Below are 215542 nucleotides of genomic sequence, written 5' to 3' on the forward strand. Positions count from 1 at the left end.
AACGGATTGCCTCGGGCGGTCAAGCCCAGATGGGTCAGTGGCACGCCGTCCACCTCGTCAATGTCCGGCGCAGGCGCATCAATGCAAAGCAGCGTGAACTCACCCGGCAACCGATCCAGCAAATAGGTCTCGCCCAGCTTCGCATCCACCGCAGGCGCCCCCACCCGTGTCCGCTCCGGCCCATCCAGCATATCCGGTCCATTCAGTGACAGCCCGTCATACACACACGGCACCGACAACCGCCCCGAATTCACCAAGGGCCGGGCAAAGGGATGATCCCGCGCCAACTCCAGCACCGCATTGCGGAACACCTTGCTGATCTCGCTTTTGGGGGTCAGGAAATCGGTCGCGCGGGTGGAGTTCAGAATGTTCTCATCCGCCCCATGCACCCGCTCCTCGGAATAGGTGTCCAGCAGCGCCTCAGGCGCCAGGCCCCGGATCACGAAATCCAGCTTCCACGCCAGATTGTCTGCATCCTGCACGCCGCTATTCGCCCCGCGCGCGCCAAAGGGCGACACCTGATGCGCGCTGTCGCCGGCAAAGATCACGCGATCATGCCGAAACTCCTGCATCCGACGGCACTGGAAGGTGTAGATCGAGGTCCACTCCAACTCATACTCCGCCCCCTCGCCCAGCATCGCATCGACACGGGCGCGCACATTGTCCTCGCGCAACTCCTTCTCGCGGTCGATGTCCCACCCAAGCTGAAAGTCGATGCGCCAGATGTCATCGGGCTGCTTGTGCAGCAGCGCCGACTGCCCCGCATCCTTGAAGGGTGGCTCAAACCAGAACCACCGCTCGGTCGGGAAATCGGCGGTCATCTTGACATCGGCAATCAGGAAATTGTCTTCGAACACCCGCCCGTCAAAGCTCAACCCCATCATGTCCCGCACCGGCGACCGTGCGCCATCACAGGCAATCAGCCACTCGGCTTCGATCTGATAGGGTCCATCGGGTGTGTCCACATCCAGCAGCACATGATCGTCCCGCTGATCCAAGGCTGTGACGGCATTGCGCCCCCGGATCTCAATCGGCGCGCCTTCATCCTGCGCCACCCGGATTTCATCGACCAGAAACTTCTCGAAGTAGGGCTGCTGCAGGTTGATGAACGCCGGACACCGATGCCCATCCTCGGGCTGCAGGTTGAACTGAAACACGCGGTCGTCGCCGTGAAAGACCTTGCCCACGTTCCACACAACCCCCTTGTCGATCATGCGCTGCCCAGCGCCCAACCGATTGGCAATCTCAAGCGTCCGCTTGGCAAAACAGATGGCCCGGCTGCCCTGACCCACACCGTCATGGTCATCCAACACCAGCACCGGCGTGCCCTTGCGGCCAAGGTCGAGGGCCAGTGCCATGCCGATAGGTCCTCCGCCGACAATCACAACGGGGTGCCGTTGCGCCGGCATCGTCTGCGCTGAAACAGGGGCGTACGGGTAGAGCTGGAATTGAGTTTTATAGCGTTGCTTGATCACGTCAGGCCCCGATCTGGCTTACCAAGTAACTTGCCATTGCAAGGACGAGCGCCAGGGCAGCCGACACCAAGCTAAGCCGCCCCATCCTTGATCGAAACACGGTGGCAAAGATGTATCCCCAAGTACTTGCCTCAATCTTCGAATTCCGGGAGTAATCTCGTGGCGTTTCAAGTGTCGCCCTCGAACCAATTGTAAGTAGTGGCGCTGCATGAAAAAAGAAAAGAATCCACGCGCAAAAAAAGATTGCGCCAGCAGTCCACCCAAGGATCACAGCCCAACTCACCCCTGCAACGCCTCCCACATTTCAATATCCCGCTTGTCCGTCCAGATGCGCGGATGCGCGATGCCACCGGCCTCGTCATAGGCACGGGCGACATTGAACGGCAGGCAGTGCTCGTAGATGGCATAGTCGCTGAATTTCGGATCGCATTCGGCGCGCACTGCTTCCCACGCCTCTTTCAACGACCCACCACGCGCGGCGATCCGCGCCGCCGGGCGATACGTGCTATCCAAAAAATCGCGCGTGCTCTCAATGGCTTTGTTCACCATCACGGACCCCACAAGCGCATCGCCGCGCCCCGGCGCAATAGCATCAACGTGATAGGCTTTGATCGCATCCAGCGTCCCGCCCCAGTCGCCGAAATACCCATCCCCGCAATAGCAGGCCGAGTGATACTCAACGATGTCGCCCGTAAACATCACGTTCTGATCGGGCACGTGAATGACGGCATCCCCCGCCGTATGGGCGCGACCCAGATGCTTGATGTCCACCCGGCGCGACCCGAGGTAGACCGTCATCGAATCCGAAAACGTCGTCGTGGGCCAGGTCAGCCCCGGGATACTCTCGTGCCCCTCAAACAGACGCGGGAAACGCTGGAACTCGCTGTCCCAATCCTCCTGCCCGCGCTCGGCCACCATGCCGCGTGCCATGTCGGACATGATGATCTGATCGGCGCCATAGGCCGACGCCCCCAGCACGCGCACCGCGTGGTAGTGGGTCAGCACCAGATGCGTGATTGGCTTGTCCGTCACCGTGCGCACCTTCTCGATCACCTTCTCGGCCAGACGCGGGGTGGCCTGCGCCTCGACAATCATCACGCTGTCATCGCCGATGATCACACCTGAATTCGGATCGCCCTCGGCGGTAAAGGCCCATAGACCCTCTCCGATCTCGTCAAAGGTGATCGTTTTTTCGGTCATGTCACCTTGAGAGGCGAAGGCTTTGGCCATGTATCAGGTCCTTTCAGGAAGCGTCGGGTTGTTGGTCGGGATGGGCGGCGGCAATGGCGGGCACGTTCAGACAGGCCGCCTCGATCCGCTGTACTTTCGGAAACGGGGTCAAGTCGGCACCCCATCGATGCGCGTTGTAAACCTGCGCCACTAGGCACAGATCGGCAAGATCAGGCGCGTGTCCAAAGGCAAAAGGTGTGTCGTCCTGCACGAGCGTTTCGAAGGCCATGAAACCTTCGACCATCCAGTGCCGCATCCACGCCATCGCGCCATCCGTGTCCGCGCCATAGGCATCGCGCAGATGGGTTACGACACGCAGGTTGTTCACCGGGTGCACATCCACGGCAATGGTATGGGCCGCCGCCTGCACCCGTGCCCGCACCAGCGGATCGGTGGGCAGCAGTGCAGGTTCAGGCCAACGCGCGTCGATATAGTCCAGAATGGCCAACGACTGCGTCAGCACCGACCCATCCTCCAACACCAACGTCGGCACGCCTCTGCCGGGGTTGATCTCTGCATATTCTGCGCTCTTCTGCACCCCGGCCAATAGGTCTACGGGCACCGTTTCAAACGGCACACCCTTGAGGTTCAGGGCCGCACGTACACGGTAGGACGTTGTCGAACGCCAATAGCTGTACAGGGTCAAAGGGGCAGTCATGCAAGTGTCCGTTGCCAAAGTCGTCGCATCGGTAACTGTTGATTTTGTAACCAACAAGCCTCAGCGCAGCAGCGCTGACGACCACGCCTCAAGAAACAGCTCACGTTTCAACCGGTCCAGGTAGACCAGCAAACCGGGATCAAGGCTGACGACGTTCAGCACCTGTGCATCCGCATCCCCAATCGATGGCAAGGGAAAGCCGGGCCGATCCTGCGCCGCCCAAGCCCCGGACGTCAGGTAAGACACCATTGCCTCCGCCGCGCCGCCCACATCCGTGCTGTCCAGCACCAGCGCCGTGCGCATCATCGTCGTGGCGAAATCCTCGGGCGTGATGATTGTGACCGTGTCCAGCGTCTCGGGTCGGGTCGACGCATAGCTTCCCAGCACATTATAGGCCACGAACAATTCACCCGAGGCCAAATCGTCGATCATATCGCCCGAACAACAATACAGCTGCGCATCCAGGTTCCCGAACACCTCCATCAGCCGCCAGAACGTCTCGGACGCGCGGGCATCTTGCGTCGCGAACAGGTAGCCCAGACCAGACAACCGCACATCGTAGGTGCCAAGCCGCCCGCGAAAATGCTCTGGGTTCGCGCGCAGGGCCTCGATCAACTCCTGCCGCGTGCTGGGCAGTGGGCGCCCTTTGAACGCTGCGCGGTTCAGTACCACGGTCGCAGGTTCCAGCGTGAAACCAAACACACTCTGCCGCCATTGCGATCCGCCCTGCTGCGCCAAGCCGGGCAAGCGGCGCGCCAGCCCGTCATTCGCCAGCTTCAATTGCAAATCCATGGCGCTCGAGATCACCACGTCAAAGCAATCGCCACACTCGGCAATCAGCGTCACGATATCTGCCGAGCCAGCCACAGCATAATCCACCGAGACTGATGGATTGCGCGCGATGAACCCCTCTAAAATCGGCGCGAAAATGTCAGTGTCGGTGCTCGACAACACGCGCAATGTCACACCGTCCTCTCCATGGAACATCTGGCGGTCTTCCAGCTCTGCTGCGACGAGCACACCCGCCCAAAGGCACAGGATCACAGATACAAAGTTGCGCATGCCCCACCCTCATCCAAGTTCGCCAGTCCCAGCCGCCCGCCATGGGCTTCGGCCACATCCTGCGCGATGGTCAGACCCAAACCAGAGCCCACCGTATCGCCCGCATTCGCACCGCGCTGAAAACGCTGCGACAGCTCCGCCATCTGCTCGGCAGGAAACCCGCCACCTTCGTCACACACAACAATGGCGACCGGATCGCGCTGCACCTCGATCCGCACCACCCCTTCGGGCGGGGAATACTTCAGCGCATTGTCAATCAGGTTGCGCACCGCATTCTGGATAAGGATCGGATCACCCTGCACCTCGACCGGTCCCTCGGCAATCAGCACCAATTCCAAATCCTTCATCTCGGCCACAGGCGTCAGCCGGTCCACCAGCTCCCGACAGATGCCGACAAGATCAATCTGCCGCCGCTCCAACTGGTCCCCGCGAAAGGTAACCATGGCATGGTCCAGCAACTGTCCCGCTGCCCGGCTGCTCTCGTCAATCGCGCGGATCATGGATCGCAAGGCGGCGCGGTTCTCGTCCTTGTCCACACGCATCAATGTCGCCTCGGCATGGGTGCGCACAGTGGCCAAAGGCGTACGCACGCGATGCGCCGCCTCCGCGATAAACGTCTCGGACTGGGTCAACGACGCACTCAGCCGGGTCATCAGTGAATTCAACGACGTGACCAAGGGCGACAACTCGGTCGGCACAGGGCGCACCACAGGGCGCAAATCACGCGGACCCCGCCGCGCCACAGCCTCGGCCATCTGGCTCAGAGGGCGCACCGTCGACCGCGAAGTCCACAACGCCATGCCCGACGCCAAGACAAAAAACGCCCCACCAAACAGCGCCGCATTCACCGAAATCGCCCAAAGCGTCCCGGCCAGACTATCGCGCGTCTGGGCCACGCTCACGGTCAGCAACACGGGCGCAGGACCCGCAGGCAAAGCGCGGGTCAACGTTGCACGTCGCACCTCTGCGCCACCAAACGCTTGCGTCTGAAAATCCAGCCCCACCGCGGGATCAAAAGGACCCTCTGCCAACCCGTCATAGCCGGTCAGCAACGCATCCCCCTGATGTACGGCATAAAACACACGGTCATCGGCCGCCGTATCCAACATGGCAAAGGCGGCATAGGGGACATCCACTTCGATCTCCCCATCGCGCACCACTGCCGCATCCATCAAAGACGTCAAAGACGCCTCAAGAATCCGATCCTGACTTTGCTGCGCGATCTGCTGGGCATAGGTGCGCACAACAAGGAAAAACAGAACAGCCAACAGCGTGGCGCCCCCAATCAGGGTCCAGGTCAGCCGCCGACGCAGGGATGTCGCGCTACGCCTCATCCAACCGGTACCCCAGACCCCGATGGGTGGAAATGGTCAGGCTCGATGGCTCCAGATGCTTGCGCAACCGTCCCACATAAACCTCGATCGCGTTCTCGGTTACCGTCCCGTCATAGGAAAACAACCGATCCACCAGCTTGTCCTTGGAAAAGATCTGGCCGGGCGCGTTCATAAACAGCTCCAGTAAACGCAGTTCGCGATTGCGAAGGGTCACATTCTGCCCCCCAATGGTCAAAACGGACGCCACCGGATCAAGGGCGGCATTGCCCCGCCGAATGACAGTCTGCGCCGACCCCGTGCGACGGCGCAAAACCGCGCGACAGCGGGCCTGCAATTCAGCGTGGTCAAAGGGCTTGGTCAGGTAATCATCGGCCCCAAGATCCAGCATGCTCACACGGTCCGACACTTCGGATCGCGCTGTCAGGACAATGACAGGCGTGTCATCCTCTTGCGCGCGGTGACGCTCCAGAAACACGCGACCGTCGCCGTCGGGCAGCATGATATCCAGCAGGATCAGATCGTACTCTCCGACACGCAAAAAGTCTGATCCCTCGGACAGTGTCGCGGCATGGTCAATCACGTGCCCATCCAGGCGCATCCGGGTACAAAGTGCACCCGCCAGTTCTGCATTGTCCTCAATCAGCAGGTATTTCATCCAATCCGCCCAGAACTGCGCCGCCATGACAGGTTTATGTCAGGTTCGCATGTTTTCAGGGCAGCATTCGCGTGAAAACGCGTGAAGTCAAATGGGAGGACATCATGAAAACGTTCCAAATGGGCCGCAGGGCCCTGCTTGGCGCAGCTATGGCATTTGGCCTGGGCGGCGCAGCAATTGCAGACGGCCACCAGGTCGTTGACAGCATCCACTTCCTGATCCCCGGCGGCGCCGGTGGTGGTTGGGACGGCACTGCCCGCGGCACAGGCGAGGCGCTGACCGGCGCAGGCCTTGTGGGCACCGCATCCTTTGAAAACATGTCGGGCGGCGGCGGCGGCAAAGCCATCGGCTATCTGATCGAAAACGCGGAAAGCAACCACGGCACGCTGATGGTCAACTCGACCCCTATCGTGATCCGCTCGCTGACGGGCGTGTTCCCGCACAACTTCCGTGACCTGACGCTCGTTGCAGGCACCATTGGTGACTACGCTGCGATGGTCGTGGGCAAAGACAGCCCCATCAATTCGATGGAAGAATTGCTGGCAGCCTATGACGCAGATCCGAATGGCACAGCCATCGGTGGTGGCTCTGTTCCCGGTGGCATGGACCACCTGGTTGCAGCCATGGTGATGGAAGCCGCGGGCAAAGACGCCCTTGGCGTGAAATACATCCCCTACGATGCGGGCGGCAAAGCCATGGCGGCACTGCTGTCAGGCGAAATCGCGGCGCTCTCCACCGGCTTCTCCGAAGCGGTTGATCTGGCCAACGCGGGTGAGGTCAAAATCATCGGCGTGACAGCACCCGAGCGCGTGGACGCAGCCCCGGATGCCATGACCATGAAGGAACAAGGGATCGACACCGAGTTCGTGAACTGGCGTGGGTTCTTCGGTGCCCCCGGCCTGCCCGAAGACAAGGTGGCGATGTATCAGGACGCACTGACCAAGATGTATGACACCCCCGAATGGGAAACCGTGCGCGCGCGCAACGGCTGGGTCAACATCCACAACAACGGGGACGAGTTCAAAGCGTTCCTCGAAGATCAGGAACAGGTCATTGGCGACCTGATGAAGAAGCTCGGCTTCCTCTGATCTGAAGCGACTTTGGTGCGGAGCGAACACGCTCCGCACCTGCCCATAGCGGGGGCTAAACCGTTAAGATTAAGTAAAATTAACCCTTTTCTTCAATGAAATCAGAGTTGTCCCCGCGGGGACAGATCAATCGGGGGGATATCATGGCACTGGATCGCTGGATCGGACTGATCCTTTTGGGCATTTTCGCCGCCTACGGCTACGCCGCATGGTTCACCATGGACGGCAGCCTCGCACCGTTCATGCAGCGCAACCCCATCTGGCCCTCGACCTTCCCAAAGGTGCTGAGCGTGCTCGGCATCCTCGTTGGCCTGGTCATCGTTCTTGGCTTGGAAAAAGGCGACAAACCGCGCGAGGAAAATCCCTCCGTCATCGTCTACCGCCAACTCCGCGAATTCAAGCTGGGTCAGGCCGGTCTGCTCCTCGGTCTCATGGTTGCTTACGCCCTGCTGCTGCGCCCCGCCGGTTTCGTCATCGCTACGGTCGGCTTCCTGGTCATGGGTTCCGTCATCCTTGGCGAACGCCGCTGGATCACAATGATCGTCGTCGCAGGCATCGCCACCGGCGTTGTTTGGTATCTGGTACAGGTGGTGCTCGGCATCTTCCTGCGCCCCCTACCCGCATTCATGGGGATCTAAGACCATGCTCGAAGGTATCCTGATCGGCCTGCAAACGGCCTTCTCCATCCAGAACCTGCTTATGGTCATCGGCGGCTGTCTGATCGGCACGTTCATCGGCATGTTGCCGGGCCTTGGCCCGATGTCGATCATCGCCATCATGATCCCCGTCGCCATCTCGCTCGGCGACCCATCTGCCGCACTGATCCTTTTGGCAGGCGTCTACTACGGCGCCATCTTCGGCGGCTCGACCTCCTCAATCCTGCTCAACGCGCCGGGGGTCGCGGGGACAGTCGCAACCAGCTTTGATGGCTACCCCATGGCGCGTGACGGCAAGGCTGGCAAAGCACTGACCATCGCCGCCATCGCATCCTTCTGCGGCGGCTCAATCGGGGCGATCTTGCTGATGATCTTTGCGCCGATGCTGTCGTCGGTCGCGCTCCTGTTCCACTCCGCCGAATACTTCGCGTTGATGGTCGTCGGCCTGTCGGCCATCGCCGCCTTCGCGGGTACGGGTCAGGTCGCCAAAGCGATCATGATGACCCTGCTGGGCCTCATCATGGCAACCGTGGGCGAAGGCGCGCTGTTCAACATGCCACGCTTCACCATGGGGCTGATGGACCTCCAGTCCGGGTTCGCCTTTATCACGCTCGCCATGGCGATGTTCGCCCTGCCCGAGGCGCTTTACCTGGTCATGGACCCCGCTCGTTCCAAGTCCGGCCAGTCCGGCGACATCAAGGATCTTCGGATCACACGGGACGAAGCCAGGTCCATCGCCCCAGTCATCGGTCGTCAGTCCCTGCAGGGCTTCTTCATCGGCGTGTTGCCGGGGGCCGGAGCGACCATCGCATCCTTCCTGGGCTACGCGGTCGAACGCAACATCGCACCCGAAAAGGAAAAGCAGGAGTTCGGCAAGGGATCCATCAAGGGCCTCGCCGCCCCTGAGACAGCGAACAATGCCGCGTGCACTGGGTCGTTCGTGCCGCTCCTAACGCTCGGCATCCCCGGTTCCGGCACCACCGCCATCTTGCTCGGTGCACTGATCGCGCTGAACGTCACACCCGGCCCACGTCTGATGGTGGACGATCCGCAGATTTTCTGGGCTGTCATCATCTCGATGTATATCGGCAACCTCGTCCTGCTGATCCTGAACCTGCCGCTGATCCCCTACATTGCAAAAATCCTCGCAGTGCCGCGCAACTTCCTGATCCCTTTCATCCTCTTCTTCACGCTGATGGGGGCGTATATCGGGCAGAACAATGCGACCGAACTGCTGCTGTTGGTGGGCTTCGGCATCTGTGCGACGATCCTTCGGTTCGCCGACTACCCCCTGGCCCCGCTGCTGATCGGTTTCATCCTCGGCGGAATGCTTGAGGACAACTTCTCTCGCTCGATGCAGCTGTATGATGGCGTCAGCTTTGTCTGGGAACGGCCAATGACGCTGGGCCTGCTGGTCATTGCAGCGCTCCTGGTGATCTTGCCCAGCTACCGTGCACGCCGTGCGCGTCTGCGGGCGCGGGGGGTGGCGGACGGTGACTAAACCGCTGGACGGGGTCCGGGTCCTTGACCTGACCAACGTCCTGGCGGGGCCGTTCTGTTGCCACCAACTGGCCCATATGGGCGCCGAAGTGATCAAGGTCGAGGCCCCCGGTCGTGGGGACCTTGCCCGGCAACTGGGTGCCGATCCCGCGCTGAATGCGAAAGGGATGGGGGTGTCTTTCCTTGCCCAGAACGCGGGCAAGAAATCGGTCACGGTGAACTTCAAACATGTAGAAGGAAAGGCGCTGTTCCTAAGGCTCGTCGAGACCGCCGACGTGGTGGTCGAGAACTTTCGTCCCGGCGTTATGGACCGCTTGGGGCTGGGGTACCAGGTGTTGAAAGAGCGCAAGCCTGATCTCATCTATTGCGCGATTTCCGGGTTTGGGCAGGACGGCCCTTGGGTGGATCGACCTGCCTATGACCAGATCGTGCAGGGTGTATCCGGCGTCATGTCAATCACCGGCGATGACGACAGCGCACCTCTGCGCGTGGGCTATCCGGTAGCAGATACCGTGGGCGGGATGACAGCGGCCTTTGCTGTGGCCTCCGCCCTCAACGCCCGTCCCCGCGGGGCGCTTATTGATTGTTCGATGCTGGAGAGTGTGTTGGCGACCATGGGGTGGGTTGTATCGAACCATGTGATTGCAGGGGTGGAGCCGCGCGCAAACGGAAACGAGAATCCAACGTCCGCCCCGTCCGGCACATTTGAAACCGGGCTTGGACTGATCAACATCGCGGCCAACAAGGATGAGCAGTGGGTGTTGCTGACGGACTTCCTTGGTTTGGATGACCTGCGCGACCGGGCCGAATACAACACACGAGAAGATCGAAAACGGAACCGTATGGTGCTGCGCACAGAGATCGAGGCGGCGCTTTTGGAATGGACTGCAGTTGATCTTGCGCAAGCATTGAACGCCATCGGTGTTCCCGCAGGCGCAGTAATGTCGGTGCCAGAGGTGTTGTCCCATCCACAGATCGCGGACCGTGGGTTGATGTCCCGTTATCCGAGCGTGCCCGGTGTTGGGCGCGATATCGAGGTGGTGAATACAGGGGTCAAGCTGAATGGTGCACCGCTGACGGTGCCCACCCCGCCGCCACAGCTTGGGGAACATGCGCACGAAATTTGGCGCGCACTGGGTCTGAGCAACCAAGACATTGCGGACCTGACCGACAAGGAGGCGATATGAGTGACGTTTCGGATTGGTGGTCCACCGGCATCATCGACATGGCACCCGGTCAGATCCGGCTGCGCGGACATCCGATTGAGGACCTGATTGGCGCGGTGAGCTTTCCGCAAATGATTTGGCTGATGACCCGCGGTGACATGCCGTCAGAGCCTAAGGCGAAACTGTTCGAAGCGGCTCTGGTCGCCGCTGTCGATCATGGACCACAAGCACCGTCAATTGCGGCGGCACGCATGGCCGTGACCTGTGGTCTAAGCCTGAATGGGGCAATGTCCTCGGCTGTGAACATGCTGGACGACGTGCATGGTGGGGCGGGCGAGCAAGCGGTAGACCTGTACCATCGGATTGAAGCCAGTAGTGCCGAAATGGGTGCAGTTCTGGATGCTTGGCGTGCAGAGCACGGTCGCTTTATTCCCGGTTTTGGGCATCGGTTTCACAAGCCGGTCGATCCCCGCGCGCCAAGGCTTTTGGCACTGGTTGATGAGGCCAGAACACACGGTACCGTATCCGGAAAATTTGCCGCGGTGGCACGGAGCATTGAGGCAACGCTTGCCGCAGAGAAGGGCAAGCCCGTACCCATGAATATCGACGGTGCCACGGCTGTGATATTTGCCGAGTTGGGTTTTCCAGCGTCTTTGGCGCGGGGCTTGTTTTGCCTGTCGCGCGGCGTCGGCATTCTGTCCCATGCGTATGAGCAGCAACAGCAGGGGGGCCGGAACAAAGGGCCGACCCCGCCTGAATATCGCTGGACCTATACCGGCCCCAATCCCATCGAAGATTAACGACCCATCCAGCCGCCATCGACCAGCATGACGTGGCCGTGCATATAGACCGACGCATCAGAGGCGAGGAAGACGGCAGGGCCTTTGAAGTCTTCGGGCTTGCCCCAGCGACCTGCCGGGATACGCTCAAGTATGGATTTGGAGCGTACCGGGTCATTGCGCAACGCTTCGGTGTTGTCGGTGTCGATGTAGCCCGGCGCAATGGCGTTCACGTTCACGCCCTTGCCCGCCCATTCATTGGCGAAGGCCATGGTCAGCTGCCCGATCCCGCCCTTGGAGGCCGCATAGCCAGGCACCGTGATCCCGCCCTGGAAGGTGAGCAGAGAGGCGGTGAAGATGACCTTGCCTGAGCCCCGTTCGACCATTTTCTTGCCCACCTCACGTGTGAGGATGAATTGAGCGTTCAGGTTCACCTCAATCACTTTGTCCCACATGTCGTCGGGATGGTCAGCGGCAGGGGTGCGCAGGATGGTGCCAGCGTTGTTGATCAGGATGTCGATCTGCGGGTGATCTGTGAGGACCTGCGCGGCGAAAGCTTTGACTGCTGGGCGGTCCGAGAAGTCGCAAGCGTATGGTGTGAATGTGCGACCTATGGCTTCAATGCGTTGTTGGACGTCCGAACCGGGGGCGAGTGTTGCGCTGACACCGATGATGTCGGCCCCGGCTTCGGCCAGCGCCTCGGCCATGCCGCGTCCTATGCCGCGTTTTGCGCCTGTTATAAGGGCGGTTTTGCCAGACAGGTCGAAGGAGTTGCGAACGTTCATTGCAGCCCCTCCGTGACCCGGATCATGGATTTCATGGCATTGGGGTTTTCGGTGAGCGTTTTGAACGCGCCTTCGATGTCGTCCAGCCCCTGGATGTCGGTGATAAAGGCATCACAATCGACGACGCCTTTGGCGAGCAGGTCCATGGCCTTGTCATAGTCCTCGGGTCGGTAGACGCGGGCGCCGATCAGGTCGAGTTCGCGCCAGAAGAACTGGAACATGTCGATCTGGGGCTTGGTGGCGTGGATAGCGACCATGACGATGCGGCCACGTGTGGCGGCGGCGGCGGTCATCAGATCAACGCCGGGTTGGCTGCCCGAGACTTCGAAGACAACGTCGGCACCCTTGCCGCCTGTCGCATCGTGCATGGCCTTGGCGACATCGGTGGTTTTGGGGTCCATTGTCGTGAAACCGACTTTCTGCGCAAAGGCGAGGCGGTTGTCGTTGATCTCAGCCACCGTGACATTCGCGCCCGCGTCGCGCGCGGCCATGGCGACAAGCATGCCGATGGGACCGCCGCCGATGACCAGCACGTCTTCGCCCGGCTGGACCTTGCCGCGGTTCACGTCGTGGACAGCGACGGCAAGCGGTTCGATCAGGGCCGCGTGGGCGAGGTTCAGATCGTCTGGCAGAACGTGGACCGTGTGCGCCGGGACGTTCCATTTCTGCTGGAAGGCCCCATCGCTGTCGATGCCGATGAATTTCAGGTTGTGGCAGATGTGCTGGTGACCGGCATTGCAGGCAGGGCAATCGCCACAGTGGTCGAGCGGGCGGACGACAATGTGTTGGCCCGGTTCGAACCCGCCAACGCCCTCACCGACGGCAAAGACAACGCCGGACATCTCGTGCCCGATGGTTCGTTCGAAACCTACCCGTGGGTCCATGTGGCCAAGGTAGATGTGCAGATCCGTTCCACAAATCCCGCAATACGCGACATCAATCTGTACCTGACCGGGGCCGGGTGCGCGTGTCTCCACCGCCTCCACAGAAAAGCGTTTGTCGCCACGGTAAAAGGCCGCCTGATGCGTCATGTCCCTGTCCTCTCTCCCTGTTTTGCCGGGACATTGGACCGGATTGAAACACGCGATCAAGGGCACGGGCGAATTTCGTGAAACCGGAATCTCAGGACTTGGAGAACAGGGCCTTGGCGGCGTCCACAATCCCGTCGGCGGAAGGCAGCGTCGCGGCGTAGGCAGGGCCGGTGGCGATAAAGCAATCTTCGGCCGTGACGCAGGCGAAATTGGTGATGCCAGCCTCGGAAAAGAGCGCCATGAGTGCTTCGGATTGGCTGCCCGTGCGACGGCATTCATCAACGATCAGGGTCGCGCCACACATCTTGGCCTGTTCGATCAGTGCCGCTTCTGGAAGGGGCGCGAGCCAGCGCATGTCGATGACACGGGTGTTTATGCCGCTTGAGCGCAATCGTTCAGCCGCTTGTTCAGACAGGTAGCGCCCATTGCCATAGGTCACGATGGCAAGATCGGCGCCGGTACCGCTGACCCCAACTTCGCCCAGCGCGATCCGCTCGTCGGGGGCGGGATAGACCGACATCCAGCTCTTGTCGCCCTCGGCGTGCAGGTCACGCATGGGATAGAGGGCGATAGGTTCAACAAAGACCACGACGCGCTGTTCCTCGCGCGCAAGGCGGACTGCTTCGCGTAGCATCTTGGCAGCGTCATCGCCGCGCGACGGGCAGGCGATGATGAGGCCCGGGATGTCACGCAGAACCGCCAAGGAATTGTCGTTGTGGAAATGCCCGCCGAACCCGCGTTGGTAGCCAAGGCCGGCGATGCGCAGGACCATGGGGTTGGTGTATTGGCCGTTCGAAAAGAAGGGGAGTGTGGCAGCTTCGCCTCGTAGCTGATCCTCGGCGTTGTGGAGGTAGGCGAGGAACTGGATTTCGGGGATCGGAACAAATCCGTTATGCGCCATGCCGATGGCAAGGCCGAGGATGGATTGTTCGTCAAGCAGGGTGTCGATGACGCGGTGCGGGCCGAAGCGGGCTTGCAGCTTTTGCGTGGCGCCATAGACGCCGCCCTTTTTACCTATGTCCTCACCCGCCATGACGACTTCGGGATGTTCGAGCATCAGGTCGGTGAGCGCCCACGAGATGAGTTTGCTCATCACCTGTGGGTCTTCGCTGCTGCGCAGATCGGTGCCGAAGACCTGAGCGCGTTCTTCGACAGAAGGCCCGTTTGTAGTTTCACATTTGCGCTCTGGGGGGATCAGGCTTGCGCTGACATCTGCGGCGGTTTGCAAACGCGCACGCTTGGTGGCCTTTGCGGCGAGGTCATCGCACTCCGCCCCGATCTGTTCGTAAAGCGCCAGTGCCTCCTCTGGCGTGGCGGTCCCGCTATCGCGGAGAAGGCGCGCGGAGTGGAGGAGCGGGTCGTTACCCTCATCAGCTTCGATGTCGGCCTTGGCACGATAGGTGGCTTCGACGTCGGAACCGGCGTGCCCATATAGTCGGACGGTGCGTATATGCAGGAACGCGGGTCGTTTTTGGCGGCGGACAAAGGCAGCCGCCTCGGCGGCAATCCGTGCTGTTTCAGCGACGTTCAAACCATCACAAAAGAAATATTTGAGACCCGGCTTGGCCGAGAAGTTGGCAGCAATCCAACCGGATGGTGTGGACGTCGAGATGCCGATGCCGTTGTCCTCGCACACGAACAGCAACGGCAGAGGTGCGTTTTGGAAACTTGTCCAACACGCCGTGTTGATCGCCCCTTGCGCCGTGGAGTGGTTGGCCGAGGCATCCCCGAATGAGCACATGACAAGGCTATCGTCAGGTAGATGCGCATGTTCCGGACGTTGCCGTTTGGCGAGGCCGATGGAGTAGGCTGCTCCGACCGCCTTGGGCAAGTGGCTGGCAATGGTCGAGGTCTGCGGCGGGATGTTCAGCGCCTTGGACCCCAGCACCTTATGGCGGCCACCGGACATCGGATCCTCGGCAGAGGCGGCAAAGCTGAGCAAGATGTCCCATGTGGGATCCTGGTCAGGCACCTGACCGGCGCGCGCGATCTGGAACGCGGCATCGCGGTAGTGCAGGAACGCCATGTCGGTGGGGCGCAACGCATGCGCAACGCCCGCCATTCCTTCGTGCCCGCTTGAGCCAATGGTGTAGTACCCCTGCCCTGCCTTTTGCATCGCACGGCTGGTGCGGTCGAGTTGCCGGGACAGGCATTGCGCGCGGTAGAGGGTCAAAAGCGTTTCGGCATCCATGGCGCCAGCGTCACTGCCCGTTGGCAGGTCATTGGCCCTGAGCCGCCGGTGGAAGTTGTCGTGAACGATGGCGGCGCGATCCATGGGGTGATCCGATGTGGTTGAGGTCGATGCCCGCATAGAACAGCGCACATGCGGAATGGTCCAGTGGCTGCGAGAAAGCGTTACGGAATTTCGGTCACTACACATACAAGTGTAACATTTATCATTGATCGGAATCGCCGCACGCTCTATTTTCCAAATAGGAGGAGTTTCATGGACGCATGGATTTGTGACGCGCAGCGCACGCCCATTGGGCGATATGGCGGTGCTTTGTCCGGCGTTCGCGCTGATGATTTGGCAGCGGCTCCTATCGCGGCGCTGATGGCGCGCAACCCGGACATGGATTGGGCGAGTGTCGATGATGTCGTCATGGGCTGTGCCAATCAGGCGGGTGAGGATAATCGCAATGTGGCCCGCATGGCAGGGCTGCTGGCGGGCCTGCCCGTCGATGTACCGGGCATCACGGTGAACCGTTTGTGCGCCTCTGGCATGGATGCGGTAGGCATTGCCGCCCGTGGCATCAAGGCGGGTGACATGGACATGGTCATTGCCGGTGGGGTCGAAAGCATGAGCCGGGCGCCCTTTGTCATGCCCAAGGCGGAGGCGGCGTTTTCACGTGCCAATCAGGTTTATGACACGACCATCGGGTGGCGGTTCGTGAACCCGAAGATGAAGGCGGAGTATGGAATCGATTCCATGCCGCAGACTGCCGACAACGTAGCTGCCGATTGGCAGGTCGAACGTGAGGCTCAGGATGCATTTGCCGCGCAGTCGCAGACGCGGTGGGCAGCCGCGCATGAAACGGGAGCCTTTGCTGAAGAGATTGCGCCGGTGACCATCCCGCAGCGCAAAGGCGATCCGCTTGTTGTCGATACGGATGAGCACCCGCGTCCCGGCACGTCTGTCGAGAAGCTGGCGGGGTTGCGTGGCATCAATGGTCCAGAGATGACTGTGACAGCAGGCAATGCGTCGGGCGTGAATGACGGCGCGGCGGCGATGCTGATCGCCTCGACCAAGGCGGCTGAGGCGCAGGGACTGGTGCCCATGGCGCGCATTGTCGGGATGTGTGCTGCCGGAGTTGAACCGCGCGTGATGGGCATTGGGCCGGTGCCGGCGTCCGAGAAAGTGTTGAAGCGCGCAGGACTGACCGTCGATCAGATGGATGTGATTGAATTGAATGAGGCGTTTGCCTCGCAGGGCTTGGCGACGCTGCGCAGCCTTGGTGTGGCGGATGATGATCCTCGGGTGAACGCGCAGGGGGGTGCCATTGCGATGGGGCATCCTTTGGGGATGTCGGGTGCACGGTTGGTGATGACCGCCGCCTATCAACTGAAACGGACCGGTGGCCGCTATGCGCTGTGCACGATGTGTGTGGGCGTGGGGCAGGGCGTTGCCATGATACTCGAAAGGGCTTGAGACGATGTATGCACAGATGATCAAATCCGAAGCGTCGCAGGACGATCCCGAGAAGCTGGCGGCCTTTCAGGCGCGGATCGACGCGGGCGAGAAGATCGAGCCAAAGGACTGGATGCCTGCAGGCTACCGCAAGACGCTGATCCGCCAGATCGGCCAGCACGCCCATTCCGAGATCGTGGGCCAACTGCCCGAAGGCAACTGGATCACCCGCGCACCCACGCTGGAGCGCAAGGCGATCCTGCTGGCCAAGGTGCAGGATGAGGCCGGGCACGGCCTGTACCTGTACTGCGCGGCCGAGACGCTTGGTGTGAGCCGCGATGAGTTGACCGAAATGCTGTTGGATGGGCGGATGAAGTACTCGTCGATCTTTGCATATCCGACCCTGACATGGGCCGATATGGGCGCTGTGGGTTGGCTGGTTGATGGTGCTGCGATCATGAATCAGGTGCCACTGCAGCGGACATCCTACGGCCCTTACGCCCGGTCGATGGTGCGTATCTGCAAGGAGGAATCGTTCCATCAGCGCCAAGGCTTTGACATCATGATGAAGATGGCGAATGGGACCGACGCACAGAAGCGCATGGCGCAGGATGCCCTGAACCGTTTCTGGTATCCGTCGCTGATGATGTTTGGGCCATCAGATAAGGAATCCGTGCATTCCGAGCAGTCGATGGCGTGGAAGATCAAGATGAATTCCAATGACGAGCTGCGCCAGAAATTCGTCGATCAGACGGTGCCGCAGGCAGAGTATCTGGGTCTGACGATCCCCGATGAAACGTTGGCTTTCAACGAAGACAAGGGCGGCTATGACTTTGCCGAACCTGACTGGTCGGAGTTCTTTGACGTGTTGAAGGGCAACGGCCCCTGTTCGGTCGAACGGATCGAGGCGCGGCAGAAGGCGTGGGATGATGGCGCATGGGTGCGCGAGGCGCGGCTGGCGCATGCCGCCAAGAAACAGGCAGCAAAGGTGGCGGCGGAATGAAACTGGCTCAACTCAATGTGGGCTATGCCCGCTACCCCACGGATGATCCGCGCATGGCGGAGTTCATGGACAATCTGGACCGCATGAACGCGATGGCGGAACGCAGCCCTGGCTTTGTCTGGCGGATGCAGTCAGGCAGCGGTAACGCCACTGACATTTCCGTCCCGGGTGATCCCGAGATGATTGCCAATCTGTCCGTCTGGGACGATGTGCCCAGCCTTGGACACTACGTGTTCAACACGCTGCATGCGCGGTTCTACGAAAAGGGCACGAACTGGTTTGTGCCGATGAAAACACCGCATTTCGTGATGTGGCACGTGGCCGATGGGCACATTCCAACGCTGACTGAAGCGATGGAACAGCTGCGTCACCTGGTCGAACACGGCTCGACCGAACGAGCCTTTGGCTGGGATGCGGTTGATTCATCAGCATGGCGCCGGTGCGCCATGGCAGCGGGGTGACGCGATGAAACAGGAATGGCCCCTTTGGGAAGTGTTCATCCGTGGGCAGCACGGGCTGTCGCATCGGCATGTGGGCTCGCTTCATGCCACAGATGCCGCGCACGCGATCCAGAATGCGAGGGATGTCTATACCCGCCGCAAGGAAGGTGTGAGCATCTGGGTGGTTCCAGCCGCCGACATCACGGCCTCATCCCCCGATGACAAGGGATCACTGTACGATCCGGCGGACGACAAGGTGTATCGGCACCCGACCTTCTTCGACATTCCAGACGACGTGGGGGCGATGTGAGCGTCACGGGCCTTATCCGCATGGGCGACAACACGTTGGTTTTGGGCCAGCGGGTGTCGGAATGGTGCGGGCATGCGCCTGCACTGGAAGAGGATATTGCCCTTGCCAACACGGCATTGGACCTGATTGGACAGACGCAACTGTGGTTGCGTCTTGCCGCCGAGCGTGAAGGTGAGGGGCGCACCGCCGACACGCTCGCCTATCACCGCGACGCATGGGACTTCCGCAACCTGCTGCTGGTGGAACAACCGAACCGGGACTTTGGCGTGACCATGATGCGGCAGTTTCTGTTTGATAGCTGGCATCTGGAGGCGCTGACCAAGTTGGTCGAGCATGACGATACCGAGATAAGCGCAATCGCGCAGAAGTCGGTGAAAGAGGTCACATACCATCGCGAACGGTCCGGCGACATGATCATCGCTCTGGGTGACGGAACCGAAGAAAGCCATGCGAGGATGCAATCGGCCCTTGATCGGCTCTGGCCCTATGTCGGCGAAATGTTCAGTACCGATACGGATGACCTGATCGATATGGCTGCACTGCGTCCCGCCTTTGATGCACATGTTGGGGCCGTTCTGGCCGAGGCGACGTTGACCAGACCCGAAAGCGACTTCGCCCATCTCGGTGGCAAAACGGGCGCGCGACATACCGAACATCTGGGGCATATGCTGGCCACCATGCAAGTGCTGCCCCGCAGCTACCCGGATGCGACATGGTAACGACCCGCCCCTCGGTACAGGATGTCTGGACATGGCTGGCCGACGTGCCGGACCCGGAAATCCCTGTCATCTCGCTTGTCGATCTGGGGATCATCCGCGATGTGCAATGGCAGGGTGATACGCTGGAAGTGACCGTGACGCCGACCTATTCCGGTTGTCCTGCGACCAGCATCATCAATATCGAGATTGAGGCTGCACTGCGCGCCAACGGGATCGAAAACCTGTCTCTAAAAAGGCAGATTGCCCCGCCTTGGACCACCGATTGGATGAGCGATGCCGGCAAAGCGAAGCTGGAAGGCTATGGTATTGCACCACCGCAACCGGCAGGTGGGCCAGACAGGTGCCCGCACTGCCAATCCACGCATGTGAAAAAGATCAGCCAGTTCGGATCGACCCCCTGCAAAGCGCAATGGCGCTGCACGGACTGCCTGGAACCCTTTGATTACTTCAAGTGCATATGAGCCAATTTCACCCCCTCACCGTGACAGACATTCACCACACCATCCGCGATGCGGTGGTTCTAACCCTTGAGTCCGAAGATCCAGAGGCATTCCGGTTCATCCCGGGCCAATACCTCACGTTCAATCAGGATTTTGACGGGACCGAGCTGCGCCGCAACTATTCGATCTGTGCGGGGCTGGACGAGGGCCATTTGCAGGTGGGCGTCAAGCGCGTGGATGGTGGGGCCTTTTCCACCTACGCCAACACGGAGTTGCGGGTTGGGGACACGTTGTATGCGATGCCACCCATGGGCAACTTCCATACAGAAATAGAGCCTAACAAGGGAAAATCATACATAGGGTTCGCAGGAGGGTCTGGCATCACGCCCGTTCTGTCGATCCTGAAAACCGTACTTGCCCGCGAACCTGACAGCACCTTCACCCTGATCTATGCCAACCGGGCCGTGCACACGATCATGTTCCGCGAACAGTTGGAGGACCTCAAGAACCGCTACATGGGTCGCTTCACCCTGATCCACGTGCTGGAAACCGGGCAGGACATCGACCTGTTTTCGGGTCGTGTGGATCAGGAGAAATGCGCAGCGCTGTTCAAATCCTGGATCAATGTGGATGGCGTCGATACCGCGTTCATCTGCGGGCCCGAACCGATGATGTTGGCGATTTCCGAGGCGCTTGAGGCGCACGGGCTGTCCAAGGACCAGATCAAGTTTGAACTCTTTGGCGCAGGACAGCAGGGGCGCCTGGCTAAACAGGCGGTGAGCGCACGGGCCGAGGGTGCGGCTGAAACCAGTGTGAAGATCACGCTGGAGGGAACCACCCATCAGATGGAAATGACCAAAGATTCGTCAGTGTTAGAGACTGCTTTGGCAAATTCTCTGGATGCGCCATTCGCCTGTAAGGCGGGCGTCTGTTCGACCTGCAAGGCCAAGGTGACCGAGGGCGAATACGAGATGCTGACCAATCACGCGCTTGAGGATTACGAGGTCGAGGCAGGCTTTGTCCTGACCTGCCAATGCTATCCGATCAGCGACACGCTTAGCATCGACTACGATCAACACTAGGGGGGCATCATGCGCCAGGTTCATTCTTTCGCCGCCGGTGCGTGGGTGCCGCCCGGGTCCGGCGCCCGGTCAATTGCCAGCGCCATCACGGGGGACGTGATTGCCGAGGCCGGGAACGACGGTTTGGACGTGCAGGGCATGCGCGCATATGCGCGGGACGTGGGTGGCACGGCGCTGCGGGCAATGACCTTTCACGACCGGGCACGGATGCTCAAGGCACTGGCCCTGCATCTGCGCGAACATCGTCAGGTGCTGTATGATCTGAGCTTTGACACGGGTGCGACGCAGGCCGATCACCTGATCGACGTGGATGGTGGCATTGGCACGATGCTGGTCTTTGCCTCGAAGGGGCGGCGCGAGATGCCGGATGCGCAAGTGTATCTGGATGGCGCGCCAGAGCAGTTGGGCCGGTCGGGCCAGTTTCATGGGCAACATATCTGCACGCCGCTGCAAGGGGTGGCGGTGCATATCAATGCGTTCAACTTCCCCGTTTGGGGGATGCTGGAAAAGGTCGCGCCGACGCTGCTGGCAGGCGTGCCCGCCATTGTGAAGCCTGCCACGGCAACGTCCTATGTGACCGAGGCGTGTGTGCATTTGATGATGGACAGCGGCCTGCTGCCCGAAGGTGCATTGCAGCTGGTGTCGGGGGGTATTGGCGATCTGCTGGATCATCTGGATTGTCAGGATGTGGTGACCTTCACCGGGTCCGCCGATACGGCGCGCGTACTGCGCAGTAACGCCAACCTTTTGGGCAACGCGGTCCGGTTCACGGCTGAGCAGGACAGTTTGAATGCGTCGATCCTTGGCCCGGATGCGGGTCCAGGGACGCCTGAATTCGATCTGTTCATAAAGGAAGTGCAGCGCGAGATGACGGCGAAGGCGGGGCAGAAATGCACCGCTATTCGCCGGATCATGGTGCCAGGCGCGCAAGTGGAGGCAGTGATCGACGCGATTGCTGAACGGCTGGGCAAGGTTACCATCGGCGACCCCCGGGATAAGGCCACGAAGATGGGTGCGCTTGTCTCAAGCGCGCAGAAGATCGACGTGCTGGAGAAGGCGATCGAGATCGGGGCGGAGGCCGAACATGTGTTCGGCGATCCTGAGGCCTTCGCAATGGCGGACAGTCGCGGCGCATTCCTGCCGCCAATGCTGTTTCACTGCGCAGACCCCGACGCGGCACAGGCCGTGCATGATGTGGAAGCCTTTGGCCCCGTCTCGACCGTCATGCCATATCGAGATGTTGCCCATGCCGCCGAGTTGTTGAACCGCGGCAAGGGATCGTTGGTGGCGTCCGTCATCACCCACGACAGAGATGTTGCGCGCGAGATCACGATGACCTCGGCTGCGTTCCACGGGCGGCTCTATTTCAACAACCGTGACAGCATGTCCGAGGCGACGGGGCATGGTGCGCCGCTGCCGCACATGGTGCATGGCGGTCCAGGACGGGCTGGCGGCGGCGAAGAGTTGGGCGGCATCCGTGCGGTCAAACACTACATGCAGCGGACGGCGGTCCAAGGCAGCCCTGACATCCTGACGGCAATCGGGCAGCGCTGGGTGCCGGGTGCAATCGAAACCTCTGACAAACCACATCCTTTCACGCGGCCCTTTGGCGAACTTGCACTCGGTGACACCTTCAACAGCCCGTCGCGCGAGGTGACGCTGGATGATATCGAGACTTTCGCCCATTTCACTGGCGACACGTTCTATGCCCATATGGACGACGACGCGGCCAAGGCGAATCCGTTCTTCCCAGGCCGGGTGGCGCATGGTTATCTGCTGCTCAGCTTTGCTGCCGGGTTGTTTGTGCAGCCTGATCCCGGGCCGGTTCTGGCCAATACCGGTCTTGATAGCTTACGCTTCATGAAACCGGTCGAAGCGGGCGACAGCATCAAGGTGCGGCTGACGGTCAAGGCCAAGACGCCGCGCAACGACGAATATGGAGAGGTACGCTGGCACGTGACCCTCACCAATCAGGATGACGAGGCGGTGGCCGAATACGAACTGTTGACGATGAATGCCTACTGACACCTATTCCCAAGCCATAAGCAGCCTGAGTGATCTGGGGCCCATGCGCGTTTGGTCCTTGTTAGTGACTGTTTTTGGTGATTTGGCACCGGATCGACCGCTTGAAGGCCCCACTTTGTCGGCTATAATGGCCGAAATCGGGATCAAGCCGGAAGCCTCGCGTGTTGCCTTGCATAGACTACGAAGCGATGGGTGGGTCGGGTCAGAGAAGCTGGGCCGGACCAGCCTGCACAGCCTGACGCCGAAGGGGCAGAGTGACAGTGATGCCGCCCGGGGGCGCATTTATGGTCAACCGCAGGACGCCGAGGCTGTCGTGATCCTGACCGGTGCTCCGGTCGAGCTTGACCCGACCCAATTCGCGCAAGTCGCACCACGCGTGTTTCTTTGCGGACCGTCAGCCGCAATTCCCGCAGATGCCATGCAACTGGCGCCGCAATCCTTGCCGACATGGTTGGGTGCGCAAATCGAGACTGAGGCAATGCGCGATGCGTACAAATCGCTTCACGCCGTTCTAACCGACATCAAGGAGGAGCTTGAAGACGAGTTGAGCGCGTTGCAAACGGCGGCCCTTAGGGTTTTGATCGTACACGCATGGCGGCGACTGACGTTGAAGCACCCCGACCTGCCGCGCGCAGCACATTCATCGGACTGGCGTGGGCATGACTGCCGCGCGTTGGTGTCACACCTGCTTATGCGATTCCCGAGGCCCGACCTGGATGCAATCAAGGCAGGATAAACCGCGCTTTCCCAACGGCGTAACGCGCGTTATAGCGGGCGCATGACAAACCACCTGCATATTTCCGACCTGCCCGATGATCTGGATCTTGGGCCGGTTGTCGCCATCGACTGTGAAACCATGGGCCTGAACCCGCACCGCGACCGGCTGTGCGTCGTGCAATTGTCGGGCGGTGATGGCAACGCGCATATCGTGCAGATCAAGCTGGGCCAGACCGAGGCACCAAACCTGTGCCGCTTGCTCGAGGACCCGAATGTGTTGAAGCTATTTCACTTCGGTCGGTTCGATATTGCCGCCATGCTCAATGCCTTTGGCGCTGTCACGGCCCCTGTTTATTGCACCAAGATCGCAAGCCGCTTGATCCGCACTTACACGGACCGGCATGGGTTGAAGAACCTTTTGCAGGAAATGTTGGGTATCGACATATCGAAACAGCAGCAGTCCAGTGACTGGGGTGCGGACACGCTGACCGACGCTCAGCTGGAATACGCCGCATCCGATGTTTTGTACCTGCACAAGCTGCGCGACGCACTGAACGAACGTCTGGAGCGTGAAGGTCGAATGGAGATGGCGCAAGCCTGTTTCGATTTCCTGCCGATGCGTGCGCGCCTGGACCTTGCGGGCTGGCCCGACACGGACATCTTTGCGCACTCATGACCAGCAAGACCCCCTTTATCGACACTGCCAAACGGGTCATCCGTACCGAGGCCGAAGCGCTGACCGTCATGGCGGACCAGCTCGATGATAGCTTTCGCGCGGCGATTGACTTGCTCTTGAATGCCAATGGTCGAATCATTGTCACGGGGATCGGCAAATCTGGCCATATCGCGCGCAAAATTGCGGCGACGCTTGCCAGCACGGGCACGCCAGCGCAATTCGTGCACCCGGCTGAAGCAAGCCATGGCGATCTTGGCATGGTCACGCGATCAGACGTGGTGCTTGCCATTTCCAATTCGGGCGAAGCGCCGGAACTGGCGAACATGATCGCCTTTTCACGCCGCTTCGAAATCCCGCTGATCGGAATTACCAAAGCGCCCAAGAGCGCTTTGGGTCGCGCCTGCGACGCGGTCCTGCAATTACCTGATCTCGGCGAAGCCTGCGGCACCGGTGTGGTTCCAACAACCTCGACCACGTTGACCCTTGCAATGGGTGATGCCCTTGCCGTGGCATTGATGGAGCATCGGGAGTTTACGGAAGAGCATTTCCGCGAGTTCCACCCAGGCGGCAAGCTGGGGGCCAAGCTGAGCCGCGTGAGCGACCTAATGCATACTGGCGCCGCGATGCCATTGGTCGGCAAAGACACTCCGATGGCAGATGCTCTGATTGAAATCAGCCAGAAAAGCCTCGGGGTCGTGGGCGTAACCGCAAATGATGGCACACTGGCGGGGATCATCACTGACGGTGACCTGCGGCGGCACATGGACGGGCTGTTGTCCTTGACAGCAGCCGATGTGATGACCACCTCCCCCACAACGATCGACGTTGCCGCCCTCGCTGAAGAGGCGGTGGCGGTGATGAATGCGCGCAAGATCACATGCGTGTTTGCCGAGGACGCGAATGCGCCAGGCAAGCCGCAGGGGATTTTGCATATCCACGACTGTTTGCGCGTGGGATTGGGTTAAGGGACATGGCATGGACGGCTATTCAAAACTCGTCGCTTGGCTCAAGGTGCTGTTGCCACTGACAGCACTTGGTTTGCTATCGACGCTGTTCCTGTTGTCGCGGAACATTGACCCTGTTGCCTCTATCCCCTTCGCGGACACCGAAATCCAAGAGCGTTTGCGCGGGCAGCAAGTGACTGCACCGTTCTATTCCGGCACATCTTCGAGCGGTGACCGTATTTCTGTATCGGCTGGGACAATGGCGACCGCCAACGACCAGAACAACGCAGCAACCGACCTGGCGGCGCATATCGACCTGTCTTCGGGAACGCGTGTTGTCCTGTTTTCCGACACGGGCGAGTTTGACCTTGCCTATGGCGCATCGTCGTTGGCGGGGAACGTCGTGATCACAACATCGACCGGTTACAAACTGAATTCAGACGAACTTTTAACCGATTTCGAGAATATGACGGTGAGGTCACCTGGCCCAGTCGCTGGCACTGGCCTGTCTGGGACCCTTGAAGCGGGTCAAATGACGCTCGAAAAAACAGACAATGGCGAAAACGCCCATTTGATTTTCACAAAGGGCGTAAAGTTGGTATACCGCCCTGAAGAATTGGAAGAGTGATAAATCCGTGACTATTTTGCGTGTTATAGCCTGCCTGATCACGATCGGCCTGATTACACCGCTCTACGCCCAGGGAACGCAGGTCGCATTCGGCGCCATAAGGCAGGATACGTCAGCCCCGGTAGAGGTAAGTGCAGACGAGTTGAATGTGGATCAGACCACCGGCGCCGCCATCTTTACCGGAAATGTGGTGATCGGTCAGGGTGAGATGCGGCTGTCGGCCCCCCGCGTGCTGGTGATCTATCGCGAGGATCAGGCGGGTATCGAACGGATGGAGGCGACGGGCGGCGTAACCTTGGTATCCGGCCCAGACGCAGCCGAGTCGCAGCGCGCCGACTACAGTATCGATACGGGATTGATCGTCATGACCGGCGACGTCTTGCTGGCCCAGGGGCAAAGCGCCATCTCATCCGATCGCATGACTGTGAACCTGGATGACGGCACCGCACGGATGCAAGGCAGCGTGAAAACAATTCTGCAGACTGGCAACAACTGATGGCCAGACCCAATCTGAAAGTGGCGGGCGGGTCGTCCGGTCTGCGCATATCGCACCTGCGCAAGTCGTATCGCAAGAAACTGGTCATTCGCGATTTTTCGATGGAGTTGAATCGGGGTGAGGTTGTTGCATTGCTGGGTCCCAATGGCTCCGGAAAAACAACGACTTTCTATGCCGTGGCCGGGTTGGTGACACCGGAAGGCGGCACCGTCACCCTGGATGGAACGGACGTAACCAGCTTGCCCATGTACCGCCGCGCGCAAATGGGTATTGGGTACCTGCCGCAAGAGATGAGCATCTTCCGGGGGCTGAGCGTGCAGGACAATATCCTTGCCATCCTCGATATCGTTGAGCCCGATCGACACAAGCGGCGTGAGCGGCTCGAAGAGTTGTTGAGCGAATTTTCCATTGAACACATGCGCCGTGCCCCCGCGTTGGCCCTGTCAGGTGGGGAACGGCGTCGGGTCGAGATTGCGCGGTCGCTGGCTGCAAATCCGAAATATCTGCTGCTCGACGAACCATTTGCCGGGGTCGATCCGATCTCTGTCGGAGATATCCGGCATCTTGTTGCGGATTTGAAGAAGCGGGGCATTGGCGTCCTGATTACGGATCACAATGTGCGTGAAACCCTCGAAATCGTGGACCGTGCCTATATCCTGCATGACGGGCAGGTGCTCATGTCAGGTACACCGCAAGACGTGGTGCAGAATGAAAATGTGCGCCGTGTCTATCTTGGCGAAAACTTCCGTATCGGCTGAGCAACGGCGCGCTTGCCATGTCCGCTTTTCATTGACTCCGAGTGCACTTTTGGCGTGCAATGACAGTATGGCTTTTACGCTGACCAAGATCTGCAACACTGTCACCCCGCCTAAGGGTTTTGACATAGATCACGGTCACGACGTGCCTTTTCCGCAATTCTAAAAACATAACGCCGCCAGCATCTTGGCGGCACGGAACATGCATTGCGGACACATCAGAAGGAGCAAGAATGCAGTATCAAATCAGTGGCAAACAGATCGATATCGGCGAAGCGCTGCAAACCCATGTGCGGGACGATTTGGGCGCGGTTGTACAGAAATATGCCGAACGCCCGACAAATGCCCAAGTGGTGTTTTCCAAGTCTGCACATGAATTCGTATGTGAAGCGACGGTGCACCTGTCCACCGGTCTGACCGCTCAGGCTAAGGCCCATGCCATTGAAATATATGCAGCTTTTGACGGATGTTCCGAAAAAATGGAGAAGCAGTTGAGGCGGTACAAACGCCGTCTCAAGGACCATCACAAGGAACGCGCGCAGCCTGTTGAACTCTCTGGCGCGGCCTCTTATATCCTCGCGTCTGACGAAGGAGCGGGCGACTCGGAACCCGAGACGCTGCAACCCATGATCGTGGCCGAGATGGAAACCAAGATTCCATCGCTGTCGGTTGGTGAAGCGGTCATGCAAATGGAATTGGCGGGCGCCCCAGTGTTGGTGTTCCGAAACGAAGGAAAAGACGGGCTGAACGTGGTCTACCGTCGCGAAGACGGGAACATAGGTTGGATCGACCCGTAAGGGATCGGTGCTTCGGCGCACCGACGAGAGAGCAGAATGAACTTTGGGACTCTTCTGAAACCCGAGGCGGTCAAGGTTGTTACCTCCGCCTCGTCCAAGAAACGGCTTTTTCACGAGATCGGTGATCTTGTGCAGTCAGCCTATGACCTGAATGCAGCGCTCGTTGTTGAGTCTCTTATTGCGCGTGAAGCGCTGGGGCCAACCGGCGTGGGCCATGGTGTCGCACTGCCACACGCACGTCTGGATGGCATTTCGGACGTGATGGGTGCCTTTGTTCTGCTCGACAAACCCATAGATTTCGACGCGGTCGACCGCCAGCCGGTCGACATTGCTTTTGCCCTGTTTGCGCCTGAAGAGGCTGGTGTGGAACACCTCAAGGCATTGGCCCTGGTGTCGCGAACCCTTCGCGACGCCGCAATCTGCAACAAATTGCGCGCCAACCCAGACGCGAGCACATTGTTTGCAATTCTGAACGAAGCGAAACCCGCGCAAGCCGCTTAAACCGGCACCCAATCCTTGAAACCGAACATCAGGTAGTCGCGCGTGTAAGCTGCACGCGCCAAATCCTCGATTTCCGTATCATAGATATCAGTCAGCGTGTGAGGCATATCGTTGATGTGGCCATCGAGTGCAGGAGCTTCTGCCAGTCCGACGGAAGCGCCAAGTTCCGCCAGTTCATGTGCCAGTGTTTCAGCCCGCATCAGACGATGCGGCAACGCAAACTCTGCAAACCCTTCGATCGTCTTCGATTGGCTGGCCCAATCCGGATCTACACGTACAGCAGTTTGACCGTTCAAGTTCGACTTGAGAAACCGAAGGAAAGCCGCAAAGGCATCCCGGTGGGCCGCCTTGTCGTAGGACGGATCCGCAGGATCCTCGGGCAACGTCAGTTTATACCGCTTGCCCAAAGTGGTGCGAATGCCGCCATATCCGCCTTGGCCTGCGTTCAAAATACGATGACAGAACACGGCATGCGCCCGGTCAAGGGGGTGGCGCAGTACTGAGAAGCTGCGGTGTCCGGGATTGGCTCGCATCCAGTCGCGCAAACCGTTCTGGGACAGTTTCGATTCCGGTTTGACCCCCTTGGCCTTGTCGAGCACCTGCAGCCAACGTAGCGCTGGGTCATTCGGCCAACCCCGGATTGGCACATACAGAAGCGGTTGCGACTGACTGGCAAAGTAGGTCGGCACGGCTGCCCCGCGCCGCGGTTCGAAGTTGGGTGTCCGGGTTAGATTGAACTGGTCCACACCCGATAAGGCCTCGGCCATTTGACCGAAATTGCTTACCTTGTCTGACAGGGCGCTGGGATTTTGCACCTTCAGGCTTTTGTCCAATGAGTCCAGCTGGTCGTCGACACCAAGCCATTTTGCCAGGCCGTTCATGACCGAAAGGCTCTGTAGATCCTCGTAAGCCAAATAAAATGCGGTTTGCCCAGAAGACTGCAACCGATTCAGCAACGTCACCTGGAAGTCCTGCAAAGCGCTGAGATGTGAGGCAAATTCATCGGCAACAAAGGTTGCCTTTCCATCCTTCCGCGCCTTCACGTCGGTCAGCTTCCACTGACCCGTTGCTTGTGCAATCTTCCATGACACATAGCTGTCGACAGGATTCCGGGTCAGCACGATCTTGGCGCATTTAGGATCATCTATGACCTTGTCAAAGATGCGGGGATCATGATCGTGGAAATACCGAAAGCCACTCAGGTCTGTTGTCTTCTTAATCTCGCGCAGCAGTATTTTAGGGTCTGCGTCCCGCATTTCCTGAGTGACACCAAGAACCTTATCGGTGTTCGGATACCCAATGAAGAACGGATTGAACGCCTCACCATGACACGACAACCCGTCAAAAGCATTCAGATTGGTTTCCAAAAAGTTCGAACCTGTGCGCATCTCCGCGAACACGACAAAGTAGTCGAATTTGGCCATATCAGATCAGCGCACCAAGTAGGGTTTGCGCGCAGGGTCCGGGGCAGGCTTTGGGCCCAGCGCAACAGGAAAATCGCCCATCAGGTACGGGTGCATCCCTTGGTTTTTGAGATTTTGAAGGAATTGACCAAAGCCCGTGAGATTTGCAAGCTTCGGCACTTCGGACAGGCGGCGGGTATGGGTCAAACCAATTTCATCCAGAATGCCCTGAAGTGGTTCCATCGGCGCCTCAACGAATTCCGCCATTGTCCACACGCGAATACGTGCCTTGGCGTATGGTGATCGCAACACGTTCAGGTGATCACTTTCGATCTTTTGCAGGCGTGCTGCTTCCTTTCGAATGTCCATAAAGTTCATGTTCGAGCGGAACAGGGGTACAGACCATGCACCCGAGATGACAGAGATCTGGGCGTTCGGGTCTTTGGCCACACGCCAATTGATATCCTGGTTGTCACCGGGGCCAAACTGGAAGCATTGCCGCTCGCCCCGCGTGTTCCATATCAGGTTCGCTAGAAACGAGTTCGGATTGTAGTCACGTGTCTTCGCACTGTTGCTAAGCGCACCGTTCAGCGTGGCCTGACCTTCTGCAAATTCGGCCCGGTCAGGGTGAAAGAGATGCCCGTGGACGCGCGCGCCCGTTGCTTTGGCAAGCCAGGGTTCGAAATTCTCGAAAATCTCGGTAAAGCCTTGGAAAACCGAGTAGGGAGCAGCGGTCACACCGTTTTCCCAGTCTTCGTTCGGAAAACGGCTTTGCATATACAAACCGGGCCGCCCGCGCGTTCTTCGCTCGACCGCTTTGGCGAAGATGCGGTCGATTTTGCCGGGGTTGGGTTCCGTGCGCTTCATCGCACCGGCTGGGTCCGTCAGGAATGCGTCGTACAGTCGGTTGGCATGGGGCCAGATCTTGCGGGCGACAAAACAATCAGACCGCCGCAGGAGTTGCAAGTGATCGTCGTAAAAGATGTGGGGCTTGCCCTGAAAGTCGAACTTTGACAGCGTCAGCGACCTGCTTTCAATTTCAATCGCGTACTGACGAGCAAGCGTTTGGTAGTAGCTTTCGTCAGGTATCCACACCTGTTTGAAATAGGCGTCATATTCTTTGCGGTCCGGACCTTGAAGGATCGCTGACAGCGTTTGCCGTGTCAGGCACCACCATTGGCTGCCCATGTGCGGAACCAGGCCAGCCGGTATCTTGCGCTTCAGTCCAAGCCTGCGCTGAAGCTCAACGTATTTGTCGAACAGAATTCGCTGACGTTTCCAGGAAAACGGGAAGCGCAACGTAAACCTCTCATGATCGAGGCCGCCGACGGTCCAAGGTACATCCGCGGTCGTCGCACTTTCGATGAAGTCCGTGCGCGGACGGGCGGCGAGGTAGTCCACCAATTCCTCGACCGGGCGCAGAGGCAGGCATGAACCCGAAGCGAGGTAAACATGCCGCACGTCCGCAAATTCATTCAACATGAGCTCAGACGCTGCCTGACTGGCAGCGACAATGCTCCATGTTCCCCATTCACATCGGAAGCGCTTTGAGAATTTGATGGTCGGAACGTCGGACAGAGCCTTGGCAAATGCGACATATTTTTTTTTCGGCACATTCACATCGACATGGATCACAACCGGACATCCACCCATCGCCCAGAAGCGCGCCGCCTGTTCCGCGCGATCAAGTGCGGTGTGCACGAGCATGACGATACCGACGGTCATGCCCAGTTCCCCTTGGACATTAGCCCTAGAATCTCTAGCTGACGCCAGTTGATGTACTTCTCAGACCATTTGCACCACAGGTCCGGATCGTCGCGCTGTGTGGCGGCATAGGCCTTGTACTCGATCGACGCCGCATAGTGCTGCTTGCGATCAAGCTCTTCCGATGCTTTGGTAGCAAACGTGTCGAGGAACTTGGCATGCAACAGCACGCCCGACGCCTTTTCGCCGCCCCATTCATCATAGACCTGGTTCAGACCGCGCGGCAAAAGCATATGTGTGGAGCTGGCATAAGCATATCTCCGATTCCATTTAACCAGCGGAATCTTGTTCAACGCCGGGGCTTGTGCAGGCTCGTCGGGGAAAAAGGCACGGGCACGTGGACCTCCTTGAATCCAAAGGTTGCCCATACTTTCATTCTTGGAAATCGTGTAGTTGCCGCTATCGAACCAGCTGGCAATTTCCAACGGATTTTGGCCTGAGGAATACGGTTGTTCATCCAGCCTACCCTTCGGGTACATATCCAGGAGCATCGCCGAGAAGGACCGGATTGATGAAGCATCCAACCAATCCGTCAACGCTCTCAGTGGTCGTGTGTCACAGAATGGATAGACAAAGAACTCATCCGGATCGACGACAAGCGTCCAGTGACCATGCGCGTATTTTCGTTGCAACCAATTCAGCCAATCCACACCGAAGGTGGCGGACTTGTAACTGCCTTGCGTATGCCAGATCGAGATATCATCCTGCCCGACAAGATGATCAATGCCAGCATCTGTGCTGTCATTGTCCACAAAGAAAAAGTGATTGACCCCAAGATCACGGTAGTAAGACAGAAAGTACGGAAGACGCACGCTTTCATTGCGAAATGTGCAGAACAACAACAGATCGTTGGGCCGGATAAGATGCGTCCGGTCCTGCACTTTGTGCAACTCTCTGGACTTCCGCATCGCACGGACAATGCGGCGCTTCCGTCGCAAGCGCATTTTATAGGAGTTCCAAACGCCCACCTGTTTGTTCCATTCCTTCGACAAACCCTGTTTTCAGTTCGAAATCAGAGGTTTCCGGTTTGCTCTCGGACTCTATTTGGCCCATTTTTGTGTGTACGGGCAACGAACTTACAAACAGTTACCAGAATTTTTTATCGATTTCACCAAAGTTGCCGCTGCGAAGCGGACTTGAACGCGCCAACTTCCGTTACTTCCATCCCCCAGACGACATCAAACCAAGCGCTTCCAACTGTTGCCAACCCTCGTATTTGACCGACTCCGGCGTCCACATACACGGGTGATCCAATATGGCATCGTAATAGCCCAACATTGCATTTGGCTCTGCGAAATGCTGCTGTCTGCTCCTGTCCTCGCGCGCTTTCTCCACAATATCAGGCAGAAACTTGGTGTGAAGCAAGACGCCGGATGGCATGTCAGACCCGGGACCATCAAATTCACGGTTCAACCGCGGAGGCAACGCCGAATGGCACGAGTTCAAGTATGCGAATGAATGATGCCATTTGATCAACGGTATCTTGTTCAGCGTTGGTGAACGCTGCGGCGCATTCTGAAAGAATACGCGTTCGCGCACGCCGCCCTGTACCCAAAGGTTGTGAACGGGCAACTGTCGTTGCGCCCGATACGGTCCTGAATCGAACCATTGCACGCAGTGCAACGGGTCTTCGCCGATGTTGTATTCTTGATGTCCCAAAGGCTGGCGCGGATACAAGTCAAGCATCATCGTGCCAAATACCGACCGGCCCTGCGCTTCCAGCCATTGCGTCAACTCGGCCAGACTTCTGGTTTCATGGTGCGCATACACCAGCAGCTCATCCGCATCCAACATAAGAGACCACAGGCCGCTGCAATACCGCATCTGTAACCACGTCATCCAATCAACGCCAAACCGGGCGGCGCGATAACTAGACGGGGTCCACCAAACCGAGGTGTCAGGTTGATCCGCCAGGAAGTCTGCTGTTCCATCGTCACTGTGATTGTCGATAACAAGAAAATGGCTGACCCCAAGCGCACGATAGTATTCAAAGAAATGAGGCAGTCGCTGCAGTTCATTGCGCAGGGTCATCACAGCGACCAAATCATTCCGTCCAATCAGTGCGGTCCTGTCGGCAATGCATGTCAATTGGTGTCGGCTGCGCCATGATCGCCACAAGAGACGTCGACGCTTCCATCGCATCCGATAAGCTGAAGACGCACTTGCCACATATGACTTCGTTGAGCGTGGATTATGTGTCGTAGTGGCCAGTTTGATGCCATCTCCATGCATCGGTGATCATCGTTTCCAGCGTAGACCGGGTTGGGGTCCACCCCAGCTCCGTTTCTGCCCGTGTGGAACCTGATACCAGCTTGGTGCAATCGCCTGGACGGCGTTCTCCGTCCACATAGGGTACTGCCTGATTTGTTACGGCCCGGGAATGGTCAATCACCTCCCGAACGGAAAACCCGCTTCCCGTTCCAAGGTTGAACACGCGGCTATCTTTGCCATTTTCCAACCAGTTCAGGCCCAACACATGGGCATCCACCAGATCGCAGACATGGACATAATCGCGGATGCAGGTGCCGTCAGGTGTGTCATAGTCGGCGCCATGCACCGTCAGCGCGTCACGTTTTCCAGCGATGGCATCCAGCATCAACGGAACAAGATGCGTTTCGGGCTGATGAAATTCACCCACCTCCGCCTCTGGATCAGCACCCGCCACGTTGAAATAGCGGAATATTACGTGCCGCAGGCCATGGGCTGCCTCGAAATCGCGCAGGATATCCTCGATCGCGCGCTTGGATGCACCGTAGGCGTTGATGGGATGTTGTGCGCTGTCTTCATCAAGGACAACGTTGTCTTGATCGCCATAGGTGGCGCATGTGGAAGAGAACACAAAATCAAGACATTGGGCAGCCACTGCCGCCTCGATCAACGTCAGGGAGCCCAAGACATTGTTGCGCCAATATCGGCCCGGATTTTGCATGCTTTCGCCGACTTGACTGAGGGCTGCAAAATGCATGACCGCAACTGGTTTGTATTTTGCAAAAGCCGCATCAAGCGCGGCGCGATCCAACAGGTCGCCCTGGACAAACGGGCCGAACTTGACGGCGTCACGCCAGCCCGTTTCCAGATTGTCAAAAGTGACGGGTACGTATCCAGCAGCGCGTAACGCTTTGCAGGCGTGGGAACCGATGTATCCCGCGCCCCCCGTCACAAGAACATGTTTCACGTCAAAGTCCTGAGTTACTCGGCAGCTTTGTCCATTTGGACAACATCACGAATATAGCCAAGCAGGTCATCCCGCAATTCATCCCGCGCCAGACCAAAGGCAACGGTAGCCTGCAGGAAACCGGATTTGGATCCACAATCGAAGCGCTGACCGCGGAAACGGAAGCCGTACACGCCATCCTCCCCGCCAATTTCGCTGGCAATTGCATCCGTCAGCTGGATTTCCCCGCCTGCGCCCGACTTCATCTGGTTGAGCGATCGAAGAACCTTGGTGGTCAGAATGTAGCGTCCGATCACGGCTAGGTTCGAGGGTGCTTCGCCTGCCGGGGGTTTTTCGACCATACCTTTGGCTTCGACCAGATGGCCCATATCGTTCTTGATGTCGAGCACACCATAAGAGGACGCACGCTCAGGCGGAACTTCCATGGCGGCCACGATGTTGCCGCCGGTTTCGTTGTAAGCTTCCACCATCTGTTGCAGACAAGGCGTGTCCGCAGCAATCACGTCATCCGGCAGGATCACAGCAAAGGGTTCGTTCGCGATCAAGCGGCGTGCGCACCATACGGCGTGCCCAAGGCCAAGCGCCTTGTGCTGGCGGATATAGGCAATTGCCCCGCTTTCCATATTGGTGTCCTTGAGGGTCTCAAGAAGCTGGTCTTTGCCCTTTTTGCGCAGCTCCTGTTCGAGTGTTGGCGCGTGGTCAAAGTAGTCTTCGAGCGCCCCTTTACCGCGCGAGGTGACAAAAATGAACTCCTTGATCCCGGCGGCACGCGCTTCATCAATCGCGTACTGGATCAACGGGCGGTCAACGAGTGTCATGATTTCCTTTGGCACCGATTTTGTCGCTGGCAGGAATCGCGTTCCCAAACCCGCAACCGGAAAGATCGCCTTGGTCACCTTTTTGCGCATAGTCACCCTCTGCTTACAAAACACGTATTATCAACGTGATTACTACTAAACTGCGTCAAACGAATGTCCAATTCCCTAATCCCGGTCAGCACAGGCTAAGTGTTGCCCAGACGCGCCAAAATTCGCTAATCAATCAGCCGCTGTTTGCCGATGCGGCTTGTTTCTGCTGCGACACGTTCGCCAAAGCTGAACATTCGAAACACCGGCGCGTTGCGGTTTGATTTGCCGAACAGGCCACCACTTTGTTCCCAGAATCCAGCAGGATCAAAGCCCACGCGATGCCGTAGCGTAGTCGGTGAGAACAAAAAAAGCGATACAATTTCGCCCTGCTCTACGCGCTTGGCTGCCTCGGTGCGAAGACGTTCGCGCTGCCAGCTCCGCCCGGCCAACACAACGGATGTCCGTCGTTGCCACGGAAAGGGCTTGAACGCAGAGATCGGACTGCGTGAGACTTGCGCGCCACCGCGCTGACGCATCAACCCCTGACTATAGCCCTTGTCCAGACGCGAAAGCAGATGGCGCACATCGCGAGGCAACAGCCGCCCGGCAACCATATGGGTCAACACCCGCCTGCGCTCGCTGCTTCGGATGGCACGCCAATGGTCTCGGCGCTGGTGTTCAGAGAGGTATTTGCGCTGAAAAACCGCCCAACTTGACCCGATATCAAACAGGTCGCGTGGAACACGATCCTGACGCCTGCGCGGGCTTGCCGCGAACCCATGATGCACTTCTGCCATCGGCACGATGGCCGTTACATACCCGCCACGAGCCAAACGCAAGTTCAGATCGGTTTCATCAAGATAGAATGCAAAACCGGGATCGAACCCCTCCAGCGTCACTAACACGTCACGGCGCACGGCCATGTTCGTGCCTTCGGTCTTGGTTGCGCGCCGTCCCTTGGGTGTCAAAAGGGTCGCCCGGTTCGGGCTAACGTCCAATGGCTGTGCGGCACCCATCGTGTCCACGGTACGCGCCTGCCATTGCCAAGAGATACCATTCCGCCCCCGAACAAAGCCACCAACTGCCGCAACATGCTGTCGGTCTGCTGGTGCAACGAGCTGGTGAAGCCAGCTTGGCTCAGGCACGGCATCGTCATCGATGAACGCCACGATGTCGCCCGCCGCATGGCTGATACCAAGGTTACGCGCTTCGGAAATGTTTGGCCGGTCAAATTCAACCAGCTTGACTTGATCGGCAAATGGTCCCGCCCGCAGGGCACTACAACCGGCTGGGTCCGCAACAACCACGACCTCGAATACCGGATACTGAAGCTGGGACACCCCGGTCAGGCACCATGTCAGCGCGGTCGGCCGGTCGCGGCTTACCACCACAACACTGACCGTCGGTTGCGTCATGCCACTCCCATTTCTGCCATCATTGCTTCGATCCGGGGAACATCGGCGGGGTTGTTCAACTCCCAGAACTGGCGGCCTCGCGCCTCAACTTCGACACACAGAACCTGACGTCCGTTTTCAAGAAAACGCAGCTGTTCCAACCCTTCCAGTGTCTCCAATGGGCCCACGGGCCACGTCGGATAGGCAGCCAAGGCATCGGGTCGGTAGGCGTAAACGCCAACGTGATGGAACACGGGCGTATCCGCATCATCCGCATAGGTGCCATTCGTGTAAGGGATCACTTCTTTGGAGAAGTACATCGCCTGACCAGCCACGCCAAAAACCGCGGTCGTGCCGCCAACACGGCCGGCCCTTCGATCTTCGAGGAACCCGCGCAAGGTCGCTCCGTCGCAACGCAGCACCGGTGTGGCAATCTCGGCATCAGGCGCTGCGCGCAGTCCAGCCACCAACCCCTCGATGAACCAGGCCGGGGTCAGGGGCGCGTCCCCTTGCAAGTTGACCACAATCTCGTACCCAGCGCCCAGCGCCTGGTGCGCTTCGGCACAGCGCTCGGTGCCGTTGCCACAGGTGTCCGAGGTCATCACGACCTCGGCTCCAAAAGCCTCTGACGCCTCTTTTATCCGATCGTCATCCGTCGCGACGACAACACGGTCGACGCCATCCACAGCCAAAGCCGCGCGCCAGCTGCGTTCAATCAACGTTTGCGACTGACCGGTCGCGCCGGTCAGCGGCACCAGCGGCTTGCCCGGATAACGGGACGACGCATAGCGCGCCGGGATAACGATTAGGACAGACATTAGGCTGATTTCAGATCAACGGCGGGCGCGTAAGCGATAAAGAAAGGATTGGCATAGCCTTCCTTGCCGTAGACCAGCGGGCTGTGATCGTCAAAACGAACAACCTTACCACCGGCACCGGCCAGCACAGCGTGACCAGCCGCAGTGTCCCATTCCATCGTGCGACCGACGCGGGGGTAGATGTCGGCTTCCCCGGTCGCCACAAGGCAGAATTTCAGAGACGACCCCGCGCTTTTCATGTCTTTGACCGCGTATTTGTTGATGTAGTCGTCTGTCGCCTGATCGCGGTGTGACTTCGATGCAACCACCATCAAGGCGCTGTTGTCACTGTTGGCAACAGATAACGGGGTAACCGCGCCGACTGTGTCTTTATCGAGTGCGCCGGTTTCTTCCACCGTTTTCCCGTCTGCTTGAGTATAGAACATGCGACCCTTGGCCGGAGCGTAGACAACGCCGCGGGTTGGCACGCCATCTTCGACAAGGGCGATGTTCACCGTGAAGTCTCCACGGCGGTGCACAAATTCCTTGGTCCCGTCGAGCGGGTCAACAATCAGAAAAGTCTTTCCAGTCGTGTCATGGGTGGCCGACTGTTCTTCGGTCACCAGCATGACGTCAGGAAACGCGGCGCGGAGGCCAGCCGAAATCAGTGCATCCGCAGCTTCATCCGCTTCGGTCACTGGGCTGTCATCTGATTTGACTTTCACATCGAAGTCATCGGCGCCATAAATCTCCATGATCTTGTCGCCCGCTTCCAAGGCGAGCTTGCGGATCACGGGGACCAATTCTTCGTACGTCATCAAATAGCCTCCTTGGCTGGGCATTTGTTGAAAACTGCCTGCGCGGCCCTTATGATGCGACGATAACGGAACGGCAAGAATTCCCTGCGACCATCGCGGCATACGAGGCAAAAACCGCTCATGTTTCAATCAACGCGCAAACCGCAGTCAGGGTTAGGCAGCGCCCTAGCCATGTTCGAGGTGATCTATCACTCGATCGTGCGCAATGTGCGCAAGACCCACAACAACGCCTTTCTAGCCATTGCAATGAACATGCTGCAGGCGGTGATTTTCGTGATGGCGTTCTATGTCATGTTCTCGGTTTTGGGCCTGCGGGGCGCAGCAATCCGAGGCGACTTCCTGCTCTACATCATGACGGGAATCTTCCTGTACATGACACATGTGAAGTCATTGGGCGCGGTCACAGGCGCCGAAGGACCCGCCAGCCCCATGATGCAACACGCGCCGATGAACACCATCGTGTCCATCTGTTCGGCCGCACTGGGCGCGCTGTATGTACAGGTTCTGTCGCTGTTTATGATCTTGTTCGTCTACCATGTGGCTTTCACACCTGTCGAAATCGACCAGCCTTTCCAGGCGTTTGGGATGCTGCTGCTGGCGTGGTTCACAGGGTGCGCGTTGGGGCTGGTGCTTTTGGCCATCAAGCCATGGTTTCCAACCTTCGTCTCCATTTTCACCCAGGTTTATCAGCGTGCAAACATGATCGCGTCGGGTAAGATGTTTGTCGCCAACACATTGCCTGGGTTCATGCTTGCGATGTTTGACTGGAACCCACTTTTTCACGTGATCGACCAATCGCGCGGCTACACATTCATCAACTACAACCCGCGCTATTCCAGTTGGGAATACGCATGGTGGGTGGGTGTTGTCCTGATCATGATTGGTCTTATGGGCGAGTTCTATACCCGCCGCCATGCATCGATCAGTTGGAACGCCCGGCGCTGACCACCACGCTGGTGGCCACAGCCGTCAAAACACAACACGGCATGTTAGGTTGATACGCCCACCCTTGGGCAGCAATGATGAGGACCTAAACCTGATCCGGTCCACACCGTGATAGGTCAGTCGCGCTTCATCACCCATCAGCACGACATCTCCGCTTTCAAGCCAAAGCGACTCGGTCTTTCCGCCGCGTGTCGTGTTTCCGATCCGGAACAGCCCGGCATCCCCCAAGGATACGGACAAAACCGGCCACTTGAAATCTGCCTCGTCCTTGTCCTGATGCATCCCCATGCGCGCACCTTCTCCGTAGTAGTTGATCAGGCAACAATCAGGCGCGCGTTCCAATCCGGTCATGTCATGCCACAATTCCAGAACGGCATCTGGGATTGGCGGCCAGTCCACACCATTTGGGTGCTTGGGAACATAGCGATAACCGGAATGATCCGCATACCATCCAACTGCCCCGGCAGAGGTCATGCGCACCGACATCGGCTTGCCGTACGGGGTCTCGGGCGAGAACATCGGCGCCGCCTCGGCAACACGCCGAATATCGTCAACCAGGCCTACTTGCTGAGTCGGATCCAGATACGCCTTGTGAATATCAAATCCCCGCACGATGACGTGCATGGCCCAGTCCCCTTCAGTTATGTGCAATTTTGCCGTTTTGAGGCCCGTTAGAACGGTTGCAGCGTCTATTCACCCTCCTTATATACGCCGCAGCGCGCACGAAATCGTGCGCAAACCTATGCGGGGCGTCGATGCCAAAACGGGTCGTCGCCTCGTGTCATCGCCTTGAACTGATATGAGGGATCGAAAACATGGCTAAAGTCATCGGTATTGACCTTGGGACAACAAACAGCTGCATCGCCATCATGGATGGCAGCCAGCCCCGAGTGATTGAAAATGCAGAAGGCGCACGGACAACTCCGTCCATCGTTGCCTTTACGGAAAACGAACGGCTCGTGGGCCAACCAGCCAAGCGTCAGGCCGTCACCAACCCGGACAACACCATCTTTGGCGTCAAACGCCTGATTGGCCGCCGCAATGACGATGCGGATCTGGCCAAGGACAAGAAAAACCTGCCCTTCGCCGTGATTGACGGTGGCAATGGCGACGCATGGGTCGAAGCACGCGGCGAAAAATACTCGCCGAGCCAGATCTCTGCCTTCATCCTGGGCAAGATGAAAGAGACAGCCGAGAGCTACCTTGGCGAAGACGTGACCCAAGCGGTCATCACCGTTCCCGCCTACTTCAACGACGCTCAGCGCCAGGCGACGAAAGACGCCGGCAAGATTGCCGGCCTTGAAGTACTGCGGATCATCAACGAACCAACAGCGGCCGCGCTGGCCTATGGCCTCGACAAAGAAGACAGCCAAACCATTGCAGTCTATGACCTTGGCGGTGGTACGTTCGACGTAACCATCCTCGAGATCGACGAAGGACTGTTCGAGGTTAAATCCACCAACGGTGACACGTTCCTCGGTGGTGAAGACTTTGACATGCGGATCGTCAACTACCTGGCGGGCGAGTTCAAAAAAGAGCACTCGGTCGACCTGACCGCTGACAAGATGGCGCTGCAACGCCTGAAGGAAGCGGCAGAGAAGGCCAAGATTGAACTGTCCTCCTCCAGCCAAACCGAAATCAACCAGCCCTTCATCTCGATGGGATCGAACGGTCAGCCGCTGCACATGGTAATGAAGCTGACGCGCGCCAAGCTGGAAAGCCTGGTGGGTGACCTTATCAAGGCGTCGATGAAGCCCTGTGCCGCAGCGTTAAAAGACGCGGGCCTCTCGGCTTCCGACATTGACGAGGTTGTTCTGGTCGGCGGTATGACCCGCATGCCCAAAGTGATCGAAGAAGTGACCAAGTTCTTTGGCAAGGAACCTCACAAGGGTGTGAACCCTGACGAAGTGGTTGCCATGGGCGCGGCCATTCAGGCCGGTGTTCTGCAAGGCGACGTAAAAGATGTTGTCCTGCTCGACGTGACCCCGTTGTCGATGGGGATCGAAACATTGGGTGGCGTGTTCACGCGCCTGATCGATCGCAACACCACGATCCCAACGAAGAAATCGCAAATCTTCTCGACGGCAGAAGATAACCAGAACGCTGTCACCATTCGGGTTTTCCAAGGTGAACGCGAAATGGCGTCGGACAACAAGATACTGGGCAACTTCAACCTGGAAAACATCCCGCCTGCACCGCGCGGCATGCCGCAAATCGAAGTGACCTTTGACATCGACGCCAACGGCATCGTGTCAGTGGGCGCCAAGGACAAGGGCACTGGCAAGGAGCAGCAGATTACAATCCAGGCCTCGGGCGGTTTGTCCGACGAGGACATCGAACAGATGGTCAAGGACGCCGAGGACAATGCCGAGGCGGATAAGGAACGTCGCGAACTGATCGAAGCGAAGAACCAGGCCGAAAGCCTCATCCACTCGACCGAAAAGTCGCTGGAAGAGCATTCGGACAAGGTCGATCCGACCACGGTCGAAGCGATCGAACTGGCCATTGCCGCGCTCAAGGACGAGATCGAAACCGAAAACGCCGACAAGATCAAATCTGGCATCCAGAACGTGACCGAATCGGCCATGAAACTGGGCGAAGCGATCTACAAGGCAGCACAAGACGACGGAGACGACGAACCGCAGGCGGCTGATGAGCCTCGTGCGGATGAAGACGACATCGTCGATGCCGAATTCGAAGATCTCGACGACGACAAACGCGCCTGATTTTGGGCCTCAGAGGAACCAATCACGAGGCCGGCCACAAAGGGCCGGCCTCAGACGTTCCAGCAAAGGACATAATCCATGGCAAAACGTGACTATTACGACGTGCTTGGAGTCTCGAAAGGTGCATCCGCCGACGAGATCAAGAAGGGCTATCGCAAGAAAGCCAAGGAACTGCACCCTGACCGTAATTCGGACAATCCAAACGCCGAGGCACAGTTCAAGGAAGCGAACGAAGCCTATGACGTTCTAAAGGATGCCGACAAGAAAGCTGCCTATGATCGGTTCGGTCATGCGGCATTCGAAGGTGGAATGGGCGGTGGCGGCGGACGTCCCGGTGGTGGTTTTGGCGGCGGACAGGGTGATTTCGGCTCTGCCTTCTCTGACGTCTTCGATGACCTATTCGGCGACTTCATGGGCGGCCAACGTGGTGGCGGCGGGCGCCAACGTGCATCGCGCGGTTCTGATCTGCGGTACAATCTGCGTGTTTCGCTGGAAGACGCGTTTGCAGGGCTGCAGAAAACCATCAACGTGCCCACATCCGTGCAATGCGACAACTGCTCGGGAACCGGGGCCGAGGGTGGATCTGAACCGACTACGTGCCCGACATGCTCCGGCATGGGTAAGGTGCGTGCACAGCAGGGCTTTTTCACCGTGGAACGGACCTGCCCGACATGCTCTGGTCTTGGTCAGATCATTAAGGATCCGTGCAAGGTCTGCTCGGGTGCGGGCCGTGTCGAAAAAGATCGTGCGTTGTCGGTGAACATCCCCGCTGGCGTCGAAACCGGCACGCGCATCCGTTTAGCGGGCGAAGGTGAAGCGGGGATGCGTGGTGGTCCGTCGGGTGATCTCTACATCTTTATCGACGTGACTGATCACAAGCTTTTTGAGCGCGACGGCACCAATCTGTTCTGCCGCGTGCCCGTAAGCATGGGGACAGCGGCATTGGGTGGATCCATTGAGGTTCCAACCATCGACGGTGGACGTGGCCGGGTACAAATCCCTGCTGGTTCACAGTCAGGTCGGCAGATGCGCCTGCGCAGCAAAGGTATGCCTGCCCTGCGGGGTGGTGGTGCAGGTGACATGTTCATCGAACTGGCCGTGGAAACCCCGGTCAACCTGACGGCCCGGCAAAAAGAGCTGCTGCGCGAATTCGAAGAACTCTCGGAAGAGAACAACCCAGAATCGTCCAGTTTCTTTTCGTCTGTTAAATCCTTTTGGGATTCGATGAAGGGCTAACACCTCACGTAAGGCGGAGTTAACTCCGCCTTACAAAACCTATTCTCCAACGCATTGAAGATAAACCTGTAAAGCGGATCAAGATCTGCGTTACGGGAGCAAGTGTAAGGCGGATTCAATCCGCCATCGGCGATTCCCCGTCAACCTCTGAGCCTTAATTAATCCTTCGCTAACCTAACTTGCGGCATTCTGCACATATGTCGCATTTCGCTGAACAGCCGCTACCTTTCGATCTGGACGAGGCCGTAGCCGTCCCACTGCCCAAAGGCCGTACACCATCCTATATGGCGGACCACCGCAAGCGTCTGCGCGCCAGGTTCATGGATGGGGGCGCTGGCGCCCTACCCGATTACGAGATGCTTGAATTGGTTCTGTTCCGCGCCATCCCACGGCAGGATGTGAAACCGCTCGCCCATGCCCTGATGGCAGAGTTTGGTGATTTTAATCGCGTGGTCACGGCACCTATTGAACGGCTACGCGGCTTCAAAGGCATAGGTGACGCGGTGATCTGCGAGCTGAAGATTGTCGAGGCGGCCGCACAACGGATGGCACGTTCCAAGGTATTGAACAGACAGGTAATCACCAGTTGGGACGCCCTGCTCGACTACTGCCACACCACCATGGCACACCGCGAGACCGAACAATTTCGCGTCCTCTACCTTGATCGCAAGAACGTACTGATTGCCGATGAAGAGCAAGCCAAGGGCACAGTCGATCATGTGCCCGTCTATCCGCGCGAAGTGGCCAAACGGGCGCTGGAGCTGAACGCATCCGCACTGATCCTGGTTCATAATCACCCATCGGGTGATCCCACCCCCAGCCAGTCAGACATCGATATGACAGCAAAGATGGAAATGGCCTGTTCCGCCCTTGGCATCACCCTGCACGATCATCTGATTGTCGGCAAAAGCCGCGAGTTGAGCTTCAAGTCGGAAGGGTACCTCTAGCGCACCCAAACCTCGACCCGGCGGTTGGCTTTTCGGCCCCATGCGCTGTCGTCGCACGCCATCGGAAGCGCCTCTCCGAATGCATCAACACCCAATTGGATACGCTCAAAATTTGCCGTCTCAGCGGCCGCAACTACAGCGCGGCGCACCGCATCAGCGCGGCGCAGGGCAATGTCCCGATTTGCGGTTGCAGGACCGTCTCCATCGCTGAACCCAACCAACAAAACCTGCCGCGCGTCGTACTTACCCTGCTCCATCGCCCGCGCCAGTTGTTGAACATTTGACCGCGATTGCGCATCCAAACGCACCGACCCCGCCTCGAACCGGAAAGAAGTTGTCAGGCGTGACATGCCGTAAAACGTACGCGTCATGCGCTGCAGCTCCTCAAGAGATATCTCCGGGCCAGCGGACGTTACAGCGTTGGCAAAGCGATAGCCCTGATCGTTGATCGACACCTCTTCTGGTGCCTGATCGACGAACCCGACGCGGCGAATGACCACTTGCGCGGATGGACCGCGCGTAAAGGCCAGAAACTCCCGCCCAATCTTGGGCAAACGCCTCGCAGGCAAATACAGAAACATTGGTGCCGTAAGCGGATAATCTTCTGTCTTGATGGTCTCCCGACCCGCCGACAGGGAAAACCCGCACGAGCCCGTCAAAGTAAGTGCGCGTGCGTTACCAGTGTCGGCATAGCTGGCGATGCCAATGGCAAATGGGTCGGTCAGAACAGCATTCAAAACATCCAAGCCACGGTCATGACGCGTGATCACTTCGGCAAAGGTGAAGCGTGCGGGGCCCATAACGTCATCCTCGACAGATTGGCCAAGCCCCGTCCGAGCGCCCGGTAAGTGCAATGATATGGGGGCGTTTGCCCCACCGAGGTCCGCCCAGTTTGTGATCGTCCCGGCAAAGACAGCGGCCAGATCCTGGGGAGAGATACGATCAACAGGGTTTGATGGTGAAACGATTGGCACCATGGCATCCAACGCCAGGACGCGGCTGCGGTTGGCCTGCGTCATGTCACCCATCCCGGCATCCCGGGCAAGCTGGCGCTCGTCAGGCCGAATTTCACGCAAAGCCATGACAATGTCCGCATCGTTGGCCAATAGGTCTGCGAAACCCTCGTCCGTGGTGGACACGTGGAAAAAGAAACGTGCAACGGGTTTACCGGTTTCTGTATCTGCCAACTCGTAGACAAAGTTGCGCGCGTCGATCTCTTCCCGCTCCGCCTCGTAATTGTTGCGCAGCGCGAACCCTTCGATCAAGGCAGGCATCAGAACAGCGCCCATGGTGGAAGAACCGGATAAGCTGATCTCGGCCACAAAGTCCTGCAGATTTGGGCAGGCGGGCCCATCGCACAGCACACCTGAGCCATCTACGGTCAGTTCGCCATAGACGGTTTCAATACGGTAGAACTCGCCATCAAATCCCAGAAGCGTCCCGCTGAGTTCCACTTGCCCATCGGGCGACGTGAGCGTGACGTCCTGTGCAAAAAGCACGGTTCCACAAAAAGAAAGTGCGGCGAAAATCGCCGCACGTATCGAAGCCATGATAAGCCCTTGTCGCTGCGGTCAGTTGCTGGCGACTTTCATGTCTGAAACCAAATTGTTCAACACCAGAAAACTGCCAACTGCGTCACAACCGGGTACGGCCAGGGTCAAATCCTGGGTTTTCATCTTGCCGCCGGTCATCATTTCCAGCGATTGCGCCTCAACCTCTAGTCCACAGTTCGCTGCGGTCACTTCGGCCTCAACAGTCAGGTCAATCGTTCCAGACCGTGCCGACATTCCCGACGGAAAGGTATAAACCTCGGCCATCAACGGCTCCACAGACTGGCTGTCGCCAAGGCGAACGATGTATCCGTTCTTGCCGTCAGTCATTCCATCAGTGTTCTGAACAACACCTGACCAAACATGGCCATCCTGCCCATAGTCGGCACCGAATTCGCGTGCGTGCAGTTCAAAACCAGCGCGCCCCCGCCATTGCAAGGTCGTGCGCTCGTACTGTCCAAGCTCCGGCACTGTTGCTTGAGCGACGGCACCATCCCCGTTGGTCAAAGCGAGGATAAAAACCGCCTGCTCGATCAATGCCGGGACGGTGACAGTCAGTCTGCCAGCAGAATCGGTTGTTTCAGTGAACATCATGCCGTTGTGGTGCACCGTCAGCCGTTCATTGACAGCACATGGCGCGTCCAGTTTCAGGGTGACCATGGCAGCGGACACAACCTCTGCATTTGCGATGACTTTGCACTCTTCAGCCTGAGGGAGGATATCAGCGCCTTCCAGCAACTCTGCTGTGGCCGGGGCCGAAACACGGTGCACATGGCTGTCCATGCGCGGGACTGGCGTTGCAACTGCATCGCTGGCCGACGTCAATTCGATCTCTTGAACCTCAAGCAGGATATCCGCACTGGCGGTGCTACTCAGCTGTTTGCCGGTCGGAATGATTGAAGACTGGGCTATCGGTCGGGCGACCGCACCATATCGTTCGCGCGCGGTCTCGCCGCTTTGCATGACAAAACCGATACCGACTGCGATTGCCAGTGTCGCGACTCCGGTCGCGATTTCTTTCGTACGTCCCATCGTCCCATTCCCTTCCCACGGATTGGTTAAGAAAGGGATTCGCACAGCAACACGGCCTGGTTGTGACCGACCTTAGGACTCTTTGAGGCAGGAATGCGGCGGCGGGGTCAGACCAGCGCGCCGTGGCAATGCTTGAACTTCTTGCCGGAACCGCATGGGCAGGGTTCGTTGCGACCCGGGTTTCCCCATGTATTTCGATCGTTTTCATCAAAGCCGTTTTCGACCGCTTCGGCGGTCGGTGCAGGCGGCGCATTGTTCTCTGCCGCATCTTGCACCTGCTGTTGTTGCTCCGCCATCTGGGTCAGCATCTGCTCGCGTTCTTCATCTGTCAGCGGTCGAATACGGGACAGCTTGTTTGTCACCTCGGTGCGCAAGCTCTCAAGCATCGTTTCGAACAGTTGAAACGACTCGTTCTTGTACTCATTCAGCGGGTCACGTTGCGCATAGCCGCGGAATCCGACAACCGACCGCAAATGTTCAAGCGTCAGCAGATGCTCCCGCCATTTTCCATCGATGGCTTGCAGAATGAGCTGCTTTTCGATGCTGCGCATGCTCTCTTCGCCGAACGCTTCTGCCTTGTCAGCCATCAACTTGTCGCTGGCTTCGATCAGCCGCTCGCGGATCTGCTCGTCATCTACACCCTCTTCCTCGCACCAAGCCATAACTGGCACGTCGATGCTGAGGTTTTCGATCACAGCGGCATAAAGGCCCTCTGTGTCCCATTGATCAGCATAGCTTTTCGCGGGCATGTACTGATCAATCAGGTCATCAATGACCTCGTCGCGCATATCCGATGTGATTTCCGACAGATCCTCGGCTTCCATGATTTCCCGGCGCTGGGAAAAGATCACCCGGCGTTGATCATTCATAACGTCGTCGAACTTGAGCAGCTGCTTGCGGATGTCAAAGTTGCGGCCTTCGACCTTGGCCTGCGCGCGCTCGAGCGACTTGTTAACCCACGGGTGCACAATCGCCTCGCCCTCTTCCATACCGAGGGTCTTGAGGACCTTGTCCAAACGGTCAGAGCCGAAGATCCGCATCAGGTCATCTTCAAGGCTCAGGTAGAATGACGTGCGGCCCGGGTCACCTTGACGACCTGAACGCCCGCGCAACTGGTTGTCGATGCGGCGGCTTTCATGGCGCTCGGAAGCCAGGACAAAAAGGCCACCGGCGGCAAGCACCTTCTGTTTTTCATCTTCATGCTCGGCCTCGATGCGCTTGCGCACTTCTTCGGGGTCGGCCTCGGGATCAGCTGTGATGGCCTCCAGTACCTTCATCTCGACATTGCCGCCGAGCTGAATGTCGGTGCCGCGGCCCGCCATGTTCGTGGCGATGGTCACAGCGCCAAATTTACCGGCGTCCGCGATGATCTGCGCTTCTTGCTCGTGCTGGCGCGCGTTCAGAACATTGTGCGCAATGCCCTCCGCCTTGAGAGCTTCCGAGAACATCTCGGATTTGTCGATGGAAGTGGTGCCGACCAGAACCGGCTGCCCCTTTTCATGGGCTGCCTTGATTTCGTCGATCATGGCTTTGTATTTTTCCTGCCCCGTGCGGAAGACCTTGTCGTCTTCATCCAAGCGCGCAATTGGCTTGTGGGTTGGGACCTCGACCACACCAAGACCATAAATCGTGGCAAATTCCTCGGCCTCGGTCGCAGCCGTACCAGTCATGCCCGCCAGTTTGTTGTAGAGGCGGAAATAGTTCTGGAACGTCACCGATGCCAATGTCTGGTTCTCGGGCTGAATCTGCACGCCTTCCTTAGCTTCGATGGCTTGGTGCAAACCGTCGGACAGACGGCGACCAGCCATCATACGCCCGGTAAATTCATCAATCAGAACAACATCGCCATTGCGAACGATGTAGTCCTTGTCTTTCTGAAACAGCTTGTGGGCGCGCAAACCCTGATTGACGTGGTGCACGATGGACGTGCTTTCAGGGTCATAGAGCGACGCCTCGGGCTCGATCAGACCACGCACGCGCAACTGTTCTTCCAGAAATTCGTTACCTTCATCGGTGAAGGTGACGTTCTTCTGCTTCTCATCGAGAGTAAAGTGATCTTCCTCGATCAGCGGAATGATACCGTCGATAGTCACGTACATCTCGGACCGGTCGGCCAAGGGGCCGGAAATGATCAAAGGCGTCCGCGCCTCGTCGATCAGGATACTGTCGACCTCGTCCACAATGGCGTAGTTGTGGCCGCGCTGGACCATATCCTCGATCGTGGGCTTCATGTTGTCGCGCAGATAGTCGAACCCAAGCTCGTTGTTGGTCGCATAGGTCACGTCACAGGCATAGGCCGCGCGCTTGGCGTCTTCGTCCATGCCTGCAATAGCGACGCCGGTGGTCAGGCCCAAGGCACCGAACACTTTGCCCATCCATTCCGCATCGCGCTGGACGAGGTAGTCATTCACGGTCACAACGTGAACGCCCTTACCAGTCAGCGCATTCAGATAGGTGGCGAAGGTTGCGGTCAGGGTTTTGCCTTCACCGGTCTTTTGCTCGGCGATGTTGCCCTGATGCAAAAAAATGGCACCTAGAAGCTGGGTGTCGTAGGCGCGCAGTCCAAGCGTGCGCTTGGCAGCTTCGCGGCAATTGGCAAATGCCTCAGGCAGGAGGTCATCCAGGTTCTCGCCATCCATCGCGCGTTTGGCCAGGGCTTCGGTCTTGTCCTTCAGCCCTTCATCACTCAGCGCTTCGAATTCCGGCTCAAGCGCATTGATCTTTTCGACCAGCGGACGCGCGCCCTTGACCTTGCGATCATTGGGTGTGCCAAACACCTTCTTGGTGAGAGTTCCGAAACCGAGCATGCGTTCTCCAGCCGATCAATTCATGTTGTGCAGCAATTGCTTGCCGGACGCGCGCCAAGCCCATAAATACGGTGGGCGAAAACCGGCCCGGGCCGCGTCCATAGGGCGATGTAAGGGTCACGCGAAACCGTGTCAATGCGCGCCTCAGGTGGGGCGCCGAAGCCCAAGGACTGTTCCATGAAAAAACGTTTCCTTTCCCTGCCAGCGCTTGGTCTGGTCGCCGCTATGGCGTTGCCTGCCGCTGCACAGGATGCAGACACGGTTGTGGCGACTGTAAATGGCACTGATATCACCATCGGTCACATGATCGTGGCACGCGCATCTTTGCCGCAACAATTCCAACAACTGCCCAACGACGTGCTGTTCAACGGCATCCTTGAACAGCTGATCAACCAGACCCTGCTGTCGCAAGCATTTGATGGCGAATTGCCGAAACGCACCGAACTGCAGATCGAAAATGAAACACGCTCCCTGACCGCGGGCGAGGAACTGGAAAGCCTGTTTCAAGAGAAGCTGACGGACGAAGCGATCCAGTCCGCTTATGACGCCAAGTACGAAGGCGTGACGCCGCAGGAAGAATACAACGCCTCGCATATCCTTGTCGAAACCGAGGAAGAGGCGAAGGCGATCAAAGCAGAGATTGAAGGCGGTGCCGATTTTGCCGCGACCGCTCGGGAGAAATCGACCGGTCCGTCAGGTCCAAATGGCGGTGAGCTTGGCTGGTTCGGCAGCGGTGCCATGGTACCCAGCTTTGAAGCGGCTGTCATCGCGCTTGAAGTGGGCGAAGTATCGGACCCCGTGCAAACTCAGTTTGGCTGGCATGTGATCATCCTGAATGAAACCCGCACCCCGGACGCCCCAGCGTTGGATGAGGTGCGCGAAGAATTGACCGAAGAAGTGCGCGGTACCACCGTCGAAACCTACGTTGCGGAACTGACTGCCGGTGCGCAGATCGATCAATCAGGTGCTGCCGAAGTCGATCCATCGGTGCTGTCCGACTTGACGCTGGTGGAATAACATATGGCTGGCGAACTGCCGCGATCGCCTCTGGCACCCGATCATTTCCCCGACCTGCCACCCATTGACGGAGTGACCTTCGCAGCAGCTGCTGCGGGGGTGCGTTACTCCGGACGCTTGGATGTTATGCTTGCCATATGCGCTCCGGGAACGACGATTGCAGGTGTGTTCACAAAATCATCGACACGCGCCGCACCGGTTCTGGATTGTCAGGCAAAGCTGGGACACTCCAGCGATACGGGCGCGGCCATTCTTGTGAACGCCGGCAACGCCAATGCCTTTACGGGCAGAAATGGAACGGACGCCGTGGCAACCTTGGTTGGTGCAACCGCGGACGCTGCAGACCTGCCGGAAAGCCGTATATTTACAGCATCTACAGGGGTCATTGGCGAGCCATTGCCACACGACAGGATCACGGCACATCTGGCGGATTTGGTGGATAGCCAGTCATCGGCCGCGATTGGGGATGCCGCTGCGGCCATCATGACGACGGACACGTACCCTAAGGGTACCACCCAAACGGTAACCATCGATGGGAAATCCGTGAAGATCGCTGGCATCGCCAAGGGCAGCGGCATGATTGCGCCAGATATGGCCACCATGCTGGTGTACATCTTTACAGATGCGAAGATTGGGCAGGATGAGTTGCAAGGCTTGGTAAGCCAAACCTCTGATCAAACCTTCAATTGCATCACAGTAGACAGCGACACCTCAACCTCGGACAGCCTGCTTGTTGCTGCAACAGGGGTCAGTGGTGTGAATGTTGCCGGAAATGCAGACTTCGCGCACGCGCTCCATGCGGTCATGTTGGACTTGGCACACCAGGTTGTCCGCGATGGCGAAGGGGCGACGAAGTTCGTGGAGATTGAGGTGACTGGATGCACGGATAAGGCAGCGGCCAAAACCCATGGCCTGTCCATCGCCAACTCTCCGCTCGTTAAAACGGCCATCGCCGGGGAAGATCCCAACTGGGGCCGCGTCGTCATGGCCGTTGGCAAATCCGGTGCACCTGCGGATCGTGATAAGCTGTCGATCTGGTTCGGGGATATTCTGGTTGCAGAGAATGGTTGGGTCAGTGCGACTTATCGCGAAGAAGATGCTGCAGCGCATATGAAGGGTGATCACATCCGCATTAGCGTCGATTGCGGCATGGGGTCAGGAAAAGCTACCGTTTGGACCTGCGATTTGACCCACGGATACATTGACATCAACGCGGATTATCGGTCGTGAAAACAGTTCTTGTTTCTGCCGTCGCGTTGATCGACGTGGACGGTCGCGTGTTGATCGCGCAGCGCCCTGAAGGAAAGTCCATGGCAGGGTTGTGGGAGTTCCCAGGAGGCAAGGTCGAGCCCGGGGAAACGCCGGAAGTTGCCCTGATCCGCGAATTGCAAGAAGAGTTGGGGATCGACACCTGGCAATCCTGTCTGGCCCCCCTCACTTTCGCGAGCCACAGCTATGATGATTTTCATCTATTGATGCCACTCTTTGCCTGCAGAAAATGGGACGGCACGCCGAAATCGCAGGAAGGGCAGGCATTAAAGTGGGTCCGTCCGAAGGACTTGCGAGACTATCCTATGCCCGCAGCCGACTTGCCCTTGATCCCCATTCTCCGAGATTGGCTGTAACATCGGGTAACAATATTCTTAAACTGTCAAAAAAAGTGACGGTTTTGTAACATTGTTGATGACTTATTAACCTTCGTACTTATAGTTGAAGCATAACTTTCTTTTTGGGGAGGAAAGTCATGCTACGCACGATTGCTATGGGCAGCGCCATTCTTATTCAGGGGATCTATGTCAGAACCCTTCCGGATGGACGAGTGACTGTCAGAGTTGACGGGGCTCACTATTCTGGAACTCCCGTTTCGCAAGCTGCCTAACGCGACAATATGAAAAAGGGGACGGTGTTTTGCACCGTCCCCTTTTTCATTTCCAATTGCAGGGTGCTTACTCGAGCGTCCGCGTGATCTCTTCCCGTTCGAAGATCTCGATCACATCTTGTGGGCGGATATCGTCGTAGTTTTCGAACGCCATACCGCATTCCTGACCCGACTGAACCTCGGCCACTTCATCCTTGAAGCGCTTCAGCGTCTTCAACGTACCTTCGTGGATAACCACGTTGTCGCGCAGCAAACGTACACCTGCGGACCGACGCGCCACACCTTCGGTGACCAGACAACCCGCGACCTTCCCGACACCAGACACCTTGAAGACTTCCTTGATCTCGGCATATCCGATGAAGTTTTCACGGATCTCGGCACTCAGCAGACCAGATGCAGCAGCTTTCACATCATCCACAAGATCATAGATGACCGAGTAGTAGCGAATTTCGACACCCTTCTGGTTTGCCGTGTTCCGGGCCGATGCGTTTGCACGCACGTTGAAGCCCATGATCGGTGCACCAGACGCCTCGGCCAAACCAACGTCGGTTTCGGTGATGGCGCCAACACCCGAGTGCAATACGCGCACGCGCACCTCGTCGTTGCCGATCTTTTCCATCGCCTGAACAATGGCCTCGGCAGACCCTTGTACGTCCGCTTTGACAAGGATTGGCAATTCGCTGACATTCTCATCCGCCTTGGCATTCGCCATCAGCTGTTCGAGGGTCGTCGCCGCACCAGCCGCCGCGCGTTTGTCCTTAGCCGCTTTCTCACGATATTCGGCGATTTCGCGCGCCTGCGCTTCAGTCTCTGTCACGTTTAGAACGTCGCCTGCCTCGGGCGTGCCGTTCAGGCCCAGAACCTCGACCGGCACCGACGGGCCCGCCTCTTTCACGCGCTCGCCCTTGTCGTTGATCAGCGCACGGACCTTACCGTACTGCTCACCCACAACAAAAATATCACCCTGACGCAGCGTACCTGTCTGAATCAGAACGGTGGCCACTGGACCGCGGCCAACATCAAGCTGCGCCTCGATCACCGCACCTTGGGCGGCACGATCAGGGTTAGCTTTCAGTTCGAGGATCTCGGCCTGAAGCGCGATGGCCTCCAACAACTCGTCAAGTCCCTGACCGGTGATGGCGGACACTTCAACATCCTGTACCTCACCCGACATCTTCTCGACGATGACTTCGTGCTGCAGCAAGTCAGTACGCACTTTGTCCGGGTTCGCCTCGGGCTTGTCGCATTTGTTGATTGCCACGATCATCGGCACTTCGGCGGCTTTGGCGTGGTTGATGGCCTCAATGGTCTGCGGCATCACGGCGTCATCCGCCGCAACCACCAGAACCACGATATCGGTGACCTGTGCACCGCGCGACCGCATCGAAGTGAACGCTGCGTGACCAGGTGTATCCAAGAAGGACAGCACCGCGCCGCCATCGGTTTTCACCTGATAGGCACCGATATGCTGGGTAATGCCACCGGCTTCGCCAGCAACAACCTTGGCATCGCGGATTGCGTCCAGAAGCGAGGTTTTACCGTGGTCAACGTGGCCCATGATAGTGATGACCGGCGGACGACCTTCCAGATCCTCGTCGCTATCCTCTATTTCCTTGATCACGTCTTCGACGTCGGCATCAGACACACGTTGTACCTTGTGGCCGAACTCTTCGATGATCAGCTCTGCGGTATCGGCGTCAATGGTCTGGTTCTGCGTGACCATCATGCCGTTGTTCATCAACGCCTTGACCACATCGCCCACGCGTTCGGCCATACGGTTTGCCAGTTCCGAAACGACAATGGCTTCTGGCAGGTTCACAGTGCGCATGACCTTTTCACGCTCAACCGAACCACCCATTGCTTTCTGCCGGGCGCGTTCCTGCTTGCGCTTCATAGCTGCCATGGAGCGCTGGCGACCACCATCGCCCGACAGGGCTTGGTTCAGAGTCAGCTTGCCAGAGCGGCGTCCACCATCATCACCACGGCCCCGGTTGTTGGGACGCTGGTCACGATCACGGTCTGTCTTGCGCGGCGTGGATGCGGGTTGAGCTTGCCGCTGCGCCGGCTTCGGCGCCTCGGTCGGGGCCGCAGCAGCAGCCTGCGCAGCAGCTGCCGCTTCGGCCGCCTTGCGCTTCTCTTCTTCTTCCTTGGCCTTCAAGGCCTGCTCACGCTCGCGTTCGGCCTGTTCCTTGGCTTCCGCTTCGGCGCGGCGACGCTCGCGTTCAGCCTCGCGGGCCTTTTCCTCAGCTTCCCGCTTTGCGGTCTCTTCGACCTCGCGTGCCTTGGCGGCTTGCACAGCCTTCAGGCGGCGCTCCATCTCGGCATCAGAAATACCCGCAGGGCGACGGCTTGGATCACCAGCAGAACCACCACCAGCGCCAGCAGGCTTTGCGGCACCCGGCTTGGGCACCACAACGCGCTTGCGTTTGGTTTCGACGACGACATTCTTGGTCCGCCCGTGGCTGAAACTCTGTTTCACATTGCCCGGACGCGCGCCGCTGCGCAGACCCAAAGTCTTCTTCCCGTCAGTATCGCTCATAAAGCTCGTCTATCCTTCCCGGCGGCCCTTGCCGCCGTCATATTCGCGCACGCCGCGTAAACGGTTGGCTTCCTCTACAACACGTTGCGTGAGTCCACCAGAGGCGAGCGCCCCATGTATCACAGTTTGACGGCCAAAGGCCAAACCCAACTCATCTGCCGTCAGCCAGCCAATATACGTTCCGAAATGCGGCGTACTCAACTTCGACTTGCCACGGCCCGAACCATCAACCGCCTGGATCAGAACATGCGCCTCTTCTATCTGGAGCATATTCTTGACTTTTTCATAGCCTGCTACGGCGCGTCCGCCTTTGCGGGACAATGCGATCAAATCGACCACACGCCGCGCCAACTGCCGCTCGACCTCGTCGACCAGATCGTCTTGCACCTGCACGGGTTGCTTAGCGCCCCGCGCAAACAATTTCTTCTTAACAGCCTTGTCCAAGGCCGACCGATCCGCGGCGACATAGATACCACGACCGGGCAACTTGCCCGCAATGTCCGGCACGATCTGTGCATCCGGACCCACGACAAAGCGGATCAACCCGTACTTGGGTTGCACCTCGCCCGTGGCAATGCACTTGCGCTCCGGTCCATCCGACCGATCCTTTGAGACGCCACCGCGACCCATCAGGCTCACCCGAGGCCTGAGATCAGGCCTCGGCCTCCTCGGTCAGTTCTTCACCGTCTTCTTCCGCTGCTTCAGCTTCCAATTCAGCGGGGTCGACCCAGCCCAGAAGGATACGCGCCGTCATGACCAATTGCTGTGCCTCTTCCAAAGACATATCGAAAGGTTCCAGAACACCATCGTCCTTGTGACGTTCGCCATCGACGGTTGTCCAGCCACCGGCCAGTTCCCAGTCTGCGCATGTTGCAAAATCTTCGAGGGTTTTGACGTCGTCTTTGGCGAGCGCCTCTACCATTTGGGGTGTAAGCCCATCGAATTCAATAAGGCTGTCCTCGGCACCCATGCTGCGTGCGTTGTCCAGCGCCGCCTTGGCTTGCGCTTCCAGCACGTCGCGGGCGCGGGCCTGCAGTTCTTGGGCGGTGCCTTCGTCCACACCGTCGATGACCAGCAGTTCATCCAGTTCGACGTAAGCCACCTCTTCGAGGTTGGTGAACCCTTCCGAGACCAGAAGCTGAGCAAAGAACTCGTCCAGATCCAGATTGTCCATGAATAGCTTGGTGCGCTGTTCGAATTCGGCCTGACGGCGCGCCGATTCCTCGGCCTCGGTCATGATGTCGATGTCAAGGTTGGTCAGTTGGCTCGCCAGACGCACGTTTTGACCGCGACGACCGATGGCCAGCGAAAGCTGCTCTTCGGGCACAACAACTTCGATCTTACCGGCTTCTTCATCCAGAACCACCTTGCTCACCTCCGCGGGTTGCAATGCGTTCACGAGGAACGTGGGTTGATCCTCATTCCATGGAATGATGTCGATCTTTTCGCCTTGCAGCTCGTTCACAACGGCCTGCACGCGAGAGCCGCGCATACCAACGCAGGCACCGACAGGGTCGATAGAGTTGTCATAGGAAATGACAGCGATCTTCGCGCGCGAACCGGGGTCGCGGGCTACGGCCTTGATCTCGATGATGCCGTCATAAATCTCTGGCACTTCCATCTTGAACAGCTCGGCCATGAACTCGGGCGCTGTGCGGCTCAGGAAAATCTGCGGGCCGCGCTGCTCGCGGCGCACATCCTTGATGTAGCAGCGGATACGATCATTGGGGCGGTATGATTCGCGGCCGATCTTTTCGTTGCGGCGCAGGATGGCTTCACCGGCACCCACATCGACGATGACGTTGCCGTATTCCTCGCGCTTGACCAGCGCGTTGATGATGGTGCCCGCACGATCCTTGAATTCTTCGAACTGACGGTCACGCTCGGCTTCACGCACCTTTTGCAGGATCACCTGCTTGGCAGATTGCGCGGCGATGCGGCCCATCTCGACCGGGGGGACTTCCTCGACAAAGGTGTCACCGACGGCGGGGTTTTCCATATATTGCTTCGCTTGCTCAATGGTGAACTCAGCCTGGTAGTTTTCCAGCTCTTCTTCCTCGACCACGGTGCGGACGCGGGTGAAGGTCGCTTTACCCGTCTTGCGGTCGATCGACACACGAATGTCCATCTCGGCGCCGTAGCGGGACTTGGCGGCGCGGGCGAGCGATTCTTCCATCGCCTCGACCACCAAACCTGGGTCGATCATCTTTTCGCGCGCAACAGCTTCTGCGGTTTGCAGCAGCTCAAGCTGGTTTGCAGATGTAATGGCCATCAGCTTTCCTCCTCCGACCCTTCGGTCTGAATCTCGTCAAAATTGTCTTCGTTCAACACGCCCGCAGCTTTGCGCTGGCGCAGCATTTCCTTGATCAGCTCGTCCGTCAGGACCAGCTTGGCATCGCTCAACCATTCGAACTTGAGGCCGATGGTGATCTCTTCGCCGTTCCCGCCACCCGGGACGTTGATCAGCACCTCGTCATCCTCGACACCTGCCAGCACACCCTTGAAGCGGCGGCGTCCGTCGATCAGCTCGTCTGTTTCCAGTTTCGCGTCGTAGCCTTCGAACATGTCGAAGTCCTTGAGACGCGTCAGCGGGCGATCAATACCGGGTGACGACACTTCGAGCGTGTAGGCATCCAATATAGGATCCTCGACATCCAGTGTCGCGCTGACCGCAGTAGAGATCGCACCGCAATCGTCGACCTCAATACCGCCATCGGGCTTGTCGGCCATGATCTGCAACGTCGTTTCCTTGCCGCTCATCAGCCGAATGCGCACCAATTCATACCCCAGATCCTCGATCACCGGAGTGATGATCTCGGCCAATCTGCGGTCGATGGCTGCTTTGGCGATCAGGTCGTTGGTCATAGTGTCCAAGCACAAAAAAACGGGCGCGCGGCCCGTTGATGTTTCCCGGTGGAGCGTCGGGTTTGGACCCCAGCGCGCCGCTGTTGAAAGGCATATACGCATGAGGGGGTGAGTCTGCAAGCCCCTCAGGTCATCCACCACCGCTCGGCCATACGCAGGTTGTCCAGCGGCCAGGATTTTCCGACCGTCACGGGTACTGTAACCGATCGACTGGCGATGTGTGTCGCGACATGTGCATTGGGCAATGTCTGGAAATCACGGGGGTCTGCGTAGTCATCCAAAACAACCACATCCGCCACATCGACCAGCCCATCCCGCAGCGCTTCGCCGCGCACCTTGTCAGCGCTGAATTGAACGAACTCCACGCTGTCGAACCAACCCGCATTCTGCTTCCAGTGGTTGCTCACCCGAGTGCCAATGAAATGGCGGCTCTCATCAAGTTTCTGGACTTCGTACATTCCAGTTCCCGTGTCACCACGCATCTCGAACCCCGGCTGCGCCAGCAGGTAAGGTAGGCTCGGGTTGGGCGCGTCCAAAGTGATCTGAAGGGTCAGCGGGTCCAACACCTCAATACCCCAGATCAAACCCGACACAGCGGACGCATCAAAGGCAGTGCCATCGTGGAATGTTACACCTTCACGCAGGCCGAACCGCCAAACGCGGGCATCTGCATCAGACGACCAGTCTGTCGCCAACTCACCGCGCAGGGTCCCATCGGCTGCAATCTCGGTCAGGTTGTCGAACAAGGTCGCCGTGACAGCCTGATCGAACAAGTCAGGCGACAAGGCCGCCCGCAACCGCCCGCCCCGACGCGGCAACGCAGACGCACCGGTTGCCGCCAGCAAGGCTGCGGCAGCACCTGATGCAAAGAGCGCGCGGCGGTCGATCCGAGTCATTTTCCTGCAATCCTGTCCATGGTGCGCACCAGTTCAGCCGAAATTCCCGGTTCAGACAAGGCATGACCGGCATTGCGGACCATTTTCAGCTCACCCATCGGCCACGCCTGCGACAGCGCATAAGCGCTATCCGGGGGGCAGATCATATCATAGCGGCCTTGCACAATTGTGCCGGGAATATGCTTGATCCGACCCGCATGGGCGAGGATTTGACCGTCAAACTCCAGGAAACCGGCATTGGTGAAGTAATGATTCTCAAGCCGTGCAAAGGCGCGTGCATAGTCCCCGGGGGCTTCAGCCCCCGACCCGGAGGAATGGATAGACGCCAACGCATTCTCCCAAGCTGACCATGCGCGGGCAAAGCGCGTTTCAAGCGCGACATCACCAGAAAACAGCCGCCGGTGGTAGGCCCCAATCAGATCGCCCCGTTCGTCTTCAGGGATCAGCCCTTCAAACCTGGCCCAGACCTCGGGCCAGAACTTGCCTGCTCCGCCGCCGTAGAACCAATCCAACTCGGCCTGCGTCATCAGAAACACGCCCCGCAGAACTAGGTTGCGGACGCGCGACGGGTGCGCTTCGGCATAGATCAGGGCCAGGGTTGCACCCCAACTGCCGCCAAAGACAATCCAGGCGTCTATGTCCAGAGTCTTGCGAATCATTTCGATGTCATCAACCAGATGCCACGTCGTATTGTTCATCACCGAAGCGTGCGGACGGGACCGTCCACATCCACGCTGATCAAACAGGATAATCCGGTAGTGTTCCGGGTCGAAGTACCGCCGCATCGCCGGACTGCACCCGCCACCGGGGCCGCCATGCAGAACGACGACAGGCACACCATTTGGATTGCCGCATTGCTCGACATAAATCCGGTGCCCCTGCCCAACTTCGAACATCCGTTGGTCGTAGGGGTCCATAGGCGGGTACAGATATTGTACCGCGCGCTTTTGATCGCTGTGTTTGTCCATTACTGACCTACATAGGGCTTGAGAGCCACATGAGCATACGGAGACGCAAATGCAAACGCATCAAACCACCGTTGACCCCTCGGAAATCGCAAAATTCGAGGCGATGGCAGCGGAATGGTGGGACCCGAACGGGAAATTCAAGCCGCTGCATATGCTGAACCCGTGCCGGTTGGATTACATCACGACACAAATTGCTGCGGAGTTTGATCGGGATCTGACCGGACCAAAGGCATTCGAAGGGCTGCGCATTCTAGATATTGGATGTGGTGGCGGGCTGTTGTCCGAACCCATGGCACGTTTGGGGGCAGAGGTTGTGGGCGCGGATGCGGCAGAGCGCAACATCCCCGTGGCACAGGTTCATGCCGAACAGTCTGGCCTGACCATCGACTATCGCCACACCACGGCCGAGGATATGGCAGCCGCTGGTGAGCAGTTCGACGTCGTTTTGAACATGGAGGTCGTAGAACATGTGGCCGACCCCCTTGGCTACCTGACCGCCTGTCGCCAACTTCTGAAGCCAGGTGGGTTGCATATCTGTTCGACAATCAACCGGAATCCCAAATCCTATCTCATGGCCATTATCGGGGCTGAACATGTGATGCGATGGCTGCCGAAGGGCACACATGAATGGAACAAGTTCATCACCCCGGACGAACTCTTTGATTTGATGCGGAACGCTGGCCTCGACCCGGTAGATCGCAAAGGGTTCATCTTCAATCCGCTGACATGGGGTTGGAAACTGTCGGACACAGATCTGAGCGTGAACTACGTCACGGCCAGCATCAATCCGGCTTAGGTTTATTGGACATCTGCTCGCGCAGTTGGCGCAGGATCGGCAACGTGGCACGCACGCTGTCCTCGCCCAGCTTGTCGATCACTTCGCCCACCATGGGGGCGATCGCGCTCAACGCTTGATCACGGGCGCGCCGACCGGCAGGGCTGATGGCGATCATCTTGCGGCGGGCATCGTCCCAGTCGGGGCGGATATGGATGTAACCGGACCATTCCAAACGGCTCAGCGTGTTGGTCATGGCCCCACGGGTGACATTGAATGTTTCGGCCAGTTGCGCCGGGCTGCGCTCACCTTCGTGCCAGGCCAGGTGGTTCAGAACCGAAAAATGGGAAATCTCCATCCCCTTGGGCAACACGCGGCTGAGGCGGTTGCGAACCATCTGGTCCGCCGCCAACACTTCGCTGAACAGCGAAATGGCAAGTGCGTTTTTTTCCGTGCTCATGCGCTATCAGGGGCCTTCAAAAGCGCGCGCGTTGTCCCGTGAGGGGATACGGCGGCGGGCCTCGGCCACCTTTTCCAAGTCTAGATCAAAAACATAAATGCCGGGCGCCGTGCCTGCGTCAAGTACGACCTCGCCCCAAGGATCGACAACCAGACTGTGTCCGTAGGTGTCCCGGGTCTTGTGCAAAGCACTGGAATGCGTGCCTGTCTGGGCGGGGGCCAAGACCCAAGCCCCGCCTTCGATCGCGCGCGCTCGCAGCAAACTGTGCCAATGGGCCGCACCAGTGACGGGCGAAAAGGCAGCCGGAAAGGTCAGAATTTGTGCCCCCGCTGTAACCAGAGCGTCAGCCAATCTGGGAAAGCGCATATCATAGCAAATGGCCATCCCAACGGCGCCACAGTCGGCTTTGGCCAATACAGCACGGTTGCCAGGTTGGTATCCTGCCGACTCTTGGAACGTCTCTGTATTGTTGATCGCGACGTCAAACATATGAATTTTGTCGTACTGCGCGACGATGTCCCCGCGGGGACAAATCAAGAAGGAACGGTTTAACAACCGTTTGTCTTCTGTATCACCCTTAAGCCCAAGCGAACCGATCAGAATATGTACATCGTTTTGCTTGGCCAGATCACGTAGCGCAGCAAGGGTCGGGTCATCATCCTGATGGTGCAGCACATCATGCTGATGTGTGCGGCTCGTGCTGACGCAGTTCGTGACCTCGGGGGTTAGGATGAACTCGGCACCCATATCGACGGCCTGCTGCACCATCTGTACTGTCCGGGGCAGGTTCGCCTCCGGATCGTCAGATACATTCAGCTGCAGCAGAGCCGTTCTCATTTATGCGGCAAGCAGCGGATCAAGCTTGCCTTCACGCTCGAGCGCATAGAGGTCGTCGCAGCCGCCCACATGGGTGTCGCCGATAAAGATCTGCGGCACGGTCCGGCCACCGTTGGCGCGTTGAATCATCTCAGTCTTACGCTTCGGTTGGGCAAGCACGTTCACTTCGGAGAAGGTCACACCTTTTTCGTTCAGCAGACGTTTGGCCGCGTGGCAAAAGCCACACAAGGGCGACGTATAGATTTCGACAGCTTTCATGGCGCAGGTCCTTTTGGCGCAAATATCAGGTTGGGGCGTATTTAGGCATCTTTCGCAACCCGCGCCAGTACAGCCACGCAGACCTCTGTTGCACCTGCCGCACGGCAGGCTTCGGCACAGGCGGCAAGTGTAGCCCCCGTTGTCATAACATCATCGACGAGAATGATGGGCCTGTTGACGATACGGTGACGACGGCGCGGCGTGACCCTGATCGCGCCATCAAGGATATCGGCACGCTCGGCCTTGGTCTTGCCATCCAGGGATGGCGTGCGACGCGGGCGCTCGAGAAGATCGGCACAAACCTCATGTCCGGTCATCGCAGACAGGTGTGTCGCAATCAGAGCCGACTGGTTATAGCGGCGCTTCACCAACCGCATCCAGTGCAGCGGCACCGGCGCAATGAGCGCATTGTCAGCTGCCATGCCGGCCACTGCTTGCTGCATCCATCCCGCTGCGGGCTTGGCGATTTCCTGTCGATCCCCATGCTTAAGTTGTAGAACCAGCTTGCGCCCCATGCCGGTGTAAATCAGAGCCGCACGCCCATGTTTCCAAGGCTTTGGCGCGCGCAGGCAGGCGTCACAATGCACCACCTCGTCCTGTGCGGAGCCGGGCAAAGGCGTGCTGCAACTGTCACATACCGTGCCACCCACAAAGGCAGTCTTACCCCAGCAGACACCGCATAGGCCAAAGTCACTGTCCACCATGTCTCCGCACCCCAGGCAACGCGGGGGATAGATCGCAGTAAGTGCGGTTTGTAAAAGCCCCATGCCTGTCCTACCTATGCCGCCATGACGCAGCCCACTCCATTGACCGATTTGCAGGCATTGACCCGCAACCGTGCCCGCGCCGATGCCTCTGCCCTGTTTCTGCAAGAGTCAGCGCGGGATGAGATTGAGGATCGGGTGACGATGGTTAACAAATCCTTTTCATCAGCCGGAATCGTGGCCGCGTTTCCAGAGGTGTGGCAAGGACGCCTGGGCGCAGCACGGGTTGTAGAAGAGGCCGAGACGCTTCCCTTTTCACAGGATGAACACGATTTGTTGATCCACAGCCTTGGCTTACATTGGGCAAATGATCCCGTGGGTCAGCTGATTCAATGCCGCCGCGCGTTGCGGCCCGATGGGTTGCTGCTGGCCGTGGCTTTGGGTGGGCAAACCTTGCACGAGTTGCGATCTTGTCTCGCCGAAGCAGAGATTGCCGAAACCGGAGGCCTGTCCCCACGTGTCGCGCCGATGGCTGAGGTGCGCGATCTGGGCGCTCTCTTGCAGAGGGCTGGGTTGGCCTTGCCCGTGGCAGATACCGTTCCGCTGCGTGCGCAGTACCAATCCATGTGGCACCTGATGCGTGACTTGCGCGCCATGGGTGAGAACAACGCACTAAGCGCACGACCTCGCATTCCGACCCGACCCAGTATTCTGAAACGTGCGGCGGATATCTACGCAACGACGTTTCCCGGAGATGACGATGGAATTTTAGCAAGCTTCGAATTGATCGTTCTGACCGGATGGGCGCCTGATGGCAGTCAGCAGAAACCGCTCCGTCCCGGATCGGCACAGGCGCGTTTGGCGGATGCGCTTCGCACGGACGAAACGTCGCTGCCAGATTGACCTGTAAGTAAAACCGTTTATCTGAGGCCCATTGCAGACCAGGATATGACCCAGATGCTTGATACCAGCAAAACCGCGACCCGCCCAACACATGCGGCGGAAGATCACCCGGCGATTCCGGCAGCGCGCGTGGGCATCCTGTTGGCCAACCTTGGGACGCCAGACAATTACGACTACTGGTCGATGCGCCGCTATCTGGGCGAGTTCCTGTCGGACAAGCGTGTCATCGACTACAGCCCGTGGATCTGGCAGCCGCTGTTGCAATTGATCATCCTGACCAAGCGTCCGTTTTCATCAGGTGCTGCATACAAATCGATCTGGAACGAAGACGCAGGCGAAAGCCCCTTGATGACCATCACCAAGGACCAGGCCGCCAAGATCAAGGACGCCATGCACGCGCAGTACGGCGATCAGGTCATGGTCGATTTCTGCATGCGCTACGGCAATCCATCGACCAAATCCAAAGTGCGCGAGATGGTAGAGGCCGGGTGCCAGAAGATCCTGTTCTTCCCACTATACCCTCACTACGCCGGTGCCACCTCAGCCACCGCAAACGACCAGTTCTTTCGCGCATTGATGGAAGAAAAGTGGCAGCCGACCACGCGCACAGTCCAGCCTTACTTTGAGCACCCAAAATATATTGAAGCGCTGGCCCAATCCATTGAGCGCGCCTATGGCAATCTGGATACGCGCCCGGACATTCTTGTGTGTAGCTATCACGGCGTTCCACTGCGCTACCTGATGGAGGGCGATCCCTATCATTGTCAGTGCCAGAAAACGACTCGCCTGTTGAAAGAGCGGCTTGGCTGGGGTGATACCGAAATCACAACAACCTTTCAGTCAAAGTTCGGGCCGGAAGAGTGGCTAAAACCATATACTGTAGAAGAAGTGGCGCGGCTCGCCGAAGCTGGAAAAAAGAACATCGCCGTATGTGCACCTGCATTCTCAGCTGATTGCATCGAAACGCTTGAAGAGATCAATGAAGAGATCAAGGAAAGCTTTGAAGAAGCGGGCGGTGAGAGATTTACGTATATTCCGTGTCTGAACGATGATGACGCGCACATCGATGCATTGAGCACGGTGATCCAAGAAAACTTGCGCGGCTGGCTGGACTAGCTTTTCGCCCTTTAACAAAAAAAGGCGGCTCTAAGTGAGCCGCCTTTTTAATGATATTATTCCGCCAATTAGTCGGAAACAGCCGCCGCAACGAGAATCAGAAGCAGCAGGGGCAGAACGATGCCGCCCGAGGAGCTTTGCGTCTCTTCAACGATCACGGGAGCTTCGATAACAGGCTCGGCAGGTGCGCCGGCGAATGCGGTCGAAGCAGCAGCAGTCAGAGCAGCAGCGAGAACGAGTTTTTTCATATTAACCTCCAGTTACGCGCACCAACAATTATCGTTGGAACGCACCCAAGACTTACCTCGTGAGTCTCTGTAAACAGCAATACCGGGCGATTGCAAACCATGTTTCAGGGACTTAGCCGCCGTTCCGCCTTAATGTCGTCAAATTAGCAACACTTGAGTTCCGACATTCGCCATTTCGTACAGCTCTTCGATGTGTTCGTTGTACAAACCAATACATCCATTCGAAGATTTGCGACCAATCTTGCGTGTATCGTGGGTGCCGTGGATCCGGTAATAGGTCCAACTCAGGTGCAGTGACCGCGTACCAAGCGGGTTCTCAGGACCGGGACCGATATAGTCGGGCCACTCGGGGTTCCGCTTTTTCATGGACGGTGTTGGGCGCCAATCCGGCTTTGGATCCTTGAGGATCACACGGGTACGACCGCGACGGGTCAAATCATCAGTCAGCGGCACGCTGGAAGGGTAGAGCTTGTAGACTGTCTGCTCTGCGTTCCAGTAATGCACCGCACGACTGTCGATATCGACCAGGATCGCCCCGTTGCGCAGGTTGTCGAAATAAGGCTGCCAGTCCAACGAACGGAAGCTGGATATATTGCGTCGAGCGGACAATGTCGGGTCACGTGATGCCTGGCCAGCGGGAATGTTCTGTGCCAGCGCAGGCGCGCCAATCAACGCAGCGGAGCCGGCCAAAAAAGCACGCCGACTTGGTGTATTATACGATTTTTTGGACATTGAATGTCTCTCCGGTGGTGTAATCCTGCCAATCGGCGGAAGAATATTGCCTGAAAGCCGCAGTCGCAAATCAAACAGATGTCATCACGCAGCATCACGCCGATGTGGGTTTGTAATGCAACGTTCAAGCCGCTATCGAGTTATGAACAACAAAGATGATGTGCAGGAACAATGCGAATTTTCTCGGTCCTTCTGGTCGCTGTTATTACACTTGCGGCCTGTACAACACCCGAAGCGCCCACGCTTGGCGACGATGGACGTGCGCTGCCCCAACTCTATCGTATCCGCAACGGTGATACGGCCAAGCTCCAGTTCCGTATGCTGGATTCAGTCAATGCATTGCGCAGCGCACAGGGTGCTGCACCGGTTGAGCTTGATCCTCAATTGAACGCTGCAGCCGCGACGCACTCACGGGATATGTCTTTGCAGAATCGCCCCTGGCACTTTGGGTCTGATGGTTCATCGCCGATCGATCGCCTGCAGCGCGTGGGCTACACCGGAAGCCTTATCGGCGAAAACATCTCGGAAACATACGAGACCGAGCTTGAGACCCTGGCCGCATGGATGGAACAGCCGGACACGCGCCGGACGATCCTTTCCCCGCAAGCACAAGACATGGGATTCGCCTGGTTCCAGGAGAGAAACGGCAAGATTTGGTGGACCATGGTGATGGCCAACCCTTCCAACACGCCTCTGGTTCCTGCGGCCAACCCGTCAGCATCCCGCCTTGTGCCTGATCCCACACCCAATCCCGAAGAGACAGCAACAGATTCTACTGAAGAGGACGCGGTGATTATCACCACGCCTGCGAGCTAACTACGGGTTAATCTGGATCGGCGTGCCGTTGCGGACCATGGAGTAAACATCTTCCATCTCGCGGTTCGGAACGGCAATGCAGCCCCACGTCCAGTCACTACGCCGCCGCTTGAGTGGGCTGGACTCGCCATGAATAAAGATATCTCCGCCGGGCGGCTTGCCCAATGCCGCCGCCTCCGCCCGGTCCCGTGCGTTTGGGTATGAAATACCCAGCGACAAATGAAACTGGCTGTTCGGATTGCGACGATCAATAAGGTAAGTACCCTCGGGTGTGCGACCGTCGCCTTCAAAGAACTTGTCGCCGATCGGTGCAAATCCAAGGTCGATCACATAATCCTTGAGCACCTTGTCATCATTCAAAAGATACATGCGCCGCGCTTCCTTGTTCACCACGATGTAAGTGATGTCAGGCCCGTTATAGCTTTTGAATTTGCTTCGAGAAGAACAGGCACCCAACGTCATAGCTGCGGCCCCGCCCATCATCAGATGTCTGCGCTTCATGAAAATCCTGTCCCAATGCGTCGTTTTTGTATTTGAGCCAAAAATACCACGGTTTATGTCGGCACGCCTAGCCAGATTTTGCCCGCACGGATCACCAGACTGTGATCACTTGTCCTTCAACTGCTCTTCAATCGCATCCAAGCGCTTCAGTACTTCGTCTCGGTAACTGTCCGTCGCCGCATTGCTTTCCTCCGCATGCGCATCCTGCATCGAATTGACGATCAGGCCGACCAACAGGTTCACCACGGCAAAGGTCGTGACCATGATGAAAGGAACAAAGAAAATCCACGCATAAGGATACACTTCCATCACTGGGCGGACGATGCCCATTGACCACGATTCAAGGGTCATGATCTGGAAAAGAGAGTAGGCACTCAGGCCGAGATCACCGAACCAATCGGGAAAGCTGCTTGCAAACAGCTTCGTTGCCATCACTGCGCCAATATAAAAGATCAACGCCATCAACAAAAACACACTGCCCATACCGGGCAAGGCAGTCACAAACCCTTCGACCACGCGGCGCAGGCTGGGCGCGACCGAAATGACGCGCAGAACCCGCAAGATCCGCAGGGCGCGCAAGACCGACAGACCCCCCGCGTTTGGCACCAGCGCGATCCCGACAATCACGAAGTCGAACAGATTCCAGCCATTGCGAAAAAACCGGCCGCGGTAGGCGATCAGTTTGACGATGATTTCAGCCGTGAAGATGCTCAGGCATGCCTTGTCGATGGCGACGATCAATCCACCCGCAACTGACATCGCTGCCTCTGACGTCTCAAGCCCTAGCGTTATGGCGTTCAGGATGATGATCGCGATAATTGTGTTGGTAACACGCGGGCTTTCCAGCCAGCGGGCAAGGGCGATGCGGTCCATATGTGGTCTCCTTCACGCGGCGATATGGGCCAAACGGAAGGCACCGACAAGTTCGACATGGGCCGACCAGCGGAACTGGTCCACCGGCTGCACCCAATCCAGCACATATCCTGCGTTGCACAAAGTTTCGGCATCACGTGCAAAGGTCTGTGGATTGCACGACACATGGGCAATGACAGGCACCTGCGCCTCGGCAAGTTCAGCAATCTGCGCAGCAGCCCCAGCGCGTGGCGGGTCGATCACGACAGCATCGAAGCGGGAAAGCTCATCAGGCAATAGGGGGCGACGAAAGAGGTCGCGGGTTTCAGTTGTGACCCGCTTAAGTCCTTGTGCCTGCCGCCAACCCACATCGAGGGCATGCATCATTTCAGACGATCCTTCGACCGCATGCACCTCGGCGCTTTCCGCGAGGGGCAGCGCAAAGGTACCGCAACCCGCAAAAAGGTCCGCCACCGATTTGGTTGGTCCGACAATCTCTTTGACCAGATCCGTCAGTTTCATTTGCCCGTGTTCCGTGGCCTGGAGGAATGAACCGGGCGGCGGAACAACCTGCGCCTTGCCCATCCTTTGCGCTGGAGGAACGCGCATACCAATCAACTCGTCGTCCCAAGTCAGCCGGGCCAGGCGATACTGTTCGCAGAGTGCAGCCAATGTGATCCGCAGCGGGCCGTCCAGCGGCTTGCCGCCGGCGACGGCCACGTCCAAACCTTCCAGACTGTCTGTCACGGTGACAGCAAGCTCTGCCTTACGGCTGGTCCCGACCAGGGCAAGGTCTTCGGACAATTTCAATCCAGCCAGGAGTGCTGGTGTCACAAGGATGCAATTGGGCACGGGAATGATGGCATCTGATTTGCGGGCATGGAACCCGGCCATAGCCCCCTTCTTTGTGCGACGTGCCGCGAAAACTGCACGACGTCGCGACCGGTCAGACGAGGTTACTGTCGGTCGAATATCAGCCTCTAATCCAACGCTTTTTAACGCCATGAAGACGATATCGCGCTTCCAATCAGCCACGAGCTGATCGCTTGCGTGCTGCATCTGACAGCCACCACAGGATCGGAAATGGAGGCAGGGCGGTGACACGCGATCAGCCGACGGCGTGTCAATCCGAGGCTCTGTCAGATGTGTTCCATCCAATATCCCGCTCACCACTTCACCCGGCAGAGCGAGCGGCACAAAGATCGGTCCAGGCGCGATACCATCGCCCTGCTGACCAAGTCGTTCAATCGTCACAGTTGTCATGTGCCGTGGCCTAACCGGACCTGTCCGTTTGCAAAAGCCCTATTCAGCAGCACGCGTGCTGATAAAGCCGCCGGACTGACGCCGCCAATAGCGCGCATATAGCCCGCCCTTGGCCAGCAAAGTATCATGCGGCCCTTCTTCGACGATGCGACCCTCATCCATGACGATGATCCGGTCCATCTCGGTCAAGGTTGATAGGCGGTGAGCAATGGCGAGCACGGTCTTACCCTCCATTACGCGGGACAGGGCTGACTGGATAGACGCCTCAACCTCGCTATCAAGTGCACTTGTGGCTTCGTCCAGCACCAAGATCGGAGCATCTTTGAGGATGGCGCGGGCCAAGGCGATGCGCTGGCGTTGACCGCCCGAGAGCTTCACGCCGCGCTCACCCAGATGAGCATCATATCCCATGCGCCCCTTGTGATCCTGCAAATCAAGGATGAAGTCATGCGCCTCTGCCTTCTTGGCAGCGGCGATCATGTCATCTTCGGATGCGTCAGGGCGACCATAAAGGATGTTTTCACGTGCGGATCGATTAAACATCGCCGTTTCTTGGGTGACCATGCCAATGTTGTGGCGCAGGCTGTCTTGGGTCACGCGGCTGATGTCATTCTCATCAATCAGAACCTGGCCCTTTTCCCCTTCATAGAGACGCAAAAGAAGCGACACGAGTGTGGATTTACCAGCGCCCGACGCGCCCACAATTCCGACCTTTTCGCCAGCGGCAATGTGCATGTTGATATCGGTGATTCCACCTGTTTCCCGCCCGTAGGAAAAACCGAGGTGATCAAAGCGGATCTCTCCCTTCACGCCCACAAGTGGCAAAGCGTCTGCCGCGTCTTGCACGCGGGTACGGGGGGTCAGGGTACGCATCCCATCTTCTACCTCACCCACGTTGGAATAGATCGCCATAAGGGTAAAACTGACCCATCCGGTCATCTGCGCAATACGGATCGCAATGGCGCCTGATGCAACAATGTCACCTGGGGTCGCGATCCCCTGTCGCCACATCAGGATCGTACCGCCCAGCAGGAACACAGGCAACAGACCCGCCAGTGCCATAAGGGCAAAGCGGAACCATGCGGACAGGATGCCAAAATCCACTGAGGTTTTGCGGAACCGACCCATGGCGTCCAAGGCTGCCTGATCTTCGTGATCATCGTGGGCGAACAGCTTGACGGTCTTGATGTTGGTAATCGTATCCACGACCTGCCCCGACACCATGGCACGCGCCGCCGCCCTTGCGGCGGATCGCTTGCGCACACGCGGCAGGTACCACCGGATCAGGGAAAAGTAAGCGACCAGCCAGATGGCAAACCCAACGGCCACACGCCAATCGATTGCCAGAAGCAACAGGATCGAACCGACCAATGACGCAAGCGCAAAGGCCACCACGTTGATGAATTCCGATACGATATCGGTTACGGCGCGCGCGGCCTGCATCTGCTTTTGCGCGATGCGGCCGGCAAAATCGTCATCAAAGAACGTGACGGACTGGCCCAATGTCCAGCGGTGCAGGCGCGACAGAACCAAAGGATTCACGTTTGGCTGCACGATGATTGCGTTTGTGGCCGCGCTCAGCCCGAACAATATTGGTCGCGCGATCAAGAAAAAGGCCAGCGCACCTGCCATAAGGCCTATATTAGAGACTGAAAAGAACCCGTCGGTTCCCAAGTCTACTGTCGCGTCGATCACCATACCAAGGATCAACGCTGTGCCAGCCTCAAGCGCGCCAGCCGCAGCCGAACACAAGGCGGCCAACCAAAGGGCTGGCCACGCTCCGGACACGCACCAACGCAGAAAGGGCCACAGTGTTTGCGGTGGCGGACCTTCCGCCCGTCGAAACGACTCTATCCAGTTTGAAATCTTCACTCTGCCGCCTCGGTCGCGAGAAACCCGCCGGATTGGCGCGCCCAGAGGTCAGCATATAGCCCGCCCCTGGCCAAAAGCGCGTCATGTGATCCGTCTTCGACGATTTTCCCATCATCAAGGACAAGGATGCGATCCATTTCAGCGATGGTGGACAGGCGATGCGCAATGGCAATCACTGTCTTGCCCTCCATCATCTGATAAAGCGTGTCCTGAATCGCCGCCTCAACCTCGCTATCAAGCGCACTTGTCGCCTCGTCCAGCACAAGGATCGGCGCGTTCTTGAGAATGATACGGGCCAAGGTGATGCGCTGGCGCTGACCGCCCGACAGCTTCACGCCCCGCTCGCCAACTTGCGCGTCATATCCCGTGCGTCCCTCGGGGTCAGCGAGGTCGAGGATAAAATCATGCGCCTGGGCCTGACGGGCGGCGGCCCGCATCTCCTCCTCGGTCGCGTTGGGTCGACCATAAAGAATATTGTCGCGCACGGATCGGTGCAGAAGCGAACTGTCCTGCTGCACCATCCCAATGTTCAAGCGCAGACTGTCTTGGGTCACCTGTACGATGTCCTGACCATCGATGATGATTTGCCCATCTTCGGCATCGTAGAAGCGCAAGAGCAACTTCACCAAAGTCGATTTTCCAGCGCCTGACCGCCCCACGAGCCCGACCTTTTCACCTGGTTGAATGACGGTCGAGACCTCCTGCAACCCGCCGCTGCCGCGCCCGTAGTGATGCGTCAACCCGTGCAAGGCGATCTCACCGCGGGTCAGCTCAAGTGATTTGGCGTCTGGGGCATCCACGAGGGTGACAGGCTGGGCAATCGTCTCCATCCCCTCGGAAATGATGCCGAGGTTCTGAACCAGAGATGTCATCGCCCACATGATCCAATAGGTCATGTTGTTGAGCCGCAGTGCGATCGTCAGGGCGGCGGCCACCATGCCTCCGGTCGTGAAACCACCGATCCACAGCCAGATCGCAAGCGCACCCATCGACACGATCATCATGGCGTTCAGGACCGTCAGGCACACATCCATCCTAACGACGATGCGCATTTCTTTCATGAACGTTTGACGCGCGTTCTCGATTGCCTCTTTGGCATAGTCGACTTCGCGATCATGGTGCGCAAACATCTTGACCGAATGGATGTTCGAGTAGCTGTCAACGACCCGACCCGTGATTGCGCTGCGCGCGTCCGAGCTGGCCTTGGCCGCTGGACCTGCGCGGCGGATGACCCAGCGCAACAAAAGCAGATACCCCATAATCCAAAAGATCAAAGGCAGCGCCAGCCACAGATCAAAGCTCATCAGCAGGATAACCGCACCAATGACCGACACCGCAAAGAATGACCCGGCATCAAGCACCTGGAACATCGCCTCGCCCGTGGCAGGTGGCGTTTGCATGATACGGTTGGCGATACGCCCGGCAAAATCGTCCTCGAACCAGCCAACCGACTGGCGCAGCACGTGCCTGTGCGATCGCCAGCGGATAAGCGTACCAAGGTTGGGTAAGAGAGTGTTGTGCAACAGCGCTACATCGACAAATCCCATGACGGTGCGCAGCACCAGAACCCAGAGCGCAACAAATGTGAACTCAAGGCCATACTCCGGAATGATCATCTCGGGCGTACCCTGTGCGAGCAGGTCCACGATGCGGGCAACATACCAGATCAGCAGAATTTCCCCGAATGCCACCACCGTGCTGAAGACAAAAGTGATGGCGATCACTGCACGGAACGGCCTCAGATACTCCCGCAGAAACGGCCACAGCCTGGTCGGCGGCGTGTCGTTTTCAGCGTAAGGAAGATAAGGATCGACGAGCGATTCAAAGAACTTGAACATGACGGGTTCCGTAGAATTCTATTGCAATAGGCACGTGACACGGGCAATGGCCCTGTACGTCACGAAGGACAGTCAGCGACGATCAGGCGTCGTTCCAGATTCCTAGTACCATCTTGCACTCCATCAGGTTCCCACATGACATAGCGTCAGGACCCTGAATTGTCACGGGTACAGCAAGTCATCTTTTGTTTTTGACAGGTCAGAGTCGAGCCAGATTTGTTTCAGCGCCTTGAGTTCAGCGCCCAGCGCTGGTCCATTGAGGTGCGGTAAATCACTGGCGTTAATCGGAAAAACGGCGCTTGCCCCGGCTACAATTTCGTCAATTTGCACAGTCGTAATCGGGACATTTCCGTAGGCGGACCGAAGCAGAAACGCGCCCCGCCCGGCTTCCACACCGCCCATCTGCCCGAGGACTTTGGGACCGCCCACTGCCGTGGATAGGGTGCGGATCGAATCGAGGTGACGCTGATCGCGCCGCGACATCCGCAGGCGGCCCTGAACATCCTGACCGCCCAACGCCGCGAGGCGCGCAATGGGATCAATCGGAGCATCAACCATCTGCTCCAAATGAACCAGCGGCCCCACATAAGTGGGGTCAGAACCAGGCAGAATCTTCCCCAAAACACCTGTGTGTTGCATGATGGACAAGGCCGGGGCTGGGTCAGGAGCGCCTAGCAGTTTCAGCATCTCGGCTCCTACCCGTTCGGCCGACAGGCTTTCCAGACCGCCCAGATTTTCGGCGATCCCGGCAAGCGCGTCCGCATCCCACGCTGCATCTGCTGGGGCATATTGTGCGTTGAATCGGAAGAAACGAAGAGTGCGTAGGTAGTCCTCGCGAATGCGCTGCCCGGCGTCTTCGATAAACCGGACCCGACCGGCACGCGCATCCTGCAAACCATGCACCGGATCGGCAAGCTGACCATGCCGGTCCGCGTACAACGCGTTCATAGTAAAATCGCGTCTGCGCGCATCTTCGGCCAGGTCAGTCGAGAACGCGATGACAGCACGCCGTCCGTCCGTCTCAACGTCCCGGCGAAATGTTGTCACTTCGAATGGTTGATCCTCAACAACCACCGTTATTGTGCCGTGGTCGATGCCCGTAGGGACGGCGCGAAAGCCGGCTCTTTTGGACAGCTCCATAACCTGATCCGGCACTGCATCCGTTGCAATATCAATGTCCGAGATCGGAACGCCCATCACCGCATTGCGCACGCAGCCGCCCACGAAATAGGCGCGGTGACCGCCATTCTCCATAGCAACACAAAGCGCTTGTGCAGCCGGATTGCTCAGGAAATCCGTATCCGGGTCTAGGTGTGTGGCAGAAGGTCCGTCCATGCCCGCAATATACGCGCGGTTGCGCCCCAGATGTAATAGGGTCCGTATGGAACCGTATAATACATCCGCTTTTGACCGCGCCAACGGCGGGCTTCGACAACGTAGTTCTCGGGTGTCAGCACGTGGGCGAGCGGGACGCGAAAAACCTCTGATACTTCCCCGGCTTCCGGTGTCGCATCGAACTCGTTTTTCACCAGCGCGACCACCGGGGTCACATTGAACGACGTTACAGTCTCGTGAGGGGCAAAGGTGCCGAGTACATCGACATTGCGATCCAGCAACCCGATCTCTTCGCGCGCTTCGCGAAGTGCAGTTTCAATCAGGTCCCGGTCGCTTTCGTCACGCTTGCCACCGGGAAACGCGATCTGCCCCGGATGGTGCTTGAGTGCCGAAGACCGTTTGGTGAGGATCAATTCATACCCGTTCCGCCCCTCGATGATCGGGACCAACACGGCAGCCGGGCGTAGTTTTCGACCAGCCGGCAGATCAACTCCGCTGTTCAGATCAAAGTCCGACGATGCGGCGCCTGATTGCTCAAGCGCCGCACGTGTTTGGTCAAGAAGATCAGGCACCGTCCTGGGTTTCCGCTTCGAATCCCACTGTGGCCGGGTCGAGATCATAGTGCGCGCCGCAGAATTGGCAGTCTGCAGTGACCCGTCCTTCTTCGGTGGTCATCTTCTCTATATCCCGGGCCGAGTAGATGGACAGGCTTTGGCGCACGCGATCCTCGGAACAGGTGCATCCAAACCGGACAGGCTGCGCATCAAAGACACGTGGGGTTTCCTCGTGGAATAGGCGCAAAAGCAGATCGTTTGGCGCCAGTTGCGGGCCAATCAACTCCATCTCTTCGACCGTATCCAACAAGATGTTTACACGGTTCCAATTCTCGGACTCGTCGCCCTCCAGCAGATCATCAGACCGCAGTACATCACCATTTCCTTCGGACGTTGCGGCAAAGGGCGACGCCTTGGGCATGTGCTGCAGCATGACGCCGCCCGCGCGCCAGCGTTCCGGTGCACCCGGTTCCGTCGACTTGCCAAAGCTCAACTGGAAGCGGGTTGGCAACTGTTCCGATTGGGCAAAGTATGTTTCGGCACAAGCCGCAAGTGATCCGCCGTCCAACGGTGTAATTCCCTGATAGGGCGTCATCCCGGTGCCTTGGTCGATCATTATGGCAAAGTAGCCGTCACCCACCTGGTCAAAGGGGCTGCTATCCGTCAACCGGTCGCGGTCAAAGCTGGCATATGCCCGGATGCGGGCAATGTCGCCTTCCTTCTCGGGCCCATAGTAGTCGGTCGCGATCATGCGAACCGGCCCCTTGGACTGGACCTGCAACGACAGCTTCCAGCGCAGCTTGATCGTCTGGCCAATCAATGCCGTCAGCAAAGCCATCTCTGCGACCAGCGCTTCGACCTGTGCGGGGTAATCATGTTGTTTCAGGATGCCATCCAACACTCCGTCCAGACGCGCAACGCGTCCGCGAATGTCGGAAGCATCAAGTTGGAATGGCAGGACGGTATCGTCCCACGCGAGTTGCGAACCGAGTGTCATTGGGGTTTCCTTTGGCGCCAGTCATTGGCATATCGCGACTATATAAGGCAGCGAGCAAAAACTGAAAGGGGGGCGCATGATCCGACGATTTGGCCAGCAGCCCGACCCGAAACGCAGGTACACCACCAGACCCGGCGCCTATGCCATCCTGCCACGCGGTGCATCGCTTTTGTTGACTTTGCAGAGTACGCCCGAGCGGGAGTTTCAATTGCCGGGCGGTGGCATCGATCCGGGTGAAAGCGTCATACAGGCCCTTCATCGAGAGGTGTATGAAGAAACCGGGTGGCGCATTGCGTCACCTCGCAGGCTGGGTGCCTTTCGGCGGTTCACCTTCATGCCCGAATACGACCTGTGGGCCGAAAAGATCTGCCACGTTTTCGTTGCGCGACCCGTCATGCGCCTAGGCAATCCTATTGAGCCGGATCATACCGTCGCGTGGATGGCTCCAGAAATTGCGATGGAGGCCGTCTATAATGACGGGGACCGGATGTTCCTGAGACGCTACTTCGGCTGATCCGGGCCACGATACTCGAACAATATGCCAGATACATCGTCTGGGAATGTTGCTTCGCCGGCAAACTCAGTGAGGCGCCAAAGCAATGCCTCAAAAAATGCGGGTCCTGTGACGTCTGACAAATCCCGCATCATATCCTCCAATCCTGACTCTTGCAGCATGTCACCATCGTCCCTGGGGCATTCGGTAACGCCGTCGGACAAGAGCAGGATGCGATCACCGGGATGCAATTGGGCTTCGAATTGTGTGAATGAAATTCCCGACATCAGCCCAACCGGAAAACCACCAGGTCCATTCTGTTCAATGGACCCGTCCCGTCGTTGTACCGCAGGATGCGGATGACCTGCTTGCGCCATGCGAACATGACCAGTGTTCAAGTCCACATCAGCCAAAAGAAGGGTAAAATAGTGCTCGGTCTCCATCTCATCGAGGACAAGATCGTTGAGTGTTTCAATCACATCCTCCGGGGGCAAGAACGCATATGTTCCGTCATCACACCGCCGCAAGGCAACATTCTGATCGGGCGCAGCTGCAGACAGGTATCCCGCAAGCCGGGCCGTCATCAGGGCGGAACTGATCCCATGGCCAGACACATCAATCGAGAACAGGCCCAGATGCCCCACTTGCGCCGGAAAGAAGCCCACCAGATCACCACCCACGTGACCACTGGACCGCAACATCAGGCTCAAGTCGCCTGTTTCAAACGACTTGTACCGCTCACGCACAAGCGACTGCTGAAGTTTCTTGGCTTCTTGCAAATCGCTGTCGAGCGAATCGTATACACGTTGCAATTCATCCAGTGTGTCGGTGATCAGCCGGTTCTTTTCCGTCAGCTCGCGCTGCATATGCAGAATACGCTCACCCGCCGCGATCCGCGCCCGCAATTCGTTCGCGTCAACCGGCTTGGTGACGAAATCATCCGCACCCGCTTCAAGGCCCATCGCGATCTCGGCCTTCTCACTCTTCGACGTCAAAAGGATGAAGTAGCCGTATCTGTCCTGGCTCACCTTTCGGAACGCATCACAGAATTCCAGCCCGTTCATGCCCGGCATCATCCAGTCGCTCAGCACCAGATCAGGCAGCGTATGCTTGCATATCTCAATCGCTTCTTCAGCGGATCCCGCCTCGTGAACCTCGAACCCCCAGCGTTTGACCGAACTGGACAGAATCTTGCGTTGCAAACGACTGTCGTCAACGATCAACACCCGCTGGGGTGCATCGGTATCATCGGGTGCAGGAGGCACCTCCTGCTGGATCAACTCAACGGTCATTTGCTGTGTATTCCAACTGCTTGAACGCTTGATAGTCAGGGCCGCTTAACACCCCGTGAAGCGCCGTCGCTGATTGCCTAAACCTTTAACGGTCACCATTCCTTAAGGGTGCTCGTGCTCAAAAGCGGACGCAATTGTTGGAGACAGCCATGATTGATTGGGAACGAGTAAGCACTTTACGTGCCGAAATCGGCGAAGAAGATTTCGAAGAAGTTGTACCGCTTTTTATTGAAGAGGTGACTGGCATAATCGACGGTCTGCGCGATGGACCGGATCTATCCCGACTCGAAGATGATCTGCATGCGCTCAAAGGCAGCGCTTTGAATCTCGGTTTCACTGATTTTTCCACGCTCTGCCACAAGGGTGAAGCGATGTCGGCAAAGGGGAAAGCGGCCGAAGTGGACGTGCCCGCCATTCTGGACAGTTTCGATGCGTCCAAAGCTGCTTTCACTGATGGGCTTTCATAAGGTCAAGCCGCCTAAATCACGAACTGAGCCAGAGTCTCATCATTGGTAATGTCGGTATAGGTGAAGCCCCCCGCATCAAGTTCGGCCAGAAAGCGGTCGAAATTCTCAGGCCGTTTCGTTTCGATCCCGATGAGAACGGAACCGAAGTTGCGTGCGGATTTCTTGAGATACTCAAATCGCGCGATGTCGTCCTCCGGGCCCAGTATGTTCAGAAAGTCTTTCAGCGCGCCCGGACGCTGCGGCATACGCAGAATAAAGTACTTCTTAACCCCGGAATAGCGCTGCGCCCGTTCCTTTACTTCGGGCAAGCGTTCAAAATCGAAGTTGCCACCAGAGGTCACGCATACAACGGTTTTCCCCGCGATCTTGTGTGCGACATCGCCCAGCGCTTCGATAGCCAAAGCGCCCGCGGGCTCCAGAACGATCCCCTCGACATTTAGCATATCGATAATTGTCGTGCAGATTCGATCTTCGGGAATATCAATCACGTCGGCAGGGTCTGCAGATTTCAGACGTTCGAAAGTACGGGCCCCGATGGTCGCAACGGCCGCCCCGTCCACGAAGTTGTTGATCGGAGAGACGTCGACCGGACGGCCAGCGGCAAGTGCCTTGGCCAATGACGGCGCACCTGACGGCTCAACAAAGGTATAGGCGACGCGTTCCTCAAAAAAACTACGTGTTCCCGCAGACAATCCACCGCCACCAACGGGCAAGATGATATGATCCGGCACGCGCCCCAACTGATCTTCAATCTCGACCGCTACGGATGCTTGCCCTTCAATCACGTCCTCATCATCGAAGGGCGACAGAAAATGGGCCCCCGCTTGGGCACAGAAGGCTTGAGCCGATGCAAGCGTGTCGTCGAAATAGTCACCGATCAGACGCACTTCGACATGATCACCGCCAAACATCTGGGTTTTCATGATTTTCTGCTGTGGCGTCGTAACGGGCATGAATATGACTCCACGCACTCCGAAATGCTTGCACATAAACGCGACACCCTGGGCGTGGTTGCCAGCGCTTGCGCAAACAAAGACAGCGTCGTCCTGCATCACCTTTCGCATCGCATTGAATGCGCCACGCAATTTGTAGGACCGGACCGGGCTCAGATCCTCGCGCTTTAGCCAAATATCTGCCCCAAAGCGCACGGACAACACCTCGTTCCGCAACAGGGGCGTCGCGGGAAAAACCGCATGCATCGCGGCAGCACCGGCGCGGGCATCATCTTGAAAGCTCATGTTTTGATCCCCTTGCGGCAATCTCACTGACGTAGCGGCGTGGACAGCACGGGTCAATCTTGCCCCTGTGCCGCAAAACAGCTATCGGCACGCAACTCTTGCAAGGGAAGACAGACGATGAGCGCACCCAAGAAAGTTGTGCTGGCCTATTCCGGCGGCCTTGATACTTCGATCATCCTGAAATGGCTGCAGACCGAATACGGTTGTGAAGTTGTAACCTTCACCGCCGATCTGGGTCAGGGCGAAGAACTGGAACCCGCCCGAGCCAAGGCCGAGATGATGGGTGCGTCGGCCATCTACGTCGAAGATGTGCGGGAAGAATTCGTGCGTGATTTCGTTTTCCCAATGTTTCGCGCAAACGCGCTGTACGAAGGGCTATATCTGTTGGGCACATCTATCGCGCGGCCCTTGATTTCCAAGCGTCTTGTTGAAATTGCCGCTGCCGAAGGTGCCGATGCCGTTGCGCACGGCGCGACCGGTAAGGGCAATGACCAAGTTCGGTTCGAATTGGCTGCCTACGCTCTGAATCCTGATATCAAGGTCATCGCTCCATGGCGTGAATGGGATCTGTCGAGCCGGACCAAGTTGATCGACTTTGCTGAGAAGAGCCAAATCCCCATCGCCAAGGACAAACGTGGCGAAGCCCCGTTTAGCGTGGACGCCAACCTGCTGCACACCTCGTCAGAGGGTAAAGTTCTGGAGGATCCGGCAGAGAATGCGCCCGACTACGTCTATCAGCGCACCGTGAACCCCGAGGATGCGCCTGACACGCCCGAGTACATCGAGGTCGGGTTCGAAAAGGGCGATGCAGTCTCTATCAACGGGGAAATGATGTCTCCGGCCACTGTTCTGACCAAACTGAACGAGCTGGGTGGCAAGCACGGCATCGGTCGTCTGGACCTGGTCGAAGGACGGTTCGTGGGCATGAAGTCGCGCGGGATTTACGAAACACCCGGTGGCACAATCCTGCTGGAAGCGCATCGTGGGATCGAACAGATCACACTCGATCGAGGTGCTGCGCACCTCAAGGACGAGCTGATGCCGCGCTATGCCGAGTTGATCTACAACGGCTTCTGGTTCTCGCCCGAGCGCGAAATGCTGCAAGCCCTGATCGATAAGAGCCAGGAACATGTGACCGGCACTGTCCGCCTGAAACTTTACAAAGGTTTGGCGCGCACGGTTGGCCGGTGGTCAGATCATTCGCTGTACTCTGAGGCGCACGTGACCTTCGAAGATGATGCGGGTGCATACGATCAGAAGGATGCTGCAGGCTTCATTCAACTGAACGCCCTGCGTCTGAAACTGCTGGCCGCGCGCGAGCGTCGGCTCAAGTGATCTTGTGTGCGGCGAGCGCCTCGTAATGGGGCATCGCCGCATCCGCCAGATCAGCATAGGCACCTTCCAACACCGGCAAGGTCCCTTCAGCACCATCAAACCCGGTTGAGGCATGCACGGCGTTGTACCAATGCGCGGCCCAAATGCCGTCCCCAGAGTGACCCCCGGCAGGCCAGGACAGCATGTTTTCAGTCCAGGGCACGCCAATCTTGTTACAAAGCTTCGGCAACATGTCGCTTGGATCGGCGCGGATATCGCTTGAATCCACAACCACCCCGCCCCCGACCTGATCAAAAATCCGCATCTGCTGAACGAACCCCAGATCGTCAAGCACGGGCGCTTCGCGCTTGCGCGCATAGCTGGCTACCACACGCGCCGGATGACGGATCAGAAAAACATGTTGGACGGCTGCCATCCACGCATCGTTCCAATCGGGCAACATGTGATGCGTCATGTGTTTTTGATAGAAAACAGGCTCTAATACTGGCGAAACGAGCGTTTCGGCAACCCGTTCGGGGTCTCGGTCCTGCGACCTCAGAACCGCATCACGCATCGGGTGATCTACACCAATCTGATCCAGATATGCGGCATAAAATGGTTCATCCACCACTTGGCAGTCACCGCGTGCGGCAAAGCTGTACATCATGGCAGTCGACAGGTTGCGTGGACCAGACCACATGGCAATGCGTATCGTCATGCCACGAGGCTAGGTCGGTTTGACTGTTTGGTAAACAACCTCACGCTTGCGCGACCTCTCTGTCCTGTGAGTTGAGAGTGTGTGACGGTAAGGTAATTCTGTCGCCAAAGAGGAGACATGCCATGACATCGCTTCGCACGTTTAAAACTGTATCCCTTAGTCTGATGATTGCACTCGGGCTGCTCGCACAATCCAAAGTGGGTCATGCCCAACAGTTGGAAACGATCACCGTAGCAGGCGGCTGCTTCTGGTGCGTTGAGGCCGATTTTGAGAAGGTGAACGGCGTCACGGAGGCCGTATCAGGTTTTGCGGGCGGTACGGTCGCCAACCCGACTTACAAGCAGGTTGTCAAAGGTGGCACCGGCCACTACGAGGCCGTACAAATCACCTATGACCCGGCCAAAGTATCAGCAGCAACGCTATACGATATGTTCTTCCGCTCTGTTGATCCAACAGACGCGGGTGGGCAATTCTGCGACCGCGGTGACAGTTATCGGACCGCAATCTTTGCCACCGCGGATCAGACGGCCGAAGCCAAGGCGGCCAAAGCCGAAGCGCAGGCCGAGTTGGGCCAAACAATCGTAACGCCAGTTTTGGGTTCGGCCGAATTCTACCCTGCAGATGGCTATCATCAGGACTACTACAAGCAGTCGGGGCTGATCCTCACGCGTTTTGGGCCAAAGTCCAAGGCGAACGCCTACAAAGCCTATCGCGAAGCGTGCGGCCGTGATGCGCGGGTCAAACAGCTGTGGGGTGATGCCGCCCCGTTCGCTGGAAGTTAACCCAGTTTTGCATCCTCGATCTCTTTCAGATCGGGGATGACATCGGCGGTACCAAGGCGGGTGACCATGAGCGCGCCTGCCTGTGTCGCAAGACCAAGCGCCTGACGCATAGGCATACCTCGGTCCAATCCAGCCACCAGATAGCCCGTGAACGTATCCCCGGCCCCGGTTGTATCGACCGGTGTCACTGAAACGGCGGGAACATGCGTTTCCTGGCCCGCTGCATTCAACCACCGACATCCTTTGGCGCCCAACGTAACCACAATGTCGTCCACGCCCAGCGCAGCGAGCGGTTTATCCAAGTTTTCCTCAAGCTGTTCGGCTTCAACCTCGTTCAACACAAGCAGATCAACAAAATCGAGGACCTGTTGCACAGCAATCGAATCAAACGGCGCAGCGGCATATACGACTTTCAATCCCAACCGCTTTGCCATCTCTGCGGCAACGCGTTGTCCATTGGTTTCGTTCTGGGTCAGGAATGTGTCGCCGGGCGACGCCTCAGCCAACGCACCACCGATCATTTCGTCGGCAATTGCCTTGTTAGAGCCTGAAAATAGTACGATCTGATTTTCACCATCGTCAGCAACCGCGATGTTCGCGTGTCCGGTCGCGGTATCTTTCAACACCTCAATCCAGCGTGTGTCGACGCCGTATTCCATCAACCGTTCAACGGTCCACTTCCCGTCCACTCCAACAGCGCCGATATGAGCCACCCGCGCTGCAGCGCGAGCGATGGCAACAGACATGTTGGCACCCTTACCGCCCAGACCTTGGCTGAAATCACTTGCGCCCAAGGTCTCGCCGGGCGCCGGCAGATGCGGCACCCGGTAGACATTATCGATGTTGATTGAGCCGAGGTTCCAGACTGCCATCAGCCCACCTTGCACGCAGCGAGAACGGCCATATTGAGAATGTCATTCGCCGTTGAAACCGAGGAACAGATCTGGATCGATCCTCCCACTCCGGCAAGGATTGGGCCAATAACAGTCGCCCCACCCATCTCTTGCATCAGCTTGACCGAAATGCTGGCCGAGTGGCGCGCTGGAACAACAAGAATGTTGGCCGGTCCGGTCAGACGCGAGAATGGGTAGGCTGCTTGCGCCTGTGCATTTAGGGCGACATCAACGGTCATCTCGCCTTCGTACTCAAAATCCACACCGCGCTGATCCAGCACGACTGGCGCCTTGTGCATCTTTTCAGCCCGCTCCGACACCGGGTACCCGAATGTCGAGAAACTCACGAAAGCGACTCGCGGCTCCAGGCCCATATTCCTGGCGACTACGGCAGCCTGCTCTGCGATATCCGCAAGGTCCTCTTCATCCGGCCACTCGTGCACCAACGTATCCGTGATGAATACGATGCGACCTTTGTGAATGAGCGCGGTAACACCTGCAGCTTTGCTTTTCTCGTTCACATCAAAAACGTGACCGATACGGTCCAGAATATGCGCAGACTTGCGCGTTGCGCCCGTCACAATACCGTCGCCATGCCCATGCGCCAGCATGAGCGCTGCAAACACGTGGCGGTCCCTTGCTGCAAGGCGATGGATGTCCTGCCGGTCAAACCCACCGCGTTTCAGCCGGTCATAGAGATGCGACTTGTAGGCATCCAGATGCGTGGTGTTTGCGGCATTCACCACATCCAACTCGCGCACGGCATCACCCAAACCAGCGGTTTCCAGCTTGGCTTTGACGTCGTCCTGACGACCGACAACCAAGGCTTTGCCAAATCCATTGCGTTGGTACATCACTGCGGCGCGCAAGACGCGGGGATCGTCGCCTTCGGCAAAGATCATGCGGGCCTGGGCAGCGCGTGCCCGAGCGTTGATGCCCGTCAGAATACTGGCCGTCGGATCCATGCGCGACTTAAGGCTGAGTTCATAGGCTTCCATGTCGATGATCGGGCGACGGGCCGCACCTGTATCCATCCCAGCCTTTGCGACGGCAGGTGGAATGCGATGGATCAAGCGCGGGTCAAAAGGGGTCGGGATGATATAGTCGCGCCCGAAGGACAGGGACTTGCCATAAGCCAGCGCAACTTCGTCCGGTACATCCTCGCGCGCCAAAGCAGCAAGGGCATGTGCGCAGGCAATCTTCATCTCGTCATTGATGGCGCGGGCGTTGATGTCCAAGGCACCGCGGAACAAGTACGGGAACCCAAGCACGTTGTTGACCTGGTTCGGGTAGTCACTGCGACCGGTGGCAACGATGGCATCCATCCGCACCTCATGCGCCTCTTCAGGTGTAATCTCGGGATCAGGGTTTGCCATAGCAAAGATGACCGGATTGTCGCCCATGCTTTCGACCATTGCGGGCGTCACCGCACCTTTTACCGATACGCCCAGAAACACATCTGCGCCCTTCATGGCGCTTTCGAGCGTGCGCAGTTCAGTTTTGACCGCGTGGGCTGACTTCCATTGGTTCATCCCCTCGGTCCGACCTTGGTAGATGACGCCCTTGGTATCGCAAACAATGCAGTTCTCATGCCGCGCGCCCATGGATTTCAGCAGCTCAATGCAAGCAATCCCGGCAGCACCTGCCCCGTTTAGAACAATCTTCACATCCTCGATCTTTTTGCCCGAAATATGCAGCGCGTTGATCAACCCTGCCGCACAAATCACAGCGGTGCCGTGCTGGTCATCGTGGAAGACCGGGATATCCATCTCTTCCTTCAGGCGCTGTTCGATGATGAAACATTCGGGCGCCTTGATGTCCTCAAGGTTAATACCGCCAAAGGTGGGTCCCATCAGCCTGACGGCCTGACAGAACGCATCCGGGTCTTCGGTATCGAGTTCAATATCGATGGAATTCACGTCGGCAAAGCGTTTGAACAGGACGGCCTTGCCTTCCATTACCGGTTTTGAGCCCAGCGCGCCCAAGTTGCCAAGTCCCAGAACGGCAGTGCCATTCGAAATGACCGCCACAAGGTTACCCTTGTTCGTATAATCATAGGCCGTTTCGGGATTTTCAGCGATAGCCTCACACGGGACAGCAACGCCCGGGCTATACGCAAGGCTCAGATCCCGTTGGGTCGTCATTGGCACTGTGGCCTGGATCTCGAATTTGCCGGGTGTGGGTTCCATGTGGAACGCCAATGCATCCTCCGGCGTGACCTTTGTCTTGCTCATGTGCGGCTGTCCTCCCGTGACACCATGGCCTCTTAACCTGCCGGATGCCGCGCCTCAATCGACTTTGGCTTTTACTCGGGTCACACCGTTTGTAATGTCGCGCGACGAACAGGGGGATGTCATGTCAGTCACGCCGATGATGGCGCAATATCTCGAGATCAAGGCAGCGCATCCCGGTGCGCTCTTGTTTTATCGGATGGGCGATTTTTACGAGATGTTCTTTGACGACGCGGTTGCGGCAGCCGAGGCGTTGGACATCGCACTGACCAAGCGTGGCAAGCATGACGGCGCGGACATCCCGATGTGCGGCGTACCGGTGCATTCTGCCGAGGGGTATCTGCTGACTCTGATCCGAAAAGGGTTCCGGGTTGCCGTATGCGAGCAGATGGAAAGTCCGGCAGAAGCGAAAAAGCGCGGATCGAAGTCCGTCGTAAAGCGCGATGTGGTGCGGTTGGTGACACCCGGTACGCTGACCGAAGATACGTTGCTTGAGGCGCGGCGACATAATTTCCTCGCTGCATTTGCTGATGTGCGGGGCCAAGGGGCGCTGGCTTGGGTTGATATTTCGACGGGCGCATTTTCTGTCATGTCGCTCGATTTGGCTTTGTTAGGGCCTGAATTGGCACGTCTTGCGCCGTCCGAACTGATCGTCACCGACGCGAAGGAAGCCGATTTGCGCCCTTTGGTCGAGGAGTTCGGCATTTCAGTCACAACACTCGGCGGCGCGGCATTTGACAGCTCGGCCGGAGCGGAACGCCTGGGTGCACTGTTCAATGTGCAGACATTGGATGCGTTCGGAAACTTCGCACGGGCCGAAATCGGCGCAATGGGGGCGCTGGTCGAATATCTCGAGATCACGCAGAAAGGCAAACTGCCCCTGCTGCGCCCTCCTCGACAAGAGGTTCAGGCGCGAACCGTACAGATCGATGCCGCTACCCGTCGCAATCTTGAGCTGACATCCGCCTTGTCCGGTGGGCGCAGCGGGTCGTTGCTGTCTGTGATCGACCAAACCGTCACGGCGGCCGGTGCGCGCTTGCTGGAGCGGCGTCTGGCCTCTCCTTCCCGCGTGTTAGAGACAATTTCTGATCGCTTGGATGCGGTAGATTTTAGTGTTGAGCATACCAGTTTCACTCAAGCAACCCGGGACACGCTGAAGCGCGTGCCGGATATGGATCGCGCGCTATCTCGACTGTCCTTGGACAGAGGAGGTCCGCGTGACCTTGCTGCCCTCCGCAACGGCTTGGCGCAGGCGCAAACCTTGTTTGATACGCGTCCAGAGGAGATGCCGCCACTTCTGTCAGGCGCGTTCAAGGATTTGGCCGGTCATTCAGATCTGATTGATCGACTGGAAAATGATTTGGTGGCGGACCCTCCGCTTCTTGCGCGAGATGGGGGGTTCATCGCGTCAGGCTGCGACGAAGAACTGGATGAAGCGCGACAACTTCGTGACGAAGGCCGATCAGTTATCGCAAAGATGCAACAGGACTATGCCGCGCAATCCGGCGTCCAATCGCTCAAGATCAAACACAATAACGTACTGGGTTATTTTATCGAGGTCACGGCAACGCATGCGGACAAGATGATGTCGGCGCCGCTCAACGAAACCTTCATTCACCGCCAAACGACGGCCAATCAGGTGCGTTTCACCACTGTAGAGCTGTCCGATCTGGAAACCCGCATTCTGAACGCTGGCGGTCGGGCACTTGTCATCGAAAAGCGTCTCTATGAAAGGCTAAAGCTGTTAATTTTGGATCAAGCGGCCAAAATCAGCCAGACGGCAAGGGCCCTTGCCGAGATTGACCTGGCAACTGCACTTGCTGATTTGGCGACGTCAAAGAACTGGTGCAAGCCGGAGATCGACAGCTCACGTGCATTCGCGGTGGAGGGTGGACGTCATCCAGTTGTGGAACACGCCCTTTCGCAACAGGGTGGATCGCCATTCATCGCCAATGACTGCGAACTCAATTCAGACGACGGCGCAGCGGTTTGGCTTTTGACCGGGCCAAACATGTCGGGTAAATCGACATTCCTGCGACAGAACGCACTGATCGCAATTCTGGCACAGATGGGCAGTTTTGTTCCGGCCCGCTCTGCACATATCGGTCTGGTCAGCCAAATCTTCAGCCGTGTGGGCGCGTCCGACGATTTGGCCCGGGGTCGTTCAACCTTCATGGTCGAGATGGTGGAAACGGCGGCAATTCTGAATCAAGCGGATGATCGTGCACTTGTTATTCTTGACGAGATCGGACGCGGAACGGCCACCTACGATGGGCTGTCGATTGCATGGGCGACGCTGGAACATCTGCATGATGTGAACAAGTCGCGGGCGCTGTTTGCCACACATTATCACGAGATGACGGCGCTGGCTGGCAAGCTGAACGGAGTCGAGAATGCGACCGTGTCAGTCAAGGAGTGGGATGGGGAGGTCATCTTCCTGCACGAAGTTAAGCGCGGAGCAGCCGACCGATCCTACGGTGTTCAGGTCGCGCAGCTGGCAGGACTGCCTCCAGCAGTTATTGCCCGCGCCCGCGTTGTTCTGGATGCGCTGGAAAGTGGTGAACGCGAAGGTGGTGCGACACAAAAAACCTTGATCGACGATTTGCCTCTGTTCTCAGCAACGCCGGCGCCACAGCCTGTGAAAACGGTGAATTCGCCCGCGCTAGAGATGCTCGAAGACATTCATCCGGATGAGCTGACTCCGCGGGAAGCGCTCGACATCATCTACAAACTGAAAGACGCGGCCAAATCCTGACCGCGTCTCTGCTGTTTGTCAGATTGTTGAGACGTCAGCTTGCAGGCGTAGAAGACACGCCAACTTGCGCCGGGCGCAGCAGACGGTCGTGCAACATGAACCCTTCTACAGAGACCTGAATGATCTCTCCAGCCCTGGTACCTGGCACGGGCGCTTCGAACATCGCTTGGTGATGCTGAGGATCAAAGGTGTCGCCGACTTCGGGCGAAATCCGCTCAATCCCATGCTTCTTGAACACGTTCAGCAGCTCGCGCATGGTCAACTCGACGCCCTCAAGCAGCGCCGCAGACACTTCGCGCTGTTCTTCGGTCGCCGACTCAAGCGCACGCTTCATGTTGTCATAAACAGGCAGCATATCGCGGGCCAGTTTCGACCCGCCATAATTCTCGGCCTCGCGCCGATCTTTTTCAGACCGCTTGCGCGCGTTTTCGGCATCTGCCAACGCACGCATGAAGCGGTCTTTCAGTTGATCCCGCTCGGCACGCAATTGATCAAGCTCAAGCGCTTCATCATCAATTTCAGCCATCTCTTCGGCATATTCTTCTTCCGCGGCGATATCGATGTCGTCAAGAAAATCGTCGTTCTTGGGCTCAGCCATGTTTCACCTTTCATTGCGGTCGGTCAGCATCCGCCCGACCAGCTGGGCTGTGTAATCCACAATCGGAACGATCCGGCCATAGTTCAGCCGCGTGGGTCCGATGACCCCAACCGCTCCGATAATCTTTCGATCCGCGTTCATATATGGGGAAACCACCAAAGAGGAACCCGAAAGTGAGAAAAGTTTGTTCTCTGAGCCAATAAAAATGCGCACACCATCGCCGTCCTGGGTCAGGTCCAAAAATTCAGCGATATCCCGTTTACGTTCCAGGTCGTCAAACAGCGTGCGGATACGCTCCAAGTCTTCAGCTTGTGTCGATTCGTCGAGAAGGTTGGACCGACCGCGGACGATCAAGCGTTCGGGCGTGTCCCCCTCGCCTTCCCACTTGGCTAGCCCGCTTTCGACCAAGGCACGCGACAGCGCATCGATCTCTTGCCGACGATCCACGATCTCACGCTGAACGATGGTCTTCACCTCGCTCAAGGTTCGACCTTCGATGATTGCGTTCAGGAAGTTTGCTGCCTCGCGCATCGAGGATGGCGTTTGCCCGGGGGGCGGTTGAAACAAACGGTTTTCAACATGCCCATCTGCGAACACCAGGACAACCAAAGCTTGTTCGGGACCCAGCGGCACGAAATCCAAATGCTTGATTTCCGCTTCGTGTTTGGGTGTCAGGACCAGCGATGCGCCGTGGGTGACGCCGGACAAGGCAGAACCGACGCGGTCCAGCAAGCCGCTTACATCCCGTTCATTCGATCCAAGCGTCGCGTCTATCTTTTCCTTGTCCGAGTCGTCCGGGACTCCTACCTCCAGCAACCCATCGACAAACATGCGCAACCCGAGCTGTGTGGGGATTCGTCCGGCGCTGATATGCGGGCTGTTGAGCAGGCCCATGAATTCGAGGTCCTGCATTACATTGCGGATGGTTGCAGCGCTGACCTTTTCGCTGAAGTCACGGGTCAAGGTGCGTGAACCTACTGGATCCCCGGAATCCAGGTACCCTTCGACCACACGGCGAAACACCTCGCGTGAGCGATCGTTCATCTCGTCCAGAAGTTTCTGTGTATCGGTCATCGATTGGTATTAAAGGGCGCAGGTTTCAAAGGTCAATCGGGGTTGCCAGTGGGCACGGCCCAAGGCTATCCCCGTTTCATACATGAAATAAGGAAATCACATGCGCCCCTCCGGTCGAGAACTGAGCGAAATGCGGTCCGTTTCCATCGAAACAGGCTTTACCAAACACGCCGAAGGGTCGGCCCTGATCAAAGTGGGCGACACGCATGTACTGTGTACTGCAACGATCGAGGATCGCGTGCCTCCGTTCATCAAGGGATCCGGGCTTGGCTGGGTGACAGCAGAGTACGGAATGCTGCCGCGCGCAACCAACACACGGATGCGCCGGGAGGCGGCCTCGGGCAAGCAGGGCGGTCGAACTGTTGAAATACAAAGGCTTATTGGCAGATCTCTCCGGGCTGGGGTTGATCGCGTCGCCTTGGGTGAACGCCAGATCACTGTCGATTGCGACGTGCTGCAAGCAGATGGCGGTACACGTTGTGCATCCATTACAGGTGGCTGGGTGGCACTTAAACTGGCAGTGAACAAGTTGATGAAAGCCGGAGACGTAGTGGCTGATCCGCTGGTGTCCCCGGTCGCGGCTGTCAGCTGCGGTATCTATGCCGGTCAACCTGTGCTTGATCTCGATTATCCCGAAGACAGCGAAGCAGGCGTCGACGGCAACTTTATCATGACCGGTGACAAACAACTTATCGAAGTCCAAATGAGTGCCGAGGGAGCCACCTTTAGCCGCGATCAGATGAATGCGCTGATGGACCTTGCCGATAAGGGAGTCAGCGAGTTGGTGGCCATGCAACAAAGCGCAACCACATGACCCGACGGTTCGAAGGAGACCGAATTCTAGTCGCCACTCACAACGCCGGAAAGCTGGAAGAGATGGAGCAATTGTTCCAGCCTTTCGGAGTGCAGGTCGTTGGCGCGGCAGAAATGAAGTTACTGGAGCCCGAAGAAACGGAAACCACATTTGTTGGCAATGCCCGGATCAAGGCGGTTGCTGCCGTTAAGGCGACAGGTTTGCCAGCGCTTGCCGACGATTCCGGCATCGAGGTTGACGGCCTTGGCGGCGCGCCAGGCGTATACACTGCGGATTGGGCAGAAACGCCAAACGGCCGTGATTTCATGATGGCCATGACACGTACCCATTCCGAACTGATGGAACGCAGGGCAGCGCGGCCATGGACCGCACGGTTCTGCTCGACCCTTGTTCTGGCTTGGCCAGATGGGCACGAAGAAATATTTGCCGGGACGGTTGAAGGTACGCTGGTTTGGCCGGTGCGCGGTCAACTTGGCCATGGGTATGACCCAATGTTCCAGCCGATCGGCTATGATCGCACTTTTGCCGAGATGCCTTCGGATGAAAAAAATGCGATCAGCCACCGCGCGGACAGCTTCAAGAAACTGATTGCAGGCTGCTTTGGCTGAGGATTGGGAAGCGGGTGGCTTCGGCCTTTACATCCACTGGCCGTTTTGCGCGGCCAAATGCCCATATTGCGATTTCAACAGCCACGTCACTCAATCGGTGGATCACGATGCTTGGCGTGATGCCCTCGTGTCAGAGGTTGAACGCGTCGGCGTTCTGACGAAGACCCGCGTTTTGCGGTCCGTCTTTTTCGGCGGTGGTACACCAAGCTTGATGGCCCCGAAAACGGCCGAAGCCATACTTGATACCGTCGCAAAGACATGGCCGCTCGCCAATGATGTCGAGGTCACACTTGAGGCCAACCCCACATCTGTTGAGGCAGACAAGTTCGCCGCCTTTCGTTCTGCCGGTGTGAATCGGGTATCCATGGGCATACAGGCGTTGAACGATCCGGATCTGCGTGCGCTTGGGCGTTTGCACACAGCTGCCGAAGGTTTGGCTGCGTTTGACATCGCGCGCTCCACCTTTGACCGAGTTAGCTTTGATCTGATGTACGGTCGCCAAAACCAGTCTCTCACCCAATGGGAAGCAGAGTTGAGAAACGCCTTGGCCCTTGGGTTGGATCATGTGTCACTGTATCAGCTTACCATTGAACCAGGTACGGCATTTGGTGACCGGTACAAACGCGGAAAGCTGAGTGGCCTCCCGAATGATGATTTGTCGGCAGACATGTACAGCCTGACGCAGGATGTGTGTTCAGAGTTTGGAATGCCGCGATACGAAGTGTCGAACCATGCGAGGGATGGTGCGGAATCTCGTCACAATCTGATCTATTGGCGATACGGTGACTACGCGGGCATCGGACCCGGCGCACATGGTCGGCTGACGTTGCAAGGGCAACGACGAGCAACTGAGCAACCGCGAATGCCTGCAGCTTGGCTACGTGACGACAACAGAACAAACGAAGAAGTCTTGTCAGGCGTGGATCAGGCTGTTGAATTCCTGATGATGGGCCTTCGATTGGCGGAAGGCGTTGATTTGGATCGGTATACTCAACTGGCCAATCAACCATTGGACAGCACCCGGATAAGTGAGCTTGCCGATATGGGCCTTGTCACCCAAAGAGATCGTAGATTATCCGTTACAAATCAGGGGTTTAGTCTGTTGAACGGCGTATTGCGCGCCCTTTTGAATGACTAGGTAGAACTCAAACGCCGGCACAGGTCATCAAGCTGGTCCAAACTCTCGTATTGCAGTGTCAGAGTGCCAGATTCGCCGTCCGGCTTGTGCGTCAAAGACACCTTTACCCCCGTTGCCGCCGACAGATCATCTTCAAGAGCGCGCGTATCAGCGTCCTTATTTGGTGCTTTGGGCTTGGATGATCCCTTGAAGATATTGTCGCTGACATCTTCCGATGCTTTCTTAACAAGTGCTTCAGTTGCGCGGACGGATAGCCCCCCGGCAATCACCTTCTTGGCAAGCGCGCTGGGATCATCCGCAGTAATCAACGCCCGGGCGTGTCCAGCACTCAGGGAACCATCAACGACAGAGGCTTGAATGTCATTGGGAAGCTGCAGCAGCCGTAACAGGTTTGCAATATGGCTGCGCGATTTGCCCAGTGCCTCGGCCATCTTCTCTTGCGTATGACCGAAACGGTCCATCAGCTGCTTATAGCCAGCAGCTTCTTCGATGGGGTTCAGGTCAGCCCGCTGGATGTTTTCGATGATCGCCACTTCCAGGACTTCGGTGTCCGAGAAATCGCGCACCAGAACCGGAAGGTCGTGAAGCTGTGCTTGTTGCGCAGCGCGCCAGCGGCGCTCGCCGGCAACAATCTCGTACTCATCTCCGGCAGGCCGAACGATCAAGGGCTGCAAGACACCCTTTTCTTTAATGGATGCGACCAAATCCTCCAGCGGGCCAGCATCGAACTGACGCCGTGGCTGGTTTGGGTTGGGCTTGATCTTTTCGATCGGGATGCGTTGCTCGCCCGAGCCACCGGATGTGGTATCTGTCAAAACTGGTTCCGCAACATCTGCCATCAATGCAGAAAGCCCGCGCCCCAAACCACGTTTCTTGTCGTTGCTTGCCATGTCAGGCTCCTACTGCTGCGTTATTGGCGACCAGCTCTTTGGCCAGGTCACGGTAGGCGACCGCGCCTTTCGAAGTACTGTCGTAAGACAATACCGGCATCGCAAAGGACGGCGCCTCACTCACACGTACATTTCGGGGAATACGCGTCTTGAAAACGATATCGCCCAAATTGTCCCGTGCATCCTGTTCCACCTGCTGCGACAGGTTGTTCCTCGCATCGTGCATCGTCAGCACGACACCTTCAATCCGCAGACTGGGATTGCCCGTTTGTCGTACCTCTCGAACCGTCAGCATCAGTTGCGACAGCCCCTCCAACGCAAAAAACTCGCTCTGGAGCGGAACAAGAACAGAGTTCGACGCAATCATCGCGTTCACAGTCAAAAGGTTCAGAGATGGAGGACAGTCAATCAGGATGAAGTCAAACCCGTAAGCATCCATATCCGTTTGCCGAAGCGCATCATGCAAAAGAAAACTGCGCTTTTCATTCGAAATCAGCTCAATATCCGCAGAGCTCAGATCGACCGTTGCTGGCACAATGGCAAGATCGTCAATATCTGTAGCGAGAATGACGTCCTTCAGTGGGATGTCATCCAACAGCAGATCATATGTTGTATGCTCACGGTCCTCCATCTCAATCCCGAGACCGGTGGACGCGTTGCCTTGTGGATCCAGATCAACAACCAGCACACGATTGCCAATCTCCACAAGTGCCGCTGCCAAATTGATGGTCGTGGTTGTCTTGCCCACGCCTCCTTTTTGATTTGCAACAGAGATAATCTTGGGCCCGGGTGGGCGCGTCGGGTCAGACACGCGTAATATCCTTGATTTTGAGGACGACTGCTTCTGCGTTTGTTTTACTTGGCATCGCTTCGTATGAAAACCGCCAGTTTTGCTTTGCGGCTTCGACTTCTTCCTTCCACTGAGCGCCCTTCTGAAAAAGGCATAGTCCTCCAACTGCTAAGTGTGGTGATGCAAGAGAAAGCAGCGTGTCCAGGGGCGCCAACGCGCGCGCCGAAATGGTCGGTGCCTGCAAGCCTTCAACCTCTTCGATGCGGCGTGCCACGATTTTCATGGGCAGGTCCAACTCGCGCGCGCATGTCCGCAAGAATGTGGCCTTGCGCTGATCGCTTTCAACCAACAAGACCGAAGTATCCAGCCCATTCGATTGCGCAAGAATTGCAATAATTACGCCCGGCAGACCGCCACCACTTCCCAAGTCAACCCAAACTCCAGACCGCGGTGTGAAGACTTGTGCGCCATCCCAAATATGTCGCGCTTCAATATCAGAAATCGTCGATTTCGAAACGAGGTTGATCCTAGGGGTCCATTTGCGGATCAGATCTGCATATGTCTGAAACTTGTCGAGTGTTTCACGTGAAACACTCTCACCCCACCAATCCGGCGTCTGCATCATGCTGACATCTTTTCCAGAAACCTGATCCGCCCAAGAACAAGTGCAAGCGCTGCAGGTGTCATGCCATCAATGCGCGCTGCTTGGGCCAAATCAGCCGGTTGAACGCGCTCGAGCTTACTTTGGAGTTCTGCCGACAGGCCAGAGATAGCCGTGTAATCAAAGCCAACCGGGATTTTCAGAAGTTCATCTTTCCTCAGTCTTTCAACATCCTTCTGCTGGCGCGCAATATAGTTTGCGTAAAGCGCATCGCGCGCAACCTGCTCTTGGATGGGCTGCGGAAACTCCAAGATGTCGGGTACAAGCCCTGCCAGTTGCTCAAAAGTCACGTTTGGAAAGGCTAACACCTGAAATGGCGTTCTTTTGGTTCCGTCCTGATTGATCCGAATACCCTGAGCCGCAATTTGCTTTGGTGTGAACTCAGTTTCGCTGAGGAGGTCCCTCATCGACGTAAGCTGTTCGTTCTTGCGCGCATAAGATGACATGCGCCTATCCGACACACACCCCAAATCGCGGCCAAATTCAGTCAGTCGCTGATCGGCATTGTCAGCGCGCAGCGAAAGCCGAAACTCGGCGCGGGATGTAAACATACGATACGGCTCAGCAACACCGCGCGTGGTGAGATCGTCGATCATCACACCGATATAGCTTTGATCGCGGCGGAAGTGCACTGGCTCGACACCCTTGACGCGACGCACAGCATTTAGACCAGCCACAAGACCTTGTGCTGCTGCCTCCTCATAACCTGTCGTACCATTGATTTGCCCTGCCAAGAACAAGCCAGGCACATCTCGGACAGAAAGGTCAGCGTTCAGCGCTCTGGGATCCACATAGTCATATTCAATCGCATACCCTGGCTGCAAAATCTTTGCCTGCTCCAAGCCTGTCATCGATTGCACGTAGTCGACTTGTATCTCAGCCGGGAGAGATGTTGAAATTCCGTTGGGATAGATTGTGTGGTCATTCAGCCCTTCGGGCTCCAAGAACACTTGATGGGACTCTTTGTCGGCAAACCGCACAATCTTGTCTTCGATAGACGGACAGTATCTTGGTCCAACCCCCTCGATATGACCGCCATACATGGCAGATCGATCAAGATTCTCCCGGATGATGTCGTGTGTTCTGCTGTTTGTATGCGTTATCCCGCAAGAGATTTGTCGGAGGGGCGCGGTTGAGGACAAAAAGGAAAAGAGCGATGGATCATCATCGGCCTCTTGCCGATCCAACCCATCCCAATTGATCGTGCGTGAATCCAGCCTTGGTGGCGTGCCCGTTTTCAGCCGCCCCGTGGGAAGTCCAAACCCGTCAATTCGATCAGCAAGGGGGACTGAGGCATCATCCCCCATACGCCCACCGGAGTACGACTTATCACCAATATGAATCGTGCCACGCAAGAATGTGCCCGTGGTCAGAATAACAGCTTCAGCTGAAATCTCTGACCCATCTGCCAGACACACACCTGAAACAACGTCGCCTTTCATGAACAAATCAACCACTTCGCCCTCAACAATTGTGAGGTTTTGTGTGGTTTGCATCATCTTAAGCATGGTTTCCTGATACACAGCACGATCCGACTGTGTGCGAGGGCCCTGAACTGCGGGCCCTTTGCGCCTATTTAAAAGACGAAACTGAATTCCGGAAACATCAGCAACACGGCCCATGATCCCATCCATTGCATCGATTTCACGAACAAGGTGCCCCTTCCCCAGCCCACCAATGGCTGGATTACAAGACATCACGCCGATTCCCGATACTTTCATGGTGACCAAGGCAGTCGAGGCGCCCATTCGTGCCGAAACATGGGCGGCTTCCGTTCCCGCATGCCCACCGCCAATGACAACCACATCAAAATGTTTCACGTGAAACACTCCATCATTTACCTAAGCAAAAGCTCGAGAATATCTCATCCAGCAGATTCTCAACATCAACCCGACCAACCACAGCTTCCAAGGACCGAATCGCAACCCGCATTTCCTCTGCCGCAATATCATAGTGTTCTGGCCCGACACCAACCAACGCTGATGCAGAAGACAGCGTCGACAAGGCTTTTGTCATCGCGGCGCGGTGCCGTTCATGAGTGAGCAGTCCAGCATTCCGCGCTCGTTCGGATAGCGTGGCAGTGACACTTGATACAAGCTCATCCACACCATGCCCAGTGAGCCCAGAGATCGCTGGCACATCGTCGTTTCTTTGATCCGCCTTTGGAGCCAGTACAATATCCCCTTTTGAAACAGGAACGCTCAGATGCTCCCCTGGCTCAGCAAGGAAGATCCGCAACTGCGCGGCACTGGCACGCGAAATTGCCCTTGCTATCCCTTCCGCCTCAATCTCATCGCCAGAATCCCGTAATCCGGCTGTGTCAAGCAAGGTCACCGGCAGTCCACCAAGGTCCATACGGACCTCGATTATATCTCTTGTTGTGCCAGCGACCTCAGACGTTATCGCAGCATCGCGACGCGCCAGCGCATTCAACAAAGTCGACTTTCCAGCATTCGGCGCGCCAACAATGGCCACTTCAAAGCCTGTTCGAATTCGTTCTGCAGCGCTAAAGCCATTCAGCTGATTGGAGATGTCTTTTTCAACAGCCGACAAAAGGCTTTGAACCTCGGGCGTAACATCAACCGGCACCTCCTCGTCAGCGAAGTCAATTGTTACTTCGATCAGCGCTGCGGCTCGGATCAACTGGCTACGCCACGTTTCAATGCGCTGCCCCAGCTCACCTGACACTGTGCGTAACGCTTGCTGCCTTTGTGCCTCGGTTTCAGCTTCAATCAGATCTCCAAGACCCTCAACTTGCGCAAGGTCCATCTTATTGTTTTCAAGCGCACGACGCGTGAATTCACCCGGCTCCGCCATCCGCGCATTGCACTTCCCAAGTTCACGAAGCACGGCAGAGATAATGGCGATGCTTCCATGCAAATGAAACTCAACCACATCCTCGCCTGTAAAACTGGCCGGCGTGTCGAAAACAAGGATCAGTGCTTGATCAAGCGTTTCACCAACGTCATCGCGTAGGATACGCACCACAGCTTGCCGGGCCCCGGGCAGCGACCCGCACAGCTGCTCAGCACAAGACTTGGCTTCCGGTCCCGAAATACGAATGACCGCAACACCTGCACGACCCTGCGCCGTAGCAAGGGCAAAGATTGTATCCATCCCCCTACCTCCGGCCGACAGATCAGGTGTTCATGGAATCGAAGAATTCACTGTTTGTCTTAGTCTGCTTGAGTTTCGAGATCAGGAACTCGATCGCATCCGTTGTCCCCATCGGGTTTAGGATACGACGCAAAACAAAGGTTTTTGTCAGGTCGTTCTTGTCGACCAACAAATCCTCTTTCCGTGTGCCAGACTTGAGGATGTCGATGGCTGGGAACACGCGCTTGTCTGCAATCTTGCGATCCAGGACGATTTCCGAGTTACCCGTGCCTTTGAATTCTTCAAAGATCACTTCGTCCATCCGGCTACCCGTATCGATCAGAGCCGTCGCGACAATGGTCAGCGATCCACCTTCCTCGATATTCCGCGCCGCGCCGAAGAACCGCTTGGGGCGTTGCAGGGCATTTGCATCCACACCACCGGTCAGAACTTTACCAGACGACGGCACCACAGTGTTGAAAGCCCTACCAAGTCTTGTTATCGAATCCAGCAAGATCACAACATCTCGTTTGTGTTCAACCAACCGCTTAGCTTTTTCGATAACCATCTCAGACACGGCGACGTGGCGCGTGGCAGGTTCATCAAAGGTCGAACTGACGACTTCGCCCTTGACCGAACGCTGCATGTCCGTGACCTCTTCAGGCCGTTCATCGATCAGCAAAACGATCAGGTAGCACTCCGGGTGGTTCTTTTCGATGCTTGACGCGATGTTCTGAAGCAAAACCGTCTTACCCGTCCGTGGTGGTGCCACGATCAAGGAACGCTGCCCTTTCCCGATAGGTGAAACCAGGTCGATAATCCGCGCCGACCGATCTTTGGTCGCGGGATCGTCTGTTTCCATCGTCAAACGCTCATCCGGATACAGCGGCGTCAGATTGTCAAACGCGATCTTGTGCCTGGCCTTTTCCGGCTCTTCGAAGTTGATCTTCGTCGCATTGGTTAGGGCAAAGTAGCGTTCATTGTCGTCAGGGGCCTTGATCACCCCTTCGATCGTGTCGCCAGTCCGCAGCGAGTACTGGCGGATCATATCGGGCGAGACATAAATGTCATCAGGACCCGGAAGATAGTTTGCTTCGGGCGAGCGCAGGAAGCCAAAGCCGTCTTGTAGAACCTCCAGCACACCGTCGCCGGAAATCTCCCATCCCTCGTCCGCGCGTTCGCGCAGGATTTGGAACATCATCTCGCCCTTCCGCATGGTCGAGGCGTTTTCGATTTCCAGCTCCTCTGCCGTGGCGAGGAGGTCTTTAGGGCTTTGCGCCTTGAGTTCAGCAAGGGCGAGGCGTTCTGCGGTCATGGGAATACTCTTGGCCCGCTTGGTTCAAGCGGTGCGCGTCCAGTCAATTATAAAAGCTGTGTGCGGTCCCCGAACGGGGTGCGATGTTGCAGATAGGGGCTGTCGCGTCTTAAGTCAACGGTTTCAGAATTTCACGACCACGGACAGAACGATCAGCACCATGAGAAGCGTGGGCACCTCGTTCATCATTCGATACTGCCGCCCCGTCTTAATTGGTCCACCTGCTGTGAACACCTTGCGTTGCGCGGACAACCAACCATGGAAGCCAGACATGGCGAGAATGCCAAACAGCTTGGTCCAAGGCCACACAGCACCCCAATCGATCACACCAGGGATCAAAGCGAGAAGAAGACCAAACACCCATGTTGCGATCATGGCCGGGTTCATGATCACCTTGAGCAGCTTGTATTCCATAGTTTGGAACAGCGCATGCGTCTCACCCTCCAACCCGACACTTTCAGAGTGGTAGACATAGAGGCGGGGTAAATAGAACAACGCCGCCATCCATGCGATAACCGACATGATATGGAACGCTTTGATCCATGGATAAAAGGTTATCAGAAAATCCATGATAGTCCGGCCCTCTGTGTTCCGACCCACCCTTATAAATAAATAAGAGAAAGAAAAAGGATGATGATTTTGTAGGGTGCCGGATTTCTGTGGATTACTAATTTTCCCAAAGGTTTGTGCACAACTTGATATGTTTGTCCTCAAAGATGCACAAGGATTGAACATCTCAGAAAATAAAATTAAAACAACAGCTTAAGCTACAAATACGCAAATCAAAGGGATGGAAAAACCTGTGGGTAACACCAGACAACACCTGTTGCCCTCAACATGTCATTTGTTCTTTCGCACTTGGGAAGGCTCGTGGTGAATCTGGCTCAAGACGTCAGGTACCTCATGTGATCCCGATATCTGGCTTGCTTTCACATGTTTGATCCCGCAGTTCACAAGGTGTGACACACAAGGATATCCACATGATCACCCCCATCGTTCTTGCTTCGGGCTCCAGCATTCGGGCCCAATTGCTGCAAAACGCGGGGGTTGAATTCGAAGTCATGGTGCCTCGAATAGATGAAGAAGCGGTTAAAGCTGCCTTGATCGCCGAGTATGCGTCACCGCGCGACATCGCCGATGCGTTGGCCGAAATGAAGGCGCGCAAGGCGGCTGACAAACGGCCGGACGCCATGGTCATTGGATGCGATCAGGTTCTTTCTTTCGACAGCGGGCTTCTGTCGAAGCCGATTGACCGGATGGATGCCGCCGCGCAACTGCGTGCTATGCGGGGACAGCGCCACATGCTGTTGTCGGCAGCTGTCATCTATCATGACGGCAAACCCATCTGGCGTCATGTGGGACAGGTCCGTTTGCGCATGCGAAATGTGTCCGATGCGTATCTTGATGGATACATCGACCGGAATTGGGATGACATTCGTCACTCAGTTGGCGCATATCAACTAGAGGCCGAGGGGGCGCGCCTGTTCCACAGCATCGAAGGGGACTATTTCAACGTCCTTGGGATGCCATTGTTGGAGCTTCTGGCGTTCCTGACGCTGCGCGGTGTGATCGACGGATAATCAAAGGCATGCAAGGATGAGCGATAAAATTCCTTTGGCGGGCGTCATCGGATCCCCCATTTCACATTCAAAATCACCACAATTGCATCGCCACTGGCTCAAGACGCTTGGGTTGCGGGGTGACTATATCCCCATGGATGTTTCCGCGCAGGATCTGGAAACTGTCCTACGGACTTTGCCCAAAGCCGGTTTTGTCGGAGTGAACATCACCATTCCCCACAAAGAGGCGGCATTGGAGATTGCCGATCTTGTCACCGATCGTGCGACGCTGATTGGCGCGGCGAACACCCTGATTTTTCGTAAGGACGGTCAAATCCATGCTGACAACACGGATGGGTATGGTTTCATTGAAAACTTGAAAGCGGGCGCGCCTAACTGGCAACCACATGTTGGTCCCGCAACTGTATTGGGTGCAGGCGGCGCCGCGCGTGCTGTTATCGCATCTCTTCTGGATGCTGGGGCTCCTGAAATTCTTTTAACGAACCGCACCCGGGTTCGCGCAGAAAAGCTGGCTGACGACTTTGGAAAGAAGGTGTCGGTCGTAGATTGGGTTCAGGCAGGGAACATTCTTGAGGACTCGGCGCTGGTGGCGAACACAACGTCACTCGGAATGATCGGCAAACCTGCAATGCGCATCCCCTTGGATGGTCTGCGGCGCGACACCCTTGTCACTGATCTTGTTTACACGCCGCTGAAGACTGACTTGCTTGCGGCGGCAGAGGCTGCGGGCTGTGTGACTGTTGATGGGCTTGGTATGTTACTGCACCAGGCAGTGCCCGCCTTTGAGCGTTGGTTTGGTCATCGGCCCGCAGTGGACAGTGCCGCGCGCGCTGCGGCTTTGAGATGACATTCAAACTTGGGCTGACCGGATCCATTGGAATGGGCAAATCCACAACAGCCCAGATGTTCACGGACGAAGGGTGTGCGGTATGGGATGCCGATGCTGCTGTTCATCGTCTGTATGGGCAAAACGGCGCAGCGGTTGCCCCAATCGGAAACATATTCCCTGGTGCTGTCGTGGATGGAGCCCTCTCTCGCGATGCGTTGCGCGCCATCATCTCGCAGGATGAAAATGCTCTAGCTCGTATAGAGGCAATTGTGCACCCGCTGGTTGCCGATGACCGGGCGCGGTTTGTTGCTACAACAAACGCCGAAATCGTCGTCTTTGACATCCCGCTTCTGTTTGAAACAGGTGGCGATGCAGGGATGGATGCTGTCGCCGTTGTTCACGTAGACGCTGAAACACAAAAGGCGCGTGTCCTTGAACGTGGGACGATGAGCGAAGACCAGTTTTATGCAATCTTGGAAAAACAGATGCCAAGTGCTGAAAAATGTGATCGCGCCGACTTTGTGATCGAAACCGACACGGTTGAACATGCCCGGGCTCAGGTTCATTCTGTGGTTCAACAGATCAAAAGGGGGTTGTGACATGCGTGAAATCGTTCTCGACACTGAAACGACCGGGTTTGACCCCGAAGGCGGCGACCGGATTGTTGAAATCGGAGCCATTGAGCTGATCGGCCATGTCCCGACGGATAAAGTGTTTCACGAATACATCGACCCGGAGCGCTCGATGCCGCAGGAGGCGTTCGAAGTGCACGGGCTGGGCGACGACTTCCTTCGCGGTAAGCCAAAGTTTGCGGAGCTGGGCCAAAAATTCCTGGACTTTGTGGGTGATGCAAAGCTGGTGATCCATAACGCAGCCTTCGATATGAAGTTTCTGAATGCTGAACTGAAATGGATAGGGCTACCGCAACTTCCATTTGATCGCGCTATCGATACGCTCGATATAGCCCGCCGCCGCTTTCCCGGCTCACCTGCTTCACTGGACGCATTGTGCCGTCGATTTGGAATCGACAACTCCGCCCGAACGCTGCACGGCGCTTTGCTCGACAGTGAAATCCTGGCCGAAGTTTATCTGGAACTGATTGGCGGACGTCAGCCCGACTTCGGGTTGTCGACGTCATCCGGGTCTGGGTCCAATACGATCGAGGTCGAAAGCTGGACGCCGCCGCCCCGCCCACGTGCTTTGCCATCTCGGGTGACTGGACAAGAGCGTGAGGCCCATGCGGCGTTTGTCGCCAAACTGGGCGATGACGCCCTTTGGCCGAAATAAGAAAGGCCCGGTGCGATGACCGGGCCTTCCTGCATATTCACATCTATTAGTTGATCGGCTGTTCGGCCGGCGCTGCCTCTTTCTGACGGCGCGCGATTTCGTTCCGATAAAGAGATACGAAGTCGATGTTCTCAAGGTTCAGCGGCGGGAAGCCACCGTCGCGCGTGATGTCGCTGACCACACGGCGCAGGAATGGGAAGATCATGCGAGGGCATTCGATCAGCAGGAAAGGATGAAGCTGGTCTTCTGGTACGTTTTCAATGTGGAACATGCCAACATAGTCAACTTCGAGAACGAAAAGGACCGTGTCCCCCTCTTTCGCCTTTGATGTCACGTTCAGCTTGATCGCGCTTTCGTACTGGTTCTCCTGGCCGCGCTTCTTGGCGTCCAGATTGACTTGCACCTGTACATCGGGCTGCACGTCTGGCGCTGCGCCCTTTTGCGACACGATGTTTTCAAATGACATGTCGCGAATATATTGGCCCAGCACACGCATCTGCGGCGCTGCGGGTGGTGTGGCTTGTTCTTCGGCCATCAGCTCTTTCTCCGAGGGAAACGATAAATCCCGCGCTTCGTATCAGCTTGGGCCCCTGGCCTCAATGCTTGGTCCAGCCTGATGGCCCCCGAACTTCACGCTGATCGGGATCAACTTCGGTGTATTCACCCTCAACAATGTCTGGCCGCGGCGGTCTTTGGCCGTGAGTTGAGAATGTGGTGACGTTGATGCGGCTTCGTGCCCAACGGAAAACAGCAAGCCGCACGCCCGGCACAAGCAGTGCAAATCCGACCGCATCCGTGAAGAAACCCGGGGTTAGCAGCAAGGCACCGGAAAACAGGATCATGGCCCCGTGCGCCAATGCTTCGCTTGGGTCGCGCATCTGGCTGAAGGATGATTTTACCTGCCCCAGCGCCTGCATGCCCTGAGCACGCACCAGCATAGTGCCCAGAACAGCCGTGATGACAACAATCAGCAGGGTCCAGCCCAAACCGATGGCACCGCCAACCTGTATGAACAGGGCAATCTCGATCAATGGGACCAGAAGAAAGGCCAGAAACAGCCACATCCGCATTATCCTTTCGTTTCCACAAGGAGCCGTACAGTGGACTTGCGTCCCCCGTGCACCTACATAAGGGTCCGACAAGGCTGTTGCCACCCGACCCCGAATGACGAGGCATTAATGAATTCTCCGCTTATCCAGTTGCTGGTCCTTGCTGGCATCGCTGTTTTCCTGATCCTGCGCTTGAAAAACGTGCTGGGAACGCGCGAAGGATTCGAACAGCCCCCCGCTCCGAATCAGGTGTCTGAGCGTTCTGGCAAACTTGATTTTGAAGTGATTGAGGGCGGCCCCGACCTGGATATCACCGACCATGTTGACGAAGACAGCAACGCCGCCAAAGCGCTGGCGGAAATGAAACGGGTTGAACCATCTTTTCAGGTGTCTGACTTCTTGCAGGGTGCCCGCGGCGCTTATGAGATGATCGTAATGGGATATGAACAGGGTGATTTGGCCGATATTCAACCCTTCCTGTCAGAAGAGATTTATGAGTCGTTCGTGGATGGTGTTGCTGCCCGCGAGGATCAAGGTCTGACCATCGAGGCCGAATTTATCGGCGTCCGGGAGCTGAAACTGATGGACGCCACCTTTGATCCTGAAACGGGCGAAGGTGAGCTTACCATCCGTTATGTTGCAGAATTGAAATCCGCTGTTCGCGATCAGGGCGGAGATATCGTAGAAGGTAGCCTAACTGAGGTGAAGCGGCAGAAGGACACATGGGCCTTCGCCAGAACCATGGGGGCAAACGACCCGAATTGGCTACTGGTGTCTACAGACGCGTAGTACGTTCCTGCGCCTTAACATTCTGCGCGATTTTCTGGACCATGACCGCCGCTGCCTCTGATGTGAAGTACACGGTGTTGGACTTTGCAGCACTGGATGGTTGGGCGCAGGATGATCACGCCGCAGCGCTGACCACGTTTCGCAATACATGCAAGGATATGGACGACCCTGATTGGCGGTCTCTGTGCGCCTTGGCGGGTGACGTTCCGGATGCGCGTGCTTTTTTCGAACTGTTTTTCCGTCCCGTTCTGATCGAAGATGGCGCTCCTGCGCTGTTCACGGGCTACTTTGAGCCGGAGTTGGACGGATCGCGCCGCCGCAGCGCGCGCTACCGTTTCCCAGTCTACGCCATGCCACCCGAAGCGCGGCACATCCGCCCTTGGTTAACCCGCCGCCAGATCCTCGAAGGACCGGTGATGCAAGGTCGTGGCCTCGAGATTGCCTGGGTCGATGATCCGGTCGAGTTGTTCTTTCTTCAAATCCAGGGTTCCGGTCGTATTCGTCTGCCCAATGGGCAAATGATGCGCGTCGGGTTCGGCGGAGCAAATGGGCACAAGTATCGATCCATCGGGGCAGAGCTGGTGCGCCGCGGCACATTTGCTTCACATCAGGTGAGTGCGCAGGTCATCCGAAACTATGTCCGAAACAACCCGGTCGTTGGCGAAGAGCTGCTGTACCACAACCCATCCTATGTGTTCTTCCGCGAAGTGAGCGAAGTGCCAGCTGACCGCGGACCGTTGGGTGCCATGAACCGGTCCATCACGACCATGCGGTCCATCGCGGTCGATGCGGCTTTTGTTCCTTTGGGCGCGCCCGTATGGATCGAAAAAGATGGGAACGGACCCTTGCGACGATTAATGATCGCGCAGGATACTGGATCGGCCATCAAAGGTGCACAACGCGCTGACGTGTTCTTTGGCACCGGGGACAAAGCAGGCCGGGATGCCGGGCGTTTGAAGGACCCAGGCCGGATGATGGTGTTGATGCCGATCCAACGTGCCTATGCCCTGTTGCCTGAGAGTGCGATATGACCCGCCGCAAGTTGCGCCCAGACGAAGAAGAGCTGTGGCGAAAAGTGGCGGACAGGACCGATCGTTTGCACCCTGAAAAGCCATTTCATCCAGACGATTTCGTCACAACGCCCGCGCCGAAACCGCGCTTGAAGCATACGTTTGAAGTTACCGCGGCGCTGGGCAAACCATCTGCTTCTAGGCCAACTACCGCGGTGAACCTGACGCCCTCCATCGTGGATCAAGTTACGACCCAGCCGGTGCAGATGGATCGCAAAGCGTTCACTCAGATGAAGCGCGGTAAGCTTAAGCCTGAGGGTAAGCTGGACCTGCATGGCATGACTCTTGATCGCGCGCACCCCGCGCTTACGCGTTTTATTTTGTCTGCGCAGTCTCAAGGCAAACGGTTGGTTCTGGTCGTGACGGGCAAAGGCAAGAACCGCGATGATGATAGCCCCATACCAGTGCGTTTTGGCGTGCTGCGTCATCAGGTGCCGCAATGGTTGTCCATGCCACCTTTGTCTTCGGTCGTGTTGCAGGTCAGTCAGGCCAACGTTCGCCATGGCGGTGGCGGCGCATACTATGTGTATCTACGCCGTCAGCGGTAGATCGTTGCGTGCCCGCTGTATTCCGATCCACATGCTGGCAGTCGCCAACAGGAAATAGACAGCCACACCCACGTATTGCACATTCAGATCAACGCCCAAGTCGATCAGCCCACCAGTGAGACCGGGTCCGATTGCTGAGCCCAACACCATGACCGCAGCAGCCATTGCCTTGATCGCACCAATGTGGCGCGTGCCATAAAACTCCGCCCAGAACGCATTGGGTAAGGTCGAGTTTGCACCGGTTGTCAGGGCCAGAAACACGAAGCCGATGGCGGCCGCAGCCAGCGATTGTGCAAGTGCAAAGGTTACGAAGGCCACAACCATTGGCAGCTGGAAAAAGGGGATCAGCCGGGCAGTGCCGAACCGATCCAATGCGATGCCGGACAGGATCATCGCCCCGATTCCGACAACGGTGTAAATGGGAAACAAAGCCACAAGGGACAGGTGTGACCACCCCTTGATCTCCGCAAAATAGACCTGCTGGAAGAAGAATGCAGTGTTGAAAGCAGCCGGGCCAATCAGCGCCGGCACCATGAACCAGAACAGCGGGTGACCTAACGTATCTGTGCGTGTCCAATGGCTGGCTTTCATCCCGACGCTCTGGTTTTCGTCGGCCATGGATTGTGGTGTGCGTTCTTCCCCCAACAGACGCCACAGGATGGGTACACCCAGTAGTGCGATGGCAGCAGCCAGAACCCACAACACGCGCCAATCCAGAAATGCCATTAATGCCACAAAGAGCAGTGGCAAAATTGCCTCGCCCAAAGAAAACCCCAAAGTCGCTACCGCAAGTGCCCGACCGCGCGTCGCCACGAACCAGCGCGCCATCGCGACAATTGCAATGTGGCTTGTCATACCTTGCCCGGTCAGACGCAGCGTGAATATCACGATAGGCAGAAATGCAGCGTATGGATTAACAGCCATCAACAGGCACGACCCAGCAAGCAACGCGAGCACGATCATACCCAAGCTCCGAGCGCGGAAACGGTCTGTCAGGCCGCCTGCCCAGATCATGACCACAGCGGATGCAGCGGTTCCAAGACCATAGATTGCGCCCCAGCTTCCGTGGGTGAGGGAAAACTCACCCTGGATCTGTGCTGCAAAGATCGAGATGAAAAATGTCTGCCCAAAGGATGACAGCAAGGTCAACAGCGCACCAGCCGCCAGCCATTGCCGGTTGCTCTTCAGAAAGTGGCCCAGAGGCTGCGACCCTGAAATGGTCGCCACTAGCGGGCCTCGCTGCGGATTGCACTGGTTGAGGGTCGGCGTGGCGGGGATTGGATGCGGCGCGCGCCTGGAATAGTCAGCACCGACCCGGCCCGTCCGCGCAAGAACTCACTGTCCAGTTCAGATGAGCGGCGAAGTAGCTGGATCAAAGCGGGCGATCCCGCCGCAACGAAATGGTTGCCGGATTTCCGATCGCTGAACGCGGTCACGTCGACGACCGTAATCGGCAAGTCTGCGACGGCGTCAGTGTTTTGGATGTTGCCCAGTTGGGTCCTTTCGCCGCGCAGTCGTGATGACAGGCGCAAGATTGCATCCTTACGTGACACCATAACAACAAAAGGATCCGGTGCCGTCTGGATACGAGAAAACTGACTGCGAAAGACATCGACGTTAATGTCGGGGGACAAAAGGATCACACCACTGACATTCCGGCCTACCCAACCGGGCTCCGCGATGTCGAGCTGGCGGAGCGTTTCCATCACCAATGCACTGCCCATCGAATGAGCGACGAGGACGATATCTGGCTGTCCCACAGATCGGATCAAGTGCATCAGATCAGCAAGGCCATCGCGGGCAAACAGTGCGCTGTCCTGATCATATTCATACCCAAGTGGGTTACCACGGCTGGGCCATGAATAGGTGACATGGGTACCAGGCAACTCTAGGTCCTCGGCCATTTGCGCAATCCGGAAAGCGGAGTTGGTAAAACTGTTGTTGAACCCATGAACGAACAGGGTCACGTCGCGCTCGGATGGGGGATGCGATGCAAGATCAGCGGCCAGAGCTCTGCGAAACACATCGTTTGATTCGTAGATGTTCAATGCGGCAATTGTAAAATCGCGGTCTGGTTTCGGGCGCTCCTGACCGTCCGATACGCTACCCAATGTACGACCGGGCGGAAGCGATACCTTGGCCTGCAACAGGTTCAAGGAAGCAGACCTGCCAATTCCAAATTCTCCGGCCGCATTCATGCTGCGCGTGGTGCCGATGAACACGTCGCGGTTTTTTCCGACTAGCTGGGCCTCGGGCAAAATGGGCGCAGCCGTCCTGTCACTGCACGCAGCAACGATAAGAACTAGAATAAATAGAATCGCGCGCATCAAATACCCCTGCCCGATCATCCCATGGGATGTACCCGAGCAGGAAGCAAACAGCTAGAGTACGTAACGACTGACGTCCGTGGATCGCGCAAGTTCGCCGAGGTGGGTTTCGACGAAATCAGCATCAACGGTGATCTCGTCTCCGGCCCGGTCAGGTGCATTGAACGAAAGCTCTTCAAAAACGCGCTCCATCACGGTGTAAAGGCGACGGGCGCCAATGTTCTCGACACTCTTGTTTACGTCTGCTGCAATACGAGCCAAGGCGCGAATGCCTTCGGGTTCGAAGGTCACCGTCACCTTTTCGGTCTGCATCAAAGCGGTGTATTGCAGTGTCAGTGCATTGTCCGTTTCTTCCAAAATCCGTACGAAATCGTCTTCGGTTAGATCGCGTAGTTCGACGCGGATGGGCAGTCGGCCTTGCAGTTCCGGCAAAAGGTCGGATGGCTTTGCAATGTGGAAGGCGCCGGATGCAATGAACAGGATGTGGTCCGTCTTGACCGGCCCATGTTTTGTGCTGACGGTGGTTCCTTCGATCAGCGGCAACAGGTCACGCTGAACGCCCTCGCGGCTGACATCCGCGCCGCGCGCATCAGAGCGGGCGCAGACCTTGTCGATCTCGTCCAGGAAAACGATACCGTTCTCCTGAACGGCCTCCAATGCCGTCTTGGTCACGGTTTCGTCGTCGAGCAGCTTGTCGGCTTCTTCACCGATCAATACTTCATAACTCTGCGCGACCGTCAGCTTTTTTCGCACGGTACGACCGCCCATCGCTTTGCCAAAGATGTCGCCAAGGTTCATCATGCCCATGCCGCCTCCGGGTTGGCCGGGGATGTCCATGGTCGGGAACGGGTTGCTGGTGTCGGCGACGTCCAGTTCGATCACGGTATCGTCCAACTCACCCGACTTCAGCTTCTTGCGGAACATCTCGCGGGTGGCATCGCGAGCATCTGTGCCAGCAATGGCTTCGATGACCCGCTCCTCTGCCGCTTGGTGGGCGTTGGCCTTCACGTCTTCACGCATATATTCCCGTGTTTCCACGATGGCAGCGTCCACCAGATCACGGATGATTTGCTCCACGTCACGCCCGACATAACCAACCTCGGTGAACTTGGTTGCCTCGACCTTCAGGAATGGCGCACGTGCCAGTTTGGCCAGACGGCGGCTGATCTCGGTCTTACCGACGCCGGTTGGACCGATCATCAGGATGTTCTTGGGATAAACCTCATCCCGAAGATCATCATCCAGCTGCTTTCTGCGCCAGCGATTCCGCAGCGCAACAGCAACTGCGCGCTTGGCATCTTTCTGGCCAATGATGAATCGATCAAGTTCTGAGACGATTTCGCGGGGGGTCAGGTCAGTCACAAGCGGCCCGTTTGTTACAAGTTTCACGCCCTACCTATGCGAAAACTGGCGAAACGCAACGATTGACGGGCATTTCATCAACACAGCGTCACTTGCGCGAGAGGTTGGGTTATTTTGTCGCGGCATAGGCGTACCTTGTTTCCATTAAATCAATCCCTCGGAGACGATCCCATGACCAACCGCCGCTCATTCCTAATTGGGTCCGCCACCCTGATGGCGTCCACTGCACTGCCAACTTTTGCGCTAGCTGGTGGACATGGCCGCATCGGTGAATTCACTGGCAAAAGCAATCACGTGACCAAAGGCCGTGCCGAAGTGGTCACCAAGAACGGCAAAAGCCAGGTGATCCTACTGGATGATTTCTGGTTCGATGGCGCCCCCGATCCCAAGGTTGCGCTGGGCCGTGACGGCTATGACAGCGATACGCTTATGGGTTTGCTGCAAGCCAATTCAGGCAAGCAGACCTTTGACGTGCCCGACGGCATTGACGCCGCAACCTACAACGAAGTGTGGATCTGGTGCGAGAAGTTCAACGTTCCGTTGGGCGTTGCCAAGCTGAACTGATCCTGCTTTCTATCAGGAGGAAGGCCGCTGCATTTGCAGCGGCCTTTTTTCGTTCACGACAGAATTTTGGTATTCAATTCATCTGTCATCATCGCATCGAACCAATGCGGATACCTCTTGGCAGGGGGCGCGATGCCGGACAGTTTCGCCAATTCGTTATCAGCCAATTCCAGCTGTGGCGCGGCCAAGGCCGCATCCAGATGACTCATCTTCGAGGCACCGAAAATCACGCTATGTCCGCGGTCCTGAGCGAGCAACCATGCCAAGGCCACGGTTGCCGGATGTACGTTGTGAGTTTTTGCAATATCGGCCAGCGTTTCTATCATCGTGCGGGCGGTTGTGGTGTCGATACCAAGGAAATCGCCGCCTTCACTCAACCGTCCGTCGCCCTCCTCCAGTTTCCCCGGATCGTACTTGCCTGACAGCAAACCGCCAGCCAGCGGTGACCAGGCCATAAGCCCACCGCCCATCTCGGCCATCATGGGCAAGACATCCAGTTCGATATCCCGTGCCACCAGATTGTACAGATACTGTCCGGCGATGAAGGGCGTCATCCTGTGGTCACGCTGGTACTGCACGGCGCGGGCCATGTGCCAGGCGGGCCAGTTCGATACACCAACATAGCGCACCTTGCCTGCTTCAATAGCGGTTTGAAGTGCGGCCAGAGTTTCTTCCATCGGCGTCGTGAAATCGGTTTTGTGCAGCACCAAAAGATCGATGTGGTCCATCCCCATACGGTCCAGGCTGCCGTCGATCTGCTTGAGGACGTGACTGCGATTTAGACCTGCATCCCCCACCTGATCTGTCTGACGAAAGCCAAGCTTTGTACAAATCACTGCCTCGTTTCGGCGCTTTCCCAACGCTTTCCCAAGAATATCTTCGGATTCACCGCTCGAATACCCGTCGGCGGTATCAAAGAAGTTCACGCCGGCATCCAGAGCATGGCCGACCATCTCAGTCGCGGCGTCCTGACCGACCTTTGCAACACCGGGAATCCACTCGGATCCATGGTTGAAGGTCATAGTACCAAAACACATGCGGCTCACGATCAAGCCGCTGTTGCCCAGACGTGTATATGTCATCTCGGTCATTTGCTGATCTTCTCCACTGTCAGGTTGCCGTTGGTATAAACGCAGATGTCGGCCGCGATTTGCATCGCGTCGCGCGCGACGGCTTCGGCATTACGGTCGCTGTCCATCATGCCCCTTGCGGCGGCAAGGGCGTAGTTTCCACCAGATCCGATCGCTGTTACATCGTGCTCAGGCTCCAAGACGTCACCTGCGCCAGTGATAACGAACATGTCGGCGCCATCTGATACGATCAGCATCGCCTCAAGCTTTTGAAGGTATTTGTCGGTGCGCCAGTCCTTGGCCAACTCGACGCTCGCACGCGCCAATTGACCCGGGGTTGCTTCCAGCTTGCTTTCCAGTCGTTCTAGCAAGGTGAATGCATCCGCCGTGGATCCGGCGAAACCCGCCACCACATCATATCCACCAGGGCTAAGCCGACGCACCTTACGCGCCGTCCCCTTGATGACAGTCTGTCCAAGAGACACCTGGCCATCCCCGGCAATGACGACTTCGCCGCCCTTCTTAACACCGATGATCGTGGTCCCGTGCCATCCGGGAAAGTCTGAGCTGGCCATTTGGCTCTCCTTCAACAGTTGGGGGGATATATGGCGGTCAGCTCACGGACGGGCAAGGGCCGGTTGCTCGCTCGATCCGCTGCGCCTAGGGTCCGATCATGTCGCACCCCAAACGTGTTCGCTTTTACCTTAATGACGGCACGCGTCGCCGGGCTAGGAATGGAGAACACAACTTCATCGCCAAGATTGTGCATGTGTTGGAACGAACCGGATACGAGATATCCTATCATGCGAACACAATGGTCGAGCGCTTGAAGGCGGGCACGCGACGTGGCTATGCGCTTTGCGAGATGACGCCGCCGCCAAACAAGCGTGCGATGACGTTTCGCCGCGTCTATCACTATCCGTTTTGGCAAATTCAGGCGTCTGACAAGCGCTGGGAGTGGGATGTTGCGCAGGCGCGTTTCGATCCTTTGGCTTGCCCTCAAAAAGATGCGCGGCGTTTCTTTTCCTACTGGCAGGCGCGGATTTGTGGGCCGCTGCTTGATCATGTCGGTGACGATGATTTCATCTACGTGCCGCTACAGGGTCGCCTGACGGATCACCGTTCCTTTCAATCCTGCAGTCCGATCGACATGCTCGTCCAGACGCGCGCCGCCTGCCCCGGAAAGCGGATCATTGCGACCTTGCACCCAAAAGAAACCTACAGCCCGGATGAGATGACGGCACTGAATGAAGTGCAAAGGCGTGACCCGGACCTCAGCATTCAGACTGGCGGGCGGGACGCCTTACTGCCACGCTGCTCGTATATTGTGACGATGACGTCGAGCGTGGCGTTCGATGGGATGTTTTTTGGAAAGCCTGCAATTGCGTTTGGTCAAACCGACTTTCATCACGTGATGCTAGATGGGCAAGACCCGGATGCATTCGACCGCATCCAGTCGCACCGGCCTGATTACGCCGCATATCTGTGGTGGGTGTGGCAGCACATGGCAATCAACGGAGGCCATGGCAGTGCCGAGGCCAAGATTGCTGAGAAACTGTCCGCTGCCGGTTGGCCGATAGAGTAAGGGCACCCGTCTTGCGGATGCCCTCGGAATTCTCAGATGCTCTCTTCGATCCAGCTTTGCAATGCAGCCTTAGGCGCGGCCCCAGCCCGGTTCGAAACGATTTCACCGTTCTTGAAGATGAAAAGTGCCGGAATACCTCGGACACCCATCTGCGCAGGTGAGTTCGGGTTTTCATCCACGTTCACCTTGGCGATCTTGATCTTGCCTGCCATTTCGGCCGATAGCTCCTCGAGGGCTGGGCCAATCTGCTTGCACGGGCCACACCATTCGGCCCAAAAGTCCACCACAACGGGGACATCGGAATTTTTGACTTCGGCGTCGAAAGTTGCGTCTGTGACTGCCACGGTTGCCATGTGAGTTCTCCTGCCAGGCTCAAGCGTAGGCTGGCAACCTAGGTACCCCCCAGAGCATCGTCAAGATATGGCGTGCCCGACAACGCCGACGTCACGATATCGTGCGGAACGGACATCAGTGCGCCTGTGTGAGTCCACAGAATGCTTAGCCGAATGGTGTGATCAGGATAAATTTGAGCCATTGCATGGGCATAGGCGCCCATCTGTCGCAACACACCTTCCGGTGTTTGCTCTGGTTTTTCCGGAATGACGCGGTTTGTCTTGAAATCGATCACGTGCACAGTATCCGAGGTCACGTGCAGCCGGTCGATCATTCCGTGCATTCGGCGTTTTCCAAGCGATGCGGTCACGGGTACCTCGGCCAGCACGTCATCAGCAAAAAGCCATGACAGCGTTGGATCAGATCGAATGCGATCTGCTTGCGCCTCAGCCTCAGTTTTCAGGTCATCGGGCAGGTTGGCGTCACGCAATGCCCGCGCACCTATTTCGGGTGCTTCCAATAACGCATGTACAGCAGTTCCGAAGGTCTTGGCGGTTTCTTCATCAAGCCCGTCGCCGGGAAGCGCCTTGGGACCGCCCAAAGCCGATGGCGAAAGCGTTTCTGGCAGTGCTGCTGGGCTTGGCGCAGCTTCCTCATAAATGGCCGGTAGGGATATACCCGGTTCAGCTTTTGCCATCCCGATGCTTGTTGTTGAAAACGCCCAATCGCCATGTTGCAGACGCAGGCCTGAACCTACCGGCGTGTCCAGCGCCGTTGCATCGTCTGCCTCCATGCCGGCCTGAACGCGTTGATGCCAATCGTCACCATTTCTATCAAGCTCGCCCGCTGCTCCGACAATCAACCACTTCTCTGCTCGTGTTAGGGCCACATAAAGCAATCTCAGCGACTCTTGCCGCTGCGCCGCCTTCATCTCGTCCAGTCGGGTTGCCATCCGTGCCGGCAGTTGGGTCGATGGCATCTTCCAGACGGGTGTATCATTGATGTCGATGATATTGTTGCGGACCTGAAAGTCGCGTTTGCCGCATTCGGGCAGGATCACGATGGGCGCTTCCAGCCCCTTTGACCCATGCACAGTCATTACCCGGATCTGGTTTGATGCGCTGTCGATCTGGCGTTTGACTTCCAGATCGTCCGTTTCCATCCAGGTCAGGAAACCTGTCAGGCTGGGCACTTCGCTGCGTTCGTACGATAATGCTTGTGACAGAAGCGCGTTTATCCCATCCTCGGCTTCGGTCCCCAGCCGTGCCAACATCCGCTGACGTCCACGATGTCGGGTCAGCATGCGTTCGATCAGATCATAGGGGCGCAGAAAGTCGATATTGTCCCGCAAGTCCCGCAGAACCGAGACCGTTTGAGGGTAATCCTCAGTTTTTGTGCGCAAGCTGCGCCACAATTCGTCTTCGGTTCGGTGATGCGCAAGGGTGTACAAATCCTGTTCAGACCACCCGAACAGAGGTGACCGTAGTGCAGTCGCCAGCGACAAGCTGTCCTCGGGCGTAGCGAGGAACGACAGAAGTGCACCAAGGTCACGGACAGCGGTTTCCGCCCCCACCTTGAGGCGATCCGCCCCAGCGATGGGAAGCCCTAACTCTTTGCAGGCGCGAATGATGTCGGGAAAGATGCCGCCGCGCCGTTGGACAAGGATCAGGAAATCCCGCGGTTGCACGGGTCTTGACCCCTTTGCATCCGGGATCAATGTGCCCTCATCCAGCATCTGCTTGATTTGCCCGGCGACTGCCATCGCCAGCGTTCGAAACTGGTGTTCAGGACTGCGCCGATCCACGGGGTCATACCATTCCCGTTCCGGTGTCTTTTCTGGTTTTGGCACCAAGGGCCACAAATCGACGCGCCCAGGCAGATCAGCGTTGAACGCAATATGCTGACCATCGCCGAAACCGGCGCCACTTTCGGTTTCAAAGACCTTGTCGACCAAATTTAGGATCGCAGGCGATGACCGGAATGAAAAATCAAGGCTCCTGCCCCACAGTTTCTGATCCGATTCAGCCAGTTTAGAGCCGAATTCTGATTGCATCCGGTCAAATTCGCGCGGGTCTGCGCCCTGGAAGGAATAGATCGACTGCTTTTTGTCACCCACAACAAAGATTGTGCGGGTCACGTCTGTTCGCGCGCCCTCTCCGCTTGAAAACTCCTCGGCCAGACGTCGGATCACATCCCATTGGGTCGGGCTGGTATCCTGTGCCTCGTCCACGAGGATATGATCGATACCACCGTCGAGCCGATATAGAACCCACGCCGCCACGCGGTCATCGCTGAGCAGCTGCTGCGCCTTCTGGATCAGATCATCAAAATCCAGCCAACCGCGGCGTTGCTTTGCTTCCGTGTACCGCCTGGCAAACTTGCGGGCGAACTGGTGCAGAGCAACGGTGTGTTCAGCTGCATCAAGGGCAAGTCGCGCTTCGCGTGCCACCTCAACCCGTTCAATCAGGGCCTCAAGCTGCGGCAGAAGATGTGCAGCATGCTGTTGTGTTGATTTCGTTGGAAAGCGCTTCTTGCGGGTTCCAGCTTGGGTCAGAAACGCGGCCTCCGCAATCGAAAGGCTTTCGGTGTCGAGAGCGACAATTTCCTTTAGCGTCTCACCGACTGCTTTGTCAGTTACACCTTGCGTCGCCAAAATCGGCAACAGATCTTGCAACATGTCCCAATCGCCGGGCGCAAAGGTGGCATCGACAATACTGTCATGTGTCAGATCACTGGATTGTCCAAGCAAGACAAGCGCATCGCCATTGCTCAGATCATAGAATTTCGCTGCCTTGCTTGCGATTTCCTTAGTGAGCGCAAGAAAATCCTCGCCCTTGTACTGAGCGGCAAGCCGCACAAGCACGTCGGCGTCCTCACCATCCGCCATCTGATCCACAAGCTCCGCCCGTAAAAGGTCGGCGGCGCGATCTTCGATCTCTGTAAACTGTGGGCTCACCCCCGCTTCGAGCGGAAAGCGCCGTAACAGAGACGCACAAAACGAGTGAATCGTTTGAATTTTCAGCCCACCGGGTGTTTCGATTGCCATCGCAAAAAGGGTACGGGCGTGGCTCAACTCTTGCGCTGTGGGTGTGTGCTCTAGCCCCAGCTCCGCCAACTCCAACCGCAATACGTTGTCGTCCAGCATGGCCCACGCACCCAAGCGCTGAAACAGCCGGTTCTGCATCTCCGATGCTGCCGCCTTGGTGTACGTCAAACACAGGATATTCTGAGGCTTCACGTCTTCCAGCAACAAGCGCGCGACCCTGTCCGTCAAAACGCGCGTCTTGCCCGACCCCGCGTTGGCCGATAGCCAGGTGGACTGCATGGGCTGTGCCGCCTCCTGCTGACGGCGGGTGGCTTCGTTTGCCAGTCCGGTCATGTCAGCACCTCTGACGTCGGTTCTTGCGTCACGTCCCATTCGCCAAAGCGCGCAAGTTGGTCGTAATCCCGCGCCTCGCGATCCTCGTAAAGCGCGCGACGCGAGGTATAGCCCTTGTCCCCCTCAAGATACGCACTCAGTAACCCGACGAGTTCTGCAAGGATCTGGCCCGGTGTCTCAACGTCCAATGGCGCATCTTCGGTCTTGGGATTGCTGCCCATCCCGATGAATTGTGCAGCACGGACAGGGCGTGGACCTAGGGTGGCAAACCCACCTTCCTCGACCATGGCCGCTTCGATCAACAATTGCTTGTCAAAATGCTTCTGCTGATCTTTGGTTGGGGGCGCACCGGTTTTGTAGTCATACAAAATGACTGTTCCGGCATCGTCCACATCTATCCGATCCGCACGCCCCTCCAACTCGGTCTTGACGGCTTGCAGGGTAAGTTTTCCAACCGCCTCATTCTCAAACAACGTTGGTGTCGCGATGGACTGCCGCACCATTTCCGTCTCAACAAGCCACTCGGCTGCCCGCCCAAACCGCGCGAGCCACAGCGCACGGGCTGCGGGCCAAGGCACGTCCCGGTTCAGGACGTTGCGGGCGTGCGCCATGAGCGTGTCGACGGTCAAAGCAGTGTCGTCATTCAGCGTCTCGCGCACGAAACGCTCCATCACGTCATGCGACAGGATTCCGCGCAACAGCGCATCCGGTGTTTGCACCAGGGGTCGCAATGCCCGCAGGCGCAGCACGTGCTTGGCATAGATGGCATAGGGGTCGCGGATCAGTGTCTGGACTTCAGTCACGGTAAACCGACGAGGACGCGCGGACACGGGTGGGCAAGGTGAGGGGCGGTGCGCCTTTGGAGCCTCTCCAGCTCGATCCAGTTCCCGGGACAGCGCCAACCAATGTGCGCCACGAGTCCTCATGGCGTCCCAGTGATCCGGTTCTCCCTGTACCGCCAATCCTTGCAGCAGGTTGCGCAGCCTGTTTATCCAACGTGACGGCACTGTTTCCGCATCATCCGACCGGATGGAGCGGGTCAGCCAGACCTCCGGTGCGGCGATTGCCTGCTGGAAGTCGTGTGCCGATAGGCCAATGCGCCGTTCAGGTAGAAGCAAACCGGCATCAAAGCGCATCTTTCGGTTCAGCCATGGATCGGGCGCTGGCGGTTCGGGCCATGTGCCGTCGTTCAATCCGGCAAGGATCACAAGGTCAGCCCCCTGAACACGTGCCTCAAGCGTGCCCCAGATCATAATGTTCGGGTGCGGCATGTCGCGGTCCCGTACATCCTCGCCCTGGCGCAAAGCGGTTGCGACCAGAGCCGTGTAGTCGCGGGCAGACATCTCACCGCCGTAACCCGCATGTTCGGCCAAGCCATCCATTACGTTTCGCGCTGCCTGACCGGCCTTCTTTTGCCATAGCTCGCCCGCATCCGCGCCGTTTGGTCCCTGCGCCAGCGTTTCGGCAAGGGTGCGATGCAGTGAAACCCAAGTCTCCAACGTCAGAGTTCCGGCGATTTCGCGACCACACAGAACGTCGCTGATCCATGCAGCCCATGGTTCGATCTCTTCCACGTGCTTGGTGGCCTTCAGGGCACAGCGCATCAAGCCTTCTGGATTGGGATACGGCAGGCCGTCCTTGCGAATCCGCAATTCAAGTCTTTGCGTGTTCAGTTGGTGCAAGTTTCGATCAGCGCCGGAGTGAGACAGCGGATGCTTAAGCAGGGTCAGCAGTGCTTCGGCGTCCAACGGAGCTTGAAAAAGCGCTGCCACATGGCGCAATAACCGTCCTGGCGGTGACAGGTGCAGGGGCGTGCCGGCACTGTCATCGGGTAGGATGTCCCAGCGATCCAGCGCCGCTGTGACCTGCCGCGTCAACATGCGGTCTGGCGTTATCAGAGCCGCTTTTTCCCCGGTTTCGGTCGCTTGCCGCAAGCGCATGGCGATGGCAATCGCCTCGGTGCGCGGGGTATCAGCCTCGACAAGTGTGATGGCGTCCGTGGCCGGGCCAAGTTCGGTCAGTTTTGGCCCTTCCTCTCGCCACGTGTCCGTGACGGGCGCAGGGCGCAGCGCCAGCGAAACAAGCGCGTTGCGTGATGCAGAGACCGGGGCTAACGGTGTCCATGGTTCAACATCCGACGGATGTAGGTCGAGCGCACGACATAGTTTCAGAAAGCGGAATTGCGGGTGATCTTCCGCCGCCTGATCTTGGGCCAGAGCACCCCAAACGTGACTGGGCATGTGATCATCAAAACCGGGCAGCAACACTGCGCCCTGCGGCAGTGCGGCCACTGCCTGCATGAGCAACAACGTCGTGCCGCGCGACCCTGTTGAGCCGACAACAAGCAATGGATCTGTGGGCGGTGTATGCGCCCAGTTATCAGCCAACCGCAGAACGGTTTCACGTTGCCGGGCCTCGGGGTCCGGCGCGCTGCTGCTGGCGTTGATGTAGTCCTGCGCGATGGCGATGAACTGCTGCGCGCGCGCCCAATGTCCAGACTGATCAGACACATCCAGTTGCGCAATATCGGCTGCGCTCACGCCTTCGCCCTGCATCTCGTCCATAAGGGTGGCCAGGCTGTCGGCAAGATCAAAAGGCCCTGCATCAGGTGCAAGATCTGGCTGGCGTTCGATCAGGTTCTGGATCAGCGTGGCCAGCTCAAGCCTTCGCCGCAAGGGCGAAGCGGCGGTGGGCAAGGGTGAAGCTGGCAACAGATCATCCAACTGCGTGATCATACGGATGCGCGGCAGCAGACATGCGGGTCCCTCGTCAAACAACGTGCGCAAGCGTCTGGCCATACGCGTGGTGTTGACCAGCAACGTGACCTTCACCCACGCTTCAGGTGGTGCACTGCTCAAGCGGTCTTCAAGCCCGCGTACCACAGCAAGGGGGAAGTCGATGCCGGGCGCGCATCCGAACAGACGGGCCTTGTCCGATGGATCAAACATGGTGGTCCCGCAACATATTTTCGGCGATCGTGATTCCGTCAGGATGGCCGACATCGGACCAATGACCGGGATAGGACAAACCGAAAAGGCGCCCCTGTTCGGCCATCATGTTCCACGGGACGTTCAGAGAGAACGCATGTTCTTCCACCTTGTTCAGAAGGTCCGTCTTCATGATCTGTGCGCCGCCATAGACCATGTCGCCACCGCGATGCAGGCGACCGTCTTGGTCGATGCGAAAATCTCCCATGCCGTTCCGGCCATGTACCCGTGCGAGCGGGACACATATCAGCAGCGCATCCATCTGTTCCGGGTTCCAGGCGTCCAGCAACAAGCGCAACGGGTTTGGTCCGGCCCAGATCGCATCTGGATTCAGGGTCAGAACCGGGTCACCTTCCAGCAGCGGCAAGGCGTTGCGTAGCCCGCCGCCTGTTTCAAGAATATCGGGTTCTTCCCGTAACGTGATCACAGGGCGATTGGCCAGATACGCTTCAAGCACATGAGGCAAATAATGCAGGTTGATGACCACACGTGGCGGCTTGACCGCCTCTGCAGTCTCAAGCGCATGATCAATGAGAGGTTTGCCCGCTACAGGGATCATCGGTTTGGGTTGCGATTGGGTCAGGTGTTTCATGCGCGTCCCGAACCCGGCCGCAAAGATCATTACGGCTGGGGAATCGTTTGGCATTGGTTTTTTAGGCTTTGTAGGATGGTGGGTGTTGGTGCAGGCAATGCCGTACGGACGACGGGTGCGATATCGGTCGCAACTGGGTGTGAGAGGCCGGTTTCGATGTGGCCCCAGACCCGCGGAATCAGATCGATGTAATGGGGTTTGCCTCTTGCAAGACATAGCCGTGCAAAAACACCAAGAATACGCAGGTTGCGTTGTAAGCCCAGCAGGGCATAGGTGTCGCGGAATGCTGGTGGTTCAACGTTTGCCGCTGCTATGTATCGGTCAACCATTTTTGTTTGTACGTCCAGCGACACGTCGCGACGCGCATCTTGCAGCACGGACACGAGATCATAAGCGGGATGGCCCAGCATCGCGTCCTGATAATCCAGAAGGCCAACACGTTTCAGCCCTGAACGCTCGGGCAACCAGATCAGGTTTTCAGCGTGGTAATCTCGCTGGACGAGCACCGGTTTTTCAGAATCCAGAGGTTCGAGGGCCGCATACATAGCCGTATCGAACGCGGCGCGCGCGTCTGCATCAACTGATCCGACAGCGCCGCGCTGGTACCAATCAAAGCTCAAACAGGCGACATCGGTCATGAAGCGTGCATTATAGCGTGCCAAATCCGGCGGCGCTGCCATGTGCAAATGCAGCAATACGTCAATCGCCGCTTTGTAAAGTGGCGCTTCGCGGCTTTTGTCCGCCGTGATCAGTCGGGCAAACAAGTCATCGCCCAAGTCTTCGATAAGCAGGAAACCTTGCGTGGTGTCTTCACCGTAGATTTGCGGCGCTGAAAGACCCACGCTGCGCAGGTAGTTTGTGACGTTTACGAACGGACGCACATCTTCGCCCTTGTGTGGCGGGGCGTCCATCAGGATGCGCGTTTCACCATCCAATGTGAGCCGGTCATACCGTCGGTTTGACGCATCCCCGGCGACCAGCTCAGACGCGGCTTCGCCCCAGCCTGAGCCTTGGAGAAAACCTGCCCTCAATTTTGCGCGGTCAAGCATTGGCCGTGACCTGTTCCAAGCGATCCAACCAACGTGGGTCGGTCCAATGCAGAGTTGCGGTGCGACCCTCTCCCGCGGTCTGGATCGTGATGGTCAATGCCGTGGCGGGCGTCAAAGGACCCAACCGATCAGGCCATTCAACCAGGCAAATCGCGTCTTCAAAAGCGTCCATCAGGCCCAGCTCGTCAATCTCTGTATCCGCTGAGACGCGGTATAGGTCCGTGTGCCAAAGCGCGCCGTTCCGGGTGTCATAGATCTGCACCAACGTGAAGGTCGGCGATGGCACATCTTCGGGTTCCAGAAGTACGGATTGGATAAGGGCGCGTGCAAAATGGGTCTTACCCGCCCCGACATCACCCTCCAGCAAGACGACATCACCAGCGCGAAGAACAGGGCCAAGTGCCACCCCGGCGCGCGTGGTTTCTTCTTCGGATGGCCAATGAAAGGTGAGGGTGGCGGGCGTCATCCCGTCAACCTACTGGCATCCTTGTGCGCTGCAAGTCTGAATGGTCAGGACGGTGCAGGATCCGCTGCCACAGGTTGACCGACCAACTCGGAAAAACGGATCACCGTGGCGCCTGATACGATTGGAGAGATTTGCGCGCGGATCGCACCGGTGTTCTTGTGCTGCACTTCGGCTTCCCAAGGCGCGCGTTCGCCAACCTTCATAACGAAATCGCGCATGTCGCCCCACGCAGGGTCAGGTTTGCATTGGTCCTGCCAGGCTTGCAGGCAATCCACGATGGTGACGTCGGCAAAGCTGTTGTCCGGGTCCAGCTTCCACATCTCGCGATAGGCGGCGTTGCAGAACGTCAAAACGCCAGCCGACGAAAACACAACCAGTGCATCCTCAAACGTGTCCATCAGTGATTGTCCCAGCTCAAGCTCCGCCCGGAAGTTGCGGGTTAGCGAAATCTCGGCCGTAATATCTTCGATCAAAAAGGCGATGGCGCCATCGGGATGAGGCCGTCCGCTGACGCGGTAGGTGTGGCCGGTATCCAGTGTCCAGGTCTCGTGATAGCTGCCGTGTGAGGCGGCGTTAATCATCTCTGAGATTTCCTGACGCCATGAGCCATAGTTTTTTGGTTCCGGCATCACGCGATTGTCCCGAAGCCTGTCAAAAAACGAAAGCATGTCGGGGCGTCCACTCAGAAACTCTGCTGGCAGTGATGTCAGATCGACAAGGGCGGGATTGAATAGGGCCAATTGGCAGTTGCGATCAAAGATCGCCAACCCGATGGACAATTGTGCAAATGTTTTGGCCAGTGTCTGGACAAAGTTGCGCTGTGCGACTTCAGCCTGGATCACGGCATTGATGTCCACAGCGTGAAACGCGCTGGCCTTGCCAGCCTGCGTCGCTGTTACGCTGTACCACTCAGTCGTTCCATTGCCGTCCATCTGTACTGGCGCCCGTACCGAAGACTTTCCGGTCAGGTCGTCTGGATCAAATTGAAAGATTGGGGATGCATCATCTGCGTCGATACCCTTTGCCGCCTTTTCAAGTGTTCCATAGGCTGCGTTTCGCCATGTGATCGATCCCGTTTCATCCGCCAGCCATATCGGATAGGGCGCGGCCGTCGCTGCCAAGCGCAGGTTTTTTAACTCGGACTCCAGGGATTGGATGGCGTGTTTCGCGTTTGGATCCGCGCTGACCTGATCCTCTATCTCTACGCGGGTCATGCCCGCCTCGCGGTGGAGGCGCAGAACCGCACCGTCGTCACTGCGGGCAGCTTGAAGTGTCAATGTTTCAACTGACTGGATATCGTCGGCGTCTGGAAGGCCCGGAAACCTCGAACTCAGCCCCGCTTTCAGCGCCTGCCAATCGGTCACGCCTGGTTCGCGCCGCATTGCGATCTCAGCCTGTGGTGAGGCGTGTTCCAAATCGACGCCATCGAACAGGAAGGATAGACCCGGCACTTCGGGTTCTGTGGATTGAACAGCGCGCACCGGCGTGCGGCCGAGATACAAGATGGCTGCCGTCACGGCGGACAAGGCGGAACCGAACATCACGATAACTTCTAACAGTGCCATCGCGTAACCTTTCTCCAAACTGACTGAACTATCCGGCCAACAGGGTTAACGCGTTCTTAACACAGGTCGGTTTTCATGCCCGGATTTGTTCGTTCCGGCCCATCGAAACGGCATTTTCACCGCTTCGAGCATCCACCTTTTTCCTTGGCCAGACGACCTCGACGATGGCGCCGATATGGTTGTCGTGTTGTTCCCGCGCGGCATATGGATCTGCGCCATTGGTAAAGGTCAGTTCGGCGCCCGACCGTTCGAGCAACGTTTTGGCGATGAACAGTCCCAGACCCATTCCTTCATACTCGGGTCGTTGGGTACGTTCTGTGGATGACTTGCGGCGACGGACAAAGGGGTCGCCGATGCGGCCTAGAAGCTGCGGAGGGAAACCCAGGCCGTCATCCATGATACGGATCGTGATTTGCGTGTTGGTCCAGTGCGCTTCGATCCACACGGTCGAGCGTGCGAAGTCGACGGCGTTCTGAACAAGGTTCCGCAGCCCATGGATGATTTCGGGCTGACGCAAGATCGCAGGTTGGTCGATTTCATCGCCCGCATCTGGGTCGTGTGTGTATTGCACCAGCTTTCCGCGGTGGGTGTGTGGCTCCGCGGCTTCTTGTACGACCGTCATCAACGGGGCCTGGCGCAAGTGTAGGTCATCTTTTCCTGCACGGCCCATGTCACGTAGAATGTCGCGGCAGCGGTCGGCCTGCTGGCGAATCAGTGCGGCGTCTTCTTTCAGTTCCGGGCGATCGTCCAATTCTTCGATCAATTCGGCGCTGGTCAGCTTGATTGTAGCCAACGGGGTTCCCAACTCGTGCGCGGCTGCGGCCACCACACCGCCCAAATCGGTCAACTTCTGTTCACGCGACAGGGCCAACTGTGTGGCGGACAGGGCATCCGACATGGAATGGATTTCCGACGTGACACGGCGGGAATACAAGCCGATGAAACAGATCGCGATCACAAGTGCGATCCAGTTTCCAAATACGAACAGATCCGGAATGCGAAGGATGAATCCATCCTGCGTTCGCAATGGCAGGTGATAGTCCGACAGAATGGTCACAATAACGATGGCGGTGGCCCCGACCAGCAGGGTTGACCGCGTTGTCAAAACGGCAGCCGAAATGGTGACGGGCCCTAAAAGCAGCAAGGCAAACGGATTGTTCAACCCCCCGGTCAGGAACAGCAGGAAGCCAAGCTGCAGCACGTCGAACAGGACCATAAGCAGGTTCTGAAACTCGTTGAGGCGCTTGTTTTCGGGAAAGATGAAGATCGCGATCAGGTTGCCAATTACCGAAACGCCAACGGCTAGGTAACAGAGGCCCAGCTCGAGCTGTAGGCCGTACAGCCGCTGCGCAACCGTAAGCGCCACGAGCTGTCCGACAATCGCAACCCAGCGCAGCAGGATCATTGTGCGCAGACGAATCCAGTTTGATCGTTGCTGCCCGGTCAGCAGGCCAATGTCAGGTTGCGCCATTGTGTCACTTCTTCGTTTCTTGAACTCGCGCCCGGGATTGATAGCTAAGAACTACCCCAACCCGGAGGCCGAATATGACCCGCATCATCGCACCCGTCGCTGCCATTGTCGCTGCCCTTTTTATGGCGGGGCTTTGGTGGGTCAGCCAGTCAGGTGGCGAGGAGACTGCATTTGCTCAATGCAATGCGACCCAGGTCGCGGGTGACGGTAACGGAATTGGCGGTCCGTTTGAACTGGTCAACGCGGAAGGGCAAACCGTGACGGATCACGATGTGATCACGGAACCGACCCTGATCTATTTCGGCTACACGTTCTGTCCGGATGTTTGTCCACTGGATACCGCCCGCAATGCAGAAGCGGTGGACGTACTGGCCGAACGCGGCATGTCGGTAACACCCGTTTTCATCACGGTTGATCCCGAACGGGACACGCCGGAGATTGTCGGCGACTTTGCCTATAACTTGCATGAGAAGATGATTGGACTGACGGGATCACTGGAACAAACCGATGCCGCCAGCAAAACATACCGAACATATTACAAGGCGCATGATAAATCGGACGAATTCTACCTCGTAGATCATTCGACGTTCACGTATCTGGTGCTGCCTGAGCATGGTTTTGTGGAGTTTTTTCGCCGTGACATAAGCGCCGACGCAATGGCTGATCGCGTCGCGTGCTTCGTTGAAAACGCCTGATTTTCCGGAATAATTTGACCCCATGAGTTGCACGGGCCATATTCCACTCCAGCCAGAAAAATAAGCGGGAACTGGAGAATTTGATGCCGGATGCAGCACTGCCGGACCTGGGCGAGGATAAATCGCTCTTACTGGTTGATGACGACGAACCGTTTTTGCGGCGTCTGGCTAAGGCCATGGAAAAACGGGGTTTCGAGATCGAAACCGCCGATAGCGTGACGGCAGGCAAAGCGATCGCAACGGCGCGCCCACCTGCATACGCTGTCGTTGACCTTCGGTTGGAGGATGGCAACGGGCTCGACGTGGTGGAAGTGCTGCGTGACAAACGGCCTGATGCACGGGTTGTCGTGCTGACCGGCTATGGCGCCATTGCCACGGCGGTTGCAGCGGTCAAGATCGGTGCGACCGACTACCTGTCAAAGCCTGCGGATGCGACGGACATCACCAATGCGCTTTTGGCCAAGGGCGATGACCTACCACCCCCACCGGAGAACCCGATGAGCGCGGATCGCGTGCGGTGGGAACATATCCAACGTGTCTATGAATTGTGTGATCGCAACGTGTCGGAGACGGCGCGACGCCTGAACATGCACCGGCGGACGTTGCAACGCATCTTGGCAAAACGTTCGCCTCGTTGAGGTGTTGGACTGGGGGTTTTCCACGCCCAGACCCCCGAGGATTTTTTTGAAACAGGGAAGGATTGGACGGTGCGTTTTGCGCTGGGCCACAGGTTTTTATTTTAAAAATTTGAGGCAGTGTTCCGGCCTATCACCCCCCGTGCACCATGTGTGCAGCCCCCGTACACCCCCACCGTAGAGGTGGGGTAACGAAGCGTTAAGAAATTTAGAGGTCGTAGCGCTTGAGAATCTTGTCCACGATATGGCCGTCTGCCATCTCGTACCCATCGATCCGGCCGTAGTCTTGGAACCCGCGGGATTGGTAGTAGATTAGCCCGCCTTCATTGTCGGCGCGGATATTTGCGTTGATCCAGACATAGCCAATGTCTTTGGCCGCCTTGCGCGACGCGTCGAAGAGTTTTGACCCGATGCCGAGACCCGTTTGACCCATCTGCACAAAGGTAGCGATTTCGGCGGCTTCCGGTGGGAGGTAGTTGGCGCTTTCGATCCATTGGAAGCCCACGACCTGTTCGGATTCATTTACAGCCACATGCCACGCCGCGCGCCCGTCATTTGCTGCCATCCAATCAGCTAGATCGTCGCCAGATACCTTGGCTGTTAGGGCGGTTGTACCGCCTTGTTCGATGATAGCGTTGAGGAGCGCGGCCATGGAAGGCGCATCAAGGGCGATGGCAGGGCGAACATTGATCATAAGCAACTCTCAAGCAGTTCTGTGTGGCGTGTGGTGAACGCGTTTCGGGTGTCCACCGGTGGGCGCAGAACAATTTGTAGCCCATCGATCAGAGTCTGATCCGGTTTGCCAAAAAACTTGCTCGCTTCGGTCTCAGTAAACCCGGCGATCTGCGTCGCCTCCATCCAAGCACTGATCCTGTCGGCCTTCTTGATCTGTCTTTTGATTGTCTGTGGCACCTTTGCGGGCAGACCGAACCGGATATGCACCGCCGCTTCCAACCGTTCATCAAGCACTTTGTACCCCGGACCAACCGAGGTTTTTACGGGCGAGATCATGTCGCCGATCACGTATTCGGGCGCATCATGCAAAAGTGCGGCCAAGCGCCACTTGGCAGGCGCATTGGGCGATATCCGACCAAAAAGCGTCTCTACCAAAAGGGAATGCTCGGCCACGGAATACGCATAGTCCCCCGCCGTTTGCCCATTCCAACGTGCGACAAAGGCGAGGCCATGGGCGATATCCTCGATCTCGATATCCATGGGGGTTGGGTCCAGCAGGTCCAGCCTGCGGCCCGACAGCATGCGCTGCCAAGCACGGGGTTGTTTGGGCATATCTTTCTCCGGTGTCGTCCCGTCCTAACGCAGGTACAGGCCGTGCGAAAGCTTTGGTCGGTTTGAAAGCTCGACACGGTTCCATTGCCATATATCGCAACCTTCGAACGCGCGATTGCCCCTGTCGGGGGTGAGTGCTATCTGCGGTCCAACCCTATTTGTGAAGGACAAGACACATGTCGCAGGACTACATTGTTAAAGACATTGCCCTGGCCGAGTTTGGCCGCAAGGAACTGGACATCGCCGAAACGGAAATGCCTGGCCTGATGGCATGCCGCGCTGAGTATGGCGAAAGCAAGCCACTGGCCGGTGCCCGCATCGTTGGATCGCTGCATATGACGATCCAGACCGCTGTTCTGATCGAAACACTGGTTGAACTGGGTGCCGATGTGCGCTGGGCATCCTGCAACATCTTTTCGACGCAGGACCACGCGGCAGCGGCCATTGCGGCGAGCGGGGTTCCGGTCTTTGCGATCAAGGGCCAATCGCTGGAGGAGCATTGGGATTACCTGGACAAGTCGTTCCAGTTCCCCGACGGCCCCAACATGATCCTGGACGATGGTGGTGACGCGACCCTTTACGTTCTGTTGGGTGCACGTGCCGAAGCGGGCGAAGACATCATTCCGGTCCCCACCTCGGAAGAGGAAGAGGTGATCAAGAAGCAGATCGCCAAGCGGATGACGCAAAGCCCTGGCTGGTTCACCAAGATGCGCGATCAGATCAAGGGCGTCTCGGAAGAGACAACAACCGGTGTGAACCGTCTGTACCAGTTGGTGCGTGACGGGCAGTTGCCCTTCCCCGCGATCAACGTGAATGACAGCGTCACCAAGTCGAAATTCGACAACAAATATGGCTGCAAGGAATCGCTGGTCGACGGCATTCGCCGCGCGACGGACACCATGATGGCTGGCAAGACCGCCGTGGTGATGGGTTATGGCGATGTTGGCAAAGGGTCAGCCGCGTCACTGGCTGGTGCCGGTGCTCGCGTGATCGTGACCGAGGTTGACCCGATCTGCGCGCTACAGGCGGCCATGGACGGTTTCCAGGTCACGACCCTGGAGGATGTTGTCAGCACCGCCGACATCTTTGTCACCACCACCGGCAACAAGGACGTGATCCGCATCGAGCATATGCGCGAGATGAAGGACATGGCTATCGTCGGCAACATCGGCCACTTCGACAATGAAATTCAGGTGGCGAGCCTGAAGAACCACAAGTGGACCAATATCAAGGAACAAGTGGATATGATCGAGATGCCGAACGGGCATCGCATCATCCTTCTATCCGAAGGTCGTCTGCTGAACCTTGGCAATGCGACGGGCCACCCGTCCTTTGTCATGTCGGCATCCTTCACAAATCAGGTGCTGGCGCAGATTGAACTGTGGACCAAGGGCGACGAGTACAAGAACGATGTCTACATCCTGCCCAAGCATCTGGACGAGAAAGTGGCCCGTCTGCACCTGGACCGGATCGGTGTGAAGTTGACGCAGATGGACCCTGAACAGGCGGCTTATATCGGTGTCGCACCCGAGGGTCCGTTCAAGCCTGAGCACTATCGCTACTAACGAAAAAAGGGCGGGGATTGCCCCGCCCTATCGCTTGCAAAGGGGTCGCGCGATGCGCGGCCCCTTTTAGTTGTTGTCGAGCGCGTTGCCGACGCCGACGATCGATCCAATCAGACCAAACACGGTCCGGATCGAAGTCACGGAGCTTTCGGTTGCCATCACGAGGTCGCCGGGATTCACGTTGAATTTACGTGCGGCAAAGAGTGAGTCCGCCGAGGTGAGGTCAACCGCGAACACCACTTGTGTTTTCTCCGGGCCTGAACCGTCGGTCCGCAGATCCTTGGACGCATAGTCCCGCAGGATCAGCACGCCCCTGGGATTCGCGCGTCCGGCGTCGATGCCGTCGACAAGCGCCAGCGCCTCGATTGCGTTTATGCGTTCCTTGGTGAACGGCACAATGCTTTCGGACCCTGTTGCGCCCAGCGCCACGAAATACCGCTCGTCCTCTTCCACAATGATCTGGTCACCACCACGCAGGATGACATTTGCTGAGGGCCTCTGAAGCAAGTCGTCTACTCGGATTTCATAGGATTTCCCATCGCGGATGACCCGCACCAGCGGATTCTCCAGGTCGCCAGAGATACCGCCGGCTGCCGAGATCAGGCTGAGGATCGAATAGTTGCGATTGGGCAGAGGGTAATTGCCGGGTGCATTGAAGCCACGTACCGCATCGACCGAGTTGTCCGGACCGGACACGACAGTAAGCTGTACCTGTGGATCGGGGATCACCACACGCAACTTGTCCTCGATCTGGCGGCGGGCCGTGTCGGGGGTCGAACCGGCCACATTCACTTGATCAATATAGGGAACAAAGATCATCCCATCTGGTGAAACGGTGATGCCTGGCAGCTCGACATTCTGCTGAACGTCGCTGGTCAGAAGCGAGTTTTCCTGGTTGTCCCAGACCACCAGATCAATCGTGTCACCTGCCCGGATGATGTTGGACTTTGGACCGGGGTCGCGGCTGAACCAATGGTAGTGCCCTGCCCAACCGGTTGCGGGCCACTTGGCCAGTTGCGCCACGTTGTCCTGCCCGATGGGCACGACGGAAAACACCGCTTCTTCATTGTTCTGGTTGCGGATAATCTCGCTTTGGACGGCTGCACCGCGGGGCAGTGTACAGGCGGAAACCGCCGCAATAATAAACAAAGACGCTAAAAAGCGAATTGGATGTCGCACAATATGTCCCCCTGGGCCGACTACGGCAGCGTATTCAGAGCACGTTTAGCCGGAAACATCGGCGGAACACAAAAGAATCTCCGCCACGGGCGGTCAATTGCCGAAGGCGTTGCCCAACCACAATAGGCGCACACACCAGATCATGTGTTTTGAGTGGCGGGATTGCCTAAATCCTCTACCTCAATCACATTTTCATCATCAACGACGGTGACTGCATCGTCTGATTTTTTAGTAGGCGCTCCAACCAGAAGCGGCAGCATTTCGGTCCCCCCAGGCAAGCTGAGTTCGGCGTTCGGTGGCCGTTTCCATGTCAGCGTATCGAAGGCACCGCAATTGCCGCATGTGGGCGCCCATTCGCTGTGGATGTTGTGGCAGTTGTCGCACACCCATTGTGGTCCGCGTGGTGCTGTCAATGCACGTGCAAGCCAGCCCTGTACAACGGCATCGGTCGCCCCCTCGCCCCGCTCGATGGCGGCCATAAGCGTCAGCGATCGCGTGGTTGGATCGCTTTCGGCCAGATCGCCAAGCGCGCGCCGCGCTGCAGGAAAATCCTCCGCCGCGATGTTCAGTTCACTCAGCAGCATGCGCGCCTCGGGGTGATCGGCGTTGGACTTGGTCAGAGCGGCAAACCGTTTCAGGCGCGCTGCTGTGTCCTCGTCTGGCTCAACCTCGGCAAACGCCGCGGCAAGGTCTGGATGTGGCTGGGCATTCCACGCCTTTTTCAGGATACGCGTGGCGTATCGCTTCTGACCTTTTTCGATATACCCACGTGCGGCCATAACGGCTGCCGGGATCAGGTCAGGCGACAGGCGGTTGGCTTCGATTGCCGCTTCGCGCGCTTCTATTGTTTCGTCCTGATCCAGGACTTTCCTGGCTTCGCTCAGGGCCAGCACGGCATCACGTCGCTTGTGCACATCTCGGGGCAAAGATCCGTGTTTCAGCTTGGCGCTTAGGGTTTCGCGTGCGCCTTTCCAATCCTCTTTGTCCGCCTGAAGCTTGAGCAGGATGTCCTGCGTTTCTTCGTGTTTGGGTTTGATGGCAAATGCCTTTTCCGCCAGCTTGAGCGCTGTTTCGGTGTCCCCATCGGCCAGCTTCTGCTTCATGATCCCGCGCACGCCGACAAAGCGGGTCGCGTCGTTTGCCACCAGCTTCCGGTAGGTTTCTTCGGCTTTCTTCCGATCCCCTGCCATTTCGGCGGCTTGTGCGGTCAGCAGGCTGGTGAGTTCGGGACGGTCGAGGTAACGATCCGCCTTTTCCGCCTTGGCCAGTGCAGTGCGGGCTTCGCCCGACGCCAGCGCCATCATGCCCTCGGCCAGTGCATCATAGCCTTTCGCGTATTTGCGCCGTTCGAAGTAGCGGGACAGGGCGGTGTCATCGCCATTCAGGAAATGCCACGTGGCGATCAGCAGACCCAGCAGCTTTAGCCCGATCCAGACAGCGATCACGAGTGCCACGAGTGCGATGACCGATTGCAGCGGCCCCAGCGTATATTCCTTGCCCGCGACGACGATTTGTATGCCGCCTTCTGTTTCCAGAAGCCATCCGGCGCCAAGCGCGAGGGCGGCAACCGCAACGACAAAAATAATGATTTTTACCAATGACCAGATCATGAAAGGCCCCTTCAGAGTGCCGACAGGCGTTGCGCCAATGCGTTTGCGGCGGTGACCGCCTCGTGACGCTGTTGCGCCTGTTCCAACCAAGGCGCCAGTGCCTCTTGTGCCGCCTCCGGCAGTGTTTCTGCTTCGGCCAGTGCGTCGCTCAAACGGCCATCGCGCACAGCGGCTTCTACGCGCGACAGGACGGCATCCGGGTCTGATCCTTCCGTCGGCAGAATCGACCGAGTGCCCAGCTGGCGTTCAAAGAAGGCGCCTAGTCCGCCACCCTCTTCTGCAGCGCGGGCGGCGGCCAGCGCGTCGCGGGCCGCGTCAGGCGCAGATGCCTGCAAATCTGACAGTGGCTGCACTCCGTCGGCGGCCGCGGCACGCAGAGCGTCGGGAATGTCAGATACCCCTGCCTGCTCAAGATCGCCAAGCGCGGCAGCAAATGGTCCACCATTGTCGACCGCAGCAAGGACCCGATTGATGGCGGCACGCGCCAGTGTCGCGCTTGCAGAGGCTTCGGCGTTTTCACTGGCCAGCCGTGCATCGGCCAGAAGCCTGTCGATTTCATCCTGTTGGGCGGATGCCGTGGCGCGCAGGTCGGACAGGGCGGCGTCGATTGCCTCATCAGGCACGATGGCCGCTGTGCCCGATTGCGACCCAAGGCCGTCGATGCGGTCGGACAAGGCAGTAATTTGCTGTTCCAGCGGTCCAAGGTCCATTGGCGCGTCTGCTTCTGACAGGGTTTCGACCTGAGCCGTCAGCGTTGCAATCTGTTCGGTTGATTGATCAAGGCGGGCAGTCAGGTCTGCGACTGTTCCGTTCAGTTGCTCAACCAGTTCGGGGTCCGCGCCAGCCTGTGTCGCGAGGCCGGGGAAGATTGGTTCGAGGATATCGGACCGGGCCGCGATAAAGCCCGCCAATGCAGCGATGATCCCGGCAAAGATCATGGGCACGACGCTCCGCCGTTCAGGCGCGGGTTGCGGCACCGGGGTTGGTGCAACACTTTCTGGCTCTGGCTCTGGCTCTGGCTCTGGCTCTGGCTCTGGCTCTGGCTCTGGCTCTGGCTCTGGCTCTGGCTCTGGCGAAGCTTCGATTTCGTCGACAGGCTCCGCGCTCACCACTTCCTCATCAACCCGCGCGTCTTCCGTCAGTGCAAGTGCATCGGGTGTTTCGGCAACCTTATCCTGCGCTGCATCCGCCGCGCCCTGCGCAGAGATTTCTACGTCTGGAGTGTCGGGCGCTTCGGCCTTGGGGTCGTCTTGTTGGCCCTTCTCCGGAAATTTGCGTTTGGCCAAGGAATTCCCCTTCCGATTCTTCTGTGCGGTTTCTGCACCGCATCAAACTCTACCCTGCGCCCCCGCGCCCCTCAACCCGCACAGATGGCCCGTCGGATCGCTTCATACATGGCCGTGGCGTCAGGTCGCACCGCAACGTTGTCAACCCGGATGGGTTCTGCTGCCGTTGCAACCGCATCACTGAAGACGACCACATGCATGGATGTGGCGCGCGGCGCCTGCTTGGCAAATTGCATGGCGGTGCGGGGCGAAAAAAGGGGAACGATGGTCAACTCTTCCCGCATAAGCGCCTCATGGGCAGCGGCTGACAATAATTGCGGCACTTGGTCGTACACGATGCAGTCGCGCACCTGCGTTCCTGCGGACCGCAAGCGGGTGACAACATCCCCACGCGTATGCCGCCCGCGGATGTGCACCAAATGGCGTGTCATGGGGGTGTCGGTCAGCGTTGCCACCAGCTCATCCGCCGTCTGACCTGCCATCTGCGCAGACCAACCATGTTGCTTTGCTCGCTCGGTCGTTCCAGTGCCGATGCAATAGGCCATGCGCCCGGCACCTGCAGGCGCATGAATAACGCCGTAGGAAGACGTGAAGATGGCGGCTTCATCAGCCTCGATTGCCTGACCGTCGGCAACCGGTACAATCGTCAACAGCGGACTGAACAGCGGACTGACCTGCGCCTTCAGATCATCGGGCATCTTTGCCATGAACCGCTCGGCTGCTGCGTGCGGTCTGGTCATCAGCAAGGTGACCGGTGAGTGAGATGCATTGTTTGCCACGGCTTATGCTGTTACCCCGCACGCGCCTTTGGTGCAACGGATGGGTCATGACGCAGGTCGCCACAGTTCTGGGAATTGAAAGCAGTTGCGATGACACCGCCGCCGCTGTCGTTCGAGGTGTGCCCGGGAACATGGAGGTGCTGTCATCGGTGGTCTTTGGCCAGGCCGACCTGCATTCTGATTTCGGCGGTGTCGTGCCCGAGATTGCTGCCCGTGCCCATGCCGAGCGGCTGGATGTGAGCGTAGCGCGGGCCTTGGAAGAGGCGAGTGTTGAGCTGACAGACATAGATGCCATTGCAGCCACCTGCGGTCCGGGCCTGATTGGTGGTGTGGTCGCAGGCGTGATGACGGCCAAGGGGTTGTCGGCAACCACAGGCAAGCCGCTTTACGGCATCAACCATCTTGCCGGGCACGCACTGACGCCTCGCTTGTCTTCGGGTGTCGTCTTTCCCTACCTGATGCTGCTGGTGTCCGGCGGGCATTGCCAGTTCCTGATTGCGCGCGGACCAGATGATTTCACACGGCTGGGCGGCACCATTGATGACGCTCCGGGCGAAGCCTTCGACAAGGTGGCGCGATTGATTGGATTGGGCCAACCCGGCGGACCTGCGATTGAAAAGATTGCGCAGGATGGGGAGGCCAAGCGCTTTGCCTTTCCTCGGCCTCTGTCCAACAAACCCGGCTGCGATTTGAGCTTTTCCGGTCTCAAAACAGCGGTGTTGCGCGCGCGCGATGATATTATGGCCGAACAGGGCGGTCTGACGGTGCGGGATCAGGCGGATTTGGCGGCTTCGTTTCAGGCGGCTGTCACGGACAGTCTGGCGGGAAAGGCCAAGCGCGCGCTTGAGGTTTATCTTGATCTTGCACCGGCCACACCGACCTTCTGTGTGGCGGGCGGGGTCGCGGCAAACATGACCATTCGCACTGTGTTAGAGACCGTTTGTGCCAATTCGGACGTGGCTTTCGACGCACCGCCCCTGGCGTTGTGCACAGACAATGCAGCGATGATTGCCGCCGCGGGGATTGAACAGATGCCCTTGCGAGCACCGGACGGGATGGACCTTTCGGCGCGTCCGCGTATGCCGCTCGATACCAAAAGTACGGCTATGCTGGGATCGGGCAAGAAAGGGGCCAAAGCATGAGCGTTGCCGTTGTCGGCGCCGGTGCCTTTGGTACGGCACTGGCCGTGGCCCTCGCGCCGCATCAGGCTGTTACGCTGTGGGCAAGAGACGCCGGTCACGCGAGTGATATGCAGGCAAACCGTAGGAATGACCGTCGGTTGCCTGGTGTCGATTTGCCAGACAATATTACGATTTCCTCTAAGTTAGAGACTGCTTTGGCCTGTGACACGCTGTTGTTCGCGGTACCAATGCAAAGCTTGCGCCATCTGATTGAACACCGGGACCTGTCGCATCGCGATGCGGTGGCCTGTTGTAAAGGGATTGAGGTGGCGACTGGCCTTGGACCCTCTGCCATCCTGTCCAGCGCACGCAACGCTGCGGTCCTGAGTGGCCCCAGCTTTGCCGTCGATATTGCGCGCGGCTTACCCACTGCGCTGACGCTGGCCTGCGAAAACCCTGAAGCCGCCCGCGCGTTACAAGATGTGTTGGCGACCCCGATGTTGCGCTTGTATCGAACGACGGATGTGACCGGCGTTGAATTGGGTGGAGCACTCAAGAATGTGATCGCCATCGGGTGTGGTGCGGTGATGGGCGCGGGGCTTGGCGATAGCGCGCGGGCGGCGCTTTTGACGCGGGGCTTTGCCGAAATGCAGCGCGTGGCGATGGCCCTTGGCGCGCAACCCGAAACCTTGATGGGGCTTAGTGGTTTGGGTGATCTGACACTGACCTGCACCTCGGATAAGTCGCGCAACTACCGTCTGGGGCTTGCCCTTGGCGCGGGAACGGAATTTGATGCGGCGACAACGGTCGAGGGGGCCGCGACCGCCCGCGCATTGCGGCAGGTGGCGACCAAACATGCCCTCGATCTGCCGATTTGTGACACCGTGGCGGATCTGGTGGATGGCGTGGTGGACGTGCCCGGTGCCATGACCCGCCTGATGGCCCGCCCTTTGAAGGAGGAATGATATGCTTTTTGCCCTGATGGCCCATGACAAGGAGGGCGCGCTGGAGGTGCGGATGGAGAACCGTCCTGCCCATCTTGACTACCTCGACAGCACAGGCGTTGTGAAACAGGCGGGGCCGTTCCTGGATGCAGAGGGCAATCCGTGCGGGTCGCTGATTGTTTTAGATGTGGAAGATATGGGCGCAGCGCAGGCATGGGCCGACAATGACCCTTATGCCAAGGCGAGCCTTTTTTGCGATGTGCAGATCAAGGCGTGGAAGCAGGTGATCGGGGCATGAGGTACTGGTTGTTCAAATCCGAACCCTCGACCTGGAGCTGGGATCAACAGGTTGCCAAGGGTGATGAAGGCGAAGAATGGGATGGCGTGCGCAACTACCAGGCGCGCAATTTCATGCGCGAGATGAAGGTAGGCGACCGTGGCTTCTTCTACCACTCGCAGACGGAAAAGGCGGTGGTCGGCATCGTCGAAGTGATCGCTGAAGCGCATCCGGATAGCACCATTGATGACCCGCGGTGGGAATGCGTGGACATCAAGGCGATTGGCCCCGTGCAAACCCCCGTGACGCTCGAAATGGTGAAAGCTGATCCGCGTCTGGCCGAGATGGCGCTGGTCCGTAGTTCGCGCCTGTCTGTGCAACCCGTGACCGATGCAGAATGGGCCGTGGTTTGCGAGATGGCCGGTTTGAGCACCTAAACGCTTTGGAATTTTCCCATCCTCTGGCAGGCTGGCGTCATAAATAGCCGAAAGTGGAGGGAAACATGGGATTTTTGGCAGTTTTGGTGGCGGGTATCGCTGGATTCATGTTTGGCGCAATCTGGTACACGGTGTTGGCCAAACCGTGGATGGCGGCATCTGGTGTGGCGCTGAATGAAGCAGGTGATGCGCCAGCCAATCAGAAAGACCCCCTGCCCTATATCACGAGCATTGTGGGTGCGATCCTGGTCGCGGGAATGATGCGCCACGTGTTTGTGCTGAGCGGGATCGGCAGCTTTGGTGAGGGGCTGGTTTCAGGCTTTGGTGTTGGGCTGTTTCTGGTGACGCCATGGATCGCCACGTTCTACGCCTTTGGCGCGCGGCCCTTTCGGTTGACGCTGATCGACGGCGGATATGCCACATTTGGCTGTACCGTGATCGGTGCCGTCTTGACGCTACTCTAAGAAAAAAGGGTTCTGACCCGGAATGGTCAGAACCCTTCTTCACCCCGGCGGACACTCCCAAGAGCCACCACAAGTAAACTGAATATCGGGTCTGACCTTCTGGTCGGATGTCTCAATAATTATCAGATCGGATTGGCAATCTCAAATCCATAGTACGTGACATTCGACCCAAAAAAGAAACACCCGCTTAAGGCGGGTGTCCCTTTGATTAATGCCGTGTCCTTGGTGTTAACCGTAGGCGGATTCTTTGCCAAAGTGCTTGGTCAGCATGTAGTAGACCACCGCGCGATACTTGTTCCGCTCGGATTTTCCATAAGTCTCAATGACCGAAGCAATTGCCTCGTCCAGCTTGGGACCATCGGCAAGGCCCAGTTTCTTGATCAGGAAGTTGTTCTTCACTGTTTCCAGCTCATCTGGCTGGCTGGCCGCAACGGTGGACGCATCGGCATTGTAGATCGATGGGCCGCAGCCAATTGTGACTTTCGTCAGCAGATCCATGTCCGGCGTCATGCCACATTTATTCTTCAGATCGTCAGCATATTGCGCGATCAACTCGTCCCTTTTGCCCATATCTTGTCTCCCACCAGTTGGACTTGGTCACCATTTGTGACCTTGGACGGGAGGTTAGTGCAGCAAGGGTGCCAAAACAAAGGAAAAAGTTCATATGTTTTTCCCCGTCAAAAGATCGCCGATCTATGAATCAGTGGCGATTGATTTTGATCTCGGGTTTGCTGGTGGATGGGCCTTCCGAATTGGTGGATCCGTCATCATTTCTGGCGCCGCCCATGTCATCGAAAGAGAAGGTGAACCCTCGTACATAGAATGACCGCGGTTCTGTCATGTATGTGGTGCGTTCGACCCATTCCGGGGAAAAGGCGGTGGCCCATACATTGGGATAGGCATGGACCAGATTGTGCATGCACGTCAAAGCGATCCAGATACCTGCTGTTTTGGCGGCCAGGTGTTCCTTGGCCGTCAGATGCAGGGCGGAACGCAAGACAAAGGCAATTGCGAGGGCCAGCCCCCCGTCCATGATCATTGTCAGGTCGGCATCAGCGTTCGGGTCTGGTGCGCCGTTTGCGTGGAACATCGCGTAGCGGGACAGCACCACGGTAAAGACGCCAACAACCAACGCGCCGACGATGGATCCCGGATAGACAAGGTTGCGCGCCCAATCCGGTACCCGACCACGCGCAGCCTTGGCCGAAGCGCTCTGGCGCGCCTCGTGCTCTGCGTGGGTTTCGTTCAGACGGGCAAGCCGCGCCGCAAATACGTCATGTCCCTGTGCCATGAAAAGCCTCTAGTCAAATCAATAGCTTCTATCCTGACGCGAATTGGCGGCAGAAATGGGGCAGGTTAACGAAACAAGAATGGCGCGGTCAGCGAACGGACAGGATTTCGTCCAGCGGCTTCTTGATCTTGGCGACGGCAGGCACCGTGGCATCGTCAGATGCATGGCCGACCGCAATGATCATCGTGGCCTTTTCACTGTCTGGTCGGCCCAGCAGATCGCCCAGGAATTTCATCGGGTTTGGTGTGTGGGTCAGCGTCACCAATCCCGCCGTGTGTAGGGCCGTCAGCAGCATGCCAGTCGCAATCCCGACGCTTTCGGGGACGTAGTAATTCTTGTACCGCGTGCCGTCATCGAATGTGCCATAGCGCTGGGCAAAGACCACGATCAGCCAAGGCGCATCCTCAAGGTGCGGCTTATCAGCATTGGTGCCAATGGGTTCCAGTGCCTTGATCCATTCGTCGCTTGCACCACCGTCGTAGAACTTGCGCTCTTCTTCTTCCGCCGCTTCGCGGATCTGACGCTTGATAGCGGGATCGCTGATGGCCACGAAATGCCAAGGCTGGTGGTTGGCACCCGAGGGTGCTGTACCCGCTGCTGCCACACAAGCTTCGATCACTTCTTGGGCCACCGGTCGCGTGGAGTAGTCCCGCACCGTGTGACGCTGGGCCATGAAATCACGAAACTCCTCAACGCGGCGCAGCATCTCGGCATCGTCGAATTCTTGCCGGTCAGGCAAGGGAAGTTGGCGGTATTCCAGTTTTTCCTTAGAAAACATATCCTGGCTTTCGGTCGTATCTACAAAGCACGGAGGGCAGCGCCACCGCCGGGCGGGTGTCTAGAAATCCAGATTCTCGACGCTCAGTGCGTTCTTCTGGATGAACTCGCGGCGCGGTTCCACCACATCGCCCATCAGCTTGGTGAACAGATCGTCGGCCTCGGCCATATCGTCGACCTTCACCTGCAACAATGTGCGCGCGTCGGGGTCCAGCGTGGTTTCCCACAACTGATCGGGGTTCATCTCGCCCAGACCTTTGTAGCGTTGCAGGGACAGTCCGCGTTCGCCTTCTTCAAGGATGGCATTCAGCAGGTCCATCGGTCCCATGATCGACTGGACGCGGTCCTTGCGGATCAGGGTGGCTGGGGTGCCATAGACATCTTGCAGCCCTTCGGTGAACGACCCGGTCTTGCGCGCCTCACCTGACCGCAGCATCGGGCCGTCAAGTGTGCGGACCTCTTCCACACCGCGCAGGATACGCGCCAGACGCACGCCCTTGTCCTGCGTGATCCGACCTTGCCAGCCGCGTTCCCATTCAAGCGCGATCAGATCCAGCCGTTTTGCCACCTTGTCAGCCACACCTTGCAGGTCGGCGTCTACAGCACCGGGTACAAACGCGCCTGCGATGGCGGCCTGTTCCAGAATGTGGCGTGGGTAATGGGTCGGGAAGGCTTGCAGAACGCGTTTCAATTGCCGCGCTTCTTCGACCACGCGGACAAGGTCCTGACCTACGATTTCCTCGCCATTGCCTTGGCGCAACATGGCCCCGTCGATGCCCTGCTGGACCAGATAATCCTGCATCTCAGCCTCATCCTTGAGGTACACTTCGGACTTGCCACGCGCGACTTTGTAGAGCGGCGGTTGCGCGATGTAGAGATATCCGCCTTCGATCAGCTCTGGCATCTGACGGTAAAAGAACGTGAGCAGCAGCGTCCGGATATGTGCACCGTCCACGTCAGCATCCGTCATGATGACGATCTTGTGGTAGCGCAGTTTGGAGATGTCGAATTCGTCCCGGCCAATGCCGGTGCCCAGCGCCATGACCATGTTGCCGATTTCCTGCGAACTCAGCATCCGGTCGAAACGGGCGCGCTCAACATTCAGGATTTTCCCTTTTAGCGGCAGAATGGCTTGCGTCTTGCGGTCCCGACCCGTCTGGGCCGATCCGCCGGCACTGTCACCCTCGACCAGGAAAACCTCGGTGTTGGCCGGGTTCTTGTCGGAACAATCCTTCAGCTTCGAGCTCAGGAAGTTCATGTCCATCGGGTTCTTGCGGCGGGTCAATTCGCGCGCTTTGCGGGCCGCTTCACGGGCGAGGGCCGCTTCGATGATCTTGCCAACGATGATCCGCGCTTCGTTCGGGTTCTCTTCGAACCATTCGGCCAGTTTTTCGTTTACCAGTCCTTCGACCGCCGGGCGCACTTCGGACGACACCAGCTTGTCCTTCGTCTGGGACGAGAATTTGGGGTCGGGCACTTTGACGGACAGCACGCAGGTCAGCCCCTCGCGGGCGTCATCGCCGGTAAAGTTCACCTTCTCTTTCTTGGCGATGCCGCTGGACTGCGCATAGTTGTTGATCGTCCGCGTCAGCGCGCCGCGAAAGCCAGCCATATGCGTGCCGCCATCGCGTTGCGGGATGTTGTTGGTGAACGGCAGGACGTTCTCGTGGTAGCTGTCGTTCCACCACATCGCGACTTCGACGCCGATGTCGTCCTTTTCACCGTTAATGAAAATTGGTTCGGGCATGACTGAGGACTTGTGCCGGTCGAGGTATTTGACGAATTCCCGGACGCCGCCCTCGTAGAACAGCTCGGACCGCAGATGTTCGATGGGCCGTTCATCGATCAGAATGATGCGCACGCCTGAGTTCAGAAATGCCAGTTCGCGCAAGCGCTTTTCAAGCGTATCGAAGGAATAGTCGAGGTTCGAGAACGTGTCGGTCGATGCAAGGAACCGCACTTCGGTACCTGTGCGCCCGCCCGCGTCGCCCACAACCTTGAGATGCTCAACGGTGTCGCCATGGGCAAAGCGCGCCACGTGTTCCTTGCCATCGCGCCAGATGCACAGGTCAAGCTCGACCGACAGTGCGTTCACCACTGACACACCAACGCCGTGAAGGCCGCCCGACACCTTGTAGGAGTTGCTGTCAAACTTCCCGCCCGCGTGTAGTTGGGTCATGATGACTTCGGCCGCAGACACGCCTTCTTCTTCGTGAATCCCCACCGGAATCCCACGCCCGTTGTCGCTGACAGACACCGAAGAATCCGCGTGAATCGTGACCGTTACGGCGTCCGCATGACCTGCCAAAGCCTCGTCAATGCCGTTGTCGACAACCTCGTACACCATGTGGTGCAGACCGCTGCCGTCATCGGTGTCACCGATATACATGCCCGGACGCTTCCGTACCGCTTCCAAGCCTTTGAGAACTTTGATAGAATCCGCGCCGTAGTCTTCGGGGGTTTGCTCGTTATCTGCCATTTATGGGCCCCTTGAGTGGTTGCGCTAAATATACGGTTTTTCAGGGGGGATGTCACGCAAGTGACACAAGATTTTGCGTGTCAGGTCAGGGGGATGATCAGGCCCACGCAGATCAGCAAAGCACCTGCAATCAGGTTCATCCGGCGTAGCGCATTGGGCGAGGATACCAACCGTCGGGCGCGGTCGATGAACAGCGCCATGGCGAGGTTCCCAAGCAACGGCACGATCATTGACAGGACCACGATGATCACCACGTCCCACGCTGTCAGCCGCGTCAGATCAAAGAACCCCGGCAGCATGCCCATGTAGAACAGAACAGCCTTCGGATTGCCCAGGATCACCGCCAGCCCGGCCAGAAACCCGGCCCACATGCCGGGGCGTGTGAGGCGATTGTCAGTTCCGATGCTCTTGTCCGCTGAGCGTATCACGAGCGCGCCCATCAGCAGAAAAATCCCCGCGGCAACCCACTTCAAGACACCCAGAAAGCCGCCATAGATCGACAGGATCCAGGTGATCCCGAAGATGGCCAGAAGCGACCACAGCACATCGCCGACCACGACGCCCAAAGCCAGAGGCCACGCCGCTTGAAAGCCGCCTGACAAGCTCCGCGCGATCAGTCCAACCCAGACGGGCCCGGGCGTCAGGAACAACACGGCCAGCGCACCTGCATACAAGGCAAGGTCCCACCCGGTCAGCGTCATGGCCTGCTCACCGTGCTGACACCATCCGCTTCGGTCACTTCGACATATTGCGCCCGCTCACCCAAGCTGTCGAAGAGTTCCGTTTCCGTCCCTGTCATCCACGCCTGCGCACCCAGCGCACAAATCTCGTCATAAAGTGCGGCCCGCCGGTTCGCGTCCAGATGCGCGGCGACCTCGTCCAGCAGCAACAGCGGTGGCGCGCCAAAGCCCTGTGCCAACGCACGCGCATTGGCCAGGATCAGGGACACCAGCAATGCCTTCTGTTCGCCGGTCGAACAGTCCTTGGCGGGCACATCCTTGGTGGCATAGACGCCGTATAGGTCCGCACGATGTGTCCCAAGCAACGTACGCCCAGCAGCCAGATCACGGTTGCGTCCATCCGCCAAAGCGGTGCGCATATCTTCGACGGTTTCAGGCATCCCCAATTCACCCGGTTGCAAGGTCAAATCCGCCGCAGGAAATGCTGTCTGTGCACCGCGTTGTGCGTCTGCCAGCGCATCCAGCGCGCGCAATCGGTTGGCATGAATGGCGGTGCTCGTTTCAGCCATGCGCTGTTCCAGCGCCGCATACCAATGCGGATCACGCACCATGTCCTTGAGCAGGCGATTCCGCTCGCGCATGGCTTTTTCATACTCCAACGACACCTGCGCATGATCTGGCATGAAAGACAGGGTCATCCGATCCAGAAAGCGCCGTCGCCCCTCAGCCCCTTCGATCCAAAGGCGATCCATGGAGGGGATCAGCCACAGCACGCGCGCAATCCGGCCCAAAGCGGTCTGAGGTGCCGCTTTGCCATCAATCTTCACCTGCCGTGCGGCCCCACCTTCGGACCACGTCTCGACCTCATGCACCTGCTGCAAGGAATGCAGAACACCGGACAGCTTCCAGCCAAGGGCCTCGGGCCGCCGGGTCATATCCTCTGCCGAAGATCGACGCAGGCCCCGACCCGGTGAAAACAGGGATACAGCCTCAAGAATATTGGTCTTGCCCGCCCCATTTGGCCCAAAAATCGCCACAGGACGTGCATCCAACTCCAGCCGCGCCAGCTTGTGCGAGCGGAAATGCGACAGGGTCAAAGCAGAAAGGGACAGCGTCATGACTGTCCCTCGTTTCTTCTGACTGAAAATACCACCGCCGGAGGCAAGATTTTTCGCCGAAAGATCTTAGACACGCATCGGCATGACGACGTAAACCGCCGACTGGTCCGTGCCTTCGCGCATCAGGGTCGGATCGCCCGAGGAGTTGAACATGAACACCGCATTCTCGCGATCTACCTGGGATGCAATCTCAAGCAAGTACTTCGCGTTGAACCCGATCTCGAGCCGCTCGTCCCCATAGGCCACGGCCAACTCTTCCTCGGCGGCCCCGCTGTCAGGCGCATTCACGGACAGAACCAGCCGGTCCTCATCCAGTTGCAGCTTCACCGCACGCGAGCGTTCGGATGACACGGTTGCCACACGGTCCACAGCCTTGGCAAAATCCGAGGCATCCACTTCCATCTTGCGGGTGTTGCCCACGGGAATGACGCGCGTGTAGTCGGGGAAGGTGCCGTCGATCACCTTCGATGTCAGCGTGATGTCGGGCGTGGCAAAGCGTACTTTGGTTTCCGACACCGACACGGCGATTTTCATGTCATCATCGTCCAGCAGCTTGCGCAGCTCGCCCACGGTCTTGCGCGGGACGATCACGCCGGGCATGTCAGCCGCCCCATCAGGCAATTCGCTGTCAATGCGGGCTAGACGGTGGCCGTCGGTGGCCACGCAGCGCAGGGCTTTGCCGTCATCGCCATCCGCGATGTGCATGTAGACCCCGTTTAGGTAGTACCGCGTCTCTTCGGTCGAGATTGCAAATTTCGATTTGTCGAACAAGCGGCGCAGCTTTGGCGCGTCGACCGAGAAGTTCGAGGCGTATTCAGACGACGCCATGACCGGAAAATCTTCCTTGGGCAGGGTCGCGAGGGAAAAGTTCGAGCGTCCGGCTTCGACCGTCAAGCGGCCAGCGGCGGTATCAGCAGACAAGGTGACAAGCGCCCCATCGGGCAATTTACGCACGATCTCGTGCAGGGTCGTCGCCGCCACGGTCGTGGCCCCGGCGCGTTCCACTTGGGCGGGGGCCTTGTCGACCACCTCGATATCCAGATCGGTCGCGCGGAACGTCACATCAGACCCTTCGGCTTCGATCAGCACGTTGGCAAGGATCGGAATGGTGTTGCGACGCTCAACCACGGATTGGGCCTGGCTCACCGCTTTCAGCAGCACACCGCGTTCGACACTGATCTTCATGGTCCGTCTCCCCACCTTGGCACCGGGACGGGCAGACTAGCCCAACCGCTGCACTTCACAAGCACTTTATTGCTTGTCGGGTGCCTGCGCGGCGGCGTCAAGGCACGGCGCTCGCGAAAACGAAAAAGGGCGCCCCCAAAAGGACGCCCTGTGATTCAAATGCGGCAGCTTTACGCTTCGAGCGACCGGCGCAGCAGCTCCAAATCCTCGGCAATCTGACCATCCGACTGCTTCAGCTCTTCGATACGGCGCACACCATGCATGACAGTGGTGTGGTCGCGTCCGCCGAAACGGCGGCCAATCTCGGGCAGGCTGCGGGATGTCATGTGCTTGGCCAGATACATCGCCACCTGACGTGGGCGGGCATAGGCGCGCAGGCGTTTGGGGCCAATCATGTCGGACAGGCGAATGTTGTAGTGCTCGGACACTTTGCGCTGGATCTCCTCGACAGTGATCTTGCGCTCGGATGCGCGCAGTACATCGGCCAGACAATCCTGCGTCAGGTCCATATCGATCTTGCGCCCGACAAGGGATGCAAAGGCAAACAAACGCGTCAGTGCACCTTCGAGAACGCGCACGTTGGTCGAGATGCGGTGAGCGAGGAACTCCAGCACACCATCCTCGACCTTGAGGTCCGGATAGGTGGCCATCTGCTGTTCGACCTTCGACTGCAGGATGCCAAGACGCAGTTCGTAGTCGGTCGGGTGCAGGTCAACGACCAGCCCGCATTGCAGGCGGGACTTCACGCGCTCTTCCAGGTCCTTGATCTCACCCGGGGCGCGGTCAGCGCTGATGATGATCTGCTTGTTCTGGTCTACCAGTGCATTGAAGGTGTGAAAGAATTCTTCCTGCGTACTGTCCTTGCCCGCGATGAATTGGACATCGTCCACCATCAGCACGTCGACAGAGCGGAACATTTCCTTGAAGTCCATCATCTTGCGATCGCGCAATGCTTGCACGAAACGGTACATGAATTGTTCGGCGGACAGGTACAGGACATTCAGGTCCGGACGGCGGGTTTGAAGCTCCCACGCGATGGCGTGCATGAGGTGCGTTTTACCCAAACCGACGCCGCCGTACAGAAACAGCGGGTTGAAGGTAACAGGGCCACCTTCGGCAACGCGCTTGGCTGCGGCATGGGCCAATTCGTTGGGCTTGCCGACGACGAAGCTGTCAAAGGTAAAGCGTTTGTCCAGCGGTGCAGCGGACAGGGCCGCGCGGGTCGATTTCCCAGCGGTGGTCATAGCGGGTTCGGTCATCGGTGCATCCACGGCTGATGGGCGGCTTTGGGAATTGGCGGCGACTGCAAAGCTCAGGCGGCGAATACTATCATCCTCGGACTTCAACTCGTGCAGGATAAGATCAGAGAAATTCTGGCTCACGTAGTTCCCCATGAAGTTCGTGGGAACATCGAACGTTGCAATACCGTCTTGCAGCCCTCGAAACTGCAGCGGCTCGATCCATGTTTTGTAATTGTTTTGGCCTACCGTCTTGAGCAGCCGTTGTCTCAGCTGTCCCCATTTTTCTTGTGTCATACGCTACCAACCATCCCTTCTGCCATTTCATACTCCGGCGATCTTCGGCTCGCCGGGTCAGCCCGCACCAAGTCTCAGGATGATCAAAACACGGCCACTGCCAACGGCGTAGCTTTGATCCATTCGGATATTTACAGATGTGGCACATGCCGCTCCCGTGTTAGCCGGGTTTTCCGCACGTGCCGTCCGCACACCAAATATTTCTGACAGGTCGGGCAATGGCAGACACCATGCTCAAAATCGGATCAGACAACTTGTGTCATCCCCTACCCAGATACCGTGTACGTACCGTGCACAATGGTCTCTGGCCTGTCCCCCCAAGGCGGTCTCACGACTCGCCCTAGGTTGGTAGCAAGTTCGTGAGCGCGCCGTCCACAGAACTTAAAACTTGACTCAGCGATTCTGAAAAAAGAATCTCTGCGTCCCTTGTTTTCATAGGAAAAACAAAAAAAGCGCCGCAAAATTGCGACGCTTCGTGTCTTCGTGCATTGGGGGAATTATCCCAGTGCTTTTACCCGCGCTGATAGGCGCGACATTTTGCGCGATGCGGTGTTCTTGTGATAAACACCCTTGGTGACACCACGCATCAGTTCAGGCTGTGCGACTTTCAGGGCTGCAGATGCAGCGTCTTTGTCACCCGAGGCAATCGCCTCTTCGACCTGGCGCAGATACGTGCGAATGCGCGACCGGCGCGCCTTGTTCACTTGGAAGCGTTTTTCGTTTTGACGGGCCCGCTTCTTGGCCTGAGGCGAATTTGCCATGTTATCTCGTCCCAATCTATTGGTGCGGTAGTTTCAGAAGCCGCGCAGATAGGCCGTTTGCAAACCAGAGTCAACGGCCTGTCCAGTACACTTGCTTTGAATCAAGAAAACGCCGTCGCGATGTGCTATGGTCCACCATAGCGAGAATCTGACGGAGGACGACATGACACAACCCTTGGCCACTTCTCAGTATGCGCATGCCCTGTATCGCGCCCATGGTGACAAGGCCGAAGCCGAGGTTGCGCAACGCGAACGGATTGCAATCGAAGCCGGGAAAATGAACGAGGCGCAAGACTGGCGCAAAGTCCGTGCATCGATTCGCCTGATCAGGGGCGCCAACCAGAAATAACGTGCACTACAAAACGACAGCCTGTGCAGGGTGCTGAAACCGCATCCTGCACAGCATTTACCGGTCGCGGAATTGCGCTTCGCGTTTTTCCAGGAACGCAGTCATGCCTTCCTTCTGGTCTTCGGTAGCAAAGAGGGAATGGAACACGCGGCGTTCGAACAGCAGCCCTTCGCGCAGCGGTGTCTCGAATGACCGGTTCACGGCTTCCTTCACGGCCATGACGGAAATCATCGACTTCTCGGCGATCTTCTCGGCCGCGCTCATCGCTTCATCCATCAGCTTTTTGGCTGGCACCACGCGGCTGACCAGCCCGGACCGCTCGGCCTCTTCCGCATCCATGAAGCGGCCTGTCAGGTTCATGTCCATCGCCTTGGCCTTGCCCGCGGCACGGGTCAGGCGCTGCGTGCCGCCGATGCCAGCCATCACACCCAGGTTGATCTCGGGCTGACCGAACTTGGCGGTGTCGGACGCAATGATGAAATCGCACATCATCGCCAGCTCGCACCCGCCGCCCAGGGCATAGCCGCTGACGGCAGCGATGACCGGCTTGCGGACGCGCACAATCGCATCTGTTTCCGGGCCAAACAGATCCTCGGTGAACACCTCAGTGTACGATTTGTCCTTCATCATTGCGATGTCGGCCCCGGCGGCGAACGCCTTTTCCGACCCGGTGATGACGATGCAGCGCACCTTGTCATTGGTCTGACACCCACCCATCGCGTCCGCCAGTTCCGACAGCAGTTGATCATTCAGGGCATTCAGCGCATCGGGACGGTTCAGGGTGACCTTCGCGATGTGGTCTTCTACTTCGACGATGATCGTCTCATAGGCCATGGGTCTGCCTTTGGTTTGTTGTGTTTCAAGTGGTAACGCTTATCACGGGCGGGGGCCGTTTCAAGCTAAGATTGGCACGACCTGCAGTAGAAAGACGACCGCCCTGACTGCACAATGCGCGTCACCTCGTGGGAACACCCCGGGGTGCGGCAAGGTTCCCCCTCACGCCCGTAAACATCAAACCGATGTTGAAAATACCCAAGCTCTCCATCGGCTTGGCGGAAATCGCGCAGGGATGAACCACCGGCCTCAATCGCTTCGGCCAGCACGTCCCGAATGATCGGGACAAGGGCCGCGACACGTTGCTTGGAAATCCGCCCCGCCTTTCGCGTCGGCGAGATACCAGCCCGGTACAATGCTTCGCAAACATAGATATTGCCTAATCCCGCGACGATTCTCTGATCCAGCAGCGCCGACTTCACAGGCGTGTTCTTGCCCTCGAACGCATCCACAAGATGATCTTCGTTAAACGCGTTGCCCAGCGGCTCCGGCCCCAGCACGGCCAGCAGCTTGTGCTGATCGGCCGTGGCTGTATCCAGCAAATCCATCGCCCCGAACCGCCGCGGATCGTTGAAGGTGATGCGAGCGCCGTTGTCCATATGCAGAACCACATGGTCATGTTTTTCAGGCGCAGGGTGATCATGCACGAATTGCCCCAGCGGATCGCCCGACACCAGCATCCGCCCTGACATACCGAGATGGATCAACAACGTCTCGCCAGAAGCCAGATCAGCCAAAATATACTTCGACCGCCGCCGCAACCCTAGCACCTGCTGCCCACTCAACCGCTCGGCCATCCCGGCCGGAAACGGCCACCTCAGATCAGGTCGGTTCACATCGGCCCGCGCAATCACAGCGCCCTCCATCGTCGGGGCCAATCCCCGGCGGACAGTTTCAACTTCGGGCAGTTCGGGCATGTTTGCTGCTCCCTGCGGCAATTGGGCTACGTTGTGTATGCCTGCGAGCGGCCTATAACAAGGCCTGACAAAACAGAAAGACGCCTCTTCCCATGACCGATGATAAAACCACGCATTTCGGGTTTGAAACCGTTCCCGAGGGGGAAAAGGCCGGGCGTGTTCAGGGGGTCTTCAACTCGGTCGCCAGCAAATACGACATTATGAACGACGTGATGAGCGTCGGTATCCACCGCATCTGGAAAGAGGCGATGATGGATTGGTTGGCCCCGCGCCCAGGCCAAAAGCTGCTCGATGTGGCGGGCGGCACCGGCGATATCTCGTTCAAGTTTCTCAAACGTGCCGGTTACGGTCACGCCACTGTGCTGGACCTGACCGAACCCATGCTGGTCGAGGGCCGCAAGCGGGCCGAGGCGGACAAGATGGCCGACAGTCTTGATTGGGTGGTGGGCGACGCGATGGCCCTGCCGTTCGAGGACAACACGTTTGACGTCTACACCATCAGCTTCGGCATCCGGAACGTGACCCGCCCCCAAGATGCATTGACCGAAGCCTATCGCGTCTTGAAACCCGGTGGCCGCCTTATGGTGCTGGAATTCAGCCAGCTGCCGAATGAAGGCATGCAGAAGCTCTATGACCTTTACAGCTTCAACGTGATCCCCCGCATGGGCCAGATGATCGCGAATGACCGCGACAGCTACCAGTACCTCGTAGAGTCCATCCGCAAGTTCCCGGATCAGGACACCTTCCTGTCCATGATAAGGGATGCCGGTTTCGAGAACGCCAAGTACCGCAATCTGACGATGGGCGTCGCCTGCCTGCACTCCGGGTGGAAAATCTGATGATTTTTCAACATCTTGTGGTTAAAAATGCGTTAAGCGCAAGTGTCCCCGCGGGGACAAACCCATGAGGGGGCCACACAATATCATCCGCCTGATCCGAACAGGCGCGACCCTGGAGCGGGCTGGGGCCATGAACGTCGTGCTTGATGCCTTCGAAGCACCGCCTGCGCTGCGCTTTGTTGCCAAGGCTATGGCCAAGCCCTTCCGCTGGCTGGGCTACAAGGGCGACCCGTCGATGCCGCCAGCCATTCGCGCTCTGACGGCGCTGGGCCCGGCCTACATCAAATTCGGCCAGATCCTGTCGACCCGGCCCGACGTGGTGGGTGACGAACTGGCTGTTCAACTGCGTGTTCTGCAAGACAAGCTGCCCCCCTTCGCCGCTGCCGATGCCAAGGCAGAGGTCGAGCGGGAACTGGGTGTGTCGACCGACACGCTGTTCTCTGAATTCAGCGAACCGGTTGCCGCGGCCTCCATCGCGCAGGTGCACAAGGCAAAGTTGGCGGACGAGGACAGGTTCGTCGCGGTCAAGGTCCTGCGCCCAGGCATCGAAAAGGCGTTCCAGAAGGATATCGACGCCTTCTATTTTGCGGCCAAGATCGTCGAGCTGTTTGCTCCCGCCGCGCGCCGCCTCAAGCCTATGGACGTGATCGCGCATTTCGACGGCGTTGTGCAGGGAGAGCTGGACCTGCGTCTCGAATCTTCTGCCGCCGGTGAATTTGCCGCCAACACCGAAAAGGATGAGGGGTTCGCGCTACCCAAGATCCGATGGGAGTATTCAGGCCGTCGGGTGATGACGCTCGAATGGGCGGATGGTGTCCCCATGGGTGACAATGAAGCCATCGATGCCGCGGGACATAACCGCGTCGATCTGAGCGAACGGGTCCTGAAGCTGTTTCTGCTGCATGCCCTGCGCGACGGCTATTTCCACGCCGACATGCACCAGGGCAACCTTAAGGTCGCGCCCAATGGGGACATCATCGCCTACGATTTCGGGATCATGGGGCACATCGATGAATACACCCGCCGGGTCTATGCCCAGATCCTCTTTGGCTTCATCCGCAAGGACTACAAGCGCGTGGCAGAGGTACACTTCGAAGCCGGTTATGTGCCTGCCGACAAGGACGTCGATGAATTCGCCCGCGCCTTGCGTGCAGTGGGCGAGCCGATCTTTGGCATGGACGCGTCCAAAATCTCGATGGGCAGGTTACTGGCCTACCTTTTCGAGGTCACAGAGCGCTTCGGCATGGAGACCCGGACCGAGCTTATCCTGTTGCAGCGCACCATGGTGGTGGTCGAAGGGGTTGCACGATCCCTGAATCCGAACATGAATATCTGGCAGGTCGCGTCGCCCGTGGTGACGGACTACATTCAGAAATCCATCGGCCCGCGCGCGGTGGTCAAAGACTTGTATAACACCGCGCGCGTCCTGTCCCGATTTGGCCCGCGTTTGCCGCGCCTTGTCGAGCAAGCGCTGATCGCACAATCAAATCCCGCCCCTGAAAAGCGCAATGGTTTCTGGCGCTGGATTATACTGGCGGTTGTCATTGGCCTTTTGGCAGGGGGCAGTTTGACCCTCCTGATTGAAGCGCTGCTTTGATCTTCTTCTGACCAAAAACACGACGGGGGTCTGGGGGCTGGCCCCCAGTCCTGCACATGCCTCAAGCGATCCGTTCAATCGCCAACGCGATGCCTTGGCCGCCGCCAATGCACATTGTGATCAAAGCCTTAGATCCGCTGATCCGCTCCAACTCATACAAAGCTTTCACAGTGATGATCGCACCGGTCGCACCCACTGGGTGACCCAGAGCAATCGCCCCACCGTTGGGGTTCACGCGGGCGGGATCAAAGCCGAGATCGTTGGAGACGGCCAAGGCCTGTGCGGCAAACGCCTCATTCGATTCGATGACATCGAAGTCACCAGCGGACAAGCCGGTGCGCTCCAGCAGGTTGCGCACGGCCGGGATGGGGCCGATGCCCATGACTTCGGGCCGCACACCTGCATGGGCATAGCCCAGCACCCGTGCTTTCGGTTTCAGACCTGCCTTCTCGGCGGCTTCGGCGGTCGCCAGCACCACGGCGCCCGCGCCGTCATTGATGCCCGAGGCGTTCCCCGCCGTGACCGACCCGTCTTTCTGGAACACCGGGCGCAGCCCCGCCAGCGCCTCCATGCTGGTCGCCTTGGGATGTTCGTCGACTTCAAAGGCAACGGTGTCGCGCTTTACTTTCACCTCGACCGGTGTGATCTGGCTGGCAAAGCGGCCATCCGCGATAGCAGCTGCCGCACGTTCCTGGCTTTGCATGGCAAAGCCATCCTGATCGTCACGAGAGATACCGTGTTCCGCCGCCACGTTCTCGGCCGTCACGCCCATATGCCCAGTGCCAAAGGGGCAATTCAGTGCACCCAGCATCATGTCGAGCGTTTTCACGTCCCCCATCTTAGCGCCCCAGCGCTGGCTGGGGATGATGAAGGGGGAACGCGACATATTCTCGGCCCCGCCAGCAAGGCCAAAGTCTGCATCGCCCAGCATTAGAGACTGAATCACCGACACAATGGCCTGCACACCGGAGCCGCACAGACGGTTCACGTTCATGGCCGGGGTTGTGTCGGGCACACCGGCCTGCATGGCAGCGACGCGGGATAGGTACATGTCACGCGGTTCGGTGTTGATCACATGACCAAAGGCGACGTGACCGATCTGGCCACCTTCGACCCCCGACCGCTCTAGCGCGGCCTTGGCAGCAACGGTGCCAAGGTCGATGGGCGTGGTGCCTGCCAGCGATCCGCCGAAGGTGCCGATGGCTGTGCGTGCGCCATCCAGAAGTACGATGTCTTGGGTCATGATGATCCTCCCTTTGTGTCCTGATATGACGATGGGTCGGTCGCATGTCAGCCCCTTGGGCTTGACTTGGACGCAACGGCATTGGCATCACTCCGTCATGACGGAAAATACTGACGCTATATTGTCGCTTTTGCCGACTCGCCTGAAGGATGCGCGGCGGGCGCAGGGGCTATCCTTGGACGCCGTGGCGAAACTGTCGGGCGTGTCCAGGTCGATGGTGAGCCAGATCGAACGGGGTGAGTCTTCGCCCACGATTGCGACGCTTTGGAATCTGACCCGCGCCTTGCAGGTGGATTTTGCGGGCCTGCTGGATGAGGGCGCGGCAAAGCGGATCGAAGTTCTGCGCACGGCGGATGTGCCAAGCATCGAGAACCGGGGCACGGGCTGCACCATCCGTATTCTCAGCCCACCGGAAGAGGCCGGGCGGCACGAGGTTTATGAGCTGCGTTTCATTGAAGGTGGGGTGCTGGACAGCCAGCCCCACGCCCGAGGTGCGCGCGAGCATCTGACCGTGATCGAGGGTAAGCTGCGTGTGACCAGCGGCGGCGCATCTGAGAAGGTGGGGCAGGGGGACACCGCCCGCTATGCCGCTGATGTGCCGCACCGGATCGAGGCGGACCGGCCCGCGCGCGCATTCCTGGTGGTGCAGGACGCCTAGGCGCAAATCCGCTTTCACGGATTTTTGTCCGTAATTATGAAATCCGCTCTACCGGAATCACCTCCGGTATGTTAGATTTTCCTGCAAAGGAGCATCCGACATGACCCAAGCGTTTCTCACCCACGTGACCGATACCCTGGCCCAGATCGAGGCGGACGGGATGATGAAACGCGAGCGCGAAATCACCTCGCCCCAGGGCGGTCGGATTGATGTGGGCGGGCGCGAGGTGTTGAACCTTTGTGCCAATAATTACCTTGGGCTGGCTGATCACCCTGACCTGATTGCCGCTGCCAAGGGTGCGATGGACACACATGGGTTCGGCATGGCCTCGGTCCGGTTCATCTGTGGCACGCAGGATTTGCACCGGGAGTTGGAGCAGCGTCTGGCCCGCTTTCTAGGCAAGGATGATGCAATCCTGTTTGCTGCGTGTTTTGACGCCAATGGCGGGTTGTTTGAGCCGCTCTTGGGGCCAGAGGATGCGGTCATTTCGGACGCGCTGAACCATGCGTCGATCATTGATGGTATCCGGCTGTGTAAGGCGAAACGCTATCGCTATGCCAACAGCGACATGGACTCTCTGGAAAAGCAGTTGCGCGCGGCCAAGGCGGATGGTGCGCGGCATATCATGATTGCCACGGACGGTGTGTTTTCCATGGATGGATATTTGGCCAAACTGCCCGAGATTTCTGCGCTGGCCCGCAATTCCGGCGCGTTGGTGATGGTTGATGATTGTCATGCCACGGGATTCATGGGGCCGAAGGGCGAAGGCACCCCGGCCCATGCGGGCGTGGACGTGGATATTCTGACCGGCACGCTGGGCAAGGCGCTGGGCGGGTCCATTGGTGGCTACATCGCCGGGCCGCAGCCGGTGATTGACCTGTTGCGCCAGCGCGCGCGGCCCTACCTGTTTTCCAATTCCCTGCCGCCCGCAGTTGTGGCCGCAGGGATCGAAGCGATCCGGTTGGTGGAGGAGGGCGACGATTTGCGCGCGCAGTTGTTCGACAATGCCGCCTACTGGCGGGCTGGGCTGGAGCGGTTGGGGTTCGAGCTGCTGCCCGGTGAGCATCCGATCATTCCTGTCATGTTGGGCGAGGCGCAGTTGGCACAGGATATGGCGGCGCGGTTGTTTGACGAGGGGGTCTATGTCTCGGGTTTCTTCTTCCCGGTCGTGCCGCGCGGGCAGGCGCGCATTCGAACGCAGATGAATGCGGCCCTGACCCGGGACGATCTGGATCGTGGGCTTGCTGCGTTCGAGGCGGCGGGCAAGGCCGTTGGGGTGATCTGATGCGCAACACGATGAAAGCATTGGAGAAAACCCATCCGCGTGAAGGGTTGTGGGCTGTTGAGGCCCCAGTGCCTGAGATCGGGCCGGATGATGTGTTGATCCGGGTCAAGAAGACCGGGATTTGTGGCACCGACATTCACATCTGGAATTGGGATGAGTGGGCCTCGGCCACTGTTCCGACGCCTTTGATCACCGGACATGAATTTACGGGTGAGATCGTGGATATGGGTCGGAATGTGGATAGTCTGGCCCTCGGGCAGCGGTGTTCGGGTGAGGGGCATCTGATCGGTAAGACGTCCCGCCAGAGCCGAGCGGGCAAGTTCCATCTGGACCCGGCGACGCGGGGGATCGGGGTGAACGAGCAGGGGGCCTTTGCCGAGTATCTGCGCTTGCCTGCGTTCAATGTAGTCCCTTTGCCCGATGAGATCGACGACGATATCGGCGCCATTCTGGACCCGTTGGGCAATGCGGTGCATACCGCCTTGTCCTTTGATTTGATTGGAGAAGATGTGCTGGTGACGGGTGCCGGTCCGATCGGGATCATGGCCGCTGCCGTGGCCCGGCACGCTGGCGCGCGGCATGTGGTGATCACCGATGTGAACCCGGACCGGTTGCGCCTTGCCACCCACGTCGCGGACGTGGTGCCGGTCAATGTAGGGCATCAGGATCTGGCCGAGGTGGTGTCAGGGCTGGGTATGAAGCAGGGGTTCGATGTTGGCCTTGAGATGTCCGGGAACCAGGTCGCGTTGGACCAGATGGTCGAGGCGATGACCATGGGTGGCCGCATTGCGATGCTGGGGATTCCGCCCGGAAAATCTCCCGTCGATTGGAGCCGGATCGTGTTCAAGGCCATCACCATCAAGGGTGTCTATGGACGCGAGATTTTCGAGACATGGTACAAGATGATCGCGATGCTGCAGAACGGGCTGGATGTGTCGGGGGTCATCACGCACCGGTTCAAGGCGGCGGAGTTTGAGGCCGGGTTCGCGGCTATGAAATCGGGGTCCTCAGGTAAGGTTGTTCTGGATTGGACCTGAGCACCGTGCGCTGCGTTAATCCGAGATTTGCGTGGACGGCAGGGTGTGCATGTGGCCCTGTTTCTGGCGAAACTGCGCATTTTGACGGTGAAACTGCGGTCTTTGCCACGGGTGAAACAAATGGGTTTCGGACCGGTTTGACGAAACTGCGTATTTTTGCCGCTGAAACTGCGTGTTTCGTGAACCTTCTGCCTAAATATCTGATTCGAATAGTTAATCCGTGGCGCTGTGTCGCAGGCAGTGGCGGGGTGAACCCCGCCCTACAGACGGAGAATGACCAAGGGCGCAGTCGTGCAGCAGGATTGGATGTAAGGCGCATCTTGATGCGCCGGGGCGGAGGATACCTCCGCCTTACGGTTTGAGCAGGAGACGTCCCGTATCTGTCAGAAGCCAAGCAGTGTCTTCTTCGAACACGGCGGCTGTCAGGGGGCGGCCATATCCTGCGCCGGTATCAAGGTTGATCCGGTTGCCGTAATGCGTTGCCGTATCGACGGGCGTGTGACCGTGTACGATCAGTTTGGGGTGGTTGGTGTCGCTGTTGTGAAATTCCTGCCTGATCCAGAGCAAGTCTTCCTCGGTCTGATCGGTCAGTGCCACACCGGGTCGGATGCCAGCGTGCACGAACATCAGGTCGCTGACGATGTGGGTCAGTTGAAGGCTTCGCAGGAAGTCGAGGTGGTTTTGGGGCACGGCGGCCTTTGCATCAGCTTGCACGTCCTTTTCACGGCGTTGTCCCGAGGCATCCACCCCGTAGGAGGCCAGCGTCGTGTTGCCGCCAAGCCGGTCGTGCAGCCAGTAAAGTTCGACCATCATATGAGGGTCGTGCCGGATCGGATTGGCCATGAACCACTCGAACATGCGGTCGTGATTGCCTTTTAGGAACGTCCAGTTCCGGCCTGCGTCCCGCCCTTCGATCAGGGTATCAAGCACCGCGCGGCTGTGTGGCCCCCGGTCCGCATAGTCCCCGAGAAAGACGATCTGCGCATCCTTGCCCCCGTCTGCTTCGATCAGGGACAGGACGCGGTCCAGTTCGGCCTTTTGGCCGTGGATGTCGCCAATGGCATAGGTGGGTGTCATGGGCGGCCTCTCGGACGGGGCGGAGGACACTTCCGCCGTACGGGGTTTGTATTTGTGTTTGAACCTAGCGGTCGAGGGCGACGGTCAAGCCGAGGCCGACGAGGATGGAGCCGCCCAGCGCTTTGACTCTTGCGCTGGCGCGGCTCGTATGTGCCAGCAGGCGGGACATGCGGTGAGCGAGGGCCACGCAGACGAGGTCGGCGCTGGAAAAGACGACGTTTACGACTGTGCCCAGGATCAACATTTGCGCCCAGATTGGGAGCGCGGCTGCCGGGTCAGAGAACTGTGGCAGGAACGCCATGAAGAAGAGCGCGGTTTTCGGGTTGAGGATTTCGACGATCATGCTTTGACGAAACGCGCGGGCCGGGTTGCTATCGCCTTGTGGTGTAGCGTTCACCCGCGCGTTGCGGGTTCGGATCATCTGGAGACCGAGCCAGATCAGGTAGGCTGCCCCGATCAGTTTCAGAGCCACATAAAGTGGCGGCACCAGTTCAAACAAGAGTGCGAGTCCGAAGGCTGCTGCCAGCACGTGGACATAGCCCCCGACATGCAGACCCAGTGCCGCCATCAGCCCGGCGCGTGCGCCACGGGCCAGGGTTTGCGCCGTGGCGTAGAGCATGGCGGGACCGGGGATGTAGGCGAAGATCGCGGTGGCGATGAGAAAGGCGAGGAGTGTGTCGAGACCGGGCATGGGGTGACCTTAGGCGCTGGGCGTGGTTGTGCAAGCCACTCAGGCGTTCGTTTCAGATTTGAAGCGGGTGATCCAGTCTGCGCTGATGTCGTCGGAGAGTTTGGCCACGGCGGGTTGAACCGGCGCGCCCTGTGGCAGGTTCAGGTCTTTGAGAATCTGTTCCAGCGTCCCCGAGGGATCTGCGGAGAGGGTGTCATAGTCGAGCCGCAATGGTGCGATGCCTTGCGCCTTGAACCAATCCTCCCACGCTGTGTCATAGTTTGTGACAGTCTCTAATTCCTGCGCGATGGCAGGGTGATCGTATTGTGGTGTTTGCGGGGGTGCGGTGCGTTCCAGTTCCGACCCATCGGCGTTGCGGTGCCAGAGCCCGCTTTGACTGGCCCTCACCAGCGATACGGCCTGTGCCACCTTGTCTTTGCGGTGCAGGTGAATGTAGCGAGTCGGGCCAAATTGGGTTTCGACTGCGGCCTTGTCTGTTGTTGCGTCCGGGTGTGCGTCGCGCACTTGATCAAAGAAGAACGGCGCGCTGTGGCGTTGGAGGCGGAGGCCGAAGATGTCCGTATCGCCACGCCCCTGCGCGATGGCTTCGGCAAAGATGTCCGGGCGCGGTGTGTCCGGCGCAAGGCCGAGGCCTGCGCGCCATTTGTCCAGGTCGGGTTGGTGGAAGTAGGATTTTGGATGGCCCGCAACGCCGCTGTCGCGCAGCAGGGCGCACAGGAGTGTGCTGCCACTGCGGGGGCTTGTGCACAAGATATAGGCGCTGGGTGTCGGCACGGGCGGCTCCAATCGTGGATCGCCCATGCCTTTAGTTCAGTTCGGTGACAATCGTAAGGCGGAGGTGTCCTCCGCCCTGCGCGTCAGGCCCGGGTCAGGCCCGGGTCAGGCCCAGGTCAAGCCACGTCGAAGGCCAGCGGTTTGACCTGCGTGAACATGCCTGTCCCCTCGAGTGTTTTCAGCACGTCCGTGGGGATCGGATCGTCGACATAGAGCAGCGCGATGGCTTCGCCCGCGATGGCTGCACGGCCAAGGGTAAAGTTCGCGATGTTCACGCCGTTCTTGCCCATCGTGTTGCCCAGAAGGCCGATGATGCCCGGCACGTCCTCGTTCGTGGTGTAGAGCATGTTGGCCCCGATCTCGGCATCGATGTTGATGCCCTTGATCTGGATGAAGCGCGGTTTGCCATCCGAGAACACGGTGCCCGCGACGGAGCGTTCGCGCTTGTCGGTGACGACGGTGATCTTGATGTACCCTTCGAAGGCACCGGACTGGTCCTGGTTCGTGGTGCTGATCTGGATACCACGTTCCTTGGCGACCACAGGGGCCGAGACCATGTTCACGTCCGGGTTGGCGCGCTTCATGATGCCCGCGATCACGCCGCAGTTCAGCGCGTCGAGGTTCATTTCGGACACGACACCATCATAGAGGATGTTGATCGCCTTGATCGGCTCGTCCGTCATCTGGCCGGTGAAGCTGCCCAAGTGACCGGCGAGCTTGACCCATGGGCCCATGACTTTCGCCTCTTCCGCTGTGACCGATGGCATGTTGAGTGCGTTTTCGACCGCCCCAGTGAGCAAGTAGTTCGCCATCTGCTCTGCCACCTGCAGGGCTACGTTTTCCTGCGCTTCGGTTGTCGCGGCGCCGAGGTGGGGCGTGACGACGACGTTGGGTAGGTTGAAGAGCGCGTTTTCCTTGGCGGGTTCTTCGGCAAAGACGTCAAAGGCCGCACCGGCCACGTGGCCGGATTTGAGCGCTTCGGCGAGGGCCGCTTCGTCTACGAGGCCGCCGCGCGCGCAGTTGATGATACGGACACCAGGTTTCATCATGGCGATGCGTTCTGCGGTGATCATGTTGGCCGTCTGCTCGGTCTTGGGCACGTGCAGCGTGATGAAGTCGGCGCGCTTGATCAGGTCCTCAAGCTCGACCTTTTCAACGCCCATCTTGTCGGCTTTCTCTTCCCCCAGGAAGGGGTCATAGGCGAGGACCTTCATTTTCAGCCCACGGGCACGGTCGCAGACGATGCCACCGATGTTGCCCGCGCCGATCACGCCAAGGGTCTTGCCTGTCAATTCGGTGCCCATGAACTTGGACTTTTCCCATTTGCCCGCGTGGGTGGAGGAGCTGGCTTCGGGAATTTGCCGTGCGACGGCGAACATCATCGCGATGGCGTGTTCGGCCGTCGTGATCATGTTGCCGAAGGGCGTGTTCATGACGATCACGCCCTTTTTGGAGGCCGCGTCCTTGTCGATGTTGTCGGTGCCGATGCCTGCACGGCCGATGACCTTGAGGTTGGTCGCGTTCTTCAGGATCGTCGGTGTCACCTTGGTCGCCGACCGGATGGCGAGGCCGTCATACTGGCCGATCACTTCGGCCAGCTTGTCTTTGTCCTTGCCGAGATCGGGTTCGAAATCGACCTCGATCCCGCGGTCGCGGAAGATTTGGACAGCGGCGTCTGACAGCTTGTCGGAGATGAGTACTTTGGGCATGTGAGGCTCCAGGTTTTTTGCGGACGTTGCCGCGTATTGGGGATGTGTGTCGGCCCTTTGCGGGCCGATTTATCATTGCGGTTCAGCGATCACCGGACCCAGCGGTCCATGTTGGGAAAGCAGCGTTTGCCGGTTGCGTCGGGTGCATTCGGGTCAGTTGTCAGCCGAAGCCAGCCCAGCAGGGGTACGCCGGGTCCGTTGCCTTGCTCGAACGCCTCAAGCAGGTTGCCGGATCCACCCTGGTACCCGTCACCGTGAAACACGGTTTCAGGTGGCAGGCCGAGGTGACGCACAGCGGCAAAGGACCAGGCCATGGCCGCCATTTCCTCGGCCTTGGTCGGCTTGAAGGTCGGCTGGTTGCGCCGCTCTTCGTCCGCGACAGCGATATGGCCTGCTTCGTGCAGGATGTCGCCGGGATAGGTGAGGCGTGCTGCGTCAATGCACAGCGCCCCGTCGCGGATGTCGAGGCCAGGCAGGAACGTGGTGTCGGGCAGTTCTGTTGCCCGCACCGGGATTCCAATGCCTTCGACAAAGGCCAGCATCTGCTGGATCAATGGATCGTCAAAAGCCATCAGGCTGCGTCCGAAAGACCACTGATTTCTGCGTCGAACGCGTATGCCAGCCAAGGCAGCATCGCTTCGATATCGCCGGTTTCAACGGTTCCGCCGCACCAGATGCGCAGGCCCGGAGGGGCGTCGCGGTAGGCGCCGATGTCTAGGGCCACGTTTTCATCCGCGAGCCGCTTGGCGACGGCCTTGGCGAACGCAGCACCGTCGGTGATCCGGTCGTCGGTGAACTTGAGGCAGACTGAAGTGGTCGAGCGTGTGGCAGGATCAACGGCGAGGTTGTCGATCCAGTCGTGTGCGTCGCAGAAGTCAAAAACCGCTTGGGCGTTGGCGTCTGCGCGGGCGATCAGCCCCTGCAGGCTACCCACTTCGCGCGCCCATTTCAGGGAGAACAGGTAATCCTCGACCGCGAGCATCGACGGTGTGTTGATGGTTTCGCCAACAAAAATCCCTTCGATCAGCTTGCCACCTTTGGTCAGGCGGAAGATTTTCGGCAGTGGCCATGCGGGCGTGTAGCTTTCCAGCCGGGCCACGGCGCGGGGGCTGAGGATCAGCATGCCGTGGGCTGCTTCGCCACCCAGCACCTTTTGCCAAGAGAACGTTGTGACATCGAGCTTGTCCCAAGGCAGGTCCATTGCGAAGGCAGCGGAGGTTGCGTCGCAGAGCGTCAGACCTGCGCGGTCCGCCGGGATCGCGTCGCCATTTGCCATCCGTACGCCCGAGGTCGTGCCGTTCCAGGTGAAGCAGACATCGTGGTCGTAATTCAGGGCGGCCATATCCACGATCTGCCCATAGTCGGCAGTGTGAACGGTGTGTTCGATTTTCAACTGCTTGGCCACGTCCGTGACCCAGCCCGCGCCGAAGCTTTCCCAAGCAACCATCTCGGCGTGCCGTTCGCCCAAGAGCGACCACATCGCCATTTCATAGGCGCCCGTGTCGGAGGCGGGTACGATGCCGATCTTGTAGTCAGCGGGGACGCCGAGGATCTCGCGTGTCTCTTCGATCGCTTGCTTCAGCTTCGCCTTGCCTTCGGCAGCACGGTGCGAGCGGCCAAGAGGCGCGTCGGCCAGAGCGGTCAAGGTATGTGTGGGGGGTTTGGCGCAAGGGCCAGAGGAAAAACGCGGATTTGCCGGCCGCGTGGCCGGAGCAGTGGTAGCCATTGATGTTATCCTTACAGATATTCGCCCTTCGTTGGGGAAGGGTGTCCCACCGCCGCATTTACGGGTGCAGGCGGGGTGGTGCAACCGGGAATGCGGGGCTATAGCGCCGCTTGAACATTTATTTGCGACATCCGCGTCGCGTATCGGAAACGGACCCCCCATGTTTGTTTGCACCCTGTTAACGGATCCCGCCAACCCTGCGCTGGACCCAGCTTTGATCGACAATCTGCGCAATGCGTGGGGCGGTGGCGACGTTCAATGGCTGGCCGTGGATGAGGCGGCGGCCTTTTCCCTGCCATCCATCCCGGACAATCGGTGGGATGTCTGGGCGGATGTGCAGAAGATGGGTGTTGATCTGGTGATCCTGCCGATGGAGGGCCGCCGCAAGAGGATGCTGCTGGCCGACATGGACAGCACCATGATCCAGCAGGAGTGCATCGACGAGCTGGCGGATGTGGCCGGGGTTGGCGACCGGGTGAAGGAAATTACGGCCCGCGCCATGAATGGCGAGTTGAACTTTGAAGCCGCGATCCGGGAGCGGGTGGGGTTGCTGAAGGATTTGCCTGAAGACGTGATTGGTCAGGTTCTGGAGGAGCGCATCACCCTGATGCCCGGTGGCCCGACTTTGTTGGCGACCATGAAGGCGCATGGGGCTTATGCCGCACTGGTGTCGGGTGGGTTTACCGCCTTTACCGCGGCTGTTGCGGCCAAGTTGGGGTTCGATGAGAACCGGGCGAATACGTTGCTGGCCGCAGGCGGCGTGCTGACTGGTGAGGTTGGTGTGCCGATCCTGGGGCAGCAGGCCAAGGTGGATGCGTTGGAAGAGATTACCGGACGCCTCGGTCTGTCCGAAGACGACGTGCTGGCCGTCGGTGATGGGGCCAATGACCTCAAGATGTTGGGGCGTGCTGGATTGGGTGTGGCCTTGCACGCAAAACCTGCTGTGGCGGCACAATGTGATGTGCGGGTGAACTTCGGCGATCTGACGGCGCTGTTATACCTTCAGGGCTATGCGCGGTCTGAATTTGTAAGCGTTTGAAAGGGGCTCTGCCCCTCGGCCTTGCGGCCTCACCCCGTGGTATTTGCAGTCAGAAGAAACGGTATGCCACGAATCGTGGTATTCTGGACCCAGCCAACAGGGAGGGACCGGGATGCCGGATTTCATTTTTGCCTATCATGGAGGGACGATTCCCGAGACCGAGGAAGAGGGCCAGAAGGCCATGGCGGCTTGGGGTAAGTGGTTCGAGGGTATGGGCGCGGCCGTTGTGAACGGTGGCAATCCGGTGGGGCAGTCGATGACTGTCAGCGCGTCGGGGGTTGCCGGGGATGGCGGGGCCAATCCCATTTCCGGTTACACCATTGTGCGGGCTGACACGCCTGAAGCTGCTTGCGAGATGGCGAAGGGGTGCCCGATTGTCGCTAACGGATCTGGCTCGATCGAGGTCGCGCCGATTGTTGAGATGTAAGGCGGAGGTGTCCTCCGCCCTAGAGTAGGGTGGGTGCGGCGCGCATGTGGCCGGTTTCCAAGCCGTCCCAGTTGCGTATGGGTGCGCTGGTGTAAGCGAGTGCCTCGGGGTGGTTCGGATCCAGTGTGCCGAGCCGGACTAGGATTTGCGCGATGGCGCATTCGGCGGCGCGGGTTGCACCATCTGCGATCTTGAGCGCGACGCCCATTTTTTGCTCTGGCAGAATCGCGACGAAAAACCCTTCGGCCCCGGTCTTGATTGCCACTTTGCCATTCATGGCGCGCATCAGGCGGGTGCAGGCGTGTCCCTCGCCCGCGACGAGGTCCGGGTGGGCACCCATGGCTTGGCGCAACTGCCCTTCGGCGCTGTCCGCGTCGGCGCTGGCGAAATGAGCCATGGCGCGGGCCATGCCGTGCAGTGTGCAGGCGAAGTTGGGGGCCGAGCAACCGTCGATGCCGAAGCCGGGGGAGGTTTCGCCTGTGGTGCGTTCGAACGCCTCAAGGCACGCCTTTTGCACCGCGTGGTCGGGGTCAACATAGTCGGCGCCTGCGCCCAAGTGTTTGGCGAGCGTGAGGAAACCCGTGTGTTTGCCGGAGCAGTTGTTGTGGATGCGGCAGGGTTTTTCACCTGCACGGATCATGGCGTTGCGCTCTGCGTTATCGCGCGATTCCTGCGGGCCGCATTTGAAATCGTCATCTGCACATCCGATGGCGGACAGCCACGCGCCGACCTTGTTCGTATGTATCGGGGCACCTTGATGTGAGGCACAGGCAAGGGCCAGGTGTTCGGGCGTCAGGCTGTGCGCCGCAGCCGCGCCACTTTCCAGAAGGGGCAGGGCCTGGACCATTTTTGCGGATGAGCGGGGCAGCACGACCGTTTCGGGCACACCCCATGCCTCAACGATCTGGCCGCTGTCGTCACAGACCACCGCGTGGCCCTGATGCGCGCTTTCGAGGAAGGCTCCGCGCCAGATTTCGGCCAGTGTGACCGCCCCATGGGCAGGATGCGTCATCTTTCCCTCACTTCTTGGCGATTTCCTGCCAATTAATCTTTCCTGCGTCGCGCGTTTCGCGCTAATGTGCCACTTGTCGAGAAGAAACGCCGCCCTTGCAAGAGAATGCGCTGAAAACGGCGCGCCCGGGGACGGTGCAGGTATTGAGGTTTCGGACAGCTTGGAGGCTGTGGTTATGGCATTTAGGAAGACAGTTATCGGTTTGGTCGGCGCACTCTCGCTTATTGCGGGAACGGCCGTTGCCCAGGATCAGAGCACGAACCGCGTTGCGGCGAAAACCGATTGGAGCGTTTTTGTCGAGGATAACCCGACAGAATGCTGGGGTGTGGCAACGCCCAAGGAAGTGATCAACACCCGCGAAGGCCGCGTTGTGGCGGCCACGCGTGGGCAGATCCTGCTGATGGTGTTCTATCGTCCGAGCGCGGAGGCCAAGGGCCAGTTGGCTTTTACCGGCGGGTATCCGTTCCGGTCCGGATCGACCGTGAACGTGAATATCAGTGGCAACGAGTTTGAACTGTTCACCGAAGGTGAATGGGCTTGGCCTGCAACGGCTGCGGATGATTCCAAGATTGTCACCGCGATGAAGCGTGGCGCCGAGGCGGTCGTCACCGGGATTTCCAGCCGCGGCACCACAACCAAGGATACGTTTTCGTTACTGGGCTTCACGGCTGCGGTTGAGGATGCCGAGGCGCGCTGCGGCGGCTGATTTCCCGCGCAATTGCAATTCACAAGACCGAGAGGGGCTGTGCAGTGATGCACGGCCCCTTTGGCTATCTCCGCAGTTTGGAACTGTACGGTACCTTACTATCTCCCACTGCGTCCTAACGCAAAAAGGAGATCACCATGGTCACAACAACGGTTCACACGCTTGAGACGGCCCCCGACGCCTCGAAGCCCTTGCTGGAAAACTCGATCAAGGCCTTTGGCCGTCTGCCCAGCCTGCATGGCGTGATGGCGGAAAGCCCCGGTCTGCTGGAAGGATATCAGCACCTGCACCGCCTTGCGATCAACGGCACCGCCTTTACCCCCGAAGAGCGGACCGTGGTTTGGATGACTGTGAATGTCGCCAACGCCTGTCACTATTGCGTGCCCGCGCATACCGGCATCGCAAAGATGGAGAAGATCAACGAGGATGTCGTGAACGCTCTGCGGGACGAAACACCATTGCCCGCCAAGCTGGAAGCGCTGCGCACCTTTACGCTGGCCATCCGTGACACCCATGGTCGACCGGGTGCGGATGCCATCGCGGCGTTCGAAGCTGCCGGGTATGGCGAGCGCGCGATCCTCGACACCGTTCTGATCTATGCGCAGAAGGTGATGTCCAACTTTACCAATGCGCTGTTTGAGACACCGACCGATGCGGCCTTTGCCCCGTTTGCGTGGGAACCGAAAAAAACGGTTGCGGCTGAGTGAGATGTCGGTCTGGGGGCCAGCCCCCAGACCCCCGAGGTATTTCAAGCCAGAAGAAAGAGCAGTGGTTTGGGCCGCTGCTCTTTTTTCATTTGGGCGAATCCTTTTGATTGCCCCTGCTTTTCCTATATAGGGGCGCATCACCCCAATTATGGATAGAGCCATGGCTGACGCGCCGATCACGCAGGATGTTTTGACGATCCCCCGGAAACTGCCGGAGGGACCTGTGAACCTTGTTGGTCTGACCCGTCCGCAATTGCGGGATGTGTTGATCGCTCATGGCACGCCGGAAAAGCAGGCCAAGATGCGCGTTGGGCAGATCTGGCAATGGATCTATCAATGGGGCGTGCGTGATTTTGATGCGATGACGAACCTGTCCAAGGTGTATCGCGCCGCGTTGGCAGAGAAGTTTGTTATCGAGATCCCCGAGGTTGTGTCGAAGCAGGTGAGCGTTGACGGCACGCGCAAGTGGTTGGTCCGTATTGCCGGTGGGCATGAGGTCGAGGTCGTCTACATTCCTGAGGAAGATCGCGGGACGTTGTGTGTGAGCTCGCAAGTGGGTTGCACGTTGACCTGTTCGTTCTGCCATACCGGCACGCAAAAGCTGGTGCGCAACCTGACATCGGCGGAGATCGTGGGCCAGGTGATGATGGCGCGCGATGATCTGGATGAGTGGCCGGTGCCCGGCGCGCCGAAAGATGAGACGCGGCTGTTGTCGAACATCGTGCTGATGGGCATGGGCGAGCCGCTGTATAACTTTGAGAACGTGCGCGACGCGATGAAGATTGCGATGGACGAAGAAGGCATTCAGTTGTCCCGTCGTCGGATCACGTTGAGTACGTCAGGCGTCGTGCCGGAGATTGAGCGCACTGCGAACGAGATTGGCTGCCAGCTTGCCGTGTCTTTCCATGCCACCACCGATGATGTGCGGAACAAGCTTGTCCCGATCAACAAGCGGTGGAATATCGAGGCGCTGCTTGAGGCCTTGAAAGCCTATCCGCGCGGGCGCAATTCAGAACGGATCACCTTTGAATACGTGATGCTGGATGGTGTGAACGATACGGACGCAGATGCACATCGGCTGGTGAAGTTGCTGGAGGGTATTCCGGCCAAGGTGAACCTGATCCCGTTCAACGAATGGCCCGGCGCGCCCTACAAGCGGTCGTCGAACAATCGCATTCGCGCCTTTGCCAACATTATTTACAACGCGGGCTACGCAAGCCCGATCCGCACCCCGCGGGGCGAGGATATTCTGGCGGCCTGTGGTCAGTTGAAGTCGGCGACCGAACGCGCACGCAAGAGCCGCAAGGAAATTGCGGCGGAGGCCGGATTGAACGGTTAGTTCGGCCACTCGGCAGGTGCTCCATTCCATTTCGTCGGGTCCAGACGACTGGGTTTGTTTCCAAAGTGGCACCTTTCGACCTGCGTTGGCCCGCCAAGTTTCCGGAAAACATGGCGTTCTTGACAACGCATGCGTGTAACTGTTCGCGAAATGGTCACAATCTTTTCCTGTTTGCGCGCCAATGGCGCCATGGTGCGTTGGCATGACAGGCTCAGGGAAAAGGGAATGGAGTGACTGTTATGTCGATGATTTTTGCACAAGACCGCTTTCAAGAAGCGCAGGTTTTGGACCTTGTAAGCCGCGAGCGCAGCCAGGCGCTGTCGCGTCGTGAGTGGATGCACCGGCTGGCCGGGTATGGCTATTGCATTCGTGAAACCGAGGCCGGTGACGTTGTGGAAACGCTGCCGCATCGTGTGGCTGTCTGCAAACTGCCCACCGAACTCGCAGCCTGAACGCAAGATACTATTATGTTGGTCGCGTTTCGCGCGGCCAGGACCGGGCTGTTGTTACCGACCGGGGACTTCACCGCGCTTGGTGGTCGGCCCCCAGTTGTCGATTACGTCAATCGCTTCCTCTGCGCTGTCCACGAAGCGAAACAAGTCCAGATCGTCGGCCGAGATCGTGCCGGCGTCTGACAGCGCATCCCAATTGATGATTTTCTCCCAGAATGCCTTGCCGAACAGCAGGAAAGGGATGCGTTCCATCCGGCCTGTTTGGATTAGAGTGAGGGATTCAAAAAGCTCATCCAATGTGCCGAACCCGCCGGGAAAGACGCAGATCGCGCGTGCCCGCATCAGGAAGTGCATCTTGCGGATGGCGAAGTAGTGGAAGTTGAAGCTCAGATCCGGTGTCACGTAGTGATTGGGCGCCTGTTCAAAGGGCAGCACGATGTTGAGCCCGATGGAGTGCCCGCCTGCGTCGACCGCCCCGCGGTTGCCCGCCTCCATCACGCCGGGGCCGCCGCCTGTGACGATGACGTTTTCCCGGCCGCCGCTTTCAATCGACTTTTCTGTCATTAGCCGGGAAAAGCTGCGCGCCTCGTCATAGAAAGACGACAGGTCGGCCAGTGTCTGGGTGCGTGCGTCGTCCTTGTTCACCGGGTCGGGGATGCGCGCGCCGCCGAACAGGACGATGGTCGACTCGATTCCCTGTTCATTCATCATCATCTCGGGCTTGAGCAGTTCAAGCTGCAGCCGGACGGGGCGCAGTTCGTCCCGACACAGGAATTCCGGATCTGCGAAGGCCAGTGGATACGCGGGCGACCGGGTCTGTGGCGTGTCGGGCGCACCCTCGGCCGCTTTGCGGTCTGTGTACGCGTCACGGAATGGGCTGCGGTGATCGTCTTTCATTCTGTCTGCTCCTGTCAGCTTGGACTAGGCGTAGCGTGCCATGCGGGCATTGCCCAGATATGATTGCATGGGGCCACGGATTGTTGTCTAAGCGCCGCGATCAATCAGGGGAGATTCCGATGTCCAACGCCCAGCTGGAAACCGCTATCGAAGCCGCGTGGGACGCCCGCGACACCATCACGCCCGCCACCAGGGGCGAGACGCGCGAGGCGATCGAAGACACGCTGAATGCGCTGGACAGCGGTAGCCTGCGTGTCGCTGAGAAGCAGGACAGCGGCGACTGGCATGTGAACCAGTGGGCCAAGAAGGCTGTGTTGCTGGGCTTCCGCATCAAGGACATGGAACAGCAGGATGGCGGCCCGCAAGGTGGCGGCTGGTGGGACAAGGTTGACAGCAAGTTCAAAGGCTGGGGCGACAACCAGTGGAAGACGGCTGGTTTCCGGGCCGTGCCGAATTGCGTTGTACGCAAGTCCGCCTTTATCGCGCCGGGTGTGGTGCTGATGCCGTCCTTTGTGAACCTGGGCGCTTACGTGGACGAAGGCACCATGGTCGATACGTGGGCCACCGTTGGGTCCTGCGCGCAGATCGGCAAGAACGTGCACCTGTCGGGTGGCGTGGGCATCGGCGGCGTGTTGGAGCCAATGCAGGCCGGGCCGACCATCATTGAAGACAACTGCTTTATCGGTGCCCGTTCGGAAGTGGTGGAGGGCTGTATTGTGCGCGAGGGCTCGGTTCTGGGCATGGGCGTGTTCATCGGCCAGTCGACCAAGATCGTGGACCGCGAAAGTGGTGAGATCATGTATGGCGAAGTGCCTTCGGGTTCTGTTGTCGTGGCTGGGTCGATGCCGTCGAAGAACGGGATCAACCTGTACTGTGCTGTCATCGTGAAGCGCGTGGACGAGCGGACACGCTCCAAAACGTCGATCAACGAGCTGTTGCGTGACTGATAAGCCCAACAAGCCCAAAAAGCCGCAACAGGTCTTTACCCTACTGGTGCAGATCGGGCGCAAGGACGGTGATGGTCTGCCTGATGGTGCGACCGGCGCCGCGCTGATGTGTTTTGCCAGCGGTGTGGACGAGGCTGAGGCCGTGCGGGAGACTGTTGCGCTGCTCAAGCAGGCCGATACCGCACCCCTGGATGTGACCGGCTATGGCACGCTGGATGAGCGATTGGCCGAAGGGCATGAGATCGACGGTGAAGAACGGGCGTTGATGCAGCGCGCGCTGGACGAGAATGCCGTTATCGTCGCGCAGGTCACCCCGTTTTTCGACAAGGACTAGGCGCGGCGGAAGGCGACCAGAAGTGCCGTGTCCTGTGCATGGTCGCCTGTTGCGCCCGCGCCGTAGATGGGAACCTCGGTTAGGCTGAGGTCTTCGATACCAGGCTCTAACGCGGTCAGTTTTGCGTCGAACCCGGACGCCGTGAAGTGCTGTGCGTTCACTGACAGAACGATCCAGCCGCGCGGACGCACCGCTGCGATGACCGCGTCGATCCCTTCCGGTCCTACATGCCCGTTAGTGAAGGTGCCCGAGCTGATGGCTCCCTGATACGGACCGTCAGGTGTGTCCAAGCCCTCAAGTATGTTTTCAACGCGCGTTGTGCGGTAGATGTCCTTGGCCGCTGCCATCTGCAGCATGTCGGCTGAGATATCGGTCCCGTCTATTGGTTCAGTCCCACGCGCGGCCAGCGCTGCGCCGCACAGGCCCGTGCCTGCGCCTACGTCCAAAACCGGCCCGAACCCACCGGTGTTCACGAAGTGCCGCGCCACCTGTTCATGCAGAATGTAGTCACTGTTTCGGGCAAAATCGCTGTCATAGGTGTCTGCCCACGCGGAATAGAGCTGCACCGAGTCCTCGGGCGTTTCGAGCGCATAGGCGCTGTCGAGGGAAGGATCATCTGCCATCTGGTGATTAGGCGGGCCTGCGACATGCTTTGCAAGGGGCTTGTGTGCAGCCCGCGTGCGCGCCACCTATGGGGCATGACGAAGACTTTGCTTTCTTTTGGCCACGGCTATTCCGCCAAGGCACTGACAGAACTGCTGATCCCGCAGGGTTGGCGGGTGATCGGGACCACCCGAAGCGCCGACAAGGCGGCGGCTTTGACCGCGACGGGGGTGGAGCCGCTGATCTTTCCCGATGATGATGTGAGTGATGCGATCAGGTCCGCGACGCATCTGCTGATTTCGGCGGGGCCGGATGCCGAGGGTGATCCGGTCTTGCGCGCGGTTGGGGACCAGATACGCGCCCGTGCGGATCAGTTCGAGTGGGTGGGCTATTTGTCGACCACTGGTGTCTACGGTGATCATGGCGGGGAATGGGTGGACGAAGACACGCCGCTAAGCCCCTCCACCCGTCGTGGACAGTGGCGCAAGGATGCGGAGGCGGCGTGGCAGGCGATACCTGGATTGCCGGTGCACATCTTTCGTCTGGCTGGCATTTATGGCCCGGGGCGCGGCCCCTTTGCCAAGGTGCGGGCGGGCACGGCGCGGCGCATCATCAAGCCGAACCAGGTCTTTTCGCGCACCCATGTGGAGGACATTGCCGAAATCGTTGCTGCATCCATTGCAAGGCCTGCACCGGGCACGGCCTATAATGTCTGTGATGATGATCCAGCCCCGCCACAGGATGTCATTGAATATGCGGCGCAGTTGTTGGGGCTGCCGACCCCGCCAGCCGAGGATTTTGAAACGGCCGAGATGACGCCGATGGCCCGCAGCTTTTATGCTGAGAGCAAGCGGGTGCGGAATGATCGCATCAAGGACGAGCTGGGCGTGAAACTGTTGTACCCGACATACAAGGTTGGTTTGACGGCCTTGTTGAAGCAATCGGAATGACCGGCGACGATCCCCGCACGCTGACGCATCTTCTGGATGCGGTCGATGAGGCTGGCGGCGGAGAGGTCGTTTCGGTTCAGGATATCCTGGATGCGATTGGCGAACAGTCGATCATGCCCATTGTGTTGATCGTGTCGATCCTGTTGGTGTCACCCCTGTCCGGGATACCGGGCATGCCCACCTTGTCTTCGCTGATCTTGCTGACCCTGATTTTACAGGCGGCCGTGGGTCGTAAACAGCTTTGGTTGCCGCCCTTCTTGCGGAACCGGCGCGTGCGGGCCGAACGGTTGCACATTGCGACGGGATGGTTGCGCCGTCCTGCGGCCTGGATCGACCGTCACTCGCATCCGCGTCTGCGCATCCTGACGCGTCATCCGCTGCGGCTTGTGACCCTGATGCTGTGCATGGCCATGCCGCTACAGTGGCCGTTCCTTGAGTTCTTTCCCTTTGTCACGTCCTTTGGTGCGGGCGCGTTGGCGCTGATGGCCTTTGGCTTGCTGACGCATGACGGGATGTACGTGCTGGCCGGGCACATTGCGGTGGCCGCACAGGTGTTGGCTGTTTTATGGCTGGCTCAGGCGGCGGCCTGAGGGCGCCTGACCCGGTAGAGCACCGCGCCGACAACCCCGAAGACGACCAGCAGGCCCAGGGCAATCGCTGCATTCGCGCCATAGAATGTGGACCGTTCTGCCCATTCCATTGAGTTGAGGAAAGGGTAGGGCAGCCCGCTGGTGACGGTGCCTGTCGGCTTGTCGTTGAACCGCTGCACGAACAGTTCCGACCACGCGACATATGCTGCGATGATGACCACCATCGGCAGTGCTGCCCGCCAGACTTTGCGGAACACCGCCCCGATGAACAGCGCGTCGATGATCTGGAGCAGGGGACCCAAGGCGTGCAGGTAGTATTCAAGCCACCAGATGATCGGATTGCCGCCATTCACCAGAGAGGGATCGGCAAGGTAGAGACGCCAATAGAGAAACACGACCATGACATTCAGCGCGGCGGCGCACATCGCCGTCACCTCGTGCTTGCGGGTGATCCTGTGTTCGCTGAGCGCCAGCATCCGGCTGGCGGCGTAGAACGACAAGAACAGCGCCCAGATGGTCAGGTAGCGAAAGGGTCCGCCCGCGCCGCCCCATGATCCGAGGATCAGTTGGTGCAGGCAGTAGCCCGCCGCCAGAAGAAAAACGACCCAGCGATAGAGCAGGACGGGGTGGCTGTGGATGTTCATGCGTCACCTACACGTTTGGTGACACATAGCTTGGCCGAAGCCCCTTGTTTCACGCAAGCCTTAGGCGCGTGCTTCGCCGATTGACGTTACGCCAAGTACGTTCAGCACCTTTGCTTCGATCTGTTCGGCGTTCATGCCTGCGACGGCGTACATGTCTGCGGGGCCGGCCTGATCGATGAAGATGTCGGGCAGGACCATGGAGCGGTACTTGAGCCCGGTGTCGAACACGCCCTCCTCGGCCAGAAGTTGGGCCACATGGCTGCCGAAGCCGCCCACTGCGCCCTCTTCGATAGTGATCAGGGCCTCGTGATTGGCGGCAAGCTCAAGGATCAGATCACGGTCAAGCGGCTTGGCAAAGCGGGCATCGGCGATGGTGGGGGTGATCCCCTTTGCCGTCAGGTTTTCCGCGGCCTTTTGCACCTCTTCCAGCCGGGTTCCGAAGGACAAAAGCGCGACGCCCTTGCCCGCTTGGATCATGCGGCCCTTGCCGATCTCAAGCGGCTCACCGCGTTCCGGCATGTCGACCCCGGTGCCTTCGCCCCGTGGGAAACGGAAGGCGATGGGGCCATCGTCATGGGCGGCAGCGGTGGCGACCATATGGGCCAGTTCCGCCTCGTCTGCCGCTGCCATGACGGTGAAGCCCGGCAGGTTGGACAGGTAGGCGACGTCAAACGCACCGGCATGGGTCGCTCCATCCGCGCCCACGAGGCCTGCGCGATCTATGGCAAAGCGCACGGGCAGGCGTTGGATTGCCACGTCGTGCACCACCTGGTCGTAGCCGCGTTGCAGGAAGGTCGAGTAGATCGCGCAGAAGGGTTTCATCCCGCCAGCGGCGAGGGCGGCCGAGAAGGTCACGCCATGTTGCTCGGCGATGCCGACGTCAAAGCAGCGGCTGGGGTAGCGTTCGGCAAAGAGGTTGAGACCGGTGCCGTCCGGCATCGCGGCGGTCACGGCGCAAATCTTGTCATCCGTTTCGGCCTGCTTGATCAGGTGTTCAGCGAACACTTTGGTGTAGCTGGGCGCGTTGCTGGGCGCCTTTTTCTGTTCGCCGGTGATCACGTCGAACTTGGCCGTAGCATGCCCCTTGTCGCGGGCGGTTTCGGCGGGGGCGTATCCTTTGCCCTTCTTGGTCAGCACGTGGATCAGGATGGGGCCGGTGGCCCGTTCCTTGACCGTGCGCAGAACGGGCAGCAGCTGGTCCATGTCGTGCCCATCGATGGGGCCAAGGTAGCTGAACCCCAGTTCTTCGAACAATGTGCCACCGACGGCCATACCCTTGAGCATGTCCTTGGCCCGCTTGGCCCCTTCGCGGAAGGGTTCTGGTAGCAGGCTTACGGCACCTTTGGCGGCGGCCTTGAGGTCCTGGAACGGGTTTTGGGCGTATAGCCGCGACAGGTAGGACGACATTGCACCGACGGGCGGGGCGATGGACATTTCGTTGTCGTTCAGGATCACGAACAGGCGTTTGCCCAAGTGGCCGGCGTTGTTCAGCGCTTCATAGGCCATGCCCGCGCTCATCGATCCGTCGCCGATAACTGCAATCGCATCGCCGGACCCTTCGGGCGGTTGTCCGCCCAGATCGCGCGCGACGGCAAAACCCAATGCGGCGCTGATCGAGGTCGACGAGTGGGCGGCCCCAAACGGGTCATAGGGCGACTCGCTGCGCTTGGTGAAGCCGCTGAGGCCATCCTTCATCCGCAGGGTGCGGATGCGGTCGCGGCGTTCGGTCAGGATTTTATGGGGGTAGCATTGGTGGCCCACATCCCACACCAGCTTGTCGCGCGGTGTGTCGAACACGGCGTGCAGGGCCACGGTCAATTCGACCACGCCAAGCCCTGCGCCAAGGTGCCCACCTGTCACGGACACGGCAGACACCGTTTCGGCGCGCACTTCGTCAGCGACTTGCCGGAGTTGCGCGTCTGAAAAGCGTTTCAGGTCCGCGGGGCGGTGCACGGTGTCGAGAAGCGGGGTGTTGGGGCGGTCTGACATTGGCTCTCTAGCTGTTGCGCGTCACGACAAAGCGGGCAGCGTCCCGCAATGTATCAGCGTCCGCGTTATATACATGTAAGGCGTCACAGGCTTCGGTCACGAGTTGGTCAGCGCGGCGTTTCGCCTCGTCCAGTCCGAGCAGGGATACGAAGGTGGCTTTGCCCGCATCGGCATCCTTGCCCGTGGCCTTGCCCATCGTATCTGCATCGCTGGTGACATCGAGCACATCGTCGGCAATCTGGAAGGCGAGGCCGAGCGAGCGGGCGTAGGTCTGGAGCGGTGTAAGGTCCGCTTGGGCCATGCGTGCACCTACGGTGGCGGACCATTCGATCAGCGCACCGGTTTTGCCGCGTTGCAGGGCGGTGATCTGATCAAGGGTCAAGGGCGTGTCAGCGGTTTCGGCCGCGATGTCTAGGGCTTGGCCCAGGACCATACCCTGCGCGCCTGACGCCTTGGCGAGGGATTGAGCAAGATCGGCGCGGACATCACCGGGGCCAACCTCGTGGCGTGTCGCCAGTTCAAAGGCCAATGTCTGTAGCGCGTCGCCTGCAAGCACGGCTGTGGCCTCGTCCCATTTGACGTGAACCGTGGGTTCGCCCCGGCGCAGGTCATCGTCGTCCATGCAGGGCAGATCGTCGTGAACGAGGGAATAGGCGTGCAGCGCTTCGATGGCGCACGCGGGCCAAATTGCCTTGTTAGGGTCTATTTCATGCAGCCGTGCGCTTTCCAGCACCATGAATCCGCGCAGCCGCTTTCCACCGTTGGTGGCGTGGGCCATGGCATCGACCACAGGCACGCGGTCGAGATCGCCAAGAACGGCGTTGAACCGCGCCTGAATGGCGGTCGCGGCATCCGTCAGCCGTTGGCGGAACATGGATTACAGATCGCTCGCAGGTTTCAGCCCGGTTGGGTTGCCGTCACCGTCCAACGTGATGGCAGCCACCTTCTCTTCGGCCTCTTTCAGCTTGGTTTCGCACCGGGCCTTCAATGCCGCGCCGCGTTCATAGAGCTTGATCGAATCGTCCAGCGCCACATCACCCCGTTCAAGCTGGCCCAGCACCTGTTCCAGTTCGGCCATCGCTTCTTCGAAGCTCATTTCGTCAACGGGGCGGTCAGTCATTGGGCGGCCTTTATCAGCGATTGGACATGGGCGCGGGCGCAAGCGGCCAACGCGTCCAGATCATAACCCCCTTCGAGAACCGACACCACCCGGCCTTTGCATAGGGCTTGTGCAGTTTCTGTCAGCATGTCGGTGAGGCGGGTGTAGGTGTCTGCCGTCCAGTTGAGTTGGGCCAGCGGGTCGTCCTGATGCGCATCGAACCCGGCGGAGATCAGGATGAGCTCTGGTCGATGCTTGATCAGCGCGGGGATGACCTGCCGTTTGTATTCCGCGATGGCGTGGTTGCCGTCTGTGTGCGGGGCAAGCGGGATGTTCAGGACGGTGCCGTGTGGGCCGCGATCTGATGCTGCTCCGGTGCCGGGCCAGAGCGGCATTTGTTGTGAGGTGATGACCAGCGCGCGGGGATCGTCCTGCAATAGAGCCTGTGTGCCGTTACCGTGATGCACATCAAAATCGACAACGGCCACACGGTCGAGGCCATGTATTTCCAGTGCGTGTTTGGCCGCGATGGCGACATTGCCGAAGATGCAAAACCCCATCGGTAGAGATTGTTCCGCGTGGTGCCCGGGCGGGCGCATGGCGACAAAGGCGTTCTGGACTTCATCGTCCAGCACCATGTCGACGGCTTTGACCGCGCCCCCGGCCGCGCGCCAGATGGCGTTTTCGGAGGTGGGGGAGAGGAAGGTTTCGGCATCGGTTTCCCGGTCGAGACCAGCAAAGCCATCGGTGGGGACCTTTGACCGCACGAAGTCGATGTAGTCCTGCGGGTGGCAGAGCGCGATGGACGCATCGTCGGCAACGGGTGGATCGACTCGGATCAGGTCGAGGTCGGTAAGAGCGCGCTGTATGTAATCCAGTCGTGCCACTTGTTCGGGCATTCCGGTGGGCGTGACGTGCAGGAGACCGTCCGCATGTGTCAGGAGGGCTGTTGCCATTGGAGTGCGTCCCGTTGGGTTGTTGAGTAAGGCGGATTAAAATCCGCCTTACGGTCAATCCGGTGCGAGCATGTAGCCTGCGCCGCGCACGGTTTGCAGGTAGCGGGGTTGTTTCGGGTTGCTTTCGATCTTGCGCCGCAGACGTGTGATCTGAACATCAACGGCACGCTCCTGCGCCTGCCCACGGTCGCGGCCAAGGTCTTCGACCAGCTTGGCGCGGCTGATGGCTTCGCCCGGCTTGGCGGAAAAGAGCTTCATCAGCTGCATTTCGGTTGCCGTGAGGCGCACGAGGTCTTCGCCCTGCCACATCTCGCCCCGCTCCATGTCGTAGCGGATGGGACCGAGGGTCAGAATTTTCGGGGCCGCCTCTTCCGGTGCCACATCGGGCACACGGCGCAGGATGGCGTTGATGCGCAGTAAAAGCTCTTTGGGTTCGAACGGTTTGGGAAGGTAGTCGTCGGCGCCGGCCTCCAACCCTTCGATCCGGTTTTCGGTTTCACCTTTGGCAGTGAGTAGCAAGATAGGCGTCGCGTGTGTCTCGCGTAAGCTGCGACAGAGGCTCAGCCCATCCTCGCCCGGCATCATGACATCAAGCACGATCATGTCGAAATCGAGCCCCGATAGCACCCGTCGTGCATGGGCGGCATCACGTGCGGCCGTCACCAGAAATCCGTTCCGCATCAGGAACTTCTGCAGCAGGCTACGGATGCGTTCGTCGTCATCGACGATTAACAGGTGGGTGTCGAATTCAGTCATGCACCGCTCTCCTTCAGTCTTTGATAGGTTCGATGCATTTCCGTGTCCATCATTGCCTCGAGCACGGTGCGAAAGCCCGCCACTGCCTCCGGTCCTGCATCGCGGAAAGCGGCTCGCATCCGTGCGCGCTGCGCATCTGACAGCCGCCCTTCAAGCGCGCGACCGTCTTCAGTCAGGTGTAGGTGTCGTTCCCGTTTGTCAGTTTTCCCGACCCGGCTTTCGACAAGCCCGTCTTCGATTAGTGTGCGCAATACGCGGTTCAGGGATTGTTTTGTTACGCCAAGAATGTTGAGCAGGTTGTTGACCGTCGTGCCGGGCGCGCGGTTGATGAAGTGGATCGCGCGGTGATGTGCCCGGCCGTAAGCCATATCTGACAGGATGCGATCCGGGTCGGCGGTGAACCCGCGATAGGCAAAGAACATCGCCTCGATCCCCTGACGCAATTGTTCATCCGTCAGGAAAAGCAGGTTCTCTCCACCCGCAGTAGCAGTTCCGCGTCCGTCGGCCATGCCCGTCCCCATCTCTGGTCGTCTTTTGAGGCAGTTTAAGTCAGCCTTGTTGACATTCCAAGGGTGAAGGGCTATCGAATCGCAGGTTTTGCGCAACTTTGTGACCGCATCGGTCCTAATTGCGCAACATATGCAAATTCGGAGGGCGCCATGGCTGGCTACGATGATCGCGACGGGAAAATCTGGATGGACGGCCAAATGGTCGACTGGCGTCAGGCGAACGTCCACATTCTGACCCATGCCATGCACTATGCATCCTCGGTGTTCGAGGGAGAGCGCGCCTATGATGGCAAGATCTTTCTCAGCCGGAAGCATTCCGAGCGCTTGCACTACTCGGCTGGTGAGCTGGATTTCCAGATCCCGTGGACTGTGGACGAGATCGAAGCCGCCAAGCAGGAAGTGCTGACTGTGAATGGCCTGACCGACGCCTATGTGCGGGCCGTGGCCTGGCGTGGCGCAGGCGAAGACATGGGTGTCGCGTCTGCCAAGAACCCTGTGCACCTGGCCATCGCGGCGTGGGAATGGGGCAACTACTATGGTGACGCCAAGTACAAGGGCGCGAAGATCGACATCGCCAAGTGGAAGCGCCCCTCGCCCGAGACTGCGCCCGTCCATGCCAAGGCGGCGGGTCTTTACATGATCTGCACCACGTCCAAGCATGCGGCAGAGGCCAAGGGATGTTCGGACGCTTTGTTCATGGATTACCGTGGTTATGTCGCGGAATGCACGGGTGCAAACATCTTCTTCGTCAAGGATGGCGAGGTGCACACACCGAAGGCGGATGTGTTCCTGAATGGCCTGACGCGGCAGACTGTCATCGGCATGCTGGAAGATCGCCAGATCAAGGTGCATGAACGTGTGATCATGCCCGAAGAGCTGGAAGGGTTCGAGCAGTGCTGGTTGACCGGCACCGCCGCAGAGGTCACGCCGGTGGGCGAGATTGCTGACTACAACTTTGAAGTTGGTGGGATCACGCGTGAGATCGCAGAAGGCTACGAAAAAATGGTGCGGGAGTAACGAACAGATTTACCCACAGAATTTTATGCTGATAAAACAGCGGGTAATAGGCTTTAGGTTTTATCTGCAAACAACTGAGTTGACTCAGAGAATCTCGATGTGATTCAAGGGCGGTGCTTAGGCTGAGTCGAATAGACTTGCCGGGGGTGGGGTGACCCACCCCCAACATTTAGTGTTTATCCACATCATATGCTGTTGACTCGCGGTAGTATGCCGCCCTATCGCTATGGGTGACCCGGCTCAGCCTAAGCAACTCGAGTTTGGGTCACCAATTCAAACTCAAGGAGGTGTCAGATGGCACATCAGATTGATTGTATCGAGAAAGAAGACCGGGATGACCCGTTTACCGCTATCAAGTTTGTTGGTGGGCTTAACGCAGACGGTACCCGATGGAGAATTTCTCAACAGGATGCTATCCAGCGAATAAAGTCCCGCCAAAACAGCTTTTTTGTCAAAGAAGGCAATCGTAGTGTGACTGTAATCGTAGCAAAAAGTCGTTCCGGCAACGAGTACATCAAAACTGAAGCTGACGACTATGAGCCCAACAATTTGCTCAGTCTAGCATCTTGCCGGCTGAAGTAACAAAAAAAGGTGAGAGGTCGATATTTTTTGGCCTTTCATCCCTTCGGATATGTCACCGACCTTGCCCGATTGCGAGCGCCGCCGACCACCACCAGTGGCGCACTGATAACCGTCGACAGTTCTGACAATAGACACAGCCGATCAGTGTCGCGAATTGCGTGGCAAAGCGGCGCTGCGTGAGTATTGGAGCCGCGCTCGACGCGCAACCGGCGTTGTCCTTTGTGGTGGTGGATGTGTTGCATGGGCATGGTATGCTCGTCATCACTTACCGCAACCAACGCGATGTGCTGGCCGCAGAGACGTTGCGATTTGGGCCCGACGGCTTGGTGGTTGAGGCATCGGCATGTCACGCGCCGCAGGGGCGGGCCTAGCACTTCGGCGCGTTCCCGCCCGTTACAAAACGTTGCCTATTCTGTTACGCACCTGCCAATCGGACGTCACGCAAACCCTGTTGTTTGGCCGCATTCGCACAACAGGGAGCTTATCATGCCACTTATTCGTCCAACGCGCCGCGCTTTTCTTGCCACCACAACCGCGTTCCTTGCCGCGCCCGCGATCAGCCGTGCCGCCGATCGCCCGACATTCACCCATGGTGTCCAATCCGGCGATGTCGATACGACCTCGGGCATGATTTGGACCCGCATAGACCGCCCCGCCCGGATCGAGATGGAGGTCGCAACCACCGAAAGCTTTGCCAATGCGCGCCGTCTTGCGCCGATGGATGCGATCCCGGGCAGCGATATGTCGATCAAGCGCCTGGTCGATGGGCTGCCGTCGGATCAGGATATCTTCTACCGCTTCACCGCCATGGACCTGTCGGACATCAATGCGACCTCTGAACCGCTGGTCGGACGCTTTCGTACGGCGCCCGCGTCGCGCCGTGACATCCGCTTTGCGTGGTCGGGGGATACGGCCGGTCAGGGCTGGGGCATCGATGATGAGGGTATGCTGACCTATGCGACCATGGCCCGGCATGAACCCGATTTCTTTATCCATTCCGGCGACACCGTCTATGCCGACGGCCCGATGGAAGACTCGGTGGAAGAGGATGGGTCTGTGGTTTGGCAGAACACCACCCTGATCGATGCCAAGCGCAAGGTGGCCGAGACCCTGCAAGAGTTCCGCGACCAGTGGAAATACAACATGATGGACACGCATGTGCAGGCCCTGAACGCTTCTGTTCCGACCTTCATGCAGTGGGACGATCACGAGGTCACCAACAACTGGTCCGACAGCAAGGACCTGATGGGTGACGAACGGTACACCGAGAAGTCCGTGCATGTCCTTCAAGCCCGCGCCACCCGCGCCTTCCACGAGATGACACCGCTGCGCATCACCCCGTCCGAGCCGAGCCGTGTCTACCGCAAGATCAGCTATGGCCCGATGCTGGATGTCTTTTTCCTCGATCTGCGCAGTTATCGCGGGCCGAACACGGCGACCCAGGGTGACACGCTGGATGACAGCACGCGTGTGATCGGGACCGAGCAGATGGCGTGGTTGAAGCGCGAGCTGGCGAACAGCACGGCGACGTGGAAAGTGATCGCCTCGGATCAACCCATCGGGCTGATCGTGTGGGACAATTTCCGCGAACAGGCCGGGTCCGAAGGGATTGCCGATGGCACCAACGCGGGCGCGAAAGGGCGCGAGTTGGAAGTGGCCGAGTTGCTGCAGTTTATCAAGACGGCAAACGTGTCCAACACGGTGTGGTTCACCGCCGATGTGCACTACACCGCTGCGCACTATTACGATCCTAACAAGGCGCAATTCAGCGATTTCGAACCGTTTTGGGAGTTCGTGTCGGGCCCGTTGCATGCGGGGACGTTTGGCCCGAACGCGCTGGACGGCACCTTTGGCCCGGAAGTGAAATTCGTGAAGGCTCCGACCGAGGAGCAGGGTGTGAACCTGCCGCCAAGTGCCGGTCTGCAGTTCTTTGGCCTCGTGGATATTGATGGGGCGACCCAGGAGATGACGGTGCGCCTGATGGATCGCGCCGATACCGAGCTGTATAGCGTCACGCTGGAGCCGAAAGGCGTTCGCCTTTGAACCCGGGGCGTGCCGGGTGATCCGGCGCGCTATCCCTTGGGGTCGGTCACAGCCCGTGCGCGGTTGCGTCCGCCGCCAAGTTGCCGTTCGCGCCACAGGATGATGGCCCCGCCCAGCACAACCAGCGAGGCACCGATGACCGTTGCCGATGTGGGCAGTTCCGAGAAGATCACGTATCCGATCAGGGCGGCAAAGATAAGGGATGCATAGTCGAACGGTGCCAGCATAGAGGCCGCGCCAAAGCGGAAGCTGGATGTGACCAGAATTTGCGCGACGCCGCCGATCAAGCCGGCCCCGATCAGCAACATCAGGTCCAGTCGCGATGGAATGATCCACCCAAATGGCAGGCTGAACAGGCTGAGGACCGTCGCCGTCAGCGAGAAGTAGAAGACGATCGCCGCCGTATGCTCTGTCTTGACCAAGGTGCGGATGTGGATCTGTACCAGCGCCCGCAAGATGGACGCGCCCAGAACCATGAGCGCGCCGATGGTGCCTGCCGTGCCCGCAGCGCCCGGATCAACTGAGAGGCGCGGCCATATCACGATCATCACGCCCACCAGCCCCAGGGCGACGGCTGAGATTCGGAACAGGCGCACCCGTTCGCCCAGCATGATTGCCGCCAGAATGACCGTGAACATCGGCGTCGCATAGCCAATGGCCGTCACTTCGGGCAGCGGCAACAGGGCCAACCCGGCAAAGGTGAGGGCCATCGCGGTTGTTCCGAACAACCCGCGCCAGATGTGACCGGTCAGGTTCTTGGGGGTCAGGGCCTCACGAATCTCACCGGTGTTCCAGATCCACGCGATGATGATCGGCATTGCAAAGAGGGATCGGAAGAACACGGCCTGGCCTGCGGGCACGCTTTGCGTTGCCACCTTGATCATGGCCGCCATCACCATGAACAAAAACACCGCCATCAGCTTCAAGGCGATGGCGGTGCCGGGTTTGTTCTGAGTTGTGGGAGCTTTCATTTCCCCCGATCCTTGTCGGGTCGGGGGAAGATTGGCAAGCAATCAGTTCAGTTTGGCGACGCCAAGCGGCACGCTGAACTTTTCGCACCAGATATAGACTTCGTTGAACTCGGAGACGTCGATGCCTGCGGGAACAACGAAGGACTGTGCGCCGGTCAAGTTGCCCAGAACGCCCGAGTCGGTGTTGCCGTTGTAAAAGCCGTCTTTGCCCAGGCCGACACGCGGATCGGGCGCGCCGTCGAGGCTGAAGTCATCGCCCAAAACAATGGTGTGGCTGCCGTCGGCGTTCTTGATCACTTCGACTGCGCCGGTGGTGATGTGGTCAGATGCGCCGGTGAACGTGCCGGTCGAGACGGCTTCGGCGGATGCGGGTACTGCAGCAAAGCCGAGGACGATTGCGAGGGTCAGGGCGAATGATTTGATTACGTTATACATGTTGATCTCCGTTCTGGACTGTTTGGTTCCTAACTGTTGGATAGCATTGGGAACTGAATGGTACAAAACACGAAATCGTGAGTTCTGGACTATTTGGTTCCGAATGCTATATTGAGTGTCAGACACCGGAGACTTCACATGGCACGCCCCAGATCCTTTGATACAGATGACGCGCTTGAAAAGGCGATGCATGTCTTTTGGGCTCGCGGGTATGAAGGGGCATCATTGCCTGACCTGTTGGACGGCATGGGCCTGACGCGCGGGAGCCTTTATAAGGCATTCACCGACAAGAAGACACTCTTTCTACAGGTGCTGGCGCGGTATGAAAGCCAAGCTGTGCAGGAGGGGGTCGCCATGCTGAGCGATCCGTCCATCCCCAATGGTGCAGAGCGTATCATGTCCATGTTTCGGGGGTCATACCAGCGCGTGGTCGACGGTGATGCGCGTGGTTGTCTGTTGTGCACGGCAGCCGCCGGACCCAGCACTTATGATGACGAGATTGCCAAAGCGGTGTCCCATGGTCTTGGCGCGTTGCGCGACGGTATCTTTGTCGCGCTGGGCGCATCGCCGAAACATGCAACGCTCAACACCGCTGAACGGGGCGCGCTGGCCGACATGATCATCGCGCAATATGTCGGGTTGCGCACGATGGCGCGCGCGCGGATTGATCACGACACGTTGCACAACATCGTACGATCGGTTGGCGTGATGCTGGCCTAACCTATCGGTCCGCGCACGCCGCCCGTCTGACCGCGATCGAGCAGCAGGTGATCCAGGATCACACAGGCCATCATTGCCTCGCCCACTGGTACGGCCCGTATGCCAACACATGGGTCGTGACGACCCTTCGTGATAATCTCAGCCTCTTCGCCTGACTTGGTGATCGTCTTGCGGGTTTGCAGGATGGACGACGTTGGTTTGACCGCGAAGCGCACAATGATGTCCTGCCCGGTCGAGATGCCACCCAAGATGCCGCCCGCGTGGTTGGATGAGTATTCGGGGCCATCTGGACCCATGGTGATCTCATCCGCATTCAGCTCGCCCGTCAGCATGGCGGCGGACATGCCTTCGCCAATCTCGACCCCTTTGACCGCGTTGATGCTCATCATTCCGGCGGCGAGGTCAGTGTCGAGCTTGCCATAGACCGGAGCGCCCAGACCCGCGGGTACATTGCGCGCGACAACTTCGATCACGGCACCCACGGACGAGCCTGACTTGCGCAGACCGTCCAGGTAGTCAGCCCAGGTCTCGGCTGCCTTGGCGTCAGGCACCCAAAACGGGTTCTGGTCGATCTGGTCCCAGTCGAAGTGGTCCCGATCAATCTCGTGTGCGCCCATGCGGGTCATGTAGCCCTTGATTTCGATCCCGGGCACCAAGATGTCGAGGGCTGCCCGCGCCAACCCACCGGCGGCCACGCGCGCGGCTGTTTCGCGGGCCGAGGACCGACCACCACCACGATAGTCGCGGATGCCGTATTTCTGCCAGTAGGTGATGTCGGCATGGCCGGGGCGGAACTTCTCGGAGATATCGCCATAGTCCTTTGACCGTTGATCCGTGTTTTCGATCATCAGCTGCACTGGGGTGCCGGTTGTCTTGCCTTCGAACACGCCAGACAGGATTTTCACCGCATCGGGTTCGCGCCGCTGGGTCGTGTATTTGTTCTGGCCCGGCTTACGCTTGTCCAGCCACTGTTGCAGCATAGCCTCGTCCACATCGACACCGGGCGGGCAGCCATCGACCGTCGCGCCAAGCGCAGGTCCGTGGCTTTCGCCCCAGGTGGTCACGCGGAAAAGATGGCCAAAACTGTTGATCGACATGAACGCGCTCCGACAAGGTTCACGAGGACATACGCCGCGTTGAATGCGATGCCAAGTCCATTGAAAATCTGTTGTTTTGCATGCCGTGCTGTTCTAACGGAACGGCTCATGCAAACCGATGGAGGCTGAAATGGCAAAACGCATTGATCCCCAGGACCGTCCCTCCTTTCGAGGTGATCGCTAAACGCAGACGTTCGTTCCCGTCCGAGACCCGGGTCAAGACCGGTGATCGCATGGTGCATGGGCGATGTGGAACTTCGTGAAAAACTTGGCCGAAATGATCCCTGTCCGTGCGGATCGGGCAAGCGGTTCAAACGCTGTTGCCTGCGCAGTGGACGCTATGATGGCAGTTGGCGGGACCACTACTTTTAGAGAACGTGATTGAAATGCAAGGGCGCTTGCTACCTGGCGGGCGCCCTCCTATACCTGCCAATACCTCGGGGTGCCTGGCGACAGGCTGAGATGCGCGATGCGAACCCGTAGAACCTGAACCGGTTAACACCGGCGGAGGGAAGGTTTGGCTTACCCCAAGACCCTTATCCCGCCGCCTCTGCATTGGAGGATGCGATGAAACACGCTTTGACATTGGCCGCTGCGCTGGGCGCCACGACGGCGCTGGCCGACACCCCTGTTCTGACTGTTTATGCAGGCGACTATTTTACGTCCGAATGGGGCCCTGGTCCCATCATCGAGACCGAGTTTGAAAAGATCTGCGCCTGCGATCTGGAATGGTCGACCGGTGACCTCGTGCCGCGTTTGTTGCTGGAAGGCGAGCGGACCAAGGCGGATGTGGTCATTGGACTGACATCGGACGTGACGGCCAAGGCGCGCGCAACCGGGTTGTTCGCGCCGCATGGGCAGGACAACAGTGCCCTGACGCTGCCGATTGAATGGTCCGATGACACCTTCCTGCCCTTCAACTACGGGCACACGGCGTTCATCTACAACGAGACGACGATGGACGCGCCACCCGCCAGTTTCGATGCGTTGCTGGATCTGCCCGATGATGTGAAGATTGTCATTCAGGATCCGCGCACGTCCATCTCCGGTTTGGCCCTCGTGCTGTGGGTGCAGTCGGTCTATGGCGACCGCTCGGCCGAGGTGTGGGAGGCGCTGTCGGACAATATCCTGACCGTGACCAAGGATTGGTCGGCCTCGTACGGCCTGTTCACGGATGGTGAGGCGGACATGGTGCTGAGCTACACCACATCACCCGCCTACCACATGTTTGCCGAAGAGGATTTCACCAAGAAGGCGGCGATCTTCCCCGAAGGTCACTATTTCATGGTCGAAACCGTGGGCAAGATTGCGGACACCGATCAGCCCGAGCTGGCGGACCAGTTTCTGGCCTATGTGATGTCGCGTGACTTCCAGACCATTATTCCGACCGCCAACTGGTCGCTGCCATCGGCGCTGCCCAAGGCGGATTGGCCTGAGGGATGGACTGAGTTGCCGCTGCCCGAAAAGGTCCTGTTCTACTCGGAAACCGAAGCGGCGCAGCTGCAAGCGGACGCGATTGAGACATGGCGCGCCGCGCTCAGCCAGTAAACCCATGGCTTGGCATCATCGCGGCGACCTTCGTCGTCGCGGTGGTGATTGCCGCCTTTGTCGGCATCAGCCAGCGGATTGAAGCCACCACCGGCCTGCGCGCCGCCGAGTGGCAGGCGGTGCGCTTTACCGTCTGGCAGGCCTTCCTGTCAGCGCTGATTTCCGTTCTGTTGGCCGTGCCGGTGGCGCGGGCGCTCGCGCGACGGCGGGTGCCGGGCCATACCCTGTTGGTGACGTTGCTGGGCGCGCCGTTCATTCTGCCGGTGATTGTCGCCGTATTGGGCCTGCTGGCCATCTTTGGCCGCAATGGGTGGCTGAACACGGGGCTTGGCCTGCTGGGATTGCCGGAGGTGTCGATCTATGGCGCGCATGGCGTTGTTCTGGCTCACGTGTTTTTCAATATGCCCCTCGCCACGCGCCTGATCTTGCAGGGCTGGCAGTCTGTCCCGGCCGAGCAGTTCCGCATGGTGGGGCAGCTTGGTCTGTCGCCGCGCATGGTGTTTCGCGTCATCGAATGGCCGATCCTGCGGCAGGTCGTGCCGGGGGCCTTTGCCCTGATCTTTGTTATTTGTTTGACCAGTTTTGCGGTGGCCCTGACACTTGGTGGTGGGCCACGGGCGACGACCATCGAACTCGCTATCTATCAGGCGTTCAAGTTTGATTTCGACCTTGGGCGCGCGGCGGTGCTGAGCCTGCTGCAATTGGCCGTGGCGGGTGCTGCGGCGGTACTGGCTCTGTGGATATTGCCGCCCATCGCCTTGCAAACCGGTCGCGACCGGGTGGTGCGCCGGTGGGATGCGCCAAGCCCATGGGGCGATGCGTTCTGGATCACGCTCGCCGCCGGGTTCCTGTTGCTGCCGCTTTTGTCCATCGCGCTGTCGGGCCTTGTGGGCCTGTCTTACATGCCCCTTTCGGTGCTGAGCGCGACATGGACAACCATCTGGGTCGCTTGCGTCAGCACCGTTGTTTTGCTGATCCTCGCGCTGCCCATGGCCGCGTGGCTGGCACAGGCCAAGTGGGGTGGGGCCGAGGCGCTGACGCTGCTTGGGCTGGTCGCGTCCCCGCTGATGATCGGGACGGGGTGGTTCATCCTGATCTATCCTTATGTCTCGCCCACGGCCTTTGCCTTGCCTGTCACGGCTTTGATCAACGCGATGATGGCGCTGCCGTTTGCTGTTCGCATCCTGCTGCCGCCGATGCGGCAGGTGTTCAAGGATTACGGTCGTCTGACCATGGGCGTCGGGCTGCGCGGTATGGCGTTGTGGCGTATCGTGTTGGTGCCACGGTTGCGCCCGCAGATCGGATTTGCTGCAGGTTTGACGGCGGCGTTGAGTGTGGGAGACCTTGGCGTTGTGGCGCTGTTTGCGGACCCGGACGTGGCGACCTTGCCGTTGCAGATGTACCGGCTGATGGGCAGCTACCGAACAGAGGCTGCAGCGGGAGCGGCGCTGGTGCTGGTCGCTTTGGCTTTTGGCATGTTCTGGATTTGTGATGCGTGGGGGCGGCGACATGCTGAAGGTTGAGGATTTGAGGATCGAGCAGGGCGACTTTGCCTTGAGCGCGAATTTTGCGGTGAAACGTGGGCGCAGGGTGGCTGTGATTGGACCGTCGGGCGCGGGCAAGTCCACGCTGCTTAACGCCCTTGGTGGGTATATCGACATTGCTTCCGGGCGGATCGAGGTGGATGGGCAGGACGTAACCTCTGCCGCGCCGGACAAGCGTGGGATCGCGATGCTGTTTCAGGATGGGAACCTGTTTCCACATCTGACGCTGGCGCAGAATGTCGGGCTTGGGATACGGCCCGCTTTGCGGTTGGATGCGGCGGAAATGGCGCGGGTCATGGATGCGCTGGGCCGGGTTGGGTTGCGTGACTTCGCGGATCGGAAACCCGGCGACGTCTCTGGCGGGCAGCAAAGCCGGGCTGCGCTCGCACGGGTGCTGGTACAGGCCAAGCCGTTGCTTTTGCTGGATGAACCCTTTGCCGCGTTGGGACCAGCCTTGCGCGCAGAGATGCTGGATTTGACGTCGGAAGTTGCGCGGGATGCGGGCGCGACGGTTCTGATGATCACCCACGCGCCCGAGGATGCAGAGCGGGCGGCGGATGATCTGATCTTTGTCGATGGGGGCCAAGCAGAGGCGCCCCGGGCGGTGGCCGAGGTCATGGCCAACCCGCCCGAAGCACTGCGCGCTTATCTAGGCCGCTGAGCGCAGACCCTGCCGCGCATCCACGATACCAAGCGCGGCTTGGGCCGCCTCGCGCCCCTTGAGCACGAAGTGATCGGCGTAGATGCTCATGTGGTGCGGGGTTTCCTGGAAGTGGTGGGGTGTGAGCGAGACCGACAGGATCGGCACGCCGGTTTTGAGGCCCACTTGCATCAGCCCATCGACAACCGCCGAGGCGACGAAGTCGTGGCGGTAGATGCCGCCATCAACCACCAAGGCAGCACAGGCGACGGCGTGGTACTGCCCTGTTTCCGCAAGGGTTTGGGCCATCAGCGGCATTTCGAACGCGCCGGGCACGTCGAAAACATCCACTTGATTTGATGCGATTATTTCTGTGAAACCTTGCAAAGCCTGATCGACAATGGCGGCGTGCCACTGGGCTTTGACAAAGGCGAAGCGGGTGTGTGTCATGCGAAATCTCCTTTAGGTTCAGACACTTAAACACCCAAGGCGATTGCGCGCAGATGAAAGACGCCCCACTGGGGCGCGATCCTTCTGCACGTTCTCTTTCATCCGGACTGTAACCGTCGGCTCAGGCCTCTCACCTGATCTGCTAGACCCCCGCGTTGCGGGGCGCTCGTGGGCTCGCGGGTCACCGTTTGATCGGGCCCGCATACCACCGGTGGGGAATTTCACCCCGCCCTGAGAACAGCGTCAGGTTGCCAAGTGACGTCGCCCAAGGCAAGAGGAACGCGACGTATCACGGACCAGTATCATGCACCCGAACCCGATCTTTCACACTGAAACGCTCGACCGGAACATCGCGTTTGCGCGTGAGCGCGCCTTTGGCGTGTTGGCCGTGAACGGGGAAGACGGGCCGATGATGTCGCACATCCCCTTTCTGATTGATGAACAGGGCGCACAGCTGGACCTGCACCTTGTCCGGTCGAACCCGATTGCACGCGCCTTGAAGGCACCGATGCAGGCCAAGATCGCGGTGAGCGGAGCGGATGGATACATATCACCCGACTGGTACGAAGTGCCGGATCAGGTGCCCACGTGGAACTATGTGGCCGTGCATATCACCGGCAGTTTGGAGATGCTGCCGCATGATCAGATGCGCGATATGCTGGACCGGCAGTCGAAGCATTTCGAGGATCAGTTGTTGCCGAAGGCGCCATGGAAAACAGACAAGATGACGCCCGACGTGCTGGACAAGATGATGCGCCAGATCGTGCCGTGCCGCATGACGATCGACGCTGTCGATGGGACCTGGAAGCTGAACCAGAACAAGCTGGATGAGGTGCGGTTGCGCGCCTCTGACTACGTGGATGCCTACGGGATTGGACAGGAGACGCGCATCCTTGCTGCCCTGATGCGCGGGGCCTAGGCTGCGCGGGAACTCACACGGAGAATCGCGATGAAGCTGTTGATGGCGGGGCCCAGCCCCTTTGTGCGTAAAGTGCTGGTTTTGCTGCATGAAACAGGGCAGGCGGATGATGTTGAGACCGTGACGGTTACCGCTGCTCCGGGTGGTGCCGATGCCACGCTGAAGGCGGCCAACCCGGTTGGAAAGATTCCTGCGCTGGTACGGGACGAAGGGCCTACTCTTTATGACAGCAAGGTCATCTGCCGGTATTTGGACGACCGGGCGAAGGCGGGCCTTTATCCCGACAAGGGATGGGAGACGCTGGTGCTGGAGGCCACGGCGGATGCGATGATGGAAGCGGCCGTGCTGATGGTTTACGAAAAGCGGTTCCGGGACGAGACAGAGCAATCGGCGAAGTGGGTGGAAGCGCAGTGGGGCAAGGTTGAAGGTGCGCTGGACGCTTTGAACTCCCGTTGGATGGGGCATCTGGCCGGGAAAATGGACATTGGCCATATCGGCGTGGGCTGCGCGCTGGGCTATCTGGATTTCCGCCATGGCGACCGGGATTGGCGCAAGGGGCGTGATGCGCTGGCGGGCTGGTACGAGACATTTGCAGCCCGTCCGTCGATGCAGGAGACCGCCCCAAAAGGCTGAGACCGCGCAACGTTCGGTGGGTGTTTTGCACCAAACGCGCCCGAATCGCGGTTAACGCCAGCAAATCAAGGCGCATGATGGGGGTGCCATCGGTACACCCCCTGTGCACCCCCCGTACACCGGTGATGCGCCAAAGACGTGGTTAACGGACCGTGCGGTCTCGAATCTTATCAATGGGTTAATTCAACCCACCTGCGACCACGTGTGTCAGATTGCGCGCTGGACGTGGGCGGGTCACCCCGCTAGATAGCGCGACAAAGTGGCTGCGCGTGCGCGCGGCCTGTGTCGTCATTTGGCCCTTCGGGGTCGCTGGAAACTGGAGAAGTCCCCCGTGTCCCACGTAGAAGAAGACCACGAAGGCACCCGGCGCGATTTTCTGTACTATGCCACGGCAGGCGCAGGTGCCGTGACCGCGGGTGCAGCGATCTGGCCGTTGGTCAACCAGATGAACCCTTCGGCTGATGTTCTGGCCCTGTCGTCGATCCGCGTTGATGTCAGCGCGATTGAGCCGGGCACGCAGTTGACCGTGAAATGGCTGGGCAAGCCCGTATTCATCCGTCGCCGGACGGAAGACGAAATTCAGGCGGCCCGCGACGTCGATCTGGGCGACCTGCCGGACGACATCGCACGCAATGAAAATCTGGGCGAAGTTGACGCCTCGGACAGCAACCGTTCGCTGGATGAAGCGGGCGAGTGGCTGGTGATGATGGGTGTGTGCACCCACCTGGGCTGTGTGCCCTTGGGCGATGCAGGGGACTTTGGCGGTTGGTTCTGCCCCTGCCACGGCTCGCACTACGATACGTCTGGTCGGATCCGCAAAGGGCCCGCCCCGACCAACCTGCCGGTTCCTGTTGCAGAATTCGTGGACGAAACCACGATCCTACTGGGTTAAGGGAGAGACCTGATGGCTGGAATTCCTCACGACCATTACGAACCGAAGGCGGCCTGGGAAAAGGGTCTTGCCAAGCGGTTGCCGATTGTTGGCCTGCTGTATGACACGCTGATGATCCCGACACCCAAGAACCTCAACTGGATGTGGATCTGGGGCATCGTTCTGACTTTCTGTCTGGCGCTGCAGATCATCACCGGCATCGTGCTGGTCATGCACTATACGCCGCATGTCGATCTGGCTTTTGCCTCGGTCGAACACATCATGCGCAACGTGAACGGTGGCGCGATGCTGCGCTATCTGCACATGAACGGCGCGTCGCTGTTCTTTGTCGCTGTGTATGCCCACATCTTCCGCGGTCTTTACTACGGGTCCTACAAGGCCCCGCGCGAGATCACGTGGATCATCGGCATGCTTATCTACCTGTTGATGATGGGCACGGCGTTCATGGGCTACGTTCTGCCTTGGGGGCAGATGTCCTTCTGGGGTGCGACCGTGATCACCGGCCTGTTTGGTGCAATCCCGTTCATCGGTGAAGCGCTGCAAACGTGGCTGTTGGGCGGGCCCGCCGTGGACAATGCCACGCTGAACCGCTTCTTCTCGCTCCACTATCTGTTGCCCTTCGTGATTGCCGGTCTGGTGATCGTGCACATCTGGGCCTTCCACACCACGGGCAACAACAACCCGACCGGTGTTGAGGTGCGGCGCACGTCGAAAGAGGACGCCGAGAAGGACACGTTGCCCTTCTGGCCCTATTTCGTGATCAAGGACCTGTTCGCGTTGGCGGTCATCCTGGTGGTGTTCTTTGCCATCGTGGGCTTCATGCCGAATTATCTGGGCCACCCCGACAACTATATCGAGGCGAACCCGCTGGCGACGCCTGCGCACATCGTTCCGGAATGGTACTTCCTGCCGTTCTACGCGATCCTGCGTGCCTTTGACGGCGACGTCTGGGTGGTGATCATCGCATCGACCCTGACGGGCGGCATCATCGACGCCAAGTTCTTTGGGGTTCTGGCGATGTTCGGTGCCATCGTGGTGATGGCGCTGGTGCCGTGGCTCGACACCTCGTCGGTGCGTTCCGGTCGGTATCGTCCGATGTTCAAATGGTGGTTCTGGCTGTTTGTCGTGAACTTCTTTGTTCTGATGTGGGTGGGCGCGATGCCTGCCGAGGGGATTTATCCTTACATCGCCCTGATCGGATCGACCTACTGGTTCGCATACTTCCTGGTGATCCTGCCTCTGCTCGGCGTGATCGAGAAGCCGGATGCGCAGCCTGCGAATATCGAAGATGACTTTGCCGCCAAGGCGAGCAAGGGCGACGCCGGTTCGGCGTCCCCCTCAGCTCAGCCCGCGGAATAAGGAGAGACTGCAGATGTTGAAGAAACTTGCAGCAAGCATGGTGGCGGCGTTTGCGCTGACCACCGGTGCCTTCGCCGCTGGCGGTGCGGGTCATGTCGAGGATGTCGATTTTTCCTTTGACGGTCCGTTTGGATCGTTCGACCAGAACCAGTTGCAGCGTGGCCTGCAGATCTACACCGAGATCTGTGCGTCGTGCCACGGCCTGCAATACGTGCCGCTGCGCACGCTGAGCGATGACGGCGGCCCCGGCCTGCCCGATGATCAGGTGCGCGCCTATGCCGAGTACTACGAAGTGTTCGACCCGGAGATCGACGATTTCCGCACGGCACGTCCGTCGGACAACTTCCCCGGTTCTGCTTTGGAAAATGCGCCTGACCTGAGCCTGATGGCGAAGGCCCGTGCCGGTTTCCACGGCCCTTACGGTCTGGGCATCAACCAGTTGATGAAAGGCATGGGTGGCCCCGAGTACATCGTTGCCCTGCTGAGCGGCTATACGGGTGAGGAAAAGGAAGAAGCGGGTGCCGTTCTCTATGAGAACAAGGCGTTCCCCGGTGGCTGGATCGCGATGGCGCCGCCGCTCTATGGTGATGATCTGGAGTTTGCCGATGGGCACGCGACGGACCTGCACCACCTGTCCGAAGATGTGGCTGCCTTCCTGATGTGGACAGCGGAACCTAAGCTGATGGCACGCAAGCAGGCTGGCTTTGTCGGCGTGATCTTCCTGACCATCCTGTCGGTGTTGCTGTACCTGACCAACAAGCGCCTGTGGGCGCCGGTCAAGGCGCGCTACAAGAAGAAATAAGTCGCTTTGACATGAGCGATAGAGAGCCCCGCCTTTTGGCGGGGCTTTTTTGTTAGGCAATGGAAACTGCTTGCGCGGCAGGGGGTCTTTCGATCACAGTTTTGAGCATTCATCTTCTTCGGAGGGTTCATGTCTCTTGTTTCCAAAATTCTCGTTGGCCTTGTTGCCCTGACGCATGTCTATTTCTGCTATTTGGAAATGTTTGCCTGGGAGACGCGGGGACCCGAAGTATTCACATTCATGGCACCCGAACTCTTCGCCCCAACCAAGGTTTTGGCGGCCAATCAGGGCCTGTATAACCTCTTTCTGGCGGGGGGGCTGATATGGGCGTTGCTTGTGCAGTCGACCCAGTGGCAACGCCACATTGCAACGTATTTTTTGCTGTGTGTTCTGGCTGCAGGCCTGTACGGAGCTTTGGCGTTTACCGTGACGCTTTATGTTCAGGCGATCCCGGCTGCGATTGCATTGGCGAGCTTGTTGATCTGGCGCAAGGCCTAGGCAACCAGTTGCCCATTCCGCGCGCCTGAAATGCGCGCGGTGACAATGTGACCCTCGGGCTGGGGCGTGTCAAAGGCGACTTCCGTGAACTGTTCGGTGCGACCCATATGCGGGTTTTCCATCAGGATGTGATGGGTTTTGCCGTGCTGTGCGGCGAGGTGTTCTGCCACTTGCTTGTCTCCGGCGGCGCGGAGGCGGGCCGCTCGTTCCTTGATGGCCGTGCCGTTCACCTGCGGCATCCGTGCAGCAGGCGTGCCGGGGCGGGGTGAGTAGGGGAAGACGTGCAGCCAGGTCAGGTCGCAGTCTTCGACCAGCTTCAGAGAGTTGTCGAACATCGCTTCGGTTTCGGTCGGGAAGCCGGCGATGATGTCCGCGCCAAAGGTCATGTCAGGCCGCAGTTTGCGGGCCTCTTGTGCAAAGCGGATGGCATCGTCGCGCAGGTGGCGGCGCTTCATGCGTTTGAGGATCAGGTCGTCGCCATGCTGCAGCGACAGGTGCAGGTGGGGCATCAGCCGGGGTTCCGTGGCGATGGCCCGCATCAGTGCCGCGTCCACCTCGATCGAGTCGATGGAACTGATCCGGAGGCGTGGCAGGTCGGGCACCAGTTTCAGGATGCGCATGACCAGATCGCCGAGCTGAGGCGCACCGGGCAGGTCAGCCCCCCAAGAGGTGAGATCAACGCCAGTGAGCACCACCTCATTGAAGCCACGGTCGACCAGTCGCTTGATCTGATCGACCACAACGCCTGCCGGGACCGAGCGCGAGTTGCCGCGGCCATATGGGATGATGCAGAAGGTGCAGCGGTGGTCGCATCCGTTCTGGACCTGCACATAGGCGCGGCTGCGGGTGCCAAACCCGTCGATCAGGTGACCTGCGGTTTCCGTGACCGACATGATATCGTCGACCTGCACGGGTTCGGTGCCAAAGTCACCGGCGAGCCCTGCCCATGTGCTGGCCTGCATCTTTTCCGTGTTGCCGATGACTGCGTCGACCTCGTCCATGTTGGCAAAGGTGTCGGGTTCCGTCTGGGCGGCGCAGCCTGTGACGATCAGTTTGGCGTCTGGATGGGTGCGGCGAAGCTTGCGGATGTCCTGGCGGGCCTTGCGTACTGCTTCCGCCGTCACTGCGCAGGTGTTGACGACGACGGCGTTTTCAACGCCTGCTTGAGTCGCCAATTCTTCCATCGCCTTGGTTTCGTAGGCGTTGAGGCGGCAGCCGTGATTGGAGAAGACGGGCGCGGTCATAGGCTTTGCAGGAACTCTGTCGTGAGTGTGCCGTCAAACACATGGGCCGTTGGGCCGGACATCCAGACGCCATCATCGCGCCAGTCGATATGCAATGTGCCGCCATCAAGGTCGATCTGAACCTTGTGCCCTGTCAGGCCCCGCCGCGCGGCCGCCACTGCCGTTGCGCAGGAAGACGAACCCGACGCTAAGGTGACCCCTGTTCCCCGTTCCCAGACGCGCATGCGGATATGGTCGGGTCCGACAACCTGGGCGAATTGCACATTTGTACGTTCGGGAAAGAGGGTGTGATGCTCGATCTTCGGGCCGATGGTGGCGAGGTCGATTGCAGACACATCGTCGACGAAGAAGGTGCAGTGTGGGTTGCCCATGCCGGTGCCAACCGGATCGCCGTCAATGGGAAGCGAGAGTGTATCCACATCCTTGGCTAGGGGAATGTCCTGCCAGTCCAGTTGTGGGTGGCCCATGTTGACCGCCGTGCTGCCGTCATCATTTCGTACCGCATTGAGCATGCCACGTCCGGTTACATGGATGTCGAGGTGATCTGCCGCGCGCTGCGCAAGCTCGTGTGCAGCGATGCACCGGGTCGCGTTGCCACAGGCCGCTGATTGCGAGCCATCCGCGTTGTAGAAGGTGATTGTTAGGTCAGACCCGTCAGTGATCAGCGCAAGCTGATCGAACCCGACGCCGCGATGCCTGTCTGCCAATGCGCGCACCAACGACTCTGTCAGATCGACAGGCGTATTGCGACCGTCGATCACGACAAAGTCGTTGCCTGCCCCGTGCATCTTCATGAAGGGCCAGTGAGAGGTCGCCATATCTGCCATGCGGCGCATATAACGCCCGGATTTTGGGGAATCCAGTATGTCGCAGAAAAACATCCGAGAATCGGCTTGACCCTTTGGCCGACCCTTTCTAGATAGGCCGCCTAGTGGGCCGTTAGCTCAGTTGGTAGAGCAACTGACTTTTAATCAGTGGGTCGCAGGTTCGAACCCTGCACGGCTCACCACTAAAACAAAATAAAAACAGATGCTTAGGCGGTGTTGTGGCGCCTAGCCGTTGATGATTCGAGAGCTATGGTAGCACCCCGGCAGCGCCGCAGTTCGACGGGCCATCGGTCGCGACCAAGTTCAGCCCGCTTGCTGCGCTGACGATCCCACCCCCCGGGGAGGGGCGCCGGGCCATCACACGGAGTCCGCAAATGGCTCCGAAGAAATTTTCCTCTGATCCGCCAATTTAGGTTAACGGCCAAAGTACTCATGGCGGCTGAAACGGTTGCAGCAGTCTGGGCGGCAACCTGTAGCGCATCGTGGGTATAAAGGGTGTTGAATCCGAAACGGTGGTCCAGCTTTTGAGCGGTCAGGTTGAGACGGCCAGTTGTTCGGCTGGTGCGACGCTTCAGGTCAGTTTGTCAAATGTCAGACATTTTGATATGTTACTTCGTAACATATCAATCAGGCCGGTTAGGATGCCATGGCGCGTTCACACACTGAAAAGCAGGAAAAGTTCGCGCTTGAGTACGCCCACAACGGGGGGAACGCGACCGCTGCGGCCAAAGCTGCTGGGTATTCTCCGGCGACGGCACATGAAATTGGGCGGCAGAACCTGGCCAAGCCGCAGGTTTCGGAAATGATCCGAGTGCACTTGCTGGGCATGAAAGCTCGCTCAGGTGCTCTGGGACTGAAAGTGTTGGCCGAAATTAGCCAAGATAAAAAAGCACCGCATAGCGCCCGCGTGAGCGCCGCTAGGGCACTTTGCGAACACGCCGGACTTCTCGGCGGTGGGAAAGAGCAACGTTCGCTAGCGGATGTGATAAATGGGGATTTGATGGAAGGTAACTGGGTGCTTCAGCCGGAAGAGGTTTTGTCCGCATTTCGGCGTGCGAATTCGGGCCTGAAGGTGATCGAATGATAGATGCCATGCCAGAGAAGGACCTCCATGAAATGACCGCAGCGGAATTGCGAGCATTCCAGATAAAGGCGTTCCACATGGAGCCGCCCGCAATGTCCGAGCCGATGGAAGTGCACGAACGCTACTATGTTGCTTGCGTATTGATCACCGGTACAAGGGCCGGAAAGGCTGGGTATGATCTACATGATTTTGTAAAACAGTGCATCGAGAGTACCCAGCACAAGCAAATCGGCATCGAAAGAATGCTTGCGTATCTTGGGCCTCGCCCGACTTCCGATTGGAAAGTTGAAGCCCCAACAGCGTTCCCAGATCTACCGCCAGGGTTTTCAGTACTCTAGCAAACTAGTCATCGTCCCGAGAAGCCGCACCCACTGAAATCAGCTGGTTCAGTTTCTTCGACCACGTGTAGACTTGCGCGTCATCTGTTGGGAATTCGAGTAGATGCTTGGCCAATTCTGGGTCGAAATGAGCCCGTTGAATGATCTTCAATGCGCTGCCGTTTGCATCTGGGAATTGGTCTGCAATCAGATTGACGCGGCGTTCATAGGAACCACCCTGAAGCGCGCCGCTCCGCAAGGTCACCAAGGTGCCAACCGGGGCGGCAAAGGCCCTCAGCACGCCGCGCAGTCCCCCAAGGCTTTCGGCCGTTGCAGAACCTGAACTTGCCTGAGCACCACGGTTCGACAGGGCTTTGAGCCGTGTCTGCACCTGTTGCAAAGACTGCATTTCTTCGGGGCCAAACACTTCAGCCAATGCGTCTCGGTTTTTCCCAAACGTGTTTCGGAGCTTTGCAAGTGAAACTGTGGCTTGGTCTGGCGACACAGCGGCGTTGCTCGCAGTTGTCACTTGCTCAGTCAGATAGTCCGCCACAGCTGCTTTCCAGCCGCGCTGAGCGTCGGGGTTTCCGGCGAATTCTCTCACAATCTCGGCCATAGCCTTCTGTGGGTCTGGCCGACGAAGAATGCCCTGAACTGCTTTCCGTGGTTCGGAGTCCAGCACCAACTTGAGCACGCCCTGATCGATCTGCCTTTGCGAAAGCTGCGCCGCATCCATCGCGGCAGTCAATTCACCTGCGGCTGCATTTGACGCCTGATTGCCTTCGCGGACCGCCTGCAGCAATCCTTCAAGTTCTGCTTTGACTTCTGGGATCTGGCTCAGCGCATCTTGACGAAGGGATATGTAGCGGGCGAGTGCGGTTTCATGGATTTTCCCATTGCGTATGATCCCTTTCCCGGCGGCGTCGGCGACCAGGTAGTCTCTTGCAGCTGCCAGCCCCTCTTTCCGGTTCGGACTGATGGACAAAATCTGGGCCAAGTCTGCCGCTGCTGCCCGTGCTGTTGGGCCCGTAGTCAGGAACTTCCGCGCCGTTGCCTCCGGGACTGTGTTGGCTGTCGTTCGTGTCGGATCGCGATCGATGTTGCGGAAAAAGTTCGGCGACACGGTGCCATTGCGGAAGTAGGGTGCAAAGCGTTCGCGATAGTAATTGTCAGCCGATGCGAGCGCTTCGGTCCCAGGTGTTCCACTAGCTGCAGCGTCGCGAATGTCTTCATTGATGCCTTGGCGCAGTTCCCGAGCAGTATCAGCTCGGCCAAACTGACCCTGTGCGCGAGCTTCGCTTTCAATGTCGGACAGTCGCCGGCGATCCATCATCGCATCTCGCAGCTGGCGATCAAGACTGAGCACCTCACCCCCATTCGCGGGTGACATTTGTGTGGACTCCGCCCCGAATGCTTCCAACAAGCTTTCGCTTTGCCTGTCGCGCAACACCGGGTTTACTCTTTCGCTCCCAGCTTTTCGGCGCACTGCAGCGCTGCGCACGTTCTCAGTACTCACAACGGCGTTGGGGTCAGACGCCGCCGAATTGTATAGGTCGTTCTTCTGCGAACGCCTGGGTTGATAGGTGTTTTGCACAATGGCGCGATCCAATTCGCGGGACGCTGCATCTACTGATGGCCCAGAACCCGCTCCAATGGCGAGATCTTCGATTTGCTGGTTTACATAGGCCAATTGGCTTCGTGCGTCATCGACACGCTGTTGCGACTGAAGCAGTTGATCGTTGATTTGCTGACCAGCTTCCACGCGGGCCGCTTCCGGATCGCCAGTTTCCGGGCGAACACCACGGACGCGTTCGGAGACGTTATCCATAACGCGCCTGTCTGCTTCGATGAATTCGGGTGCGCCAGAACCAGCGCGCGCCTGTCGCTCCGCCGCCAGCAAACCAGGATCATCTGCGATCAGAGCGGTTGTTGGCTTTGGGCCCGCATCGACTTCAGCGAGATAGTCTTCGATGCGCCGCTTGGACGCTGCCGGTGATGTTGCCCGGTCTTGGTACAGCGCTGCTGCCCGGCGCACGTCGCCGCGGTTGTATGGCAAAGCTGTATCTGGATCGACCGGCAACACGTCTGGGTTTGCGGAAGCACGTTCAGCGAGGTTGCGGCCGGGTTTCATATCGGTAGTGCGCGCTGCGTTGGCGCCGCCGATGCCGCCCAACAGACCTGCAATCAGCTCGGTAAAGAACCCTTGGGCTTCTTGGGGCACGTTCTGGTCATATATCTCAAGAGCCGCGCCCGTACCCGCACCGGCCGCAGTATCCCCAACCACAACCCTGCTCGAAGCCCCAGGGGCTTTGTGTGGGGCCGTCCATGAGCGTGGCAGAACGTTGTCTGCCTTAGTGGCCTTTGACAGCAGAGTGCCGCCTAAGAGCCCTTCAGTGGCAAAGCGGTTGACTGAGTGGCCAATACGCTCTTGCGGTGTCATGTCTTCGCGATCAATCAGGATGTCACCTAAAAGTGCTTCCGTGCCTTTGCTTGCAGCATCGGCGATGCTTTCACCCCCGCCGAAACTGTTTTCAAAACGGAAGCCGATGTCGATACCTGGGATAAGGTCGGCGAGTGAAATGGGTGCATTGAGCGCCAATTCCGCCATGTCCACAGGTAATCCCATTAGATCCGCAACACCACGGCCCGCGCCTTGGGTGCCTATCTGAAGCTGGCGACCAACACGCTCGACAGCGTTGGGATCTTGCCGTGCCTCTGCCGCGGACTGCATCGCAGCGCGGCGTGCCGCCAATTGTTCAGCTACTGTCGGCCCCTTGGGTCGCTGTTGGCGCCGTGCTTCAATTTGTTCAGCTACAGTTGCCATATTCGTGCCTCGCAGTCTCAACCGGTAACCTGGGAGTCCGTGCTAGCGAGGCAGGAGAATACGCTTAAGGAAATATCGCATGGATCGATTATCTAAGCAAATTGGATTCGTGCCAGTAAACGAGCAAATATCAAGAAGGGTTTTAGGCGGCGCCCATGACATGCCGGCTTGTATGCTGAACAATGCAGGTGTCTTTTGAATTCGAGCCGTTGCCTAGAGACCCATGGCTCGTAAGGATGATCGAGTATGACGGAAAACTCTCAAGACAATGAAAAAGTTGCAGTGAACGTCGAACTTGGCAAAGAAATCGACCGCAGCTTAGGTGACATTGTTTCCCATCTTCTTAGCCCTTCTGCCAAGGAACTTGGCAGTCTGGCAGGCGACTACATAGGCATCTTCGCCGACCGCATGCGTCACAAACGCCAGGCTAACCTGCAAGCCGCCTTAGACAAAACCCGTGGACGCTTAGACGCCGCTGACGTTGAAATGAAAGACATAACACCACCTGAAGAGGAAGATATCCATCTGGTTCTTGAGGGCATGTCCTTAAGCGGGGATGAGACGGTCAGAGAACTATGGGCGGGCCTTTTTGCTAAAGCCTTGGATCCGGAATCTGGAATCACGATCGAGCGCCCATTTGTTGAGGTTTTGAAGAACCTGACGACTACGGACGCCAAGATTGTCGACTTCCTTGCGTTCACTATGAACGCCAACGCTGACATGCAGCGGCTGCAAGAGGGGTTTGCGCCCAAGGATTTTCGGAACACCAGTGACGACGAAAAAGAACGACTAGATGAAGCAAACCGTTTCTACTATTCGCTTCAACAAGAGGCTATCGCCGCGATTGAGAGCAGGGCAAAGCTGCATGGCATAGATGAGTTATCGGGCGGCGCATGGTCGCTCAATTTGTTGCGTCTTGGATTGGTAGTCAAAAGCAGCACTCGCAGCCTACCGACCCTGCCCAGTGTTCCGGGGCGTGGTGCTGACCCGCGTCAATGGAAACAGATGATAGACAACGTAGCCAAGCAGATGATCCAGAACGAAGCGGACACGTTAGCGTCTCCTGACCGGGTGATTGCTCAAAGTCCCGCCGGCTCTCAAATTTGCTTGGAAGTAAAGCTATCGGCCTTTGGCGAACATTTTGCAGAGGCCTGTGGGTTGTTTTCGAACTACTGAGCCAAGACAAAAAGGAACATCAAGGCGATTTGGGTACGCGATCGGATAAGGAAACGGTTTGGGACAGTGGCGTGTAAATCACCCAAACGTTAGGAGGTAACATGGTTGATTACGATGAGGCCGAGCCGGTTGGCCGTCGGCCGCACTTTGCGTTTGTCGATGCTGATAACTTGTTTCGGGGGTTTTCGGACGTGCTTTCGCGAGCAAAGGCACCGAGCGATCTAGTTGAAAAGTTGGATATTTCCGCCGTCGTTCCATATGAATTTGACAGGATTTACCTTTATCACGCAGCCAAGTCAGATCAGGTGTTGCCGCGATGGTTGAAGAACTGGCGCGAGCAGGATGGTGTGATCCTGCGACTAGGGCGGACAACCAATAAAAGGAATGTAACAAAACAAGAGGGCGTCGATGTGCAGTTAGCCATTGAGGCGCTTAGGTACTCATACCGAAGCATCATGCAGTCATGTACATTGTACAGTGAAGATGGTGATTTTCTGCCCCTAGTGGACGAGCTCGTCTCCAACGGAACGTTCGTAACAGTTTCCGGTTTTTCATCCGCAGAAATTGGAGACGTCACGCCTGCCTTTAGAGACCGGTCAGACCGATACAGGCGTATTACCAACGAAGAAATTCTCGGAACGTTTTCTCCGTATGCCGGACCACGGAAAGTTCACTCTTCGCAAAGAATTGACTTGAGCGATGCTGTTAGCCTTAAAACATGGGTGGGCGAAACCGTAACCGTACTCTCTCAATCTGAGGAAAAGGTCAAAGTTTACATTCCGCCCGAGCCACCAAGATTAACTGGGTATGTTCGACTGTTTCCATCAATTGAGCATGTCCATCTGTGGAGCGCGCTAAAATCCACACGTTCCAACGATGGCATGTTCTGACATTCAGATGCGTTCAAGAAAGGCAATCAGAAGCGGGCTATGCAGGCTTTGCGTCACGCCAAATGCTTTCATATATGTCGACCTTGGTCGGCGCGATGCCGGGTTGAAGCGGCACCAAGTAAGTAGGTTTCTTACCTGCATCTTTGATCGAGCCACCCACAATCCAACAATCTGAGCCGTCGACAATTACTAGTCGATCATGAAGGTTCTGGCTTTTGCGTAGTTCCGGCTTGACGTTGTGCTGTGCGGCAAATGCCGTGACGTGGCCGGCAACTTCACTCGAATATCTACTGCAAAGAATTTTGATCGAACAATCGCCTCCAAGTGGACCAAGATATGTTTCAAAAGCTTTGCCATCAAAGTACGGATCGACGACAAATACCTCAGTTCGTGCCCCTAGTATAATCTCACTTAGATCACGCAAGAAATCGTATTGCTGTTGCGAGGCATAGACTTTCCCGATGTACTCATGCCCATCAAGTTCCAAAGCAAGCTTGATTTCCTCGGCTGCGGCAAGAAGCTGTTGGCGAAACGGCTCCCTCGAAACTGACCAAAACTGAACTGACGTTTGTTGGTTGCTTCGGAACCTATGTTTGTGCTCGATACCTAAACGTGCAAGCAAAGCACCTACACGTGCGATCCATCGTTGAGGCGCAGAATCAGCGTCAGCTATGTATTTCGCACCAAACATTGGCGCGGTCTCAAACTCATGCAAAAGTTTCAGCAGTAGAACTTGCTTTTCCGCAGGGCCATCACCCAACAACTGCTTTTGCAACGCGTCTAGGCTATTGTTCATTTAACTGCTCCCAACAGATGGATGCTATGCGGCGATACTGACAAGGACAAGGACAATCAGAATCCACTGGAAGCATCCGTTCGCTGCAGGCGCGAAGCGACCCTCTGGGCGGGCAGATTGCGAACCTTCGTTGTAGTCGCTTAGTCTCAGGCCTGGCTTTTCTGATCAGACATTAATCGACGCCAACGCTACAAAACTCACGTTAAAGGTCTACATTCATGAAAATCCCACGATCGCACGACGGTTAGCACTAGTGACTGAGTGTAGATAAATTGCATTCATCTAAGCCGGGCCGGTTCGCAACTCGGTATTCCCAAGTGCAAGCACTAGAAGAACGCGGCATCCAGAATAGAATGCGCCTTAAAGTGACTAATGCACTGCAATAGGCTAAGCAAGTATGACTCTAATCGTTGCGCGCGTCGAAAATGGCTGTCTGTCGATAGCCGCTGACACAATGTTAACTGAGCATGGGATGTCGCTGCCCATTCGGGAAGGTGTCCTGAAGTCAGTCTGTTTGAATTCTGGAACCTGCGTTTCCTTCAGCGGATCACCCGAACTCGCTATGGCTTCCATTCGTGAGTTCAGGACTTCTTTTCCACTGGGCGCAAACTTTGCAACTACCATCAGCTTTTTTGAGAATTCGAGCAACAACACAGCTAATGACTATATTGTTGCGTTTGCAAGCCCAGCCAAAATTGTGACGATTCGCGACGGGTCACGCACTCACAGTTCTGCAAAAACGCATTGGATCGGGGACAAAAACGCTTACGAACGGTTTCGAGAAATCGAGCACCAACAACGCCGCCGACACGAGCACGGCCAAGCGATCAGCGCCGTACTGTTCGCGGACGAAAACTCCGGATCACCTGCAAGTAGTCTCTATTCTGCGATGAGGAATGTAGTTCTCGATAGTGATGTGCCGTCGGTAGGCGGCTTCGTAACAGTCTTGAGCAACCGGGGCAGCGGTTTTCGATTTTCGGTTTACAGCGACATTCTGTTAGATTGGCCACTTGAATTTGACGAACACCGGACTTTGCAACCAACTGATCCGATAGATCTTAGCGCCACCGGACAGAATGCGGGTTACTCTGTTAGCCAGATATCTTCAGGCTATTGCAATTTGAACGTTGTGGCATTCTATTTGCTTAAAGGGCAGATTCTGTTTGTTTTCCATGAGATGGATGACAATGGGAAATCCAGCGGTTGTTGGGAAAATATCGAGCCCAATCAGATTGCAGACACACTAGATTCGGCACTGGATTTACCCTTCAGGGCCATGTGCCTAGTTATTTCTGCGCCTGATGGAATTCAACCTTCAAGACCTCGAGAGAACTCGAATGATGGGGTCGGTTTGTGTTTCCAATGCGAGGTCAACACCATGTCGAGATGATAGAGCGACCAACACTACCGCAAAGTGCAACGGTGCGAAGTAATGATTGGTTCGGATTTGTTGTGCATCGGCGATTGCTGTCATGATGAAAGCACGCAATGGACTTCAAGCTGGTGACTGCTCTCGTAGCAACTAGGTAGTAGGGCAATGGCGCTAAGTGCTACACAGGTGCCACTCGCGCAAGCTGCACAAAGTCTGCTCTCCGCGCATTCCGACTTGTGCAAATGCAGCGCCATTGCTGGCCACTTTCGAGTCTTGATAGTCCAACACTTATTCTCTGTGCCGGTCTGTCCACCCATGCCGATCCGGCGTAGTGACAGGAATGCGTTTTCTAGCCTTATCCATTTGCTGCTTCGCCATCCTCTGGACAATCGCCGCTTCCTTCGACCCGTTTTTGAACGATTCAGTGCGCGTCTTTAAGTTGATCGATGTCACTGACAGATCTGGTGGCCTGCCAGACAAGCAGCCAGGCTTGGTAACCGAGTACCGGACCTCGGGAACCAGTGTTTTGTCGAAGACCTGGCTTGGTGTCACCGAGTATCGCGATTGCAAGGTTTTCGATTTGCGTAATTGGTCGTGCAGGCTCAATGACGGGTCCGGCGTGTTCAGAATGTCAGAAGGAACGTACTCAGACAGCTATTCGATTGATGGGGCATATTCTGCGATGCAACTCGAATTCTTCATCTACGCTTGTCGTTGGGCGCTCCAAGGCGGTTTCGTTAATGGGCTTTTCGCCTGCGCGGTCGGGCCATTCGTAACCTGAGTTCAGAAACGTTGGATTTCACAGGGGGTTTGCGCGCGACGCAGACTGCGGGGGATTGCGGAGTGCGGTCGGTGGCAGAATGTTATGCCGCCATACCCCCCGCACTCCCCCATACCCCCTGCACTACCAGTGCGGGGGTGCGGGAGTGGGAGTTACGCTGTCTTCGGATGAACTGCGGTTTACTGCGGATAAGTGCGGATTACCAAGGTGATCTTTGGCAGCGCCGTTAACAAAAACCCGATTGGTTTTCGATTTTTGGAACATCTCAGAGAATGCTGCCCATCGGATCAACTGGGCCAACATTAATGAATGGGACGTCTTTGCCGTTCTCACGTGCGATAAATTCGGCAAGATATCCTGCCGCGGTCCAGACCTTTTGCAAGTGCTTTGCGCGGGATTTATCGTGGGCGTCTTCAGCGTCCCAGCCCAATCGGTCGGCAATCAGCTTGCCCACCCATGCTTCCGCTCTGTGGTCTTTTCGCAGAAGGTTGGGCGCTGCTTCTATCGCGGCCCGAACCTTGGCCGCGTTCTCCGGAGTGTCATCGACGTTCATGTCTGGGGCCGCCCACCTTTGGACTGCCGCAACCGAATATCCGGCGGGTGTTCGTACAGATTGGCGTTTGAACCACGCATTGTGCTCTGAAGTTGGGGGCGCGAGGTTGCTTTCTGCATCGGCGACACGGAAAAAGTACCGGTGATCTCTCACCCCTAGATGGGCAGCCTCTTTCTCCGTCATCGGTGCAAGAATTCTGCTGAACCTTGCGACGCCTCGTAAAGCTGAGCCACCGCGCATGTCGTCAATGTTTAGGTCGAAACCCCTCTGGGGTTTTCGAGTATGATGGACCAGTCCGATGGCCACATTGTGCGTCGATGCGAACCGGCGAAATCGACCGCCCAACATCCGGAAGACTTCATTGGTTTCCGGACTTTGGGAAAGGTCCTGCAAAGGATCGAGAACTATGACATCGGGCTTTTGCGCTGTAACAAAGTCACCCAACCCGGCGAAAGCATCCTCATTGATTTGTACGGTGCTGTCCCCGGAAATCAGGTGAAAGTCGCTCGTTACACCAGAGACTATGTATAGCCTGCCAGCAATCGCACTTTGGGCGATGTCGTAGTGGGTCAGCACAGCTGAAACCCGGGAATTCAATGTGTCCTGGTCGTCCTCTTTGTTGAAGTAGACGACCTTCAGTGGCTCTTGCGGTTCCTCGGTCAGAAACCCCTGACCGGTGGCCATGTCGACCGCTTCGGCGATCGAAAGGAATGATTTTCCGACTTTAGGCGGCGCTGCGGTAACTGATACGTATCCGCGGGCGAAGAAGCTATTGTATAGAAAACTAGGCTTGGGGATCGATGTCAGGTCACGTTCCCGCCATGGATTATCAAACAGCGAACAAACGGCTGATCGCTTGCGCTCAGCTATCCCCGCGGGGGCGAGATGTGCGTTGGCCGGCTGATTGCTTACAAAGCCGAATTCTTCTTCAGCACTGGGTCTAGGCGGCGGCAACGATCTACTGAACGTTCTCCGCATCTGGCGTTCTTTTCCGTTTTGCCAGTCTGAGACTGCAGCACTGGGTTGCTCATACGCATGGCAAAGCGCATGCACGACCTCAGAAAAGTTGAAACCATCGCGCGCAAGGTGGCCAATGACGGCAAAGTCGAGCCCTGAGCGGCTTTGGTCTTCAAGGCCGGTTTTGTCGCCATCCCACCGGCGAGCAAAATCATCGTCACTGTTTTTAAGGTTACTAATTCGTCGCCGTACTTGAGCGTCATCGACTTCTTCTAGCGGTCCGTCCCATTGCGCAGCCGAAGAGTGCTTTTTCGACGATCCCGCGACGGAAAAAATACGGGCACGCATCAATGGTGCGGCATTGATCTGTGACGGACTGCCTTGGATCTGGTTGCCGGTGAACGTGAAAAACTTGCCGTTGGTTCCGCTGTGCCCAAAGCCGTTTTTCTCACTGCCTGCGTCATCAAGGCCGTCGCCAATTGGTGCGGCCCATGCGCGAAGACCTGTCCCACTCGGGGAGATTTCTACATAGGTTTCCGGGTTGGTGAACAATTCTTTAACGCAGTTCGCTATCTTTCCATCTTCTACGCAGTTGTCAAAATCGTAACCGCGCATCGCAGCCCCAACCCTGGGAAAATATCCAACACCAAAGATATCGCCATCTGACATCATTTGGGCGACTTCAAGAGCCTTCAAAATATTGTCGAAATTCATGTCTGCAGCGACGTTGCGATCAGCGGGGCAGCCACTCTTCCAAGGGATCTTTGCCAGCTTGCCGTCAGGTCTCAGTTCTTCTTTCCAGATTAGCCAGTTCTTCTCGGAACAGGCTGCGTCCCAGACCGGACCCGATGGCAATCGGTCAAGTGTCAGCCGCCCGATCGACTTGGGAACTGTATTGGCCATCGCCATTGATCACCCTTTAGATTTTCGAGAGTTTGGCGCCAGGGCGCACACCGCTGTTGCGCTTACCCAGCCTGGCTTTGAAGCCATTTTTGATATGCGGAAACGGAATATCGCACACTTGTGGGTCCGAGTCGGATGAATGGCGGGCCCTTTTCCGCTGAGCGCCACCTAGACAGTGTGATCAGGCTCACGCCCATGATTTCTGCCAGTTGCTGGGAGGTCATCAAACGATCTGGGTTGTCCGCTTTCATGCTAGTCTGTCCTCTCGTTTTCAATGGGCACAATGCGCGACTTCGCCCATGCAAGTGCGTTGTCCCTTGGGAAGAATACGCATCCATCGGCGACAAAATGCGCGGGCAAGCGGTCTTGGGTTCTACTCAAAACGAGGTCCTCGAACTGAAACCCGAAACGTCGTGCGAATTCAGACGCGGGATACAATCGCGGATCATCGAGAAGGTACGAATTGGATTGGAGGCTTCGTAGCCGTTCTATTTCCCTCGACAGGCGCGCATAATGTCCCCGGCCAGCGTAACCTGCACGCAGGGACCCATCTTCGGCTAACACCATGGGCACCATCGCCGTTTGGTCCAAAATCAATGCGAAAAACTCGTCGAAGGGCGCACTGATGTAACGACGGAACTCGGCAAGACTGACCCAGCAGTCCAGTACCACAGGGGCTTGGCCCTGACTTCTGCTAGCTACGTCGAGCCAAGTTTCTGTCTCTTGTAGTTTGAACACGTGATGCGCTCCGACATGTTAAAGTTAGACGGAGCATGGGCAGACACAAACCGCTGAGTCTTCCTCTGAGTTTCCCAATTCAAAAGGGGAGCAGGGGCTAGCGGTTTGTTTTTGAACGCATTTGGGCTTGTTGAGCCAAATGTGCGAGCTGATCGCGATCTTTAAGAAGTGCTTCGAATTTCTGGATTTGCTTCAGAGCGAAGGGGGAAAGTTCAGTGGCACCAGAGTCCACTGCCACTAGTCTAGCTTGCTCTCCAAGCTTAAGCGCGGCATCCTTTGTCCCCCCAAATCCACCCAAACGGCTTAGTTGAGCGATGTATCCTTCTGCTGTCTTCGGACTCACTGCCAGACCGTGTTCGGACAGCATGTCGACCGCTGAGTTGAAAGAAATGCTGTAACGACCCTGCAGGAAACCTATCAGCTCCAAAATCTCGCTCTTTGAGCTTACAACCCTTACACTCGGCGGCCTTTGTCCTCTTTTTCCGCTGGGCATCGGGTCCAGAAATCCGCTCTCACCGAAGTCTTCGGCGGTGCGCTCGAACAACGAAATGTACAGCTTCACTAGTACCTTCCATGCGTCTGACCCCCTTGGGAAAAGGTCGACCATGGTCGAACAAGCGTCTCTTAATAGTGACCATTCACGAAGCTGCACGTTTGTCTCTTCATCCCCGCTAACGGTGAACTTCGCCGCAAGCGCAGCGTCTATATCAAGCTCTTTCGTCAGCTGCTTCCAGAGCTTGATCTTTTCGTTTTCGTGGTTGGCGCGCCTGATCTTTCGAACCGTCTCAAATGCGACGTCTTCGGTAGGCTTTTTGTTTTCGTTCATATGACTCTCATCTTGATGAGTGCTTTCGCTTCATGCCTCCGAAGTGACCGGTGGATGCCGCTTTACAGGCCGCCCACTAGACGGCCGGTTCTTCAGCGCTGTCGGCGCGTCCTATCTGAACGACGTTTTTGCCAGCATCTGGGTCAAGAATGCTGCTGACGTGCAGCGCCCAACGTTCCGCGGCTTCCCTTCTTTCGCCCAACCTAGGTTCCCTGTCATAAACCGCGATCAGAGTTTCGGGCCGATGGTTCAGCATGATTTCCGCGACTTCCGGATTTACGCCCAGGCGGGTCAAACCAGACCGGAAAGTGCGCCGCAAATCGTGCAATGTCCAATGCTCGATTTCGCTGTTATCGGGAAAAACCGCGCCTAAGGCGTCACGCAGCTTCGCGGTCAATTTTGACCATCCTGACATTGGCGTTTTTCCGTTGGTCGAGAAGACCCATGGGCAGTCACCCACCACTCGCGGCGCGGACTGGATTGCATCAACTACAGCTTTCGGTAGCGGGACCTCGTGTGCAACGCCATTTTTTGTCTCGCTTTTTGGTATGCGCCAAAGCCCTTCAGCTAAGTCCAGGTCTTCCCAGCGCATGCGCGCTGTCTCAGTCTTGCGCTGCCCGGTCAAGATCAGCACGCGCAGTAAAGCCCCGAATGCTGGGTTCACTTCCTCGCTCTTTGTGGCTGACCAGATTGCGATCAACTCACTTTCGCGGAGTTCCCGGCCGGGCTGTTGCAGGCGCTGTTCGCGTGTCTTCCGAGCCGCACGATATCCTTGAAGAGGGTTTGCGCTGATCATGCCCTGATCGGCGCACCATTTCAGGAACGTCGAAGCGTTACTGCGCAGTGCTTTGGCAGCCCCTGGGAACCCAATACCTCCGTCTGGTCGCGGTTTAGTCTCCAAGAGCGTCACAGCTTCTACGACTGAGCGGCGATCGACGTCATGCAGTGGCACGTCACCGACATGGCCTAGAAGGTGAAGGTTCAGAGAAGACGATACAGACTTTCGGTCTTTCACGCCCCTGCGTTCTTGGTCAGCGCTGTAGCGTTCAAGCGCTGTCGATAACGTCAACTTTGGCTTCTTCGCCTCCAGTTGCGCCAACCGTCGTTCTTCTACGGGATCGCGACCTTTGAGCACTGCTCCGCGGATCTCCAAAGCCGCTTCCCGTGCGTCTTCTAGGCGCAGAGATTCGACTTTCCCAAGGGTTATGCGCCTCGCCGTACCGCTGCGACCATAGCCGCTGCGGTAGCTGACGATATAGGACTTCACGCCGCTTGGCAGACAGCGGACTCCTAACCCAAGCACTTCAGTGTCCCACAAGGTCGCTTCCCCAGTCGGCGGAGTGGAGAATTGTCGAATTCGCTCTTTGGTCAGTTTGACTTTTGCCTTAGCCGACATGATTCGAAATCGACTGGTCACCCGAACGCTGTGAGAACTTTAGAGCAGCCAAGTCCCACTTATCCGCGAGGTCTTCGGCGGCGCGCAGCGGGAGTACATTGTGACCCGTAAGGGCTGCAATAAGATCATTCGCAAGTTTGCCATCAGTTTGGACCATGCCTTGATCGTAGCTTGCAATCTCATCTGCGAAGAGGTGTTCGGGTGCGTCAAGCATCATAGTCAGCCCAGTTGATAGAGCTGGGTGATTGATACGGCAGGCAAGCGTTTTGCCGTCTTGCTTTAGTGTGGTCAGTTGGGTCGGATTGGCCAAAGTCTGACAGTCCATTTCATATCCTTCGCATTAAATTTGGTATCACCAAGGTAGCACCAATATGACGCAAACAAAACAGTTCCGATGCGATCTGATGAGATGATTTCCTTTAAGTATATAAAATAAATCAATAAAATATGCCGTATGCGATGTGTTGATGTGATGTGGTGTAATAGAGCACGTTTCTTTTAATCAGTGGGTCGCAGGTTCGAACCCTGCACGGCTCACCACTGAAATCAGTGTGAGATGACACGTAGTTTGTCTCTTTTTTCGGAAAACCTGAACAGAGCGAACTTAAAACAGCGGACTCACAGGGGATCAGGTCAGCCCAAATCTACATGAATAGAATGACCTTGAGCAGCCCTGATCCGCAGGCCATCCTCAGACAGAGTGAAACGCTTTTTGTCGCTGCTCTCGACCAGTTGAAAGAGTTCACCGCGGCTGAGCTTTCTGTTGGCTTTTTTCAACTTTCGCGGCAGGTCATCAACACGAACCCAACCATGCTTATCAAGCTGAAGACCGATCTCTTCTGGTTTTTGCCGAAGCACTAAGCTCAAGAATTCGCTTTCTCTACTCATACCCAATCCGCAGGGGCGCGGTTTGTCGTTGGCTATCACGAATACAGCCTTCGAGAAAACGATTGGCTTGCTCTACATCCACCCTCACATCATTGAGAGCAGCCCAAGCCCGACCTTGGTCACCAAGGCATCATGCTGCTGTCGCAGCCCGTTTTCCGGACATTCGCCGCAAGCGCAACATCTCAAGGTTTGCGAACTCACAAAACGCCGGACAAAACAGCCGTTTTGATTCCTAGTCTTTGTTAAGCTCAAGACCCGTGGGTAGGCCGCCCATACTACTAAGGTTGTTCTCTTCCCAGTATTACTGGATACCATCTGGTCCCTTGTTGCCGTGCCAGTTTTCTATCGCGGTACGCTCTCCCTTGTAGTCAAATAGAGGCACACCGTAGCCACAAGATGTTTGTACGAGATCAAATCTCAACTTCATGATCTGTCTTGTACCAAAAGGTGTAGTGCCACCGTAGTATTGTGAAATCAGCCCCTCAAATTCCGCGCTGTGCCAACCCATCGAGGTGCCATTTCCATACAGTCGCATGATTTGCGGCGGGCCAGAGAACGAGCAAAACATGACAGTTAGGCGATCGTCAGCGAGCATATATGCAGCGGTTTCATTGCCACTGCCAGTCCTGTCCAACAGGCACACGCGTGATGATGGCCGTGCCGCTTGAAGACAGCGAGGAAGTGCTGGCCGGCATTCTGTGGACTACGACGGCGCTGGTCATTGCGATCAGTTTGACGATTGGACTCTTTGCGGGCGCGCTCGTGCAGCGTCGATTGGCTCGGATTGATGGGGCGCTCACCCGCCTTGCGGCTGGTGATCTTTCAGCCCGCACTGGGAATACCCGGTCCCGCGATGATCTCGACGATATCGCACGTCAATTGGACCGCGCTGCCGGAGAGTTAGAGAGCCTCGTGGCTCAAACCCGCAACCTCAGCGCCAGTCTGGCCCATGATTTGCGCACTCCTCTGGCCCGCCTGCGGTCGCGGTTGGAGATGCTGCCGGAGGAAAAAGAGCGCGAGGATGCGCTGGAGGAAGCACAACGTTTGTCCGAGATCTTTGACGCTATAATGCGCGTGGCCCGGATTGAGGCCGCTCAAGGGCAGGACGGGTTTGAGACGGTGCAATTGGGTGAGCTTGTCGCAGAGTTGGAAGAGATATCTGGTCCGGTTGTCGAAGATGAGGGCAAGGAACTGATGGTCGCAGCATCAGACTCGGGCCGCGTTCAGGCGGACAAGCAGATGCTGGTGCAGGCGCTCGCAAACCTGATCCAGAACGCGCTTGTTCATGGTGGGAATGAGATCACCCTGATTGCTAATGGCGAAGCTGTGGGTGTGGCCGACGATGCTGCTGGCGTTGATCCAGAGTATTATGACGAGATCATCAAACCAATGGAACGATTGGATCAATCGCGGCGGAGTGAGGGTATCGGCTTGGGCTCGCCCTTGTCCGCGCCGTGGCTGACCGGCATGGGGCGAACCTGTTGCTGGGGCCACAAAATGGGGGTGACGATCGCCCTGGCCTGAAGGTCGTCTTGAAGTTTGCAGATTTGTAAAGTTCTGGTCAGGCACCGGTAAAACCCGCTCTCCATATCAGTGTCATCGAAATAAGCATGACACTGGAGACTGACATGAACGCCCTCATCACCAAGACAAAATCCGCCCTATCTGCCGCTGCCCTTTTTGCCTTTGGCGCTGCGATGGCTGGCCTCGGGCTTGCGGCCGTCAGCCTGCTGGCCATCTTCGCCATCGGCGCGGCGATTCTGACTACCCCATTTCTTGCGATTACGCAGCCGACTGAAGAAGACACCGCTGCAGCTGCCTAAGCCGATAACTGCACAAGGACACCCGACATGACGCAGACTGCGCAACCGCATGGGTTCGTCACGAAGACCGTTCATTGGCTGTCAGCTGGTTTAATCGGCTACGGTTGTCTGAAAGGCCTCGACAACGTCTCGCAACTGGCCAATACGGCACTCTTCCAGTTTGAGGTGGTCTTTGCGTTGGCTCTGGCTGCGTTGTTTGTCCTGCGCCTGTTCTGAACCAAACGCATCGCCGCTGAATCACGACTGCCCGAGGCAGCACCACATTGGGAACACCTTGCCTCGCGGGCCGTCCAAATCGGCTTTACGTAGGCGTATTCGGGATTGTCCTGACCGGCCCGTGAATTGCTTTGAGCTATGCATCCCAGTTCTGAGTGGCGTCTTTCTGACGGTGATGATCGGGGCACATCAAGCTGTGCTGACGATCACGCCCCTCTTGCTAATGGCCCACATTCCACGCGATCCGGCACAAGATCGCGCGCTGGACAGCATGACTGGGCGCTTGCCGCTACAGGAGAGTAGAGGCCGCCGCTCAACGGTAAGCAGAACTCCCGGCCCAAAGGAGACGTCCGTCAATCTGACTGACGCTGCAGCGCGTCTTCTCGACATTGAAGTTGGTTTGATGATGCTGCGCTGTGGCCCGTCGAAGCTGCAACCGTTTGAGCTAATGTGATGCGAATGGCCGCAGAGCAAGAGAACTCTTATCGGTCTGATGCCAGCCTCAATGAGCCGATAGTGCGCGAGAAGTTGCATATAATTTGTGCACGGAACAAAAATGTGAAAGCATACAGTCCGCGATTAACCAATGCATTTACCTATTGAACAAAGATGTTCTCGGGCGCCCATCTCGCTCAATCCGTGATAGAATACCATCCGCGCAGCCAACACCTAGCTTTGACCCAATAAGCTCATAATTACCTATTCTATTGGTCTTTATTTAAAAGCCAACGTCTCGAAAGATTCAACCAATACACGCATTCGTCGGAGAGCGATCTAAGGAAAACGATAGGAGTAAAGCAAGAATCTCACACGAAATATTCTATTTTTCCGGTAACACTGTCCCAAGATAGAAAGCCGGTAAAGTTAAAACACTTTACAACTCTCATTTTATTTCAAAAAGTGAAGAGATGGTTTTGCCTTATCCTGCAAGCCACCGAATTTTGAAGAATACTATAACCATCACATATTGATATTTGGAAAAAATATGCTGCCAGAGATACTTGTTTTGCCGTCTGTCGTCATCGAAGGGACCAGCACGATTGTGTTTGAGGTGCGGTTGTCGGAGGCGTCGCTGTCGGACATCACGGTGCAGTACCGGGCGGTGCAGGACGGCACGGCCCTGGTGGGGCGCGGCGATGTGAGCGGCACCTCGGCCGAAGACACCTTTACCCTGACCATCCCCGCGGGCAGCACCCAGGCCGAGATCGCCTACAGCATCAACGGCAACGACCTGGACGAGTTCGACGAGAACTTCACCCTGGAACTCAGCGATCCGGTCAACGCCATCCTGTCGGGCGGTGAACCGGTGCTGACGGCGACGGGTGTGATCCTCGACAGCGATGGCGGCCAGAACCTGGCCCTCTTTGTCTCCGACCCGCTGGTCTTCGAGACCGATACCGGCGGCCAGCAGGCCGTGTTCGAGATCCGCCTCTCCCAACCCTTCGACCAGAGCATCACGCTCAACTACAGCACCGCCGACGGCACCGCACTGGCTGGCGAAGACTATGTGGCCACCTCAGGCTCCGTCACCTTCGCCCCAGGCCAAACCGTCGCCTCCGTCGCCGTCGATATCATCGGCGACACCATCAATGAGATCCTCGAGACCTTCTCCCTCGTCGTAACCCCCACCGCCCCCATCGCCAACGGGGTCGACGACGCCACCGGCGT

Annotated in this window: 218 protein-coding genes, 1 tRNA gene and 2 riboswitches (1 of these 221 cut by a window edge); of the genes, 100 read left to right on the top strand and 119 right to left on the bottom strand. The window is 58.0% G+C overall.

Features of this window, described 5'->3' with window-relative positions; all coding sequences use genetic code 11:
• The 6 genes from Q1A51_RS15960 to Q1A51_RS15985 form a co-directional block, all read right to left on the bottom strand.
• Positions 1–1475, bottom strand: the 5' portion of a protein-coding gene (locus tag Q1A51_RS15960) for an FAD-dependent oxidoreductase (protein WP_299600606.1). 142 nt of this gene lie to the left of the window's left edge; the window shows 1475 of its 1617 coding nt (coding positions 1–1475); its start codon is at positions 1473–1475; its stop codon lies beyond the left edge, outside the window.
• 279 nt (positions 1476–1754) lie between these two features.
• Entirely contained in the window at positions 1755–2705 is a 951-nt protein-coding gene (locus Q1A51_RS15965) for an MBL fold metallo-hydrolase (protein WP_299600608.1), read from the bottom strand.
• 13 nt (positions 2706–2718) lie between these two features.
• Positions 2719–3363, bottom strand: coding sequence for a maleylacetoacetate isomerase (gene maiA / locus Q1A51_RS15970; protein ID WP_299600611.1), 645 nt, complete (start codon positions 3361–3363; stop codon positions 2719–2721).
• A gap of 60 nt (positions 3364–3423) precedes the next feature.
• A complete protein-coding gene (locus tag Q1A51_RS15975) occupies positions 3424–4425 on the bottom strand; it encodes an ABC transporter substrate-binding protein (RefSeq protein ID WP_299600614.1) in 1002 nt (333 codons plus the stop codon).
• A complete protein-coding gene (locus Q1A51_RS15980) occupies positions 4404–5759 on the bottom strand; it encodes a sensor histidine kinase (RefSeq protein ID WP_299600617.1) in 1356 nt (451 codons plus the stop codon). The genes Q1A51_RS15975 and Q1A51_RS15980 overlap by 22 nt, the downstream gene beginning before the upstream one ends.
• The gene (locus Q1A51_RS15985; protein ID WP_299203635.1) at positions 5749–6414 is read right to left on the bottom strand and encodes a response regulator transcription factor; all 666 of its coding nucleotides are present in this window, start codon (positions 6412–6414) and stop codon (positions 5749–5751) included. The genes Q1A51_RS15980 and Q1A51_RS15985 overlap by 11 nt, the downstream gene beginning before the upstream one ends.
• A 104-nt stretch (positions 6415–6518) precedes the next feature.
• On the opposite strand from Q1A51_RS15985, the gene Q1A51_RS15990 reads away from it, so the two are divergent.
• The 5 genes from Q1A51_RS15990 (at position 6519) to Q1A51_RS16010 (ending at position 11624) form a co-directional block, all read left to right on the top strand.
• Complete coding sequence (locus Q1A51_RS15990) at positions 6519–7502, top strand: tripartite tricarboxylate transporter substrate-binding protein (protein ID WP_299600619.1); 984 nt, start codon at positions 6519–6521, stop codon at positions 7500–7502.
• Positions 7503–7645: 143 nt separating this feature from the next.
• Complete coding sequence (locus Q1A51_RS15995; RefSeq protein ID WP_299600621.1) at positions 7646–8140, top strand: tripartite tricarboxylate transporter TctB family protein; 495 nt, start codon at positions 7646–7648, stop codon at positions 8138–8140.
• Positions 8141–8144: 4 nt separating this feature from the next.
• Positions 8145–9659: a tripartite tricarboxylate transporter permease gene (locus tag Q1A51_RS16000; protein WP_299600622.1), complete on the top strand. Its 1515-nt coding sequence runs from the start codon at positions 8145–8147 to the stop codon at positions 9657–9659.
• The gene (locus Q1A51_RS16005; RefSeq protein ID WP_299600624.1) at positions 9652–10845 is read left to right on the top strand and encodes a CoA transferase; all 1194 of its coding nucleotides are present in this window, start codon (positions 9652–9654) and stop codon (positions 10843–10845) included. Before Q1A51_RS16000 ends, Q1A51_RS16005 begins: the two co-directional genes overlap by 8 nt.
• Positions 10842–11624 (top strand): citryl-CoA lyase, encoded by a 783-nt coding sequence (locus tag Q1A51_RS16010; protein ID WP_299600626.1) that lies wholly within the window; start codon positions 10842–10844, stop codon positions 11622–11624. The genes Q1A51_RS16005 and Q1A51_RS16010 overlap by 4 nt, the downstream gene beginning before the upstream one ends.
• Here the strand turns inward: Q1A51_RS16010 and Q1A51_RS16015 are convergent.
• From Q1A51_RS16015 to Q1A51_RS16025, 3 genes are all read right to left on the bottom strand, one after another.
• Positions 11621–12388, bottom strand: a complete 768-nt coding sequence (locus tag Q1A51_RS16015) for an SDR family NAD(P)-dependent oxidoreductase (protein ID WP_299600628.1) — start codon at positions 12386–12388, stop codon at positions 11621–11623. The genes Q1A51_RS16010 and Q1A51_RS16015 overlap by 4 nt on opposite strands.
• The gene (locus tag Q1A51_RS16020) at positions 12385–13419 is read right to left on the bottom strand and encodes an alcohol dehydrogenase catalytic domain-containing protein (protein ID WP_299600630.1); all 1035 of its coding nucleotides are present in this window, start codon (positions 13417–13419) and stop codon (positions 12385–12387) included. Before Q1A51_RS16020 ends, Q1A51_RS16015 begins: the two co-directional genes overlap by 4 nt.
• 91 nt (positions 13420–13510) lie before the next feature.
• Complete coding sequence (locus Q1A51_RS16025) at positions 13511–15694, bottom strand: alpha-ketoacid dehydrogenase subunit alpha/beta (protein ID WP_299600632.1); 2184 nt, start codon at positions 15692–15694, stop codon at positions 13511–13513.
• Positions 15695–15865: 171 nt separating this feature from the next.
• Here Q1A51_RS16025 and pcaF point away from each other — a divergent pair, with 171 nt between their 5' ends.
• The 16 genes from pcaF (at position 15866) to Q1A51_RS16105 (ending at position 28580) form a co-directional block, all read left to right on the top strand.
• The gene (pcaF, locus tag Q1A51_RS16030) at positions 15866–17068 is read left to right on the top strand and encodes a 3-oxoadipyl-CoA thiolase (RefSeq protein WP_299600634.1); all 1203 of its coding nucleotides are present in this window, start codon (positions 15866–15868) and stop codon (positions 17066–17068) included.
• Positions 17069–17072: 4 nt separating this feature from the next.
• Positions 17073–18050, top strand: coding sequence for a 1,2-phenylacetyl-CoA epoxidase subunit PaaA (paaA, locus tag Q1A51_RS16035; protein WP_299600636.1), 978 nt, complete (start codon positions 17073–17075; stop codon positions 18048–18050).
• Positions 18047–18511 carry a DUF3291 domain-containing protein gene (locus Q1A51_RS16040; protein WP_299600638.1) on the top strand — a complete coding sequence of 155 codons (465 nt, stop codon included), beginning with the start codon at positions 18047–18049 and terminating at the stop codon, positions 18509–18511. Before paaA ends, Q1A51_RS16040 begins: the two co-directional genes overlap by 4 nt.
• A 4-nt stretch (positions 18512–18515) precedes the next feature.
• Positions 18516–18800, top strand: coding sequence for a 1,2-phenylacetyl-CoA epoxidase subunit PaaB (gene paaB / locus Q1A51_RS16045; protein WP_299600640.1), 285 nt, complete (start codon positions 18516–18518; stop codon positions 18798–18800).
• Positions 18801–18820: 20 nt separating this feature from the next.
• Positions 18821–19519 (top strand): 1,2-phenylacetyl-CoA epoxidase subunit PaaC, encoded by a 699-nt coding sequence (gene paaC, locus Q1A51_RS16050; protein WP_299601143.1) that lies wholly within the window; start codon positions 18821–18823, stop codon positions 19517–19519.
• Entirely contained in the window at positions 19513–19980 is a 468-nt protein-coding gene (paaD, locus tag Q1A51_RS16055) for a 1,2-phenylacetyl-CoA epoxidase subunit PaaD (RefSeq protein ID WP_299600642.1), read from the top strand. The genes paaC and paaD overlap by 7 nt, the downstream gene beginning before the upstream one ends.
• On the top strand, positions 19977–21041 hold the full coding sequence (locus Q1A51_RS16060; protein ID WP_299600644.1) for a 2Fe-2S iron-sulfur cluster-binding protein: 1065 nt from the start codon (positions 19977–19979) through the stop codon (positions 21039–21041). Before paaD ends, Q1A51_RS16060 begins: the two co-directional genes overlap by 4 nt.
• Positions 21042–21050: 9 nt before the next feature.
• The gene (gene paaZ, locus Q1A51_RS16065) at positions 21051–23066 is read left to right on the top strand and encodes a phenylacetic acid degradation bifunctional protein PaaZ (protein WP_299600646.1); all 2016 of its coding nucleotides are present in this window, start codon (positions 21051–21053) and stop codon (positions 23064–23066) included.
• A complete protein-coding gene (locus tag Q1A51_RS16070; RefSeq protein ID WP_299600648.1) occupies positions 23056–23802 on the top strand; it encodes a PaaX family transcriptional regulator C-terminal domain-containing protein in 747 nt (248 codons plus the stop codon). The genes paaZ and Q1A51_RS16070 overlap by 11 nt, the downstream gene beginning before the upstream one ends.
• A gap of 42 nt (positions 23803–23844) precedes the next feature.
• Complete coding sequence (locus tag Q1A51_RS16075) at positions 23845–24459, top strand: ribonuclease D (protein WP_299600651.1); 615 nt, start codon at positions 23845–23847, stop codon at positions 24457–24459.
• Positions 24456–25424, top strand: coding sequence for a KpsF/GutQ family sugar-phosphate isomerase (locus tag Q1A51_RS16080; RefSeq protein ID WP_299600653.1), 969 nt, complete (start codon positions 24456–24458; stop codon positions 25422–25424). The genes Q1A51_RS16075 and Q1A51_RS16080 overlap by 4 nt, the downstream gene beginning before the upstream one ends.
• Positions 25425–25434: 10 nt before the next feature.
• Positions 25435–26031 carry a hypothetical protein gene (locus Q1A51_RS16085; RefSeq protein ID WP_299600655.1) on the top strand — a complete coding sequence of 199 codons (597 nt, stop codon included), beginning with the start codon at positions 25435–25437 and terminating at the stop codon, positions 26029–26031.
• A 13-nt stretch (positions 26032–26044) separates the two neighbouring features.
• Positions 26045–26527 (top strand): lipopolysaccharide transport periplasmic protein LptA, encoded by a 483-nt coding sequence (gene lptA, locus Q1A51_RS16090; RefSeq protein ID WP_299203644.1) that lies wholly within the window; start codon positions 26045–26047, stop codon positions 26525–26527.
• Positions 26527–27285: an LPS export ABC transporter ATP-binding protein gene (gene lptB / locus Q1A51_RS16095; protein WP_299203130.1), complete on the top strand. Its 759-nt coding sequence runs from the start codon at positions 26527–26529 to the stop codon at positions 27283–27285. The genes lptA and lptB overlap by 1 nt, the downstream gene beginning before the upstream one ends.
• 230 nt (positions 27286–27515) lie before the next feature.
• A complete protein-coding gene (gene raiA, locus Q1A51_RS16100) occupies positions 27516–28079 on the top strand; it encodes a ribosome-associated translation inhibitor RaiA (RefSeq protein WP_299203133.1) in 564 nt (187 codons plus the stop codon).
• A gap of 36 nt (positions 28080–28115) precedes the next feature.
• Entirely contained in the window at positions 28116–28580 is a 465-nt protein-coding gene (locus Q1A51_RS16105; RefSeq protein WP_299600658.1) for a PTS sugar transporter subunit IIA, read from the top strand.
• Here Q1A51_RS16105 and Q1A51_RS16110 read toward each other — a convergent pair.
• From Q1A51_RS16110 to cysQ, 9 genes are all read right to left on the bottom strand, one after another.
• Entirely contained in the window at positions 28577–30004 is a 1428-nt protein-coding gene (locus tag Q1A51_RS16110) for a sulfotransferase family 2 domain-containing protein (RefSeq protein ID WP_299600660.1), read from the bottom strand. The genes Q1A51_RS16105 and Q1A51_RS16110 overlap by 4 nt on opposite strands.
• A gap of 6 nt (positions 30005–30010) precedes the next feature.
• Positions 30011–31708 (bottom strand): beta-1,6-N-acetylglucosaminyltransferase, encoded by a 1698-nt coding sequence (locus Q1A51_RS16115; RefSeq protein WP_299203143.1) that lies wholly within the window; start codon positions 31706–31708, stop codon positions 30011–30013.
• Positions 31705–32691 carry a glycosyltransferase family 2 protein gene (locus tag Q1A51_RS16120; protein ID WP_299600663.1) on the bottom strand — a complete coding sequence of 329 codons (987 nt, stop codon included), beginning with the start codon at positions 32689–32691 and terminating at the stop codon, positions 31705–31707. The genes Q1A51_RS16115 and Q1A51_RS16120 overlap by 4 nt, the downstream gene beginning before the upstream one ends.
• Positions 32692–32902: 211 nt before the next feature.
• Complete coding sequence (locus Q1A51_RS16125; protein ID WP_366870074.1) at positions 32903–33979, bottom strand: glycosyltransferase family 2 protein; 1077 nt, start codon at positions 33977–33979, stop codon at positions 32903–32905.
• Positions 33939–34922 (bottom strand): UDP-glucose 4-epimerase GalE, encoded by a 984-nt coding sequence (gene galE, locus Q1A51_RS16130; RefSeq protein WP_299600667.1) that lies wholly within the window; start codon positions 34920–34922, stop codon positions 33939–33941. The genes Q1A51_RS16125 and galE overlap by 41 nt, the downstream gene beginning before the upstream one ends.
• Before the next feature lie 14 nt (positions 34923–34936).
• Positions 34937–35830, bottom strand: a complete 894-nt coding sequence (gene galU, locus Q1A51_RS16135; protein ID WP_299203152.1) for a UTP--glucose-1-phosphate uridylyltransferase GalU — start codon at positions 35828–35830, stop codon at positions 34937–34939.
• 125 nt (positions 35831–35955) lie between these two features.
• Positions 35956–37185, bottom strand: a complete 1230-nt coding sequence (locus tag Q1A51_RS16140; RefSeq protein WP_299600669.1) for a glycosyltransferase — start codon at positions 37183–37185, stop codon at positions 35956–35958.
• Positions 37182–37982 carry a manno-octulosonate cytidylyltransferase gene (locus Q1A51_RS16145; protein ID WP_299600671.1) on the bottom strand — a complete coding sequence of 267 codons (801 nt, stop codon included), beginning with the start codon at positions 37980–37982 and terminating at the stop codon, positions 37182–37184. The genes Q1A51_RS16140 and Q1A51_RS16145 overlap by 4 nt, the downstream gene beginning before the upstream one ends.
• Positions 37982–38779 carry a 3'(2'),5'-bisphosphate nucleotidase CysQ gene (cysQ, locus tag Q1A51_RS16150; RefSeq protein WP_299600674.1) on the bottom strand — a complete coding sequence of 266 codons (798 nt, stop codon included), beginning with the start codon at positions 38777–38779 and terminating at the stop codon, positions 37982–37984. The genes Q1A51_RS16145 and cysQ overlap by 1 nt, the downstream gene beginning before the upstream one ends.
• 120 nt (positions 38780–38899) lie before the next feature.
• Here cysQ and Q1A51_RS16155 point away from each other — a divergent pair, with 120 nt between their 5' ends.
• Entirely contained in the window at positions 38900–39724 is an 825-nt protein-coding gene (locus Q1A51_RS16155) for an ABC transporter permease (RefSeq protein WP_299600676.1), read from the top strand.
• 24 nt (positions 39725–39748) lie between these two features.
• Here the strand turns inward: Q1A51_RS16155 and Q1A51_RS16160 are convergent, their stop codons facing one another.
• Positions 39749–40348 (bottom strand): alpha-ketoglutarate-dependent dioxygenase AlkB, encoded by a 600-nt coding sequence (locus Q1A51_RS16160; protein ID WP_299600678.1) that lies wholly within the window; start codon positions 40346–40348, stop codon positions 39749–39751.
• Positions 40349–40539: 191 nt separating this feature from the next.
• Here Q1A51_RS16160 and dnaK point away from each other — a divergent pair, with 191 nt between their 5' ends.
• The 3 genes from dnaK to radC all read left to right on the top strand — a co-directional run bounded on the left by dnaK (position 40540) and on the right by radC (position 44633).
• A complete protein-coding gene (gene dnaK, locus Q1A51_RS16165; RefSeq protein WP_299203164.1) occupies positions 40540–42450 on the top strand; it encodes a molecular chaperone DnaK in 1911 nt (636 codons plus the stop codon).
• Positions 42451–42528: 78 nt separating this feature from the next.
• Complete coding sequence (gene dnaJ, locus Q1A51_RS16170) at positions 42529–43686, top strand: molecular chaperone DnaJ (RefSeq protein WP_299600680.1); 1158 nt, start codon at positions 42529–42531, stop codon at positions 43684–43686.
• A gap of 197 nt (positions 43687–43883) precedes the next feature.
• Entirely contained in the window at positions 43884–44633 is a 750-nt protein-coding gene (radC, locus tag Q1A51_RS16175) for a DNA repair protein RadC (protein WP_299600682.1), read from the top strand.
• Here the strand turns inward: radC and Q1A51_RS16180 are convergent.
• The 3 genes from Q1A51_RS16180 to secA form a co-directional block, all read right to left on the bottom strand.
• Positions 44630–46183 (bottom strand): substrate-binding domain-containing protein, encoded by a 1554-nt coding sequence (locus Q1A51_RS16180; RefSeq protein ID WP_299600685.1) that lies wholly within the window; start codon positions 46181–46183, stop codon positions 44630–44632. The two genes, radC and Q1A51_RS16180, sit on opposite strands and share 4 nt — an antisense overlap.
• Positions 46184–46204: 21 nt before the next feature.
• A complete protein-coding gene (locus Q1A51_RS16185) occupies positions 46205–47215 on the bottom strand; it encodes a hypothetical protein (protein WP_299600688.1) in 1011 nt (336 codons plus the stop codon).
• A 107-nt stretch (positions 47216–47322) separates the two neighbouring features.
• Positions 47323–50022 (bottom strand): preprotein translocase subunit SecA, encoded by a 2700-nt coding sequence (gene secA, locus Q1A51_RS16190; protein ID WP_299600690.1) that lies wholly within the window; start codon positions 50020–50022, stop codon positions 47323–47325.
• Between the two features lie 177 nt (positions 50023–50199).
• Here secA and Q1A51_RS16195 point away from each other — a divergent pair, with 177 nt between their 5' ends.
• Genes Q1A51_RS16195 through mutT form a run of 3 tightly spaced genes read left to right on the top strand, consistent with a single transcriptional unit; the run spans position 50200 to position 52664 of the window.
• Entirely contained in the window at positions 50200–51039 is an 840-nt protein-coding gene (locus Q1A51_RS16195; protein ID WP_299600692.1) for a peptidylprolyl isomerase, read from the top strand.
• A 3-nt stretch (positions 51040–51042) separates the two neighbouring features.
• Complete coding sequence (argJ, locus tag Q1A51_RS16200) at positions 51043–52269, top strand: bifunctional glutamate N-acetyltransferase/amino-acid acetyltransferase ArgJ (protein WP_299600694.1); 1227 nt, start codon at positions 51043–51045, stop codon at positions 52267–52269.
• Positions 52266–52664 carry an 8-oxo-dGTP diphosphatase MutT gene (gene mutT / locus Q1A51_RS16205; RefSeq protein WP_299600697.1) on the top strand — a complete coding sequence of 133 codons (399 nt, stop codon included), beginning with the start codon at positions 52266–52268 and terminating at the stop codon, positions 52662–52664. Before argJ ends, mutT begins: the two co-directional genes overlap by 4 nt.
• A gap of 321 nt (positions 52665–52985) precedes the next feature.
• Here the strand turns inward: mutT and infB are convergent, their stop codons facing one another.
• The 6 genes from infB to pip all read right to left on the bottom strand — a co-directional run bounded on the left by infB (position 52986) and on the right by pip (position 60186).
• A complete protein-coding gene (infB, locus tag Q1A51_RS16210) occupies positions 52986–55457 on the bottom strand; it encodes a translation initiation factor IF-2 (protein WP_299203194.1) in 2472 nt (823 codons plus the stop codon).
• A 9-nt stretch (positions 55458–55466) separates the two neighbouring features.
• Positions 55467–56087: an RNA-binding protein gene (locus Q1A51_RS16215; RefSeq protein ID WP_299601145.1), complete on the bottom strand. Its 621-nt coding sequence runs from the start codon at positions 56085–56087 to the stop codon at positions 55467–55469.
• Positions 56088–56109: 22 nt separating this feature from the next.
• Complete coding sequence (gene nusA, locus Q1A51_RS16220) at positions 56110–57729, bottom strand: transcription termination factor NusA (RefSeq protein ID WP_299203200.1); 1620 nt, start codon at positions 57727–57729, stop codon at positions 56110–56112.
• Positions 57729–58322: a ribosome maturation factor RimP gene (gene rimP, locus Q1A51_RS16225; protein WP_299600700.1), complete on the bottom strand. Its 594-nt coding sequence runs from the start codon at positions 58320–58322 to the stop codon at positions 57729–57731. Before rimP ends, nusA begins: the two co-directional genes overlap by 1 nt.
• Positions 58323–58447: 125 nt before the next feature.
• Entirely contained in the window at positions 58448–59218 is a 771-nt protein-coding gene (locus Q1A51_RS16230) for an ABC transporter substrate-binding protein (RefSeq protein WP_299600702.1), read from the bottom strand.
• Positions 59215–60186: a prolyl aminopeptidase gene (gene pip, locus Q1A51_RS16235; RefSeq protein ID WP_299203209.1), complete on the bottom strand. Its 972-nt coding sequence runs from the start codon at positions 60184–60186 to the stop codon at positions 59215–59217. Before pip ends, Q1A51_RS16230 begins: the two co-directional genes overlap by 4 nt.
• Positions 60187–60235: 49 nt before the next feature.
• Here pip and ubiG point away from each other — a divergent pair, with 49 nt between their 5' ends.
• Positions 60236–60982, top strand: coding sequence for a bifunctional 2-polyprenyl-6-hydroxyphenol methylase/3-demethylubiquinol 3-O-methyltransferase UbiG (gene ubiG, locus Q1A51_RS16240; protein WP_299600704.1), 747 nt, complete (start codon positions 60236–60238; stop codon positions 60980–60982).
• On the opposite strand, the gene Q1A51_RS16245 is transcribed toward ubiG, so the two are convergent.
• Genes Q1A51_RS16245 through Q1A51_RS16260 form a run of 4 tightly spaced genes read right to left on the bottom strand, consistent with a single transcriptional unit; the run spans position 60969 to position 63283 of the window.
• Positions 60969–61421, bottom strand: coding sequence for a MarR family transcriptional regulator (locus Q1A51_RS16245; RefSeq protein ID WP_299600706.1), 453 nt, complete (start codon positions 61419–61421; stop codon positions 60969–60971). The genes ubiG and Q1A51_RS16245 overlap by 14 nt on opposite strands.
• Positions 61422–61427: 6 nt before the next feature.
• Positions 61428–62258, bottom strand: a complete 831-nt coding sequence (locus tag Q1A51_RS16250; RefSeq protein WP_299600708.1) for a carbon-nitrogen hydrolase family protein — start codon at positions 62256–62258, stop codon at positions 61428–61430.
• Positions 62259–62516 (bottom strand): glutaredoxin 3, encoded by a 258-nt coding sequence (grxC, locus tag Q1A51_RS16255; RefSeq protein ID WP_299600711.1) that lies wholly within the window; start codon positions 62514–62516, stop codon positions 62259–62261.
• Positions 62517–62557: 41 nt separating this feature from the next.
• A complete protein-coding gene (locus Q1A51_RS16260) occupies positions 62558–63283 on the bottom strand; it encodes a ComF family protein (RefSeq protein WP_299600713.1) in 726 nt (241 codons plus the stop codon).
• A 21-nt stretch (positions 63284–63304) separates the two neighbouring features.
• On the opposite strand from Q1A51_RS16260, the gene Q1A51_RS16265 reads away from it, so the two are divergent.
• Together Q1A51_RS16265 and hemH are read left to right on the top strand one after the other, a co-directional pair.
• Positions 63305–64123 (top strand): methyltransferase domain-containing protein, encoded by an 819-nt coding sequence (locus Q1A51_RS16265; protein ID WP_299600715.1) that lies wholly within the window; start codon positions 63305–63307, stop codon positions 64121–64123.
• Positions 64124–64177: 54 nt separating this feature from the next.
• Positions 64178–65239 (top strand): ferrochelatase, encoded by a 1062-nt coding sequence (gene hemH, locus Q1A51_RS16270; protein WP_299601148.1) that lies wholly within the window; start codon positions 64178–64180, stop codon positions 65237–65239.
• Between the two features lie 68 nt (positions 65240–65307).
• Here the strand turns inward: hemH and Q1A51_RS16275 are convergent, their stop codons facing one another.
• Entirely contained in the window at positions 65308–65487 is a 180-nt protein-coding gene (locus Q1A51_RS16275) for a hypothetical protein (RefSeq protein WP_299203229.1), read from the bottom strand.
• Positions 65488–65625: 138 nt separating this feature from the next.
• Positions 65626–66219, bottom strand: a complete 594-nt coding sequence (locus Q1A51_RS16280) for a L,D-transpeptidase (RefSeq protein ID WP_299203232.1) — start codon at positions 66217–66219, stop codon at positions 65626–65628.
• A 171-nt stretch (positions 66220–66390) separates the two neighbouring features.
• Between Q1A51_RS16280 and Q1A51_RS16285 the strand changes: the two genes are divergently transcribed.
• Positions 66391–67035: a CAP domain-containing protein gene (locus Q1A51_RS16285; protein ID WP_299600717.1), complete on the top strand. Its 645-nt coding sequence runs from the start codon at positions 66391–66393 to the stop codon at positions 67033–67035.
• On the opposite strand, the gene Q1A51_RS16290 is transcribed toward Q1A51_RS16285, so the two are convergent.
• From Q1A51_RS16290 to Q1A51_RS16325, 8 genes are all read right to left on the bottom strand, one after another.
• Complete coding sequence (locus Q1A51_RS16290; RefSeq protein ID WP_299203240.1) at positions 67036–67536, bottom strand: L,D-transpeptidase family protein; 501 nt, start codon at positions 67534–67536, stop codon at positions 67036–67038.
• A gap of 105 nt (positions 67537–67641) precedes the next feature.
• Positions 67642–68409, bottom strand: a complete 768-nt coding sequence (locus Q1A51_RS16295; RefSeq protein ID WP_299203243.1) for an ion transporter — start codon at positions 68407–68409, stop codon at positions 67642–67644.
• Between the two features lie 12 nt (positions 68410–68421).
• Entirely contained in the window at positions 68422–69651 is a 1230-nt protein-coding gene (locus Q1A51_RS16300; protein ID WP_299600722.1) for a class I SAM-dependent RNA methyltransferase, read from the bottom strand.
• Positions 69652–69690: 39 nt separating this feature from the next.
• A complete protein-coding gene (locus tag Q1A51_RS16305; RefSeq protein ID WP_299600725.1) occupies positions 69691–71523 on the bottom strand; it encodes an ABC transporter ATP-binding protein in 1833 nt (610 codons plus the stop codon).
• The gene (locus tag Q1A51_RS16310; RefSeq protein ID WP_299600728.1) at positions 71520–73361 is read right to left on the bottom strand and encodes an ABC transporter ATP-binding protein; all 1842 of its coding nucleotides are present in this window, start codon (positions 73359–73361) and stop codon (positions 71520–71522) included. The genes Q1A51_RS16305 and Q1A51_RS16310 overlap by 4 nt, the downstream gene beginning before the upstream one ends.
• A gap of 162 nt (positions 73362–73523) precedes the next feature.
• Positions 73524–74696, bottom strand: a complete 1173-nt coding sequence (locus Q1A51_RS16315; RefSeq protein ID WP_299600730.1) for a CCA tRNA nucleotidyltransferase — start codon at positions 74694–74696, stop codon at positions 73524–73526.
• Positions 74669–75268 (bottom strand): CoA pyrophosphatase, encoded by a 600-nt coding sequence (locus Q1A51_RS16320; protein WP_299600732.1) that lies wholly within the window; start codon positions 75266–75268, stop codon positions 74669–74671. Before Q1A51_RS16320 ends, Q1A51_RS16315 begins: the two co-directional genes overlap by 28 nt.
• Positions 75261–76247 (bottom strand): Hsp33 family molecular chaperone HslO, encoded by a 987-nt coding sequence (locus tag Q1A51_RS16325; RefSeq protein WP_299600734.1) that lies wholly within the window; start codon positions 76245–76247, stop codon positions 75261–75263. Before Q1A51_RS16325 ends, Q1A51_RS16320 begins: the two co-directional genes overlap by 8 nt.
• Before the next feature lie 76 nt (positions 76248–76323).
• On the opposite strand from Q1A51_RS16325, the gene Q1A51_RS16330 reads away from it, so the two are divergent.
• On the top strand, positions 76324–76761 hold the full coding sequence (locus Q1A51_RS16330) for an NUDIX hydrolase (RefSeq protein WP_299600737.1): 438 nt from the start codon (positions 76324–76326) through the stop codon (positions 76759–76761).
• On the opposite strand, the gene Q1A51_RS16335 is transcribed toward Q1A51_RS16330, so the two are convergent.
• Positions 76749–78032: a SpoIIE family protein phosphatase gene (locus Q1A51_RS16335; RefSeq protein ID WP_299600740.1), complete on the bottom strand. Its 1284-nt coding sequence runs from the start codon at positions 78030–78032 to the stop codon at positions 76749–76751. The genes Q1A51_RS16330 and Q1A51_RS16335 overlap by 13 nt on opposite strands.
• 149 nt (positions 78033–78181) lie before the next feature.
• On the opposite strand from Q1A51_RS16335, the gene Q1A51_RS16340 reads away from it, so the two are divergent.
• A complete protein-coding gene (locus Q1A51_RS16340; protein WP_299203271.1) occupies positions 78182–78499 on the top strand; it encodes an Hpt domain-containing protein in 318 nt (105 codons plus the stop codon).
• Positions 78500–78510: 11 nt separating this feature from the next.
• Here Q1A51_RS16340 and ilvA read toward each other — a convergent pair whose 3' ends face one another.
• On the bottom strand, positions 78511–79737 hold the full coding sequence (gene ilvA / locus Q1A51_RS16345; protein ID WP_299600743.1) for a threonine ammonia-lyase IlvA: 1227 nt from the start codon (positions 79735–79737) through the stop codon (positions 78511–78513).
• 117 nt (positions 79738–79854) lie between these two features.
• Between ilvA and Q1A51_RS16350 the strand changes: the two genes are divergently transcribed.
• The gene (locus Q1A51_RS16350) at positions 79855–81072 is read left to right on the top strand and encodes an argininosuccinate synthase (RefSeq protein ID WP_299600746.1); all 1218 of its coding nucleotides are present in this window, start codon (positions 79855–79857) and stop codon (positions 81070–81072) included.
• On the opposite strand, the gene Q1A51_RS16355 is transcribed toward Q1A51_RS16350, so the two are convergent.
• A complete protein-coding gene (locus tag Q1A51_RS16355) occupies positions 81065–81769 on the bottom strand; it encodes an HAD family hydrolase (RefSeq protein ID WP_299600748.1) in 705 nt (234 codons plus the stop codon). The two genes, Q1A51_RS16350 and Q1A51_RS16355, sit on opposite strands and share 8 nt — an antisense overlap.
• Before the next feature lie 122 nt (positions 81770–81891).
• Here Q1A51_RS16355 and msrA point away from each other — a divergent pair, with 122 nt between their 5' ends.
• Positions 81892–82551 carry a peptide-methionine (S)-S-oxide reductase MsrA gene (gene msrA / locus Q1A51_RS16360; protein ID WP_299600751.1) on the top strand — a complete coding sequence of 220 codons (660 nt, stop codon included), beginning with the start codon at positions 81892–81894 and terminating at the stop codon, positions 82549–82551.
• On the opposite strand, the gene Q1A51_RS16365 is transcribed toward msrA, so the two are convergent.
• Both Q1A51_RS16365 and Q1A51_RS16370 read right to left on the bottom strand, forming a co-directional pair.
• Positions 82548–83423, bottom strand: a complete 876-nt coding sequence (locus tag Q1A51_RS16365) for a ribokinase (protein ID WP_299600753.1) — start codon at positions 83421–83423, stop codon at positions 82548–82550. The two genes, msrA and Q1A51_RS16365, sit on opposite strands and share 4 nt — an antisense overlap.
• Positions 83423–85678, bottom strand: a complete 2256-nt coding sequence (locus tag Q1A51_RS16370; RefSeq protein WP_299600755.1) for an NADP-dependent malic enzyme — start codon at positions 85676–85678, stop codon at positions 83423–83425. Before Q1A51_RS16370 ends, Q1A51_RS16365 begins: the two co-directional genes overlap by 1 nt.
• 121 nt (positions 85679–85799) lie before the next feature.
• Between Q1A51_RS16370 and mutS the strand changes: the two genes are divergently transcribed.
• Entirely contained in the window at positions 85800–88430 is a 2631-nt protein-coding gene (mutS, locus tag Q1A51_RS16375; protein ID WP_299601151.1) for a DNA mismatch repair protein MutS, read from the top strand.
• Positions 88431–88464: 34 nt separating this feature from the next.
• On the opposite strand, the gene Q1A51_RS16380 is transcribed toward mutS, so the two are convergent.
• Together Q1A51_RS16380 and hrcA are read right to left on the bottom strand one after the other, a co-directional pair.
• Positions 88465–89028, bottom strand: coding sequence for a nucleotide exchange factor GrpE (locus Q1A51_RS16380; RefSeq protein WP_299600758.1), 564 nt, complete (start codon positions 89026–89028; stop codon positions 88465–88467).
• A 3-nt stretch (positions 89029–89031) separates the two neighbouring features.
• A complete protein-coding gene (gene hrcA / locus Q1A51_RS16385; RefSeq protein WP_299600761.1) occupies positions 89032–90102 on the bottom strand; it encodes a heat-inducible transcriptional repressor HrcA in 1071 nt (356 codons plus the stop codon).
• Positions 90103–90202: 100 nt separating this feature from the next.
• Here hrcA and rph point away from each other — a divergent pair, with 100 nt between their 5' ends.
• From rph to hemW, 3 genes are read left to right on the top strand one after another with little or no spacing between them, the layout of a single operon-like run.
• Positions 90203–90916, top strand: a complete 714-nt coding sequence (rph, locus tag Q1A51_RS16390) for a ribonuclease PH (RefSeq protein ID WP_299600764.1) — start codon at positions 90203–90205, stop codon at positions 90914–90916.
• Positions 90913–91524, top strand: a complete 612-nt coding sequence (rdgB, locus tag Q1A51_RS16395) for an RdgB/HAM1 family non-canonical purine NTP pyrophosphatase (RefSeq protein WP_299600766.1) — start codon at positions 90913–90915, stop codon at positions 91522–91524. The genes rph and rdgB overlap by 4 nt, the downstream gene beginning before the upstream one ends.
• A complete protein-coding gene (hemW, locus tag Q1A51_RS16400) occupies positions 91517–92662 on the top strand; it encodes a radical SAM family heme chaperone HemW (protein WP_299601156.1) in 1146 nt (381 codons plus the stop codon). The genes rdgB and hemW overlap by 8 nt, the downstream gene beginning before the upstream one ends.
• On the opposite strand, the gene Q1A51_RS16405 is transcribed toward hemW, so the two are convergent.
• From Q1A51_RS16405 to Q1A51_RS16435, 7 genes are all read right to left on the bottom strand, one after another.
• Entirely contained in the window at positions 92659–93552 is an 894-nt protein-coding gene (locus Q1A51_RS16405; RefSeq protein ID WP_299600768.1) for a ParB/RepB/Spo0J family partition protein, read from the bottom strand. The two genes, hemW and Q1A51_RS16405, sit on opposite strands and share 4 nt — an antisense overlap.
• A gap of 1 nt (position 93553) precedes the next feature.
• Entirely contained in the window at positions 93554–94363 is an 810-nt protein-coding gene (locus Q1A51_RS16410) for an AAA family ATPase (RefSeq protein ID WP_299600770.1), read from the bottom strand.
• On the bottom strand, positions 94356–94967 hold the full coding sequence (gene rsmG / locus Q1A51_RS16415) for a 16S rRNA (guanine(527)-N(7))-methyltransferase RsmG (RefSeq protein WP_299600772.1): 612 nt from the start codon (positions 94965–94967) through the stop codon (positions 94356–94358). The genes Q1A51_RS16410 and rsmG overlap by 8 nt, the downstream gene beginning before the upstream one ends.
• Positions 94964–96832: a tRNA uridine-5-carboxymethylaminomethyl(34) synthesis enzyme MnmG gene (mnmG, locus tag Q1A51_RS16420; protein WP_299600774.1), complete on the bottom strand. Its 1869-nt coding sequence runs from the start codon at positions 96830–96832 to the stop codon at positions 94964–94966. The genes rsmG and mnmG overlap by 4 nt, the downstream gene beginning before the upstream one ends.
• A 4-nt stretch (positions 96833–96836) precedes the next feature.
• Positions 96837–98120 (bottom strand): tRNA uridine-5-carboxymethylaminomethyl(34) synthesis GTPase MnmE, encoded by a 1284-nt coding sequence (gene mnmE / locus Q1A51_RS16425; protein WP_299600776.1) that lies wholly within the window; start codon positions 98118–98120, stop codon positions 96837–96839.
• 22 nt (positions 98121–98142) lie between these two features.
• Complete coding sequence (gene rho / locus Q1A51_RS16430) at positions 98143–99414, bottom strand: transcription termination factor Rho (RefSeq protein WP_299203324.1); 1272 nt, start codon at positions 99412–99414, stop codon at positions 98143–98145.
• A gap of 123 nt (positions 99415–99537) precedes the next feature.
• Complete coding sequence (locus Q1A51_RS16435) at positions 99538–99984, bottom strand: CopD family protein (protein ID WP_299600778.1); 447 nt, start codon at positions 99982–99984, stop codon at positions 99538–99540.
• A 410-nt stretch (positions 99985–100394) separates the two neighbouring features.
• Here Q1A51_RS16435 and Q1A51_RS16440 point away from each other — a divergent pair, with 410 nt between their 5' ends.
• Genes Q1A51_RS16440 through dnaQ form a run of 4 tightly spaced genes read left to right on the top strand, consistent with a single transcriptional unit; the run spans position 100395 to position 103110 of the window.
• A complete protein-coding gene (locus Q1A51_RS16440) occupies positions 100395–100994 on the top strand; it encodes a Maf family nucleotide pyrophosphatase (protein ID WP_299600780.1) in 600 nt (199 codons plus the stop codon).
• Positions 100995–101010: 16 nt separating this feature from the next.
• Positions 101011–101841, top strand: coding sequence for a shikimate dehydrogenase (locus Q1A51_RS16445; protein WP_299600782.1), 831 nt, complete (start codon positions 101011–101013; stop codon positions 101839–101841).
• Positions 101838–102422 carry a dephospho-CoA kinase gene (coaE, locus tag Q1A51_RS16450; RefSeq protein WP_299600784.1) on the top strand — a complete coding sequence of 195 codons (585 nt, stop codon included), beginning with the start codon at positions 101838–101840 and terminating at the stop codon, positions 102420–102422. Before Q1A51_RS16445 ends, coaE begins: the two co-directional genes overlap by 4 nt.
• Position 102423: 1 nt before the next feature.
• Entirely contained in the window at positions 102424–103110 is a 687-nt protein-coding gene (dnaQ, locus tag Q1A51_RS16455; RefSeq protein WP_299600787.1) for a DNA polymerase III subunit epsilon, read from the top strand.
• Between the two features lie 46 nt (positions 103111–103156).
• Here the strand turns inward: dnaQ and secB are convergent, their stop codons facing one another.
• Together secB and Q1A51_RS16465 are read right to left on the bottom strand one after the other, a co-directional pair.
• Positions 103157–103645, bottom strand: a complete 489-nt coding sequence (secB, locus tag Q1A51_RS16460) for a protein-export chaperone SecB (protein ID WP_299600789.1) — start codon at positions 103643–103645, stop codon at positions 103157–103159.
• Positions 103646–103706: 61 nt separating this feature from the next.
• On the bottom strand, positions 103707–104174 hold the full coding sequence (locus tag Q1A51_RS16465) for an FxsA family protein (protein ID WP_299203345.1): 468 nt from the start codon (positions 104172–104174) through the stop codon (positions 103707–103709).
• A 114-nt stretch (positions 104175–104288) separates the two neighbouring features.
• Between Q1A51_RS16465 and Q1A51_RS16470 the strand changes: the two genes are divergently transcribed.
• Genes Q1A51_RS16470 through Q1A51_RS16480 form a run of 3 tightly spaced genes read left to right on the top strand, consistent with a single transcriptional unit; the run spans position 104289 to position 106566 of the window.
• A complete protein-coding gene (locus tag Q1A51_RS16470; protein WP_299600793.1) occupies positions 104289–104948 on the top strand; it encodes a Tim44/TimA family putative adaptor protein in 660 nt (219 codons plus the stop codon).
• Positions 104949–104989: 41 nt separating this feature from the next.
• A complete protein-coding gene (locus tag Q1A51_RS16475; RefSeq protein WP_299600796.1) occupies positions 104990–105979 on the top strand; it encodes a murein transglycosylase A in 990 nt (329 codons plus the stop codon).
• The gene (locus tag Q1A51_RS16480) at positions 105976–106566 is read left to right on the top strand and encodes a Smr/MutS family protein (protein WP_299600799.1); all 591 of its coding nucleotides are present in this window, start codon (positions 105976–105978) and stop codon (positions 106564–106566) included. Before Q1A51_RS16475 ends, Q1A51_RS16480 begins: the two co-directional genes overlap by 4 nt.
• Here Q1A51_RS16480 and Q1A51_RS16485 read toward each other — a convergent pair.
• From Q1A51_RS16485 to hslU, 3 genes are all read right to left on the bottom strand, one after another.
• The gene (locus Q1A51_RS16485; protein WP_299600801.1) at positions 106549–107793 is read right to left on the bottom strand and encodes an MFS transporter; all 1245 of its coding nucleotides are present in this window, start codon (positions 107791–107793) and stop codon (positions 106549–106551) included. The genes Q1A51_RS16480 and Q1A51_RS16485 overlap by 18 nt on opposite strands.
• Positions 107793–108788 carry an alpha/beta fold hydrolase gene (locus Q1A51_RS16490; RefSeq protein WP_299671409.1) on the bottom strand — a complete coding sequence of 332 codons (996 nt, stop codon included), beginning with the start codon at positions 108786–108788 and terminating at the stop codon, positions 107793–107795. Before Q1A51_RS16490 ends, Q1A51_RS16485 begins: the two co-directional genes overlap by 1 nt.
• 159 nt (positions 108789–108947) lie before the next feature.
• Entirely contained in the window at positions 108948–110255 is a 1308-nt protein-coding gene (gene hslU, locus Q1A51_RS16495) for an ATP-dependent protease ATPase subunit HslU (protein WP_299600805.1), read from the bottom strand.
• A 171-nt stretch (positions 110256–110426) separates the two neighbouring features.
• On the opposite strand from hslU, the gene Q1A51_RS16500 reads away from it, so the two are divergent.
• Positions 110427–110819 carry a DM13 domain-containing protein gene (locus Q1A51_RS16500; protein WP_299600808.1) on the top strand — a complete coding sequence of 131 codons (393 nt, stop codon included), beginning with the start codon at positions 110427–110429 and terminating at the stop codon, positions 110817–110819.
• Between the two features lie 53 nt (positions 110820–110872).
• Here Q1A51_RS16500 and Q1A51_RS16505 read toward each other — a convergent pair whose 3' ends face one another.
• Entirely contained in the window at positions 110873–111910 is a 1038-nt protein-coding gene (locus Q1A51_RS16505) for an aldo/keto reductase (protein ID WP_299600810.1), read from the bottom strand.
• Positions 111907–112464: an ATP-dependent protease subunit HslV gene (hslV, locus tag Q1A51_RS16510; RefSeq protein WP_299203375.1), complete on the bottom strand. Its 558-nt coding sequence runs from the start codon at positions 112462–112464 to the stop codon at positions 111907–111909. The genes Q1A51_RS16505 and hslV overlap by 4 nt, the downstream gene beginning before the upstream one ends.
• A gap of 98 nt (positions 112465–112562) precedes the next feature.
• On the opposite strand from hslV, the gene Q1A51_RS16515 reads away from it, so the two are divergent.
• Complete coding sequence (locus Q1A51_RS16515; protein WP_299600813.1) at positions 112563–113474, top strand: hypothetical protein; 912 nt, start codon at positions 112563–112565, stop codon at positions 113472–113474.
• Between the two features lie 32 nt (positions 113475–113506).
• Here Q1A51_RS16515 and trxA read toward each other — a convergent pair whose 3' ends face one another.
• From trxA to regB, 8 genes are all read right to left on the bottom strand, one after another.
• Positions 113507–113827, bottom strand: a complete 321-nt coding sequence (gene trxA / locus Q1A51_RS16520) for a thioredoxin (RefSeq protein WP_299203380.1) — start codon at positions 113825–113827, stop codon at positions 113507–113509.
• A 38-nt stretch (positions 113828–113865) separates the two neighbouring features.
• Positions 113866–117186 carry a double-strand break repair helicase AddA gene (addA, locus tag Q1A51_RS16525; RefSeq protein ID WP_299600815.1) on the bottom strand — a complete coding sequence of 1107 codons (3321 nt, stop codon included), beginning with the start codon at positions 117184–117186 and terminating at the stop codon, positions 113866–113868.
• Entirely contained in the window at positions 117183–120134 is a 2952-nt protein-coding gene (addB, locus tag Q1A51_RS16530; protein WP_299600817.1) for a double-strand break repair protein AddB, read from the bottom strand. The genes addA and addB overlap by 4 nt, the downstream gene beginning before the upstream one ends.
• Positions 120127–120795, bottom strand: coding sequence for a nucleotidyltransferase family protein (locus Q1A51_RS16535; protein WP_299600820.1), 669 nt, complete (start codon positions 120793–120795; stop codon positions 120127–120129). The genes addB and Q1A51_RS16535 overlap by 8 nt, the downstream gene beginning before the upstream one ends.
• Positions 120795–121814 carry a phosphotransferase gene (locus Q1A51_RS16540; RefSeq protein WP_299600823.1) on the bottom strand — a complete coding sequence of 340 codons (1020 nt, stop codon included), beginning with the start codon at positions 121812–121814 and terminating at the stop codon, positions 120795–120797. The genes Q1A51_RS16535 and Q1A51_RS16540 overlap by 1 nt, the downstream gene beginning before the upstream one ends.
• Positions 121807–122280 (bottom strand): tRNA (adenosine(37)-N6)-threonylcarbamoyltransferase complex ATPase subunit type 1 TsaE, encoded by a 474-nt coding sequence (gene tsaE / locus Q1A51_RS16545; RefSeq protein ID WP_299600827.1) that lies wholly within the window; start codon positions 122278–122280, stop codon positions 121807–121809. The genes Q1A51_RS16540 and tsaE overlap by 8 nt, the downstream gene beginning before the upstream one ends.
• Before the next feature lie 44 nt (positions 122281–122324).
• Positions 122325–123845: a PAS-domain containing protein gene (locus Q1A51_RS16550; protein ID WP_299600830.1), complete on the bottom strand. Its 1521-nt coding sequence runs from the start codon at positions 123843–123845 to the stop codon at positions 122325–122327.
• A gap of 73 nt (positions 123846–123918) precedes the next feature.
• Complete coding sequence (gene regB / locus Q1A51_RS16555; protein WP_299203394.1) at positions 123919–125316, bottom strand: sensor histidine kinase RegB; 1398 nt, start codon at positions 125314–125316, stop codon at positions 123919–123921.
• Between the two features lie 74 nt (positions 125317–125390).
• Here regB and Q1A51_RS16560 point away from each other — a divergent pair, with 74 nt between their 5' ends.
• Together Q1A51_RS16560 and Q1A51_RS16565 are read left to right on the top strand one after the other, a co-directional pair.
• The gene (locus Q1A51_RS16560) at positions 125391–126011 is read left to right on the top strand and encodes an SCO family protein (protein WP_299203396.1); all 621 of its coding nucleotides are present in this window, start codon (positions 125391–125393) and stop codon (positions 126009–126011) included.
• Between the two features lie 83 nt (positions 126012–126094).
• Positions 126095–126649: an ActR/PrrA/RegA family redox response regulator transcription factor gene (locus tag Q1A51_RS16565; protein ID WP_299203398.1), complete on the top strand. Its 555-nt coding sequence runs from the start codon at positions 126095–126097 to the stop codon at positions 126647–126649.
• A gap of 205 nt (positions 126650–126854) precedes the next feature.
• Here Q1A51_RS16565 and Q1A51_RS16570 read toward each other — a convergent pair whose 3' ends face one another.
• Both Q1A51_RS16570 and Q1A51_RS16575 read right to left on the bottom strand, forming a co-directional pair.
• Positions 126855–127340, bottom strand: coding sequence for a GNAT family N-acetyltransferase (locus Q1A51_RS16570; protein ID WP_299600835.1), 486 nt, complete (start codon positions 127338–127340; stop codon positions 126855–126857).
• On the bottom strand, positions 127337–127933 hold the full coding sequence (locus tag Q1A51_RS16575) for an HD family hydrolase (RefSeq protein WP_299203402.1): 597 nt from the start codon (positions 127931–127933) through the stop codon (positions 127337–127339). The genes Q1A51_RS16570 and Q1A51_RS16575 overlap by 4 nt, the downstream gene beginning before the upstream one ends.
• Before the next feature lie 176 nt (positions 127934–128109).
• Between Q1A51_RS16575 and ahcY the strand changes: the two genes are divergently transcribed.
• Positions 128110–129498 (top strand): adenosylhomocysteinase, encoded by a 1389-nt coding sequence (ahcY, locus tag Q1A51_RS16580; protein WP_299600837.1) that lies wholly within the window; start codon positions 128110–128112, stop codon positions 129496–129498.
• Positions 129499–129564: 66 nt separating this feature from the next.
• On the opposite strand, the gene Q1A51_RS16585 is transcribed toward ahcY, so the two are convergent.
• From Q1A51_RS16585 to Q1A51_RS16600, 4 genes are all read right to left on the bottom strand, one after another.
• On the bottom strand, positions 129565–130647 hold the full coding sequence (locus Q1A51_RS16585) for a polysaccharide biosynthesis/export family protein (protein ID WP_299600839.1): 1083 nt from the start codon (positions 130645–130647) through the stop codon (positions 129565–129567).
• A gap of 170 nt (positions 130648–130817) precedes the next feature.
• A complete protein-coding gene (locus Q1A51_RS16590) occupies positions 130818–132287 on the bottom strand; it encodes a heme biosynthesis HemY N-terminal domain-containing protein (RefSeq protein WP_299600841.1) in 1470 nt (489 codons plus the stop codon).
• Between the two features lie 11 nt (positions 132288–132298).
• Complete coding sequence (locus Q1A51_RS16595; protein WP_299600843.1) at positions 132299–133573, bottom strand: hypothetical protein; 1275 nt, start codon at positions 133571–133573, stop codon at positions 132299–132301.
• Between the two features lie 71 nt (positions 133574–133644).
• On the bottom strand, positions 133645–134313 hold the full coding sequence (locus tag Q1A51_RS16600) for a uroporphyrinogen-III synthase (protein ID WP_299600845.1): 669 nt from the start codon (positions 134311–134313) through the stop codon (positions 133645–133647).
• Between the two features lie 86 nt (positions 134314–134399).
• On the opposite strand from Q1A51_RS16600, the gene tsaD reads away from it, so the two are divergent.
• The 5 genes from tsaD to Q1A51_RS16625 all read left to right on the top strand — a co-directional run bounded on the left by tsaD (position 134400) and on the right by Q1A51_RS16625 (position 137595).
• Positions 134400–135494: a tRNA (adenosine(37)-N6)-threonylcarbamoyltransferase complex transferase subunit TsaD gene (gene tsaD / locus Q1A51_RS16605; protein WP_299600847.1), complete on the top strand. Its 1095-nt coding sequence runs from the start codon at positions 134400–134402 to the stop codon at positions 135492–135494.
• A complete protein-coding gene (locus Q1A51_RS16610) occupies positions 135491–136438 on the top strand; it encodes an NAD(P)H-dependent glycerol-3-phosphate dehydrogenase (protein WP_299600849.1) in 948 nt (315 codons plus the stop codon). Before tsaD ends, Q1A51_RS16610 begins: the two co-directional genes overlap by 4 nt.
• Before the next feature lies 1 nt (position 136439).
• Positions 136440–136715, top strand: coding sequence for a YciI family protein (locus tag Q1A51_RS16615; protein ID WP_299600852.1), 276 nt, complete (start codon positions 136440–136442; stop codon positions 136713–136715).
• Positions 136712–137131: an EVE domain-containing protein gene (locus tag Q1A51_RS16620; RefSeq protein WP_299600854.1), complete on the top strand. Its 420-nt coding sequence runs from the start codon at positions 136712–136714 to the stop codon at positions 137129–137131. Before Q1A51_RS16615 ends, Q1A51_RS16620 begins: the two co-directional genes overlap by 4 nt.
• Positions 137132–137196: 65 nt before the next feature.
• Positions 137197–137595: a DUF1761 domain-containing protein gene (locus Q1A51_RS16625; RefSeq protein WP_299203426.1), complete on the top strand. Its 399-nt coding sequence runs from the start codon at positions 137197–137199 to the stop codon at positions 137593–137595.
• A gap of 228 nt (positions 137596–137823) precedes the next feature.
• On the opposite strand, the gene Q1A51_RS16630 is transcribed toward Q1A51_RS16625, so the two are convergent.
• From Q1A51_RS16630 to rpsT, 9 genes are all read right to left on the bottom strand, one after another.
• Positions 137824–138165 carry a DUF2853 family protein gene (locus Q1A51_RS16630; RefSeq protein WP_299600857.1) on the bottom strand — a complete coding sequence of 114 codons (342 nt, stop codon included), beginning with the start codon at positions 138163–138165 and terminating at the stop codon, positions 137824–137826.
• Between the two features lie 130 nt (positions 138166–138295).
• Positions 138296–138886, bottom strand: a complete 591-nt coding sequence (locus tag Q1A51_RS16635; protein ID WP_299600860.1) for a hypothetical protein — start codon at positions 138884–138886, stop codon at positions 138296–138298.
• An 88-nt stretch (positions 138887–138974) separates the two neighbouring features.
• A complete protein-coding gene (locus tag Q1A51_RS16640; RefSeq protein ID WP_299600862.1) occupies positions 138975–139664 on the bottom strand; it encodes a nitroreductase family protein in 690 nt (229 codons plus the stop codon).
• A gap of 60 nt (positions 139665–139724) precedes the next feature.
• Complete coding sequence (gene gyrB, locus Q1A51_RS16645; protein WP_299600864.1) at positions 139725–142142, bottom strand: DNA topoisomerase (ATP-hydrolyzing) subunit B; 2418 nt, start codon at positions 142140–142142, stop codon at positions 139725–139727.
• A gap of 80 nt (positions 142143–142222) precedes the next feature.
• A complete protein-coding gene (locus Q1A51_RS16650) occupies positions 142223–142843 on the bottom strand; it encodes a LysE family translocator (RefSeq protein ID WP_299600866.1) in 621 nt (206 codons plus the stop codon).
• Positions 142840–143940, bottom strand: a complete 1101-nt coding sequence (recF, locus tag Q1A51_RS16655) for a DNA replication/repair protein RecF (protein WP_299600868.1) — start codon at positions 143938–143940, stop codon at positions 142840–142842. The genes Q1A51_RS16650 and recF overlap by 4 nt, the downstream gene beginning before the upstream one ends.
• A gap of 66 nt (positions 143941–144006) precedes the next feature.
• Complete coding sequence (gene dnaN, locus Q1A51_RS16660) at positions 144007–145125, bottom strand: DNA polymerase III subunit beta (RefSeq protein WP_299203446.1); 1119 nt, start codon at positions 145123–145125, stop codon at positions 144007–144009.
• Between the two features lie 170 nt (positions 145126–145295).
• Positions 145296–146660, bottom strand: coding sequence for a chromosomal replication initiator protein DnaA (dnaA, locus tag Q1A51_RS16665; RefSeq protein ID WP_299600870.1), 1365 nt, complete (start codon positions 146658–146660; stop codon positions 145296–145298).
• A 497-nt stretch (positions 146661–147157) separates the two neighbouring features.
• A complete protein-coding gene (gene rpsT / locus Q1A51_RS16670) occupies positions 147158–147421 on the bottom strand; it encodes a 30S ribosomal protein S20 (protein ID WP_299203452.1) in 264 nt (87 codons plus the stop codon).
• A 163-nt stretch (positions 147422–147584) separates the two neighbouring features.
• Here rpsT and Q1A51_RS16675 point away from each other — a divergent pair, with 163 nt between their 5' ends.
• The gene (locus Q1A51_RS16675; protein WP_189367178.1) at positions 147585–147770 is read left to right on the top strand and encodes a hypothetical protein; all 186 of its coding nucleotides are present in this window, start codon (positions 147585–147587) and stop codon (positions 147768–147770) included.
• Between the two features lie 57 nt (positions 147771–147827).
• Here the strand turns inward: Q1A51_RS16675 and Q1A51_RS16680 are convergent, their stop codons facing one another.
• Entirely contained in the window at positions 147828–148604 is a 777-nt protein-coding gene (locus tag Q1A51_RS16680) for an enoyl-CoA hydratase (RefSeq protein WP_299600872.1), read from the bottom strand.
• Positions 148605–148669: 65 nt separating this feature from the next.
• A complete protein-coding gene (gene mutM, locus Q1A51_RS16685; RefSeq protein ID WP_299600874.1) occupies positions 148670–149521 on the bottom strand; it encodes a bifunctional DNA-formamidopyrimidine glycosylase/DNA-(apurinic or apyrimidinic site) lyase in 852 nt (283 codons plus the stop codon).
• Positions 149522–149613: 92 nt separating this feature from the next.
• On the opposite strand from mutM, the gene ubiE reads away from it, so the two are divergent.
• Positions 149614–150360 carry a bifunctional demethylmenaquinone methyltransferase/2-methoxy-6-polyprenyl-1,4-benzoquinol methylase UbiE gene (gene ubiE, locus Q1A51_RS16690; protein ID WP_299600877.1) on the top strand — a complete coding sequence of 249 codons (747 nt, stop codon included), beginning with the start codon at positions 149614–149616 and terminating at the stop codon, positions 150358–150360.
• Positions 150361–150424: 64 nt separating this feature from the next.
• Complete coding sequence (gene ubiB, locus Q1A51_RS16695; protein WP_299600880.1) at positions 150425–151957, top strand: 2-polyprenylphenol 6-hydroxylase; 1533 nt, start codon at positions 150425–150427, stop codon at positions 151955–151957.
• Between the two features lie 61 nt (positions 151958–152018).
• Here ubiB and Q1A51_RS16700 read toward each other — a convergent pair whose 3' ends face one another.
• Positions 152019–153200 carry an acetyl-CoA C-acyltransferase family protein gene (locus Q1A51_RS16700; RefSeq protein WP_299600883.1) on the bottom strand — a complete coding sequence of 394 codons (1182 nt, stop codon included), beginning with the start codon at positions 153198–153200 and terminating at the stop codon, positions 152019–152021.
• Positions 153201–153297: 97 nt separating this feature from the next.
• Here Q1A51_RS16700 and Q1A51_RS16705 point away from each other — a divergent pair, with 97 nt between their 5' ends.
• From Q1A51_RS16705 to tdh, 3 genes are all read left to right on the top strand, one after another.
• Entirely contained in the window at positions 153298–153858 is a 561-nt protein-coding gene (locus tag Q1A51_RS16705) for an XRE family transcriptional regulator (protein ID WP_299600885.1), read from the top strand.
• Between the two features lie 100 nt (positions 153859–153958).
• Positions 153959–155143: a glycine C-acetyltransferase gene (locus Q1A51_RS16710; protein WP_299600887.1), complete on the top strand. Its 1185-nt coding sequence runs from the start codon at positions 153959–153961 to the stop codon at positions 155141–155143.
• Positions 155143–156180: an L-threonine 3-dehydrogenase gene (tdh, locus tag Q1A51_RS16715; protein WP_299600889.1), complete on the top strand. Its 1038-nt coding sequence runs from the start codon at positions 155143–155145 to the stop codon at positions 156178–156180. Before Q1A51_RS16710 ends, tdh begins: the two co-directional genes overlap by 1 nt.
• A 351-nt stretch (positions 156181–156531) precedes the next feature.
• Here tdh and Q1A51_RS16720 read toward each other — a convergent pair whose 3' ends face one another.
• The 6 genes from Q1A51_RS16720 to Q1A51_RS16745 all read right to left on the bottom strand — a co-directional run bounded on the left by Q1A51_RS16720 (position 156532) and on the right by Q1A51_RS16745 (position 162157).
• Complete coding sequence (locus tag Q1A51_RS16720) at positions 156532–157257, bottom strand: metallophosphoesterase family protein (protein WP_299600891.1); 726 nt, start codon at positions 157255–157257, stop codon at positions 156532–156534.
• 64 nt (positions 157258–157321) lie between these two features.
• On the bottom strand, positions 157322–157948 hold the full coding sequence (locus tag Q1A51_RS16725; RefSeq protein ID WP_299203477.1) for a LysE family translocator: 627 nt from the start codon (positions 157946–157948) through the stop codon (positions 157322–157324).
• Positions 157949–157987: 39 nt separating this feature from the next.
• Positions 157988–158749 (bottom strand): Stf0 family sulfotransferase, encoded by a 762-nt coding sequence (locus tag Q1A51_RS16730; protein ID WP_299600893.1) that lies wholly within the window; start codon positions 158747–158749, stop codon positions 157988–157990.
• Positions 158750–158838: 89 nt separating this feature from the next.
• Positions 158839–160431 (bottom strand): phosphoglycerate dehydrogenase, encoded by a 1593-nt coding sequence (gene serA, locus Q1A51_RS16735; RefSeq protein WP_299600895.1) that lies wholly within the window; start codon positions 160429–160431, stop codon positions 158839–158841.
• 89 nt (positions 160432–160520) lie between these two features.
• Positions 160521–161003, bottom strand: coding sequence for a hypothetical protein (locus tag Q1A51_RS16740; RefSeq protein ID WP_299600898.1), 483 nt, complete (start codon positions 161001–161003; stop codon positions 160521–160523).
• Positions 161003–162157 (bottom strand): phosphoserine transaminase, encoded by a 1155-nt coding sequence (locus Q1A51_RS16745; RefSeq protein WP_299600901.1) that lies wholly within the window; start codon positions 162155–162157, stop codon positions 161003–161005. The genes Q1A51_RS16740 and Q1A51_RS16745 overlap by 1 nt, the downstream gene beginning before the upstream one ends.
• Before the next feature lie 160 nt (positions 162158–162317).
• Between Q1A51_RS16745 and serB the strand changes: the two genes are divergently transcribed.
• The gene (gene serB / locus Q1A51_RS16750; RefSeq protein WP_299600904.1) at positions 162318–163196 is read left to right on the top strand and encodes a phosphoserine phosphatase SerB; all 879 of its coding nucleotides are present in this window, start codon (positions 162318–162320) and stop codon (positions 163194–163196) included.
• 112 nt (positions 163197–163308) lie between these two features.
• Positions 163309–163623, top strand: coding sequence for a YciI family protein (locus Q1A51_RS16755; RefSeq protein WP_299600907.1), 315 nt, complete (start codon positions 163309–163311; stop codon positions 163621–163623).
• Positions 163624–163642: 19 nt separating this feature from the next.
• Here Q1A51_RS16755 and Q1A51_RS16760 read toward each other — a convergent pair whose 3' ends face one another.
• Positions 163643–164635: an asparaginase gene (locus tag Q1A51_RS16760; protein ID WP_299600910.1), complete on the bottom strand. Its 993-nt coding sequence runs from the start codon at positions 164633–164635 to the stop codon at positions 163643–163645.
• A gap of 175 nt (positions 164636–164810) precedes the next feature.
• On the opposite strand from Q1A51_RS16760, the gene Q1A51_RS16765 reads away from it, so the two are divergent.
• From Q1A51_RS16765 to Q1A51_RS16780, 4 genes are all read left to right on the top strand, one after another.
• The gene (locus Q1A51_RS16765; RefSeq protein WP_299203500.1) at positions 164811–165341 is read left to right on the top strand and encodes an invasion associated locus B family protein; all 531 of its coding nucleotides are present in this window, start codon (positions 164811–164813) and stop codon (positions 165339–165341) included.
• Positions 165342–165478: 137 nt separating this feature from the next.
• A complete protein-coding gene (locus Q1A51_RS16770; RefSeq protein ID WP_299600915.1) occupies positions 165479–166048 on the top strand; it encodes a carboxymuconolactone decarboxylase family protein in 570 nt (189 codons plus the stop codon).
• A gap of 160 nt (positions 166049–166208) precedes the next feature.
• On the top strand, positions 166209–167387 hold the full coding sequence (gene rlmN / locus Q1A51_RS16775) for a 23S rRNA (adenine(2503)-C(2))-methyltransferase RlmN (protein WP_299600917.1): 1179 nt from the start codon (positions 166209–166211) through the stop codon (positions 167385–167387).
• A gap of 239 nt (positions 167388–167626) precedes the next feature.
• Positions 167627–167839 carry a hypothetical protein gene (locus tag Q1A51_RS16780; protein ID WP_299600920.1) on the top strand — a complete coding sequence of 71 codons (213 nt, stop codon included), beginning with the start codon at positions 167627–167629 and terminating at the stop codon, positions 167837–167839.
• Between the two features lie 54 nt (positions 167840–167893).
• On the opposite strand, the gene Q1A51_RS16785 is transcribed toward Q1A51_RS16780, so the two are convergent.
• A complete protein-coding gene (locus Q1A51_RS16785) occupies positions 167894–168736 on the bottom strand; it encodes a TIGR00730 family Rossman fold protein (RefSeq protein ID WP_299600923.1) in 843 nt (280 codons plus the stop codon).
• Positions 168737–168855: 119 nt separating this feature from the next.
• On the opposite strand from Q1A51_RS16785, the gene dapD reads away from it, so the two are divergent.
• Both dapD and Q1A51_RS16795 read left to right on the top strand, forming a co-directional pair.
• Positions 168856–169683, top strand: coding sequence for a 2,3,4,5-tetrahydropyridine-2,6-dicarboxylate N-succinyltransferase (dapD, locus tag Q1A51_RS16790; protein ID WP_299600926.1), 828 nt, complete (start codon positions 168856–168858; stop codon positions 169681–169683).
• A complete protein-coding gene (locus tag Q1A51_RS16795; protein WP_299600929.1) occupies positions 169676–170017 on the top strand; it encodes a hypothetical protein in 342 nt (113 codons plus the stop codon). The genes dapD and Q1A51_RS16795 overlap by 8 nt, the downstream gene beginning before the upstream one ends.
• On the opposite strand, the gene Q1A51_RS16800 is transcribed toward Q1A51_RS16795, so the two are convergent.
• A complete protein-coding gene (locus tag Q1A51_RS16800) occupies positions 170014–170640 on the bottom strand; it encodes a class I SAM-dependent methyltransferase (RefSeq protein WP_299600932.1) in 627 nt (208 codons plus the stop codon). The genes Q1A51_RS16795 and Q1A51_RS16800 overlap by 4 nt on opposite strands.
• Positions 170641–170715: 75 nt before the next feature.
• On the opposite strand from Q1A51_RS16800, the gene Q1A51_RS16805 reads away from it, so the two are divergent.
• Both Q1A51_RS16805 and Q1A51_RS16810 read left to right on the top strand, forming a co-directional pair.
• Complete coding sequence (locus tag Q1A51_RS16805; RefSeq protein WP_299600935.1) at positions 170716–171570, top strand: SDR family oxidoreductase; 855 nt, start codon at positions 170716–170718, stop codon at positions 171568–171570.
• A complete protein-coding gene (locus Q1A51_RS16810; protein ID WP_299600938.1) occupies positions 171567–172160 on the top strand; it encodes an exopolysaccharide biosynthesis protein in 594 nt (197 codons plus the stop codon). Before Q1A51_RS16805 ends, Q1A51_RS16810 begins: the two co-directional genes overlap by 4 nt.
• Here the strand turns inward: Q1A51_RS16810 and Q1A51_RS16815 are convergent.
• The 7 genes from Q1A51_RS16815 to Q1A51_RS16845 are packed head-to-tail and all read right to left on the bottom strand — an operon-like array spanning position 172145 to position 178113.
• Positions 172145–172804 carry a hypothetical protein gene (locus tag Q1A51_RS16815; RefSeq protein ID WP_299600941.1) on the bottom strand — a complete coding sequence of 220 codons (660 nt, stop codon included), beginning with the start codon at positions 172802–172804 and terminating at the stop codon, positions 172145–172147. The two genes, Q1A51_RS16810 and Q1A51_RS16815, sit on opposite strands and share 16 nt — an antisense overlap.
• Positions 172805–172864: 60 nt before the next feature.
• Positions 172865–174793, bottom strand: a complete 1929-nt coding sequence (gene dxs, locus Q1A51_RS16820) for a 1-deoxy-D-xylulose-5-phosphate synthase (protein WP_299600944.1) — start codon at positions 174791–174793, stop codon at positions 172865–172867.
• A gap of 7 nt (positions 174794–174800) precedes the next feature.
• Positions 174801–175667 carry a polyprenyl synthetase family protein gene (locus tag Q1A51_RS16825; RefSeq protein ID WP_299600946.1) on the bottom strand — a complete coding sequence of 289 codons (867 nt, stop codon included), beginning with the start codon at positions 175665–175667 and terminating at the stop codon, positions 174801–174803.
• 3 nt (positions 175668–175670) lie between these two features.
• Positions 175671–175913 (bottom strand): exodeoxyribonuclease VII small subunit, encoded by a 243-nt coding sequence (locus tag Q1A51_RS16830; protein WP_299600948.1) that lies wholly within the window; start codon positions 175911–175913, stop codon positions 175671–175673.
• Entirely contained in the window at positions 175910–176848 is a 939-nt protein-coding gene (locus tag Q1A51_RS16835; RefSeq protein ID WP_299600951.1) for a histone deacetylase family protein, read from the bottom strand. Before Q1A51_RS16835 ends, Q1A51_RS16830 begins: the two co-directional genes overlap by 4 nt.
• 54 nt (positions 176849–176902) lie before the next feature.
• Positions 176903–177604: a response regulator gene (locus Q1A51_RS16840; protein ID WP_299203544.1), complete on the bottom strand. Its 702-nt coding sequence runs from the start codon at positions 177602–177604 to the stop codon at positions 176903–176905.
• Positions 177601–178113: a MarR family transcriptional regulator gene (locus Q1A51_RS16845; protein ID WP_299203547.1), complete on the bottom strand. Its 513-nt coding sequence runs from the start codon at positions 178111–178113 to the stop codon at positions 177601–177603. The genes Q1A51_RS16840 and Q1A51_RS16845 overlap by 4 nt, the downstream gene beginning before the upstream one ends.
• Positions 178114–178263: 150 nt before the next feature.
• Between Q1A51_RS16845 and Q1A51_RS16850 the strand changes: the two genes are divergently transcribed.
• The 4 genes from Q1A51_RS16850 to Q1A51_RS16865 all read left to right on the top strand — a co-directional run bounded on the left by Q1A51_RS16850 (position 178264) and on the right by Q1A51_RS16865 (position 181755).
• Complete coding sequence (locus Q1A51_RS16850) at positions 178264–179130, top strand: branched-chain amino acid aminotransferase (RefSeq protein ID WP_299600956.1); 867 nt, start codon at positions 178264–178266, stop codon at positions 179128–179130.
• 294 nt (positions 179131–179424) lie between these two features.
• Positions 179425–179712 carry a DUF3892 domain-containing protein gene (locus Q1A51_RS16855; protein WP_299600958.1) on the top strand — a complete coding sequence of 96 codons (288 nt, stop codon included), beginning with the start codon at positions 179425–179427 and terminating at the stop codon, positions 179710–179712.
• A 176-nt stretch (positions 179713–179888) separates the two neighbouring features.
• The gene (locus Q1A51_RS16860; protein ID WP_299600961.1) at positions 179889–180083 is read left to right on the top strand and encodes a hypothetical protein; all 195 of its coding nucleotides are present in this window, start codon (positions 179889–179891) and stop codon (positions 180081–180083) included.
• 115 nt (positions 180084–180198) lie between these two features.
• Entirely contained in the window at positions 180199–181755 is a 1557-nt protein-coding gene (locus Q1A51_RS16865; protein WP_299600964.1) for an alkaline phosphatase D family protein, read from the top strand.
• A gap of 29 nt (positions 181756–181784) precedes the next feature.
• Here the strand turns inward: Q1A51_RS16865 and Q1A51_RS16870 are convergent, their stop codons facing one another.
• Positions 181785–182726 carry a DMT family transporter gene (locus Q1A51_RS16870; RefSeq protein ID WP_299203560.1) on the bottom strand — a complete coding sequence of 314 codons (942 nt, stop codon included), beginning with the start codon at positions 182724–182726 and terminating at the stop codon, positions 181785–181787.
• Positions 182727–182768: 42 nt separating this feature from the next.
• A complete protein-coding gene (locus Q1A51_RS16875) occupies positions 182769–183161 on the bottom strand; it encodes a DM13 domain-containing protein (protein WP_299600968.1) in 393 nt (130 codons plus the stop codon).
• 138 nt (positions 183162–183299) lie between these two features.
• Here Q1A51_RS16875 and Q1A51_RS16880 point away from each other — a divergent pair, with 138 nt between their 5' ends.
• Entirely contained in the window at positions 183300–183881 is a 582-nt protein-coding gene (locus Q1A51_RS16880; RefSeq protein ID WP_299600971.1) for a TetR/AcrR family transcriptional regulator, read from the top strand.
• Here the strand turns inward: Q1A51_RS16880 and aroC are convergent.
• Positions 183878–184978, bottom strand: a complete 1101-nt coding sequence (aroC, locus tag Q1A51_RS16885) for a chorismate synthase (RefSeq protein ID WP_299600974.1) — start codon at positions 184976–184978, stop codon at positions 183878–183880. The two genes, Q1A51_RS16880 and aroC, sit on opposite strands and share 4 nt — an antisense overlap.
• A 240-nt stretch (positions 184979–185218) precedes the next feature.
• Between aroC and Q1A51_RS24355 the strand changes: the two genes are divergently transcribed.
• The 4 genes from Q1A51_RS24355 to Q1A51_RS16900 all read left to right on the top strand — a co-directional run bounded on the left by Q1A51_RS24355 (position 185219) and on the right by Q1A51_RS16900 (position 188731).
• Positions 185219–185350, top strand: a complete 132-nt coding sequence (locus Q1A51_RS24355; protein ID WP_366141823.1) for an SEC-C metal-binding domain-containing protein — start codon at positions 185219–185221, stop codon at positions 185348–185350.
• 56 nt (positions 185351–185406) lie between these two features.
• Positions 185407–185508, top strand: a riboswitch (TPP riboswitch).
• Positions 185509–185545: 37 nt separating this feature from the next.
• The gene (locus Q1A51_RS16890; RefSeq protein WP_299600977.1) at positions 185546–186526 is read left to right on the top strand and encodes a thiamine ABC transporter substrate binding subunit; all 981 of its coding nucleotides are present in this window, start codon (positions 185546–185548) and stop codon (positions 186524–186526) included.
• The gene (locus Q1A51_RS16895) at positions 186502–188049 is read left to right on the top strand and encodes a thiamine/thiamine pyrophosphate ABC transporter permease ThiP (RefSeq protein WP_299600980.1); all 1548 of its coding nucleotides are present in this window, start codon (positions 186502–186504) and stop codon (positions 188047–188049) included. The genes Q1A51_RS16890 and Q1A51_RS16895 overlap by 25 nt, the downstream gene beginning before the upstream one ends.
• The gene (locus tag Q1A51_RS16900) at positions 188036–188731 is read left to right on the top strand and encodes an ATP-binding cassette domain-containing protein (protein WP_299600983.1); all 696 of its coding nucleotides are present in this window, start codon (positions 188036–188038) and stop codon (positions 188729–188731) included. Before Q1A51_RS16895 ends, Q1A51_RS16900 begins: the two co-directional genes overlap by 14 nt.
• On the opposite strand, the gene Q1A51_RS16905 is transcribed toward Q1A51_RS16900, so the two are convergent.
• The gene (locus Q1A51_RS16905) at positions 188720–189160 is read right to left on the bottom strand and encodes a 6,7-dimethyl-8-ribityllumazine synthase (RefSeq protein WP_299600986.1); all 441 of its coding nucleotides are present in this window, start codon (positions 189158–189160) and stop codon (positions 188720–188722) included. The genes Q1A51_RS16900 and Q1A51_RS16905 overlap by 12 nt on opposite strands.
• A gap of 86 nt (positions 189161–189246) precedes the next feature.
• Positions 189247–189403, bottom strand: a riboswitch (FMN riboswitch).
• A gap of 61 nt (positions 189404–189464) precedes the next feature.
• Here Q1A51_RS16905 and Q1A51_RS16910 point away from each other — a divergent pair.
• The 6 genes from Q1A51_RS16910 (at position 189465) to Q1A51_RS16935 (ending at position 194263) form a co-directional block, all read left to right on the top strand.
• Positions 189465–190079 (top strand): FMN-binding negative transcriptional regulator, encoded by a 615-nt coding sequence (locus Q1A51_RS16910; protein WP_299600989.1) that lies wholly within the window; start codon positions 189465–189467, stop codon positions 190077–190079.
• A 30-nt stretch (positions 190080–190109) separates the two neighbouring features.
• The gene (locus Q1A51_RS16915; protein WP_299600992.1) at positions 190110–190712 is read left to right on the top strand and encodes a glutathione S-transferase; all 603 of its coding nucleotides are present in this window, start codon (positions 190110–190112) and stop codon (positions 190710–190712) included.
• A 331-nt stretch (positions 190713–191043) separates the two neighbouring features.
• Positions 191044–191604 (top strand): ubiquinol-cytochrome c reductase iron-sulfur subunit, encoded by a 561-nt coding sequence (gene petA / locus Q1A51_RS16920; protein ID WP_299600995.1) that lies wholly within the window; start codon positions 191044–191046, stop codon positions 191602–191604.
• 12 nt (positions 191605–191616) lie between these two features.
• Positions 191617–192963, top strand: coding sequence for a cytochrome b N-terminal domain-containing protein (locus Q1A51_RS16925; RefSeq protein ID WP_299600998.1), 1347 nt, complete (start codon positions 191617–191619; stop codon positions 192961–192963).
• Positions 192964–192976: 13 nt separating this feature from the next.
• Positions 192977–193765 carry a cytochrome c1 gene (locus Q1A51_RS16930; RefSeq protein WP_299601001.1) on the top strand — a complete coding sequence of 263 codons (789 nt, stop codon included), beginning with the start codon at positions 192977–192979 and terminating at the stop codon, positions 193763–193765.
• Positions 193766–193894: 129 nt separating this feature from the next.
• Positions 193895–194263 (top strand): DUF1304 domain-containing protein, encoded by a 369-nt coding sequence (locus Q1A51_RS16935; protein WP_299601004.1) that lies wholly within the window; start codon positions 193895–193897, stop codon positions 194261–194263.
• Here Q1A51_RS16935 and mtaB read toward each other — a convergent pair.
• Complete coding sequence (gene mtaB / locus Q1A51_RS16940) at positions 194260–195507, bottom strand: tRNA (N(6)-L-threonylcarbamoyladenosine(37)-C(2))-methylthiotransferase MtaB (protein ID WP_299601006.1); 1248 nt, start codon at positions 195505–195507, stop codon at positions 194260–194262. The genes Q1A51_RS16935 and mtaB overlap by 4 nt on opposite strands.
• Positions 195504–196343, bottom strand: a complete 840-nt coding sequence (gene dapF, locus Q1A51_RS16945) for a diaminopimelate epimerase (RefSeq protein WP_299601008.1) — start codon at positions 196341–196343, stop codon at positions 195504–195506. Before dapF ends, mtaB begins: the two co-directional genes overlap by 4 nt.
• A gap of 97 nt (positions 196344–196440) precedes the next feature.
• Between dapF and Q1A51_RS16950 the strand changes: the two genes are divergently transcribed.
• From Q1A51_RS16950 to Q1A51_RS16960, 3 genes are all read left to right on the top strand, one after another.
• Positions 196441–196516 (top strand) — tRNA-Lys (locus Q1A51_RS16950).
• A gap of 464 nt (positions 196517–196980) precedes the next feature.
• Positions 196981–197418 (top strand): terminase small subunit, encoded by a 438-nt coding sequence (locus tag Q1A51_RS16955; protein WP_299601011.1) that lies wholly within the window; start codon positions 196981–196983, stop codon positions 197416–197418.
• Positions 197415–197756, top strand: coding sequence for a hypothetical protein (locus tag Q1A51_RS16960; RefSeq protein ID WP_299601014.1), 342 nt, complete (start codon positions 197415–197417; stop codon positions 197754–197756). Before Q1A51_RS16955 ends, Q1A51_RS16960 begins: the two co-directional genes overlap by 4 nt.
• 4 nt (positions 197757–197760) lie before the next feature.
• Here Q1A51_RS16960 and Q1A51_RS16965 read toward each other — a convergent pair whose 3' ends face one another.
• Positions 197761–200559, bottom strand: a complete 2799-nt coding sequence (locus Q1A51_RS16965) for a hypothetical protein (protein WP_299601016.1) — start codon at positions 200557–200559, stop codon at positions 197761–197763.
• Positions 200560–200805: 246 nt separating this feature from the next.
• Between Q1A51_RS16965 and Q1A51_RS16970 the strand changes: the two genes are divergently transcribed.
• Positions 200806–201735: an Abi-alpha family protein gene (locus Q1A51_RS16970; RefSeq protein ID WP_299601018.1), complete on the top strand. Its 930-nt coding sequence runs from the start codon at positions 200806–200808 to the stop codon at positions 201733–201735.
• Between the two features lie 101 nt (positions 201736–201836).
• The gene (locus tag Q1A51_RS16975; protein WP_299601020.1) at positions 201837–202625 is read left to right on the top strand and encodes an NYN domain-containing protein; all 789 of its coding nucleotides are present in this window, start codon (positions 201837–201839) and stop codon (positions 202623–202625) included.
• 37 nt (positions 202626–202662) lie between these two features.
• Here Q1A51_RS16975 and Q1A51_RS16980 read toward each other — a convergent pair whose 3' ends face one another.
• Positions 202663–203421 (bottom strand): hypothetical protein, encoded by a 759-nt coding sequence (locus Q1A51_RS16980; RefSeq protein WP_299601022.1) that lies wholly within the window; start codon positions 203419–203421, stop codon positions 202663–202665.
• A gap of 397 nt (positions 203422–203818) precedes the next feature.
• Between Q1A51_RS16980 and Q1A51_RS16985 the strand changes: the two genes are divergently transcribed.
• Together Q1A51_RS16985 and Q1A51_RS16990 are read left to right on the top strand one after the other, a co-directional pair.
• Positions 203819–204811, top strand: a complete 993-nt coding sequence (locus Q1A51_RS16985) for a hypothetical protein (RefSeq protein WP_299601025.1) — start codon at positions 203819–203821, stop codon at positions 204809–204811.
• 322 nt (positions 204812–205133) lie between these two features.
• Positions 205134–205574, top strand: coding sequence for a hypothetical protein (locus tag Q1A51_RS16990; protein WP_299601027.1), 441 nt, complete (start codon positions 205134–205136; stop codon positions 205572–205574).
• A gap of 265 nt (positions 205575–205839) precedes the next feature.
• On the opposite strand, the gene Q1A51_RS16995 is transcribed toward Q1A51_RS16990, so the two are convergent.
• From Q1A51_RS16995 to Q1A51_RS17020, 6 genes are all read right to left on the bottom strand, one after another.
• The gene (locus tag Q1A51_RS16995) at positions 205840–207993 is read right to left on the bottom strand and encodes an AAA family ATPase (RefSeq protein ID WP_299601029.1); all 2154 of its coding nucleotides are present in this window, start codon (positions 207991–207993) and stop codon (positions 205840–205842) included.
• Positions 207994–208822: 829 nt separating this feature from the next.
• Entirely contained in the window at positions 208823–209551 is a 729-nt protein-coding gene (locus Q1A51_RS17000) for a hypothetical protein (protein WP_299601031.1), read from the bottom strand.
• A 76-nt stretch (positions 209552–209627) separates the two neighbouring features.
• Entirely contained in the window at positions 209628–210947 is a 1320-nt protein-coding gene (locus tag Q1A51_RS17005) for a site-specific integrase (protein WP_299601033.1), read from the bottom strand.
• Complete coding sequence (locus Q1A51_RS17010) at positions 210937–211272, bottom strand: hypothetical protein (RefSeq protein ID WP_299601035.1); 336 nt, start codon at positions 211270–211272, stop codon at positions 210937–210939. The genes Q1A51_RS17005 and Q1A51_RS17010 overlap by 11 nt, the downstream gene beginning before the upstream one ends.
• 308 nt (positions 211273–211580) lie before the next feature.
• Positions 211581–211874 carry an RNA 2'-phosphotransferase gene (locus tag Q1A51_RS17015; RefSeq protein ID WP_299601038.1) on the bottom strand — a complete coding sequence of 98 codons (294 nt, stop codon included), beginning with the start codon at positions 211872–211874 and terminating at the stop codon, positions 211581–211583.
• 262 nt (positions 211875–212136) lie between these two features.
• On the bottom strand, positions 212137–212430 hold the full coding sequence (locus tag Q1A51_RS17020; RefSeq protein WP_299671416.1) for a hypothetical protein: 294 nt from the start codon (positions 212428–212430) through the stop codon (positions 212137–212139).
• Between the two features lie 53 nt (positions 212431–212483).
• Here Q1A51_RS17020 and Q1A51_RS17025 point away from each other — a divergent pair, with 53 nt between their 5' ends.
• From Q1A51_RS17025 to Q1A51_RS17045, 5 genes are all read left to right on the top strand, one after another.
• On the top strand, positions 212484–213359 hold the full coding sequence (locus Q1A51_RS17025; RefSeq protein WP_299601041.1) for a HAMP domain-containing sensor histidine kinase: 876 nt from the start codon (positions 212484–212486) through the stop codon (positions 213357–213359).
• Between the two features lie 86 nt (positions 213360–213445).
• The gene (locus Q1A51_RS17030; RefSeq protein ID WP_299601042.1) at positions 213446–213658 is read left to right on the top strand and encodes a hypothetical protein; all 213 of its coding nucleotides are present in this window, start codon (positions 213446–213448) and stop codon (positions 213656–213658) included.
• Positions 213659–213685: 27 nt separating this feature from the next.
• On the top strand, positions 213686–213874 hold the full coding sequence (locus Q1A51_RS17035) for a hypothetical protein (RefSeq protein ID WP_299601043.1): 189 nt from the start codon (positions 213686–213688) through the stop codon (positions 213872–213874).
• A gap of 175 nt (positions 213875–214049) precedes the next feature.
• Positions 214050–214328 carry a hypothetical protein gene (locus tag Q1A51_RS17040; protein WP_299601044.1) on the top strand — a complete coding sequence of 93 codons (279 nt, stop codon included), beginning with the start codon at positions 214050–214052 and terminating at the stop codon, positions 214326–214328.
• A 531-nt stretch (positions 214329–214859) separates the two neighbouring features.
• A partial coding sequence (locus tag Q1A51_RS17045; protein WP_299601045.1) for a Calx-beta domain-containing protein occupies positions 214860–215542 on the top strand: 683 nt, incomplete at its 3' end.

The sequence above is a fragment of the uncultured Tateyamaria sp. genome (assembly GCF_947496075.1).
Lineage (GTDB): Bacteria > Pseudomonadota > Alphaproteobacteria > Rhodobacterales > Rhodobacteraceae > Tateyamaria.

Excerpts from the sequence above, each read along its gene's own strand:
- Q1A51_RS15965 (WP_299600608.1), bottom strand. The coding sequence starts at position 2,705 with ATGGCCAAAGCCTTCGCCTCTCAAGGTGACATGACCGAAAAAACGATC.
- maiA (WP_299600611.1), bottom strand. The coding sequence starts at position 3,363 with ATGACTGCCCCTTTGACCCTGTACAGCTATTGGCGTTCGACAACGTCC.
- Q1A51_RS15975 (WP_299600614.1), bottom strand. The coding sequence starts at position 4,425 with ATGCGCAACTTTGTATCTGTGATCCTGTGCCTTTGGGCGGGTGTGCTC.
- Q1A51_RS15980 (WP_299600617.1), bottom strand. The coding sequence starts at position 5,759 with ATGAGGCGTAGCGCGACATCCCTGCGTCGGCGGCTGACCTGGACCCTG.
- Q1A51_RS15985 (WP_299203635.1), bottom strand. The coding sequence starts at position 6,414 with ATGAAATACCTGCTGATTGAGGACAATGCAGAACTGGCGGGTGCACTT.
- Q1A51_RS15990 (WP_299600619.1), top strand. The coding sequence starts at position 6,519 with ATGAAAACGTTCCAAATGGGCCGCAGGGCCCTGCTTGGCGCAGCTATG.
- Q1A51_RS15995 (WP_299600621.1), top strand. The coding sequence starts at position 7,646 with ATGGCACTGGATCGCTGGATCGGACTGATCCTTTTGGGCATTTTCGCC.
- Q1A51_RS16000 (WP_299600622.1), top strand. The coding sequence starts at position 8,145 with ATGCTCGAAGGTATCCTGATCGGCCTGCAAACGGCCTTCTCCATCCAG.
- Q1A51_RS16010 (WP_299600626.1), top strand. The coding sequence starts at position 10,842 with ATGAGTGACGTTTCGGATTGGTGGTCCACCGGCATCATCGACATGGCA.
- Q1A51_RS16015 (WP_299600628.1), bottom strand. The coding sequence starts at position 12,388 with ATGAACGTTCGCAACTCCTTCGACCTGTCTGGCAAAACCGCCCTTATA.
- Q1A51_RS16020 (WP_299600630.1), bottom strand. The coding sequence starts at position 13,419 with ATGACGCATCAGGCGGCCTTTTACCGTGGCGACAAACGCTTTTCTGTG.
- Q1A51_RS16025 (WP_299600632.1), bottom strand. The coding sequence starts at position 15,694 with ATGGATCGCGCCGCCATCGTTCACGACAACTTCCACCGGCGGCTCAGG.
- pcaF (WP_299600634.1), top strand. The coding sequence starts at position 15,866 with ATGGACGCATGGATTTGTGACGCGCAGCGCACGCCCATTGGGCGATAT.
- paaA (WP_299600636.1), top strand. The coding sequence starts at position 17,073 with ATGTATGCACAGATGATCAAATCCGAAGCGTCGCAGGACGATCCCGAG.
- Q1A51_RS16040 (WP_299600638.1), top strand. The coding sequence starts at position 18,047 with ATGAAACTGGCTCAACTCAATGTGGGCTATGCCCGCTACCCCACGGAT.
- paaB (WP_299600640.1), top strand. The coding sequence starts at position 18,516 with ATGAAACAGGAATGGCCCCTTTGGGAAGTGTTCATCCGTGGGCAGCAC.
- paaC (WP_299601143.1), top strand. The coding sequence starts at position 18,821 with ATGGGCGACAACACGTTGGTTTTGGGCCAGCGGGTGTCGGAATGGTGC.
- paaD (WP_299600642.1), top strand. The coding sequence starts at position 19,513 with ATGGTAACGACCCGCCCCTCGGTACAGGATGTCTGGACATGGCTGGCC.
- Q1A51_RS16060 (WP_299600644.1), top strand. The coding sequence starts at position 19,977 with ATGAGCCAATTTCACCCCCTCACCGTGACAGACATTCACCACACCATC.
- paaZ (WP_299600646.1), top strand. The coding sequence starts at position 21,051 with ATGCGCCAGGTTCATTCTTTCGCCGCCGGTGCGTGGGTGCCGCCCGGG.
- Q1A51_RS16070 (WP_299600648.1), top strand. The coding sequence starts at position 23,056 with ATGCCTACTGACACCTATTCCCAAGCCATAAGCAGCCTGAGTGATCTG.
- Q1A51_RS16075 (WP_299600651.1), top strand. The coding sequence starts at position 23,845 with ATGACAAACCACCTGCATATTTCCGACCTGCCCGATGATCTGGATCTT.
- Q1A51_RS16080 (WP_299600653.1), top strand. The coding sequence starts at position 24,456 with ATGACCAGCAAGACCCCCTTTATCGACACTGCCAAACGGGTCATCCGT.
- Q1A51_RS16085 (WP_299600655.1), top strand. The coding sequence starts at position 25,435 with ATGGACGGCTATTCAAAACTCGTCGCTTGGCTCAAGGTGCTGTTGCCA.
- lptB (WP_299203130.1), top strand. The coding sequence starts at position 26,527 with ATGGCCAGACCCAATCTGAAAGTGGCGGGCGGGTCGTCCGGTCTGCGC.
- raiA (WP_299203133.1), top strand. The coding sequence starts at position 27,516 with ATGCAGTATCAAATCAGTGGCAAACAGATCGATATCGGCGAAGCGCTG.
- Q1A51_RS16105 (WP_299600658.1), top strand. The coding sequence starts at position 28,116 with ATGAACTTTGGGACTCTTCTGAAACCCGAGGCGGTCAAGGTTGTTACC.
- Q1A51_RS16110 (WP_299600660.1), bottom strand. The coding sequence starts at position 30,004 with ATGGCCAAATTCGACTACTTTGTCGTGTTCGCGGAGATGCGCACAGGT.
- Q1A51_RS16115 (WP_299203143.1), bottom strand. The coding sequence starts at position 31,708 with ATGACCGTCGGTATCGTCATGCTCGTGCACACCGCACTTGATCGCGCG.
- Q1A51_RS16120 (WP_299600663.1), bottom strand. The coding sequence starts at position 32,691 with ATGCGCTTGCGACGGAAGCGCCGCATTGTCCGTGCGATGCGGAAGTCC.
- Q1A51_RS16125 (WP_366870074.1), bottom strand. The coding sequence starts at position 33,979 with ATGCATGGAGATGGCATCAAACTGGCCACTACGACACATAATCCACGC.
- galU (WP_299203152.1), bottom strand. The coding sequence starts at position 35,830 with ATGCGCAAAAAGGTGACCAAGGCGATCTTTCCGGTTGCGGGTTTGGGA.
- Q1A51_RS16140 (WP_299600669.1), bottom strand. The coding sequence starts at position 37,185 with ATGACGCAACCGACGGTCAGTGTTGTGGTGGTAAGCCGCGACCGGCCG.
- Q1A51_RS16145 (WP_299600671.1), bottom strand. The coding sequence starts at position 37,982 with ATGTCTGTCCTAATCGTTATCCCGGCGCGCTATGCGTCGTCCCGTTAT.
- cysQ (WP_299600674.1), bottom strand. The coding sequence starts at position 38,779 with ATGACGTACGAAGAATTGGTCCCCGTGATCCGCAAGCTCGCCTTGGAA.
- Q1A51_RS16155 (WP_299600676.1), top strand. The coding sequence starts at position 38,900 with ATGTTTCAATCAACGCGCAAACCGCAGTCAGGGTTAGGCAGCGCCCTA.
- Q1A51_RS16160 (WP_299600678.1), bottom strand. The coding sequence starts at position 40,348 with ATGCACGTCATCGTGCGGGGATTTGATATTCACAAGGCGTATCTGGAT.
- dnaK (WP_299203164.1), top strand. The coding sequence starts at position 40,540 with ATGGCTAAAGTCATCGGTATTGACCTTGGGACAACAAACAGCTGCATC.
- dnaJ (WP_299600680.1), top strand. The coding sequence starts at position 42,529 with ATGGCAAAACGTGACTATTACGACGTGCTTGGAGTCTCGAAAGGTGCA.
- radC (WP_299600682.1), top strand. The coding sequence starts at position 43,884 with ATGTCGCATTTCGCTGAACAGCCGCTACCTTTCGATCTGGACGAGGCC.
- Q1A51_RS16180 (WP_299600685.1), bottom strand. The coding sequence starts at position 46,183 with ATGGCTTCGATACGTGCGGCGATTTTCGCCGCACTTTCTTTTTGTGGA.
- Q1A51_RS16185 (WP_299600688.1), bottom strand. The coding sequence starts at position 47,215 with ATGGGACGTACGAAAGAAATCGCGACCGGAGTCGCGACACTGGCAATC.
- secA (WP_299600690.1), bottom strand. The coding sequence starts at position 50,022 with ATGCTCGGTTTCGGAACTCTCACCAAGAAGGTGTTTGGCACACCCAAT.
- Q1A51_RS16195 (WP_299600692.1), top strand. The coding sequence starts at position 50,200 with ATGAAAAAACGTTTCCTTTCCCTGCCAGCGCTTGGTCTGGTCGCCGCT.
- argJ (WP_299600694.1), top strand. The coding sequence starts at position 51,043 with ATGGCTGGCGAACTGCCGCGATCGCCTCTGGCACCCGATCATTTCCCC.
- infB (WP_299203194.1), bottom strand. The coding sequence starts at position 55,457 with ATGAGCGATACTGACGGGAAGAAGACTTTGGGTCTGCGCAGCGGCGCG.
- Q1A51_RS16215 (WP_299601145.1), bottom strand. The coding sequence starts at position 56,087 with ATGGGTCGCGGTGGCGTCTCAAAGGATCGGTCGGATGGACCGGAGCGC.
- nusA (WP_299203200.1), bottom strand. The coding sequence starts at position 57,729 with ATGGCCATTACATCTGCAAACCAGCTTGAGCTGCTGCAAACCGCAGAA.
- rimP (WP_299600700.1), bottom strand. The coding sequence starts at position 58,322 with ATGACCAACGACCTGATCGCCAAAGCAGCCATCGACCGCAGATTGGCC.
- Q1A51_RS16230 (WP_299600702.1), bottom strand. The coding sequence starts at position 59,218 with ATGACTCGGATCGACCGCCGCGCGCTCTTTGCATCAGGTGCTGCCGCA.
- pip (WP_299203209.1), bottom strand. The coding sequence starts at position 60,186 with ATGGACAAACACAGCGATCAAAAGCGCGCGGTACAATATCTGTACCCG.
- ubiG (WP_299600704.1), top strand. The coding sequence starts at position 60,236 with ATGCAAACGCATCAAACCACCGTTGACCCCTCGGAAATCGCAAAATTC.
- Q1A51_RS16245 (WP_299600706.1), bottom strand. The coding sequence starts at position 61,421 with ATGAGCACGGAAAAAAACGCACTTGCCATTTCGCTGTTCAGCGAAGTG.
- Q1A51_RS16250 (WP_299600708.1), bottom strand. The coding sequence starts at position 62,258 with ATGAGAACGGCTCTGCTGCAGCTGAATGTATCTGACGATCCGGAGGCG.
- grxC (WP_299600711.1), bottom strand. The coding sequence starts at position 62,516 with ATGAAAGCTGTCGAAATCTATACGTCGCCCTTGTGTGGCTTTTGCCAC.
- Q1A51_RS16260 (WP_299600713.1), bottom strand. The coding sequence starts at position 63,283 with ATGGGGCTTTTACAAACCGCACTTACTGCGATCTATCCCCCGCGTTGC.
- Q1A51_RS16265 (WP_299600715.1), top strand. The coding sequence starts at position 63,305 with ATGACGCAGCCCACTCCATTGACCGATTTGCAGGCATTGACCCGCAAC.
- hemH (WP_299601148.1), top strand. The coding sequence starts at position 64,178 with ATGCTTGATACCAGCAAAACCGCGACCCGCCCAACACATGCGGCGGAA.
- Q1A51_RS16275 (WP_299203229.1), bottom strand. The coding sequence starts at position 65,487 with ATGAAAAAACTCGTTCTCGCTGCTGCTCTGACTGCTGCTGCTTCGACC.
- Q1A51_RS16280 (WP_299203232.1), bottom strand. The coding sequence starts at position 66,219 with ATGTCCAAAAAATCGTATAATACACCAAGTCGGCGTGCTTTTTTGGCC.
- Q1A51_RS16285 (WP_299600717.1), top strand. The coding sequence starts at position 66,391 with ATGCGAATTTTCTCGGTCCTTCTGGTCGCTGTTATTACACTTGCGGCC.
- Q1A51_RS16290 (WP_299203240.1), bottom strand. The coding sequence starts at position 67,536 with ATGAAGCGCAGACATCTGATGATGGGCGGGGCCGCAGCTATGACGTTG.
- Q1A51_RS16295 (WP_299203243.1), bottom strand. The coding sequence starts at position 68,409 with ATGGACCGCATCGCCCTTGCCCGCTGGCTGGAAAGCCCGCGTGTTACC.
- Q1A51_RS16300 (WP_299600722.1), bottom strand. The coding sequence starts at position 69,651 with ATGACAACTGTGACGATTGAACGACTTGGTCAGCAGGGCGATGGTATC.
- Q1A51_RS16310 (WP_299600728.1), bottom strand. The coding sequence starts at position 73,361 with ATGTTCAAGTTCTTTGAATCGCTCGTCGATCCTTATCTTCCTTACGCT.
- Q1A51_RS16315 (WP_299600730.1), bottom strand. The coding sequence starts at position 74,696 with ATGGACGGACCTTCTGCCACACACCTAGACCCGGATACGGATTTCCTG.
- Q1A51_RS16325 (WP_299600734.1), bottom strand. The coding sequence starts at position 76,247 with ATGACACTCGGTTCGCAACTCGCGTGGGACGATACCGTCCTGCCATTC.
- Q1A51_RS16330 (WP_299600737.1), top strand. The coding sequence starts at position 76,324 with ATGATCCGACGATTTGGCCAGCAGCCCGACCCGAAACGCAGGTACACC.
- Q1A51_RS16335 (WP_299600740.1), bottom strand. The coding sequence starts at position 78,032 with ATGACCGTTGAGTTGATCCAGCAGGAGGTGCCTCCTGCACCCGATGAT.
- Q1A51_RS16340 (WP_299203271.1), top strand. The coding sequence starts at position 78,182 with ATGATTGATTGGGAACGAGTAAGCACTTTACGTGCCGAAATCGGCGAA.
- ilvA (WP_299600743.1), bottom strand. The coding sequence starts at position 79,737 with ATGAGCTTTCAAGATGATGCCCGCGCCGGTGCTGCCGCGATGCATGCG.
- Q1A51_RS16350 (WP_299600746.1), top strand. The coding sequence starts at position 79,855 with ATGAGCGCACCCAAGAAAGTTGTGCTGGCCTATTCCGGCGGCCTTGAT.
- Q1A51_RS16355 (WP_299600748.1), bottom strand. The coding sequence starts at position 81,769 with ATGACGATACGCATTGCCATGTGGTCTGGTCCACGCAACCTGTCGACT.
- msrA (WP_299600751.1), top strand. The coding sequence starts at position 81,892 with ATGACATCGCTTCGCACGTTTAAAACTGTATCCCTTAGTCTGATGATT.
- Q1A51_RS16365 (WP_299600753.1), bottom strand. The coding sequence starts at position 83,423 with ATGGCAGTCTGGAACCTCGGCTCAATCAACATCGATAATGTCTACCGG.
- Q1A51_RS16370 (WP_299600755.1), bottom strand. The coding sequence starts at position 85,678 with ATGAGCAAGACAAAGGTCACGCCGGAGGATGCATTGGCGTTCCACATG.
- mutS (WP_299601151.1), top strand. The coding sequence starts at position 85,800 with ATGTCAGTCACGCCGATGATGGCGCAATATCTCGAGATCAAGGCAGCG.
- Q1A51_RS16380 (WP_299600758.1), bottom strand. The coding sequence starts at position 89,028 with ATGGCTGAGCCCAAGAACGACGATTTTCTTGACGACATCGATATCGCC.
- hrcA (WP_299600761.1), bottom strand. The coding sequence starts at position 90,102 with ATGACCGATACACAGAAACTTCTGGACGAGATGAACGATCGCTCACGC.
- rph (WP_299600764.1), top strand. The coding sequence starts at position 90,203 with ATGCGCCCCTCCGGTCGAGAACTGAGCGAAATGCGGTCCGTTTCCATC.
- rdgB (WP_299600766.1), top strand. The coding sequence starts at position 90,913 with ATGACCCGACGGTTCGAAGGAGACCGAATTCTAGTCGCCACTCACAAC.
- Q1A51_RS16405 (WP_299600768.1), bottom strand. The coding sequence starts at position 93,552 with ATGGCAAGCAACGACAAGAAACGTGGTTTGGGGCGCGGGCTTTCTGCA.
- rsmG (WP_299600772.1), bottom strand. The coding sequence starts at position 94,967 with ATGATGCAGACGCCGGATTGGTGGGGTGAGAGTGTTTCACGTGAAACA.
- mnmE (WP_299600776.1), bottom strand. The coding sequence starts at position 98,120 with ATGGATACAATCTTTGCCCTTGCTACGGCGCAGGGTCGTGCAGGTGTT.
- rho (WP_299203324.1), bottom strand. The coding sequence starts at position 99,414 with ATGACCGCAGAACGCCTCGCCCTTGCTGAACTCAAGGCGCAAAGCCCT.
- Q1A51_RS16435 (WP_299600778.1), bottom strand. The coding sequence starts at position 99,984 with ATGGATTTTCTGATAACCTTTTATCCATGGATCAAAGCGTTCCATATC.
- Q1A51_RS16440 (WP_299600780.1), top strand. The coding sequence starts at position 100,395 with ATGATCACCCCCATCGTTCTTGCTTCGGGCTCCAGCATTCGGGCCCAA.
- Q1A51_RS16445 (WP_299600782.1), top strand. The coding sequence starts at position 101,011 with ATGAGCGATAAAATTCCTTTGGCGGGCGTCATCGGATCCCCCATTTCA.
- coaE (WP_299600784.1), top strand. The coding sequence starts at position 101,838 with ATGACATTCAAACTTGGGCTGACCGGATCCATTGGAATGGGCAAATCC.
- dnaQ (WP_299600787.1), top strand. The coding sequence starts at position 102,424 with ATGCGTGAAATCGTTCTCGACACTGAAACGACCGGGTTTGACCCCGAA.
- secB (WP_299600789.1), bottom strand. The coding sequence starts at position 103,645 with ATGGCCGAAGAACAAGCCACACCACCCGCAGCGCCGCAGATGCGTGTG.
- Q1A51_RS16465 (WP_299203345.1), bottom strand. The coding sequence starts at position 104,174 with ATGTGGCTGTTTCTGGCCTTTCTTCTGGTCCCATTGATCGAGATTGCC.
- Q1A51_RS16470 (WP_299600793.1), top strand. The coding sequence starts at position 104,289 with ATGAATTCTCCGCTTATCCAGTTGCTGGTCCTTGCTGGCATCGCTGTT.
- Q1A51_RS16475 (WP_299600796.1), top strand. The coding sequence starts at position 104,990 with ATGACCGCCGCTGCCTCTGATGTGAAGTACACGGTGTTGGACTTTGCA.
- Q1A51_RS16480 (WP_299600799.1), top strand. The coding sequence starts at position 105,976 with ATGACCCGCCGCAAGTTGCGCCCAGACGAAGAAGAGCTGTGGCGAAAA.
- Q1A51_RS16500 (WP_299600808.1), top strand. The coding sequence starts at position 110,427 with ATGACCAACCGCCGCTCATTCCTAATTGGGTCCGCCACCCTGATGGCG.
- Q1A51_RS16505 (WP_299600810.1), bottom strand. The coding sequence starts at position 111,910 with ATGACCGAGATGACATATACACGTCTGGGCAACAGCGGCTTGATCGTG.
- hslV (WP_299203375.1), bottom strand. The coding sequence starts at position 112,464 with ATGGCCAGCTCAGACTTTCCCGGATGGCACGGGACCACGATCATCGGT.
- Q1A51_RS16515 (WP_299600813.1), top strand. The coding sequence starts at position 112,563 with ATGTCGCACCCCAAACGTGTTCGCTTTTACCTTAATGACGGCACGCGT.
- trxA (WP_299203380.1), bottom strand. The coding sequence starts at position 113,827 with ATGGCAACCGTGGCAGTCACAGACGCAACTTTCGACGCCGAAGTCAAA.
- addA (WP_299600815.1), bottom strand. The coding sequence starts at position 117,186 with ATGACCGGACTGGCAAACGAAGCCACCCGCCGTCAGCAGGAGGCGGCA.
- addB (WP_299600817.1), bottom strand. The coding sequence starts at position 120,134 with ATGTTTGATCCATCGGACAAGGCCCGTCTGTTCGGATGCGCGCCCGGC.
- Q1A51_RS16535 (WP_299600820.1), bottom strand. The coding sequence starts at position 120,795 with ATGATCTTTGCGGCCGGGTTCGGGACGCGCATGAAACACCTGACCCAA.
- Q1A51_RS16540 (WP_299600823.1), bottom strand. The coding sequence starts at position 121,814 with ATGCTTGACCGCGCAAAATTGAGGGCAGGTTTTCTCCAAGGCTCAGGC.
- tsaE (WP_299600827.1), bottom strand. The coding sequence starts at position 122,280 with ATGACGCCCGCCACCCTCACCTTTCATTGGCCATCCGAAGAAGAAACC.
- Q1A51_RS16550 (WP_299600830.1), bottom strand. The coding sequence starts at position 123,845 with ATGGCACTGTTAGAAGTTATCGTGATGTTCGGTTCCGCCTTGTCCGCC.
- regB (WP_299203394.1), bottom strand. The coding sequence starts at position 125,316 with ATGGCGCAACCTGACATTGGCCTGCTGACCGGGCAGCAACGATCAAAC.
- Q1A51_RS16560 (WP_299203396.1), top strand. The coding sequence starts at position 125,391 with ATGACCCGCATCATCGCACCCGTCGCTGCCATTGTCGCTGCCCTTTTT.
- Q1A51_RS16565 (WP_299203398.1), top strand. The coding sequence starts at position 126,095 with ATGCCGGATGCAGCACTGCCGGACCTGGGCGAGGATAAATCGCTCTTA.
- Q1A51_RS16570 (WP_299600835.1), bottom strand. The coding sequence starts at position 127,340 with ATGATCAATGTTCGCCCTGCCATCGCCCTTGATGCGCCTTCCATGGCC.
- Q1A51_RS16575 (WP_299203402.1), bottom strand. The coding sequence starts at position 127,933 with ATGCCCAAACAACCCCGTGCTTGGCAGCGCATGCTGTCGGGCCGCAGG.
- ahcY (WP_299600837.1), top strand. The coding sequence starts at position 128,110 with ATGTCGCAGGACTACATTGTTAAAGACATTGCCCTGGCCGAGTTTGGC.
- Q1A51_RS16590 (WP_299600841.1), bottom strand. The coding sequence starts at position 132,287 with ATGATCTGGTCATTGGTAAAAATCATTATTTTTGTCGTTGCGGTTGCC.
- Q1A51_RS16600 (WP_299600845.1), bottom strand. The coding sequence starts at position 134,313 with ATGACCAGACCGCACGCAGCAGCCGAGCGGTTCATGGCAAAGATGCCC.
- tsaD (WP_299600847.1), top strand. The coding sequence starts at position 134,400 with ATGACGCAGGTCGCCACAGTTCTGGGAATTGAAAGCAGTTGCGATGAC.
- Q1A51_RS16610 (WP_299600849.1), top strand. The coding sequence starts at position 135,491 with ATGAGCGTTGCCGTTGTCGGCGCCGGTGCCTTTGGTACGGCACTGGCC.
- Q1A51_RS16615 (WP_299600852.1), top strand. The coding sequence starts at position 136,440 with ATGCTTTTTGCCCTGATGGCCCATGACAAGGAGGGCGCGCTGGAGGTG.
- Q1A51_RS16620 (WP_299600854.1), top strand. The coding sequence starts at position 136,712 with ATGAGGTACTGGTTGTTCAAATCCGAACCCTCGACCTGGAGCTGGGAT.
- Q1A51_RS16625 (WP_299203426.1), top strand. The coding sequence starts at position 137,197 with ATGGGATTTTTGGCAGTTTTGGTGGCGGGTATCGCTGGATTCATGTTT.
- Q1A51_RS16630 (WP_299600857.1), bottom strand. The coding sequence starts at position 138,165 with ATGGGCAAAAGGGACGAGTTGATCGCGCAATATGCTGACGATCTGAAG.
- Q1A51_RS16635 (WP_299600860.1), bottom strand. The coding sequence starts at position 138,886 with ATGGCACAGGGACATGACGTATTTGCGGCGCGGCTTGCCCGTCTGAAC.
- Q1A51_RS16640 (WP_299600862.1), bottom strand. The coding sequence starts at position 139,664 with ATGTTTTCTAAGGAAAAACTGGAATACCGCCAACTTCCCTTGCCTGAC.
- gyrB (WP_299600864.1), bottom strand. The coding sequence starts at position 142,142 with ATGGCAGATAACGAGCAAACCCCCGAAGACTACGGCGCGGATTCTATC.
- Q1A51_RS16650 (WP_299600866.1), bottom strand. The coding sequence starts at position 142,843 with ATGACGCTGACCGGGTGGGACCTTGCCTTGTATGCAGGTGCGCTGGCC.
- recF (WP_299600868.1), bottom strand. The coding sequence starts at position 143,940 with ATGACGCTGTCCCTTTCTGCTTTGACCCTGTCGCATTTCCGCTCGCAC.
- dnaN (WP_299203446.1), bottom strand. The coding sequence starts at position 145,125 with ATGAAGATCAGTGTCGAACGCGGTGTGCTGCTGAAAGCGGTGAGCCAG.
- dnaA (WP_299600870.1), bottom strand. The coding sequence starts at position 146,660 with ATGACACAAGAAAAATGGGGACAGCTGAGACAACGGCTGCTCAAGACG.
- rpsT (WP_299203452.1), bottom strand. The coding sequence starts at position 147,421 with ATGGCAAATTCGCCTCAGGCCAAGAAGCGGGCCCGTCAAAACGAAAAA.
- Q1A51_RS16675 (WP_189367178.1), top strand. The coding sequence starts at position 147,585 with ATGACACAACCCTTGGCCACTTCTCAGTATGCGCATGCCCTGTATCGC.
- Q1A51_RS16680 (WP_299600872.1), bottom strand. The coding sequence starts at position 148,604 with ATGGCCTATGAGACGATCATCGTCGAAGTAGAAGACCACATCGCGAAG.
- mutM (WP_299600874.1), bottom strand. The coding sequence starts at position 149,521 with ATGCCCGAACTGCCCGAAGTTGAAACTGTCCGCCGGGGATTGGCCCCG.
- ubiE (WP_299600877.1), top strand. The coding sequence starts at position 149,614 with ATGACCGATGATAAAACCACGCATTTCGGGTTTGAAACCGTTCCCGAG.
- ubiB (WP_299600880.1), top strand. The coding sequence starts at position 150,425 with ATGAGGGGGCCACACAATATCATCCGCCTGATCCGAACAGGCGCGACC.
- Q1A51_RS16700 (WP_299600883.1), bottom strand. The coding sequence starts at position 153,200 with ATGACCCAAGACATCGTACTTCTGGATGGCGCACGCACAGCCATCGGC.
- Q1A51_RS16705 (WP_299600885.1), top strand. The coding sequence starts at position 153,298 with ATGACGGAAAATACTGACGCTATATTGTCGCTTTTGCCGACTCGCCTG.
- Q1A51_RS16710 (WP_299600887.1), top strand. The coding sequence starts at position 153,959 with ATGACCCAAGCGTTTCTCACCCACGTGACCGATACCCTGGCCCAGATC.
- tdh (WP_299600889.1), top strand. The coding sequence starts at position 155,143 with ATGCGCAACACGATGAAAGCATTGGAGAAAACCCATCCGCGTGAAGGG.
- Q1A51_RS16720 (WP_299600891.1), bottom strand. The coding sequence starts at position 157,257 with ATGACACCCACCTATGCCATTGGCGACATCCACGGCCAAAAGGCCGAA.
- Q1A51_RS16725 (WP_299203477.1), bottom strand. The coding sequence starts at position 157,948 with ATGCCCGGTCTCGACACACTCCTCGCCTTTCTCATCGCCACCGCGATC.
- Q1A51_RS16730 (WP_299600893.1), bottom strand. The coding sequence starts at position 158,749 with ATGGGCGATCCACGATTGGAGCCGCCCGTGCCGACACCCAGCGCCTAT.
- serA (WP_299600895.1), bottom strand. The coding sequence starts at position 160,431 with ATGCCCAAAGTACTCATCTCCGACAAGCTGTCAGACGCCGCTGTCCAA.
- Q1A51_RS16740 (WP_299600898.1), bottom strand. The coding sequence starts at position 161,003 with ATGGCTTTTGACGATCCATTGATCCAGCAGATGCTGGCCTTTGTCGAA.
- Q1A51_RS16745 (WP_299600901.1), bottom strand. The coding sequence starts at position 162,157 with ATGGCTACCACTGCTCCGGCCACGCGGCCGGCAAATCCGCGTTTTTCC.
- serB (WP_299600904.1), top strand. The coding sequence starts at position 162,318 with ATGTTTGTTTGCACCCTGTTAACGGATCCCGCCAACCCTGCGCTGGAC.
- Q1A51_RS16755 (WP_299600907.1), top strand. The coding sequence starts at position 163,309 with ATGCCGGATTTCATTTTTGCCTATCATGGAGGGACGATTCCCGAGACC.
- Q1A51_RS16760 (WP_299600910.1), bottom strand. The coding sequence starts at position 164,635 with ATGACGCATCCTGCCCATGGGGCGGTCACACTGGCCGAAATCTGGCGC.
- Q1A51_RS16765 (WP_299203500.1), top strand. The coding sequence starts at position 164,811 with ATGGCATTTAGGAAGACAGTTATCGGTTTGGTCGGCGCACTCTCGCTT.
- Q1A51_RS16770 (WP_299600915.1), top strand. The coding sequence starts at position 165,479 with ATGGTCACAACAACGGTTCACACGCTTGAGACGGCCCCCGACGCCTCG.
- rlmN (WP_299600917.1), top strand. The coding sequence starts at position 166,209 with ATGGCTGACGCGCCGATCACGCAGGATGTTTTGACGATCCCCCGGAAA.
- Q1A51_RS16780 (WP_299600920.1), top strand. The coding sequence starts at position 167,627 with ATGTCGATGATTTTTGCACAAGACCGCTTTCAAGAAGCGCAGGTTTTG.
- Q1A51_RS16785 (WP_299600923.1), bottom strand. The coding sequence starts at position 168,736 with ATGAAAGACGATCACCGCAGCCCATTCCGTGACGCGTACACAGACCGC.
- dapD (WP_299600926.1), top strand. The coding sequence starts at position 168,856 with ATGTCCAACGCCCAGCTGGAAACCGCTATCGAAGCCGCGTGGGACGCC.
- Q1A51_RS16800 (WP_299600932.1), bottom strand. The coding sequence starts at position 170,640 with ATGGCAGATGATCCTTCCCTCGACAGCGCCTATGCGCTCGAAACGCCC.
- Q1A51_RS16805 (WP_299600935.1), top strand. The coding sequence starts at position 170,716 with ATGACGAAGACTTTGCTTTCTTTTGGCCACGGCTATTCCGCCAAGGCA.
- Q1A51_RS16810 (WP_299600938.1), top strand. The coding sequence starts at position 171,567 with ATGACCGGCGACGATCCCCGCACGCTGACGCATCTTCTGGATGCGGTC.
- Q1A51_RS16815 (WP_299600941.1), bottom strand. The coding sequence starts at position 172,804 with ATGAACATCCACAGCCACCCCGTCCTGCTCTATCGCTGGGTCGTTTTT.
- dxs (WP_299600944.1), bottom strand. The coding sequence starts at position 174,793 with ATGTCAGACCGCCCCAACACCCCGCTTCTCGACACCGTGCACCGCCCC.
- Q1A51_RS16825 (WP_299600946.1), bottom strand. The coding sequence starts at position 175,667 with ATGTTCCGCCAACGGCTGACGGATGCCGCGACCGCCATTCAGGCGCGG.
- Q1A51_RS16830 (WP_299600948.1), bottom strand. The coding sequence starts at position 175,913 with ATGACTGACCGCCCCGTTGACGAAATGAGCTTCGAAGAAGCGATGGCC.
- Q1A51_RS16835 (WP_299600951.1), bottom strand. The coding sequence starts at position 176,848 with ATGGCAACAGCCCTCCTGACACATGCGGACGGTCTCCTGCACGTCACG.
- Q1A51_RS16840 (WP_299203544.1), bottom strand. The coding sequence starts at position 177,604 with ATGACTGAATTCGACACCCACCTGTTAATCGTCGATGACGACGAACGC.
- Q1A51_RS16845 (WP_299203547.1), bottom strand. The coding sequence starts at position 178,113 with ATGGCCGACGGACGCGGAACTGCTACTGCGGGTGGAGAGAACCTGCTT.
- Q1A51_RS16850 (WP_299600956.1), top strand. The coding sequence starts at position 178,264 with ATGGCTGGCTACGATGATCGCGACGGGAAAATCTGGATGGACGGCCAA.
- Q1A51_RS16855 (WP_299600958.1), top strand. The coding sequence starts at position 179,425 with ATGGCACATCAGATTGATTGTATCGAGAAAGAAGACCGGGATGACCCG.
- Q1A51_RS16865 (WP_299600964.1), top strand. The coding sequence starts at position 180,199 with ATGCCACTTATTCGTCCAACGCGCCGCGCTTTTCTTGCCACCACAACC.
- Q1A51_RS16870 (WP_299203560.1), bottom strand. The coding sequence starts at position 182,726 with ATGAAAGCTCCCACAACTCAGAACAAACCCGGCACCGCCATCGCCTTG.
- Q1A51_RS16875 (WP_299600968.1), bottom strand. The coding sequence starts at position 183,161 with ATGTATAACGTAATCAAATCATTCGCCCTGACCCTCGCAATCGTCCTC.
- Q1A51_RS16880 (WP_299600971.1), top strand. The coding sequence starts at position 183,300 with ATGGCACGCCCCAGATCCTTTGATACAGATGACGCGCTTGAAAAGGCG.
- aroC (WP_299600974.1), bottom strand. The coding sequence starts at position 184,978 with ATGTCGATCAACAGTTTTGGCCATCTTTTCCGCGTGACCACCTGGGGC.
- Q1A51_RS24355 (WP_366141823.1), top strand. The coding sequence starts at position 185,219 with ATGGGCGATGTGGAACTTCGTGAAAAACTTGGCCGAAATGATCCCTGT.
- Q1A51_RS16890 (WP_299600977.1), top strand. The coding sequence starts at position 185,546 with ATGAAACACGCTTTGACATTGGCCGCTGCGCTGGGCGCCACGACGGCG.
- Q1A51_RS16895 (WP_299600980.1), top strand. The coding sequence starts at position 186,502 with ATGGCGCGCCGCGCTCAGCCAGTAAACCCATGGCTTGGCATCATCGCG.
- Q1A51_RS16900 (WP_299600983.1), top strand. The coding sequence starts at position 188,036 with ATGCTGAAGGTTGAGGATTTGAGGATCGAGCAGGGCGACTTTGCCTTG.
- Q1A51_RS16905 (WP_299600986.1), bottom strand. The coding sequence starts at position 189,160 with ATGACACACACCCGCTTCGCCTTTGTCAAAGCCCAGTGGCACGCCGCC.
- Q1A51_RS16910 (WP_299600989.1), top strand. The coding sequence starts at position 189,465 with ATGCACCCGAACCCGATCTTTCACACTGAAACGCTCGACCGGAACATC.
- Q1A51_RS16915 (WP_299600992.1), top strand. The coding sequence starts at position 190,110 with ATGAAGCTGTTGATGGCGGGGCCCAGCCCCTTTGTGCGTAAAGTGCTG.
- Q1A51_RS16925 (WP_299600998.1), top strand. The coding sequence starts at position 191,617 with ATGGCTGGAATTCCTCACGACCATTACGAACCGAAGGCGGCCTGGGAA.
- Q1A51_RS16930 (WP_299601001.1), top strand. The coding sequence starts at position 192,977 with ATGTTGAAGAAACTTGCAGCAAGCATGGTGGCGGCGTTTGCGCTGACC.
- Q1A51_RS16935 (WP_299601004.1), top strand. The coding sequence starts at position 193,895 with ATGTCTCTTGTTTCCAAAATTCTCGTTGGCCTTGTTGCCCTGACGCAT.
- mtaB (WP_299601006.1), bottom strand. The coding sequence starts at position 195,507 with ATGACCGCGCCCGTCTTCTCCAATCACGGCTGCCGCCTCAACGCCTAC.
- dapF (WP_299601008.1), bottom strand. The coding sequence starts at position 196,343 with ATGCGCCGCATGGCAGATATGGCGACCTCTCACTGGCCCTTCATGAAG.
- Q1A51_RS16955 (WP_299601011.1), top strand. The coding sequence starts at position 196,981 with ATGGCGCGTTCACACACTGAAAAGCAGGAAAAGTTCGCGCTTGAGTAC.
- Q1A51_RS16960 (WP_299601014.1), top strand. The coding sequence starts at position 197,415 with ATGATAGATGCCATGCCAGAGAAGGACCTCCATGAAATGACCGCAGCG.
- Q1A51_RS16965 (WP_299601016.1), bottom strand. The coding sequence starts at position 200,559 with ATGGCAACTGTAGCTGAACAAATTGAAGCACGGCGCCAACAGCGACCC.
- Q1A51_RS16970 (WP_299601018.1), top strand. The coding sequence starts at position 200,806 with ATGACGGAAAACTCTCAAGACAATGAAAAAGTTGCAGTGAACGTCGAA.
- Q1A51_RS16975 (WP_299601020.1), top strand. The coding sequence starts at position 201,837 with ATGGTTGATTACGATGAGGCCGAGCCGGTTGGCCGTCGGCCGCACTTT.
- Q1A51_RS16980 (WP_299601022.1), bottom strand. The coding sequence starts at position 203,421 with ATGAACAATAGCCTAGACGCGTTGCAAAAGCAGTTGTTGGGTGATGGC.
- Q1A51_RS16985 (WP_299601025.1), top strand. The coding sequence starts at position 203,819 with ATGACTCTAATCGTTGCGCGCGTCGAAAATGGCTGTCTGTCGATAGCC.
- Q1A51_RS16990 (WP_299601027.1), top strand. The coding sequence starts at position 205,134 with ATGCGTTTTCTAGCCTTATCCATTTGCTGCTTCGCCATCCTCTGGACA.
- Q1A51_RS16995 (WP_299601029.1), bottom strand. The coding sequence starts at position 207,993 with ATGGCGATGGCCAATACAGTTCCCAAGTCGATCGGGCGGCTGACACTT.
- Q1A51_RS17000 (WP_299601031.1), bottom strand. The coding sequence starts at position 209,551 with ATGAACGAAAACAAAAAGCCTACCGAAGACGTCGCATTTGAGACGGTT.
- Q1A51_RS17005 (WP_299601033.1), bottom strand. The coding sequence starts at position 210,947 with ATGTCGGCTAAGGCAAAAGTCAAACTGACCAAAGAGCGAATTCGACAA.
- Q1A51_RS17010 (WP_299601035.1), bottom strand. The coding sequence starts at position 211,272 with ATGGACTGTCAGACTTTGGCCAATCCGACCCAACTGACCACACTAAAG.
- Q1A51_RS17020 (WP_299671416.1), bottom strand. The coding sequence starts at position 212,430 with ATGCTCGCTGACGATCGCCTAACTGTCATGTTTTGCTCGTTCTCTGGC.
- Q1A51_RS17025 (WP_299601041.1), top strand. The coding sequence starts at position 212,484 with ATGATGGCCGTGCCGCTTGAAGACAGCGAGGAAGTGCTGGCCGGCATT.
- Q1A51_RS17030 (WP_299601042.1), top strand. The coding sequence starts at position 213,446 with ATGACACTGGAGACTGACATGAACGCCCTCATCACCAAGACAAAATCC.
- Q1A51_RS17035 (WP_299601043.1), top strand. The coding sequence starts at position 213,686 with ATGACGCAGACTGCGCAACCGCATGGGTTCGTCACGAAGACCGTTCAT.
- Q1A51_RS17040 (WP_299601044.1), top strand. The coding sequence starts at position 214,050 with ATGATCGGGGCACATCAAGCTGTGCTGACGATCACGCCCCTCTTGCTA.